The following is a 230,686-nucleotide window of genomic DNA, read 5'->3' as shown; positions in this document are numbered from 1 at the left end:
TACGCTGTGACACAGACGGTAGTGTGGAATCCAATTACCCGGATTGAATTCCCCGCTGTCGCCCAAGGCCCGTGTTGTGTCTTAACCTCTATTCAAAAATGAATGAAAGAACCCAAATTCGTCGCTTTCTCCACCCAAAAGGGAGGAGCAGGCAAAACTACCCTTACGGTCACGGTAGCGAGCTACCTGTATTACTGCAAGGGTCTGAAAGTTCTCGTTGTTGACTGCGACTATCCGCAGTACAGCATCGACGAAATGCGCAAGCGAGAGAAGATGCTTCTTGACCTGAGTCCCTCGTTCAAGAAAACATTCTCCGACACACTCGTCCGAACCAAGCTGAAACCATTCCCTGTTCTGGTATGCCCTCCGGAGGAAGCCATGTCAAAAGTCAAGGAGCTGGTTGAAAGTGGCGACGACATCGACATCGTGTTTTTCGACCTCCCCGGCACAGTGAATAACCGTGGCGTGGTAACAGTGGCCAACTGCATGGACATGATTGTCGTACCAATCTCCGCCGACAAGGTGGTATTGGAGAGTTCGCTCGCTTATGCACTCAAATTACAGGAATGGCTCACGACCGGCAAATCCCAGCTGAAGGGTGTTCACATGCTCTGGAATATGACCGATGCCCGTGAGAAAACCGACTTATACGACCGCTATGAGAAACTCTTCGATGAACTGGGTCTGCCGACCCTCAGCACAAAAGTTCCCGACACGAAGAAGTATCGCCGCGAAGGTTCGGAAACGCTTGAAAGGGCTGTTTTCAGGTCCACGATCATGCCTCCGGACAAGGCGCTGCTCAAAGGGACGAGGTTACAGGAACTTGCAGAGGAATTCCTCAAGGTTGTCAACCTGTGATGTCTGACCTATGGGTAAAGTGTATGAATCGGATATAGACCCTGATGAGTTCATCCGAGATTTTCGGGAGAGCCCCTCCCAGACGCAACCTTCCAAGAAACCTAAAGTTACATCGTCGGATAAAGATTCTCCTGTCAAACAGAAATCCAAGCCGGACAACACCCCGCAATCACATCCTCAGACAGAGGAAGAATATCTTGACTGCTTCGTGCGCAATATGGCGCACATGCGGTCAAGGAAGAAATATCAGGTTGTTGAGGTTGACCCAATTTTTATACAGAAGGTAAAGCGGATCATCTCATACGGCGATACACCTTGTTGCTCAGCCAAAGCATATATCAACAACGTACTTGCGGAGCATTTCCGAGAGTATGAAACCTATATTGAAAAAAGACAATAAATGAAAAATGTAACCCATAAACTCACTATCAAAGTCACCCCCGATTCGGTAGAAGCCGAAATGCAAGCCACAGACCCGGAACAGGCTGCATACATAGAAAAGTATCTCTCCGGCTCAAATGATTTCGCCACGAGGCGCACCTACATCCAGCCACAGTTGCACGATACTCTTACCAAGATGGTGAAAGTCCTTGCTCCTCATGGTGCAACTATCGGCAGCTATCTGTCAGCAATCGTCCTCGACCATTTCGCAAAGAACGCAGACCTGATGAAGCGAATCTTTGAAGACAGCCGTGAGGACTTATTTACATGACAGTATTTGTAGTGCTGGCACTTTTGGCAAGCAATATCTTTCTTGCCAAAATGCTCCTATCAAAGGATAAAGAGAAAGCAGACAGTCCCTCAACAGACGCTGCGTCTGATAATACACCAGACCCGCCTAAAAATAATAATGAAGGTGTATCTGATGCTTCGGTCGAAAATCCCATTGAGGAGAAAATAGCCTCCGTTGTCGGAGAAAGCAAATATGACCCCGACACATATAAGCAGATTGTCAAAGAGATTGTGAAAGAGGTCGTTCCTCTTATCATAGAGGAATATGGCAACTTTGCAGATGCCGGATTCCCGGAATTAGAGGACAAGAAATCTTCAATAGTTGTACCCAATGACAAACTTGATGAAGTATTCTCCAACACAACAGTAGCGGAATTGACCGGTGAGGCTCCCGAACCTACTGAACCATGCGCCGACGGCTTGGACTTCAACGATATGACCACGACAATGAATGTGTTGAAAGAGACGTCTAACAACCCGGAGGATATGGAGGTAGCACAGGAAACTCTCCGTAAACTTGACGGTACAGTCATAAAGGAAAAACTTTCACTTGACCCGGCAATTCAGAAAAAGATTCTCCTTATCGAATTACATCTGCCCAAGCAAACGAAAGAGGAAACGGAGGATACTATTCCAGAACATGACCAGAATGACTCCGCTCAATCCCCTGAATCGCAGCCGGACAAACCTAAAAGAGTCCTTTTCCACGCTGACATCGACACCTCGGAAATTGATGAAATTGATTTCAATGTCTATCATTGACACTTGGCCGCAAGGCAAACCTATCTATAATATAATTCATGTCTAATTTTTTCAAGAAATTCTATGAAAGAACCGTAGCGTTTATGAACGCACCCCATCGCCGCCGTCCCATTGCCGCAATGCTTCTTCTGACGGCTGCAATCCAGATGTTCGCCGCCGGTAACGGTCTGAGTGGCATCAATGAAGCCACTTCAATGGTCACCTCCTATTTTGACCCAGGGACGAAATTGGTGTACGCAATCGGTGCCGTGGTCGGACTCATCGGCGGCATCAAGGTTTACTCCAAATGGTCGAGTGGCGACCCCGACACGAGCAAGACTGCCGCCTCATGGTTCGGTGCCTGTATCTTCCTGATTGTAGCAGCCACAATCCTCCGATCATTTTTCCTCTGATGTCCGAGTATTCAATCAACAAGGGCATTGGTCGGTCGGTTGAGTACAAAGGCTTGAAAGCGCAATACCTGTTCATCTTCGCAGGAGGATTGCTTGCCATTTTCGTGGTATTCGTCATCATGTATATCGCCGGAATCTCCCAATGGGTCTGCATAGGCTTCGGTGCGACAGGTGCGTCCTTTCTTGTCTGGCTCACATTCCATATCAATGCCAAATACGGCCAGTACGGTCTGATGAAACTGACCTCGGTCAAGTATCGACCACGATATATCATCAACCGTCTGCGCATAACACGATTGATAAAACATAAGAATAAATGAGGAATATACTGAAAGCTACAACACTGGAGTCAAAGCTGCCGCTGCTGGCGGTCGAGCATGGCTGCATCATCTCAAAGGACGCGGATGTCACCGTGGCCTTTGAGGTGAGCCTACCGGAACTATTCACTGTCACCTCCGCTGAATATGAAGCGATGCACTCCGCTTGGTGCAAGGCAATCAAGGTGTTGCCCCATTACACTGTCGTACATAAGCAGGACTGGTTTGTCAGTGAAAAGTATAAGCCGGAACTTCAAAAAGAGGATTTGTCATTTCTTGACCGTTCATTTGAACGCCACTTCAATGAGCGTCCATATCTCGCCCACAAATGCTACCTCTTCCTGACGAAGACTACAAAGGAGCGTATGCGCCAGCAGTCAAACTTCTCAACCCTCTGTCGTGGACGTATAATGCCAAAGGATTTGAATCACGAAATGGTTGTGAAATTTATGGAAAGCGTTGAGCAATTCGAGCGAATTATGAATGACACCGGCTATATCAAACTCCATAGACTGAGTGATGAAGACCTTATCGGCACTGAATCAACCTCCGGACTGATTGAGAAATATATGTCGCTGTCAATGGACGACGTCACTTGCTTGGAGGACATTGACCTGTCGGCAAAGGAGATGAGAATCGGCGACAAGATGCTCTGCCTCCATACTCTTTCAGACACTGAGGATTTGCCCGCAAAGGTCAGCACAGACAACCGATATGAGCGGTTATCAACTGACCGAAGCGACTGCCGGCTTTCTTTCGCTTCTCCCGTAGGGTTGCTGTTGCCTTGCAACCATATCTACAACCAGTATCTACTGATTGATAATCCTGACGAGAATCTGACGCGGTTTGAAAAGACGGCACGCAATATGAACTCCCTGTCGAAGTACAGCCGAAGCAACGCCATCAACAAGGAGTGGATTGACCAATATCTCAATGAAGCCCACAGTTACGGACTGATTTCCGTGCGCTGCCATTGCAATATAATGGCTTGGAGCGATGATGCCGAGGAATTGAGGCGGGTCAAGAATGATGTTGGCGGTCAGCTGGCGACAATGGGTTGTATGCCACGGCACAACACCATCGACTGCCCGACACTGTTCTGGGCAGCGATGCCCGGCAATGAGGCCGACTTCCCTGCGGAGGAATCTTTTTACACGTTCATTGAACCTGCGGTTTGCTTCTTCACTGCCGAAACCAACTACCGCTCATCGTTATCCCCATTCGGAATAAAGATGGTTGACAGACTCACGGGCAAACCTATCCACTTGGATATTTCCGATGAACCGATGAAGCGAGGCATAACCACCAACCGCAACAAATTCATCCTCGGCCCGTCAGGTAGTGGGAAGTCGTTCTTTACCAACCACTTTGTCAGGCAATATTATGAACAGGGCGCGCATATACTTCTGATTGATACGGGTAATTCCTACGAAGGTCTGAGCAACCTGATACGAAACAGGACTCACGGTGAAGATGGCGTATATTTCACATATACGGAGGATAACCCCATATCTTTCAACCCGTTCTACACCGACGACGGAGTGTTTGATGTGGAGAAGAAAGACTCAATCAAAACACTGCTGCTGACGCTTTGGAAATCGGAGGATGACAGAGTGACAAAGACTGAATCCGGCGAGCTTGGCTCGGCATTGTCAATGTTCCTCGATAAGATGGCAAAAGACCGCGACATTGTCCCATGTTTCAACTCATTCTATGAGTTCATGCGTGATGACTACCGTGCGGAAATGGCTAATCGCCCGATACCCATCTACAAACAGGACTTTGACATTGACAATTTCCTGACCACTCTGCGCCAATACTACCACGGTGGCCGCTTCGACTTCCTGCTCAACTCAAAAGCCAATATCGACCTGCTCAACAAGCGATTTGTGGTATTCGAGATTGACAGTATTAAAGAAAATCGCGAACTTTTCCCGGTTGTTACAATCATCATCATGGAGGCTTTCATCAACAAGATGCGCCGGTTGAAAGGCATCCGCAAAGTCCTAATCTGCGAGGAGGCTTGGAAGGCTCTATCCTCGGCAAATATGGCTGAGTACATGAAGTACCTCTACAAGACTGTCCGCAAATATTTTGGTGAGGCTGTGGTTGTTACGCAAGAAGTCGATGACATTATATCGTCACCTATTGTGAAAGAAACCATCATCAACAACTCCGACTGCAAGATACTTCTCGACCAACGCAAGTACATGAACCGCTTCGACCAGATACAGGAGCTGTTAGGTCTGACGGATAAGGAGAAAGCCCAAATACTGAGTATCAACATGGCGAACAATCCCAACCGCCTTTATAAAGAGGTGTGGATTGGACTTGGAGGAACGCAGTCAGCCGTCTATGCCACTGAGGTGAGCAAAGAGGAATATCTCTGCTATACCACTGAGGAAACGGAGAAAATAAAGGTTTGGGAAATGGCACAGAAACTCGGCGGCGATACCGAAGCCGCCATAAAACGATTAGCTAACGAATAACGAATGTTTACAGAACTTTTAGAATTATTTGAACCACTTTTTCCCATACTCGCCACTTCAATTCTTTTTATAGGTGGCGTAGCATTGGCAATTTACGGCCTTGTGCTTGTTTGCAAAGGTCTGAAACTCCTCTTTAAGAAAACCATAAGCAATATGTCACTCTGTGCCGATTGCATTAAAAATTGGATTGACTCCGGCTTTGAACGCCTTGAAAATACAATCAAGTCGGCAATAAAGAGTGCGAATCGTAGCCAGACAGAGGATATTTTGAAACTCGTTCAGCCAATGGTTGAAAAGATGGTTGAGGAGAATATTAAGGAACAATTCTCCCCATGCGATGTTCCGATGGCAATCATCGACAAAATATCCGAGTTGCAGGGATTATGGGAGGATGATTCGCACACAATCCTTGCGACCATTTATAGAGACGGTGGCACATACATTATGAGTCTGGACGGTATTGAAGACCATTATCTTGTCGGGAAGTATTTATTGAGCGAGGAATCGGAAAACAACCGCTTTTACGCCAATGGCTGCTTCGGCTTCACATTCCATTTTGATGAGGATAACAATGCTATCTTCATACCTCGACTTGGCGTCTGGCTGAAACGGGAAACACACAACGGAATCTTTGACAATGGGGCTTTTACGAGTGTTGAGAAACTTTCTCTTGATGATGATACCCGTGAAAGAATAAAAGTCATTTTATCAGACAGAAACGAATGAAAAATATCAAGATTATTATTTCACTGTTTGCTATCTGCATCCTTTTCAGTGCAAACAAGGCAAACGCCCAATGGACGGTCATTGACCCTTCCAACATCGCCCAAAGCATCGTAAACAACTCCAAATCACTCGTTCAAGAGTCGCAGACGGCGACCCACATGGTGAAAAATTTTCAAGAAACCGTGAAAATTTATCAGCAGGCAAAGAAATATTACGACGCTCTCCAGTCAGTCAACAATCTCGTCCGCGATGCCAGAAAGGTGCAGCAGACAATCCTCATGCTCGGCAATATATCCGGCTACTACGTCAATAACTTCCAGAAGATGCTCACGGATCCAAACTTCACTTCCTCGGAACTGTCTGCAATAGCCTCCGGTTATACCCGAATCTTGGAAGAAGCCAATGGTGTCCTTGGGGATTTGAAACAGGTGGTCAACATTACCACTCTCTCAATGACCGACAAAGACCGTATGGATGTGGTGGATAACTGTTACAAGGAGATGAAGCGGTTGAAGAATCTGACCGCCTATTACACCAATAAGAACATCAGCGTCTCTTATCTGAGGGCGAAAAAGAAAGCCGACACACAAAGGGTTGTAAACCTCTACGGCGACGGCAGTGAAAAATACTGGTAACCATGCTGTGTGCGATAGATTTCAGCAACCTTCACACAATCCTCCGCTCGCTCTATGATGAGATGATGCCACTATGTTCGGATATGGCGGGCGTGGCACAGGCAATCGCCGGATTAGGTGCATTGTTCTATGTCGCCTACCGTATTTGGCAATCACTGGCGAGAGCAGAACCTATTGATGTGTTCCCGCTTCTTCGGCCCTTTGTTATCGGCTTCTGCATAATGTTTTTTCCGTCGGTTGTACTTGGGACAATCAATGCGGTGATGTCGCCAATCGTTCAAGGAACAGCCTCGATGCTGGAGGGGCAAACCCTCGATATGCAAAAGTACCGTGAAGAAAAAGACCGGTTGGAATATGAGCAGATGATGAATGACCCGTCAACCGCCTACCTCGTTGATGATGCTGAGTTTGACCGTCAGATTGATGAGTTGGGCGTGACTGAAATAGGGACAGCCGCAGGAATGTATATCGAGCGAGGAATGTATAAGGTCAAGAAAGCCATTCAGAACTTTTTCAGGGAATTACTTGAAATGCTGTTTCAGGCAGCCTCCCTTACGATAGACACAATAAGGACATTCTTCCTGATTGTGTTGGCAATCCTCGGCCCGATAGCGTTTGCCCTCTCGGTATGGGACGGCTTCCAGTCAACACTGACCATGTGGATCCAGCGATATATTCAGACTTATCTATGGCTTCCGGTCGCGGATTTGTTCAGTACAATTCTTGCCAAAATCCAAGTTTTGATGCTTCAAAACGACATTTCAGAACTGACTAATAACCCCAATGCAGACCTCGACGGGACAAATACCGCGTATGTTATCTTTATGATTATCGGTATTATAGGCTACTTCACAATACCCACTGTGGCGGGGTGGATTATCCAAGCCGGAGGTGCCGGAAACTACAATCGAGCTGTCAACAATACAGCGATGCAAGCAGGGTCCATGGCCGGAAGTGTCGGCGGTGCAGTTGCAGGCAACGTGGCCGGCAGAGCCGGAAAACTATTAAAATGACATTCAAACACCGATTAAATGGAGTTCAAATCACTTAAAAACATAGAGTCATCTTTCCGTCAGATAAGGCTTTTCGGAATTGTATTTGTGGCTATGTGTGCGGTGGTTGTCTCGGTGGCTCTGGTTATGGTTTTCAAGTTTGCTGAGAAGCAGCGTGAGAAGATTTATGTCCTTGACAATGGCAAGTCTTTGATGCTTGCCTTGTCGCAGGACATGAGCCAGAACCGTCCGGCAGAGGCACGGGAGCATGTAAGACGTTTCCATGAATTGTTTTTCACTCTCTCGCCGGACAAATCGGCCATCGAACACAATATCAACCGCGCATTGATTCTCTCAGATAATAGCGCATACAATTACTACTCTGACTTCTCTGAAAAAGGTTACTATAACCGAATCATCTCAGGCAACATCAACCAGATATGTCAGGTGGACAGCGTTGTATGCAACTTCACCAACTATCCATACACGGCGGTTACTTATGCGAAGCAGAAAATCATTCGTCAGAGCAACGTGACTGAGCGCAGTCTTATAACAACCTGCAAGCTGACCAATTCGTCAAGATCAGATGACAATCCTAACGGCTTTATAATCGAGGGTTTCAATATCCTTGAAAATAAAGATATTTCCACAATCAAACGATAAGTGAGAGTTTTATCAAAAGTACGCGACACCATATATAATAAGGTGTGGCACACTCCCAAAGGGAAATTGAGAAATTTCCTTATATGCAAATGTGATAATATACCGCAGAAACGACGGTTGACAATCGTGGGTATATTCTTCGGATTGTTTGTCCTCATCGCATTTCTATTGTTCGGCAATGCCTGTTACCACATAGGACTGGGGCAAGCCCGTCAGCACATTGATGAGATAAAGCATATAAAGGCAGTGGAGTTACCAGCTTCAACTGAAAAACAGTCACTACCAACATTTGATGACATTTGAAGAACTGAAAACGAAAGTCAATGGCTGGTTTCAGCCGAAAAATGAGGCTGAGAGAGCCAAACTTAAAAAGTATGCCATTGTATTTCCCGCGATGTTCCTGACATTCATAGTTGCCCTTTGGTTAATTTTCGGCAGTGGATTCTCGTCAGACATGACCGACACAAGCAACGCCAATATGGAGCTGCCGGATGGTGACAATGCCGAAATTGAAGGGAACAAACTCAAAGCAATGGAGGCTAAGGCACTTGAAGATGAAAAGCACCGACAGGATAGCGTAGTCCAGACATTCACTGAAATGGCGGATACGATGCCGACAAATATTTCAGAAGAGCCGACTGCAATAGAGTCATCGGCACAGGCATACCAGTCAGTCCAAGCGTCACTTGAAGATTTTTATATTCCCGAAGACCAGTCTGCGGCACAGGTCGCAGAACTTCAAGCGAGGATTGATGAACTGGAAATGCAGAATGCCTACGCCCAGCAGCAGACTCAGCAGCCCAATGAAGTGGAGCTGATGGAGAAGTCTTATCAGTTGGCGGCGCAGTATCTCGGCACTGGAAATGGTAGCCAACAGGCGATCATTGTCGATGAGCCGGTGAAGGAGCGTAAAGTTATGCCCGTGAATCAGGTCAACCGCAATGTGGTTTCCTCTCTCAATGCGGCAACATCTGAACGATCATTCTCTACTGTTGTCGGCGGCAAGCGTCAAAATTTCAAAAATACCATTTCAGCTTGTATAGCCTCTGACCAGTCGGTAATTGACGGTCAGAGCGTGAAACTTCGTACTCTTGAACCGATGTGGATTGGGAACTCTCTGTTGCCAAAGAATACAACCGTTGTCGGCTCGGCACGATTGCAAGGTGAACGCCTTGAAATCACGATTGAGAGCATTGAGGCATTAGGCTGTATAATGGAAGTTGACCTCGCTGTATATGACTCAGACGGTCAAGAGGGTATCAACATTCCCAATTCTATGGAGTCTGACGCACTGAAAGAAATCGGAGCCAATATGGGTAGTACCGTCGGCAGCTCAATCAACATATCCACCAATGCCGGAGCGCAAATTGTCTCCGATGTGGGTCGAGGCTTACTCAACGGCGTAGGTCAATATCTTACCAAGAAAGTCCGTCAGGTGAAAGTGCATCTGAAATCCGGATATAAAGTGATGCTCAAGCAGGTTGAGCAATAATCAACAAAACACACCAACAACGAATGAAAACAATCACAAAACTCTTTGTTGTGGCAGTGGCACTCTTCGGAGCAGCCACCGCTGTCAACGCCAAAACAGTTAAAAATACCGATAACAACGTGTCGTCTGACACTGAAACGGTCGCCGAACACGATATGAACGTGTACGGCGCAAACTACACCGACGGCGACAAATTTGACGGTCTTACCCGAAAAGTCGGCTTTGACCGCATGATACCGCCTCACGCACTGGAAGTTGCGTATGAGAAAACGACGCACATCATCTTCCCGGCAGAAATCACTTATGTGGACTTGGGCAATGAGAACCTCGTTGCCGGACTCGCTGACGGTGCAAAGAATGTGTTGCGTGTAAAATCGGCTTTCAAGTCGTTCAAGCAGGAAACCAATCTTTCGGTTATCACCGAAGATGGCAGCTATTACACGTTTAATGTAAAATTTGCCAAAGAGCCGCTGTTGCTCAGTATCGAGATGACTGATTTTCTCCATGACGGTGAGGCTGTGAACCGCCCCAACAACGCGCAGGAGATCTATCTGGAAAAACTCGGTCAGGAGTCGCCGATGCTTGTCAAACTGATTATGAAATCAATCTACAAACAGAACAAGCGCGAAATCAAACACATAGGCAGCAAGCGTTTCGGTGTCCAGTTCCTACTGAAAAGCATCTACACCAACAATGGACTTCTCTATTTCCACACCGAACTGAAGAATACCTCAAATATCGCTTTCGACATTGATTTTGTGTCGTTCAAGATTGTGGACAAGAAAGTTATCAAGAGAACCGCCATGCAGGAACAGGTGCTTGAACCGCTCCGCGCCCAGAACTATGTGACTGTTGTTCACGGCAAATCTTCTGAAAGAACCGTGTTCGCCTTGGAGAAATTCACTATCCCCGACGATAAACAGCTCGTTATCGAGGTCGCCGAAAAGGAAGGCGGCCGCCATCAGTCTTTCGTAGTGGAGAACGAGGATATTGTGAGAGCCAACGTAATCGACGAACTTTCAATCCAGTAACCAATGAGAAAAGCGATAATTCTTTTCGCTGCCATGCTTGCTCTTTTCACAGGGCAGGCAATGGCCCAGCGATGCCTCCCCGGAATGTCAGCGGTCGAGGTAAAGGCAAATATGGCAGACGGTTTTTATACCGGCAACTCCCGCAACTGCGGCTATTCTTTCGGTGTCTATTACTCCGTTTTCAAGGGTAACGCCAACACATGGACTTTTGGCGGCGAGTATCTCCAGACTTACAAGCCATACGGCGAAAAAGGTCGTATCCCTGTTGCGGAGTTCACGGGCGAGGTAGGCTACAATCTCCACCTGTTGAGCGACTACTCGCAGGCTTTTCACCTCTATTGTGGCGTGTCTGCCCTCGGCGGATATGAAACGGTAAACTGGGGTAAGTCGGTGCTGTCCGACGGATCCACGCTCCACAACGGCGACGCCTTTATCTATGGCGGCGCACTGACTGTTCAGGCAGACTTTTATCTATCTGATAAAATAGCCTTGACTGCCAATGTGAAAGAACGGTTTGTGTTCGGCAACTCAACGGGCCATTTCCATACTCAGTATGGTGTTGGCGTAAAATTTATAATCGAATGAGCCTATGAGATACACAAAAGATGATATACACAAAATCAGCATATACAAGCTATTGGAGGCTATAGGCATGAGACGTGTTGACCTTGTCAGTGATGACGTCGAACTCTATTATACTCCATATAGAAATGATTCGGAACCTAAATTTATTGTTGATGATTTGGCAAGAAAATGGTATGACCAAGTGACTGGCAAATCGGGGGATATAAGGGATTTGGCACGACTTATTGCAAAAGGTGCTGATAGAGATGATATTGATGGCTATATAGTCCGTAAAGCTAATGAATATGAGAAAATACAGGAACTGCGTGCAATGAGTCGCAGACTGATGGAGCCGGAAACTTTTGATGTAGATTATGACAAAATCCATCTGACTACTTTTATGAAAGCGTTGGGTCAACCCAAACCTCTGATGGCGGATGGAAACATTCTCTACTACAAAGCTCCGTATTCAAATGACGAGAATCGGACTATCGCTGTTAATACCATCACTAATTGTTGGCATGACACCAAGTCTAAGAAACAAGGGAACATATTTACTCTTGTATGGCACATGATAGGTTCATCCAATATATCGGAAATCAAACGATATATTGTTGCTGAGATGTCAGCTATGAATAAAAATCTGGCATTAAATAGGACTGAACTTGAGAAGACGGAAATCCCGAAAAAGAAACGAGGTATGCGCCTATGAACATCGACGCTATCCGACAAATCCCGTTGGTGGATTTCCTCAACCACCTCGGCTATCGGCCGACAGGACGCGACAGCAAAGGATTGTGGTTCTACTCTCCATACCGCAATGAGCGTAAGCCCTCGTTCCATGTCAACCCGCGCAAAAATTTATGGTTCGATTTTGGGAGCGGTGCAGGTGGCGACATCTTCAACCTTGCCGGAGAGTTGACAGGCGAAACAGACTTCATCAGACGGGCGGAGTTCATCGCCCAAAAGATGCAGTTGCCAGTAGAGAAACCCTACAAGCCAATGCCGTTCAAGGAAGAACCGACATTTGAGAATGTTGCTATCTCCAGACTGGAGGCTCCGGCTCTGCTTAAATACCTTGATGACCGTGGCATACCACGCGACATAGCCCAACGCTATTGTGTGCAGTGTGATTATGAATTACATGGCAAGAGGTATTACGCCATCGGCTTTGAAAATAACGCGCATGGCTATGAACTGCGTAATTCCTTTTTCAAAGGCTCTTATCCACCCAAGCATATAACTCATATAGCCAATGGCAACGCCCGGTGTAATGTCTTTGAAGGCTTCATTGACTTTCTCTCAGCGGAACGACTCGGATATAATGACGGCACTGACACAATAGTGCTTAACTCTGTCTCCAATCTGAATAAAGCCATTGCGCCACTGAGAGAATACAGTCTGGTCAGTTGCTATCTCGACAACGACAATGCCGGACGAGCCGCACTCGTCAAGCTCCAGCAGGAGTTAGGCGATAAGGTAATGGACAAGTCCGCACTTTACCCCAATCACAAGGATCTGAACGACTATCTCATGTCGCTCTATCCTAAACAGACAGCAAAATCAAAACTCAAACTCTGAAAAATGAAAACAATCCTCAATAGAATCGGCTCAGCCCGTGTCACTCCAACCCGTTTCTTCGGGTTCTTTCTCCGTTCCACTACGAAAGCGCTTTGCGGTTGCTGGGCAATCGTCTTTGCCTTCGTGTTATCCCTCACCTCCTGCGACGATGACCTCGATGTGCAACAATCATATCCCTTCACGGTGGAAGTTATGCCATACGCAGACAAAATAGCCAATGGCGAAACCGTAGAACTGCGTATGACCATCGTCCCCGAAGGTAACTACACCAACACACTCTACACAATCCGCTATTTCCAGTATGAGGGTAAAGGCTTGCTGAAACTCGTTGATGGCCCGACACTCGTCAACAATGACCGCGTCCTCCTCGAATCCAAGCAATTCCGGCTCAACTACACCGCTTACTCCTCAGAAAGTCACGAACTTCTGATAACGATTGAGGACAACTATGGGACTCGTTGGGAACAGACCTTTGAGTTCAACAACAACGACAGCGATGACAAAGGCGGATCGGAAAGTACTGTCGTGACACCAATCAATCCCGGTACACTAACACCTATTAGCCAATGAAGAAACTCCTTATACTCTTTGTGGCATTGTTCTCCCTTGTAGGAACAATGCCCGGCAACGCCGCCTCACAGCGAACTGCCCCCGCAAGGGAGCAGAAAACAAAACGAAGCATAATGGAACTGACGATCTTTGAGCGTGCAGTTCTCATAATAAAGAAGTTTGAAACTTTACATGACTCACGCCGCCACTGGCCATACTTGGGTTACGGTCATAGAAAACTTCCCGGAGAGAAATATTTTCGTGGCTACAAGATGAGTGAGCGCGAAGCCGATGCACTTCTCCGCAAAGACCTACGGAAATTCTGCGCTCTATACCGCGACATGGGAAAGGATAGTATTCTGCTTGGAGCATTAGCCTACAACATCGGCCCCGGTGCTGTAAATAAGTCTAGCGTCTATAAAATGCTCAAATCCGGCAACCGCAACATCTTCAAAGCCTACACCTCCTACTGCCACTACCGAGGCAAATGGCACAAAGGATTATACACTCGCAGACTAACGGAACTCGGAGCCCTGTTCATCCCTTAAATAAATTCCATATATAACAATCCTGACAAACTTTCAGTAATAAAGGTCTGTCAGGATTGTTTGCTGTATTACGTATCCATTAAACCAACCAATGATGCTAATTGTTGGGAAAGAAGAATTACCAATTTACAAATACTCTATGAATAGATTCTACACTATATTATTTTTGATGATGTCTTTTGTCTGTGCATTTGGGCATGACAAAGAAAGTGTTCAGGAACTGTATGAATATGGTTCATATAGTTCCTCCGATGGTCTCACCATAAATTATAGAATAATCTCTCCGGATTCTACCAATATTGTAGAATCAGAAGAAAGTAGTTATCCTCTGATTGTCTTTATGCACGGAATCGGTGAGCGTGGTAATGATAATAAGAAACAACTAGAACATGGTGGAGACCTTTTCTCAAATTCAAGTTCTCGACAGTCATACCCTGCATATGTGATTTTCCCTCAATGTCCAGATGACTATTTTTGGTCGTTGAATAAGAGCCCAAAATCTCAGAAGGACATCATGAAAAATCAAGACGAGACTCCCATTATGAAGGGGGTAATTGAGCTGGTGGAGAATTGTGCCAATACTCTGCATATCGATAAGAATAGAATTTATATAGTTGGCCTTTCTATGGGTGGACTTGCTGTATATGACGCAGCTTGGAGACACCCTGATATATTCGCCGCCGCAGTTGCCATTTGTGGTGCTGTAAATCCGGACAAACTTTCGTCCATAACAGATACATCGTTCCGTATATATCATGGAACAAATGACGATGTCATACCAATTGAAGCATCTGAAGCAGCATATAATGTTTTAAAAAAGCATGACATCGATGCTCAGCTCATTGAACTTCCCGATGTGGGACATGAATGTTGGGATAAGGCATTTGCATCCCCGGATTTTTTAAGCTGGATTTTCAGTAAATCAAAACTTCACCATGGTATAGAAATCCAGAATGCTATTGCTTTGCAACCATAAGCAATTTGGTATGTATATTCTTAAGGATAGGTCAAGGGCTTATCCTTTTTTTGTATATGCAGGTCTATTTCATTGGGTAGGTAGTGCTATATTTTTACTTTACGGCCTAAATACACATATTTTCAGGCAGTTTCTTGTTCCAGAATTTGGAATATGAAGAAGTTTTTCTTAATTTTGCACCGAAAATCATGAATGATGAAATCAGGAAACTACAATCGTATTAAAGAAGTACTTGAAGAACAAGGTCGTACGCAGACATGGCTAGCCAAAAAGTTGAATATAACTTTTCGGCAGGTTAACTCTTATTGTTCTAATGCTTCTCAACCCAGTATCCCTGTTCTTTATGACATATCTATTTTGTTGCAAACGCCAGTTTCGGAATTACTTAGAGAATCGTCCGAGGAATTATTAAAAACAGATGACTTATGAAGTACGCATTAGTAACAGGTGGATCCAGAGGAATCGGCAAAGCTGTTTGCTTGAAGTTTGCACAAATGGGAGTTCCGGTTCTAATAAATTATCATTCAAATGAGACTGCCGCCCTTGATGTATTAAAGTGTGTGCAATCCATTGGAGGAACTGCATATCTTCTTCAGTTTGATGTGGCCTCTGAAAAAGATGTTAGTAGTGCAATAGAACGTTGGGAAGATGAGCATCCAGATGACTACATTGCGTACCTTGTAAATAATGCTGGAATACGAAAGGATAATCTGATGTTCATGATGCCTGAGAAAGATTGGCATGATGTTATTGATGTGACGCTTAATGGTTTCTACTATGTTACCCGTAAGCTGCTTCCCAAAATGATGATGCGCCGACATGGTGGCAGAATTATTAATATGGCGTCGTTATCCGGTTTGAAAGGAATGCCCGGGCAGACAAACTATAGTGCCGCAAAAGGTGCTTTAATCGGTGCAACCAAAGCTCTGGCGCAGGAAACGGCAAGTAGAAATGTGACAGTGAATGCCATCGCACCAGGATTTATTGAATCCGACATGACTAAGGATCTTCCGCAAGAAGAACTGAAAAAATTGGTTCCAATGAATCGTTTCGGCCGTCCGGAGGAAGTAGCAGCATTGGTTGGTTTTCTTTGTTCTGACGAGGCTGGTTACATAACTGGCGAAGTCATCAATATCAATGGAGGATTGTACAGTTAACCTCATTATCTGATTTTGCAATGAGTAGAAGAGTAGTAATCACAGGTATGGGAATTTGGTCCTGTATCGGAAAAAATAAAGAAGAAGTACAGGATTCACTATATAAAGGGAAATCTGGAATTGGCTTGGAACAAGCCAGGTTAGACTATGGCTACCAGTCCGCTCTGACGGGAATTGTGGAACGTCCGAAACTAAAGGGCATTCTCGACCGGCGTCAGAGGACCGGAATGTCCGAAGAGTCGGAATATGCGTTTATGGCTTCCAAAGAAGCATTTGATGAAGCCGGCATTTCAGATGACTATCTAAAGGAGAACGAAGTTGGTATCATCTTCGGTAACGATTCATCGGCCAAGGCTGTCATTGAGGCTCATGAAATAATGAAAGAAAAGAAAGATTCCGCATTAGTAGGATCTGGTTCTATTTTTCAGTCCATGAACTCGACGGTCAATATGAACCTCAGCACCATATTCCACCTTAAAGGAATTAATATGACCATAAGTGCAGCCTGTGCCAGCGGATCTCATTCTATAGGTCTTGGATATATGATGATTAAACAAGGTCTTCAAGATATGATATTGGTTGGAGGTGCTCAGGAAACCAACTACTACTCAATGTCTTCTTTCGATGCTCTTGGCACTTTCTCTTCAAGAATGGATGAGCCTACCAAAGCATCACGTCCATTTGATAAGAACAGGGATGGATTGATTCCCAGTGGCGGTGCCGCAGCATTGGTGCTTGAAGATTATGACCACGCCATTGCCAGAGGTGCAAACATTCTTGCTGAAGTGGTGGGATATGGATTTTCATCAAATGGCGGAGGCATCTCACAGCCCAGCGATGAAGGGTCAGAGCGAGCAATGAAAAGGGCACTCGCAGACGCAGGTATTTCTGCTGAGGAAGTTGATTATGTGAATGCACATGCCACTTCAACTCCTCAGGGTGATGACTATGAGGCAATAGCATTAGACCGGATATTCGGCGGGAAGAAAGCTCTTATAAGCTCTACCAAATCCATGACCGGTCATGAGTGTTGGATGGCTGGAGCTAGCGAAGCTGTTTATTGTGTTTTGATGATGCAAAATAGTTTTGTAGCACCAAACATCAATTTGGATGAGCCTAGTGAACATGCAGCTAATCTTAATATAGCTAAATCTACAATAGACATGCCAATTGATATTGCACTCAGCAACTCATTTGGATTTGGTGGAACAAATAGTGCTCTTGTGATAAAAAAAATAATCTAACGTAATAATCATATGAAAAAGTTACTCTTTTCAATTTTAATTGTCATGATGGCAATCCCTGCTTTAGCAGGGACCAAACTCGTGACAGGTTCACTCTCAGAACTGAAGGGAGCAAAAAGCGTTCCGTTCATTGTCAATTGGGATGGTGCTGTGTACAGCAAAGCTGGTACACTTGTTGATTCCCTTGACAAAGCAGTCAGAAACAATGACTGGGAAGAAGGTTCTCTCAACTACCTCTTCCAAAAGGCTAATTCGCGTACTGGCGAATATGGTGTTCGTCTTGTTGACAAAGATACTCAGACAGACTCTGAATACTACTTTGAAATGGTAGTGGAAACCATTTCAAAAGGCGGAGACATAAAAGGAGAAATTCACCTGAAGAAAAAGGGTCAGGATGAGCCTATCGCAATCATGACATTTGCATCTGATGATGCAGACGACAATGATAAAATTGCCTTTCGAGATCAATTTAAGTCCATCGGAGAAAGTCTCGGGAAGTTAATTGTAAAACAAATTAAGTAAACCAATGAATCATAAAGTTATGGGGCTAAGGAGTCCCATAACTTTTAATGCAAAAATTGAATGAATCTATTTCCAGAACTTAAAAAGAGATATTCAGGAGACAATCTAAATGCAAGAGAAGCTCAACGTCTTGCAGAGTTTATTGCATTTGGCCCTGTGGTATTCCAGACTGCTCGCATTTTGTTAAAATGGGGAATCTTGGATATAATTCGGGATTCAGATAATGGTATGACCATTGATGAAGTCGCGAAACATACTAACATCTCCATATACGCTGCAAAATGTCTGATGGAAGCTGCTCTTTGTATCGGTATACTTTTTATAGATCCGGAAACAGATCGGTTCAAAATATCAAAGACAGGATGGTTTCTCATTAACGACCCAGCAGTACGTGTTAATATTGATTTTAATCATGATGTTAACTACGAAGGCTGGTTCCACCTTGAAGAATCTCTTAAAGAGGGGAAGCCTGCCGGATTAAAACATTTCGGTGACTGGCCAACAGTTTACGAGGGCTTATCCAGCCTTCCGGAGCAAGTGCAAAAGTCATGGTTCGGATTTGACCATTTTTACAGTGATTCGTCATTTCCAGAAGCTCTCGAAATTGTATTTAAGAAGAATAAGACACGGTCGCTATATGATGTCGGTGGTAATACCGGCAAATGGGCTCTCCAGTGTGTTGCATATGATAATGACGTTGAGGTAACCATATTGGATCTTCCTCAGCAAATCAAGCTGATGGAAACGAATACATCCGGGAAAGAAGGAGCCAATCGCATAAAGGGATATGGGATTAATCTTCTTGAAGCTTCCGCAAAGTTCCCCAAAAACGAAACCGCGCCCGATGCCATTTGGATGAGCCAGTTTCTGGATTGCTTCTCAATGGAAGAAATCGTAAGCATTCTTTCAATAGCCAAGGAAGCTATGGGTGACAACACCAGAATCTATATAATGGAAACATTATGGGACCGTCAGCGTTTTGAACCCGCGGCTTTCTGTCTGACTATGACAAGCCTATATTTTACAGCCATTGCAAATGGCAACAGTAAAATGTACAACACTGAAGATCTTGCAGAGTGCATAAAGAAAGCCGGACTTGAAATAGAAAAAATTTATGACGGGTTGGGTCAAGGGCACAGCATAATAAAAGTAAAACTAATAAACCAATAACAGTAATGACAAGAGAAGAAATAGAAGAAAAGGTAAAGGGCTTCATGATCGAGGAACTTGAACTTGAAGAAGATGATCTCGTGGCTGAAGCCCTCCTCAAAGATGACCTCGGGATTGACAGTCTAGACTACGTTGACATCGTGGTCATTGTAGATAAAATCTTCGGATTCAAAATCAAGCCGGAGGAGATGACAGATGTCAAGACCCTCGGTCAGTTCTGCGACTACATCGAATCCAAGGTAGGATAAATGGAAAAAGAGTGGGCAGGAACTACATACGGCAACGGTTGGATGCACAAGTGGCTCATCCGTATGCTCCGTTTCATTGATGTACGGATTCTTTACGGATTCGTATCCATCTTTGTTATTCCTGTCTGTCTGGCAATCAATCCAAGTAGAGGTCTAATCTACCGATATTTGCGTAAACGTCAAAAAAATGGCATTATAAGGGCTGCATGGCTGACTTATGTCAATCATTGTCTGTTCGGGCAAGTGGTCGTTGACAGGTTCGCAATGTATGCCGGGAAAAAGTTCGAAGTTGAGATAGATGGCTATGACAACTATCTGAGATTAGCAGATAATCCCGACGGATTTATCCAGTTAAGTGCGCATATCGGGAACTATGAAATTGCCGGATATACATTAAAAGCAGAGAAGAAGAAATTCAATGCGTTAGTGTTTTTCGGTGAGAAGGAATCAGTCATGCGCAATCGACAAAAATTGTTCTCGACTACGAACATCAATATGATTGCCATTCGCCCAGACATGGGTCATCTCTTTGAAATTAATGCCGCATTGGCCAACGGAGAGGTTGTCAGTATGCCGTCCGACCGTGTATTCGGTTCCGACAAACATCTTGCAATTGACTTCCTTGGGGAGAAAGCCAAATTTCCCTATGGCCCATTCAGCATAGCCACGATGAGAGGTTTGGAAGTAATTGCTGTCAATGTCCTTAAGATATCTGCTAAGAAATATAAAATCATAGTTACCCCCCTCTGTTACGATGGACAGGCTCCAAGAAAGGAACAGATCCGGCAACTCAGTTCGGCTTATGTAAATGAACTGGAGCGTGTTGTAAATATCTATCCGACTCAGTGGTATAACTATTTTGAATTTTGGGAAAATGATAATTGAGATAAATCCGCGAACCCCGCCAGATGAATTTGTAAGGCAAATCGATGTTCACACATTGTTGCCTCAACAGGAGCCATTTGTCATGATAGGACAGATGGAGCATTTCGACATGACCAACGTGAGAACAACCACACAGGTGCTGATGTCAAATATTTTTGTAGAAGGTGGAGTGCTGGATGCTTCCGGCATCATTGAAAATATTGCCCAAACTTGTGCTGCAAGAATCGGCTATATAAATCAATATATACTGAAGAAAGGTATTCAGATAGGATTTATTGGAGCAATAAAGAATTTCCAAACACATAGTCTTCCTAAAGTAGGTGAAACCATAGAAACCTCTGTTACCATCAATGAGGAGGTCTTTGGAATGCTTTTGGCAACAGCGCAGGTCACTACACCGGACAGACTCATTGCAACAACAGAGATAAAAATCGCAATCAAGGAATAATGGAACTAACGTCATCAAAAGACATAGAAATTCGCTTCAGCGAAGTGGATATGATGAAGGTCGTATGGCACGGCGCATACCCGTTATATCTTGAAGATGCACGCGAGGCATTCGGTGACGAATATGGGTTGACTTATGAAGGCTATCTTGACAACCAATATTATGCGCCCATAGTGGACATGCAGATACAATATAAATTCCCCCTCCGCTACGGGGTAAAGGCCCGAATTGATATAACGTATCGTCCAACTGAGGCTGCCAAGATTGTGTTTGACTACGAAATACGTGATAAGGAAACCAATCTGCTATACTGCAAGGCTCGCACTATCCAAGTATTCATGGACATGGATTATAATCTCGTATTATTTAATCCGGAATTTTTTGAGAACTGGAAAGCAAAATGGCAGCAATAATAGGTGATAATATCATATCCCCAATGGGATTCACAACAGAGGAAAATTTCCAAGCCGTAAGACTTGGAAAGACCGCATTGCGTCATTTCGATTCTGCTGATGGCATCCCGTTTCCCTTTACCGCCTCTCTTTTTACAAAGGAACAAATAGATGGGCTTAAGGAAGAAAATCTCACTCGTTTTGAGTCTCTGGCTTATCACTCAATTATGAGTGCCATTACGAGCCATCCGGAAATAATCTCCGAACGAACTGTTTTAGTCCTTAGTAGCACCAAGGGAAACGTAGGCGTTCTCCAAGACACCGAAAATGATAAAAATATCATAAATTTAGGTGAAGCAGCAAGAAAGATTTCTGACAAAATAGGTTTGAGCCAATCTCCAATAGTTGTCAGCAATGCGTGTATTTCAGGTGTCTCGGCAATCATTTTGGCCACACGGCTAATCGATGCTGACAAGACAGACAATGTCATCGTCTGTGGTGTTGACGAGCAGAGTCCTTTCATTATATCTGGTTTTGAGTCCTTGAAAGCTTTGTCAGAATCAGAATGCAGACCCTTTGACATAGAGAGGCTTGGTCTTAATTTGGGTGAGGCTGCTGCAACACTTGTTTTATCAAAGCACCCCCAAAAGGGCTGTTGGCAGATAATTGGAGGCGCGATAAGAAACGATGGTTTTCATATAAGCAGCCCCTCACCTAAAGGAGAGGGAGCTTATCAGTCACTGTGTAAAACAATTGAAGGGACTTCCTTTGATGACATTGCAGTTGTAAATGCACATGGTACGGCTACCATGTATAATGACCAAATGGAGTCAAAAGCCATAAGCCGTGCCGGACTTTCGGAAGTGCCGGCAAATGCCTTAAAAGGGTACTTTGGTCACACCATGGGTGCAGCCGGAGTATTGGAAACCATTCTAACAATGCATTCTGTAGAGGATGGCATCATTTTCGGAACAAGAAACTTTGAAGAACTTGGCGTAAGCGGAAAAGTTAACATTACTTCTTCATTGCAGCAAACAAATAGGTCATCGTTTATTAAGATGATTTCCGGATTTGGTGGAGGGAATGCTTCAATTCTTGTATCTCTGAAAGATAAAGGTGGACTTGAAACTCGTAATACTCAGTTTGAAATATCCCATAGGGTAGTTTTGACACAAGATTCTTTAGTGATTGACGGAGTGTCTGCCAAATTGGAATTTTCGGGTGATAAACTTTTGACTGCGCTATACAAGGAACGAATAGGCGATTATCCCAAATTTTATAAAATGGATTCTCTTTCCAAGTTAGGATTCATCGCATCCGAGATACTGTTGCAAGCTGAGAAGGAGAATGATTTTGAAAATACGCCCTCAAGAGGAATAGCCTTTTTCAATAGCCATGCATCGCTTAATACGGATATTGCCTACTTGGAAACAATAAAAGACAAAGGAAATTATTTTCCTTCTCCATCATTATTTGTCTATACATTGCCCAATATCGTTACGGGAGAGTTAGCCATCCGACATCATCTACTTGGCGAGACAGCATTCTATATCCTACCTAACAAGGATTGGAACAGAATAACTGACATTATTGAATGTATGTTCTGTGATGAACAAATAGATTCAGTGATTGGAGGTTGGGTGGAATACATAAATTCAACCAGTTTTGAAGCAAATATTTTTATCGCAAATAAAACCAACTAAATATGGAAGAAATAATTTTAGAGTTGAAAGAGAAAATTATCGATGCCCTCAACCTAGAGGACATAACACCCGAAGAACTTGATGCTTCGGCACCTCTGTTCGGTGATGATGGAATTGGCCTCGACTCCATTGACGCGCTTGAAATAATAGTGCTTCTCGAGAAGAACTATGGCATCAGACTTGCAAATGCTGCCGAAGGTAAAGCAATATTTACCAGCATTGAAAGCATTGCCAAATACGTTCAGGAAAACCGCAAGAAATAATCCTATCATGCCACAAAGCATAGCCATAACAGGTCAGGGTATAATCTGCGCAATAGGTGTGGATTGTGAATCCGTGCTGTCTTCCTTGAAGAAGGAGGAACATGGAATCTCACAGATTAAGTATCTTGAATCAATTCATAAAGAGCTTCCTGTCGGAGAGGTCAAGCTTTCTGACAATCAAATGAAAGATATTCTTGGGCTACCCACAGACAGAGAAGTAAGTAGAACATCGCTGCTTGGTGCTATCGCTTTGAAACAGGCAATGAAATCTTCTGTACTAAAGAAAGAAGATTTAGCCGGGAAAAGAGTTGCTCTCATATCGGGGACAACTGTCGGTGGTATGGATGTAACCGAGCGGCATTATCCGCAAATGCTTTCAGATAAGGGGAAAGCCCGGTATGTAAGACAACATGATTGTGGAAACAATACTAAAGAGATAGCTGAATTATGTGGTATAGAAGCCGATTTGATTACGATTTCCACGGCTTGCTCATCCGCATTGAATGCCATTATTCTTGGTTCCCGATTATTGTTGGCCGATAAAGTTGATATTGTCCTTGCCGGAGGAAGCGAAGCTCTAAGTCGATTCCATCTCAATGGTTTTAACAGCCTAATGATATTGGATTACGACAGTTGCCATCCTTTTGACAGTAACCGTCATGGACTTAACTTGGGAGAAGGAGCTGCCTACGTCGTTTTGGAGCGGGCAAAAGACCTATCTATGCGAAAAGGATGTAATCCTATCGTATTTATAGCAGGATATGGCAACAGATGCGATGCTTTCCACCAGACAGCGACGTCTGAGAATGGAGAGGGAGCATACCTTGCAATGACCGATGCCATTGCGATGAGTGGCATTAACCCGTCAGAGATTGATTATATCAATGCTCACGGCACTGGTACTCCCGACAATGACAGAAGTGAGTCTCAGGCTATACTTAGAGTCTTTGGCGAGTCCTATCCTCCAGTATCAAGTACCAAAGCTTTTACAGGCCATACAACGTCCGCCTCAGGGAGTATTGAAACAGTTATTTGCATGTTGTCGATGCACAATAACTTCATTCCGGCGAATCTCCGCTGGCAACAAAGTTCAGAGGATTGCATTATCCCCTCCAAAGGGCAACAAAACGTTGAGTTACACAATGTAATGTGTAACTCCTTTGGTTTCGGAGGAAACGAATCTTCACTGATTTTGTCTCGTACTCCCGTCCTTCTGGATGATGTAAAAGACTCAGCTGAATATGGAATTTCCTCCATTCATGAGATTACAAACACCGAGGACTTGTCTGATGTCAAAAAATATGTGACAGCCATGGAGGCTCGCCGAATGAGTAAAATCATGAAAGCAGCAATCTTGACTTCCATGCAGGCGATTGAATCAGCAGGTATCCAAAAACCAGATGCCATTGTCATCGGGACCGCATATGGAATGCTTGATCAGGGAGAGAAAATTCTCAATCACATAGAAGAAGAGGGAGAAGAAGGGCTTAGTCCTACTTTGTTTATGCAGAGTACACATAATACTATTGCTGGAACATTGGCCACTCGTCTGAAATGTCATGGGTATAACATCACCTATTCGCAGGGAGAAGATTCTTGGGATTTAGCAATATCCGATGCCAAACAACTGATTTCGGAAGGGAAGGCAGAGAATATACTCGTGGGACTGCATGACTATTGTCCCGAACATTTTCGTCAAATTTTTGAATTTGCCGGAATAAAGGTTCCTGCTGAAGTAATTTCTAGAAGTGTAATTGTATCAAAGCATAAAATAGGAAAGGAGGAAGGCAATGAATAATTCGTTACTGTTTAACCTCTCCACTTATGGTTTGTTTCTGCTTGCTTTGATTCAGAGTGCAATCCTTGCCTTTGGTCAAGTTTTCTTGAAGATAGGCTTGATGAAGATGGAACCATTCGGATGGAATGCAGCTTTTTGGAGGTCGGCTTTACTTAACTGGCAGTTTGCCCTTTCCGGAATATGCTTCGGAGGAGCCAGCCTTTTGTGGATGTATATCATAAAGAAATTTCCTCTCAGTATGGCCTATCCTTTGGTCAGTTTAAGCTACGTTTTTGGACTATTGGCTGCAGCGTGGATTTTCCACGAAGATGTCAACCTCAATAAATGGATTGGAGTTGCATTGATAGTGGCGGGCTGCTTTATCATTTCTAAACCATAAAATCATGAGAAAGATAATAATATTGTTGACTTTGTGTTTGACGCTCGGGGTTGCGTTTGCCCAGAATTTCAATCAAGCTCAGGCACTGAAAGAAATTAGTGCTGCGGCAGCTTCAATAAAAACTATGCAGTGTGATTTTGCCCAGACAAAATCGTTGAAAATGCTTGGCGACAAAATGGTCTCCAGAGGTCAGATGTGGTGTGAGCAACCAAATATGCTGCGGTGGCAATATAACACTCCATACACTTACACATTCATCCTCAATAACAATAAGGTAACGGTCAAAAAAGGCAATCATAGTGATGTGATTGATGTGAACAAAAACAAGATGTTCAAGGAAATTGCAAGAATCATGATGAATAGTGTCTTGGGGAAAGTGCTGACAGATAAAGCAGACTTCAAATCGTCCGTTATCCACAAGAGCAACTATTACATCGTTACTCTGATTCCTCAGAAAAAGGAGATGAAACAGATGTTTACTTCCATCCTTTTGCATTACGACACAAAACTCAAATTAGTTACGAAGGTTGAAATGCACGAGAAGAATGGAGATAGTACATTGATCGAATTGAAAAATATAAAAAAGAACACTCCGATAAATGCTTCGCAGTTTAAGATTAATTAGTCTACTACTAATACTGTTGAGTTGCCATGGCTTTGTATTTTCGCAGAGTCCGGTTCTTGCATATCCTGACTCGGTAGGTCAGAGATCCCGGTATGAGATTGTCATAGAAATGCCTAAAGCCTATCTTAGCGGACTAATGATTATGCACAAGCCATCAGAAGGACATGTAGATGCGAGTGTAATCAATGAATTTGGCATTTCTCTGATGGATATAAGCTACGATGAGAAAAAGGACAAGGTTAAAATACACAGTATAACTGACAAGATGAACAAGTGGTATATCAAGAGGTCACTGAGCGGAGACTTTAAGAATATCTTTAAAGCTATGCATCAGGGTTCACAAGAATACCTAAATACAAAACGCAAAATCAAATATTCTTTTCAACCGGCAAATGAAACTGAATAGGAATTTATATAAAATCATCAATAAGGAAACTGTCGGCGAGGTGACTACATATATAATCACCCTTATTCCTTCATGCGTAATATACGCCGCCCATTTTCCGGGAATGCCTATTACTCCAGGCGTTTGCCAGATTCAAATGACAAAAGAACTTTTGGAGGATTGTCTTAATAGGACATTGAGAATTTCGGGAGTGAAAAATGCGAAATTTGTTTCCGTTCTAACTCCGACAGACAAACCAATAAGAGTCTCATTAAATAAAATTAAGCAAGAAGACAATCAGTTCAAGGTACAAGCCGTGATTGCTGATGATGATACAACCTATGCCAAACTCTCATTACAAACAGTCATTGCATGACAGAGGCATCTGTGTGATAATACCAGTTTATAATAATGAGGGTACTATTGCAGACGTGGTGGGGCGAACGCTTCTCCACTGTGATGACGTAATTGTAGTGAATGACGGTTCTGCCGATTCGACAAAAGAATGTTTGGAACGTATTGCCGGAATAACAATTATCAATTCTCCTAAGAATGAAGGAAAAGGGTCGGCATTGAGAAGAGGGTTTAGGAAAGCTTTGGATTTGGGTTTCGCTTATGCGATAACTCTTGATGCAGATGGGCAACACTATCCTGAAGATATTCCTCTGTTCTTGGATGCCAACATCGAACATCCGGGATGTCTGATTGTCGGGTCCCGTGATTTAACCGGGGTTGTCAGATCTAAAGGAAGCTCGTTTGCAAATTCCTTTAGTAATTTTTGGTTTTGTGTTCAGACGTTGCATAGACTACCTGATACACAAACTGGTTATAGGCTTTATCCACTCAAAAAGTTAAAAGGGTTATCTTTCTTAACCTCACGTTATGAGGCGGAGCTTGAATTGTTGGTATTTGCCTCGTGGCACGGTGTAAAGCTAATTTCAAAGCCGATAAATGTCTTCTACCCAAAACCGGAAGAACGGGTCTCCCATTTTAGACCCGGCCTTGATTTTACAAGAATTTCAATCTTGAACACGATACTGTGTGTTTTAGCTGTGATTTACGGTATTCCATGTTTCTTGTACAGAAGTCTGAAAACGGGCTTATTTACAATTACCACCTACATTGTGTATCTTGTCGGAGCTCTCACAATAACCCCCATTGCATTCGGAAAGGCTTGTTATACTAAACTGACAGGGAAACCATCTTATAAACTGCATAATGTCGTGACAACATTCAGTAAGACAGTTGTTAAGTTACTCGGTTTGTTCGGTGCGAAAGTAAAAGTAGATAATAAATCAGGTGAAGACTTTAAGAAACCTGCATTGATTATATGCAACCATCAGAGTCAATTAGATTTAATGGTTCAATTGAGTCAGACAAACAGGATAATATTTCTGACAAACGATTGGGTGTGGAAAAATCCTATATTTGGTGCCATTGTTCGGTGTGCGGAATACTATCCCGTCTCAGTGGGATTGGAAAAACTTTTGCCCAAGTTGCAAGAGTTGGTGGATAGAGGATACTCAATTTCAGTTTTTCCAGAGGGTACGAGATCAGAAGCGGAGGAAATTAACCGATTCCACAAAGGTGTATTCCATATTGCTAACACTCTGAATCTGGATATTTTGCCTCTTGTTGTTTATGGGACAGGGAAGGTTATGCCGAAACATGGATGGCTTATAAAGAGGTGGCCAATATGGCTGAAAATAGGGAAAAGGATGAATCAAGAAGATTTGACCTCTTTGGGGACAACTCTACGGGCACAGGCCAAAAACCTGCGTGGAGAATACCAAACTATTTACGATAACTTGAAAAATAGGATTGAAAGGAATGTCTAAACAAAAGGTCATAATAATTGGTGCCGGACTTGGTGGTCTTGTATGTGCAGCCATTCTTGCAAAAGAGGGGCTTGATGTCACTGTTGTAGAAAAGAATCCACGTGTTGGAGGATGCCTACAAAGCTATTGCCGTGACAATGCAATATTTGATACAGGAATGCATATCTTTGGAGGTATGCACGAAGGCGGTAATATAAGAAGAATCTTTGATTATCTCGGTATTTCAGAGATGCTTAACATTCATGATCTTGATGCCACAAACAGCATTGAAGTATTTGTAGATAAAGATAAAACAACCCAAACATTCTCAATGTACAGAGAGAGATTTGTAGAATCCCTCTCAAAGATTTTCCCGGAAGAAAAGAGCAATTTACAGAATTATCAAAATAAGGTGGACGAGGTTATGGAGCAAATGGATTTGTTCCATCTTCGGGCTGACCGTGGATTAAATACCGTTGGGAATGTTGATTTCAACCTTCCTGCGAATAAATTTATTTCTAAATATATCGACGATAATCGGCTGGTAGCCTTATTGGGCGCACTGAATGTTCTATATGCCGGTGAAGCGAATGTCACCCCGGCATTTTTACACTCCTCAATTTCCACTATATTCTTTAATGGTGCTTGCCGAATCGCCGGAGGTTATGAGACTCTTGCAAATGCTTTGACGTCTGTTATAACAAATCATGGAGGGAAAATTCTTGTCAATAGTAAGGTAATCAAGATAAATTCTGACAATAAAGAAGTTACCAGTATTCTTACTGACAATGGCAATATTCTCAAAGGGGATACTTTTGTATTGGCCTCCCCTGTGAATGAGTTGGAATCACTTATAGATAACCCCAGACTTTTGTCAAATGCCTACAAGTCTTTTATTTCCATAAAAGAAGATTCAATCTCATCCTTTATCGTAAATATCCGGCTTAAAAAAGATAAGATAGAATACAGTAATCGTATTGGTTTCTATTTGGAAAATTACGATACGACATGGGAAGATGAATCCTGTGCTGATATAAAGCGGTTTATGTATATGACACCACCTGTTGTCAATCAAGGAAAATTCGCAGAAACACTCAACGTTGTGGCTCCTTTGAGATGGTCTGAAGTAGAACAATGGGAAAAGAACGTCAAAGGAGCAAGGGATAAGGATTACTATACCTTCAAGAATAAACTAATAGAATTCATATTAGACAAATTATCTGAGATATATCCAAGTCTTAGAGAAGCGGTGGAGTACATAGATTCCGCCACGCCTTTAACAATCCACGATTTTACGGGTGTTAGGCATGGAGCTATGTGTGGTTTGCGCAAAGATTGTAATGATGCCATTCCATTTATTCCCTTGCGTACCAAGATTCCCAACTTGTTTCTTACAGGACAAAGTATAAATATGCATGGCTTTTGTGGCGTGACATTGACCGCAGTACAAACTTGTGAAGCGATTCTTGGCAAGGATTATCTTATCAATAAAATTTAAACGAAATGAAGAGAATCACCTCCATAATAGCTGCAATAATAATGACAATCAACTGTTTTGCCAAAATTAATATATGGGAAAATACAGATTGCCATAAAAAGGTAAAGCTAACTCCTTATATAGTCAATGGCGATAATAATATCGGGATTATTGTATGTCCCGGTGGGAGTTACTTTTGGCATGATAGCGAAACCGAGGGGCATGAAGTGGCTAAATGGCTCAACAATAACGGAATTTCTGCGTTTGTTTTGGACTATCGAACTGCCTATGTCCCCGCATTTATATTCCATCATCGGTATCTATTTAGAGGAAATCTTTATCCGGCCCCACAAGATGATTTACGACAGGCTAAAAAAAAAGTAAGAGAGAACGCAAGTGAGTTTGGGGTGGATTCTACTAAAATTGGGGCCATGGGATTTTCAGCAGGTGGACATCTCGTAATGTCTTCTGCAGAACTATTTGATCCGCAATATCGACCGAATTTTATTGTTCCGATATACCCTGTTGTTACCATGACTGAAAAATGCGTTCATAAAAGGTCTCGCAGAGGATTATTGGGTGATAATAAACAGAATGACCCGGAATTAAAGAATTTACTTTCACTAGAAAGACATGTTCCGGAAGATTGTCCGCCTGTCTTTTTGGTGAATTGTAAGGATGACCCTATTGTGGATTACCACAATTCTGTATTGTTGGATTCGGCTCTCACGTCAAAGAACATTCCTCATCAATATCTTTTGTTTGAGACAGGAGGACATGGATTTGGTGCATCTGAAACAAAGGGTTCTGCTGAATGCAGGGAATGGAAAGAAGCATTCCTAAACTGGATAAAGACAATATTCTGATAAAGATACTTCCAAATGACTAAGATTGCACTCAAAATACATGACTTCATGCAGAGCCGCAGAAGGTTTTGCCTTCTGTCGTTTATCATAGTCACGTCAGTCCTCTCCTGCCTGTTGCTACGTCTGGATTTTAAAGAAGATATTTCGGATTTTCTTCCATTGGAAGGCAATCATCAGGAGGCGATGCAGGTCTATCAAGATGTGTCGGGGGCAAGTAAGATTATTGCCATATTTCAAGCGTCAGATTCGCTTAATGCAAATCCTGACGATATGGTGGAAGCAATCGATTATTTTGAAAATATCGTCTCTGAAAAAGATTCTGCTGCATATGTCAGGGAATTGACTACGCAAATCAACTTGGAGAAGATTTCGGAATATACCGACTTCGTCTATTCTAATATCCCTTATTTCCTCTCCGAGGAAGATTATACGAGAATGGACAGTCTGCTGAATACCCCCGGCTATATTTTATCTCGGCTTGAAGAGGATAAGGAACTGTTAATGTTCCCCACATCCGGATTGCTGTCTGAAAATCTTCAAAGAGATCCGCTCAATCTTTTCTCTCCCTGCGTAGGTAGGCTTCAAAGTGGCCAGTCTGCAGATAATATTGAGATGTATGACGGTTATATCTTTACTCCGGATATGAGCCGCGCCTTGGTTCTAATGGAATCTCCATTTGGAAACAGTGAAACTCATAACAATGCCGTTTTAATGGATTTCCTTGCGGAACGGGCAAACGAGGTTGAAAACGAGTTTTCAGGAGTGACTGTTCATTACATCGGGGGGCCGGCCATTGCAGTCGCCAATGCTACACAAATTAAAGAGGACAGTCTGTTATCCATTGCAATTGCCGCAGTTCTGATTGTGGCGTTACTTATTATTGTATTCAGAAAGGCTTGGAACATTATCCTTATTGTCATTTCGGTTGGATGGGGATGGTTGTTCGCAATGGCGATGGTATCGGTGATTCATAGTAGTGTTTCATTGATTGTTGTGGGAATATCAAGCATTATACTCGGTATTGCAGTCAATTATCCGCTCCATCTGATAGCTCATACTGCGCACACAGGTTCGATGAAACAAGTGCTAAGAGAGATAATAGCCCCCTTGATAATAGGTAATATAACCACTGTAGGAGCGTTTGTTGCACTTGTCCCATTGAAAGCGGCTGCTCTCCGCGATTTGGGGATTTTCAGTGCTTTGATTCTTATTGGCACCATTTTATTTACCGTTGTATTTCTGCCTCATGCAGTTCGTAAAAAAGGAAACCGTCAACATGAGATTTCTGTCAAATGGCTAGATTGGTTGAGCAACATTAGACCGGAAAAAAAACGTTGGGTTGTCCTTGGCGTGGTGTTACTCACTGTCATATTTGGCTATTTTAGTCTCAAAACAGACTTTGACTCTAATATGAGCCATATAAATTTCATGACCGACCGTCAGAAAGCGGATATGGTATATTTTAAGGAACTGACAAGCAATAACTCAGACAACACTGAAACTTTATATGTTGTAAGCTCCGGAAACACGCTGGATGAGGCTATTGATAACAATGCCGCGTTAAGACCCAAACTCAAACAAGAACTTGCTTCGATTGATAGCGTTTATCAATCTGACATGCAATTTCTACCATCATCAAAACAGCAAGCTGAAAGATTGGAAAGGTGGACTAATTTTATAGCGACTCATAAAACTCTTTTGACAGATTCCTTGACGCAGGGGGTACTTACAAAGGGCTTCCAGAAAAAAGCATTCTCTCCCTTTGAAGATATTCTATCAGGAGAATATGCCCTCCAAGACAAAGACTTCTTTAGCCCTCTTAATTCCATTAATTCTCAGCACCTCAGCATTGACAGTATAAATGGGAAATACCGGGTTGTCAATCTGATTTCTGTGCAGAAAGACAAAATGGAAGTTCTCCGTCAAAAGATTGATAGCCTCGAAGGGTCCCATTTCTGCTTTGATGTGCAAAGTATGAACAGTGCTATTGCCAATGGCCTCTCAGACAACTTCAGCTATATTGGATGGGCCTGTAGTTTGATTGTGTTCTTTTTCCTATGGGCTTCTTTTGCCTCCATTGAATTGGCTTTGCTCTCGTTCCTGCCTATGGCAGTCAGTTGGATTTGGATTCTGGGAATTATGGGAATGACCGGAATACAATTCAACATTGTCAATATTATTCTCGCTACTTTCATCTTTGGACAGGGAGATGATTACACAATCTTCATGACCGAAGGCTGTTGCTATGAATATGCTTTTAGGAAAAAGATGCTTGCTTCCTACAAAAGTTCGATTCTTGTGTCCGCTCTCATTATGTTCATCGGAATCGGAACTTTGATATTTGCAAAACATCCGGCACTCCATTCATTGGCTGAGGTTACCATTGTTGGTATGCTCTCGGTTGTATTGATAGCTTATCTATTGCCTCCTTTGGTATTCAATTGGATCACAAAATCTCATGGCAAATATAGGAAACGCCCTCTAACGCTCGGACCGTTACTTCGTACTTGGTTCTGTGGAGCATGGTGGCTATCTCAATTACTAATCGGATATATCTTGGGCTTCTTCCTGTTTATTATTGGTCCGAGGACACCAAAAACACTGGCTCTTTTCCATCGTTTTGTCACTTGGTCACATAGAATTGACCTTAAATTGATGCCCGGTGTTAAATTCAGAATGCACAACCCGTATAATGAGACTTTGAATAAGCCCTGTGTTATCGTGTGCAACCATCAGTCCTTGCTCGACCCGATGTATTTTATGGCATGGAGTCCTAAGATTCTCATTGTGGCAAATGAGAGGTCAAGTATGAATCCGGTGGTTCGTATAATGTTCAAGTGGTTGGGATTCTATACAATCCGGCAGTCCAACTTTACTGCATGGAAGGATTCTTCTTTGGAGAGAGACTTGGAGATTTTCAAGAAGTATGTCGAGGAAGGCTATTCAATAGCCTTCTTTCCGGAAGGAATGCGTAATCCCGATTCTTCCATTCTCAGATGCCATAAAGGACCGTTCTATCTTGCAAAGCAACTTAACATTGATGTTTTGCCTGTGTTGCTGCATGGCGTTAACTATCTTATGCCCATCCAAAGCTTTGCCTGCTACAAGGGAGAAATCAATATGCGGATAGGTAAACGGATAACATCGTCAAGTCCTATATGGAATGAATCATACTCTGCATTCGCCCAGAATGTTCATCGCCACATGAAGGTTGAATACAAGGCAATGTGTTGCAAGTATGAGACGGCAACCTATTTTGCATCTCTTGTAAAAGACCGTTATCGATATAAGGGGACGGAACTATTACAGGAAGTAACCCGTAACCTAAAAAAGCACAACAATTATTCCGATTTGGTAGACCATACTCAACCGGGATGTGTTGTTATTAAAAATTGTGGATATGGTGAAATGGCTCTATTGATGGGTCTTGTCCATCCCGACATCAAGGTATTTGCAATTGATTCGGACGAAGAAAAAATAACAGTAGCAAAATATGCTGCTGAGGGAATTGTTACTAACGTAGAGTTTCAGACCTCTATGGATTTATCAACGATAGAAAACTTAAAGCTTTATGAATTTTCAGTGTAAACAGACATACGTTCCTAAAAAAGTATGTGGTGCAATATTGGCCGGTCTGATATTGTTTTCCTCTCTTCATGTCAACGCTCAGGAACCAATTACCATCAATAGCGACAACTCTGTCACAATTACTTATATAGATCCGAAAGCCGAGAAAGTAGAAGTACAGGGTACATTCTTCCAAAAAGGGAATTCTTTAATTCCTATGGCTGGAATGTTCTCCAAAGATGGTAAAGCTGAAATGACGAACACTGGAAATGGAGTTTGGACTTATACGTCGCAGCCGCTCAGTTCTGAACTCTACTGGTACGATTTCGTAGTGAATGAAGATTCTGTGCGTTTCGATAAAAGGAATAGGGACACAACTCGGGATATAGGCTCTACCTATAACTATTTTATCATCAAGGGCGGGATTGGAGATAACTTTACTGATGCGCAAACAAAAAAAGGCACATTAGAATATGATTGGTACCCATCATCGTTGAATGGAATGAGTAAACGCCGTATGGCTGTATATCTTCCTCACGGATACAAATCATCATCTCGACGCTATCCAGTCCTTTATCTCCTTCATGGTTCGGGAGGTGATGAAACTGCGTGGGCTGATTGCGGTCGTTTATCCCAAATAATGGATCATCTTATTGCAAATGGCACATGTGAACCAATGATTGTTGTCATGCCCAACGGCAATGTGGAGTTAGCAGCCGCTCCCGGAGAAGATCCTAACAATCCGAATGTTCAACCTTCTAGCAACAATGTTTCATCGATGTTTGGTAAATTCGAGAAATCATTTGTCCCCGAGATTGTCAATTATGTTGACAAGAATTATCGTACGGTTGCAGATAAGCAACATCGAGCCATAGCTGGGTTGTCTCTTGGTGGCCTTCATACACTGTACACCTCATTAAATAATCCTAATGAATTTGATTACATTGGATTATTCTCGGCTCAAACAACAAACGCTCTTGGAGACAAAAGTGTCGGCGGATTGAAAAGTATAGGAGAAGGTTGGAAGCAACTAAAGCAAGCACTTCCTTTTTTAGGGGGTGGTAGCGTTGACCGAAAGATTAGCAGTATCACTGGAGGAGAATCCGATAAGAATTTGGATATATATGATAATTTTGATTGGAAATTGAAGAATTTCTTTAAGAAAAATCCCAGACTCTTCTATATCGCCGTAGGGAAGGATGATTTTACAAAGAAACTTAACGATGACTTAAGAAAAAAACTTAACAAGGGTTGCTATACTTTTTTGTATAATGAATCAGATGGTGGACACACTTGGAGCAACTGGCGTAAGTATCTGATTGACTATCTTCCCCGATTGTTTAAAAATTGATAACTACAGAAAATGAAAGAACATATTAGAACTTTACTGGAAGACCTTCTTCCTCTCGTAGATTTAGATTCGGACTTCCTTTTTGCCGAATTGGATTCTCTTGGCGTAACGACTATTTTGATGGTGCTGTCTCAGGAATATGGCATTGAACTAGAAGCTAAAGATGCCACTCCCAAGAACCTCCGTTCGCTTGACAGCATAGTCGAAATGGTAAACCGTAGGCTGGCAGAAAAATAAAGGTTATATGAACCGACTGGAAGATTATCTACGTGAACATGCACAATCTTCGCCCCAGAGGATTGCTTTCCAAAATTCCGATGGAATTTTGACTTATAGTGAACTATGGACGGCGGTCTGTGAACGTGCGTCGGAAATTGAATCCGAAACCTCCCGTGTCTATGTATTAAGATCCGCGCATGATTTTGATTTCATCATAGACTATTTCGCAGCTCACAAGGCCGGGAAAGTGGTTGTTCCTCTTGAAAAGGACTTGCCCGATGCTCAATTTCAGGGAATACTGGAATTGACATCGCAGGCTGATATGCCGGGAGATGTAACCGACATACTTTTTACGACCGGAACAACCGGTAAACAGAAAGGGACTATGATTAGCCAAGGTATCATTATATATGATGCTGAAAACTTGATTGATGCACAAGGCTTTTCTTCGAACCTGACGTTTATTATTACCGGTCCGCTTAACCACATAGGAAGTTTGAGTAAGATATGGCCGTCAATAATAGTTGGTGCTTCCATTTATATCATGGACGGGCTCAAAGACTTGCCAGCTTTCTTTAAGGTGGTTAAGGATGCTCCTTGGAAGGTGGCTACTTTCCAAGTTCCGGCCAGTCTCCGTATGATGATACAATTCGGTGAGAAACAACTAAGGGATTGTTCTGAAAAATTTGATTTCATCGAAACTGGAGCCGCTCCAATTTCGCAATCCGACATGGAGAAACTATGCGAATTGCTTCCGCATACTCGTCTTTATAATACTTACGCCTCCACAGAGACCGGAATAATCGCGACCCATAATTTCAACGGAGGATATTGTGTAGCTGGGTGCTTAGGAAAGCCGATGAAACACTCAGCCTTAACAATTGATGATGATGGGTTTATTGTATGTCAAGGTAAGACGCTAATGATTGGCTATTGCGGAGACCTGGATGAAACAAATCGTGTTCTCAGAGAGAATAAAATCTTCACGAAAGACAAGGGAATCCTCGATGAAGAGGGCCGATTGCAATTAGCCGGACGAGATGGAGATATTATAAATGTCGGAGGGTTCAAGGTAAATCCTGTTGAGGTTGAGGATGCCGCCCAGTCGATGCCGGAGATTGATGACTGTATTTGTATTCCATCACAGCATCCGGTATTAGGAATAGCACTCCGTCTTCTCTATGTTGTAAAAGAAGGTCTTTCCGTTGAGAAGAAAGCGTTAGCCAAACACCTTGCATCAAAGCTTGAAGGTCATAAGGTTCCTCAGTTATATACCCAAGTCGATAAAGTTGAGCGCACCTACAACGGTAAGCTCAACCGAAAAGCGTATAGCCCGAAGTAGGAATAACTTTGAAACTCATCTTTCCAATTGTCCATGTGGTGGTTGGGATAACGGCCTTTGAAGACGCGATAGCAGATTGGGGTTCCCTTGGGAATGCGTTTGCTGCCGTAGCCCATGCGGTCGATGTAGATGTCATAGCCTTCGGCTTTTAGACGCCGTGCTATATCGTTGGCGAAGTCTTGTATCGGACAATTTTTGTAAATTTCAGGGAAGTCGACAAAAAATGGAAGTTCATAGTTTTGATTTCTGATGCAAAGTTATTCCTCTCATATCGCAAAAGGTGATACAGCTTTACGAATTTTCAAAAAATAAATCAGAAATCAAAATCCAATCCGGCTTTTTTAGCTTGGGAATGCTGATGTTCCCTCGGAATATGGTATTGACGACCGTCTTTAATCAGATATGAGCCAGTCTGATGAAAGTTGAACGGTACTCCCGACTCCCGGCATTGTCTTTGCATATCAAGAACCCAGTTAAAGTCCAGAGGTCTGGCATATTTGCCGGATTCACCACCGACCGAGACCTCCTCAATCAATTCCGGATTGAGGTATTTGCTTATGTCAATCTTTTCTATCATTGGCGCGACAATTACCATGCGGTGCTTGATTGGCAATGAGAGAAATATCGGCAAACGATAATCTGCGCGGTCCTGATTTTCGACCGTGCACCCGATACCAACATGGTTATATCCTTCGCCCCAATCATCCGGGAAGCACTGCATAAGGCGTTCTATGCGTTTTGTGAAGAAAAAGAATGTGCAATCAGTCCGTTGGCGGATAATATCCCAGATTTCATCACGCCACTCATCGGCTTCTTCAATCAGAAAATCAGAGGTGAAGCACAGCGCAAATTCCGTGCCTGACGGAAATTTCCAATTCTTCTTTCTATCGCGCTTTATAGGTAGATTGAACGATGCCGTTTTACGCACTTCATTTGACGGTGTGACCGTGCCAAACGCCGCATCCTCACGGTAAACGTAACAATGCTTGCATCCCGTACTTATCTTGTGGCAACCATGCCACGGATTCCACATCGGCATAATTCAATCTCCGCAACTGTCAAGTCCTAATTGCACAATATCTTCTGAATCCTCAATCACTTCGGGACTGCACATCGACTCTTCCGCTGCTTTTACTGCGCGACGTGCGTCTTTGGCTTTCTTCTTAGCCTTGCGTTTGATCTCGTCCTCTATGAGTTGCTGTTTCAGAGATTTTACAACCTCAGGTTTTTCACGTTTGAAACGTTTCTCATATAGATTTTCAATGTGCTGTGGCAGTAGTGTCTTCCACGGTTCCTGCTTATGATTGTCAATCTTGCGAAGTGAATCCGGTTTGAATCCAAGTTCACGCGCCATCTGTACCTGCATGTCAGAAAGATGGTGACGCTTCTGCGCCACCATCCAGTCTTGTATGATTGTCCGTCTCGAAGCCATAACTATTGTTTCTTAGTATAACGCCAATCAAAGTTTTATAGTTGTCCTTTGCAGGGGCAATCGTTAAGGTGGTCATCTACGAAGCCTGTGGCTTGTAGATGGGCGTAGCAGATTGTTGAGCCGAAGAATTTGAAACCTCGCTTCTTCATATCTTTAGCGATTGCATCCGACTCAGGCGATGTGACCGGAATATCAGCCATTGTTGCCGGATGATTTACAACGGGGAAATCTCCGTGAAAGACAGACCTCAGATAGTTGAAGAAGCTGCCGAACTCTTTCTGAATCTCGATGAACAGCCGGGCATTGGAAATAGCCGACTGGATTTTACGGCGATTCTTGACTATTCCGTCAAATTTCATCAATCGCTCAACATCTTCTTCGGTCATGGCAGCAACTTTCTCAACATCGAAGTTGTGAAATGCCTCACGATAGCCTTCTCGTTTGCGCAGGATTGCTATCCAAGCCAGTCCAGCCTGTGCGCTTTCCAACGTGAGGAACTCAAAGAGTATATGGTCATCCGTGACAAGGCGACCCCATTCTTCATCGTGATATTTCACATAAAGAGGGTCGTCTCCGCACCACGGACAACGACTCAGTTTCTCAGATACCATTTTAATCCCAGTCATTAAGGTTGGCTATTATGCGGTCGATGTCACTTTCATCAAAAATCTCCGGCTGTTTCTCGTGACAATGACAGTCACCATCGCAATGACAACCGCATTCACAGGTATCCGTCAGTTCTTCGACTGTGTTCTCATTTTCATGTCCCATCTTACTTCGCCACCACCTTCTTGAACTCGGCTGCGGGTTTGAAAGCCGGGATATTGTGAGCCGGGATAATGATAGTTGTATTCTTGGAGATGTTACGGGCAGTCTTTTCCTTGCGCTCCTTTACGATGAATGAGCCGAAGCCACGGAGATATACATTTTCGCCGTGTGCGAGGCTGTCTTTGATTGAAGTCATCAGTCCTTCTACTACTGCGAGTACGCTTGCTTTCTCGATGCCAGTTGTCTTGGCAATCTCGGTTACTATTTCCGCTTTTGTCATATTATTTTTTGAAATTGGGTATGCAAAATTAGCGAAAAATCCTGATATTTGGAATAATAAGTTGCCTCTCGCCGCCTCCAAAGGCGGCCGAAATTTTTAGGATTTTGAGCGTAAATCAGCGGAGCAATTCTTCACAGGATTGCTCCGCTTGGCGTATATTACGACTATTGGCTATTATTGCTCCTTTCTGCAAGCCATTCATCGCGCCATTGGCGACAAAGTTCAATAGTGGGTGCTGTTGCTGAGAATAATTCGCCATCGGTATGACGATATTCGTATATCTATTGGAATTTCTTTGAATATGGGCGATAGGGATTGTAGGCTTTAGAGTATAGTTCTTGTCCCAACTTGGGAATTAAGAAGTCATATTCAGAATTGCACATATAATGTTTTGATTGTGACCTCCACCGGTGCGGTGGAGGTCGGGTTAAACTTATGCTCTCTTTCTCTCTGCTATCATCTTGATGTTGTCGCTGATAATTTTGGTAATGCGGTCTTGATATTGGCAGACCTTGTTGGCGAATGCCCTGCATTGAATGATTGAGTAGTCTTTGAGGGAGATTTCAATCGTGGCGATTGTCTTGTCCTTGATTTTGGCGGAGAATACCAATGTGTTCTCTTTGAGGTAGTAGGACGATGAACCTACACAGATGTGCTGACGGCTTCCCTCATCATAATACTCGGCTACGGAGTTTAGGGTATGGACAACGATTTCTCCGTCTGTCATAACCAATCCGGTGTATTTGCCTTTGAGTTCCTCAAACTTGGCTTCATCTTCCTCCGCTCTCTTGCGGTCTTTCTCTCTCTGCTCCTTGATACGCTGACGTTCAGCCTTTGCCACATATTCATCGTGTACGGCTTTGAGGTCTTTGGGTGCTACCAACGTGGGGGAATGGAGGTCTCTGCCCATTCTATCCAACATCTTGATGTAGTCAAACCACATCTGAGGGTCGTCAATCTTGTAACCTGCCCTGCGTGCCACCTTGATTGTGTCCCAATATTTGTCAACCTCTTTAGGGTGGTGGCAAAGGTAACGGAACAATCCTTCCTCTCCGGCTTTCATCAGAGTCTCAGCCTTGGGGTTGGTGAGCAACTGCTGAAACATCATCACGGGGTGTGCGCCATAGGTAAAGGTTGTGTAGCCATTACGTTTGATGGTGTCAGTGACCTTTGTCCTTGGATAGACCCATTGGTTGGCGATGTGCCAGAATGCGTCATTGTCGTGTCTGATTTCCAATGGAGAGCCGAAAGCGAATGAGTCAATGTAGTGACCCAATGTGCGCTGAAGCCCCACTACGGTGGTGTGTCCGTGCTTGTCAATCCAATAGGAGCCGATTTCAATGAAGCCGGGATTTGCCTTCATTCCTTTGCGGAACTCCACAATCATCAGAAACATTCGGATTACTTGAAAACCCTTGACTGCGGTGACGATGATGAAGTAGGATTTATCCCTTACAACTCGCTGGGTGGTAGCCTTGACCTCAACCTTTGCGCCACAATGGGGACAACGGCACATTCCTTCCTCGGCTTCCCACTCGTGACCGCATATCAGACACACGGCTTTCCCTTTCTTGAATCTAAGGGCATAGTTGTCGATTGTATGGGTCAGTGCCCACTGCATTTGGGCGGTGGTGAGTGGGCGAAGCTGCCCACTCATTGCCAATATCTGCTCTTGCTTCTTATTTCTCGGTTTCATAGTCGTATGCTTTAGAAGTCATCTCCGAAGAGATTGGGTTGAACATTGATTTCTGCACCTGCTTTCGGTGCGGTGGCGGTGTGCTTGGGTGCGGTTGCCTTCGGCTGGTTCTGTCTGCGGATTTCGCGGAGTTGTTCTTCCTTGTACTGCTCCATAGCCTGTTCCTTTGCCTCGGCTCTCTCAGTGTCGGTGAGTTCCTTTGCAACCGCTATCTTGCAGTTGACATTGGGGACATCCTCCAAATTTTCATCGTAATAATGAAGGATTAGAGAGAACACGCTATCCGAGTCCATAATGGTGAGTCCGCTTTTCTGCACCTCGTGAGCCACATAGTTCAGTGCCTTTTCCAATGACTTCGCCGGATTTGCGTACTTGATAGCGAGGATAGGGTCGCTTGCGCAACGCTCCTCCATATAGTTACGGACAACCTCCATAACTGCGTTTGATGATTTCATTTCGTTTGCCATAGTCGTATATATTTTAGAATGTTAAGACAAAGTATATCATTGCAATAAGGGTTAGTATGCTGATGAGCCACCCTATACCTCTTATCATCGGTTTCACTACCACCCAAAGAACAATCCCGATTACTATTCCGAGTATTATCCCGACCACCTTAGTCAGCCGTCTTAATGCGGTATGAGCTGGTGATGGTGTGAAGCTCGAATTTCTAATATGTCGGTTATTTTGTGTCATAAGGCGATATTTTTTTATTTGATTTTCCGCTTAATGCGTCTAATCACTGTTTGAAGTATGTTCGCTCGTTTATTATCCCTGCGTGACGGGAAATAGCGGGCTGTTCGCCGACGGCAGGAAAATACTACCCGTAGGGCTGGAGATTTTTCTGACAGGCGGCAAAAGAATAGCCCGTTACCGGCACGTTATTCCATCACGAGCGAATATGCTTTCCAATAGATGATTGCATTATGCTGAAATTGCCGAATAAACATAGAGCCGAAGTTGCCTCTTTGGAGACACAGAATAACCGACATACGGAAATGTTTTTTCTAAAATCAGTTGAAGTGTTACCTACATGAAATTTGAAATGCCACACTCCCGGAAAGGCGAATGTATGTGACGGAATCAGGAAATGGAGGCATGCCGTAATGCACAGAGGCCGTCACAATCTTTCGCATCGTGGAGTGCTGACAACGGAAGAATGGCGCGACGGCTAAACGAAACGGGTAATGGAGCGGGCGTTAAGAATACGGAGTTGCAGATAAGCAAGAGCAGGATTGGCGAAGCTCCGGCTCCGGCGTTCAGCAACTCGGTGTTTAGCCCGCTCTCATTCTCAGGTAATGCGGTCGGCGGTAGAGCAGCCTCCGGCAAACGCCGCGGACGGCATTGCCATTACCAGACATTGCCTCGCTGTGCGATGACAAGCCCAGCCGTCGTACCTCTCTGGAGTTTATATTTCTGAAAATCGCATCTGAATAAAGCATTGACCGTATTTAGCCTTGATTTTCTTGGAAACACCAAAAATTATGGCTAATTTTGCAGTTGGCCTGCAATATGGGCTTGAATTTTAGGTATAATACAAAATGATACGCGAATTCTGGACTGAAAACTACCTGTCAATTCGGGAACGTCAAACGATGAACTTTGAGACGGACGGCGATGATGGAAACTGGATGAGTGCCGAAATCACAAAAGGTGTTCATCTTGGCCGTGTGGGAATAATATTCGGAGCCAACGCTTCGGGTAAATCGAATATGCTCAAAGCGATGCAGAACGCTTTTGAGCTTATGTTCATTGACCGTAAAGACCGAAATGAAAGGGTGCATTCTGAAATGCCTTTTGCTTTGACCAAGGATCAGCCGACAAAGATGTTCGTGTCTTTTTATGCCGACGGTGTCAGATATGATTACATGATTTTATATCTCGGAAGCCATATCATAAGGGAGGAATTGAATTACTATCCCAATAAGAGCAAGTCTCTGTTTTATGAACGCGAGTTTGTCGGCGAAGACAGACAATGCGAGATTAAATTTGGAACAAGCATTGGCATAAAGGCGAAGACGCTCCGGGTTCTGAAAGAGCATACTCTCAACAATCATTCGGTCCTCTCCACATATGGAAAAGTGTCCTTGCCGGAAGACGCATGTAAGATTGCGGCACTGTACAATTGGATTAAGTCCCATGTACATGGAGTCAACAATGACGGCGGAAGCCTCGTCTCTCTTCTGAAAGAGGTAAGTCAGAATGAGAAAAAGAAAGAATTCTTCATACAGATGTTGAAAAAGGCTGATTTCAATATTTCAAATTTCAGCGTCATATCGGATGGCGTTGAAAACCATGTGGAGTTTGTAAATACATCAGATGAAGGTAACTTCATGTTGCCTCTCTCCACACAGTCTGCCGGAACAATTAAATATCTGGTTGATCTTAACTATCTGTATAATGCCATAACCGGAGACCATATCTATATGCTTGACGAATTAGGCGAGGATTTGCATTATGATCTGCTACTGTATTATATTCAGGTCTTCCTTGCCAATTCGTGCCAATCGCAGTTGTTTTTCACAACACAGGAGATGACATTGCTTTCAGAAGATCAGTTTAATGAAAACCGTCAATCAGTGTGGTTCGTAGAGAAGTCATCTGAAACGGCGGCATCTGAATATACCCGCGCTGACAAACTCGGCCTCCGCAGGGAACACTCACTCTACAATTCCTATCGTATCGGTCGGTTTGGGTCAAAACCTGTGTTGGGTTCGCCGTTCATCTTAAATCAGAAATGAGCCATGCCAAAAGTAAGGAAACAAACCACTGTGATTATCGGCGAAGGCCCTACGGAGTTCTTCTATCTCAATTCATTGAAGGATGAGTTCCGCCAGTTACAGAGCATCAAACCGGACACTCCGAAGAATACGAGCCTGCGTGAATTGGAACGCTCGATTGAATCTGCAATAGCAATCGGATATGACAGGATTTTTTGTCTTATCGACATGGACAATAAGAAGAAAGACCCGACAAGTTGGGCAGCCTATTCTGAATTGAAACGGAAATATCATGGCAAGAAGGTCCACAATGAGAAAAAGGGGCTCAATTATGAAGTCCGTTTCTTTGAGACTGACCGCTGCACTGAACTGTTCTTCCTTTATTATTTCAGATATACGGGACAAAATTATGCCGATTCAAAAAGCATAGAGGACGAGCTTTGCCGGATATGTGGATATGAAAAAACTCAACGGTTTTTCAGGACACATCCATTGCATCAATATTTCCAGAAGAAAGGCGGTGATTGGGTAAGGGCGATTGAGAATGCCCTGAAATCTGAGAAATGCCTGATTGACGGAGAACGGGATTATACCTATTCCGAAATAGGCTCAATGTTCAAAGAGCTGGGAATTGTCTGATTTTGTCAGTATAGTATGAAGTGTGTTCGCTCGTCAACACCACGGCACGATGGGGAAAAAGCATGGCTATCACAATAACTTAATTTCGGCAATAAGCAAGGTTCTATTGCCGAAATTAAGGAGGAGCGTGTTATTCCGAATTAATTCATATACCTTGCAGTGTTCAATGACATTGAACACCACGGTGTATTATAACTGGGATTGATGTAAAATGTGTCCCTGTTAAAAAAATGAATCCTGATATATTTGTAAAATTAGATTATTCTCCGCAATTTTGCATTATTCTCCAACACTCGGAGAATAATGCAAAATATCGTAGAACATGAAGGAGATAACAATCGCCGGACAGCAGATAGAGCTTCGGAATCTATCCAAGCAAGACCAAAAAGGTCTGTGGCTTGAACTCATTGCAAATTTCAAGATGATGCAGTTTGATTTCAATGGGCAGGTTATGCTTTTGCTTGTGGCCAAAGGTGAAATGGATTATACCAATGTGCAGCGTCGTAAGATTTCGGAAAGAATTGAAAGCATCAAGCATATTCCGGCTGTATTTTACTTTGACAATTTATTGACTTATGAGCGTGACCGATTAGTGGAGCAAGGAGTGTATTTTATCGTAGCCGATAAATTTGCATTTGTGCCTACCTTGATTATCAACAGGCTGTCAACAAAAAGTGAGATTAAAGAATTGTTTTATCCGTCAACACAATATATTCTTTTTTATCATCTACAGATCGAGAGCCTTGACGGTTTGTCGCTTAAAGAGTTGGAGGATAAAGTACCTTATAAATATAAGACAATCGCCAAATCCATAAAGCAACTTGAAGCATTGGGATTGGTTAGTCTGGAAGGCAGCAGGAATAAGAAACTTGTGTTTGAACTGTCAGGGAAAGAACTTTGGGATAAGGCGTCAACCAATCTAATTGATCCAATCAAAAGCATAGAATACACATCAGATGTATTTCCCGAAGGAGATATTGGCGGAATCTCGGCTCTGTCGCATTACTCAATGCTCGTCCCGGAGGATGTCCCGACAAGAGTTTTGACTGCGGAGTGGGTGCGTGAACATAAATACTCCATACCCGAATTGCACTCTTTTGAAGATACACAGCGCATCGAGATATGGAAGTATCCGCCGTCAGGCACTTCCGGCTATGTGGATAAATTGTCATTGTTCCTGACATTGAAAGATGATAACGACCCACGGGTTGAGAAAGAAATTGCAATAATGATGAATAAAATAAAATGGTAGGAGGACTTGAAAAATTCAGGGAAGCGTTTGCCGACTTCTCTGACAACTTTGTGATTATCGGAGACACAGCCTGCGATGAAGTCCTTTCCGAACATCCCTCAAACGAGCACTGAGATTCCAAGAGAGACAAGATAATTGAGATTTGACAGCAGTATAACGGCTAATATGCTGATTCCGATTGCAGAAACTTTAACATTTAGGATAGCGTGTACATCGCGGAAAATGATTAAATTTGCACTATCGGATGAAAAATGACGAAGAACATTGAAACACTGTCGTGTGCGTAACGTGTACACCACAGGAAGAGCAATGCCAACAACTTGATTATCAATGCAAAGCATAAGATTCGCCAACCCCAGGCGGATCACAGAAGGGTCACAATTATGTGGCCCTTTTTTCATGCCTGTAAGTGACTGATGTGCAAGTGTTAGCAATTTTATAAAATCTTGATTTAGAAAGATTTAGCACAAACAATAATTCCTGCCGATAGCCAAAGTTAGCATTTGTTAGTTCGGAATTAGCACATTATCTTTGGTACAAATTTCGTGGATGTACCACAAAAAAGTACCACAAATGTACCAGCTTTTCCATCAAATATCAGCCATTGTCTCCTGCCCCGGTCTTGCCATAGCGACCGGAGCCTGTTCAGAGTGCCAACTCTCTGATATTTGCTATTTTGTGCTAAATGTTTCCAAAAGATTCGGGGCGTGCAACAGCCTCGTTGCCGTATGCGTTGGAATGGTATGTGGTACACGTGTGGTACATTTCCCGGAATTTGTGGTACACGCTTTTTCGTGTACCACATCACGAGAAATTTTAATGTATCATTCTTAAAATCTTTTACTTATGGCAGGAATACCACAGATTAAGATTGTTTTCGACCGCCGCAAGAAGGCATCGGCCGTCAACCCCGGCACCGTTGAGATTGAGGTGTCGTACAACCGTGAGCGCGTCCGTCTCTCCACCGGCGTCGCTGTCCTAAAACAGCAGTGGAGCGGCAAGGAGGTAGTCAACCACCCTCAGGCCGACCATCTGAACGAACAGATACGCCGTGTCTATGACGGTATCCATGAGAAGATGTCGTCCATAGCTTCGACAAAGGGCGAATACGACCTGTCGCTTCTCAAAAAGGTCAAGAAAACAAAGTTGCAGGGTTCGTCGGCAAGTTTCCTCGACTGGCTGGAGGAACGTATCGACATGCGCCCTGTCACGGAGTCAACACGCAAGCAGCACAAGGTCATGCTCAACTGCCTGCGCGACTTCGGGCTGATACGCTTTTTCAGCGACCTCACCCCGAAGAATATCAGACTATGGGACGATTTCATACGCAAGCGTGTGACAGCCCAGGCATCGGTTCACGGCTATCACAAACGCCTCAAACCCTATATCGTGGAGGCGATACAGTTTGAGAAGCTGGAGTCCAACCCATACGACGGCATGAGGATTTCGCGTGGAAAATCGGAGGGCATAAAATTCCTTACCGAAGAGGAACGTGATCGCGTGGAAGCCCTTGAACTCTACGGCATGACCGAGAAAGTGCGCGATATGTTTATCTTCTCATGCTACACAGGGCTGGCGTACTCCGACCTTGTGAAGATCAAGAAGTCGGACGTGTTCAGGCAGGGCGAGGACTACTGCATACGAGACAAGCGTATGAAAACCGGTATGCCCTATACGATTGTGCTGTTGCCTAAGGCGATAGCCATATTGAAAAAGTACAACTACAACCTCAATCTGATGAGCAACCAGAAATGCAACGACCAGTTGAAGATAATCGCCAACCTTGCCAGTCTGCACATCAACCTGACAATGCACGTAGGCCGCCACACGTTTGCAACGTGGGCGTTGACAAAAGGCGTGGGTATCGAGACTGTGAGCAAGATGCTCGCCCACTCCAACGTGGCAATGACCGAGAAATACGCCCATGTGCTTCAGACGAGCGTCATACAGGGCTTCGGTAAACTTAAATAATCTCTACCTTAACATGGGTGCAGCCGTCACTTCTTCCGGGAGGTGGCGGCTTTCTCTTTTGCAGACAGTTCAGAGCGTAGCCGTTCTATCTCCTTCGCCTGTTCATCAATCCTCTTTTCCAGACGTTCAAGCCGGTTATTCATCGGCCCCATGAAGGCCGTCATGTTCTTTATGATCTCAGCCATGTCAGCGAGGATATATGAGAAGCGGTCCATCTGCGGCGGCTCCGGATCCGCTTCCGGCTGTCGTGGAACTGTCTCCTGTATCATGTTCCCATTCCCGTTCCATATCCAATCGAAACTCAGGGGCTGGTATATGCTGCACAGGCTTTTGACAAAGCGTTCCGTCACTTTGGATTTGCCGGTTATCACCTGTGACACGACACTGGGATTGTAGCCCATCTTTTCCGCAATGACACGGTTGGAGTTGAACAGCCTGTTGTCTTTCAGCCATTCCATCGCCTGTCTCACCCTATTTCTTATGTTGTCCATAAACTCATGTTTATATTTTATAATAAATTTGATTAGGTATTTCCAATAATAACACTTCAAACAATCATTTAGTACAATTAGTTTGTTAGTGTTAATGCAACTACCTAATTTAGATTAATTATTTCTAATTGCAAAGATAATCATTTTTCTAAACATAGCTAATGGTTGCTAAAAGAAAAAATGTCAAACAGCTTATAAAACGGATACGACTATGAGTGAAGACAGACGCATAACAATGAGGCTCACAAGGATTGAGAACACCCTTGAAGAGATAAAGCGGAACATCACCGCACCGGTGCCTCCCGACAGAAAGATAACCGTGCGTGAGGCGGCGGAGATCATGCACTGTTCAGACCAGCGTGTACGCGACGCGATACATGACGGCTCCCTGAAAGCGGAGCGTAACGGGCGGCGTTTTTTCCTCTCTCTTTACGATGTGAGGGAGCGTGCCGGATACGCAACACTTGAAAAAAAACGGCAGACCTGATTCATTTAATCTTAAAGGACGAAATTATGACTACACAACAGATCAAAGAGATTGACTCCAAGTGTCTTAACGTGCATCTAACATTTGAAAAGGGACCCAGGTAGAGCAATTGAAAAGGGACCCACCCCATGGGTAAGTTCAACCGGATATCGTTGATTAGAAAGAACGACATCAACGATTCCACAAAATGCTACACATGGAGGAAAAAACATCCATTATTCTGTCTCATCGCCGCGAGGGGATGAGCATCCGCGAGATAGCGCGCCGCAACGGCATGAGCCGCAAGACCGTGCGCAAGTATCTGCGCGAGTTCGAGAGAGAGGCCGGCCCGTCACCGACAGAGCGGGAGGTTGACGATTATCTGCTGACCAGGCCGAAGTATGACAGCAGCGGACGCGTCAGGCGTGTTGTGACCGATGATGTCCGCCGTCGCATCGATGGTTTTATCGCCCGCAACCGGGAGAACGTCGCTGCCGGATTGCACAAGCAGCAGATGCGCAAGCTCGATATGTGGCGACGTCTTCAGGACGATGGCGTGCGTATCGCCTATTCCACAGTATGTCAGTATGTCCGTGCGCTGGAGGCAGCGCCGAAGTCGCAAGAAAAGCCTGCAAAGGCATATATCCGTCAGGACTATGAGCCTGGATTCCGTTGCGAGTTCGACTGGGGCGTGCTTACCCTGTGGATCGGTGGAGTCAGGACTCGCCTTCACATGGCGGTATTCACCCTCGACCACAGCAATATGCGCAAGGCATATCTGTTTTCGCGCGAAGATACCCTGGCTCTTATGGAAGCCCACCGCAACTGCTTCCGGGAGTTGGGGGGCACCCCGCGCGTGATGGCCTATGACAACATGCGTACCGCCGTAAAGAAGTTCCTCGGGCGCGACCGCGAGCACACGGATGCGCTGCTGCGCATGGAGGTACACTACTGTTTCACACCCCATTTCTGCAACCCTCGCTCGGGATGGGAAAAAGGCAAGGTGGAACGTTCGGTGGAATATATCCGGCGTCGTGCATTCTCGTTCGAGGTCCGGTTTGACTCCCTGGATGCCGCGCAGACGCATCTGGCGGCAGTCTGCGACAGGCTCAACACAGAGGCGTCCAACATGTCGGCGGAAGAAAAACGCCTGCGCATACAGGCCGATCTGGCGGCGCTACGTCCGTTGGACCACGGTGACATCGGCTGCTTCGAGCAGCGGCTGTACCGCGTCGGAAAGTATTCAACGATAACCGTTGACGGAGTGCACTACTCTGTGCCCGACCGTCTGGTGGGCTCGCAGGTGGCGGTAAAGCTGTATTCCGAGCGCATCGTGGTGCTTTACGGACGCGACAAGGTGGCCAATCATGCCCGAAGCCGACGCTCCGGCGACTGGGTCATCGACCTGATGCATTATCTGGGTACATTCCTGCGCAAACCGGCCGCTCTGGGGCGGTCTGTGGCTCTGCAACAGGTACATCCGTCGGTGGCGGCGCTTTACCGCGAACACTTCCGCGAGTCTCCGCGAAGCTTCATAGAACTGCTTGTGTTCACCCGCGACAACAATCTGGCATACACTGACATCGTCCGTGCCGCCACAAGTCTTTCGTCCCGCGGGCTCCAGCGCCTCTCATCTGAACAGATACAGGCTCAGATGATCTCGGCGGAAGGACATATGCAGTCAACCGCCGATATCGCGGCAACGAACGTTCCCGACCCGCAACAGGCTGAAATAGAAAGTTCGGCAAGCCATACCCTTGACATGCTTTCATCATTTATGGAATATACCCGCGCATCGCAGGCAGACTGAATACCCCCCCAAAAAACAACCAATACACTGAATGACAATGACAGACATACATGAAACAGACCGTGACGGACTTCGGGAGCTCATTCGCTCATGCGCTTTCGACCTTAAACTCCCGCTTGTGCGGCGCGACATCGACCTGCTTATACAGCAGAGCGCCGACGAACAATGGAACCTATGGCGGTTTACAGCCGAACTGCTCCGGCGCGAAAAAGAGAACCGCTCTGAAAACCAGCGCCGTCACCGCATCAAAAACGCAGGGTTCCCGCAACTTCGCTATCTTAACGAAATCGACACCGACGCTCTGCCCGCCGATGCCCGGAAAGCGCTCCCGACACTCGAGACACTCGACTTCATCAAAAACGGACGCAACCTCATTCTATACGGCAATCCCGGAACAGGCAAGACTCATCTGGCGACAGCTCTCGGTATCGCCGCATGTAATGCCGGACACTCGGTGCTGTTCACATCCGTGCCAAGACTGCTCACGCAGATACGCGAGTGCCGCAACGCTTTGACACTCCGGTCGCTGGAAAACAAGTTCGAGAGATACGACATGGTCATCTGTGATGAGTTCGGATACGTCCCTGCGACAAGGCCGGCGCAGAGATGTTCTTTAACCATCTCTCCCTCCGCACCGACAAGAAGACGACCGTCGTCACAACCAATCTCGCCTTCAACCGCTGGAACGAGATTATTGACGACAAAGTACTGGTCACCGCAATGGTAGACCGCCTGACCCACAAGGCTATACTGCTTAACATGACAGGCAAATCATACCGCATGAAAGAAACTCAGGAAATGATGACTCAACAAATATAATTATCTTTGCATCCCCATCCCGGGTGGTCCCCTTTTCAAATGCTATCCGGGTCCCTTTTCAAATGTTAGATACAGCTGTGTTTGCGATGCTTGGCATAGGTGAGTCTGGCGCGGTCAATATCACGATACTTGTTGCGCGGCAGCCGTTCCTTCAGCGCCTTACAGGTCTTTGCAATTAGAGATTGAAGCCACTCGCAGCATTCCCACAACAGTTTTACATCTGTCGGGAACCGCAGATGGCTCTCGTAGCAGGTGGCATCGGTCAGACACAAATCCTTGTTTCTCAGCGAGCCGCCCCATTTGCCATACAGGATTTTCTGCAGTTCTCTGATGTCCAGAACTCCGGCTATGCGCTGACGGATAGCACTGACTATCTTGCCGTTCTTTATGGGCTTGGCGGGATCTATGAGCACCCCGCAGAACATCTGCATGTGTATGTTGCCGTTGAGCATCTCGATCAGGCCGTCATCCGATTGTCCGGTATATGGTTTGAGGAACATCAGCGCCACCTCTCCCTCCGGCGGGAACATCGGCGTGTTGCCTTGAGGATGCGTTTTGGGAAAATGCGAGCGGATTTTCTCTGCCAGCTCCTTCAATGGCAGTTGCGCATGGATGCGCCCGAGCTCGCTTACGGCAAAACTCTCGCGATATTTTTGCATAAAATCGAACTCGGTAAACGGCAACGTGGCCGTAATCTCAGATATTTTCCGTAACTTCACGAACATTTATTTTTAAGAATTACCCCCGAATAAGCCCGTGATGGGTTCATCGGGGGTTCTTTGTAAAGTTACAAAATATCTATAACTCTGCCAAATAATCAGTTAGCCATTAACTGAATATCCCTAATTAGTTCTTCTAACTTTTTTTGTTTAGCAGAAGTGTATGTATATGAGTCGTCTAATAGTGCCGGATTAGAGGTAATTTGAACTAACCTAAGAAGCCTCTTTATAGCCTCCGGGGATTCATCGAGAATTGTTTCATCTCCTTTTACTACTGAAATCTGCATTTCTTCGCAAAGCGATTCATACATATTCCGTTGTCGATCCTCAAATGGTACTAATATAGTATGATAATTCTTTTTGGGGAGTGTAATGATTCCACTGTTCTTTGTCTCACGAACAGTGAAATTCCGAATTTTAGAAAATATGCTTGAAACACTTTTTTCAAATGTGACAGCTTTATTCTTATCAGAATCCAAATCATTAGTCAAGTCACAGTTAGTTCTGAAAGCGTTAAAATCAGAGCCAAGGCTTTTACCCATATCAAGAAAGTATATTTGTGCCCAAATATCATAAGGACGATTTGCAATGGGAGTACCAGTCATTATAATACGATGTGAAAAGTACGGTGACAACTCAAAAAAATCTTTGGTAAGTTTTGCCTCCGGGTTTTTAATCTTGGTAGATTCGTCAATTATAATTGCCACGTTACGAGTCTGGAGAAACAATTTCATTCGCTCCTTTTCACTACTTATAGTCTCGAAATTAGTAACAATCACACGAACAGGGCTATTAAATATATAGTAGTTATCGCTTTTTTTGGAACTTAGAATTTCAGGAGTTAACGTAGTGTGATTTTGGAATTCAGTTATCCAATTCAGGACTAAGGTTTTTTTTGTTACAATAATTACGGTGTCAACCGAATTATTGAGCCAATATAATAGTATATCAATAGCAATTTTAGTTTTACCAAGTCCTTGTTCATGAAAGATTGCACCATATTCAAGATCTTTTATGGCGTCAACGGCCTCCTTTTGATACTTGAAAGCCTCAAAGGTAACAGTAGAATCGAATATGCAATCGTAATTTATAGACATAGTATTTCGTTCCGTTGCATATCATTAATAAGATGAAAGAAAATTCCACATTCAGGTATCTTCTCCATTTTACGATTTACATAGTTGTAAAGCGTATTGCAAGAAAGGAATGGCACACTTAGGATAATATGCTTTTCGCCTGGGAAAAGTAATACTTCCTCAATGTACGAAGATAATTGCCTGTCTGTATGTGGAGTTAATAAATCCGCATCGGTCTTAGCTTCTCCAATAATAATTTTATCACGGTCTCTGTAGAAAACATCAGGATAGTAACCACCTACAATTCGAGTTGTACGAGTATTAAAATCAGTCAAATCGGCTTCAACTAAATCAAGACAGCAACCGGGTATAGTCTCCAAATAGGAAACTATACATTTTACGAGATTTTTATGTTGTCTTGATTCTGCCATTTAGATTGAATGGATGCTTTGAAGAAGTAATTTGAGTTGGCCGTCTAATGATTGAAGTTGGTAAAGCCTGTCAACTGCTTCGATTGAGTCTTGAGCTGCCAAACTTTTTATTTCCTCAAGTGATGGTTCTCCCGAAAAAATTTTTCTATAAAGGTGAGCCGCGAGAACGTAGTAAGGATATTTACTCAGGTCAGCGGTGTCAAGTTCCGCCGCATTTAATACTTTTTCCGCCTCACCTAAATTAGTCCGCAAGAATTTCGCTTTAGCTTCCGGGTGCGATAAAACCTTTGGCAAGATACGCACTCTTTGAGCGGTATCAATATTACCTTCCACAACCCATTCAGCGAATTTAGAAAGGTCATATCCGGCTCTGATCATTGCGTGTTGAACGGTTGATGACTGAAATTCATAGAACTTTGAGAACTCTCTGACCTCAGGACGCCGGTTTCTTTTAGTTTTAACATATGGATGATAATAAGAAACCATATATTTATAGGCAGCAATACTTCGTTCTATTTCAGTTTTGCCACCACCGCAAAGAGAGATTATTAGTTTAAGGGGCATATGCTCCACTTCGCTTAACTCATAGAGATATTTCGCTTTGGAAAATGGATCCCAAGCGCGAGGCCCAACCAAATGCGATTGTAGTCTGATTTCATGTTTCTTCTCGGACGAAAGATTTTCATATACAATCGCAGGAATAGTGTCCCAAGAGCCATTAGTATCATCACGTTTGAAATCTTTATAGATCTGCAAGCGAGTATTTCCTTCGATTGCAACATAGCTACCATCAGATTCTAAAGATACAATTATGGGGTGAATTATACCACCGCATTTCTTAATTGAATCTCGAAGAGATGTAAATGAGGTTGTTGCCTCGGCAGAAGAATTAGAAGAGAGAGCCAATGCAATATGGACAGCCGTAATCGTTTCACGGTTGTATGTCTCAAGATAATTCTTAATCCGAGGATTATTAATATCTAATTGGATTTTATCAATATCTAAATTCTCGTGTCTTGGCATATGTAATTAGTTATTTTCCCAAAGAGAGGGATTGATTAAATCACTTAATTTATAATTAAACATTGCAAGTAATTCTTCTTTGTGCTCCTTGAAACGCTCTAAAAATGATATGAACGTTTTTAGAGGACGACACATTTTTGTTGTGTTATAATAACCGGCCTCAAAATCCTTGACAAATTCATCATATGGTTTGAGTGGTGTTACAGCTCTACCTAATGTATGTTCTTCCCAAAAGGTTTGATTCCTATAACAAAATTCCCAAAAGGACATTTTCTTATAGAAAGCAGGTTGGTTACACCATCGCGCAATTTGTACATAAATATTTGCTAACTCGTGATTGCGATAATCTTCATGCCTCATAATATATCCTATACAACCATACTGCATTAGGATATGTATGCGAGCAAAGATTTCCCAAACGTCTTTATATAATCTTTTGTCATCTTCAGGGGTTAACTTGAACCCACAAAAAAGATAGAACTTTGTCCCTTTTTTAGGACAACACCGTTTCCATATTTTGAGCGCACGTTCGATTGTATTGCGGTCTCTCCAATTGTCGAATGCAAAAATATAATCGCCGTGATAGTGCGCTTTGGAAAGCATCTCTGCCATCTCAATGCCATGTTCATTTTCTGCCAATTGGCGTTCATCAAGACCTTGACGAAATTGAAATGTAATTTTCTTGTCAATCAGTTCCTGAAGTATGGGATGCCAAACTTCATATGGCGCAGCCAAAAAATTATCGTCCCAAAAATAGATATGGGGGCGTTTTTCATCCCTAAACCATTCTAATTTTGAATAAGGCAAAATGTTATTCTCTAATTTATTAACACAAAAAGGACAATGACGATAACATCCTCTGGTTAAGAAACCTATGGAATATTTTAAATAATCTTTGTACTTATCGCGTTTTTCCCCATTGGCTATTCTCTCTTCAATAAATGGCATATACAAATCATAAAATGGCATTTGCCTAGCCATATCAATTCCATGTACTCTAACTCCTCCTCTATGATTTCTTAGTTTTCTTAAAAATGAATCATTCTCTAATTGATACATATCTGCGGCACGAAGTTCTTTGAAACGTGACACATTAGTTTCATTAGCGTATTCACCAGTGCCTCCACAACGAAACTTCTGATTTTTTTCTTTATCATATGCCATCTCGTAGAACTTTGGCTTTTTAGTATATGTAAATACTGTGGACATGTAAATTAGATCATATTGCGAAATATCAGCATCAGGAGTAGTGATAAGCTCAAAAAAAACGCCATTATCATGTAGGTAGCCAGCGATTTTTAAAAGCACCAGATTAGGGTGACGGGTACCGTTATCAAGTAGGTCTGCGTCAACTAGTCCAATGCGATAATTTTTCAATCTTTTTCGCTTTGTAGGCATTTTGATAATGATTTTTTATAATTTGATCTCATAAACGAGGTGATGGATTGGCACCACCCCAGGGCAACCGCACCAAAATTATGTGTGATAAGTAACGGTTGCTTTGAGTCAACGATGATATATGTTGGCGAAATTCTTTGAATCCAGCATATCCGAAGTCATAATTCTTAGTAATTTTATAGCACTAAAAAATGGATAATTGTCTGATTTTTAGTGTTGTAATAATTGTGTATCTCATATATTTTTAGTATCTTTATGGTTGAAAATCAACAATATAGACACCGAGACTATGCTGAACGAAATCTTTATGACAGTACCGGATCATCGAGTTACAGGTCGTTGCACGTATGCACTTTCCGACCTTTTGACAATCGCTTTGCTGACCTATATCTGCGGAGGCGAGGATTATGTTGACATGAGCGAGTTCGCCTATTATCGGGCACGTGATTTTGGTCTTATTGCCGACCGTCCTGACCGCAGCCCGTCACCTGACACTTTCGAGCGGCTGATGAGCGCCGTGGATCCCGATGAGATTGAGAGATGTCTGGTTGAGCATGGCAGGAAGTTCCTTGACACGCTTGCTGAGAAGCAGGTTGTCATAGATGGCAAAAAGCTCAGAGGCACATCGCCTAAACAGCATGGCTCGAAAGGCGATTATATCGTGAACGCCTATGTCAGCGAGAATCACATTGTAGTAGGACAGCAGCGTCTCAAAGACAAGGAAAATGAAATAGTCGCCATACCTCAGCTTCTTGAAAAACTGGATATCGAAGGTGCCACAATCTCGATAGATGCGATTGGTACACAGATTAATATCGCTCAGAATATCCTTGACCGGAAAGCTCATTACTTCCTTGCCGTCAAGGACAATCAGGGCGCTCTGAACGAACAGGTAATCGATGCATTCCGCTACAATAAGCCCACTGACTCGGCTTCGCAGATGGATGCCGACCACGGACGTATAGAGATACGCGATTGCCGGATACTCAAAGCCGATACAATCGAAGACAAGGATGTATTGGCTCGTTGGCCTGGACTGAAAACATTGGTAGAGGTCACTTCCTCGGTTGACTATGGAGACCACACGGCAACTGCCGTCAGAAGATACATTAGTGACGAGGATTATCCTAAGGCTGCGTACTTCAATATGTTGGCTCGAGGGCATTGGTCTATCGAGAATCAACTGCATTGGAATCTTGATGTGACATTCCTCGAAGATGCCTGCCGTGCAAGGAAAGGGTATGCGTCACTAAACCTCTCAACAATAAGGAAGTTGGCTATGCAGGTTATAAAAGAGCATGTTGACAAAAGCAGTCTAAAGAAAAGGCGCTTCAAAGCGAGCCTTTCCAACGACTATTTGACCGATATGCTGCTTAAAGCCAAATTTTGATGCGGTTGCCCTGGGCACCACCCCCAATTTATTGCAAAGTTAAGCATTTTTTGCGAAATTTAAGCTGTACTAACAGAAGTATTTTTAGTGTCTGCCGCTCATAGTGCGTTTTTGCTGAGAGGGTTTCATCATTCGGTGAGCCTGCATCATGCAGCGGTAGGCGAACCGGCGGTCGTCTTCATCCGGATTGCGTCCCCATGGGAGGTCTGAAGAGGCGCCTCCGCCTCCGCATGACTGGGCGAATTGGGTTGCACCGTCGAGATAGCCAAGGAATAGATACATGGCACACTTCAAAATCTCGTTGGGTTGCTCGGCGATTGCCGTCAGGAACTCGCCGTCTAAATCGGCTTTATGTTCCGTTGGCATAGCGTCCAGCAGTGAACGGACATCGACAACTATCCTGGCAAAGACGGCATCGGTCAGCCTCATGCGCACCTGCTCCTGATTTTTTTCCGTGAACTCGTGGAAATTCTTTTGCGCAGTGTCGCGTTTCCTGCTGAGGGCATCAAGTTTATCCTGAAGCTCGGTGAGTTGCCGGTCAGCGAGTTTGAGCTTGTCGCGCTTGTCGGCGAGTTTCTGTCCGGTAGATTCAAGCTGGAATTCAAGGGAAGCGATGCGGCAACGCAATTCGGAAACATCTCCGGCACCATTCTCGATGTCAATTTCCAACTGAGCTATCTCGTCATTCAGTTCGACTTCCAGCCTTTCGAGATTTGCAATCATAGTCGTAAGACCTTTGACGCGCGTTTCGGCCTTCTTGATTTGTTCTTCAAGTTGGCTCAACTGCCCAGACTTGTCGCTTATAAGAGTTTCGAGCCGGGTGTTTTCACGATGAAGGTCGCGATTGTATTCAGCGGTCGAGCGATGGCGTGCGCCTGTCACTTGGATGTCATCGCCTCGGTCAAGACCGTATTTTCGGTTCACTTCGGCAAGTCGGGTATGCAGGTCTCTCATGTGCTGCCGCGCCTCGATTTTGTTCTTGCCTCCGAGAACTTCCTTTGAGCAGAGGCGTCCGTCGGCGGTCAACGGCACGAACACACAATGCGCATGTGGTCCCGTCTCGTCAAGATGGACGATGAACGAGGCTACGTTTTCCTCTCCGAATTCACGGCATACAAAACCATAGATGTCCTTTGCCCATTGCTCGATTTCAGGTTGCCGCACAAGATGACCGTTGGTCTCCTCATACTCGTTCAGCACTTGGGAACCGAAAGCCATCTCACGCATCCGCTCACGGTTGCCGCCGAATACGACCATGACTGCACGGTTGGATATGGCGGTTACTCGGGCATCCGGTCGGAGATGTTTCTTGATTATCTCCTCGACCCTGTCGCCGATACGCCGCGATTTATCAACGGTGGTTATTACTCCTCCCGGCCCGACCTGAAAATTCAAAGCGGTGCGTGAGCGGTCATAGTTGTGGTCGGGATTCTTGGCCTTGCGCTCGAAGAGTTCATCGCTCCAGTTGCGCTGATGTTCGTTGCCGACATTGGCATCGACTGATTTGACAGGCTTGAAGTCCATCATCTGTTTTGGTGAAGACATATAATTATTGGTGCTTTTGGTTATGGTTTGATTGGAATTGATTATACAACAGAGGTGCTTGCACGGTCAGTCTCCGCATCGGAGCCGCCAACCTTCGCATGAAGGTATATTAGGCTATACCCTCATAGGTCTTATTGCAAGCAATCCATCCTCATCTTTCCATATGCTCCCGACATCTATTCAATAGCGGCCTCGAAGTCCGGAATACACTGTTTTGTGAAATTAAAATCGGTAGAAATTTGATGAAATGATGAAAGCGTGTGTAACTCGCAGTATTATAGGTTAATTCAATTCATCATCAGATAATATTGAATGAAAGGGAAAGAATAGGAGGCTTCTCAATATCCATGAATCCATTTGATGAGAGCCTACGACACTGCAACTTGCTGACTTTCTTTCCCTTCAATTATTCTTTCATCAATTCATCAAAATAAAGATAAATTCAAAATAAAATCTTTGGTAACGGTGTAGTATCTGCCGACAGCGGTCTTGGCGGTGTACTTCGCAGGGTACATGCCGACTGAATAGGTGCGATAGGTAAGTGAGTTCGATACCGGCTTGAGGTGCCAGTAGATTTGCAAGAGACGGCGTATCTCGCTTGTGTCGGCACGGACATTACGGTAGGTGAGTAAGTTGGCGATGTCGTTCACAACGAATGACACCGATGATTTGCCAGTGCTGTCCATGATGTCCATCAGCAGTTCGGCAACCTCAAACTCAATCTTGGAGCGGTTGGAAATCACGATGCGATTGAGAGCGGCTGTGCGTAGTCTTTCAGGACTGAACCACATTCGGTTTTCGCATTGCACCGATAGTTCTCTCTGCATAAGGAAGTGGAGAAACGCCGGAATCTGTGCCACAAGTTTCTTCATGAAGAACGGGTCATCAGTTTCCAGAGAATTAACCTTGCGTACCCAGTAGCGAACTTCCTCACGGTCGATTACAATGGGGAAATGCTCATTGTTGGAACACAGGACGAACTTTCCGAAGAAAACCATCTCGTTGCGGTCTTTTCCTTTTGACTCCATCTTGTAGGATGTTGCCGTACTGAGATTCTTCAGTCTCTCGGAGTCTTCACGCCGAGAGAGTAAGACCTCATCAACCATGATAAGCAGCTTCCCGGCCCAGTCGGAATTGAACTTACTGCGGAAGTCCTCGTTGGTGTTGAAAGTCGCGTTGTCCTGAAAGATTGCCTTTAGCAGATTGAGGAAAGTTGTTTTGCCGGTGTTGCGTTGTTCCGATACCAATATCAATATCGGAAGTTTTTGAAGCGGCATCTGATACAGCAACTGGATATAGTCAAGACCATACTCGTAATGCTCCTCGAAGATGTGGTGAAGCAAGCCGTCAATCGCGCTCCAGTCTCCCGGCATCGGCTGATGGGAGATTGGCTCATAGAGATTGTAGGCGTTGCCGATTATCTTGTGGTAGTCGGTATGGCTCGGAACGGTACAGAAGCAGTCATACTTCGGCACATCATTCAGATAGTCCTTTCCGAAGTCAGCCTTGATTGTCGAAGCCTTCCAATAGACAAGACACTTACAAGTGGTACCATTCGCTTGCGGTCGCAACACTTCACGGTAATAATCTGTTCCGACTCGAATATAGGGACACTCGCTGTCGTCTTGATTCAACAGGTCATTATGCTCCACTGGAATGTCAGAATACTCGACATCCACCACCTCGGTTTCTTCATCTGATGCCACATCATTGTGAGTTGGCTCATCGAAGTATGCCGGAAGCAGCTTGATAGAATCGGTTGTCATACCGCACCCTTTATCATGCGTTCAACATCCGACAGGCGGTATCTTACCTTGTTGCCTATCTTGATTTTCTCCAGATACTTGTCATTGTCCCATCTCCATAAGGTCGATAAGGTCACGCCGAGCATTTTGGCGGCTTCCTTGGCGGTGATGTAGATTTCTTCCTGAGGCGCGTTTGCTTCAATCTGTTCCTGGTTCCATGCTTTGAAAGCCTCACGCAGATCATCAATATTCATGATGACCATCGTGGTTTGTTTTGGACTTATATTTTGGTCGTTGTAGAACATTAAAACTTTAAACGGTTTTATTTTATCAGCGCAAAATGATTGCGTAGTTGTTTGATTTTTTCGCAAAGTTACAATGTCAAAAACGGTTTGTCAATAGTCCTGCAATGCTTTTAAGTATCTATAATAAAGGAGATTATATTTATATATAAATCAAAAGACCATATTGGTTTCACAAATATCTACATAGCGTTTCCGCTCAATGGGACTTCATGGAACAAATAGAATATGTTTACAAGAAACCGGCAGCAAATGGGGTTTCATTCCAGACATTAATTTTATTATTTGTTAGGAAACGCTCCTGGATTTATAAATATTGAATTAACACTATTTAACCACAATCTTTATGCAAATTCATTCACGCAACCACCTGTTTTTTTGCGATGACAAAAGAAATCCGACAACGCGAACTATCGAATTGCCGGATTAAAGATTGAGTATTGTTAGAATTTCAATTATGAAATTTTTGATGTTATTGTTCGTCAACCTTCCAATGACCTCCGTTATCTTGTCCAACATGACGGACAAGACCATCTGACATCAAAGATTCCAATCTGCGTTTAACGCTACTTTCATGAATCCCCAATGCTATCCCTTGAACTGGTCGAGGCCAATTGTGCTATCCTGATTAATAACCCATGACGATGACAAGCTCACGCTTTATGTTCTCGTTTATATCGCGGTATCTTACGAAAGCCTTACTACCGACGGAATGTCCACTCAATGCACCTACCGGGGTTTGGTCTTTCACCTTTTTGTAGAGGTTGCCTACAAAAGTCCGACGTGCCATGTGGTTGGGGGATGATGGTGCTATACCGACTTCCTCTTCATTCCCAAAAGATATTCTTATCACTCATCGATTCCTGTTATTCATCTAACTCTATGGGGCCGTTGTAGCACCATCGAATTCGGATTCGTGAAAGGAATTTGTCGCTATTGGTTTGCCAATACTTGGTACAAGCGTCTTTTTCATCTTGTGTAAATCCGAAATCAATATTCTCAACCAAAGTAATGCCGCATTCAGAAATATAATTCAGCAATTGTTCTGCTGGACAGTCAGTATAAAATTCCTTCTTGACTGCGCAGAAAGCGTCGTAGGAAAATACCGTCGAATTGACTATTTTTGTGGCATGACTCTGAATTGAACTATCCGGGAATAGTTTTCGTCCACGGTTAGTATAATTGAATACGAACTCCGATACAGTACGGTCATGCCGGAAGGTTTCTATCGAAGTTGCCACTTTTTCGAAGTCCTCGTTATCCCTCATCGGATATACCATTCCACATTGTTCACCAGGACGTGAAAATGGCTGGAGACCGACGGCTCTCAATCGAGGCTCTTTGTCGGGAAACATTTCCCATGGAGGTATACTGTAACGGTACAACACTCCTCTTTCTTCGCGGTTGTCAACAATAGGTGTATATACATCATCCTTACAATCAGTGGTGGCGAAGAACGCAGCAACGAATTTATCGGTGGTGATATCTAACAACTCAGTCTTAATACCGTAGTGTTGGGCGAGAGCGAGATGGTCTATGGCCAATGGTATATGATGCGATTTTTTGTCAGGTGCCGTTGCTACGATTGTATTACGCAAGAAATTTGTAAGTGGGTATTCTTCTATTATTTTTCGAAATTCGACATATTTCAAACGCTCTACAAATCGTGCAGCTTCTGTCATTCCATTCCTGAACAAAGATGCCTTCGAGGGAGAGAATTGTCGCGACTGACCACGATAATAGACATTGAAGGCTGGAGCCAGAGGAGTGAGACGACATATACCATCTGGCATAACCACTGGCTCAAATAGACCTTCCTGACGCACGCCGGGGAACATCATACGGAAAACTGATTTGTCAAGTTCCCATATCTCATCCATTAGTGCGTAATTATCTAGAATATCGAGCAATGTAGCATCAGTAACAGTTGATTTGGGAATGAAGGCTGGGAGAAACTGCAAGGGTTTGCGCGCCTCAATCGCCTGATGAAGTTTTTGAGCCAAGTCTTCGATTTCCAGACTTCCTCCGTAGAGTGCTTTCTTATCCGCGATAAACGAATCAGCAATTTCATTGACAAGTTCAAATTTACCCTGTTCCATACAAATCCCGATAAACATATCCTTATAACGACACTTGTCTGGAAGGGCATCAAGCGGTTCAATCTCTTCAATAAGACAGCGCAGAGCTTTGATGTCTCTGAAGATGACCGCCTGGTAATATCGTAAATGTCGTTGTTCGAATTTGTTTAGATTACTTAAGTCGATTTTGGCGATAATCTCTTCCGCTTCTTGTTGTAACCTATCAAGATTATTATGATTAGAATGCAAGGTCTTTAGTATTCTACAAGCTGTAGAGCTTAAGAAAGCCCTCTCCATACGCACAATATCCCTTTGATGACTATCCTTGGCTTCTTCATAAATCCGTTCTGCCTTACGATAGAAATACATGGACAAACCGTGATATTTTTTTGCGAACATCGAAGCAATTTGCATGTAAGCCAGGGCTATTAATGAATAATCTCCAAGTTCTTCGGCAAGCCCCAGTGCCTTTATTGATAAATCGGAAGATACACCAATCTGATTGTCCATACATTCCAGCCGGGCTCCATTAAGAAGCAGCTCGAATTTCAATTCTGGGGCCGATTCGAAACTTTTGATATTGGCGTGCAGAATAACAAGCGCTTCTTTATAACCGCCAGTGCGAATACCCCATTCGCAATACGCTTGGAGCCAACATAGCACAGTTATAATCGGCAAATCAGCATTCGTACATTCACGACAAAACTCCTGAATAAGTCGGTATGCATTTTCGTGGTCGCATCTATTGAGAGCCTCCCAACTACGTTCCACTAAACCTATTGCCAATGATTCTACTTTTAACTTGTCCATTTCAAATTTTTAAAAATGAAAGTCGGTATAGTTTTGCACAAAAGTATATGAGTACTACTGAGAAAAAACTCACTTGCCAATATTGTGTAGCTGAAATTCAAGCATAAGAGATTTCTGCTACTATTGGTCTATTACTTCCCATGTTCCGCCGTTAGTAGGCCCAATATGTCGAATACGTTCTTCCTTCACAAGAGCATCAAGACGTCGTTGAACACTACTTTCATGTAAGTTCAACTCTTTCGATAATTCAGCCCTCGTTATCGTAGGATTCGCTGTTATTAATTCGACAATTCGATTTTTCTGTTCGGTTTTGGTTCGGTTTTGGTTCGGTTTTGGTTCGGTTTGGTTCGGTTTCTGGTCACTCTTTGTATCAGTACTCCCTGAACCTTTGAACTGGTTGATGTCTGTAGTCCCTCCCATATTGATTGCCACAAATTTTTCACGCGGGATGTGAACTGTAACACCTCCTTGCTCGACCGAGAAAGTGGGTGGAGTTAGACCATCGGTCTTAAAGCCGTTTACAATCTTCTCAATACCTCGACCCCATGCCTCGATGAATCCGGCACGATAAAATGCCTCTGCCATTTTGGGATTACGAGGCTGAGAGGTATGCTTGCCCATAAGTTTCTCGACGGATAAGTCATCCGGCAGCTTGCCTTCATTCCAAAGTCGGATGTGGTCACTATAAACGCTCATCTGCGTCCATGTGCCCTGATGGTCGCGGTGAACGATTGAGTTGCAGATGATTTCTCGTAATGCTTCCTCAGGAAGTTCAAGCGGCTCTATGCGCTGCAAGCCTTCGTAGTGAATAGGGCGTATCAGATACTTCTCGCCCAGAACGCGCATAACTCTTTCCGGCATCTGTATGAGGTTGCCGTCAACAATCTCCTGACTTAACAGATCAAAATTAGTAGAACCGAAACGACCTATCTTGAAAGCAGATGTAACGAAACGCCTTTGAGGATGCTTGCCGAAAAGCAAGATAGCGCCATTGCACGGAACGCCATCCTCCATCAGTCCAAGATTTGAGATTACCTCCTCCGGCGTAGAATTTTCAGCATCGGGCGACATTCGTTTCTCCTTGATACCTTTCTTCAAGAAGTACCGGATTGCCTCCGGGTCTATATCGTCGATTGTCGCGCCATAACAAGGCATATCCTCCCAGCTTCTGCCGAATTTCTTCATTAGAAACTGCTGCAATGCCAGTCCGCGCAACTCTTGATTAGTAGCACCACTCCGCATATAGAAAGTTCCTTTATAGGAGATAGGAATGTTAGACTGCTCAATGTCAATCTCGATTATGTCTTTCCCATCGCGCTCTATATGGCTGACAGAAGGAACGATACCCAACATCGTCACAATCTTGTTGGGAATATCCTCCAGCAACTGATGCAGATGCGTAACGCCAATGTCAGACATATCATCGTCAATGCCAATATATATCTTTCCACCCTGCGCATTAGCGAAGCCGCACACCCACTTGAGGTACTCGTCCTTCCAAATCCGCTTATATTCAGTGTTATGATTCTCGGTGTTCATAATGCAAATTTAGCAAATATTATGCTATAACTGTATCTATCTCAATATCCCATGACATTGACAAGCTCACGCTTCATGTCTTCGTCTATCTCGCGGTATCTTGCGAAAGCCTTGCTACCTACGGAATGTCCGCTCAATGCACTCACAAGGTTCTGGTCTTTCACCTTCTTGTAGAGGTTGCCTACGAAAGTACGCCGTGCCATGTGACTGGTTGCGATGGTATTGATAGGCACCTGTTCCTCAATGCCGGTGGTCGGGTTGAGGCGAGTAACAAGTCGTGTTATTCCTGCCGCTTCAAAAATTTCTTTGATTGCCTCATTATATTTCTGCTGGGATATAAACGGAAGCAACCGACCATCCTTGACTTCCTCACGGTGTTTGTCAATGATGAACTGCGCCCTGTCCGAGAGCGGAACACGAATTGTTTCCGGGCGTTCATCGGCAGTCTTGGAGGCAATGTATTCTACACCGCCATTGATTACATTTGCAGGTGTCATCTTCATCATATCACCCACACGGCATCCGATGCAGCATTGGAAAATGAATATATTCCTCTGCGTGTCAAGGTGCTTGTTGTATGAGAAATCGAAATCGGCAAGCTGCAACACTTCTTCATCCTTAATATAGATAGGAGTGCCGTATTTCTCATAGACTGAACTAACATACTTTACAAAAGGATTATTCATGGTGATTCCTTGGGCATGGCACCAATGGAACAGAGCCTTGAAGCGTTTCGTAAAAGTCACCATGTAGTTGTCGCCTCTCGGTTTTGGTCTCTTTACCTTGTGCGTCTTGTGGGTAATGGAAGGGAAAGACTTGTAGATGTTAGGATACTGGTCATACAGTTCCGGCTCAGCCCGAAGAAAAGCCTCGAAAGCATAAATATCCTCTGTTGTGCAGGTGTCTAAAGAGAACTTGTAGGATTTCTTCTCTGTCAGACGCTGATACAATTCGAAACGATGCAATGCACGCTGAAGGACACGGTAATGCCTCTCGCGTGGTTCCGACAACTGTTTCTGCTTGAGAAACTCATCTATAATATCATCGAATGACAGCTTCTTCGACTTTACCTCTTTCGGCGCATACTTTTCGGGATTGCGCCATCGATCAATTTCTTTAGCGATGAAATCTTTGGTGAGTTCTTTTATTTGGTGAGTTTCGCTCAACCCGATTAAAAATCTTTCAAGCGATATGAGTCTGTCTTCTGTATCTCGCAGTTCTGCAATCTCCTGCTGATTGGCACGAGGTTTTATAAATGCGCCATCCTTGAATCGTGATGCAAGGACAAAAATACCGGACTTGATACGGATTTTGTCATTCTTCGATAGGCTCAGTCTAAGCATTATTTCAGACTTGCCATTATCGTTAACCTTTGTCGAGAGACTTCTTTGGATTGTTGCCATGGGAGAGAAATATTAATGTTCAGGTGCTACAATACAAAGGTAATACATTTTGTCCTCCGAAGCAAATTTTTGTCCTCCTTTTGTCCTCCTAAATGAAATCTAACAAAATTAGAATGAAACACGGTTTGTAATCCACTAAAATAAATTCGCAGTAAAACAGTCTATTATCAGTGGATTATATATTAAATACGATTCTAATTAAATTCTACGATATTTCAAATAGCTGCTCCCAGGCGGATCACAAGGAAGTACGGACTTCCACCGCAAAACGCTGAAAATCACTTGATTTCCAGCGTTTTTCTTTTTGCCCTATCCGGCATAATATAGCGGAGTTCGGCACATGAGCGTGAGTTTTGCGTGAGTCACACGCATCGTGAGGCAAATGACTCACGATTGCAGTAACCGGTGAGTGAGTCTGTATCTAACATTTGAAAAGGGACCCGGATAGCATTTGAAAAGGGGACCACCCGGGATGGGGATGCAAAGATAATTATATTTGTTGAGTCATCATTTCCTGAGTTTCTTTCATGCGGTATGATTTGCCTGTCATGTTAAGCAGTATAGCCTTGTGGGTCAGGCGGTCTACCATTGCGGTGACCAGTACTTTGTCGTCAATAATCTCGTTCCAGCGGTTGAAGGCGAGATTGGTTGTGACGACGGTCGTCTTCTTGTCGGTGCGGAGGGAGAGATGGTTAAAGAGCATCTCTGCGCCGGCCTTGTCGCAGGAGACGTATCCGAACTCATCACAGATGACCATGTCGTATCTCTCGAACTTGTTTTCCAGCGACCGGAGTGTCAAAGCGTTGCGGCACTCGCGTATCTGCGTGAGCAGTCTTGGCACGGATGTGAACAGCACCGAGTGTCCGGCATTACATGCGGCGATACCGAGAGCTGTCGCCAGATGAGTCTTGCCTGTTCCGGGATTGCCGTATAGAATGAGGTTGCGTCCGTTTTTGATGAAGTCGAGTGTCTCGAGTGTCGGGAGCGCTTTCCGGGCATCGGCGGGCAGAGCGTCGGTGTCGATTTCGTTAAGATAGCGAAGTTGCGGGAACCCTGCGTTTTTGATGCGGTGACGGCGCTGGTTTTCAGAGCGGTTCTCTTTTTCGCGCCGGAGCAGTTCGGCTGTAAACCGCCATAGGTTCCATTGTTCGTCGGCGCTCTGCTGTATAAGCAGGTCGATGTCGCGCCGCACAAGCGGGAGTTTAAGGTCGAAAGCGCATGAGCGAATGAGCTCCCGAAGTCCGTCACGGTCTGTTTCATGTATGTCTGTCATTGTCATTCAGTGTATTGGTTGTTTTTTGGGGGGGTATTCAGTCTGCCTGCGATGCGCGGGTATATTCCATAAATGATGAAAGCATGTCAAGGGTATGGCTTGCCGAACTTTCTATTTCAGCCTGTTGCGGGTCGGGAACGTTCGTTGCCGCGATATCGGCGGTTGACTGCATATGTCCTTCCGCCGAGATCATCTGAGCCTGTATCTGTTCAGATGAGAGGCGCTGGAGCCCGCGGGACGAAAGACTTGTGGCGGCACGGACGATGTCAGTGTATGCCAGATTGTTGTCGCGGGTGAACACAAGCAGTTCTATGAAGCTTCGCGGAGACTCGCGGAAGTGTTCGCGGTAAAGCGCCGCCACCGACGGATGTACCTGTTGCAGAGCCACAGACCGCCCCAGAGCGGCCGGTTTGCGCAGGAATGTACCCAGATAATGCATCAGGTCGATGACCCAGTCGCCGGAGCGTCGGCTTCGGGCATGATTGGCCACCTTGTCGCGTCCGTAAAGCACCACGATGCGCTCGGAATACAGCTTTACCGCCACCTGCGAGCCCACCAGACGGTCGGGCACAGAGTAGTGCACTCCGTCAACGGTTATCGTTGAATACTTTCCGACGCGGTACAGCCGCTGCTCGAAGCAGCCGATGTCACCGTGGTCCAACGGACGTAGCGCCGCCAGATCGGCCTGTATGCGCAGGCGTTTTTCTTCCGCCGACATGTTGGACGCCTCTGTGTTGAGCCTGTCGCAGACTGCCGCCAGATGCGTCTGCGCGGCATCCAGGGAGTCAAACCGGACCTCGAACGAGAATGCACGACGCCGGATATATTCCACCGAACGTTCCACCTTGCCTTTTTCCCATCCCGAGCGAGGGTTGCAGAAATGGGGTGTGAAACAGTAGTGTACCTCCATGCGCAGCAGCGCATCCGTGTGCTCGCGGTCGCGCCCGAGGAACTTCTTTACGGCGGTACGCATGTTGTCATAGGCCATCACGCGCGGGGTGCCCCCCAACTCCCGGAAGCAGTTGCGGTGGGCTTCCATAAGAGCCAGGGTATCTTCGCGCGAAAACAGATATGCCTTGCGCATATTGCTGTGGTCGAGGGTGAATACCGCCATGTGAAGGCGAGTCCTGACTCCACCGATCCACAGGGTAAGCACGCCCCAGTCGAACTCGCAACGGAATCCAGGCTCATAGTCCTGACGGATATATGCCTTTGCAGGCTTTTCTTGCGACTTCGGCGCTGCCTCCAGCGCACGGACATACTGACATACTGTGGAATAGGCGATACGCACGCCATCGTCCTGAAGACGTCGCCACATATCGAGCTTGCGCATCTGCTGCTTGTGCAATCCGGCAGCGACGTTCTCCCGGTTGCGGGCGATAAAACCATCGATGCGACGGCGGACATCATCGGTCACAACACGCCTGACGCGTCCGCTGCTGTCATACTTCGGCCTGGTCAGCAGATAATCGTCAACCTCCCGCTCTGTCGGTGACGGGCCGGCCTCTCTCTCGAACTCGCGCAGATACTTGCGCACGGTCTTGCGGCTCATGCCGTTGCGGCGCGCTATCTCGCGGATGCTCATCCCCTCGCGGCGATGAGACAGAATAATGGATGTTTTTTCCTCCATGTGTAGCATTTTGTGGAATCGTTGATGTCGTTCTTTCTAATCAACGATATCCGGTTGAACTTACCCATGGGGTGGGTCCCTTTTCAATTGCTCTACCTGGGTCCCTTTTCAAATGTTAGATGCAGCCCAGGCATACGCCTATGGTCGCTGGCCAGAGGAGTTTTGCTCTACATTTGGAGTGGGATATGCTCCGAAGGATGGCCGTGCATTCATGGAATACTGCAAAAGAAAGGCGGTAGATACGGATTTACTGATTGAACTCGGTCTGCTGAAACGGGACAAGGAGGACAAGGAAAAGATTTATACCGCATTCCGTGAACGTGTTATCATTCCTATACGCAACCGCTGGGGGCGAGTCATCGCTTTCACCGGTCGATATATCGGCACCAATGACAAGGCCGCAAAATATATCAATTCCGACAATTCGGAGATCTACACCAAAGGGGATACAATCTTTGGAATCGACAGGGCTTCCAGAGTGAGGGATGCCGCCAATGTCATTATCGTCGAGGGCGCGCCGGATGTCATGCGCTTTAATATACTCGGATATGATAACACCGTGGCGACACTGGGAACATCATGGACCGACCACCAGTTCGAGCAACTGAAGAAATACTATCAGGCAATCACCTTTGTACCTGATTCCGATGTAAAGGAGGGAGAGTTGTTCGGCCCAGGCTTTATCGCCGTGATAAAGAACGGAGCCGAGGCCATACGCAAAGGGTTTGATGTCACAGTAAGAGAGATTCCTTTCGCGGAAGTTGAACTTACGGATGAGGAATTGAAGGAGTTATATCCCGACGGTGTGCCGGATGATGCCGTGAAAATAAAGCCCGGCAAGAATGATGCCGACAGTTATCTGAAAACCGCTGTTGATTTCACCTCATTGTCGGAAAAGTATTTCATCGTATGGCTGGCCGAGAAGCGTTTCTTCGAGGCTGACTCAATTCAGAAGGAACGGAACGCAGTGTCGGAGATAGCCGACCTGCTGCGTTATGTGAAGGATTCCCTTACTCAGTCCCAGATAATCGAGCAGCTCTCTAAGATACACGGTAAAGTGAAGATGTGGCGCGATGCCGTCACAATGGCCCGTGGCATTGCCCAACGGAATAAGGAATCAGATGCTCCCACTGATGAGAGGCAACAGAAAATCGAAGACCTCCGTAAAGCCGGGCTCTTCATCCGTAACAACTGCTACTATACAATAGGGAGCGAAGAGGAAGATCCGGTGATAATCTCCAATTTCATCATGGAGCCGTTGTTCCACATCAGCGATGACAACAACGGCACTCGCCTCTTCAAGCTCATAAATGAGTATGGCGACACAAGAGAGATGGAGATCAGAGAGTCTGAAATGTGTTCGCTTGCCGCCTTCCAGCAGAAGACCGGTACTCTCGGCAATTTCATATGGTGCATCTAACATTTGAAAAGGGACCCAGGTAGAGCAATTGAAAAGGGACCCACCCCATGGGTAAGTTCAACCGGATATCGTTGATTAGAAAGAACGACATCAACGATTCCACAAAATGCTACACATGGAGGAAAAAACATCCATTATTCTGTCTCATCGCCGCGAGGGGATGAGCATCCGCGAGATAGCGCGCCGCAACGGCATGAGCCGCAAGACCGTGCGCAAGTATCTGCGCGAGTTCGAGAGAGAGGCCGGCCCGTCACCGACAGAGCGGGAGGTTGACGATTATCTGCTGACCAGGCCGAAGTATGACAGCAGCGGACGCGTCAGGCGTGTTGTGACCGATGATGTCCGCCGTCGCATCGATGGTTTTATCGCCCGCAACCGGGAGAACGTCGCTGCCGGATTGCACAAGCAGCAGATGCGCAAGCTCGATATGTGGCGACGTCTTCAGGACGATGGCGTGCGTATCGCCTATTCCACAGTATGTCAGTATGTCCGTGCGCTGGAGGCAGCGCCGAAGTCGCAAGAAAAGCCTGCAAAGGCATATATCCGTCAGGACTATGAGCCTGGATTCCGTTGCGAGTTCGACTGGGGCGTGCTTACCCTGTGGATCGGTGGAGTCAGGACTCGCCTTCACATGGCGGTATTCACCCTCGACCACAGCAATATGCGCAAGGCATATCTGTTTTCGCGCGAAGATACCCTGGCTATTATGGAAGCCCACCGCAACTGCTTCCGGGAGTTGGGGGGCACCCCGCGCGTGATGGCCTATGACAACATGCGTACCGCCGTAAAGAAGTTCCTCGGGCGCGACCGCGAGCACACGGATGCGCTGCTGCGCATGGAGGTACACTACTGTTTCACACCCCATTTCTGCAACCCTCGCTCGGGATGGGAAAAAGGCAAGGTGGAACGTTCGGTGGAATATATCCGGCGTCGTGCATTCTCGTTCGAGGTCCGGTTTGACTCCCTGGATGCCGCGCAGACGCATCTGGCGGCAGTCTGCGACAGGCTCAACACAGAGGCGTCCAACATGTCGGCGGAAGAAAAACGCCTGCGCATACAGGCCGATCTGGCGGCGCTACGTCCGTTGGACCACGGTGACATCGGCTGCTTCGAGCAGCGGCTGTACCGCGTCGGAAAGTATTCAACGATAACCGTTGACGGAGTGCACTACTCTGTGCCCGACCGTCTGGTGGGCTCGCAGGTGGCGGTAAAGCTGTATTCCGAGCGCATCGTGGTGCTTTACGGACGCGACAAGGTGGCCAATCATGCCCGAAGCCGACGCTCCGGCGACTGGGTCATCGACCTGATGCATTATCTGGGTACATTCCTGCGCAAACCGGCCGCTCTGGGGCGGTCTGTGGCTCTGCAACAGGTACATCCGTCGGTGGCGGCGCTTTACCGCGAACACTTCCGCGAGTCTCCGCGAAGCTTCATAGAACTGCTTGTGTTCACCCGCGACAACAATCTGGCATACACTGACATCGTCCGTGCCGCCACAAGTCTTTCGTCCCGCGGGCTCCAGCGCCTCTCATCTGAACAGATACAGGCTCAGATGATCTCGGCGGAAGGACATATGCAGTCAACCGCCGATATCGCGGCAACGAACGTTCCCGACCCGCAACAGGCTGAAATAGAAAGTTCGGCAAGCCATACCCTTGACATGCTTTCATCATTTATGGAATATACCCGCGCATCGCAGGCAGACTGAATACCCCCCCAAAAAACAACCAATACACTGAATGACAATGACAGACATACATGAAACAGACCGTGACGGACTTCGGGAGCTCATTCGCTCATGCGCTTTCGACCTTAAACTCCCGCTTGTGCGGCGCGACATCGACCTGCTTATACAGCAGAGCGCCGACGAACAATGGAACCTATGGCGGTTTACAGCCGAACTGCTCCGGCGCGAAAAAGAGAACCGCTCTGAAAACCAGCGCCGTCACCGCATCAAAAACGCAGGGTTCCCGCAACTTCGCTATCTTAACGAAATCGACACCGACGCTCTGCCCGCCGATGCCCGGAAAGCGCTCCCGACACTCGAGACACTCGACTTCATCAAAAACGGACGCAACCTCATTCTATACGGCAATCCCGGAACAGGCAAGACTCATCTGGCGACAGCTCTCGGTATCGCCGCATGTAATGCCGGACACTCGGTGCTGTTCACATCCGTGCCAAGACTGCTCACGCAGATACGCGAGTGCCGCAACGCTTTGACACTCCGGTCGCTGGAAAACAAGTTCGAGAGATACGACATGGTCATCTGTGATGAGTTCGGATACGTCTCCTGCGACAAGGCCGGCGCAGAGATGCTCTTTAACCATCTCTCCCTCCGCACCGACAAGAAGACGACCGTCGTCACAACCAATCTCGCCTTCAACCGCTGGAACGAGATTATTGACGACAAAGTACTGGTCACCGCAATGGTAGACCGCCTGACCCACAAGGCTATACTGCTTAACATGACAGGCAAATCATACCGCATGAAAGAAACTCAGGAAATGATGACTCAACAAATATAATTATCTTTGCATCCCCATCCCGGGTGGTCCCCTTTTCAAATGCTATCCGGGTCCCTTTTCAAATGTTAGATACAAGCTGTCGGAGTCGCAGTATCGCTGATGAAAGATGAAGAGATATTCGTCATCTTCTTCGGCGAGATACTTGTCGAATATAGGCTGGATGAACGGTTCGACGCGCATTTCCATATACGCCTCGTCGGAACGACTGTGGCGGGTCTTTGCTCGCTTGTAATGAAGGATGCCGTTGTAGTAGTCGACCTTCTTCATGTTGTAGAGATCAACTGTGTTGATGCCGCCGAGGCAAAGTACAAGTTTCGCCACGTCACGTCCGAACTCCGGCAGAGGGGAGAGCATTTTTGATTTTGGCAGAGGACGGTTGAAGGACTCTCGACATTCCTCGGCACTGATAGCCTTTTGTTCAGCCTTGTCAGCCTTTGGAATGGAGACTTTCAGCCATGGATTGAACTTGATACGGATTATCCCTTTCTCCTCATCGTTCAGTTCAAGAATCGCTGCCTTGAATATCTGACGTATGCAGACAGGATACATCTCCTTACAACGCGCCTTGGTCATGAGCGTCTTTATCCACCTTTGAAGAACGGAGGATGAAAGGAAGGAGAACATTATTTGGTTAGTGCCAAGGTATCGCTCCAGACTCTGCACAGCCATCTTGTAGTTCTTGGCGTTGCGCTCGTGACCTGAATTGATCATTCGGTTGATGTGGAGCTTCGCGTAGTCTGTGAAACTCGCATCGCTCTCTTTCGTCTGTAGGAATGACACAACTTCCTGAACAGTCCAGATAGACGTATCCTGAAGATTGAGACGACGTGTATAGTCGGAGATGAGCTGAGTACAGTAGCGTAGTACTTCGTTGTCGCGAATTTCCTTGGTCTTGGTCACCGAGGAGGGTGCGACTAGTTTGTCGGTTTTGATATACCCGGGTTTTCTGTTTTGTATGACCCGGATGTAGACGGGATAGTAGCCGTCCGAGCGTTGCTTCTGAACGCATGGTCTTAGGGTTGCCATAACTCTCTTGTTTGATATATGATTAATATTTGATGCCTGTGGGCTTTTTTTTATTAATCAGAGATTTACGGCTGATTAAACGCTCTAAACATCGCTCTAAACACGCTCTAAGCAGAGGGGATAAAAAGTCTAAGCAATTTCTAAACATTTCCGTTCATACTGCTCGGAAAGCGTGTCGGAATGAGCGGGAGGTCTAAGAGTAAATTAGGCCGTAACCCCTGCAAAGCAAGGTGTTACGACCTAATTGTTTGGTTTCAGTTACTAAGGATTAATCCTCGATGGCGGCCTGCGCCGCAGCTACGCGGGCGATAGGCACGCGGTAGGGAGAACAGCTGACGTAGTTCATGCCGAGCTTGGCACAGAACTTAACGGAGCTGGGCTCGCCACCATGCTCGCCACAGATACCTACCTTAAGTTCAGGCTTGGTAGCACGGCCTTTCTCTACACCCATGCGTACGAGCTGACCAACACCCTCCTGGTCAAGGACTTCGAAAGGATCGGTCTTGATAATGCCATGTTCTTTGTAGAACTTAAGGAACTTGGGAGCATCATCACGAGAGTAACCGAATGTCATCTGAGTAAGGTCGTTAGTGCCGAACGAGAAGAAGTCGGCTACGGTAGCAATCTGATCAGCGGTAAGGGCCGCACGGGGTACTTCAATCATAGTACCGACCTTGTAAGCAACGCTTTCTCCACGTTCCTCGAATACCTTGGATGCGGTAATGTTGATGACATCAGCCTGATTCTGGATTTCCTTAAGAGTACCAACCAGCGGTATCATGATTTCGGGGAATACCTTTATACCACGGGCTTTCATATTGAGAGCAGCCTCAATGATAGCACGGGTCTGCATTTCGGTAATTTCGGGATATGTGATACCGAGGCGACATCCACGGTGTCCGAGCATGGGGTTGAACTCCTCAAGACTGTCAACCTTAGCTTTAACCTCCTCAAGGGTAAGTCCCATCTCGTTGGCGAGCTCTTTCTGAGTAGCAGTCTGATGAGGTACAAACTCATGCAGCGGGGGATCAAGCAGACGGATGGTAACGCCGAAACCGTCCATGGCTTCGAAGATTCCTTCGAAGTCAGAGCGCTGCATCGGGAGGAGTTTGTCAAGTGCATGACGACGACCCTCAACATCGCTGGCGAGAATCATTTCGCGTACAGCCTTGATGCGGTCGCCTTCGAAGAACATATGCTCGGTACGACAGAGACCGATACCCTGAGCGCCAAAATGACGTGCCTGCTTAGCGTCGCGGGGTGTATCTGCATTAGTGCGCACAAGGGTCTTGGTGTACTTTGCAGCGAGATTCATAATTGCGCCGAAGTCGCCGCCAAGTTCAGGCTCGGCAGTGGGCACCTGTCCATCATAAACTTCACCGGTAGAACCATTGAGAGAAATCCAATCGCCCTCATTGTATACTTTTCCACCCATTTCGACAGTCTTGGCCTTATAGTCGACCTTGATTTCGCCGGCACCACTGACACAGCATTTACCCATGCCACGGGCAACAACGGCTGCATGAGAGGTCATACCGCCACGCATGGTAAGGATACCCTGAGCCACAGCCATACCGCGGAGGTCTTCAGGTGAGGTCTCGATACGAACCAGAACCACTTTCTTCTTCTTTTCCGACCATGCCTCAGCCTCTTCGGCAGAGAATACAATCTGGCCGGCAGCTGCACCGGGAGATGCGGGGAGGCCCTTGGCAACGACATTGGCACGCTTCAGGGCAGCCTTGTCAAACACAGGGTGGAGAAGTTCATCAAGTTTCTGAGGCTCCATGCGAAGAAGTGTTGTCTTTTCGTCAATCTCACCGGCACGGAGAAGATCCATGGCAATCTTGACCATAGCAGCGCCAGTACGCTTGCCATTTCGTGTCTGGAGCATCCAGAGCTTACCGTCCTGGATTGTGAACTCCATATCCTGCATGTCCTTGTAATAGTTTTCCAGGCGGTTGGCGATTGCGATAAGTTCAGCGGCACATACGGGCATCGATTCTTCGAGCGAGGGGTATTTCTCCACACGTTCTTCTTCAGTGATGCCCTGAAGGGCTGCCCAACGGCGGCTTCCCTCAACTGTAATCTGCTGAGGAGTACGGATACCGGCAACGACATCCTCGCCCTGTGCGTTGATAAGATACTCGCCGTTAAATATGTTTTCGCCTGTAGCTGCATCACGGCTGAAAGCCACACCTGTTGCAGAATTGTCGCCCATGTTGCCATATACCATGGCCTGAACATTAACGGCAGTACCCCACTCTTCCGGTATCTGGTTCATGCGGCGATAGAGAATAGCACGTTCGTTCATCCAGCTGTCAAACACAGCGCAGATGCCACCCCAAAGCTGTTCCCATGCACTGTCGGGGAAGTCTTTTCCGGTAAAATCTTTTACAGCGGCTTTGAAGAGTTTCACGAGATTCTGCAGGTCTTCAACATCCAGCTCAGTGTCAAGTTTGACGCCTTTTTCGGCCTTGACCTTGTCCATAATCTCCTCAAACGGATCAATGTCGGCCTTGCTTTTGGGTTTCATGCCAAGAACCACGTCACCGTACATCTGCACAAAACGACGATAGCTGTCCCATGCGAAACGGGGATTTCCGCTCTTTTCTGCAAGAGAAGCTACAGTAGCGTCGTTCATTCCCAGATTGAGCACGGTATCCATCATGCCGGGCATTGATGCGCGCGCACCTGAACGTACAGATACCAAGAGAGGATTGGCAGGATCATTGAATTTCTTTCCTGTGAGAGTCTCAACATGAGCTATAGCGGCCTCTACTTCTTCCTGTATCAGCTTTACTACAGACTCACTACCGTTGAGAGTGTATTCGTTGCATACTTCGGTAGTAATGGTGAAGCCCGGAGGCACAGGCATACCCAGAAGATTCATCTCAGCAAGGTTGGCACCCTTGCCACCGAGAAGGTTTCTCATCTCGGCATTACCTTCGGCCTTGCCATCGCCGAACGTATAGACTCTTTTCATTTGCTTTGTTGGTTAAAAGTTAAACTTATTTAATTTTTGGTCATATCATATTTTTCAAAATTCCGAAGAGAAGTATCGCAAATTTAGCGTTATTCTTTGTAACAGCGAAATTGTTTCAGAAGAAAAATGCCCGCATTGTGCTTTTTTATGCAATATCCACAATTTTTCATCGTACAACCGTACAGCAAAACAGCAGGATAACGCCAAGACATGTTAACGAATCATAATTCAGCTATAGTACCACTTTTCAATAAGAAAAAAACTTTGCAAGCCATGACCAGAATCATTTTGTAATCTCAATAAAAATAAGTAATTTTGCACCGCAATTCCGGTTTACAGAGCTAATCGGAAACGCAAACAATACAAAACCACTAATTAACAACAATTTAATGGCAACCAAAATCAGATTACAGCGTCATGGTCACAAGAACTATGCGTTTTATCCTATTGTAATCGCCGATAGCAGGGCACCACGAGATGGTAGATTTATTGAAAGGATAGGTTCTTATAATCCGAACACTAATCCTGCTACAGTAACATTGAACTTCGAGCGGGCTTTGTATTGGCTCAACGTAGGCGCACAGCCCACCGACACCGTACGCAGCATCCTCAGCAATGAAGGCGTGCTCCTGATGAAGCACCTTCAGGGTGGTGTAAAGAAGGGCGCATTTGATGAAGCTGAAGCCCAGCGCCGTTTCGACGCATGGAAGCAGCAGCGTCAGGCAAATGTAGATGCGTTGAAAGCCGACATGGCTTCCAAGAAAGAGATAGCCCTCAAGGCTCGTCTGGAAGCAGAGGAAGCAGTCAACAAATCAAAGGCAGAGGCCGTAGCAAAAAAGAAAGCTGAAATCGCAGCCGCTGAAGCCGCCAAGGCAGCAGAGGCAGCAGAGGCAGCCGCAGCAGAGGCAGCCGCAGCAGAGGCAGCTACAGAGGAAACTCCCGCAGAAGAAGCTGCAGCAGAGTAAGCCAACGGCTGATTTGCCCACATAAATATTGAAAAAACCACTCAGGGGGTGACATCAAAAGATGTCACCCCCTGTAGTTTTATTGAAATCCATTATCATTCACGCCGGGTTACTCAGCAACCTCCGTCTTTTTACCAACAGCCGGCACATGTTCACGAGTGAATTCCTTCACACGCCCGAGCTGTTGTTCCGCACTGCCATAAAGATCAAGGATAGCACGATTTACCTCACGTCTAATCTGACGTCCGCGTGATGTTGTACGTGTATATCGTTCTGCTACGACTCCTGTAAGAGCGCCCAGAATAAGTCCTGCGATAAAAGTTGTTCCGCTACTTTTCATAGACATTCATTTTTAATAATAGGGGTTAATAATGTTGCTTCTCAATACACTGCCAAAGTAATCCTATCATAACGCCACCTTAGCAGATATTTTAACATATAACCCTGTTTTAACGGAAAAAGTTTATTGCACGGAAATGCATCACCCAATTTTCATGATGTCCTCATCGAAAGTATCCCGATTAATAGCCCGATTGCGCAATCGGTTACGATAGGAATATATTGTATTTACCGAATAGTTCAGCGCCTGAGCTATCTTAGGACTGTCCTCGACACCAAGTCTGATGAATGCAAGAATACGCAAATCGGTATTCAGACGCTCACCGGCGTCCAGTTCAATCTTACTGTCGTCGCGCAACAACTCGTTTACCCGTTCGACGAAATCGGGATATATATGCAGAAACGCATTGTCAAATGTAGCATAAAAATCACGACTTTGCTCTTCGGCAAAACGTCCTGACTTAGTCATACGGTACAGTTCATCTGTTGCACCCGTAGCAATTTTTCGAGCCGCAATCTCACAGAACCGATTAAGTTTGTTCATATACACCGTACAAAGGGAGACAAACTCACTCATATATACTTCCTTAGCATGATTGGTAATCTCGAGATTACTCCGGAGTTCCTGCTGATGCCGCATTTCACTCCGCAATTTAACAATCAACAATATCAGTCCTACGGCAAGCAAAGCCATCAGTACAAGCGCACAATAAAGCCGGATACGATTGCGACTGTCGGCATCCCTTCCGGCAGCGGAAATAACAGGAATAGCTTCAGATGTCTGTAGCATACGCATCGCCGCGTGACACTCTACAGCACTGGCCAAAGCCTCCTGCAAATAATAGTCGGCTCGCTCAATCTCCCCTTTGTCGTACATGGCGATTCCAAGCTGCTGCAAAGATGTGACCTCACGGGTCGCTGACCTCACATCGGCGATTGCAGAAAGAGCAAGATAATGAATACTCTCATCAACACGACCCTGCCGAGAGGAAATCTGTCCGACAAGCGATGCTACGCGAGCCGCCATATTTGAGTTAATATCAATGCGTTCAAGCAATTCCGTAAGAATGGCATATGCCCTTGCATCATTTCCTTTCATAAACTCGCATTCGCCGGCATTAAGCAGCATATCCGGTGAATCCGGCTCAAGCATGCCAACCAAACGTTCCTGCAGTTCCGTAGCCTTATTATTCCAACGATTCTGTTCATCAGGGAAATTAGGAAACTGAGCTGCAATATAACTGTACATCTGCCGCCCAGCCCACAGAGCCATTGCCTGATGTATATTCGACAGGCTATCCAGAGTAAATGACTCAAACTCCGCTATAGCGCCATGGCTGAATCCTACCAAAGGCATCTGCTGAATGCGCTCGAGCCGCATTTTGAATTCAATGTCGCTATCTTCAAGTTTATGAGCCAGCCTCTCGGCACGCCGACACTCCACAAGCGCACTGTCGGTCAGGAATCCTCTATACAAATTTGCGATTTCAACAGTAAGCATCAGACTGTCGCCCGATGATGCAGTCTCTCTAACCATTCTTAAAGAATCAATTCGAGCATTACGCGCGCTTACATACGCATCACGATTTACGAGTTCCTTGTCTAGTCGCACCAACAGTCTCTCATAATCAGAACTTGAATCATAAGCAAAGCCACGACTATGCTCCGGCTTACAGGAGACAGCGGACAGAGCCATTAAAAAAAATACATATATCGTAATATAAGCATGCATGTCGAATATCTTTTTCCACCCCTAAGTTACATCTTTTTTTCAACCGACACAACCGCTGCATAAATATAGGATACGCCGAAGTACATCATGAAAAAACGCTCCAATAACATTCATTAAGGATTGATTTTGCAATATATCGCAAAGATTGCATATTTTTGCAATGAGCAAAAGTATTGTATTTTTATACGTACCTCGGATTTCACCTGCATCAACATCTCTTCATCACAACTTCGGCCTATGGAGATTAAGACAATCGACCACATTCCCGCAGGTTCTCCAATTGCCGGGAATATCGACAATATCGCAATTTTCAGCGATGTATCAAAAATCAAGGGACTTCGATTTCCTTTGAGAATTGATTTTTTCCTGTCCATACTTTGCGAGCATGGAAGCCTTACAATCAACTATGACAACCGGAGCCACACCCTTACAGCCAATTCGCTGATTGTAATGCGCCCCGGACACGTATTTCACAGCTACACACCATCGCCTGACTTCAGCGGACATGCCATAATGGTATCCACCCGGTTTTTCGGAGAAACAATACCGGGTCTCACGCAGATACTTCCCTCTCTCACCCATTTCCATGACCACCCCGTAATCAGCCTGACATCCTCCGATGTAGCTCAGCAGATTGAAATCCGAAATCTTATTCAACGACGGGCATACGGCATCACAAACAACGGATTTCGCACCGATATAGTACGTTCGCTGCTTGAAGCTCTGTTCTTTGAGACACTGAGCCTCTACTCATCACACATGGGAGACCGCACGCCAAGCTCAATGAGACGCAAAGACGCCCTGTTATTCGGCTTCATTCAGCTTGTAGAGGAGAATTTCCACGCCGAACGTTCCGTAGCATATTACGCCGAACGACTTTTTGTAAGTCCCAAACATCTGTCGGCCATGATAAAAGAGGCAAGCGGACGCACTGCCGGAGACTGGATTGATTCATATGTGGTAATGGAAGCAAAGAAATTGCTTCGCAACACAGGAATGACGATACAAGAAATCAGCACCCGCCTTAATTTTGCCAACCAGTCATTCTTTGGAAAATATTTCAAACACCTCACCGGAGTATCTCCACGACAATACCGCTCATATCCAAATGACAAATAAATTAACCCATAAATCCGGAAAACATGAATCAGAATCCACCTCCGGGCGGCACTCCTCCACCTATCCCCCGGCCGCCACACCACCCTTCCTCCACTTCGATTCCGCCTCAATTTGTTCCCGCGCATACCGGAACGGCACCTCGCCAATCTATAAGCCTCAAGATTCTATTTATCGTATTGCTGTCTCTCCTGCTCCTCATCCCCGATATGATTATCTATTCGCTCAATGACGAGAGAGCTGACCGGCAAAAAGAGACGACACAGGAAATCTCAAAATCATGGAGTGGCCCTCAGCTACTGTCAGGCCCGATAATTTCCATACCATACATTACTAAAAACAACAGGAATAAAGACTCCATCGGCGGAACAATCCGACTGTTGCCCGCGACACTTAACGCATGCGCCGACATAAAATCCCAGACACTCAGCCGCAGTATATACGAAACTACCGTATATAACGCCGACGTAACTCTGAATGGCGAGTTTGACATGCATGCCCTGAAAACCACAGGAATCCCCGTCGACAGAATGCTTTTCAGCAAAGCGTATGTGACCGTCGGCATCGGTGACCTTAAAGGTGTGGAAACAATCAACCCCATTAAGATAGGGCAGACAGAGTATACCCTCGACGGCACATCAGACGAGGATGTATATGTAAATGTGACCTTCAACAATAATACGGATTATACCAAATTTTCTCAAACAGAATACGAAGTAGAAGTAGTCGACATCGATGATTACACCTCATCGACATCAGGATGCATGCAAGCATCGATTTCCATCGATTCCACCGCATCGGCCACCATTCCCTATTCTATTATCATGCATATCAGAGGATCGCAATCGTTAGGAGTGACTCCTATCGGAGCCGAAAGCACGATTTCAATGGCAGGAATATGCAAGTCGCCATCCTTCTCAGGAATGGTAATCCCTACCGAACGCAACATTGAGGCCGACAGTTTCTCTGCCAAATGGATTGTCAACTCTATCAACCGAGACTATCCCCAGTCATTTATAGGCGATAAACCATATAAGATATCACGTTCGGCCGTAGTCACCAACATGCTCGTTCCCGTAGATCGATATCAGAAGACATCACGTGCCATGAAATATGCTATAATCGTAGTGCTGCTCACCTTCATTTCCGTACTTTTTGCAGAAATAATAGTGAAGCACCCAATCAATATGTTCCAGTACCTTCTCATCGGACTCGCTCTCATACTATTCTATTCCCTGTTGCTATCGCTGTCAGAGCATATGCAGTTCGGACTCAGTTATCTGATTGCTGCAATAATGACAATCGGACTAATAAGCATCTACATGCTCGGCGTCGTACAGTCAAGGCGCGTATCTATCACAATCGGGATAGTACTTAGTATAATCTACACATTCATATATGTGCTTTTATGCCTTGAGACCTACGCATTGCTTACTGGCAGTATCGGCCTTTTCATCGCTCTGGCCACAATCATGTATGCTTCGCTTAAAATCAACAATAAAGGCTATAGGCTACAATAACCCTGCGACATAATTGCCACACTACGACATCATTGGGGATGACCGGATTTATTATTTAAGAATCCAATCATCCCCATTTCTCATTATATGAAACATCAACACATCGCCAGAGTCCATCATTGCTCCTTAATAATATTGCTTTTCCCTTTCGATTTGCTCAGTTAATCGGAATTGCTTAAATTTGTCACTTGATTTAACCGATTTAAACATCCACCAACATCTGATATGCTACGTATAAAGCGACTATATCTATTCATGCTACAGAGCTTTCTGCCGCTGTTTGTCATGACCTTTCTGATATGCCTCTTTATCGTATTGATGCAGTTCCTATGGAGATATATTGACGACCTTGTAGGCAAAGGCCTGGAAATGAGCGTAATCGGCGAATTATTCTTCTACGCGGCCCTTACGATGGTGCCGATGGCTCTGCCTCTTGCGATTCTTCTGGCCTCACTCATGACATTCGGCAATCTCGGAGAGCAGTTTGAGCTTACGGCCATGAAAGCCTCCGGAGTGTCGCTTATCAAATCCATGCGCCCGCTGATTGCCCTTATGGTTATCGTGGCAATAGGAGCGTTCTTTTTTCAGAACAATGTATTGCCGGTAGCCCAGGCAAAAATGTATACCCTGCTCTACTCAATGAAACAGAAATCTCCGGAGCTGGAGATACCGGAAGGGGTGTTTTACGACCAGATTACCGGCTTTAACCTTTATGTGAAGCATAAGGACCGCGAAACCGGGATTTTGAACGATCTTCTCATCTACAACGTGTCAAAAGGCACCGACAATGCCACAATAATCTATGCCGATTCAGGCAAGATAAGCATGACTGATGACAAATCGCACCTTATATTAAACCTTTGGAACGGTGAGCAGTTTGAGAATCTTAGGGAACAGGGATCTACATTCTCCTCTCAGAATGTTCCATATCGCCGTGAGACATTCAATGACAAAGAGGTGCTTATCGCTTTTGATGCCAACTTCAACAGAATGGACGAAAGCGGAATGCGCAACCAGTATGTCGGGAAAAACATAGCGGAACTACAGGCCACCATCGACTCAGTGACAGCAAGAGTCGACAGCGTAGGCGATGTATACGGTCATGATATCAAGACACAACGCTATTTCGGATTAAGTTACTATAAGTATGAGTCGACCGACACCGGCATGCGAGCTATCCCCCAGCCTCCTGTGGCCATGGTCGCCCCGCTCAATCTCGATTCGATATTCTCAGGCTCCAATCCGGCATTCACCAAAAGCTACCTCAATCAGGCTCTTGACAAAGCCAAGCGTTCCCGCCAGGACTTTGAATTCCGGTCATATACAATGAATGACGACCGACGTGTAATACGCCGTCACGCCATTGAGCTCATGAAAAAGTTTACTCTTTCCATGGCATGCATTGTATTCTTTTTCATTGGAGCGCCCCTTGGCGCCATCATACGCAAAGGCGGCCTCGGAATGCCTCTGGTAATATCGGTATTCCTGTTTATCTTTTACTATATTATTGATAATACCGGCTACAAGATGGCCCGCGAAGGCCGGCTTGAAGTATGGGAAGGCATGTGGCTGTCTACATTTGTCCTATTGCCATTAGGCGTATTCTTTACATATAAAGCGGTAAATGACTCGGCTGTATTTAATCGTGACGCCTATGCCAATTTCTTCCGCAAACTCATAGGCCGAAGCCAGATGCGCAAACTTGAGCTTAAGGAAGTGGTCATAAATGAGGTCGACCTGTCCGTTGCCATATCCAAAATAAACAATCTCAACACACTTATTTCCGACTTTTTGCAGAGCAATCCACCAAGACAGAGCTACTTACAATACTGGCAGAACGGATATGACAGCATCCGGCTCCACACAATCAGAGCAGAACTGGAGCAGATGGTCGACTACCTCTCCAACTCACGCGAACGTCTGATAATACTTAAGCTCATGGAACTGCCCGAACTGCTCAGCCTGTGGTTTTATCACCCGTCGTCCAACAAGTTGCTCAGTTGGATGTTTATCATATTGTTGCCGGTCGGCATTCCGCTTTATATAATCGGACTTCAACAGCAACGCCATTTGCGTGAACAGCTCGAACATATAAAAGTGACCGACAACGAACTGATTTCACTGCTCAACACTCCCCCTCATACCAATACTGTTTTACCAACTGAAAGTTAAAGCTGAAATACTATACGAAATGGATAATATACGACTTGACTCAATCGATGAAGCCATCGCCGATTTCCGCGAGGGACGTTTTGTAATCGTAGTTGATGACGAAGACCGAGAAAACGAAGGCGATCTCATTGTTGCGGCAGAAAAGATTACACCCGAGCAGGTCAATTTCATGCTGAAAAATGCCCGAGGCGTACTTTGTGCTCCGCTTACTATATCACGCTGCAAAGAGCTCGAACTTGAGCACCAGGTTACTGACAACACCTCAGTGCTCGGGACTCCGTTTACAGTCACTGTCGACAAACTTGAAGGGTGCTCCACCGGTGTAAGCATCCATGACCGTGCAGCCACAATACGCGCCCTTGCCGACCCCGATTCGACACCGGCCACATTCGGTCGCCCTGGCCACATCAACCCGCTTTATGCCCAGGACAAAGGAGTGCTGCGGCGCTCGGGGCATACCGAGGCTGCCGTAGACCTTGCACGGCTGGCCGGCCTACAGCCTGCCGCCGCGCTTATGGAGATTATGAGCGACGATGGCTCAATGGCACGCCTGCCAGAACTGCGGCAGAAAGCCGATGAATGGGGCATGAAACTGATATCCATCGCCGATTTGATTACATATCGCCTGAAGCAGGAATCGCTCGTTGAGAAAGGCGTCGAGGTAGACATGCCTACCGAATACGGACATTTCCGATTGATTCCGTTCAAGCAGAAGAGCAATGGCCTTGAGCATATAGCAATAATAAAAGGCGACCTGGCCGGCAGCGACGAACCCGCACTCGTAAGAGTACACTCATCCTGTGCCACCGGAGATATATTCGGGAGCATGCGCTGCGACTGCGGAGACCAGCTCCACAAAGCGCTCCAGATGATTGAAAAAGAGGGCCGCGGTGCCGTGGTCTATCTCAATCAGGAAGGCAGAGGAATCGGTCTGATGGAAAAAATGAAAGCCTACAAACTCCAGGAAAATGGCATGGACACCGTCGAAGCAAACGTCTGCCTTGGTCATCTCGCTGATGAACGCGACTATGGAGTGGGCGCTCAGATACTCCGAGAAATCGGCGTGCGCAAGATGCGCCTTATGACAAATAATCCGGTAAAACGCGTCGGCCTGCAGAGCTATGGGCTCGAAGTCGTAGAGAATGTTCCAATCGAAATTGAGCCAAATCCATACAACCTCCGCTACATGCGCACTAAAAAAGACCGGATGGGCCATAATCTCCACAATCTCTAAGCATTACATAGAATCATGCCAAAAGTATCACAGCGCGGCACCGAGATGCCGGCTTCTCCTATACGTCGCCTTGTTCCACTGGCCAATAAGGCTAAAGAACGCGGTATAAAGGTATACCATCTCAACATAGGTCAGCCTGATGTACCCACCCCTGAAGAAGGATTAGAGGCATTGCGCCATATCGACCGAAAAGTGCTTGAGTACAGTCCTTCGGAGGGATTGCTGTCGCTGCGCGAAAAACTCCGTCAATATTATCACCGCTTTAACATTGAAGTCGATACGGACGACATAATCGTCACTACCGGAGGAAGCGAGGCTGTACTTTTTGCCTTCATGGCAACTCTTGATCCGGGCGACGAGATTATCGTACCGGAGCCAGCATATGCTAATTATATGGCATTTGCCATTTCGGCCGGCGCAAAAATCATAACGGTGCCCTCATCCATCGACGAGGGTTTCTCCCTGCCTCCGATTGAGAAGTTCGAGGAACTCATCACGCCTAAGACCAAAGGCATTCTGATATGCAACCCGAACAACCCTACTGGATACCTGTATACGATGAAGGAGATGCTCCAGATTCGTGACCTGGTCAAGAAATACGACCTGTTTCTATACTCCGATGAAGTATACCGCGAATTCTGCTATACAGGTGCGCCCTATATCTCGGCATTTCATCTCCCGGGCATAGAAGACAAAGTTGTACTCATCGACTCTGTATCAAAGAGATACAACGAATGTGGAATACGTATCGGAGCCCTTATCACCAAGCATCAGGAACTGAAGAAAAATATAATGAAGTTCTGCCAGGCCCGTCTGAGCCCTCCTCTTCTCGGACAGATTGTAGCCGAAGCGTCAATTGACACCCCTCAGGATTACATGCTTGCCACATACAACGAATACGTTGACCGACGTAAATTCCTTATTGACCAGCTCAACAAGATTCCCGGATGCTATAGCCCGATTCCGATGGGCGCATTCTATACGGTAGTCAAACTCCCGGTCGACAATGCCGACCGGTTCTGTGAATGGTGTCTTGAAGAATTTGAATACGAAGGACAGACAATATTCATGGCTCCGGCATCAGGATTTTACACAACCGAAGGCATGGGTCGCGATGAAGTCAGAATGGCATACGTGCTCTGCAAAGATGATCTTGCAAAAGCGATGAAAGTGCTACAGGAAGCCCTGAAAGCATATCCGGGCCATATTGGCAATTCTTGACAACCATATGCCGCGCCATGACATATGAACGCCTGATAGCCTCACGCATGCGTCTCTCCGGATATGGAGGCGGCACAGCGACAAGCATCATTATGGCCATTTCCGGCATAGCGCTGGCAATGGCCATAATGATGGCTGCTTTATGTATCGTGACCGGATTCAAGCACGAAATCCGCAGAAAAATCATGGGCTTTGACGCACATGTATCAATACTTGCAGCATCTGATGCCACTTATATTCCCGAGGACTCAAAGACCACCTCGGTACTGACATTTTCCCCACAGCTACATGACATTATCGACGGCACCGGGATATTCCACGATGCGGAACTCGTGATGGAACACCCTGCGGTGATAAAGACCGATTCCGACTTCGAAGGCATTGTACTGCGCGGACTTACTCCGGGCCCAGGAACAGATTTCATAAAGGAATCAATAATCGACGGCAGTTGGCCGGCCGACTCATTTGAGAACTCAATCGTAATATCACGGATTACTTCTGAAAAGCTACGTCTTAACCGTGGAGACCGGGTCTTTACGTATTTCTTTACCGACGAAGGAATACGTACAAGACGTCCACAGATAGCCGCCATATACGATACACACTTCTCGGATTACGACAAAATATATGCATACTCCCCTATTAAATTCATCCAGGGAGTAAACGGTCTTGATACTCTTCAGGGTAATCGCATAGACCTTTACATGAATGATACTGACAACATTGACGAAGGCGCACTACAGCTACAGGAAGCTATGATGCGTGAAGCCTGGGCAGGACGCCTCGACGGAATGTATCGCATATCGGCTGTAACATCGACAGGCATGATGTATTTCAACTGGCTTGCATTGCTTGACACAAATGTAATCGTGATACTGCTGCTGATGGGACTGGTATCCGGATTCACACTTGTATCATCATTATTCATAATAATACTGGAACGAGTGCGCATGATTGGCATTCTAAAAGCGCTTGGAGCATCCAATAAGTCAGTGACACACATATTCTCTCTTCTTGGCCGGCGTCTTGTGACATACGGCATGATTATCGGAAATGCAATCGGACTTGGTCTCATGCTTTTGCAACAGCATTTCCATATTGTTCCGCTTGATCCCGATGCCTATTATCTTGATTTCGTACCGGTAGAAATCAACCTTTGGCAAATAATCGCACTTAATGTCGGCGTATTTGCAATCGCATGGTGTGTGCTTCTAATTCCTGGACGCCTTATTGCTTCTGTCAGCCCGGCCAAATCAATGCGCTATGAGTAGGATTTAACCGACTCGAATTAAAAATTTCACATTACGCCCAACATCTTTCCGACATTTTTGGTTTAACTGTTGTTATATATGTAAGTTTGCTGCAAAGTCAGAAATTTGTTTTATCTTTGTGTTAAAATTAACGATTCTTCCAATAGACATAAGATGACTCACAAATCAGAAATTATAAAATTAATAATCGAGGGAATCCAGGAGCGCAAAGGCAAAAAAATAGCCGTTGTTGATCTCAGCCACATAGAGGGTTCTGCCGCCAATACATTCATTATCTGCCAAGGCTCCTCACCTACTCAAGTCGATGCAATTGCCGACAGTGTGCGGGAATACGTGCAGGAACATTGCGGAGCTAAGCCTTACAACTACGACGGATATCAGAACTCGCAGTGGATTGTCATTGACTACGGAGACGTGTTTGTCCATATCTTCCTACCCGACGTCCGGGAACATTATAATCTCGAGGAATTATGGAGCGACGCCCCAATCACAGAAATTCCGGATTTAGACTGACTCCGGACTTGAATTTACACAAAATCTCTCTTGTACTTCAATATATAAATAAATGGACAAGAAACCTAAGAACCGGACAATTAAGTTCAGTATGTACTGGATGTATGCCGTAATCATACTGTTCTTGGCAGCCCTGTACTATTTTGACGACAATTCGATAACGAAAGAGGTAAGCTACTCCAACTTCGAAAAATACGTTACAGAAGGTGGTGTAGAACGTATTGTCGTATTTACTAACAAAAATCAAGCCGAGGCATATCTGACCGACTCGCTGGCATCGAAAATTTTCCATCCGAGCCAGTTCACCCAAGGCACAGGTCAGGAAGCCAAAATCCTCACCGACATACCAAGCGCCGACAAGTTGCAGGACAAAATCGACGAGTGGAAAAATAACGGAACATTTACCGGAGACGTGAAGTTTGAGAAAGCCACCGACTTCTCCGGAATGATCTGGACGATTGGTCCGATGGTACTGCTAATAGTTTTCTGGCTGTTCATGCTCAAGCGCATGTCAGGAAAAGATGGCGGCGCCGGTGGCGGTGTATTCTCCGTAGGCAAATCCAAAGCCAAAATATTTGACAAGGATGGCCCTATACAGGTGACATTCAAGGATGTCGCAGGCCTGTCTGAGGCAAAGACCGAAATTGAGGAGATTGTCGAGTTTCTGAAGAATCCACAGCGCTACACCGACCTTGGAGGTAAAATTCCAAAGGGAGCGCTTCTTGTAGGCCCTCCCGGAACCGGAAAGACTCTTCTCGCCAAAGCTGTAGCCGGCGAGGCCAATGTACCGTTTTTCTCAATGTCGGGAAGCGATTTCGTAGAAATGTTTGTCGGAGTAGGAGCATCGCGCGTACGCGATCTTTTCCGACAGGCCAAAGAAAAGGCTCCTTGCATAGTATTTATCGATGAGATTGATGCCGTAGGACGGGCTCGCGGACGTAATCCGAACATGGGCGCCAACGATGAGCGTGAGAACACACTCAACCAGTTGCTTACTGAGATGGATGGATTCGGCTCCAACTCCGGAGTCATAATCCTCGCCGCCACCAACCGCGCCGATATTCTTGACAAGGCTCTGATGCGCGCCGGCCGCTTTGACCGACAGATATATGTTGACCTTCCCGACTTGAATGACCGCGTGGCAATATTCAACGTCCACCTTCGCAACATTCGCACCGACGACTCCCTTGATGTCGAGACTCTCGCCCGCCAGACTCCCGGATTCTCCGGCGCCGACATTGCAAATGTATGCAACGAAGCTGCCCTTATTGCAGCCCGACATAATAAGAAATCCGTCACAAAACAAGATTTCAACGATGCTGTCGACCGCATAATCGGAGGCTTGGAGAAACGCTCCAAGATTACGACCGACGAGGAGAAGCAGTCTATAGCAATACATGAAGCCGGACATGCAACCATTTCATGGCATCTGCGATATGCGTCACCGCTTATCAAAGTGACAATCGTGCCGAGAGGCAAAGCACTCGGAGCAGCATGGTACATGCCCGAAGAGCGCCAGATTACCCCGGCCGAGGCTCTTCTCGACGAGATGTGCTCTACGCTGGGCGGACGTGCCGCAGAAGAGCTCTTCATAGGGCACATATCCACCGGTGCCGCAAACGACCTTGAACGCGTCACCAAACTTGCTTACGCAATGGTGGCCTACTATGGCATGAGCGACAGATTGCCCAACCTGTGTTACTACGACTCCACAGGACAAGAGTATGGGTTCTCCAAACCATACAGCGAGGAACGCGCCAAAGATATCGACGCCGAAGTATCGCGTATCATCAACGAGCAGTATGAGCGTGCAAAAGAGATTCTTCGCAAGCACTCGGATGGACATCACAGACTCGCCCGGACTCTTATCCAGCGTGAGGTAATCTTCACTGAAGATGTCGAACAAATTTTCGGGAAACGCCCATGGGTGTCGCGCACGGACGAGATTTTTGCCGCACGGCAGATTGAGCAGAAACAAGACGACAAAGATGCCGATAGCAAATCTGACAACGACACACCTGCGGAGCATAAGCAGGAAGACACATCCGACACACAGCAGTCCTGCCGCCATTCTCCGGAATCAGACACCGCCCCCACTCCTCCACCGATTCCTAAGAAATAAGCAGAATATCTTAAATGACGAAAGCCGCGACATGATGTCGCGGCTTTCGTCATTTAAGAGCTCTCATATCCGAATCGGCTCAAATGATTACACGCCGAATCGACACAACCTTTGCCCATTGGACTGCCGACAGCCTGACCCGGCCAGCCGACTCAATCATCATATCGTTGCCTGCATATAAAGCCACATGATTGATTCGACCGGTTTTCTCAGATGCAAAGAAAAGAAGATCACCGTCGGCCACATCTTCAGGCTGTATCTCTATGCCGGCAAGAGCCTGTTGGGAAGCATCGCGGGGAAGCATGATACCCTCCGACAGATACGCCAGACGTGTAAGCCCTGAACAATCCATCCCCTTGGCCGTGACCCCTCCCCATAAATACGGGATACCAATAAGCGACCGAGCGGTATCAAGCACACGTTCGGCAAACGCCACATTACGTTCCCATCTGTCAACGGCAACGCAAATTGACGATGGAATAATTGCACGCCGCCCGTCAGGGAGCATAACGTCGGTATTAATACTGTCACATGATACTCCTATAAGTATATCACCCTGCACTATATCGGAGACAGCTACTCCAGTAGAATCATATGCCATATACGGCAACACATTAGTAGCTATGACGCGTGGAGCCTCATTCCAGTACGCAATACTGTCCGACGGCACAAAAGTAAGAGAATTGTCAATAACATATCCCCGATAGCCGTCAGGAAGTTCAACATAGCTCCAGCCATCAGGCAACCGTTCCAGCACGGCAATAGGCCACCCCATCAGAGCCTGTGTCGACATTTCCGCGCCATGGCGCGGTTCGGTGCGCACATGCGCTGCTGATATGTGCGGGATAGCCCATTCCGTCGGCCAATTCTCTCTCTGTCGCCCGATATCCAGGGCCATTGCGACTGTACGACCGGACATGCCCAAAGTCACAGCTATTGTAGCGATTAGAGCAAAAGGAAACCTCATGACTCAAACAAACGCTGAAAAGCATACGCATCTACATAACTGCGGTCGCGACGAAGCCATGAACGCAAGCGACCGCAGATGTCGAATCCAGCATCCTTGAACAACGACTGGCTGCGCAAATTATCAATCGGGATAATCGCCCAAAGCTGATGCATCCCGATAAATCGTCCGGCATAGTCTATCCCAAGTTCAAGCATCCTTCTGCCATACCCTTTCCCTTGCCACTCACGATCTATCAGCACACCTACCCCGGCCCTACGGTTATGTGGATCAAAATCATAGAAATCAAGAGTGCCGACAGGAGTGCCACTTGCAAGATCCATCGCTACAAGCCGAAGTTGACGGGCTATGTATATGTCCGGCTGATAATTCTCAATATAGTCCCACAGACGCTTGCGTGAATATGGCGCCAGCGTACACCCAAGTTCCCACAGGGATGTGTCATTTTCCCATGAGGTAAGTACATCCAAATCGGTAGGCTCGATAGCGCGAAGCGCAACTACACCGTCATTCAGCAATTGTGCCATAGTTCTTTAAGTTTAGTGACTGTTAGAATTTATTTCTTATCTTTTCGCAAACGAATCAGCAAACAAGGTTCTGTTCACAAGCGAACGACCAAGAGTGACCTCATCGGTATATTCAATCTCATTGCCTACAGATACGCCTCGCGCCAGTTGCGTGATTTTTACCGGAATAGAACCGAGTTGCCGGAATATGTAAAAGTTGGTGGTCTCCCCTTCCATCGTAGCACTCAAGGCCAGGATTACCTCGGAAATACACCCACCTTTCACACGTTCGACGAGCGAACGTATCTGCAAAGCGTCAGGCCCGACACCATCCATCGGCGAAATCAAGCCACCAAGCACATGGTACAACCCGCGATACTGTCCGGTACGTTCGAAGCTCATCACATCCTTAACGCTCTCAACCACACAAATGACTGAAGTATCGCGTGTAACATCCGAACAGATCGGACATAATGGCTGCTCCGATATATTATGGCAGCATGTGCAATAAGATATCCCACGTCTCAGGTCAATTATAGATTGGCCCAGTTCGACTCCGGTCTGTTCATCCTGCCGAAGAAGGTGCAACGCAAGACGCAAAGCTGTCTTACGTCCGACACCTGGCAACCGTGACAATTGGGATACTGCATTCTCAAGCAAAACTGACGAGAATTCCTGTTCCATCATTACTCATCCCGCTTTATCGGGTCAGCCTTAAAAAGAACCTTATCAAGATAATTATTGAGCACGGCGGAGAATTCTTCATTCATACCACGCGGATATCTGACTTCGGCATACACCTGCGCGAGTGTGTTCTTGCCATTCTCACGTACAAAGCCTATATTTTCAGGCAATGCTTCTTTCTCCGCATATAACTCGCGGATATCGTCACCGGAATAATCATGATAAAGTCCATCATGTATAATACCCTTTACCGGCAGACGATCGGAAATCACCGTAGATGCAGCAGGATATCCCACCGTAAGAGTAATAAGAGGTATCACCCGATCGGGAAGGCAAAGGACTTCAGAAATCAAAGGTGCATTAAACAGTGTTGTGCCAAGATAACAACATCCCAGGCCATGCATTTCTGCGAGAGTGTTAAACTGCTGGGCAAACATCGAACAGTCAAGCACACCATACATAAGAGCCTGCATATTATCAAATCCGGCTTCAGCATCATTAATACTGCACCATTTGCAGAAACGATTTATGTCCACACAGAATGTCAGCACCACTCCGGCTCCCGATGTCACTTGCGGCTGATTGAAGTGTGCAGGAGAAATAGCCTCACGCTCCTGCCGAGTACTCGATACAATTACAGAATAAAGCTGCATGTTTCCGGTAGTAGGAGCATGGGATGCAAGTTCGATTAGATTTATCAAAAGATTCCGGTCAATCTCTTTATCTGTATATGCACGCACTGTTGCACGCGTTGCGAAATATGTGTCAATTGCGGTCAAGTCCATTATTGTAAAAGTTTATGCGAATATAGCGATATCTTCTGAGAATCGGAAATAACAGCCACAACTTTTTTTAAGACGCATATTCCTTTCACACGATAATGAGTACATGTGTATTGGCCAATGCATCATCGCTTGTCAACATTCGTTGATTAGAGATGTCGACAAGCGATTTTATCAACACGAATTACCAAAATCAGCAACATCGCCGCACTGAGTAAATAGATAATCATTTATAATACAGCATATTATATTTTTATTTTGGAAAACTTATCAACACCACGCATTTTTTCCATGAAACTTTTTGGACAAGACGCAAATAATGCTGAATTTTGCACGGTAATTCTTAGATGACCTTTTTCATTAATCGGTACTACCTCAAAAACACAAAAAGAAGTCGCTTGTCACAAACCAACGGCTTCCTTTTTTCGTATGGATACACACACCATGTATCCGCAAGCTGTACAAACCCGACAAATCAAAAAACATCCAACTAATATACCTTAATTGTGGACGAAAAAAAGACATATTCATTTGACGAAGCTCAAGACGCTACGTTGAAATACTTCAACGGTGACGAGCTTGCAGCACGCGTTTGGGTAACAAAGTATGCTCTAAAAGATTCATTCGGCAACATCTACGAGAAAACTCCGGCCGACATGCATCATCGCATCGCTAAAGAACTCGCACGCATCGAAAGCCACTACCCTAATCCGATGAGCCACGAAGAGCTGTTCGGACTTCTTGACCAGTTCCGTTATCTCGTGCCCCAAGGAAGCCCGATGACCGGTATTGGCAATGAATATCAGGTAGCATCGCTCAGCAACTGCTTTGTAATCGGACTCGATGGCGAATCGGACAGCTACGGCGGAATCCTTAGAATCGATGAAGAACAGGTACAGCTCATGAAACGCCGCGGAGGGGTCGGCCACGATTTAAGCCACCTCCGCCCTAAAGGAACCCCTGTCAAGAACTCCGCATTGACATCGACCGGCCTTGTACCATTCATGGAACGATACTCCAACTCAACCAGAGAAGTCGCACAGGACGGTCGTCGCGGAGCGCTGATGATGTCGGTAAGCATAAAGCATCCCGACAGTGAGGCTTTCATCGACGCAAAGATGACCGAAGGTAAAGTCACCGGCGCCAACGTCAGTGTACGCATCGACGACGACTTCATGCGTGCGGCCACTGAAGGCACCGCTTATACCCAGCAATTCCCTGTCACCTCAGAGCACCCGGATGTGACAAAAGATATCGACGCATCGGCTCTATGGCACAAAATTGTCCACAATGCCTGGCAGTCAGCAGAGCCCGGAGTATTATTCTGGGATACGATTACCCGCGAGTCCGTACCCGACTGTTATGCCGACCTCGGATTTCGAACCATATCCACGAATCCATGTGGCGAAATTCCGTTATGCCCCTATGACAGTTGCCGTCTTCTTGCCATAAATCTCTACAGCTATGTCAAAAATCCGTTTACTCCAAAGGCTGAATTTGACTTCGATTTATTCCGCAGTCACGTAGCCAAGGCCCAAAGGGTAATGGATGACATTATCGACCTTGAGACAGAGAAAATCGACAAGATTCTTGCAAAAATAAACTCCGACCCCGAAAATGAAGAGGTAAAGGGCACTGAACGCCATCTTTGGGAGAAAATACGCTCCAAGACACTCAAAGGCCGCCGTACAGGCGTAGGCACTACCGCTGAAGGTGACATGCTCGCGGCCCTCGGACTGCGTTACGGCACCACAGAAGCCACTGATTTTTCAGAAAAGGTACACCGCACACTGGCACTTGCCGCATATCGTTCGTCAGTCGAACTTGCCAAAGAGCGAGGAGCATTCGAGGTATACGATACAAGCCGTGAAGCATGCAATCCATACATACAGCGTCTGGCAGAGGCTGATCCCGAACTTTATAACGAGATGAAGAAGTACGGCCGGCGCAATATCGCCTGCCTGACCATCGCCCCCACCGGCACAACATCACTGATGACACGCACCACATCAGGAATAGAGCCGGTATTCCTGCCTGTATACAAGCGCCGACGCAAAGTGAATCCCAACGATCCGGAGGTACATGTTGACTACATCGACGATGTAGGTGATGCATTTGAAGAATACATTGTGTACCATCCTAAATTTATAGAGTGGATGGAGACCAATGGCATTGAGCGCCGCGACAACTATACACAGGAGGAACTCGACGCGCTGGTTGAAAAGTCGCCATATTTCCGCGCCACAGCCAATGATGTAGACTGGCTTGAGAAGGTGCGCATGCAAGGCCGTGTGCAGAAATGGGTAGACCATTCCATTTCTGTAACCATCAATCTGCCCGCCGACGTCACCGAGGAGCTGGTAGGCAAGCTATACGTCGAGGCATGGCGTGCAGGGTGCAAAGGATGCACAGTATACCGCGACGGGTCACGTTCAGGCGTGCTCGTGTCTATCTCAAAAAAGACCGCTGCTCCGGAAGTATCGCCGATGGTCACCAACGCTCCTCATGTAGCCAAACGCCCGGTAGAACTTGATGCCGATGTAATCCGGTTCCAGAATAACAAAGAGAAATGGATTGCATTCGTTGGTCTTGTCGACGGACGTCCTTACGAGATATTTACCGGTCTTGCCGATGACGAAGACGGAATATTCTGCCCTAAAAGCGTGACGAAAGGCAAAATAATAAAGGCTGTAGACGACCACGGCAACAAACGCTATGACTTCCGGTTTATTAATAAACGCGGATATAAGACAACAATCGAAGGATTGAGCGACAAGTTCAACCCGGAGTATTGGAACTACGCCAAGCTCATCTCCGGAGTACTGCGCTACGGCATGCCTATCGACCAGGTGCTTAAACTTGTCGGCGGACTCGAACTTGACAGCCAGTCGATCAACACCTGGAAAATGGGTGTGGAGCGTGCGCTCAAAAAATATCTTCCCAACGGCACAAAAGCCAGCGGACAGAAATGCCCCAACTGCGGAAACGAGACACTCATATATCAGGAGGGATGCCTCATATGCACATCATGCGGCACATCAAAATGCGGATGACACCCGCTCATCAACACCATTAAGAGCATGTTTTAAAACTGATGCATGTTAAAAGAGTTCTTCAAACTTCTTTTAACATGCGCTAAAATTCAACAATATGAAAAAAGTCATCTCTACAACATCAGCACCGGGAGCCATCGGCCCCTACAGCCAGGCTATCGAGAAAGGCAACATGATATTCGCGTCCGGACAGATTCCCATCAATCCGGCCACAGGAGAAATTCCCGAAGGGATTACCGCACAGACACGACAGTCGCTCGCCAACGTCTCTGCCATCCTTGAGGCTGCCGGCCTGACTCTATCCGATGTCGTCAAGACTACCGTGTTTCTTGCCGACATGGGCGACTTCGCCGCTATGAATGAAGTATATGCCGAAGCCTTTACAGCTCCCTATCCGGCCCGCTCAGCAGTCGCGGTAAAAACACTGCCTAAAAATGTACTTGTTGAAATCGAAGTGCTTGCTATCCGTTGATTCAACCGCACAATAGATTGAATCAACATCATAATTAATGTACCGGTCGCCCTTCCCGAATAATTCGGGAAGGGCGACGTCTGTAATCATCCCCATAATTTAACCAAATTTTTTTCAACCATCCATATAATATACCCTTATACATTTGGCATACAGTTCCATTACAGTCAGACCGCAATATATCTTATTTGACATCTGTTAAACCCGCCTTTAATTAATCTTAATCATTCCATAAGACATGAACATGCCGGGCAAAACGCACGTTTATCAAGCGAATCAAATTAATAATTACATTAACAACCTGACATTTTATGGAATCAATTATCAACACTCATATCCCTGAATTCAAAGTTCAGGCATATCACAACGGAGAGTTCAAAACTATCACAGACAAGGATGTGCTCGGCAAATGGGCAGTATTCTTCTTCTATCCGGCCGACTTTACATTTGTATGCCCTACCGAGCTGGAGGATATGGCCGAGAAATACGACAAGTTTAAAGAATTGGGCGTAGAAGTCTACTCTGTAAGTACCGACTCTCATTTCGTACATAAAGCATGGCATGACGCCTCCGACAGTATTAAAAAAATCCAATATCCTATGCTTGCCGACCCCACCGGCATTCTTAGCCGCGCGTTCGGAGTGATGATTGAGGAGGACGGGATGGCATATCGAGGCACATTTGTAAGCAACCCCGAAGGCATGATTAAACTCGTAGAAATACAGGACAACAGCATCGGGCGTAACGCAGAAGAACTGCTCAGACGTGTGGAGGCCGCACAGTTTGTTGCCACACACGATGGCGAGGTATGCCCGGCCAAATGGAAACAGGGACAGGCGACACTTAAACCGAATATCGACCTGGTAGGCAAAATCTAAAAATAACCCTAAGCAATCCCGGTTAATAAAATTTAGCCGGGATTTTTAGAGCTTGTTTAATAATAAATGTTACCGTCAGGGCGGTCAGTCGGCGAGCAGGTTTTCGCTTGTGATGAGGGAGTTATGGGGTTCCATAACGACCGAAGAACGGGCGGAAAGATGCCGGCGAATGACCGAAGGGAGGTAATTTGTTTCATATCGTTGATATATTTTTGCATTTATCTTACAAGCAGGCAAGAGATTGTATAGGTTATTAAGTTATCTTTTGTCTCGTATATCTTGGCCGCTTTTCGCCCTGTTTCTCAGTCATGTACATAAAGTACAATCCTTCGACACATGTCGAAAATCGACTCAAGCTATACGACCCTGGCGGCAACATTTATTATTAAACAAGCTCTTAATAATTGATATTATGCTTGACAAAGATATTATCGAACAACTGAAATCGATATTTGGAAATCTGAAATCAGATATCGTTTTCCTACTACAGCAATCAGACAATGCGGCTCAGTCATCAGAGATGAAATCATTTCTTGACGATGTAGCCTCTACATCCCCGCATCTCTCCGTTGTTGAGTCAAACGACAAAGCCGAAGCGCCAACATTTGAGATTGTAAAAAACGGACAACCGACAGGCGTGAAGTTCTGTGGAATTCCGAATGGCCACGAATTCACCACACTGTTGCTTGCGATACTGAATTCCGACGGTCAGGGCAAAAACCTCCCGGATGAGACACTTGCCTCCCGTATTAAAGTTCTGAAAGGCCCGATTGACTTACAGACATTTGTCTCCCTCACGTGCACCAACTGTCCGGATGTAGCCCAAGCATTGAATATCATTGCCATACTGAATCCAAGCGTTCAGAATACAGTAATAGACGGAGCTGTAGTACCGGAACTCGTACAGCCACTTAACATCCAGTCAGTACCAAGTGTATACGCCGACGGCAAGCCATTCAGCGTAGGACGCTCTTCGCTTGGAGACCTGCTTGAAAAGCTCGAATCTGTATACGGTTTCTCCGACAACACCGCATTGCAACCTGTTACACGTGAATATGATGTAATCATACTTGGAGGAGGTCCGGCCGGCGCTGCGGCGGCAGTCTATTGTGCAAGGAAAGGATTCAATACCGCAGTAATCGCCAAAAGCGTTGGCGGACAGGTACGCGAGACCATGGATATCGAGAACCTCATCTCAGTTCCGAAGACAACCGGCCCACAGCTTGCCGCCGACCTCAAGACTCATCTCTCGCAATACGCCATTGATATATTTGAAGACCGCAATGTCGACTCGGCTGACGTGACCGGGAGCGAGAAGACTCTTGTTTGCGGAAATGAGACTTTCAAAGGGAAAGCCTTGATTATCGCCACAGGAGCAGGATGGAGAAAATTGTCAATCCCCGGCGAATCGGAACATATCGGACACGGGGTGGCATTCTGTACCCACTGCGACGGTCCATTCTATGCAGGCAAGCGTGTGGCTGTTATCGGAGGTGGCAACTCCGGCATAGAAGCCGCCATAGATCTTGCCGCGATGTGTCCGCATGTAGATGTATTCGAGTTTCTTGACACATTGAAAGCCGACGGAGTACTCCAGAGCAAGTCTGCCGATATGAACAATATTGATATCCATGTATCATCACAAGTGACCGAAATAATCGGTGATGGAAAGAACGTATCCGGAATAAAAGTCAAAGACAGAGTATCCGGTGCAGAGACAGTATATCCGGTGTCGGGAGTATTCGTTCAGATCGGGCTCGTGCCAAACAGCTCTCTGTTTAAAGACAGTATTGCAATTACCAGATCCGGCGAAATCATCGTGGATGAGCGGTGCAGGACTTCTGTCAATGGCGTCTATGCCGCAGGAGATGTTACAACCGTGCCATACAAACAGATTGTTGTCGCCATGGGCGAAGGCGCCAAAGCCGCGCTATCTGTATTCGAAGACTCCATGCGCGGTATGCTTGGATAATGTTATACATCGAAAAAAGATACTGATGCAGATGTTTTTTCCATTTGCATCAGTATCTTTTATATATCCTTTAGCCAATCAGAATGGGGAGTCAAAATCGCATAGCAACGGATGATGCATATCTTTTTCAGACAAAATGGCCTGCGAAGGGTCTATCCGCCAGTTTATGCCCAGCGAATCGTCTGCAATTGAAATCCCGCCATCGGCCTGAGGGGCATAATAATTGTCACACTTGTATTGAAATATCGCTACATCCGACAACACGGCAAAGCCATGTGCAAAGCCGCGCGGGACAAAGAGCTGACGGTGATTGTCTGCGGTAAGTTCCACTGCCACATGCTTTCCGTAGGTCGCAGACCCTTTCCGTAGATCTACAGCGACATCAAGCACAGAGCCTACCACACATCTCACAAGTTTTGCCTGAGTAAACGGTGGCCGCTGGAAATGAAGCCCTCGCATCACTCCGCGCATAGACATGGACTCATTGTCCTGAACGAAATCAACCGGACCTACAGCATTTTCAAATTCGCGGCGGGAGAAACTTTCGAAGAAATATCCACGGGCATCTTTAAATATCCGCGGTTCTATTATGACCACTCCATCGATGGGCGTCTTGATAAATTCCATGATTCAGAGCTCGTTTAATGATAAATGTATGCTTTTTGATTTTCACCCACAAAGATAAGCATCACTGCATACATTTCAAAAGACACCGACCTATTTGCAATCAAAAAGCCGACGCCGAAAGCATCTGATGAGCGGCAAGCACAGATACGAGAGTCGCAAACTGCTGCATGGCCTCATGGGCTGAAGTATCGACCAGTTGCTCCGGGCCAAGTGTATTCAGCTTGGCATAGCATTCAGCCGCCAAATCGAACTTCTCCTGATTGCTCTCGACAAAATCGACAAGAGATGACCAGGCCTGGGCTTTTATATGTTCCTGAGCAGGCACATTTATTTCCTCAATACAAGCGATTAGCTTGCTTACATCTTCTGTGCCAACTTCCTGCGCCGGCTTTTCAAGAATCTGCTTTACATCCGAACCGCATGAAGTCACAATCAACCCCATAGCCATTACCAGCAGCAAAAATAATTTTTTCATCTTTAAAGAATTTCTTAATTTTACAGATGAAACACCGTCAGTATAATCTTAGTTTAAGATAAGACTGATTTTATAGCAAAAAACTTTTTGATGCTGACGGTATAAGAGTTTTTTTCATAACAAATATGCGAACCTGAAATTAACTTTTGTTATAAAACTCAATATAAACTTTAGCACAGCCCATTTGTCATATTAAATAAAGTAAACAAAACGATATATTCACAACTAAAACATTCTAAACAAATGAAAATTCTGACACGAATTCTGCCCGCACTATTGATTGCAGCCGGCATCCTTTTCCTCGGAGTGTTTATCAAAAGTGGCATCGACAATTTCGCCTATCGCGACCGAGTGGTAGCCGTACGTGGCCTTGCCGAAAAAGAAGTTATGGCCAACAAGGTCACATGGCCTATAGTGTGCAAAGAGGTGGGCAACGATCTTACTTCAATATACGATAAGATTACTTCAAACACAGCCAAAATCAGCAAATTTCTGACTGACAACGGCATCTCAGCCGACGAAATACTTGTACAACCGCCCCAGATTCTGGACCTCCAGGCCGAACGATACGGTTCCAACGACCGGCCGTTCCGCTACAATGTAACATCTGTAGTTGTTGTTACATCTCCCAACGTTGAAAAAGTCAACAAACTCATTTCACGTCAGACCGAACTGCTTAAGCAGGGCATTGCCATAACAGCCGGTGACTATGAATACCGTACAATCTATGAATATACAGCTCTTAACGACATCAAACCCGGTATGATAGCAGAGGCTACAGCCAATGCCAGAGAAGCTGCCGATAAATTCGCGGCAGACTCAAAGAGCCGGCTCGGCAAAATCAAGACAGCCTCACAAGGGCAGTTTGACATATCTGACCGCGACCCCTATACTCCCTACCTCAAAAAAGTACGTGTAGTATCCACCATTGTATTCTATCTTGAGGATTAAGAAGCTGTTTAAATCTCATATTACTTTGCTTTTGAGAGACTTGTCGGAATCTTTTCGCTTATTCTCCGGTCATGTAGCTACGGCTACACACCCTCATCACAAGCAAAAATCCATCTGACAATCCTTCTCAAAATCGGTATCATATAAATTCAAACAGTTTCTAAGAGATTGTCGCCCCTTACAGATTAGAGTTAAAGAACTCCAACAGACGACTCTGCACCGCCTTACCGCACGAATGAGGGATATCCCATAGTTCAGTGGTAAGGCGGTGTCCTGCATTCTGGCTGTCCCACACTTTGTGCATCTCGGAATAAGCATCCTCGACACCGTCAATCGGGAATAGATGGTCCTGACGTCCATTGATAAAAAGCATGGCCCGCGGACACGCTATCGAAGCAATATGAGGATAATCAAGATACTGCCTTAACCCGGGGATACAGTTGGCAAATCCGCCATACTCTCGCTTTCGATCCTTGACCGACATCTGCACATCAGTAGTCACCATCCAGCTCACCGACGCACCGGCTTTTATGCGGTCGCTCAATGCTGAAAGCATCCAGCTGCGATAGCCTCCCATCGAACATCCTGCACAACCTATACGCTCCGAATCGACCTCAGGAAACGTCGCAAGCAAATCCGTACATGCTATGTCGTCGTAGGTCATAAACGCACTCAGGCTGCGTCCGAGCATCATCATATTCCCTGCAATAATATCATACTTCGACCGATCAACGCCCTCTTCGCGCCCACGGTCACCCCACATAGGAGCGTCGGCCGAGAATACCACATAACCATTGCGGGCGAGAAAATCACCGAAGTACTGCCCACCATAAAGCCGGTCGGCCCACTCGTCGGCATCGGCCACAACTACCGAATCTTCACCAAAAGGCCTGATCATTTTCTCCTTGCCGATAAACAGATGTCCGCCATGGTCATGAAGCAAATTCACAGCCGGATGAGGCCCATCTCCGTCAGGGACAAGGAGATATGCTGTAATGCGTGAATATGCATTGACATTAAAACGTATTTTGCGGGCCTCATATCCCTCCCTACGCTCCGTAGCGACAATTTCCACTTCTGCCGAAGCTCTTTTAGGTGGCGTCATCATGCATTCCAAGACCTTCTCCCGAGCCATCATGCGCCAACTTTCAAAATCTTTTTCATCAGAGTTTCCCCATGCCATAGGATAAGTAAGTTCCTTCTTTAAATCCTCGACATATTTAGGCATATCAAATGTAAACTCATATTCACCACGTTTCTGCAACGGCTTCTTTGCCAGTAGCTCATTATCACCACCAAAAACAATAGACCACCCTATCATAGCTATTACAGCCATACGCAGTATATATTTTCTTTCTATCATATTATATGGAAATTATTTGGAGTACTAAATTCTAATCCTTTAACGACTACATTGCAACTCATATTATCCCGATGGAAAGCCACAAAACAACTACATAAAATCATTGTGCAACATAATTAACAAGAACAATGGAAATTATTTCAAAATAATGCAAATTTAATTATCTTTGCAATCGTTACAATAATTTTATATCACAATTTTTTCATTTCATTCATTGCATGAAAAAATATTTTCACTGACATGAAATTCAACAATCGTTCGGTCATTGACACCCCACATCAGGTAATGATTACATCTCGCCTACAAGATAATAGCCCCGAAGTATGCGCTTTGTGGCTATTATCTTGTTATCTGCTCTGCATACAGTTCCGATCATGGATAATTCACATTATTTATAAGGGGCGGCAATGATATGAGATAAAAAATGCTTAACTTTGCCATAATAATATTGGCTCTCCTACCATTCACATACCCAACCATTTGCAGAATGAACTACCACAACTTCCGCAACAGGATTGTTCTTACCGCCGCCGTACTTGGCGCTACATTTAATGCAACCGCACTCGACCTGCCCACACGCATGGTCAATGGAAATGTATGCTATTACTATGAGGTACAGCCCAAAGAGACTGTATATAGCCTCGCTCGACGTTTCGGATTCACCAAGGCTCAGATTATACATTACAACCCATCGGTAGCCGACGGACTCCGTGCAGGTCAGACACTTTATTTCCCAAAAGATGAGGTAGATGCTCTCCCGTCAACTCCTAAACATCAGTCGAAGCAATCGACTCCGGAAAACAATGTCACATCACCTGCAAACACAACCGTCTCATGCCATCTTGTAAAAAAAGGAGAGACCATATATGGCATCAGCCGACAGTATGACATCTCGGAAGCCGATCTGATTGCCGCCAATCCTCGGCTGGAGACTGTCGGTCTAAAATATGGTACCGTTCTTACCATCCCGACTAAAGAGCCACAGCCTACATATGAATATACTCCGAAAAGCCTGTCAACCCCGGCCTCTACCTCTGTATATTCAACGCCGAAATCGGAATATTCCGTTACAGCCGATGCCACCGAGCCCAAAAACACAACAACGACAGCCTCGACTTACGAGTCACCTGTCTTCACTACAGCAAGTACCACCACTGTTTATGTTGAAAACATAGCATCAGGCGACACCATTGAATCAAAAAATTCCTATGGAAACAACATGTCGGCACCCCAGGTAGAGGATCCGACATTACTAACCCCCTCGGAAGCCACTATGCCCGATATCGAATCACAGCCTGACACACTGCGCATGACAGTCATGCTACCGTTCATGCTGTCGGCACAACAGCCCGACAAGCAGGCCCAGCTTTACACGGAATTCTACCGTGGGCTCCTGCTTGCGGCCGATTCACTGCGCAATCACGGCAATCCGCTCATAATATCGGCGTATGATACTGCCGCAAGTATTGATACGGTAAATTCGATACTCTCTCACCCGGAAGTTGCCAAGTCAACCGTGATTATCGCGCCCGATGACGACCTGCAATTAGGACGCATCGCATCATTCGCCTCAGAAAACGGTACAAAAGTGTTCAATGCCTTTGCAGTGAAGAGCACACTTTACCATAACAACGCAGCCATGATGCAGGCCAATATCCCCCACTCCGATATGTATGATACCGCTGTGGCCGGAATCCTGAAAGAATATCCCGACTATACACTGGCAATGCTTGTACCCCAGGAAGGCGGAAAAACCGATAAAGCCGAATTTCAAAGTCGCCTACGTTCGAAAGCAATGGCCGATGGCCGAAAAATAGTTGAGGTAACCTACTCCGGCATGCTGCGCCAGGCTGATCTGGAGAAACTCACTGCCAATGAAAAATACATTTTCATACCACCATCCGGCACCCAGACTGAATTCTCGCGCATCATCAGCACTTTGAAAGCATACAAAGAGAGTCTTAATGACTACAATGCCGCACGTTTGTTCGGCTACCCCGAGTGGATAACATTCCGTGGCGATGCCCTTGAGAACATGCGCTTCATGAACACGACCATATATTCACGGTTCTACAACGACGAAAGTTCTCTGCGCACAAAAGATTTGACCGCAGAATATTCACGCTGGTACGGAACCCCCATGATGAATGCGATTCCGGTACAAGGCATTCTCGGATTTGATGCCGGCATGTATCTTATCCGTTCGTTAAACAACTCAGAGCCTTTCCCCGGCACTATGCCATACAGCGGTATTCAAAGTGATTTCCGGTTTGCCTCCGACGGCAGTAATGCAGGGGCCGTAAACAAAGCGCTATATCTTGTCAACTTCAGGCCTTCCGGCATAACAGAGAAAATCAGTCTATAATGGCAGGACTTATCAGCAGAATACACCGATTGCGCTATATGACAATGCTTGCAACTTCAATGATAGCATTGTCATCTGGTTCAGCATCGGCACAGGCTCATTACAACTCGAAATTCTCTATTGGAGGGCATGCCGGGGTGACCATGTCTAAAATGTCCTTTACTCCAAGCGTAAAGGAATCTATGGTCATGGGCCAGATGGTAGGATTGCAACTGCGTTATTGGGAAGAGCGGAATTTCGGTCTTATTGTAGAAATAAATTACGAACAACGCGGTTGGAAAGAAGATTTCGAGGAATATCCCTTCTCTTTCGAGCGCAAACTCAATTATATTCAGATTCCACTTCTTACCAATATCTTTTTCGGAGGGCGCCATGTAAATGGATTCTTTAATCTTGGCCCGGAATTCGGATATATGATTGGCACAAGCTATTCATCGAATTTCGATGTCCATAACATATCAAATATACCCGACTTCCCGCCAAATAGAGAAACCGACCAACTATGGATGGAGCCTACAAAAAAATTCGATTACGGCATCTCGGCCGGTGCCGGTATTGAATTCATCATAAAACGTCGCCACCGCATACATCTCGAAGGTCGTTACTACTTCGGCATAGGCAACATATTCCCCGACGAGCGCAAGGACACTTTCTCTGCATCACGAGGCACATCTATAATGGTCACATTAGGCTACTCCTACCGGATTAAATAGCAATCCTCTCTTGCCATAACAGACAGGACCACCTCATCACATCGGATTTACATTATCACACTTAATCTTGCATGCTGGCTAAATATCTCAAGACTATAAGAATACTTCTGGCTGTAGTTGTTTTTACAGCCATGGCATTACTATTCCTTGATGTCACCGGAATAGCGGCAACATATTGGGGATTTCTTGCAAAATGGCAGTTTGTTCCGGCTATACTATCGCTTAACATAATAGTAATCATAGGTCTAGTGGCTGCAACTCTGCTTTTCGGACGCATATATTGCTCGGTGTTATGTCCGTTGGGAATAATGCAGGACGGAATAGCCTGCATACGCCAGATTATAAGACCTCGAAGACGATACTCATATTCTACTCCGCTTACATGGTTACGAATTGCGATGCTCGTGATATTCCTGAGTCTTATCATACTCGGGATGGCTTCAATTGCGGCATTCATAGAGCCATACAGCGAGTTTGGACGAATTATGTCGTCGATTTTCAAACCTTTATATGTAGCGGCAAACAATATCATCGCCGCCAATGAACCGGCTGACAGCTACATGTTCTACCACGTCGACTATACAGTGGCTATTCCTGTAGTGATTGTTGCATCAATCACCCTGCTGACCGTAGGAACTCTTGCATGGTATGGAGGACGCACATATTGCAATACCATATGCCCGGTGGGAACCATCCTTGGGTATCTGTCACGTTTTTCATGGATGCGCCCGATGATTGACCATTCAAAATGCATAGGCTGTGGTGCATGTAGCCGCAAATGCAAGGCATCGTGCATTGATGCGAAAAAAGGAGAGATTGACTATACCCGCTGCGTGGCATGCATGAACTGCCTTGATTCATGTAGTAAAAAAGCTATTGTTTATGCCCCGCGCACATTGCATCCAACGCATGAATATGCAGCGACATCAGAACCTGACAGCAAGCGCCGCGACTTTCTTACCGCCGGACTGATTCTCGCAGGAACTGTTGCCATTAAAGCTCAGGAAAAAAGTGTTGACGGCGGACTTGCGCCAATTGCCGCCGACAAACTGAAGCCCAGCCGTCGTGTAAGGATAACTCCTCCCGGCTCAATAAGCCACAAGAACTTCACTACTCGATGCACGGCATGCCAGCTCTGTATTACCAACTGTCCCAATGGAGTTCTTCGCCCATCGACCGACATGACTCATTTCATGCAGCCGGAAATAAGTTATGAGCACGGCTACTGTCGCCCCGAATGCAATGTATGCAGCAATGTATGTCCGGCAGGAGCAATTATTCCAATACAAAAGGAAGAACGCACAGCCATACAGACAGGTCATGCGGTATGGCTGTCTGAGCGGTGTATCGCAGCGACTGAAGGAGTGCATTGCGGCAATTGTGCAAGACATTGCCCTACAGGAGCGATAGCCATGATACCTGTTGATGCGGACGCACCCAATGGAGTAAAGATTCCTGCCATAGATACCGAGCGCTGTGTCGGATGCGGCGCTTGCGAGAATCTCTGCCCGGTACGCCCGTTCAGTGCCATTTATGTAGAAGGCCATGAGGTACATCGTAATATCTAACCGTTACCTGTTATTTTCAAAACACATCGATGAATAAAGGGACCGACAACAATATATCACGCCGCACATTTCTGAGGACACTTGGCATGGGAGCCGCATCTACCGCATTGTTATCCTGTCACAGAAATGTCTCAGACCGCATTGGGCTAAACGATAACGCAGAGTCATCCACATCATTCAGAGCCGCCAACGGCCCGATGACTATGCGCATTAATCCATCGACCGGTGACTCTGTAAGCATACTCGGATATGGCTTCATGCGTCTGCCTGAGATTACCGATGCATCAGGAGAAAAAATTATTGACCAGGAACAAGTAGACAGGCTTGTCGACCATGCCATGAAGCATGGCATAAACTATTATGACACATCGCCTGTATACTGCAAAGGGAATAGCGAACACTCCCTTGGAATTGCTCTCAGCCGCTACCCGCGCGACAGTTATTTCATAGCCACAAAGATGTCGAATTTCGCGCCAAAAACATGGCCGCGCGAAGAATCGATTAAGATGTATAGAAATTCCCTGAAAGAACTCCGTACCGACTACATCGACTACATGCTGCTCCATGCCATTGGCCAAGGTGGTATGGAAGCCTGGGAAAACAGATACATAAATAACGGAATACTTGACTTCCTTATCGGAGAACGTTCGGCCGGAAAAATAAAAAATCTCGGCTTCTCATATCACGGTGAAATCGAGGTGTTCGACCACCTGCTTAAAATGCACGACGACGAGATTGTCAAATGGGATTTTGCACAGATACAGCTCAACTACCTCGATTGGAAACATGCCAAACAGTTGAATACGCGAAACACGGATGCCGAATATCTTTATAACGAACTTCATCGCAGAGGCATACCTGCCGTAATAATGGAACCGTTGCTCGGAGGGCGCCTTGCGTCTGTCAACGACCATGTAATGGCTGAATTCAAACGCCGCCGTCCCGATGACAGTGTCGCCTCCTGGGCATTCCGTTTTGCCGGAACGCCGGAAGGAGTGTTGACAGTATTGAGCGGCATGACATACATGGAACATTTACAAGACAATCTGCTCACATACTCACCGCTTGAGTCATGCACAACCGACGAGCTGGACATGCTTAATCAAGCGGCCGACTATCTCGTAAAGTTTCCGACAGTACCCTGCACATCATGCCAATACTGTATGCCATGCCCCTATGGCATCGACATTCCTTCAATTTTCTCTCATTACAACAAATGTGTCAATGAAGGCAGAGTACCGACATCTTCGTCCGACCCTGAATATAATCGCTTACGGCGGGCTTTTCTGATTGGATACGACCGAGCTGTCCCACGTCTGCGTCAGGCAAACCATTGTATAGGTTGCCGCGAATGCGTAAAGCATTGTCCACAGGCTATCAATATCCCCGGTAAAATGCAGGAAATCGACCAATACGTCGAGCAACTCAAACAAGATACATTATAGCAAATATCTCAATATACATTTCCATGAATAGACTATTTATCACTACCATCTCACTCGGCTTGCTTACGGCGGCATGTGGTACCTCCGGAACACATGGTGATTCCGATTATACCGCATATGTCGATCCCTTTATCGGGACTGGAGGCCATGGCCATACATTTCCGGGGCCGGTTGTTCCCCATGCCATGATACAGCCGGGACCTGATACAAGAATCAACGGATGGGATGCCTGTTCCGGCTACCACTATAGCGACTCACTGATTAACGGATTTACCCAAAGCCACCTGAGCGGTACAGGATGTGCCGACTATGGCGATTTCCTCATCATGCCTACTGTAGGAAAGCAGATAATCAATCCTCAGATTGACACCCTGCAGAATCGACCGTTTGCCTCTGAATTTTCACATGCCGACGAGATTGCCAGGCCGGGATATTACTCCACATACCTACAGCGATATGGTGTAAAAGCAGAGATTACATCAACCGAACGAGCCGCGCTATATCGCTTTACATTCCCCCAGAGCGACGATGCCGGTTTTATCGTCGATCTCGACTACTCGATTCAGAACCAGACAAACCTCGACATGAAAATCGAGTTTGAGGGTGACACAGCAATCCGCGCATATAAGATGTCGGAATACTGGGCATTCAACCAGCAACTCTCCATGTATGCGGTATTTTCAAAACCCTTCACCCATGAAACCGTCAACGACACTGTACTGAACAGCAAGGGCGAAAAACAGATACGCTGCAAGGCCCTTCTAAAGTTCCCGGATACCTCAAAGGACGAAATCGTATACGTCAAAGTAGGAGTATCTGCTGTTGACTGGGATGGCGCCAAAAAGAATCTTATGGCGGAAATACCCGGCTGGGAGTTTGACGCAGTGCGCGATGCGGCAAAAGACAAGTGGAATTCCTACCTTGCCACCATCGACATCACCGCCGACAACACCGATAAGGAAATCTTCTACACGGCAATGTACCACGCCGCAATAGCACCCGGACTCTTCATGGATGTCGACGGTCGTTATCTTGGCATGGACAGAAAGATACACCAAGGCGATACGGCAAAGCCTGTATATACCATCTTCTCACTATGGGACACCCACCGGGCGCTCCATCCTCTTCTCACAATCATAGACCCTCAGCTCAACAATGAGTTTATAAATTCTCTTCTTCTTAAATACGATGAAGGCGGTCTCCTCCCGATGTGGGAACTTGCCGGAAATTACACAGCCACAATGACCGGATATCACGCTGTATCCCTTATGGCAGATGCCGTATCGAAAGGCATTGCGGATTTTGATATCGAAAAAGCATGTCGCGCAGGCGTACGTTCATCAGTTTACGACACTACCGGTATCATAACACCGGAGAAAGTAAAACTCGCGCTTATGCCCAAATCGAAAGAATATAAAAACACACTGGGCTTCATCCCCTGGAACAAAGAATTTGAATCAGTAGCCAAGGGGCTTGAATATGCTTACAATGACTGGTGTATATCAAAATTGGCCGAAGCGGCCGGTGACTCGGCCGTCGCTGCCTCATACGCAGTCAAAGGCGACGCCTACCGTCAGTACTTTGATCCCGTAACACGCTTCATGCGCGGAAAAGACGAGAAGGGCAAATGGCACGAGCCATTCAATCCACGCGCATCCAACCACCGCGAGGACGACTACTGCGAAGGTACAGCATGGCAATGGACATGGTTTGTACCTCATGATGTAGACGGCCTGATGACTCTTATGGGCGGCCCCGACAAATTCGCAGAGAAACTCGACTCTCTGTTTAATGCAGACTCTACACTTGAGGGGGAACTGGTATCCGCTGATATTTCCGGTCTGATTGGCCAGTACGCACATGGTAACGAGCCATCCCACCATATAATACATCTGTACAACTATGCCGGGCGTCCGGAACGCACTCAGGAACTTATCGATCAAGTTCTTAAGGAGCAATACCGGGCCGACACCGACGGTCTGTCAGGCAATGAGGATTGCGGACAGATGTCAGCATGGTATATACTTAACTCCCTCGGCTTCTATCAGGTGTGCCCAGGAGTACCGGTTTACTCAATAGGACGTCCATGGTTCCCACACGCTGTAGTCAATCTGCCGGGAGGAAAGAAAATCGAGATAAAGGTCAACAATTACTCCAAGGACAACAAGTATATCAAATCAGTCAAACTAAACGGCAAGACTCTCGACAGGCCATTCTTCAATCATTCCGATATTGCCAACGGCGCAATATTCGAATACGATATGTCGGCCACACCAGCATAATTGTAACAGACATCCACGCCAACAAGGCCATAAATAAGGACAAACCCCACTCCGGAAGTGATAGACACATCTTCCAAAGCGGGGTTTGTTTTTATTTATACCTTATGAAACTTTTATCATCATGCGGGCTTTACACTTGGGTGGGCCACCACCACAACAGCTGCTTCACCATCAGGATTGGTCTCATCACCTCCTGGTGTAGTGTCATCAGGTTCCGGCTCTGTGATGTCAAGATAATATGATACTATTGCGTTGGCCGGACTATAGTCAACAGCCCATACACCGATAAACATACGGAGCAGATGGCGTCCGACCCGCAGGCCATCGGTATTGAATGTCACGGTATAAGGCTGTGCCATTGTCGGGAATCCCATACCGTAATCAATCTGATATGTCACCGTGCCGAATGTAATTTCCTTGGCGTTACTGTTAACCGGTCGGACCGACTCGATAGTGAACGACTCTCCTTGCGGCACTGTAATAACATTGTCCACAACATTTACATCAGGAGCAAATGTTACCTCAACATCAAACTCCGGCACCTTGTCATCATCACTACAAGCTGCCAGAAGCAACATCGGGAGAGCACATAAAAGGTAGAAGAACTTTTTCATAATAGAATGCATTAGAGATTTTAATTTATACAACTAAAACAAACTATTATTAAAAGAGTTTAACGAACACCATATAAATAATCGGGCCTGCCGGTGAATATTTCATATCGGCAGGCTCGATTATATATTAACTGACTTCCGGCAGACTGACTACCGGACGGAATCTATCTTACTAACCGGTTCATCAGACGCTCAAAAGTATGTTCAAGATTATCAGAGAAACCGGGATGAGGACGTGATGTCTGTATGCAACAGCTTTTTACAGCAGTAAGCCATCTGAAACGCTCCTCTACCGGAAGAACTGCAATCGGTCCCGCATGTTTCTCACCGGCAGATATGGAGGTAAACGTGCTAAGCTGTCGGGCAATCTCATCATAACTGTGTATCGACGAAATACAACCGATACGCTTGCAGTCCACATCAATGTCGACCCGCATCCACCGCCGCCGCTTACACATCATTACCAGACCTACATTGACAAATTCCTCCCGTTCAATGTCCGGCACGTAGCGGATTACTGCATACTCATATAAGTCTCTGTCGTGCATTGATAGCTTCTTTAACGAATATATTACTGTTGGCAAGCCGTGTTGTAAGGAACATGGCATAAGCCTCACGCAACTCTGCCGGCGACAGAGTCGTATCATCCCAATCCAGCCATTCGTCAGGAATCAGCCCGACAATCTTTTGTAGCGTACGCGGGGTAATCCTTTGTCGTAGAGCCTTGTCTGCCTCCGCAATCATGGACGCACGAGGCAACAATGCATGGTCACGGATATAGGCAAACGGAGTCAGTGCAGCCTGAGCGACATCTCCCCATGCATGATGAAAATACAATGCCGCTCCATGGTCAATAAGCCATAGCTCGCGATTCCATCTGAGCATATTGGTATTACGCACTGTACGATCGACATTGGTAATAAATGCATCAAGCCATACTATACGTGATGCGGTATCATCGTCAATCTCATTGACATAGGGATCTACAGTAAACGCGCCCGACAGATAATGCAATCCGAGGTTTAGTCCGGTGCTTGCTTTCAACAGGTCCTGCACTTCCTCATCACCCTCGGTACGTCCAAAGTTTTCGTCAAGATCAAGAAAAACCAGTTCAGGGACACGAAAGCCGAGAGCACGTGCAATCTCGCCACCGATAAGCTCGGATATCAGAGCCTTCTTGCCATGGCCGGCCCCTCGGAATTTCACTACGTACTCAAAACCATCATCAGCCTCTGCGAGGGCGGGAAGAGAGCCGCCCTCGCGAAGAGGAGTGATGTAACGGGTAAGTGACTGTTGTCGCAGTTCCATGTTTCAGACACAAAAAATCACCTGACTATATATCAGTCTACGATAATTTCGTCGACAAACATAAATGCGGGATCGCCGATTCTCGCACGCCCCTCCCATGATGGCATCTGCTTGACCGACTTGGCCACAATCTTGACATAGCGGACCTTTACAGGCGAAAAGTCAAAATTATGAATGCGTATCTCCGAAGGTGTATTCTGAGGGTCCGGAGAATATTTCTCAGAAGCCACGGTTGTATATTTTTTTCCGTCTTCAGAGACACCGACTTCGATGCTCTCAGCGTCGAGAATCCAGTTGGGGTGATCGACTAAGGTACGCACTGCCACATTTTTCACATCAACCTGACTGCCAAGGTCTACCACAGCATCAAGATCACTGCCATTAAACCCAAGCCATCCGCCGGCGGTAAAAGCAGTTGTACCGTACTTGCCGTTGACAAGAGTAGTGGCACCTTCCGCACGATATCGCGAATGAGGCTCTTGTGACATTGTGATAGCGCGGCCTGTGGCCTTGTTAAAAGTCACACTGTCGGCAAAAATCTTGCTTGCCCCACCCTTGCGAATCGCCACGGCCTTAATGGTACCGCTCTGAGTCAACTGCACAGGTTTCTCATACAGAGTCGAAGATACGTTCGGTTCACTTCCATCGAGTGTATAATATACAGGAGCATCGTCAACAGTAGAGAATACAGCATCAATAGTTCCGGTCTCGGGATTAGGGGTAAGAATGCCATTTACATTAAATATATGAGTGGCATAGCGATAACCGTTAGCCTTATAATGCTCGGCCAACTGCGGTACACGATGGGTAAAGTTCTTATAATCCTTCTTTGAAGGGTCAGTCCATTGTACCTCGGCAAGAGCCGCCATACGGGGCAGTTCCATATACTCTACCTGACTGTACTCCGGTATGTATTCTGTCCACAGGTTGGCCTGTACGCCCAATATATGCTTCTTCTCCTCATCGGTCATATCATCTGGTGTCGGGTTAAAGCTATATACCTTTTCAACAGGCACATACCCGCCGATTGCATCAGGCTCACCCTCTCTGTCGAGAGTCTGATAATAATCAAAATACATATATCCGGTCGGAGTCATTATCGCATCGTGACCCTGACGGGCGGCTTCCTTAGCGCCTTCTTCACCGCGCCACGACATCACAATCGCTCCCGGGGCAAGGCCACCCTCAAGAGTCTCATCCCAACCAATCATCTTGCGTCCGCGAGATGTAAGGAAATCGCTCGCATGATGCATGAAATAACTCTGGAGCTTCTGTTCGGCCGAACCTTTTGCATCGTCTTTCAGGCGGAGCTCACGAATCTTGGCCTGGCATTTCGGACAATTCTCCCAACGCACTTTCGGACATTCGTCACCTCCGACATGAATGTATTCCGACGGGAATATATCCACGATTTCAGAAAGTACATCATCAATGAATTCATAGGCCTTGTCATTACCGGCACAAAGCAGGTCCTCGCTTACGCCCCAGCGCTGCCATACTTCATACGGTCCGCCGGTACATCCCAATTCCGGATAAGCGGAAAGAGCGGCAACCATATGGCCGGGCATGTCAATTTCAGGGATGACAGTGATATGCCGGTCTGAAGCATACTTAACAATCTCACGCGCCTCATCCTGTGTGTAAAATCCACCGTAAGGTATCGAGTCGGATGTCGAAAAATCATGGCCCACACAAGTGCCCTTTCGCTTTGACGCAATTTCTGCAAGACGCGGACGGCTCTTGATTTCTATACGCCAGCCCTGGTCCTCGCTGAGATGCCAGTGGAAACGGTTGATATTATGCAGAGCAAGCATATCGATAAACTTCTTTACCGAATCGACCGGGAAAAAGTGGCGCGATACATCAAGCATAGCTCCACGATAGGCAAACCGCGGAGAGTCGGAGATGTTTACAGCAGGAAACTCTACATCATGGTCGCCCTTTTCCGGGATAGACTTGCGCAGAGTCTGTATGCCATAAAAGTTTCCGGCCGCAGTAGTGCCGTTGATTGTTATCAAAGTCGGGGTGACATCCAGTGTATAGGCCTCAGGTGAGGAAGCGTCAAGATTGTCAAGCAACACTATTGCATTCTCATCACTTGGAGTATCAGTCACTTTCAGTTTGTGTCCCGTAAGTTGACTGATATATCCGGCAAGCAGTTCAGCATTGCTTTTGAGAGCCTCATTACCGGAAGGATAGATTATCACTGTGCGGTCCGTCAACGCGAAAGCACCGTTACCGTCTTTTGCAGTTATCTCCTGCGGCAGCGGAATTACCTGATAGCTGGCTGTTACTTTATCATGACTGCACGACATAAATATAGCAGTAGAAGCCAGCATACCCAGAATGACATTTCTTTTCATGGGTCGGAAAGGTTGGGTTAAGTGTATAAATAATTAAAATAATAATGATTGGAAAAAGGGTGATGCCACAGTTAGGAGCAAACCCTAATCAACTACAAAGTTAACATTTTCAATCAGATTATTTGTCGATATTCAAAAATTCTCATCGTAATTCTCTCAAAATTTCGTCAATGGCTCACCCTGACTCCAAACTTACGCATAAAAACATAATTTCCCCGATTCAATTCATGAACCGAGGAAATTGTATAAGTTGAATACATAGGCCTGAAATCCGGCTGGCAGACAAAAACTTACATCTGTTCTCTAAGTTTTGACTCAAGATCTTCTGCTGTATGCACACCCGCAGCGCGCCATTTGACCTCACCGTCGCGGAATACAATCAGAGTAGGGACAGACATTACCCTATACGCTTGTGCCAGCTCCTGATGTTTATCCACATCAATTTTAACGATTGTGACACTATCACCCATCTTATCCTTCAACTGTTCCAAAATGGGGTGCATCATCTTACAAGGGCCACACCAGGTAGCATAGAAGTCGACAAGCGTCGGCTTACTGTCTTTGATAATATCGTTGAATTCAGCCATAACGGTAGATATTTAAAAGTTTTATTTCTATAACGCCAACTTTGATAAATTGTTCAATCCTACCAGAAAGCCTCATTACATCTTAGCCCAAAGAGTCAAGTACCTGACGAATGCGCTCATAAGTGGTGATGCGCGTAGGCACAAGGGGAAGTCTGAGTTCGTTTTCTATGAATCCCATGGCATGAAGCAGGCATTTTACTCCTGCTGGATTGCCATCTACAAAAAGCAGGCTGAACAACTCGGTAAACCGATGATGGATAGTCAGAGCGCGCTGATAGTCTCCCTCAAGCGCAAGCCGCACCATCCTTGAGAATTCGCGCGGGAAAGCATTCCCTATGACGGAAATCACACCTACCGCTCCAAGAGTAAGCAGAGGGAACGTAATGCCATCGTCACCTGAAATCACCATGAAGTCGGAAGGCTTGTTTTTGATGATATCATCCATCTGATTGATATTTCCCGACGCCTCTTTGACACCGATGATATTGCCAAACTCACGGGCAAGGCGCAAGGTAGTCTCCGCAGTCATGTTTACTCCGGTACGTCCGGGCACATTGTACAATATCACAGGAATAGGCGAAGCCTCTGCGATAGCTTTATAATGCTGATAAACACCCTCTTGCGACGGTTTGTTATAGTAAGGTACGACAGATAGAACAGCACTAAACGGCGTCAGGTCGATTGTATTCAGTTCCTCTACAAGAGCCATAGTGTTGTTTCCACCCACCCCTATTACAAGGGGTACGCGGCCAGCCACACGCTCTGCTATAAACTCACGCAGTTCTGCTTTCTCACCGCTTGTCAAAGTAGCTGTCTCGGCGGTCGTGCCGAGCACTACCAGATAATCAACACCATTTTTTATCTGATATTCAAGCAAGCGGGCCAAAGCATTATAATCAATAGACTTGTCATGCTTAAACGGTGTGACCAAAGCCACACCCATGCCTGTTAAATTAATACGAGCCATAAGGGATCGGATGGAGTTTGAGTTACAAAGTTATGAAAATTTACCGAACTCATTACCTTTATTGGCAAAAAATATATGGCATATATTATATTATCAAGCGGAGCACCACAGAGCGCATCACACATAATACACTCCGGAATGCTCCGCCGATAATTTACTACCGATTAGCCCGACTTCTTATCAGACAATCTATGAATTCAAAATCATTACTCAGCAGGAGCTTCTTCGGCATCCTGCCCCTCGGCATCCACAAATTCGGTAATTCCGGCACCAACAAGGAGGTTGTACCAGTTGAACACCTTGCGGATATCGTTGGTGTACACTCTTTCATCATCGAAGTCGGGAAGAATCTCCTTGAAGTATGCGCGCAGTGAGTGGTCATCGGCAAAAGATGACATATCTACCGTCTTACAGTCATTCTTAACCTTTATTGCATCAAACACCTGCGACAGAGGCACATCCTCATCAGTAGTATATATGGCGATATCACCAAGCGATACAATTTTGTCATGAGAATATGCCGGAGTGCGCTTACCGGTAGCAAGCGACTCTACGATAAGCATATTACGTCCGTTGCTTACGAGCTTGTACAGCCCGGGCTTGCCAGAAATGGCCAGAATGGTCTTTAACATATAGACTTGTATTGATTGTTGTTAACTTGTTAATATTCACTGGAGAAATGAAAGCGTATGGCTGGGTAATCGCTCTGGGCCATCTGCAGCACATAGTTACTGTCGGCCATAAACACATCACGCCCGTCGCGGTCAACGGCCATGAACTGGTACTTGCGTTTTTTAAATGCCTCAAGTGCCTGCGGATCATCACTCTCAATCCAGCAAGCCTTGAACATCGACAACGGTTCCCAACGGACCGTAGCTCCATACTCATGAAGCAGTCGGTATTGAATCACCTCAAACTGAAGCTGACCGACTGTACCAATGATTTTTCGGCCGTTGAACTGGTTGACAAATAACTGTGCGACACCCTCGTCCATCAACTGCTGAATACCCTTTTCAAGCTGCTTGGCTTTCATCGGGTCGGTGTTCTCAATATATTTGAACATTTCGGGAGAGAAACTCGGCAAACCGCGGTAATGCAATTCCTCGCCTTGAGTCACCGTGTCGCCAATCTTAAAATTACCGGTGTCGGGTATGCCAACTATATCTCCGGGGTAAGCCTCGTCGACAACGCTTTTCTTCTGAGCCATAAATGCCGTAGGAGCGGCAAAACGCATTATTTTACCGGAACGCACATGACGATAAGGCGCATTGCGCTCAAACCGTCCGGAACATACCTTTACAAATGCTATACAAGAGCGGTGGTTGGGATCCATGTTGGCATGAATCTTGAAGACAAAGCCACTGAAAGCATCCTCCGACGGTTCAACTGTACGCTCAAGAGCCGACACTGGCCTTGGCGAGGGGGCAATTTTGACGAAACAATCGAGCAGCTCCTTTACACCGAACGTATTAAGGGCCGACCCGAAGAATACGGGAGCTACCTTTCCGGCTAGATAATCCTCAGTAGAGAACTCGGGATAAACCCCTTCGATTAGTTCGAGGTCGTCACGCAACTTTGCCGCATCCTTCTCTCCTACCGCCTTATCAATACGAGGGTCGGCGATATTGTCTATCTCCACACGCTCAGTCACCTGAGTCTTGCTTGGAGTAAACAAGTCAAGAGAGTTCTCATATATATTGTATACGCCTTTGAATTTTGCGCCAATGTTGATAGGCCACGAAAGTGGACGCACCGAAATCTTCAGCTCGGCTTCAAGTTCGTCAAGGATATCAAACGGATCGCGTCCCTCACGGTCAAGTTTATTAACAAAAATAATGACCGGCGTATTCCGCATACGACACACTTCCATCAGCTTCCTTGTCTGCTGCTCCACACCCTTCGCCACATCGACAACAATGATAACCGAATCCACAGCAGTGAGTGTGCGATAAGTATCTTCGGCAAAATCCTGATGACCAGGCGTATCAAGGATGTTGATTTTGTAATCGCCATAATTGAATCCCATCACCGATGTCGCCACAGATATACCACGCTGTTTCTCTATCTCCATCCAGTCGGATGTAGCTGTCTTCTTTATTTTATTGCTCTTCACCGCTCCGGCCACATGTATGGCGCCACCGAAAAGCAACAGTTTCTCGGTAAGAGTGGTCTTTCCGGCATCAGGGTGCGAGATTATGGCAAACGTACGCCGCCGGTTTATTTCATCATTTAACCCTGCCATTACTGCTGACTTTTTAAACGGGTTATACATTTGTCAAGAGAATCCATCCAATATGGAGTCTCGACATTATATGTAGCACGTATTTTTGATGTGTTCAATACGCTGTAGAACGGGCGAGTGGCAGCAGTCGGATAATCCTCGGTCGGTATGGGGATAATTGAGCAACCGGATACTCCGCCAAGACGAAAAATCGCTTGAGTGAAATCATACCACGATGCGACTCCCGAATTGGTGAAATGATATATGCCAGGCACCCACTGATGCGATTTAAGCACCTTTCCAATCGCTTCGGCAAGGTCGCCCGCATATGTCGGCGCCCCAATCTGGTCATTGACGACTCGTATTTCATTGCGTTCAGAGCCAAGACGCAGCATTGTCTTCACAAAATTGTGGCCGTGAGGAGAATACAGCCATGCAGTGCGTATAATTACGCTATCAGGAGCAAGAGCAATCAAGGCTGTCTCGCCCTGTCGTTTGGTGGTACCGTATTGCGACACCGGGTTTACCTTGTCGGCCTCGTTGTAAGGTCGATAAGCGCGTCCGTCGAATACATAGTCGGTAGATATATGAATAACTTTCGCTCCTGTCTCGGAAGCCGCATTGGCTATGTTGCGAACAGCCTCTACATTAACCCTATAACAAAGAGCCTTGTCTTCCTCGGCCTTGTCCACAGCCGTATAGCCGGCACAGTTGACTATGTGGCTTATATCATTGGCCTCGACAAAACGCTTGACCGCAAGTTCATCGGTCAGATCAAGTTCATCTATATCAGTATAGACAGCCTGACCCGGAAAGTCACGTTCAAGCACTTCCCGCAATTCGCGTCCCAGCTGGCCATTGGCCCCGGTAACTAATATTTTCATGTCACGTTATTTTACTTTTCGGGTACAAAGGTAGCAAAATACTGCGACTTTATTCACATTCCGACCTCCATTCATTTATAGAATGGAATCCGACCACAATATCTCACCAAATCCGGTTTATGTTATTTAACACAAATTCCACCGAAAAAGAGGGCCAATTGCACCATTAATTCCACACAAATTACTACCTTTGCACTCGAATAGAGACTCATGTTGTCGTTTTTCTCAGCAGTCTATACAAACTTCGGACTTAGAAAAAGGCAACTCAGACCGTGATGACTACGCTGTGAAGCCCAATCTATCGGTCGATGCACTCAGCCATAACTGATTTGGCTGTGACTCATCGCTATAAGACAAACTATCTTTAGAATCACAAAATCATGCCTTTTGGCTTAAGTCCGATTTCACCCTGTCGAAGGGCGGAACGGACATTTTTTTTGTCATCTCGTGAATATAACCTATATTTGCCATTATAAATAACAGTCATCTCTCCCGACATAAAAACCACATACAATGAATATAGGCGATATGATACCTTCCGACCTTGGGATTGATGCCGAAGGCCACATGGTAAAGGAAAGCGATTTCAAAGGCAAGCCTCTGATAATTTACTTTTATCCCAAAGACAACACTCCGGGATGCACCGCAGAAGCATGCTCTCTGCGCGACGGATATGCCGACCTGCGCAATGCCGGATATGAAATAATCGGCATCAGCAAGGACTCCCCGGCAAGCCATGAAAAATTTGCCGACAAACACTCTCTGCCGTTCACACTGCTGAGCGACACATCGACCGAGATAAACCAGGCATTCGGTGTGTGGCAAAAGAAGAAAATGGCCGGACGGGAATATATGGGCACCGTACGCACTACGTTTATCACCGACACCGACCATCGCATAACACATATAATAAATAAAGTCGACACCAAGAACTCAGCCGGCCAGATACTCGACATAATAAAGCAGGCATGACGCACAGAGAGCGAAATATCTCTGTTTTTCGACACCGGTATTTCACCAATTATCCTTACATTTGCATTGCCGTTTGGAAAACGGTGGATATCATGCCGCCAATGGTCAACCAATTGTGAAATAAACTTCATATATCCATAACCAAATACCATCCATATATTATGGGACTTTTTGAAAAGCTTACAAAAAAAGCAAAAGAGGAGCGCCAGAGAATAGTGCTCCCCGAAGGCACCGAGCCGCGCACACTTACCGCAGCCGACCGTATAATCACCGAAGGCATTGCCGATGTAATATTAATCGGTGATCCCAAGGAGATTGCTGCAGCAGCAGCTGAGCTGTCGCTCACAAATATCTGCAAGGCCAGGATTGTGAATCCTGCCGACGAGAAAGTCATTGACAAGTATGCTCCAATATACTTCGACCTCCGCAAAAAGAAAGGCATTACCATTGAAGAGGCTCGGGTTATGACCGCCAACCCTCTGTATCTTGGATGTCTGATGATTAAGAACGGAGATGCCGACGGACAGGTAGCAGGCGCGCTCAACACTACAGGCAATGTGCTCCGCGCCGCATTCCAGGTAGTAAAGACAAAGCCAGGAATCAACTCCGTAAGCGGAGCATTCGTGATGTTGCTGCCGGAGAATTCTCCCTTCGGAGAGGACGGAATACTTGTGTTTGCCGACTGCGCGGTTATCCCCGACCCCGACGCAGCACAGCTCGCGGAAATCGCGCTTTCAGCCGCCGACACAGCCCGCGATATTGCCGGCATCACCCCTCGTATCGCCCTGCTCAGTTTCTCCACAAAAGGCTCGGCAAAGCATGAACGCGTTGAGAAAGTAATCGAGGCGACAAAGATGCTTCAGGAATCGCACCCCGAACTCCTTGTCGATGGAGAACTTCAGGCCGATGCCGCCCTCGTCCCCGGAGTAGCAAAGCAGAAAGCACCCGGAAGCGCGCTCGAAGGACGTGCAGACGTCCTGATATTCCCCTCTCTTGAGACAGGCAATATCGCCTACAAACTCGTACAGCGCCTTGCCGGAGTGCAGGCTGTAGGCCCAATCCTGCAGGGTCTCGCGGCTCCTGTCAACGACCTTTCAAGAGGTTGTTTCCCTGAAGATATCTATAAGACAATCATCATAACATGCAACCAGGCCATCGGAGCCAAGCATGCATAATCACATATCATTAAAAAATGAATATTTTAGTGCTCAATTGCGGCAGTAGCTCCGTAAAATACAAGCTGATTGACACAGCCGACAAACATGTGCTCGCCGAAGGCGGAGTGGAAAAAATCGGATTGCCCGACTCATTCTTGAAATTCAAGCTCGCCGACGGAAGCAAAAAAGTAATTGAAGAGTCGATTCCCGACCATCGCAAGGCGGTAAACGATATACTCAATCTCCTTACCAGCAAGGAATACGGATGTATCACCAGCCTAAAAGACATTGATGCGGTAGGCCATCGTGTGGTACATGGCGGCGAGAAGTTCAACAAGAGCGTGCTCATTGATGATGAGGTAATCGAGAAAATCAAAGAGTGCTACGATGTGGCGCCTCTACACAATCCGGTGAACATGGCCGGCATCGACGCAGTCACCGAACTAATGCCCGGTATTCCCCAGGTAGCGGTATTCGACACTGCATTCCATCAGACAATGCCCAAAGAGGCCTACATGTACGCACTCCCCTACCGTCTTTATGAAGAGTATGGAGTACGTCGTTATGGCTTTCACGGAACAAGCCATCGATATGTATCACGTCGCGCTTGTGATTTCCTCGGCCTGCCATACGAAAAGCAGCGCATCATTACATGCCATATCGGCAACGGAGGTTCAATCACAGCCATTCTTGACGGAAAGAGCATAGACACATCCATGGGTCTCACTCCTACTGAAGGACTGATGATGGGGACACGTGCCGGTGATATCGACCCCGGCGCCATAGCTTTCATAATGGAGAAAGACCGCATCAACACCAAAGGTATTTCCAATCTCATAAACAAGCGTAGCGGTGTACTCGGCATTTCCGGCATATCATCCGACATGCGAGATATAGATGCTGCAATAGCCGAAGGCAACGAACGCGCCAAACTCGCGCTCGATATGTACATATACCGCATTATCAAATATATCGGTGCATATACCGCAGTGCTCGACGGCGTTGATCTCATCGTATTCACCGGAGGTGTAGGCGAAAACCAGCAGCCACTGCGCCAACGTGTATGCGACCATCTGAACTACCTCGGAGTAAAGATTGACAAAGAAGTAAACGCAGCATCACGCGGCGAGGAAAAACTCATCTCCACTCCCGATTCAAAGGTAAAGGTTGTCGTAATTCCTACCGATGAAGAAATGATGATTGCAAAAGACACCGAAGAAATCGTAAACAAAAAATAACATCCGACTTAAGTACAGCGCGCCATATTCAAATCATATGGCACGCTGTGCCTTTTTATCTTCTAAAGAATAGTATACGTATGAAAAAAATCAGAGCAGCCATCATCGGTTATGGTAACATCGGTCGCTATGTACTTGAGGCTCTTCAGGAAGCGCCCGACTTTGAAATAGCAGGCATCGTACGCCGCAATCCAGAAGCCCAACAGCCGGCCGAACTCAAAGATTATCCTGTAGTAGCAGACGCCATGCAGCTCGACAATGTCGAGGTAGCCATCCTCTGCACGCCCACACGAGAGGTAGAAAAGCACGCACGCATACTCCTTGCCGAAGGGATAAACACCGTAGACAGCTATGACATCCATACCGGCATCGCCGATCTGCGTGCCACACTCGACCCTATCGCCAAAGCTCACGGATCGGTAGCCATAATCTCGGCAGGATGGGATCCGGGCAGCGACTCCATTGTCAGAGCTCTCATGCAGGCGGCAGCACCAAAGGGCATCACCTACACCAACTTCGGTCCAGGCATGAGCATGGGCCATACCGTAGCGGTAAAATCGAAAGATGGCGTAAAAAATGCCTTGTCGATGACAATTCCGTTAGGCACAGGCATACATCGCCGTATGGTGTATGTAGAACTCGACGGATCCAAATCAATTGAAGAAGTTGCCGCTGCAGTCAAAGTCGACCCATATTTCTCATCCGACGAGACACACGTGATGGCAGTACCCTCTGTCGATGATGTCCGCGATATGGGCCATGGAGTAAACATGGTGAGAAAAGGTGTTTCCGGCACAACCCAGAACCAACGGTTTGAGTTTAATATGTCGATTAACAATCCGGCTCTTACAGCACAGATACTCGTAGGAGTGGCTCGTGCGACTATGATTGAACGACCGGGAGCATATACCATGATTGAGATTCCTGTAATCGACATGCTCTTTGGCGACCGCGACGAACTGATACGCCATTTGGTATAACCCAATAGCACGGAATTTCATCTACAAATATCAATTTAACCCCAACCAACTATCAATCAACAACCGGCATGCTCGACTACATTACATGGGCCGCCAACCCCGACATAATATCCAGTCCGATAACCGTAAGATGGTACGGACTTATGTTTGCAATCGGCTTTATAATAGGCTATGAGATTGTAGCCCGAATTTTCAAACATGAAGGGGCTCCTGAACGATGGCTCGGCATATTGCTAATTTATGTGGTTATTGCCACAATCGTCGGAGCGCGTCTTGGCCATGTGTTTTTCTACGAATGGGATGTATACAGCCAAAATCCCATACGCATACTATACATATGGGAGGGTGGACTCGCAAGTCATGGCGGCACAATCGCCATAATCATTGCCATAATCCTATACTCTATTTTTGTAACCAAGCGTAGTCCTCTATGGACATTCGACCGGTTGGTCATCGCGATAGCCCTTGTAGGTGGTCTTATACGACTCGGCAACCTTTTCAATTCCGAAATCTTCGGCACCGCCACAACCCTACCGTGGGGATTCATGTTTGTGCGCTCCCGCGAATGGCATATGCTCTACGAGGGCCAGGCAGTACATCCCACCCAGATTTATGAAGCGTTGTGCTACTTCGCCCTTTTCGGACTGCTTATGTGGATGTATTGGAAAAAGAATGCCGAAGAACGTCCCGGACTGATATTCGGAGTGTTCATGATAGGAATATTCCTGCCTCGTTTCCTCATTGAATTTATCAAAAACGATCAGGTGGCGCGTGAGGCTACCATGTCACTCAACATCGGACAACAACTGAGCATACCGTTTATATTGCTTGGAGTCGGATTGATTATATATGCAATGATGCGCCCTAAAGTGCATCTTACATTCCCCAATCGATTCGCCGACGAAAAAGTGACAACAAAACGCAGATAAAGGCTGCTATACGTCTGTCACCACAAACACATAATTCTGACCACCGGGCGCGAGGATTTCAATCCACGCGCCCGTGCTGTTTATCCGGTGAGCCTTCGCCGAATTGATTCTAATCTCTTTACCGTTGACACACAGACATGCATCGGAAAGCGGACCGGCCACAGAAGTCGCCGCATAGGAAAACTCTACCGAATATCCGGTAGATAATTCTATCATGCTGTAGACATCATGCCCGTCATCCCTACGGTCGTACCTTACGAGCACACCTCCATCCTTATAATGAAGCTGTAATTCCGGCGATACATATCGTGTAGAACCGTCGGCCAACTCAAGAGCAAAATAATCCGGGTCAACCGGAGGATTGACCTTATTATCAAAAATCGACTCATGGGGTACTGTGTAGCTTCTATGGCATGAAACTAACGACAGACAGAGTATTAAAGAAAACACGCAGTAGGCTTTCATGGGCGTATGTCAATAAAAAGTTTTCCAGATGCAATTGCATTGCGATATCTTATTTCATGGGTTCCGACACCGATTTCCGACAGAGCTATACGCGCATTTTCCACATCGGCACCATCCACACTCCACATCACATTATCAGGAACATATGGTGAATATAAATCAAGATACACATCTTCGGCCACAGAGTAGACTCCTCGAAGAGGTAACTTGACAACAGGCTGTTCACCCGTGGCCGGTGGCGGATCAGTCTTTCCTGCCTGTCCATTATACACCTCTCCCCTATTCTCGCCCCATATATATTCGGCGAGCTCGGGATAATCGACAAAAGGATTGCGATTGCCTTGCCTCGCCTCGACAGCATCATTGCCGGAGCGTTCGATATCTGTCACAGGATATTGTCTGTGCCAGTCCATATATGTATCAATTGAAAAATCGGTCAGTCCCGGATACTCCGCAGAGGTGAAAAACTTTACTCCGTCTCCACTCCATATCGAGCATGGATATATGGTGGCAATATATAGAATACGTCGGGCAACGGGACCCTTCATGGCATCGGCCGGCTCAATTACAGGTATATTCCATCCATCAAGCAGAAGCACTCCTCTGCTCCATCCATCACCATATACAATATCAGAAGCTGCGTCTACCGACGCAAAACCGTTCCCTGCCGCACATGCCTTCATAACTTCCGGACAAGTCAGAATACAATTGTATAGATCGGCTAACGACTGTGACCGGTAAGCAGCGGGAAGTCCAAACCAGCTTTTGTCGAGAGGATGTGCAAGAGCAAGCGACATGCGTGCGTCAGACAATGAATAGCGATGTCCCGTGACAGCGTCGGTTACAGAGCCCGAGCCATTTGACACGCCTTGCTGTTCGGCTATGATTTCAAGATACTCGGACCATTGGATATCCGTATCAACCATATTCACAGGGCCGCAATGCCGGTGCAGTGTGTTCTTGAGAGCGTCATCCTTTCGGCCTACGGCATAATCTCCGACAACATCGGGATAAAGCACGCCACCCGATGCCATACATGCCATCGTTATAGCAAAAGGACGGAGGAGAGATAAATGTTTCATAAATCACTGTATTTCTTTTTCCTGTGCAAATAATAGTCTGCGATTATATTATTATGTCCCGACAAGAGATTGTCATGCGGACGGGTAGTATACTTACTTCGCATTTTACGGAAATCGCGATGTGCACGCAACACAGCTCCTGCGCTTTTCCAATCCATCCTGACAACAAACATAGCAAAAGCGAGAGTATCGTACAGTCGTCTGACAAACAGCCGTCTACGGCGTATGCAGTCAGGAAGGTTCTTATGCAAGAGCAAAAGATTGTTGCGGAAGTTAAGATATACTTTACGCGGATTACCTTGTGGCAGGGTTCCTCCGCCAAGATGGAATACCACGCTTTCAGGCACTACTCCGACAGTCATACCAGCCAGCCGAATGCGCCAGCACAAGTCAATCTCCTCCATGTGGGCAAAGAAATCAGCATCAAGCCCACCGGATTTTATATACAGGTCGCGCCGCACCATAAGTGCCGCTCCTGAAGCCCAGTCGACATTCATATTACTGTCATATTGGCCTTGGTCAGATTCAATCGTATCAAAAATACGTCCTCGGCAATAGGGATAGCCATTACAGTCAAGGAAGCCACCGCATGCGCCGGCATACTCGAACTTTTCCGGCTCAATGTCACTGAGAATCTTAGGCTGACATGCTCCGGCCGATGGATTTGACTTCATATAGTCGACCAGCGGACCAAGCCACCCTGAAGCCGGACGCACATCGCTGTTGAGCAATACCACAAACTCAGTGTCAACCATAGAAATGGCACGATTGTACCCCTCGGCGAATCCATAATTCCTGTCAAGACAAAGCACACGTACCTGAGGAAACTCAGCGGCAAGAAAGTCAACAGAACCATCGGTTGAACCATTGTCCGCCACAATAACCTCACCAACCGACGAATCTGTTGTCGACAAGACTGCCGGAAGATAACGGCGTAGCATATCCTCGCCGTTCCAGTTTAGAATTATTACAGAGGTGGATGGATGATGATGTTCCTTCATGATTCCAATGATTGAGAATGAAGAGTATCTATGAATCCCTCAGGGTAATCCACAGCATACTTCCAGCGTTTATGTGTCCACAGCCATATGTCGGGAGTGCGGAGTATGGTCTGCTCAAGCATACGCGCATACATGTCCGTAAGGGCAAATTCCGGCAACTCAGACACATTCTCTGTGAGAGAACGCACAGTCATGCGATAATGTCCGCGGGAGGGCTTCTCCACATCCCAATATAGGGCAGCCATATCAAGACGACGCACTATTGTCTCCGTTCCTGTAATCATCGCCGTGGGATGATTGAGAAACTTTACCACATGAGTGACATCTCCGGCACTCGGTTTCTGGTCGCTCATAAAGCCGACTATCGCCTGACATCCTGCCCGACGCAGCATCAGAAGGTCACGGAAAACGAGTTTCTTTTCATAACTCACCGATCCGAAACGACTGCGCAACATCAGAAAATAGTGGTTGAACCATTCGTTAGTAAGCGGCCGGTATACCTGTGCATAGACAATCTTATCAGAAGGCTTGAAACGTGACCACAATGTTATCGATGTGCCCCACTCCCAGTTACCGCAATGTCCGAAATACATGGCGATGCTGCGTCCTTCGGTAAAAAGCCGGTCGACATGTTCGATACCGACAATCTCAAACCTCGATTTAATCTGCTCGTCGCTGACATGGGCAAGTTTTATGGTCTCAACAAAATAATCGGCGAAATTACGAAAAAAACGGCGGCATATGTCATGACATTCCTTATCGGACTTTTCAGGAAATGACGCACGGATATTCTCATAAGCTACACGCCTACGATAGTGCACTATATAATAAAGTATGATGAATATCAGATCGCTTATGGCATAAAGAACCCGGAATGGCAGTCTGGCAATGCCACCAAGAATAATTCCAAGCAGACCATAATACCATTTTTCTCTCATAGTCACGGCTTTATAATTTCGCCCTCAATTTCTTCCCCGATATTATCCGGAGAACCAAGCAGCACATTTACCACCTGTCCAGCAAGCTCGGGTAAAGGCTGCATTCTCACTCTCAGATAATTGTCGGTAAATCCCATCATAGGCTTTCCCTTACGAGGATGCTCTGCAAGCACGGGCCTCACCGTTCCGGCAAAACGCGATGAGAATTCCGCAAGTTTACGCTCGGATATCGCAAGCATCTCGTTGGTACGGCGATGCTTTTCCTGCTGAGACACTACACCGTCAAGTTCAAGCGCTCGTGTGCCCGGACGTTCGGAATATGGGAACACATGCAGACGGCTTATGTCAAGACTGTCGACAAAATCGCGGCTTTGTGCAAACAGTTCATCCGTCTCGCCTCTGGCACCGACAATCAAATCAACCCCAATAAACGCATGAGGCATAGCATTGCGTATACGCTCCATCCGGTGGCGGAACAGCGACGTATCGTAATGTCGGCGCATGAGACGCAGTACCTCATCGCTACCAGCCTGCAGAGGCACATGAAAATGAGGCATAAACGCTCTCGATTCGGCTACCCAGTCGATAATCTCATCGGTAAGCAGATTCGGCTCTATCGAAGATATACGATAGCGTTCTATACCCTCAACCCGGTCCAAAGCCTTGATAAGGTCAAAGAAATTATCATCACGCCCTTTGCCGAAATCGCCGATATTTACTCCGGTAAGCACTATCTCGCGGCCACCGTCCTCAGCAACCTTTTCAGCCTGTGCGACAAGCTCGGCAATAGTACCCGAGCGACTGCGCCCGCGTGCCATAGGTATTGTGCAGTAAGTACACCAATAGTCGCAGCCATCCTGTACTTTCAGAAAATGGCGAGTACGGTCCTCGGCAGAACATGAGGGGGAAAAAGTACGTATATCTTTTGTCGGAGTTACCTCGTGTACAGTTGCGTGGTCGGACATCCAACGGTCAATATAATCCGACAAAAGCAACTTGCGGTCACTCCCGGCCACAACCGCCACACCCGGCAGCGCGGCTATTTCCTCACTCTTAAGCTGAGCATAGCATCCGGTCACAACAATTGCAGCATCGGGATAACGCCGGGCAAACCCACGTATCGCCTGTCGGCACTTTTTATCTGCAACCTCTGTGACACTACATGTATTTATAACCACTATATCAGGCGTTTCCCCGGCCTGTATCCGACGTATTCCCTTTTCGGCAAACAGTCGGGCCACAGTCGAGGTCTCTGCAAAATTAAGTTTGCAGCCAAATGTATGAAACAATGCCTTCCGGCCAGTAAATACTGATTGATCAATCATAACTGCAAATATACATTTTTTACACCACTCCACATCTTCGCATTAAGCCATTTTTTATCCATATCTGAAATTTTAGACAAGCATTGGGATGACGTCACACTGATATTTTCTCTATTTATGTCGTTCAATATGTATATTTATACCTGCTTTCGCAGCCTGTGAATGCTGATGCTCACGCGGGATATGATAGTGTCGGCCATCTTTCAAAAGATATGATCCGGTCTGGTGAAAACAGAATGCGACTCCCGAATCCTCACACTGCTCACGCATATCAGTCACCCAACTGTAATCAAGTTCGCGCGCATACTTCCCCGACTCGCCGCCGACCGATACTTCCTCAATAACTCCGGGCGCAAGGTACGGACGAAGGTCAACCCGCTCAAGCATGGGCGCGACTATGACAAGCCTATGTCGTATCGGCAATGAAAGGAATATCGGCATACGGTAATCGGCACGTTCCTGATTTTCCACCGTGCATCCTATGGCTACATTATCGTAGCCGTCACCCCAGTCGTCCGGAAGCATGGCGTCAAGACGTTCAATGCGTTTTGTAAAGAAAAAGAACGAACAGTCGCTTCGTATGCGCATGATTTCCCATATATCATCTCTCCAGCCATCTGCTTCCTCAATAAGAAAATCGGATGTCAGACAGAGAGCAAACTCTGTACCGGCAGGGTATTTCCAGTTTCCGCTTCGGTCTCTCCTAAGAGGAAGACTGAATGATAATGTTCGCCGGACTTCAGTAGACGGTATCGATGTTCCGAAAGCTGCATCTTCACGGAACACATAACAATGCCGGCATCCGGCACTTATCTTATGGCAACCATGCCATGGATTCCACATCGGCATACGTTCATTTCAAATCAATGAAGCCGGGAACAATCCGTGTTCCCGGCTTCATCAAGTTTATAATGGATAGTATCTGCTTTTATACGTTATTCCGCACCATTAAGAATCTCAAGCATCTTGATGGCAGAATCGGGAATACGAGTGCCGGGGCCGAAGATTGCGGCGACACCCGCCTTGTAAAGGAAGTCATAATCCTGTGCAGGGATTACACCTCCGGCAGTCACCATGATATCATCACGACCGAGTTTCTTCAACTCTTCGATTACCTGGGGAACGAGAGTCTTGTGACCGGCGGCAAGAGACGACACACCAAGGATATGCACGTCGTTCTCAACTGCCTGACGGGCAGCCTCCTCCGGAGTCTGGAAAAGCGGTCCCATATCAACATCGAATCCACAGTCGGCATAACCGGTAGCTACAACCTTTGCGCCACGGTCGTGTCCGTCCTGACCCATCTTGGCAATCATAATACGGGGCTGACGTCCCTCTCTCTTGGCGAAATCCTCGGCCATCTGCTGAGCGCGGATAAAGTCGGGATCCTTCTTTGTTTCGCTGCTATACACGCCTGAAATAGTTCTGATTACTGCTTTATAACGTCCTACAACCTCCTCACACGCATCGGAAATCTCGCCAAGTGTGGCGCGAAGTCCGGCGGCTTTTACCGCGAGGTCGAGAAGATTGCCCTCCTTCGTGCGCACACACTCTGTGATATCGGCAAGAGCTTTCTTGACTGCCACCTCATCACGGTGTGCCTTCACCTCGTTGAGACGCTCAATCTGCTCATTGCGTACCTGTGTGTTGTCGATTTCAAGGATATCGATTGGATCCTCGTGGTCAAGGCGATACTTGTTGATGCCTACGATGGTCTGACGGCCGGAGTCAATACGTGCCTGTGTGCGGGCTGCCGCCTCCTCGATACGAAGTTTGGGCAGACCGGTCTCGATGGCCTTGGCCATACCGCCAAGTTTCTCGATTTCCTGGATATGCTCCCATGCACGATGAGCAATCTCGTTGGTAAGGGCCTCGACATAGTAGCTGCCGCCCCACGGGTCGACCTGTTTTGTAACGAGAGTCTCCTCCTGAATATAAATCTGGGTGTTACGCGCGATACGAGCCGAGAAGTCTGTAGGCAGAGCGATAGCCTCATCAAGCGCATTGGTGTGAAGCGACTGGGTATGACCAAGAGCTGCGCCCATAGCCTCAATGCATGTACGACCTACGTTGTTGAAAGGATCCTGCTCGGTAAGCGACCAGCCGGAGGTCTGCGAGTGAGTGCGCAGAGCGAGCGATTTCGGATTCTTGGGATTGAACTGGCTTACAATCTTGGCCCAGAGCATGCGTGCAGCACGCATCTTGGCAATCTCCATGAAGAAGTTCATGCCGATGGCCCAGAAGAACGACAGACGCGGAGCAAACGAGTCGATATCCATGCCGGCATTCACGCCTGCACGAAGGTATTCAAGACCGTCGGCAAGAGTATAGGCGAGCTCGATGTCGCATGTTGCACCGGCTTCCTGCATATGATAACCGGAAATTGATATCGAGTTGAACTTAGGCATGTTCTGCGAGGTGTACTCGAAGATATCGGCGATAATACGCATCGAGAATTCAGGCGGATAGATATATGTATTGCGCACCATGAATTCCTTAAGGATATCATTCTGGATAGTTCCGGCCATCTCTTCAAGTTTGGCACCCTGCTCCAGGCCTGCATTGATATAGAAGGCGAGCACAGGAAGCACCGCACCGTTCATAGTCATCGACACAGACATCTTGTTAAGAGGAATACCATCGAAGAGCACTTTCATGTCGTCGAGCGAGCAGATTGACACACCGGCCTTACCCACATCACCTACAACACGGGGATGGTCGGCATCGTAGCCACGGTGTGTGGCGAGGTCGAATGCAACAGAAAGACCTTTCTGTCCCGACGCAAGGTTGCGGCGATAGAAAGCGTTTGACTCGGCGGCTGTAGAGAAGCCGGCATACTGGCGGATGGTCCATGGGCGCAGAGGATACATAGCGCTGTACGGGCCACGCAGGAACGGGGGGATACCCGACATATAGTTGAGGTGTTCCAGTCCCTCAAGGTCCTGCTTTGTATAGACGTTCTTTACGGAAATAAGTTCCGGTGTAATCCAGTCCTCTCCGTGTGCCACGGCAACATGATTGGTGCCGAATGCGTCTTTGGCAATATCTATGGTTTTGAAATCTGGTTTCATTTTTGTTGACGTGTTGGATTATTTGAGCAGACGGGAGTTGAAATCACGAAGAGTATCAAGTACGTTGCAACGCACATGGATGAAGTCGTTGATACCTGCAGCCTTGAGGTCGTCCATGCATGCGGGCGCACCGGCAACTACAAGAATAGCACGACCGGCAAGAGCCTCATTGGCTTTGGGGGCGAAATCGGCATATTCATCATCGCTTGAGCAAAGCACAACCACGTCGGCACCTTTCTCCATAGCCGCCTCTACGCCCTGCTCTACGGTATCGAAGCCAAGATTGTCGATAATCTCGTATCCGGCACATCCGAAGAAGTTGGTAGAGAACTGGGCACGAGCGAGTCGCATGGCAAGATTGCCGATGGTAAGCATGAACACTTTAGGACGCTTTGCAGCAGCCTCGGTAGCCAGACGCAGAGTCTCAAAGTCGCTTGCCGCACGATTCATGTTAAGGCCACCCTTGTCATCGCAATGGTCGTGGTCGCCATGATGGCATCCGCAAGCGGCACCTGTAGTCTCAATTTTTCCGGCGGCAGTCTCATTAATATTAGGATACTGATTGGTGCCAAGCAGTATCTCCTTGCGGCGGGCGACATCGGTATGGCGTTTTGCGTTGCTCTCATTCACTGCGGCCTGTACAGTCCCATCGTTAATGCATGCGAGGAATCCGCCTTTTTCCTCTACATCGAGGAACAGCTTCCATGCCTGCTCTGCGATAGACAGAGTCAAAGTCTCCACATAATAGCTACCTCCTGCAGGGTCGATTACCTTATCAAGATGGCTTTCTTCCTTAAGCAAGTGCTGCTGATTGCGGGCAATGCGCTCTGAGAATGCATCAGGTTTCTTATAAGGAGCATCGAACGGGGTGGTAGTAATCGAGTCGACACCGGCAAGAGCCGCCGACATTGATTCGGTCTGCGAACGGAGAAGATTCACATGAGCGTCATATATCGTTTGGTTAAAACGCGATGTGATGGCATGCACAAGCATTTTGGCGCTCTGCTTTGAATCGGGCTTATACTGCTCTACAATCTGAGCCCACAACATACGTGCAGCGCGGAATTTGGCGATTTCCATGAAATAGTTGGAACTTACACCCATATTGAATTTGATGCGCTTTGCCACAATGTCGGCCTTTACACCGGCATCAGTTAGCATAGTCATCCATTCGGCACCCCATGACAGAGCATATCCGAGCTCCTGATAGATGTATGCGCCGGCATTGCACAACATGAAACTGTCAACGGCAAAAATCTGAAGGTTGTCGACCGGTTTTACAGTCTCCAGCAATTCAAGGGCAATAGCCTTGATGTCACCGGGGAACTCTGTTCCGTGCTTCAACGCACGACGCATCGGATTGAAGTCAATCGAGCCGTTGAACGCAGTCAGCTCACCACTACCGCGAAGATATTCCACGAGTGCCTTGGCCAACTCTACCGCATGGCGGGGACATGTCTGGAAATTGATTTCAACATTGTTGAGATCAATGCCTGCAAGGAGACAGCCTACTTCATCAGGTGTAGTGAGTGGAATATTGAAGCCCAAAGAATTAACACCTTTTCCGAGCACATCAAGAGCCGCGGCATTAGCGGCCTCGATTGTATCTTCAAGTATCTCCTGACGCACCTTCCAGTCATTATCTGTACGAGTGCCGCGAAGATAAGGGTATTCGCCAGGGAGTGAGTCCGTGGTCTTAAAATCGGCAATGTTCTCGGCACGGTAAACGGGCTCTACATTGAAGCCTTCGTTGGTGCGCCAAACAAGTTTCTTATTGAAGTCGGCACCCTTAAGGTCGGCTTCTACTTTGGCTCTCCACTGGTCGTAGGAGCACTCAGGAAACATGTCGAACAACTTTTCTTTATTGTCTGCCATGGTTGAGGTTAATATTTAAAATTTATATTAAAATGTCGTGTCTGCAACATCAGGCATACGCAGTTGTCCATGAGACATGCAACCTACGCACGCACATAATGTCATATAAGGCAAAGTTACTAACTCCCGTCAATTCTCCCAACAAATCTCAGAAAAATTTCCTCAATTATGCCATCAAACAAGATAACAAAGCTCACATGATGCTGAATACAATGATTCGGCAAATACCTGTATATAAAAAGCACCGCAGATTTGTGCTGCGGCGCTTTTTATATACAATGATATTATTTACCGAATTTATCCTTGATAAATTCCTCGGCCTTCTCCTTAACGGTCTCTATGACCTCCTTGCCTTTCTCACTACTGATAAACTCAGTCGCCTTTTCAACGACCTCCTTTACATTTTCGTTTTCCATAAGGCCGGAAGCCTTGTCTTTTAATTCTTCAAACATAACTCATCGGGATTTACTTGTTATTAATCATTCATATTAATAACAATCGCAAGCCCCGGAGCGTTCACATACAGGATTATGACAATATTCCGACCGAGCGGAAAAGAGTCTCGTAATATGCGGCCTTAGCCTCAAGACGCATAGGATATGCTCGGCTCGTGGACGGCATCCTCCAGATATCAATACCATCTGACGAATGAACCATATTACCCATCTTAGGCACCTGTGTGCCGGTTATATCCGCAACGACACCGGCAGCCTTCTCTCCGGTAGTAGCGACCGTATGACATTCCGGCATACCACCAAGCAACTCATATAAAGGCACCGGAGTGACAATATCAAGAAACTTATCGGACGCATTGCCTTTAAGACGCCGTACCTCACGTGCGGTATCATTGAGCGCTATGTGCCTATCGGTGAGCAACCCCTTAATAGTTTTAAGGTCAAAACACTTGCTTTCAGGACAATACAGTGCATTACGGTCATCAAAGAAAATCAAACCCATCATATACCAGAAGTCATTGGTACGGTTAGGATAATAGAAATCCATGCTCCACCGATGGCTACCCGGAGGGAAAGTACCCATAATCAGCACACGCGCGCCATCCGGAACAAAAGGCTCCCACGGATGGCGCTCAATCTGCATATCGGCAATGTCCATCATATATTACATTATATTATTTATCAGCCAATCGGCGTGCCATTTCGTCGGCCAAGGTTTTACATCCTTCCATTACCGATGCATCCGGAGCCTGACGGGCTTCTACCGAAGTAATATCCGCACTGACATTTTTCCCTTCTTCAAGCAGCGTATTGATACGCTTTACCGCCTGCGGAGCCCAGGTGTAGGAGCCAAACGTGGATATTATACGGTTTTTCACCTCCCGAGTTTTAATAGCCTGTACAAGAGCTTCTACCGGAGGATAAAGAGTATTGGAATATGTGGGAGCACCTATGACAAGCCCACGGAAACGGAATATATCGGCAAGAATATATGACAGATGTGAGCGCGATGCATCATGCATACGAATCTTCTTTACTCCGTTCTCAGCAAGGCGCGAAGCGATAACCTCAGCCATAGCCTCGGTATTTCCATACATGGAACCATACACTATTACCACCCCATCCTCTGCTTCATAACGGCTCATACGGTCGTACAGCCCCGACACCATGGGTATCTGTTCGTGCCATACAGGTCCATGAGTAGAGCAGATATACTCAAGTTTAAGAGTTGACAGTTTGGAGAGGGCTTTCTGCACAAAAACTCCGTATTTCCCAACAATGTTGGAATAATAGCGGTAAATTTCAGGGATAAACGGCTCTATATCAGTCTCGGAATCAACGATTCCACCAGTTAAAGCGCCGAAACAGCCGAAGGCATCGCCAGAAAACAGCGTATTGCGTTCAGACACATATGTCATCATTGTCTCCGGCCAGTGTACCATAGGAGTAAGGCGGAATGTAAGAGTCATGCCACCCAATTCGAGAGAATCGCCATCAGCAACCTTCATAACATTTTCAGTAATGCCATAAAACCCTCTGACCATTTCCAGGGTCTTCGCATTGCCGACAATAGTAATATCCGGAAAGAAACTACGTATTACATTCAAGGCTCCGGAGTGGTCGGGCTCCATATGGTTTATGATAAGATAGTCCGGAGCCTTGGCTCCAATCTGCGAGGCTATATTCTCACGCAACTTCTCGCACTCGGCAATAGCAACGCCGTCAATCAGAGCGAGTTTCTCACTTCCTTTTACAAGATATGAATTATATGTGACCCCAGTCGGCAACGGCCACAATGATTCAAAGAGAGCTGTCGTGCGGTCGTTTACTCCGACATAATATATGCCGTCTGTAATTTCTTTAAAGTTCATAATAGAGCTATGTGGATAAATGAGAGTCGGAATCAGCCACATGACATGAACCGTTCCGACTCTAATAACATCTTACCGGGCTATCATGTTTATAGCGCCGATATAAACTATTTCATAGATTAAGCCTTTGCACGCTCTACACGTTCAAGATATGAACCGTTGCGTGTGTCGACACGTACTTTGTCGCCAACCTCGCAGAAGAGGGGCACACGCACCTCAGCGCCGGTCTCGACTGTAGCGGGCTTAAGGGTATTGGTAGCGGTATCACCCTTGATGCCGGGCTCTGTATAAGTGATTTCAAGCACTACGTTTGCGGGCATCTCACAGGTAAGCACAGTTTCAGATGCCGCATGCACCATAGCTTCGCAAATATCGCCATCCTTGAGGAACTCAACACCTTCGATGCTCTCGCCGGCTACAATAATCTCTTCCCATGTCTCGGTGTGAAGGAAGTGATAGCCCATATCATCCTTGTAAGAGAACTGATATGGACGGCGCTCGATACGCACTTCCTCGACCTTTACGCCTGAGTTCCAGGTCTTGTCGATAATACGACCGGTCTTTACATTGCGGAGTTTTGTACGAACGAAAGCCGGGCCCTTGCCGGGTTTAACATGAAGAAATTCAACGATGAAGAAGTAGTTGCCATCGATATCGAGGCACATTCCATTCTTAAAATCTGCAGTTGTTGCCATATTTATAATGTAATCTGTTTGTTGTTAAGCTAATGATGATTTCCACGTAACGCGGAGTAAATTTCGGCACAAATTTACAAAAATCCGCATCAATTCACAAATGAACCCTGTCAAATCGTATGCAAGAATAGCCGCAGGTTCAACTGGCAAGTGCAAAATTAGCGATTTGTTTGAAGAACTCGGTTTTCGGGTTTGAAAAACCGAGTTTTTTCCGTGGTCTGAGGTTTAGTTTCTTTGCGACATTCTTGATGTATAGGTCAGTGAAATCATTGAAATTTGACTTTTTGGGGATGTATTGACGGATGAGTTTGTTGATGTTTTCGACCGCTCCTTTCTGCCATGAGCAGTAGCTGTCGGCAAAGTAAACAGTCACATCATCGAGACCTTTGATGCGTAATCCGGCGGTTATGTCGAGGTGTGCCGCGAACTCGCTGCCGTTGTCAGTAGTGATGGTTTTAAGATATTTACGGTATGCGTACAGCATTCTCACGACAGTCTTTGACAATGGCTTGGCTCTTTTTCCGTAAGGTAGTTTCTCCATCATCACAAAGCCAGTCATGCGTTCAAGCAGCACTAGAATCGCGTGCCCGTAGGCATCAACAATAAGATCCATCTCAAAATCGCCAAAGCGTTTGCCGTCGGCCTCGGCCGGTCTGTCGTGTATGCTTGTGCGGTTTGGTATGTTGGTGGCTTTAGTGGGTTTGCGTTCGCCTTTTGGTCGTCGTCGGAAGTCGGGATGTCTGCGGTGACGGCGCAGTTCTCCGCTTTCATCAGCGTTTATAATGTTGTAAATGGTCTGTATGGATACGGAAACACCTTCCTTGGCCAACACGCCACGAATTTGTTCTGGTGACCATTGGTGGTCAATAATCATCTGTTTTATACGCCACACCAACACGCTGTCGAGCTTCTTGTTGGATGTGGTGCGCTTTCTGCGTTCAAGGGCTTTGGCATGAGCCTTTTCCCACAGATAGTGGCCTTTGGTTGTGGAATTGCGCTTCAGTTCACGACAAAGCGTTGACTGACTGCACCCTACTATGAGGGCAATTTCTTCTCTCGAAGTTTTTCTTTGCAGTAAGGCGAAAATTTGCGACCTTTGCTGCGAGGTTAATTGTCTGTACATAAGCAATACAAAATTAGTTAATCTCAGGGAGACTTCGGTCTCCCTTTTTATTTTGTATTGCCAGTATGTTCTGCTGCTGTTCGCTCTTGGGGGCGGTTTAGGCCGCCCCCGCCGCTTGGGCATCCCCTCGCCAGAAGGAGAGAGGAGAATGACTAATGCCCATCTCAAAGTTTTGCACTTCGATTTGGAATCTTCAAGCTCGCCAGACGCCCGGCGAGCACTTCTCTCTACTCATCGGTGACAAGTCTGGAAAGACGATTTTCAAGGTCGGTCGACGAAAGACGCGATATAATCTTCCCTCTATGGGCAAACGATATGCTCCCGGTCTCCTCGCTTACCACAACAGCTGCCGCATCAGTGGCCTGGCTTATGCCGAGCGCCGAACGGTGGCGCAAACCCATTGAACGGGGAATATTCGTGTCATGACTCACAGGAAGTATACATCCGGCAGCCTTTATGCGGTCGTGAGCGATAATCATAGCACCATCATGCAAGGGGGAATTTTTAAAAAAAATGTTCTCAATAAGGCGCGAGTTGATTTCCGCATCAATCATATCTCCGGTCTTTTCATAGAGTTCCAGCGGGATTGACTGCTCTATGACAATCAAAGCACCGGTCTTTGACTTGGACATGGACATGCATGCATAAACAATAGGAATAACCCAACGGCGCGAATCCTCAGCAGACACTGCCGACCCACGGTGATGGCGAAATATGTCGCGCAAAAAACGCCATCGGTTATGATTGCCAAGCTCGACAAGGAAACGCTTTATCTGATCCTGAAACAGAATCACAAGAATTATAAGCCCTATCGACATCACCTTGTCGAGGATGGTGCCGATAAGCCTCATTTCGAATATCTCACTGGCAACCACCCATACAATGATAAATGCCAGCACTCCGAAGAATATATTGATTGTACCAGACTCCTTCATTATCTTATACAGATAATACAGGAGCATTGCTACAATGATTATATCGAGCGCATCCTTTATGCCGAATGGTGCCATAGCAATAGATTATAATTGTGAAAATGAATTATTCAAAGCAGCCTCTACGACAGCTCGTGTATCATAAGCGGCAGCCACATCATGAACACGCAGGAATGCGGCTCCACGTTCAAGCGCAAGAGCATTAAGCGCCACAGTACCGAAAAGCGATTCGTCAGGAGTTTTCCCGGCGAGGCGGTATATCATTGACTTTCGTGACACTCCGACAAGCACCGGACAATCGAGCAGACCAAACATGCCAAGATCTCGCATAAGGGTGTAGTTCTGCTCCAGAGTCTTAGCAAATCCAAAGCCCGGGTCGACCACTACGTCGGCCACACCCATAGCGCCCAAGCGGGATAACTTGACTTGCAAGTCGGCCAACACATCGGCAGTAACATCGGTATAGTCAGTCATTGTCTGCATTGATGACGGAGTGCCGCGCATATGCATGAGCACATAAGGTACTCCCGTCTCCGCAACAACGGCAAACATATCCGAGTCAAGAGTGCCCCCGGATATATCATTTATCATGTCCGCGCCAAGTTCTTTCACCGCTATGTCCGCAACCTCCGCACGAAAGGTATCAACGCTGACAAAAATATCAGAATCGACTTTACGCAAGGCTTCCATGCCAAGGCGCAGACGGCGGATCTCCTCTTCGGCAGTAACCTCCAAAGCACCGGGACGGGAAGAATATGCACCAATGTCAATCCAGTCGGCGCCATCCTCTATCATCTTTTCCACCCGCCGGGCCACGGATACAGAGTCGCCGGTACGCGACCCGGCATAAAACGAATCAGGAGTGACGTTGACTATCCCCATTATCTGAGGATGGTCAAACTCAACTACACGGCCGCGCAACTTAAGAGAAAAAGGATGCATCGTCATATATCACCCAACTATGACAAACGTGCCACAAGGTCATCAAGAGCAACCGCCTCCTGATTACCCGCTTCCATATCCTTTAGTGTTACAGTACCCGATTCAAGCTCTGTCTCGCCGATGATGGCAACAAAAGGTATGCGCATAGCATCGGCATATGCCATCTGCTTTTTCATCTTAACCGTATCTGGATATACCTCCGCGGCAATACCGGAGGCTCGAAGCATCTTTGCCGCTTTAAGTGATACAGTAGACTCGTCGGCACCAAGATTAAGGAAAATAACTTTAGATGCTGCTGATGTATTCTCAGGATACAGATCAAGAGTATTGAGCACATCATATATACGGTCAGCGCCAAACGAAATACCGACTCCCGACAGGCCCGGCATACCGAACACACCAGTAAGGTTGTCGTAACGTCCACCACCGGTAATAGATCCAATCTGCACATCGAGGGCCTTCACTTCTATGATAGTGCCGGTGTAATAATTGAGTCCGCGCGCGAGCGATACATCAAGGTCGAGCTGCGCTTTCATACCAAGCGACTCCACGCCCGACACAACTGCTCGCAACTCTTCGACACCGGCGACGCCAACAGGAGTATCAGCGAGCAAGGATGATAACGCCGACAGACGCTCATCGAGCGAGCCGGAAATCGCGAGTATCGGACGAAGTCGCTCCACGGCATCATCCGACAGTCCGCGTTCACGCAGTTCGACCACCACATTGTCAATGCCGATTTTATCAATCTTGTCTATGGCCACCGTAATATCAATCAGCTTGTCGGGGGCACCGATAAGTTCGGCAATACCTGCAAGCACTTTGCGATTGTTCAGCTTGATGGCTATACGTATTCCAAGGCGGGAAAAGACTTCGTCGATAATCTGCAGCAGCTCAATCTCATTGACCAGCGAATCAGAACCCACTATGTCGGCATCACACTGATAGAACTCGCGATATCGCCCTTTCTGCGGGCGGTCGGCACGCCACACCGGCTGAATCTGAAACCGCTTGAACGGCAACTGCAACTCATTGCGATGCATCACGACATAGCGTGCGAACGGCACTGTGAGGTCGTAACGCAGTCCTTTCTCGCAAAGCTGCGATGTAAGACGCCCGGAAGGCTCCTCGGCATTGAGTAGCTCATGGTCGGTACTCTTCAGATAATTACCTGAATTAAGTATCTTAAACAAGAGTTTATCACCCTCTTCGCCATATTTCCCCATCAGCGTCGACAGGTTCTCCATGGCCGGGGTCTCTATCTGCCTGAATCCATAAAGACGGAATACTTCACGTATAGTGTCAAATATATAGTTGCGACGCGCCATCTCCACCGGAGAAAAATCGCGCGTACCTTTTGGTATAGATGGTTTCTGTGCCATATACAAGAAGAATAAAAAAGGGCAACCGAATGAATTATCGGGCTGCCCTGCAAAGTTACTTATTAATATTCAATTCCGCATTCTTATAAAGCGGAAAAGTATTGGAGGTTGTCTAACAAATAATTTTTAAAATTCCGCCAGACATATTCCTAGAACGAATATGACACACCTATTGCAGGTATAAGGGCGCGAGTCATGTAATCGGCTTTGAACTCACCCGTTTCAGGCATCTTAAGTCCCGCTACTACCGGAGCAAGTTCAGGACGGGCCTGTGCAAGCTGGTCAAGTGCAGGATTTGCTTTTTTAGCAAGAAGATTATCGTAGCTGCCTACCACTCCGTCAGCACCTGTTCCAAACACATACATAAAAGCAAAGTCAATCGACAGCTGTGGCATCGGGCGGAATGACAGACCTACAGAAGGCTCAATCTTTGTCATTCCCGGAGTCTCAGGATTGTAGTATTCACGATTCACAGGCGAAAGGTCAAGCATAACACCGGCGCGCAAATCAAGGCGTTCGGTCAGTGAATATTGTCCGCCAAGATGGAAAGTCCATGCATCCTTATATTTTTTTGTTAGATGCTGGTCATATTCCGCAAGATTATCGAACTCGATATCAAGCTGTTTATATGCGCTCCATCCGTTGAGCTGGGCGTCAAATGCAAGAATCAGTTTATCTATCGGCTTATACGACACTCCGAAGGTGAGTACATACGGACATGGCATCTCAGCGGCAAAGTTGGTGGAATTCAACAGATCAAGTGATCCGCCCAATAACTCTTGGGAAATCTTATCATTGGCGGCATACGACACTCGTGCAATACCCTTCTTTACTTTCATATTCATCTTTGAGCGGTAAGACACACCGACAGTCCAGCGTGTATTGATATCGTACATGACACCGACATTGAATCCCAAAGCCAGCTGCGTGTCACCTGTCAGGTTTACTGACGCCGGTACAACATTGCCGATAGTCGATGGCATTTGAGTTCCGGAGAGCATTCCGGCAATCGGAAGAAATCTATCAAACGACTCCGGAGTAACAAGTCCCTTATTTAGATCCACACTTCCCCAACCTATCATAAGACCGGCTCCTACACTGAGATTTGGCAATACCCTCCACGAAACAGTAGGCTGCACAGTGAATACTTTCAAGTCAACCGACTGGTTAAGGATAGCTCCGGGCCAGTTCTCACCCCAGTTGATTGAGCTTCCATAGGGAGTATACAGCGACAGGCCGGCATAAAGATTGTCATATATGCGGAATGCAGCCGAGACATTAAAAGGTGTGCTGACGCCATTGTCAGTCTCATATTTTTTTCCTTCATAGGTACATGACCCAAGTGCGGAAATGGCGCTCACACCGGCCGACAGCTCAAGTGTCTTGTTTGAAAAAGCGACTGCGGCAGGATTGAATATATTACTTTCAGCGCCAAGTTTCATAGCGACACCGACATGTCCCATGCCTTCCTGCTTGGGACTAAATGTATTTACCTGATATCCCTCGGCCTGAGCAGAAAGCGATGCCAGTGCAAGCAATGAAATCAGAGAATATTTTTTCATACTTGATTGATTTATTAAAAGTGACGGCAAAGGTAAGAATTATAACCTAAAAACGCACCAAATCAATCAGAAAATCGAACACTTAATCAGAAAAACAGACCAATACATCATCTCTTAATCTGATATTAAGGCATATTTTCTGCAAGAGATATATCATAGAGGTGATACATCCGTTATATAAATCGGTATACATAATTCCAGCCACTGATATGTCAAAGACCTCACTGAAAAAGACATTGAACAGTCTCACCCGCGACCAGATAATGGAAGTCGTTCTTGACCTTTACGAAGCCCGCAAGGAAGCACGTGAATATCTCGAATATTTCATCAGCCCAGATGAAAGAGGCATGGCCGAAAAAACAATAGCGACAATAAGCAAAGAGTTTTCGCCCACCAGAGGGAAAGCCAAAGCGCGCACATCGGTATGCCGACGTGCAATCAAGGACTTCACCCGGCTCCACCCCTCTCCCCGCCTGATAGCCAGCGTAAGATTACATTACATCGAGGAAATCATAAGGTATTCTATACGATTGAGATGGTGGATAAAAGAGTCTTTGGAAAAAGCATTGCCCAATATGCTTTGGGACACGCTGGAATATTGCTTTTCCAACGACATTATCGACGAGATGCATCCACAGATAACCGACATAATAAAAACTCTGGAGGGATGCAGAGCCCATACAGCTAAAGAAGCTATAGAGACATATCGCCACTTCTGTATCGAAAAAGGGATTACACCTGTTCCCGGATAAATCCGACTTGCTCTTATGCATCAAAAAAAACATATCCAACAGAAACTTCCGGTCCATACGGCGGCCAAGAGCTTGTTTAATAATAAATGTTACCGACAGGGTCGTATAGCTTGAGGCGATTTTCGACATGTGACGAAGGAGTGTACTTTATGTACATGACTGAGGAATAGGTCGAAAAGCGGCCAAGATATACGAGACAAAAGGTAACTTTATAACCTACACAATCTCTTGGCTGCTTGTAAGGTAAATGCAAAAATATATCAACTATATGAAACAAATTACCTCTCGTCGGCCATTCGCCGGCATATTTCCGCCCGCTCTTCGGTCGTTATGGAGCCCCATAACTCCCTCATCACAAGCGAAAATCTGTCCGACGACTGACCGCCCTGACGGTAACATTTATTATTAAACAAGCTCTAAAATAGTCTTTCAAGCTCATGAATTAAGTTAATTTGATAATATTCACTAATTATCCCCCGGTATTACGTTTTTTTAAATTCTTTTATGCCCAAAATTGAAAAAATCGGCTTCCATAGTCAGTTTTCAGTTGTTATAGACAATGAAAACAGCGACATAACCAGCTTTTTCACATCCCTCGTCCTCATAGATCGGGTAGTGATACCGGACATATGAGGTTCTCATAAATAAATAGTTGAAACGGAGAAGGACAGTCTGAGCAAAATCAGCCTGTCCCTCTTTTTTTCAACATTATTTGACCAAAACGCCTCTTGTTATAACTTTTCTTATCAAAACCACATCCAGGTCGCGGGTGTTATTTGTATAGAAAATTCAACGCAACCCAGAAATTACAATAAGATTATGAAAAGTATCACAACATTCGACCTACAGTATGCCCATAGATTCTATGGATTTAAAGGAGAGGCACAATATCTCCACGGCCATACAGGAACCCTCACAATTGAAGTAGAGGACTCTATCAACGACGGTGTCAACATGGTATTCCCATGCAATGAAATTAAAAAGACCGCATGGAATCTGTTGAAAAATTTTGACCACGCACTGATTCTCAGAGAAGATGACCCCCTGCTACCTGCAGTACTGGAGGTGTATGAGAAGCAGGGCATTGTAACCGGACATCCACAAAACACCAATAAAGGCCCTGCATTCAAGACCGAACTCGCGACAGCCTACCCGGAGGCCCGCCTGGTTGTCACCAAAGAGACCATGACCGTCGAAGGAATGATAAAGATTGTCTACAATCTGCTGAAGGACAAACTCAATATATCAAAAATAACCTTCACAAGCGGTGAAAATGCAGCAACAGAAGACTATGTCACACGCAACAACATCGAGCGTTGCCCATTATGTGGAATTGCCTTAAACGAACATGGCGTCTGCATAAAATGCGGCTATAAGAAATAATCACCACACTATCGGCACCGTGTCCTCCGACATGGCGCCGATGGTATATTTATAGCATTCATAAAGAATTTATATATTCCGACAGGTTGAAACATGTTTTTTTCGTAATTTTGCATCACGAAGTTACGAAAAGAGTGTAATTTATTGGAAATGAGCGTAGGTTAATTGCTCATGATAGTAATAGGTTACGAATTAGTTAGTTATCTACTGCATTATCCTTCTGCGCGTTGCGTAACCTTCAAAGAACTCTTCGTATGCAAAAATAGAAATTAAACGGGAGATTTAGAAATAAATCTCCTGATTTTTTATCCTCACATATAAGTTTTTCCGTAAAAGCGGTTTTGTCCGTCGGCACACCATCGCCCAAAGAGATTTTGGACGAACGTATGCCGACTACCGCATAAGCGGAGAAAAGGGCTTTGCCTCACGCCTAAACAGAAGTTTAGACTGATGATGCAAGGCCCATTTCTTTTGCGCTTATGCCAGAGAGGTGCTTTTACGGATTTCTGACTGTTTTTCTTTTTCGCTGTCCATTTGAGCCGGAAGCGGAAAGCCGTGCAAGACCGCCCGCTCCATGAATGGAACAAGCCGTCACCCACGGCAGGCAAACCTGAAAGAATGATTTTATATGTCCGACCGGACACGTCCTGCCGGACATATAAAACCATACTTTCCACACGGTGGTTTGCCCGGTTCCACGCTTCCGGCTGTTTCCCTTTTTCTTTTGTGGACTTCTTTTTTACGGATTTCTCTTTTGAAGTTTTCCTGTCCAATCTGCCTCCACTTCCGTTTACCTCCATTTCCGCGCCTTTCAGTGAGCCGCATCAGGCAGTCATTTCCGTTCTGGGCGCAAAGGTAATTCCGGGATTGGACGGGAAAGCAAGGTCAAGCCTCCTGTTTTCTGCGGAAATCTCCAGCCCTGCGGGTAGTATTTCCGCGAAAAACCTTGCATTCCCTAATCCCTACCTTTTTAAGCACCCGAAACGAAAACGACCGATGCGACAGAAAGACGCATTAAAAAAAATGTCGGATAAACGAGAGGCAGATAAGATAGTTTGAAACTCAACTTCCTCAGCTCTTGAATCCGCATTAAAAACAAAAAATCAAAAACAAAACGGATATGGAAACAACAATGGCAACAAAATTCGTGGCTTGGGAAGTGCCGACATTGGAAACACTGAAAGGCAGTAAGGCTTACATCCTTCGTGAGAAACTGAACAACGGAGGACAGATGAACCGAGAGGAAAAGGATTGGCTCACCGAAAACGTGAACAGTAACACCTATTTCAAGAGCGCAGTCCCCTTGCAAGGCTGGAGGTTTGACTTCTCCGATGTTCTCCGCACGTTCCTCGTATGCCAATACGGACGTTGGACGGAATACAAGGCAACGGACAAGACCGGACTTCGCAGATACCTATACGGCAGGATAGACAACATTGTGGAACTTGAAAAATGATACGGCTATGACGGCAACGGCAAATTTCAGACAAGTAGCGCAATACATAGGACTTGCGATATGCGGTTTAATCGTGCGCACCGCCTTCGGGATATTGGACATCCTTTGGGGCATCATCACGGAGATAATAAACGGAGTGTTCCGAGTGGCGATAGGCGTAATCGTGGCTATCCTTTCCACAATCGCCTTCTTCGGCTTCATCCTTTGGTTATTCACCCTTTAACCCCTACCGAAATGGCAAAGAGAAGCAGCAAGACGGCAGCACAGCAGTGCAGATACTACGAGGTGGACAACATCTTCGTGTACATGGTGGAAACGTATATCAACGGAAACATATCCGTGTTCCGTGACCTCTACCACGAACTGAACAAGGACGCACGGAGGGATTTTACAGACTTCCTTTTGAGCGAGGTTGAGCCGACCTATTGGAGAGAGATACTGAAACAGACAATCTAAAATGACAGCGATATGAAAACGACAGACCATTTCAAGAGAACGATACAGATGTATTTGGAACAGCGGGCAGCGGAAGATGCGCTCTTTGCCAAGAACTACCGCAACCCAGCCAAGAACATAGACGATTGCGTGACCTACATTCTGAACTATGTGCAGAAAAGTGGTTGCAACGGCTTCACGGACGGAGAGATATACGGACAAGCCGTCCACTACTATGACGAGAACGAGATAGAGGTGGGCGAACCTATCCAATGCAAGGTAGCCGTGAACCATGTGGTGGAACTCACAGCGGAGGAAAAGGCGGAAGCACGGCAGAACGCTATCCGACAATACCAAGACGAGGAACTCCGCAAGTTGCAGAACCGCAACAAGCCGACAGCGAAGAAAGAAACCAAAGTTGAACCATCACTATTTGACTTCTGATTATGAAACCGAAAACACGCATACAGCAGGAAGTCGCACGTTTGAGCAAGCGACTACCGAGATTGACCGAAGAACAAAGGGCATACGCTTTCCGCCACTGCTTCAAGCATTACGCAGTCAAAAGGGCAGACGGCACGAACATCTGCACCGAATGCGGACATTCGTGGAAAAGCGACCACGACCTTGCGGATACCGTTTGCGGATGCACCTGCTCCCATTGCGGTATGGAGTTGGAAGCATTGCGCACCCGAAAGAGTGTTTTCAGCGATATGGAGTATTTCTCCATCGTCACCACCTGCAAGCGATACCAAGTGATACGCTTCTTTTCCGTCAAGTCACGATACAAGGCAGGGCAGCCAGCCGAGTATTCCATCTTTGAAGTGGTGCAGAGGTGGATTGCCCCCGACGGCAAGACAACGACCGTTGCCCGATTGCGTGGCATGTCCTTGTTCTACTACGACCTATGGAATGAATACAGCGACATGGAAGTACGCAAGAACGGAGAATTTCGGGCATACGACATAAATCCGGTATGCACCTACCCCCGACAGCGTTTCATACCCGAAGTGAAACGCAACGGCTTCAAGGGTGATTATCACAACATCCTGCCTTACGACCTTTTCAAAGCCATACTTTCCGACTGCCGAGCCGAAACGCTGTTGAAGGCAGGGCAATATCCCATGTTGCGTTACTATATATACCACTCTTTCAATATCGTAGAGTATTGGGCATCCGTGAAGATATGTATCCGAAATGGCTACACCATTGCTAACGGCTCTATGTGGCGTGACACCATAGACCTCCTGCGTCATTTCGGCAAGGACACGAACAGCCCGAAGTACGTTTGCCCTGCCGACCTCAAAGCCGAACACGACAAGTTGGTGGCGAAGCGTAACCGACAAAGGGAACGTGAGCGGACGGAACAGCAACGGCAAAAGGCGATTGAGGACGAGAAGAACTATCTAAAAGCCAAAGGTATCTTCTTCGGACTTGTGTTCTCCGACAACCTTATCCGTATCAAGGTCATAGAGAGCGTGGAGGAAATGATAGAGGAAGGACGTATGATGCACCATTGCGTGGGTGGCTACCACAATCGGGAAAATTCTCTTATCCTTTCAGCGACCATTGACGGCAGACGCATAGAAACGATAGAGGTATCACTGAAAACTTTGGAGGTGGTGCAGTGTCGTGGCTTATGCAACGAGAACACCGAATACCACGACCGCATTGTAAACCTTGTGAACAGCAACGTGAACCTTATCCGCCAACGGATGGAAGCGGCATAGTATAAACCTATAATACCCAATAGTATGGAAGTAAGAATTGAAAGCATGATTTGTCTGTGGGACGATAAAATCCCCGTGATGTTCCTTGAATTTGTGAACCTCCTCACTCTGGCAACGAGTGAGGAGCAGTTAAGACGAAGCGTCAAGGACTTTGCCGAGAAGCACGAACTTGACAGGTTCTTCCTTTACGGCTTCGGCTCACACCATTTCTACCTGCACCAACGCTACACGAGCGACCCCGAAATGGTGATGCGCAACCGAGTTTTGTCAGTACATTTTTAACAACTCTAAAATCAACGATTATGGCAACACGAATGACTATCAACGGAGTAAGCACCTGCACGGAAGCAGGTACGGAGAAATACGAAAAATTCCAAATGGGTGTCGGCAGACGCAAGCGGACACTTGTGCAGTACGACTACCGCCACCCCGCAGACGGAGAATTGTTCTCTTGTGTCAAACCTACGTTGGACGAGTGCCGAACCGCACGTGACAAGTGGCTGACCACGAAAAAGGGAAAGGAGGGAAACTTATGAACGCAGCAGGTTATCAAACGCTGATAGTGAAATTCAGCAAGCCTATCAAGGTGTTGGACGAAATGTTTGACGATGCTGAAGCATGGGGAGTAACAACCCTTTGCGAGTGGATAAATGCTTATGTTATGTATAGGGAATAATTATGTAAAGTTTACATTAATCTTACATATTGCTAACAACCAACTATAAGAATATCAAATATTTCAGAAGAAACTATTCACATAACATCTTCGCATAATACTTTTGTCTTTATCCATTTTTAAATCATGATTTATTATGCGAATAGGAAAATTAGATTTACTAAGAGGGTGTTTCATAACAACTGTTAAGATAGTCCATCAAAAAAATGCCTCTGCTAAAGGAGAGGACATTTCTAAATTGTTTATTTGTTGACAATTATAAGAAAGAATTTAGAAATGTACACCTCTGATTTAACAGAAGCACAGAAAGCTTTCATAAAAGAAACAATTCCAATGGATAATTGGACGAGCAAATATGATTTTTTCCTTGTCTTTGATGCCATTCTATATGTGGACAAGACCGGCTGTCAATGGCGTAATCTACCTCATGACTTTCCGGCATGGCAGACCGTATATTACTATTTCCGTGCATGGAGTGCTATCGGCGAGTTCAAGAATCTGCTTGACAGCCTTGTCGCAGAAGTGCGATTTCAGGAAGGTCAGACACCGGAACCAAGTGTTGCGGTTGTAGACGCTCAAAGTGTGCGGGCTGCCTCATATCCCTCACCGAAAGGTTTTGACGGCAACAAGAAAGTCAAGGGAATAAAACGGCAGATTGCAGTTGACGAGAATGGGCATCTGCTTGATGTAAAGACAACTACCGCTAACATACATGACTCCAAAGGCGGTTTGATGCTTCTGGCTTTACTTGCCGCCTCGCACCCGGTCATCAAGAAGATTCTTGCAGACAGAGGCTATCGCGGAGATTTGATTGAACTTGTGAGAAATACCTTTGGCATGAACGTGGAAATCACTTTGTCTGGTTCTTCTGACGGGAAGTTTATCCCGGCAAAGGGCAGATGGGTTGCGGAGCGCTCTATCTCATGGCTTGACAACTTCCGACGTTTATGCAGAAATTATGAGGATACATTGGAGGTCGCACGACAGATGGTCATCATAGCAGGTGTGGCAATGCTCTTGAACAGGCTTACAGCAAATTAACAATCGTTATGAAACACCCTCTAAGAGAGCGTGTTATGTCTTTCTTGCAATCAAGAGGTTACAAACAAGGAAGTTTCAAAATGTACAATCGTACTTATAATGAATTGGCGCACTTCATGGAACAGAAGAAAATAGCGGAATATGATAATTCCGTAGGGTATCAGTTTCTTCAATATAGGTTCTTGAATAGGGATTACCAGACCCTAACAGTACGGGAAAAACTGCGTTACCGGCATATTGACGCTTTAAACCAGTTGTTGGAATCGAATGAGGTAAGAGCACGGACACTCAAAAAGCCGTATGAGTTCGGTGGGGAAAAAGGTTATCCCTTTCGTCTTTTCCTGAAAGATTTACAATCTACCGGAAGGCAGTCCGCTTCTATCCGTAGAAGTGAAATCAGATTATATGATTTGTATAAGTATTGGGTATCTGCCGATTTGGATGCCGCAACATTCGGGTTGCAAGAAGGAATCTTATATATACAAAAACTTGATAAGGAACTGACTACAGGTGGACGGGAAGAAGCTATTACGAAAGTACGTGCATTTTTGTTTTATATGTGCGAGCGTGGGTTATTACCGGACAACAATCCGGAACGTTGGAAGGAACTTTTTAAACACAGATTTCTCAAAAGCCCCAAAATACCGTCCGTTTATACGCCCCAAGAAGTAGAGGCGATTATCAATGCCATTGACCGTACGACATCAAGAGGGAAAAGGGATTATGCCATTATATTATTGGGAGCCCGATACGGTTTGCGCAATTCTGACATTAGAGGGCTGCGTTTCTGCAATTTGGATTGGGAGAATAACAGGTTATGTTTTGCACAGCAAAAAACGGGCAAGAGGGTTACATTGCCACTTTCGGAAGAAGTTGGCATGGCAATAATAGATTACATACAACATAGCCGTCCTAAGGTGGATTTACCTTATGTGTTCTTGTCATTTAAGACTCCCTATAACCCACTGGCTAAAAATGCTGTAGCAAATACCATAACAGAATGGATGCACAATGCCGGAGTTGATTTTGCAACAAGACGACATGGGAGCCATATCCTGCGCCATAGCCTTGCCACAAGCTTATTGAGTAACGAAGTGACATTACCTGTCATATCTGAAACATTGGGACACAGCAATTCCCAAGTTACAACGGCATATCTTCGTGTATCTGTTGACCTTTTGCGACAATGCGCATTGGATGTACCTTTTATTCCGACAACAATTTATGATAATCTATATGGAGAAAGCAAATAACTATGGCATATATTCCGAATTAATCCAGCAATATGCTGATTATAAGCGTTCAAAAGGATATAAGATGGTTGATATTGAAAGGAGACTACACCGTTTTGACATGCTCACTATTGAACGCAACGAAACAGAAATAGGCATTTCAAGAGATTTATTCAACGCTTGGAAAAACCTGAATCCGTTGGAATCAGAAAGAAATCGTGAAACACGCATGTTATACCTTCGTGGTTTTTCAAGTTATCTTAGACTTTTGGGATATGATTCCTATGTCCCGAAATTGCGTAAAACCAAGCGTTCGTTCATCCCTCATATATACACCAAAAGAGAGATGGCTGCAATTTTTAAGGAGTGTGACAAAATGGGAAGCACACAATGCGTTTACAATTCGATAAGAGGTGTAATTCCTTTAATTATCAGGATGCTATACGGAACGGGAATACGTATCGGAGAAGCGTTAAAACTTTGCCATAAGGACGTTAATCTCGCTTTGGGTACACTAACCCTGCATGAGTGTAAGAACGGACAAGACCGAATCGTGCCAATGTCTTTGTCTTTGACTGCAATTTGTAAGGACTATGTTGTTTATAAAGAACACTGTAATATGTCTGTTGAACCGGATGCGCCCTTCTTTTCTTCTGCTGACGGAAAGCGATGCAGAGGAACATCTATAAACAGATTGTTCAAGGCGGTGTTGCAACGGGCAGGAATATTTGCAGGGGCAAAGGGCAAAACGCCCAGACTTCATGACTTGCGCCATACTTTTTGCGTGGAATCTCTTGTTAAAATGTCAGAATCAGGAAAAGACCTATACAACTCATTGCCACTCCTTATGACTTATGTCGGACATAAATCTTTATACTCAACAAACCAGTATGTACGGATGACGCAGCAAATGTATCCTCAATTAATTGCAAAAGTTGATGATACCTATCGTTGTGTATTCCCTGATATTAATATTGAAACAGAAGAATAATTATGAAACCTACTGATTTTTCTAAATATCTGACCGATTTTTTTGGCACATATCTGCCAATAGAATGTGGCGTTTCCCAAAATACGATATTGACTTACAGTTACACATTCTCCCTGTTGATTGAGTTCCTGAAAGAGCAAGAATTTATAAATCCACAGCGTGTTACCCTTGCGGATATAACCAAAGAACGGATTATAAATTTCTTGCAATGGCTTGAAGAAGACAGGCATTGCTCTGTTTCCACGCGAAATGCACGTCTTGCAGCCATTCGGTCTTTTTATAGTTACCTGCAATATCGAGATGTAAAAGGAATGTTCCGTTATCATGAAATAATGTCAATAAGGAAAAAGAAAACTGCTGCTCCTGAAATGGCTTATCTTACGATAGATGGTATAAAGTTGATTTTAAGTCAACCTGATTTGAAAACACGATATGGTCGTCGGGATTTCGTTCTTCTTTCACTACTCTATGACAGTGGGGCAAGAGTTCAGGAACTAATTGACCTTACGCCACCTAATATAGAATTTAATGATACGGCGACTGTCAAATTATGCGGAAAGGGTAATAAGGCACGGATTGTACCTTTATCAAAACAACAAGCATCCAATCTCAAAAAATATATGTATGATGAGGGATTGATGAAAGAGGACAGGCATTGTGTTCCTATTTTTTGTAATTTCCACGGAGAGAAACTTTCCCGTGTTGCCGTCCTGAATATTGTAAAGAAATATGCAGAGATAGCTCGAAAAAAGTCCCCTGATTTAATCCCTGAAAATTTGGGATGCCATTCTTTCCGGCATTCCAAAGCCATGCACTTATTGGAGGCGGATATAAATTTGGTTTATATAAGGGATTTTTTAGGGCATGTTTCAACAACTACAACAGAAATATATGCTCGTGCAAGTGAAAAGAAGAAGCTGGAGGCATTGTCACGTGTAAATCCGGGAATAATAAAAGAGGGTAAAACGACATGGCAAAAAGACAAATCCTTGTTGGGTTATCTAAAGGATTTACGGACTAAGTATTAAAACTTATGTGAAGTTTGTTTGGGATATTATGTTATTTAACAGATGAAAATCAGTAACTTAATAAAAATAAACCAAACAAACTTTACATAATTATTCCCTATACATAACGTAGCTTATGCAAAGATTTACATAAGCTATGAGAGTTCACGTTTCACCGCCATTGACAGCCATACGGCTGTAATCACAAGCGAGTACAACATGGAGTGTCTGAAGGCGTGGCTGGAAAGACACACCCCCATAACCGAGAAAGCAGAATTTTAAGCGCGTTGGCGGTGTACGCACCGCCAACATATAAACCCTAAAAGACAGCGTATATGATAGCAAAGATAATTTTGGAGCAGATAGGCGGCAGACGCTTTGCCGCCATGACTGGAAGCAAGGACTTCATAGACATGGGCAACGGCTTGCGCATGAGCCTTGCGAGGAACAAGACAAGTGCCAACCGCCTTGACATCATCTATGACGGAGGGGCAGACCTCTACAATATGCGTTTCTACCGCAAGACGTTCAGCAAAAAGACATTCGAGTGCAAGACGAAGGACATCGAAACGCACGAAGGGATATATTGCGATATGCTGGAAGAAATGTTCACGATGGTAACGGGGCTTTACACCCGATTTTGAGGGGTGGGCGGCAAAAGCCGCCCTACTTTCTTTCGGTGAGCATGATGGCGGACAAAGAAAGTAGCAAAGAAACCTTGTCCAATCTGCGATAAAATTCTTATTTGAATATGTAAAATTAGCCAGAAAAGGCTAATTTTGCATAGTTATTTTTTTTGTATATCAATATGAATATAGAAGATTTACAACTAATTGTAGATACAATATATCAGCACAATCCATCTGCATATAAACGAGGAGGAGATGTTGAGTTGCTGAATTTTCATATAAAAGCGATGCAACATCTTGCATCTAACATTTGAAAAGGGACCCAGGTAGAGCAATTGAAAAGGAACCCACCCCATGGGTAAGTTCAACCGGATATCGTTGATTAGAAAGAACGACATCAACGATTCCACAAAATGCTACACATGGAGGAAAAAACATCCATTATTCTGTCTCATCGCCGCGAGGGGATGAGCATCCGCGAGATAGCGCGCCGCAACGGCATGAGCCGCAAGACCGTGCGCAAGTATCTGCGCGAGTTCGAGAGAGAGGCCGGCCCGTCACCGACAGAGCGGGAGGTTGACGATTATCTGCTGACCAGGCCGAAGTATGACAGCAGCGGACGCGTCAGGCGTGTTGTGACCGATGATGTCCGCCGTCGCATCGATGGTTTTATCGCCCGCAACCGGGAGAACGTCGCTGCCGGATTGCACAAGCAGCAGATGCGCAAGCTCGATATGTGGCGACGTCTTCAGGACGATGGCGTGCGTATCGCCTATTCCACAGTATGTCAGTATGTCCGTGCGCTGGAGGCAGCGCCGAAGTCGCAAGAAAAGCCTGCAAAGGCATATATCCGTCAGGACTATGAGCCTGGATTCCGTTGCGAGTTCGACTGGGGCGTGCTTACCCTGTGGATCGGTGGAGTCAGGACTCGCCTTCACATGGCGGTATTCACCCTCGACCACAGCAATATGCGCAAGGCATATCTGTTTTCGCGCGAAGATACCCTGGCTCTTATGGAAGCCCACCGCAACTGCTTCCGGGAGTTGGGGGGCACCCCGCGCGTGATGGCCTATGACAACATGCGTACCGCCGTAAAGAAGTTCCTCGGGCGCGACCGCGAGCACACGGATGCGCTGCTGCGCATGGAGGTACACTACTGTTTCACACCCCATTTCTGCAACCCTCGCTCGGGATGGGAAAAAGGCAAGGTGGAACGTTCGGTGGAATATATCCGGCGTCGTGCATTCTCGTTCGAGGTCCGGTTTGACTCCCTGGATGCCGCGCAGACGCATCTGGCGGCAGTCTGCGACAGGCTCAACACAGAGGCGTCCAACATGTCGGCGGAAGAAAAACGCCTGCGCATACAGGCCGATCTGGCGGCGCTACGTCCGTTGGACCACGGTGACATCGGCTGCTTCGAGCAGCGGCTGTACCGCGTCGGAAAGTATTCAACGATAACCGTTGACGGAGTGCACTACTCTGTGCCCGACCGTCTGGTGGGCTCGCAGGTGGCGGTAAAGCTGTATTCCGAGCGCATCGTGGTGCTTTACGGACGCGACAAGGTGGCCAATCATGCCCGAAGCCGACGCTCCGGCGACTGGGTCATCGACCTGATGCATTATCTGGGTACATTCCTGCGCAAACCGGCCGCTCTGGGGCGGTCTGTGGCTCTGCAACAGGTACATCCGTCGGTGGCGGCGCTTTACCGCGAACACTTCCGCGAGTCTCCGCGAAGCTTCATAGAACTGCTTGTGTTCACCCGCGACAACAATCTGGCATACACTGACATCGTCCGTGCCGCCACAAGTCTTTCGTCCCGCGGGCTCCAGCGCCTCTCATCTGAACAGATACAGGCTCAGATGATCTCGGCGGAAGGACATATGCAGTCAACCGCCGATATCGCGGCAACGAACGTTCCCGACCCGCAACAGGCTGAAATAGAAAGTTCGGCAAGCCATACCCTTGACATGCTTTCATCATTTATGGAATATACCCGCGCATCGCAGGCAGACTGAATACCCCCCCAAAAAACAACCAATACACTGAATGACAATGACAGACATACATGAAACAGACCGTGACGGACTTCGGGAGCTCATTCGCTCATGCGCTTTCGACCTTAAACTCCCGCTTGTGCGGCGCGACATCGACCTGCTTATACAGCAGAGCGCCGACGAACAATGGAACCTATGGCGGTTTACAGCCGAACTGCTCCGGCGCGAAAAAGAGAACCGCTCTGAAAACCAGCGCCGTCACCGCATCAAAAACGCAGGGTTCCCGCAACTTCGCTATCTTAACGAAATCGACACCGACGCTCTGCCCGCCGATGCCCGGAAAGCGCTCCCGACACTCGAGACACTCGACTTCATCAAAAACGGACGCAACCTCATTCTATACGGCAATCCCGGAACAGGCAAGACTCATCTGGCGACAGCTCTCGGTATCGCCGCATGTAATGCCGGACACTCGGTGCTGTTCACATCCGTGCCAAGACTGCTCACGCAGATACGCGAGTGCCGCAACGCTTTGACACTCCGGTCGCTGGAAAACAAGTTCGAGAGATACGACATGGTCATCTGTGATGAGTTCGGATACGTCTCCTGCGACAAGGCCGGCGCAGAGATGCTCTTTAACCATCTCTCCCTCCGCACCGACAAGAAGACGACCGTCGTCACAACCAATCTCGCCTTCAACCGCTGGAACGAGATTATTGACGACAAAGTACTGGTCACCGCAATGGTAGACCGCCTGACCCACAAGGCTATACTGCTTAACATGACAGGCAAATCATACCGCATGAAAGAAACTCAGGAAATGATGACTCAACAAATATAATTATCTTTGCATCCCCATCCCGGGTGGTCCCCTTTTCAAATGCTATCCGGGTCCCTTTTCAAATGTTAGATACAGTCAATGCGGTGAAGGCGGAACTTTCCATCGTTATTACTTTCATATTCAGTTCTTTCTTTTGGTTTCTGTGGCAAAATTCGGCAATAAACCAAAGGGGCTTTAACAGCTCACTACGTGTCTCACGTAAGATTTTTATGGGAAATGGCTCCGTAACCCGGACAGGCGGCGCAACAAGCTGCCTTTTAGCGGGAAACGATATGTGTTCACGGGGCTGGCGTTACCTTTGCGGCAAACTCTGAAATGTTTTGCTTATGGAAATAGTATCTATCGAGAAAAAGACCTTCGAGATGATGGTGGCGTCCTTCAACGCCCTCTCGGAGAAGGTTGCCGCCTTGAGACGCAGGAGCGACGGAGGGCGGCTGGAAAGGTGGCTCACGGGCGAGGAGGTCTGCGGGCAGTTGAGGATCAGCCCGCGCACGTTGCAGACGTTGCGCGACAGGCGGCTTATCGGCTACTCGCAGATTAACCGCAGGTTCTATTACAAGCCGGAGGAGGTTAAAAGGCTCATTCCGCTTATCGGCACGCTCTATCCCGGCGCAAGATGATTTGATTTTTATTATTCACAACCCACTGAATCCGAAGTTATGATGAACGAGAACAATGAAGTGTTTACGATGGAGGACGAGCCGCTTGCCACCGTGGTGCAGAATATGCGCAAAGGCTCCAAATGGCTCTCCGCCTTTCTGGAAAGTTACCGCCCGCCGCTGGACGGGGAGCGTTACCTGACGGACAGGGAGGTGGCGGAACTGCTCCGTGTCAGCCGCCGCACCTTGCAGGAGTACCGAAACAACAGGGTGCTGCCCTTTATCCTTTTAGGCGGGAAGGTGCTTTACCCCGAATCGGGGCTGCGGGAACTGTTGGAAGCGAATTACCGCAAGCCGCTGGAATAAAAGAAGCCTGAAAACGAAAAAAAGGAAACGGACAACTCAAATTGGGCTGTCCGTTTCCTTTTTGTTGGCACGTATGCGTGTTCAGCAGTATCCGGCTTTTCCGTTCTGTATGAACATCACGTATGCCTGCCGCTTCTCCTTCGAGAGTGCCTTGCCCACCAGCCACGTGCGGAACACGTGTGTGCAGTAAGTGTTCAGCCGGAAGGCGACGGGAATGATGATTTCAAGCGAGTAAACATCCGCGTACAGCCCGTTTTCAAGTTGTATGTAGCGGCACACCTCGTAGTCGTTCAGCACGTCCGTCTTTAGAACGGCCCTGATGGCGGCGTTCACTGCCGGGACGCCCGTGTGGAACAGCCCGGCGATTTCTCCGGCGGTCATCCATACCTCGTTACCGGTTACGCAGACCGCCTTGTCCTCTATGATGATTATGTCACGTTTCATGGCTTTTCTTTTTTAGATGGTGCAACCTGCAAATTCCTCAATCGTGTTCAATCTCGCGGCAAGGTTCTCCATGTCTTGGTTGAGCTTCTCTTTGGTTATTTTCGCGTATATCTGCGTTGTTTATTTGTTTTAAGCATAATTAATTGAGATATAGGATATTACGCAAAACAACTTGTACTAATAATGTACGAAATGGGGAATTTAAGTACATTCAAAAGCAATCAATTAAGTTTAATTTGCAGGCGTTAGTTATTTTTAGTTCTATTCTTTTGCCTCGGTTTTCTTCTTTCTGCGGTCGGTATAGAGATAGATATATGGGCTGGTGAAAAGAAAAATTGAAGGGGACATTTCTCTTTTGTCACGCATATCTATGTAGGTTTGGTTCGGTTTATATATTTATATATAGAACTAAACCAAACTTATTTTTTGCCCAGCCTATTGACTTGCAACGCAAAAAGTCGTAACTTTGCGTTTGATTGGGAGAAGTCCCATCACGACATTTTGAAAAAAAGAAGCGTTATGCTCATCTCGAAGTCGGGAACGTAGGAAATTCAAGACTTTTAAGAGAGTGTGCATAGTGGTTCTCACGCTAACGGCGTGGGCTGCTATTACCATTTCTCTTAAAAAGGTTCTTCCTACGACCTCCGACTTAGAACGTGGCATTGCAGTTCCACGCTTCGTGTTTCATTTAATCGCTCTTGTGGAACTTGGAGAGCTTAATAATGCTTATGAAGCAACTGTCTTTGATGTTGTTAATCCTGCTTTCGGTCGGGTTTACCAACTGTGAAAATGCCACATCTACTGAAAAGGAGCAGCCAAAGGATGAACAAACGATGTTCTTCCCATTCAAACTTTATCCAACTGATAATATGTGGACTTTTATCAAGTTGGATACTCGCAATGGCAAAATGTGGCAAGTTCAATTTAGCGTAAAAGGAGATGATTATCGCTTTGAAATACCACTGAATACTACCGCATTAGCAACTGATTCAACAAATGGCAGGTATGAACTCTATCCAACACAAAATATGTTCAATTTCGTACTCCTTGACAAAGTAGAAGGTGCGACATGGCAAGTTCAGTGGTCAACTGAACCTGAAAATCAGGCTATCATACCGATTAAGCAATCTACTTTCTAATCATAATTTTTCAATCCGATGAACAGAATCATATTTCTTATTGCCTTGATGCTTTGTTGCATTGCATCTATTGCACAATCTACTAACCAACATCTCACATTCAAAGGTGTTCCCATTGACGGCTCTCTAAGTGAGTATGTTTCCAAAATGAAATCCGCAGGATTCTCATATATTGGGACACAAGATGGTACGGCTATCCTGCAAGGTGATTTCGCAGGATTCAAAGGGTGTATTATTGGTGTTTCGACACTTAAAAATTCGGACATTGTTAATACCATTGGGGTTATTTTCCCTGAAAAAGATGATTGGTCATCTTTGGAGGAAAACTATCAGCACTTAAAAAAGATGCTGACGGAGAAATACGGCAAGCCCTCTGAATGTGTTGAAGAATTTCAGGGTTATGGATCACCAAATGATAATAGCGATAAACTACATCGCTTAAAAATGGATAGATGTACTTATGCGACAGTATTTGAAACGCCCAAAGGCGATATTCAACTTTCATTGGAACACCAAAGTGTAAGTTCATGCTTTGTCAAACTTCAATATTGGGACAAGATAAATACGGATGCTGTCAAAGCAAAAGCTATGGATGACCTATAATCCATTATGCCTATGACTGTAATGTTCGGTTTCATATCGGTATTAGCACTAATAATTGCCATATTCTTTGCCATCTATAAATGGCGTAAGAGTATGGCTTTATTGCGTACCGTGACTGAAACACATCGGGGTACATGGTCAGAGCGCAAATTAGTTCTCAAACTGCTTAAACACGATATCCCCGCGATAACAGTATATCACGATTTGTATGTGGAACGACATCGTGGACAATATTCGCAAATTGATGCGGTTGTAGTGACAAAGGTCGGAATAATTGTGTTCGAGGTTAAAGATTATAGCGGTTGGATTTTTGGCAAAGGGTATCAGAATTATTGGACACAAGTATTGGCGTATGGAAAAGAGAAACATAGATTTTACAATCCGATTCTTCAAAACAAAGGGCATATTGAGGCTCTTAAAAAGAAATTGGAAGGTATTGCTGAGGTGCCGTTTTATTCAGTAGTCATATTTTATGGGAGATGTACTTTGAGAAATATCAGCGATATCCCTTATGGAACTTATGTAGGGTATGCAGGAAGTGTCACATCAATCATAGATGAAATTATGGAAAATAATCCGCCAGCCAATTACAAAGACAAATGGGGTGTCATTAATACGTTAAGAGAGGCCGCCTCCAATGGAGAAAATTGGGAGATAGTGAATCGGCACATTCAAAATGTGCGTAATTATTTTAGATAGGCTTCGGTTTCCAAAGGTTGACCTTTGGCATATTGGGGATATTTTCAGCGTTGCTCCGCAATGCGGCTCGGAAAATTCCCTAATATGCTAAGGAATTTCCAGTCGGTGTAATTTCCATGACGGTGTTGTGGTTGTATTTCGCATTGGCTTTGATATTGATTTACGGAATGACTGAATGATTAAATGACTGAATGATTAGTTGGTTAGTCATTCAGTCATTTTGTCATCTAAATGATTAATCATTCAGTCATCAATTCATCGAATCATTTAATCATCTGGATGATTGGTCACTTTGTCATTCAGTCATTTCGTCATTGGTGTCAGGGGGCGTTATTGGGAGATGATGTTGTGGAGCGTTTGGGGATTACTGGTAATACCTAAACATAAACTCGCTCCACCCTAAAACGACCTCTTATGGCAATGAGAAAAACAAAGAGCGGTCACGGCAGTGACTGCGGTTTCGGCAGTGGCTTTTCGGAGAAAAAGGAATCCCGAAACATATCCTTACACTCCTTTTTTTCTCGTTGCCTTTCCTCATTGTAATGATCGCAGTCACTATAATGGCATCAATCGACCGTCGGGAGTTGATACTGCCTTTCGGGATACCCGGAAGGTATCTTGCCGACTCCGAATATTCAATTTTTTTCGTTGCCGTATCTTATTTTTCTCTCGTTGTCATCCACTTGCATTCTTTGCACTTTTGTACAATGGCACGGTCAACTTCATCAAGGAATAAGGCGTTGCGGTATATATGTCAGTTCAAGATTAAACCTTGGCATTTTTGGCACTTTGGCATTTTCAAAGTGTGCAAAAGTGCAAGGTGTGCAAGGTGGTAATTACTGAGATTTGTTGTCGGACTTCGCCACACTTTCTGCATTTCCTGCATTTTCAATTTAAGAAATGCGGATAATGCTGAAAATGCAGGCTGATTGCATTGTTTTTTCTTTTCGTTGCCCCATACGGTCTTGGTTCAGTTCTATATATACACCCCCGTACTGAACCAAACCAAAACTCATAGATGATGACCGCCGAAAAAAGGAAGAACCCTCCAAGGTCGGAGAGTTCCCAAAATGCCAAAGTGCCAAAAATGCCACGGTGTAAAAACTACGACATCCCATAGCTGATTGAGCCGAGGGAGTGGATTGCATCCTGCTTAAAGCTGTCAACAACGTGGAGATATTTCTCCGTCATCGTTATGCTTGAATGCCCCATGAGGTCGGCGACAGTCTTGATGTTAGCACCGTTGGAAAGGAGATTTACCGCAAACGAGTGTCGGCTACAATGCCATGAGATTTTTTTCCGTATCCCTGCCTCGGCAACCCATTTCTTCAATTGCTGGTTACAGCTCACATAAGGGCCGATTTTGAATATCGGTTCAGTCGAGTGGTCATTGGTCGTAGGCTCACCCACCAGAGCGAGCATATCATCGGTGAGCGGTGTTGTCACCCAGCTGCGGCTGCTTATGTTGCGGACTTTCTTTTGCTGGAATCGGAGTGTCTTTGTCATCGGGTCAACATTGGCATAGGTCAGCAACTTCACGTCACACCAGCGTATGCCGGTGAAAAGGCAGAAGATGAACGCACGTTGCATTTCGGTGTTCTCCCCCTTGTACCGGGTAGCCATGAGCCTTTTTATCTCATCGGGGCTTAAAATCTCCTTTGAGAAAGAGTTCCTATCCCATTTGATGGTTATCCCCTTGCAGGGATGTTTCTTTATCAATCCCTCGTCAAATGCGGCTGTGACAACCTTTTTGAAACGACCGTACATCCCTTTGGGACCCTCGCCCGTGCCGTGCTTTTTGAGATAGTCGGTAAAAGCCGTAACCATATCGGGAGTAAGCTGCTCCATTCGGAGAACGGTGTCGTAAAGGCTGTACCTCGGCGATTCATGTAGAAAGTTGATGAACTTGGTGTATGACTGTCGGATTGAGCATTTCATCATCCGTGAGAGGTTGGGGTTCTCGTTGAAGAAGTCACGGTAATATTGCAGGAAATCACGCTGACGCTCCTTTTTGAGCCGATAGCCCTCCCTGTCCTCCAAAAACTCCTGCTCACGCTCAAATCGTATCTTCTCGGCGAGGGCGAGTGTGTTCTTGTTCTGCAACCGCTCCTGCGTGTTGCGAGGGTGCAGCCAAATGTAGAGATTGAGGTTCTCACGCTTGCGGATATGCTTCACTTGGTATTTCGGCTTACCTGTCATAGCCCCCGAAGTGTAGAACACTTGGTTTCCCTCATCGTCAAGCACGGGAGTTTCGGAGCGACCGAGGTAGAATTCCAGATAGAGGCTCGCACGACCGTCTTTGAGTTCGGACTGTTGTAGTTTGGGATTTTGTTCAGGGCTGGCGCATGAGATTTAACTATCCTTAAAGACTTTGTACAGATATTCAGTGCTCCACATACATTTTTTGCGTCTTCGTTTAAGGCTGAGTTTATCGTTCTGCTTTTTAAGCATTTCCAATGCATACTTGCGCATCGCTGAAAAATTGACAGCGCCATTCTTGGCGCGTACGCGGCACATATCTTCCCGAAACGTCACGTCGAGATGCCAGTGCAGTTTGTTCTCGATACCCCAGTGCGCACGAATACGCATCGCATAGTAAGAAGCCTCATCTTTCTCCACGCTGCTGAGATAGTAGATTGTTTCACGCGAGCGGGCACCGTTCTCAGTACGCTCACGCTCCATCTTTATGATACGTTTAAGACCGGGCCACTTCTCGTACATTCCCTCCTGTTCCAAAAGTGTCGTATCCATAATTGAACAGGTTCTCTTCTCAACTCTTCCGTGCCCCTTTTCCTCGGTTGTGTATACCGATAATGGAGTAGTCCTACTAAAGATACTTTCCGTCAAGCTCTTGAGTATCGGCTGATTGTCTTTAAGCGCCATCAGATAGTCGCCGCCCTGGAGCATGATCTGTTCTGCGATATTACGGTGGGTCCCCATTGCGTCGACTGAAACCAATGCCCCTGTAAGCCATAAAGAGGACAATACGGACGGCAGAACCGTAAGTTCGTTGGTCTTGCCATCCACCGGCTTTTCGGCAACGCAGATTTCTGTTTCAGATACCCACGCATTGAGGATATACAGTCCGTGGCATCCGGGACTCCTGGGATTTTCACCCCGCAGTTTCTTACCGTCAATGATGACCTGATTGCCGCACAGGGATTCGATTATGTGGCCTCGGCAGCAATCAAGACTTGCCCGGAGCTGAGCGGGATTGACAGACTCTACAACACGAAGTATCGTGTCACCACACGGGACGCCGTTGCTAAGCTTCAGCAATCCGGCGGCCTTGAATTCTTCCTCTCGGTCTGTAACCATATCCGATATGTCGTCACAGTCCTCACAATCACACAACACGCCGATGAGTGCCATTCGGAGCACATCCTCGAGCTCATGTTTAACCTTGCCCAAGTCACGCGGGTCTTTTACTTTGCTGAAAATTTCTATTTGCATACCTCTAATATATCCATTTTCAGCAATATATGCAATATCTGAAAGTTTATTTCACATAATCAGGTGAATTTTTGACTGAATTTGAGTTAAATCTCATGCGCCAGCCCTGGATTTTGTTTGTTCTTGCTTTCTATTTTAGCCATAAATGATTATCTTTGTGGAGCGCAAAGGTAATTAGAAGGTTTGAAACGTAAAAACGACCCTCAACATCTATTAACAAACGAAATGTACAAAAGATGTACTGAATGAGAAAATAGAGGCAGAATCAGCAAAAAAGAGGAAACTCAATCAAAGGTTAATTTACTGATTATCATTTATATTAATTCATTTTTATTCAATTGCATTTAACGTATAAAAGACCTGCGTTGTCTTTATGCTCTTGTGCCCCAACATGGAACTTACCGTTTCAATGGGCACGCCGTTGGATAGGAACACCGTCGTGGCTGCCGTGTGGCGGCTCTGATGCCACGTGATATGCTTGGTGATGCCGCAACGCTTGGCGACGGCACGGATTCCGTACAGGCAGGTCATGTAGTGTGGCACGGGGAATATCCTCCCGTCCCCGCACAGACCCCGGTATTTGTCGATGATGCGCTTGGCTATGTCAAGCAGCCGGATATTGGAAACGACACCTGTTTTCTGGCGGTTGATGTTTATCCACTCGTGTTCGTCGAAATAGGTGCGGATATTCTCTTCCGTCAGGTTGCGCATGTCGGCGAACGACAGGCCCGTGAAGGCGCAGAACAGGTATAAATCACGGTATAGCTCCTGCTTGGCGTTCTTCAGTTTGCCCTCCATCAGCAGCCGGATTTCCTCTTTCGTCAGGAAGCTGCGGGTCGTTTCTTCCTTCTTGATTTCATACTCCCTGAACGGGTCGCGCGTGAGCCACTCGTTGTTGATGGCGATGAACACCATCGTCCGGAGCGGGCAGACATACAGCCACACGGTGTTGGTGCAGCAGTGTTTGTCAGTGCGCAGGAACATTTCAAAATCGGAAATGAAAGCGGGCGTAAGCTCTTTCAGGGCGATGTCCTTCACGCGGTAGCGGATGGTGAGGAACTCTTGCAGGTGCTTGTAAACGGTCTTGTACTTCAAGAGCGTGCCTTTGGCTTTCATACCGGCCTCCACCTGTTTCCCGTAGTCCTCGTTGTGCTGCCGGAACACCTGCATCAGCGTGTGGTAGCGGTGTTCCAGTCCGAGAAAGGCGTTCTTGACCTTTTCCGCTGTGACGAAGTTGTCACGCTCCATGATTTCCTGATAATGTTTGTTGATGCGCACACGCATCTTATCGAGCATGCGGTTCGTTTCGAGTGCCGCCGTGCTTCTGCCCGTGACACGTCCCCCTTTGGTGTCCCACAGCTTGGGATCGACGGTCAGTTTGCAACTGAACTGCGTCTGGCTGCCGTCCACCGTTATGCGTCCCATGACGGGCACTGTCCCGTCCTTTTTCACTACCTGACGCTTGAGGTAGTAGATTACTGAAAATGTACTCTTCATCGTCCTTAATTTTTTGGATTCAAAATTAGTTTGTGAAGAGCCTGTTGTCGGTACGCAAAACACGGAGGAACGGCGCAATCTTTTTCCGTAACCGGATTTGTTGCGTGGGTTGTCAATAACTCACTAATCCTTAACGTCTTGTTTCGCTGTCCGTGTCCGTTTGCCGCCCTTTCAGGCATGGTTACGGACAAGTAACGTAGCGGCGTCCTGATTTGGCTTCAGCGGTGATTGCGATGGCTTCACGAATAATCGGATGCACGACTGAAACCCCTGTAACTCAATTCTATCACTATATCTTTCCGCATTTCACTTTTTTGTAGTAACTTTGCATTTAAATTAAGAATCAACATAACGCAGCACAACGAAAATGATACTTGACCTCGTGCCACTCGCGATATTTGACGCGAGCCAGTTTTTCAGCTGGTTTGTAGAGAATGCAAACTATTGGTTTGTATTCATCTTCATGATTATTGAAAGTTCATTCATACCGTTTCCGTCCGAACTGGTAGTTCCTCCGGCCGCTTACCTTGCCATGCAAGAAGGCTCGTCAATGAATATATATATAGTGACCCTGGTCGCCACAGCAGGAGCAATAGTAGGAGCGATAATAAACTATTATCTTGCATTATGGGTAGGCCGCCCCATAGTATATGCATTCGCAAACAGCCGTGCCGGGCATGCATTGCTCATAGACTCTGCAAAGGTTGAAAAAGCTGAAGCCTATTTCGACAAGCACGGAGCGATATCTACCTTCATAGGGCGTCTTATCCCGGCTGTGCGCCAGCTTATCTCAATTCCGGCAGGACTTGCCAGAATGAATCTCGGAAAATTCATCATATTTACAGGACTTGGAGCCTTGGTATGGAATGCCGTTCTTGCCGGCCTCGGATACTTCCTGTCACGTTTTGTGTCATTGAATCAACTGTACACAACAATAGAGGAGTATAATGTATATCTTTCCTATATAGGATATGCGATAGGTATACTCTGCATCTGCTTCATCGCATACAATCTTTTGCGCCCTCATCCAGAGAAAAAAGCCTGACCGGGATTCATATTCCCGTTTTTTTACTAACTTTGACATCTGTTTCCGGGACCCTCCCCTTACGAATTGCCATAAGCCATATTCACAAACCTCAAAAGAAATAAAAAATGAGAGTCGCACCCTCTCTGCTGGCAGCGGACTTCTGCAATCTACGTTCACAGCTCGATATGCTCAACTCAAGCGAGGCATTTTGCTTGCATGTCGATGTGATGGACGGTAATTTTGTACCTAATATCTCCATCGGATTTCCGGTAATAAAGGCTATCGGAAAGATGTCGGAAAAGCCTCTTGATGTCCACATGATGGTTAATGAGCCGGGACGATATATCTCTGAAGTAAGAGACTGCGGAACACGACTGATGAATGTGCATTATGAAGCGTGCACTCATCTCAACCGCACCCTTACACAGATTCGCGATTCCGGCATGCTTGCCGGCGTGACAATCAATCCGGCCACCCCTGTGGCAATGCTCGAAGAGGTAATTGACATTGTCGACCTTGTACTCATCATGTCGGTCAATCCGGGTTTCGGCGGACAACCATTTATAAAGAATTCCATCAGCAAGGTAACACGTCTGCGCGAAATGCTCGCCCGCCACAATTCATCAGCCCTGATAGAAGTCGACGGAGGAATAAACCTACACACCGGCACAGAACTTGCTAAAGCGGGAGCGGACATACTTGTTGCCGGCAGTTATATATTCAATTCGTCCGACCCCCACAATGCCATCCACTCACTAAGCATGCTCTAAAATCGGCCTTAACCGGCACCCATCTATATAGTGATTTTGATACCGATCCTACTGTCATGAGGCCATATCCCACATCTCACGGCATCAATAGTCCATTCAGACACTATGGCCCCAACACTACGTGATTAAAAACGGTGACAGCTCCAATTTAACTTAACGACTCTTAATATCGTGGCATATATTGCAATATATACCACGATTTTCGTATCTTTGTACATATATATGCTGCAAATATCTCGCAGCCTGTTTACGAATACACCGATGCAACACAACAATATAGTTTCAGACCATTTCGGTTTCGACCCCGGAATGCTTGACAACGACACAGCCACAATACCGTCAGGTACACGGGAATCCGAAACAACGTCAGAGCCTGTAGCCGAAAAAAAAGCAACGGCGACTGCCAAGACCCGGAAAAAAACTGCGGCTCCGGGGCGTATAGTCCGCTTTATCCGCGATCGCCGCACACGCATATTTACCGGCATATTACTAATATGCTGGGCTACTTTCACACTATTTTCATCCATATCCTACTTTACTTCCGGAGCTGAGGATCAAAGTCTCGTTACGGGCAATACCATAGCACAAATCGCCGAACGAGGCACCGTAAACAATTCGGGAGGTGCATTCGGAGCCGTACTCGCCCACAACGCCATATCAAACGGATTCGGAGTGGGAGCTCTTATACTCATAGCCTATTTCTATATCCTGGGCTGGTATCTGCTCCATAACTCCAGATTCTCATTCTGGGGACTTACATCAAAAAGCCTAATCGATGCAATCACTACATCAATCGTCGTAGGACTCGCCACATACCAGCTGAATTCATGGGTATATTGGGGTGGTATTCACGGTTATACGGTAAACTCATGGCTGCTTGCAAATGCTGGAGTAGCCGGGGCTATCCTTGTCAGTGCAGTGCTTCTGGCACTTGTCGCATGCATATATCTCAATGAACTGCGACTTGTATATGTAGCTTACCGCCGAAGGGTCAACGCCCATAAAGCACGCCTGAAAGAACAGCGAGAAAAACTTGAAGCCGAAAAGCGTCAGGTGGAAGAGACACTCTCAAAAAGCAATAAAGAGATTGACGGCGACATTAACGAAGATATTATCGAGCGTCCGTCGGCCCAACAGCAATCAGCCATAGTAGACTTTACCGAGAGTTTCATCGGCAACGACATCCCGGCTCCACAAGAATCAGAGCCGGCGATGGTGGCCGTGCCTTATGTCGAACCGAATGACAGCGACTTTGACAACAGTTCGGCAACGAAGACATATACTCCCGAGAATGACAGCATCGATGCGCCCAACGCATCCGACGTTATATCCAACGACATATACAATGACGACGCATACAATCTGAATGACGATACCATCGAAAATGAATCAACTGAGGAAACTCTTGATTCCGATGACTCGGAACTCACAATAGACGTTCCTCAGTTTGATTCAGAAGTACACGTATCGACTGAAGCATATGACCCGACCGCCGAATTGTCACGTTTCCATTTCCCGTCAATCGACCTTCTGAATGAAATACCCGAGCAACAGGTAAGTGTAGACCAGCAGGAGATGGAAGAGAATAAAGAGCGCATTAAAGCCACTCTCGCCAACTACCAGATTCCAATATCACACATCAAGGCAACAGTCGGCCCCACGGTCACCCTTTATGAGATAGTGCCGGCCGAAGGAGTGCGCATCGCAAAAATCAAACGACTGGAAGATGACATTGCACTAAGCCTCGCCGCTCTCGGCATCCGCATCATAGCTCCTATACCCGGCAAAGGCACCATCGGCATCGAGGTGCCGAACAAAGAGGCACAGATGGTACCGGTGCGCTCGATTATCGGATCGCGAAAATTTCAGGAGTGTAAATACGACCTCCCGATGGCTATGGGCGCCACTATATCAAAGGATATTTTCATAGCCGACCTCACCAAGATGCCTCATGTGCTCGTAGCAGGTGCAACCGGACAAGGTAAATCGGTAGGCCTCAACGTAATCATCGCATCATTGCTCTACAAGAAGCATCCGTCGGAATTGAAGTTTGTACTCGTCGACCCCAAAATGGTAGAGTTCAGCCTCTACTCCAAACTGGAGAAACACTATCTGGCCAAACTGCCAGGCGAGGAGGAGCCGATAATCACCGACCCGATGAAAGTTGTGGCTACCCTCAACTCATGTTGCCTTGAGATGGACAACAGATATGCCCTGCTAAAGGAAGCAAACGTTCGTACTATAAAAGAGTATAACGCCAAATTTATCCAACGGCGTCTGAATCCCGAAAAAGGGCACCGATATCTTCCCTACATAGTAATGGTAGTCGACGAGTTCGGCGACCTTATCATGATGGCCGGTAAAGAAGTCGAACAGCCCATTGCCCGAATAGCCCAGAAAGCGCGCGCCGTAGGAATGCACATGATTCTCGCCACACAGCGCCCGTCGACCAACGTTATTACCGGTATCATAAAGGCCAACTTCCCCGGGCGCATAGCGTTCAGAGTAAGCCAGATGGTCGACTCACGCACCATTCTCGACCGTCCGGGAGCCAATCAGCTGATTGGTAAGGGCGACATGCTGTTCTCATTCAATGGAGAGATTGACCGTGTGCAATGTGCGTTTATCAGTACTGAAGAAGTAGAGAACATCGTGGAGTCAATTCATGAACAAATCGGCTACAGCGAGGCATATCCCCTGCCCGAGTATATTCCCGATGGCGATGCCGTGTCAGGAGCTCTCACCCAGGGCAACGAGCACGATCCACTGTTCGAAGAAGCCGCACGTTTCATCGTATCGTCAAACACAGCCTCAACATCATCGCTACAACGCCGGTACAATATCGGATACAACCGTGCCGGCCGCCTGATGGACCAGATGGAAGCAGCTGGAATCGTAGGACCCGCATCCGGAGCAAAGCCGCGCCAGGTTCTTATCGACTCACTACAACTCGAACGCATGCTTGAAATACTGTCATGATGAAACTGAAACATTACAAATCACGCATATTGTCTATAGCAATTGCAGCTATGGCGCTATTCTCTGCATCTGCAGTGGCCGCTTCGCCGTCCGGGGCTCCGAACGCACACCAAATTCTGGAACGCACTACCTCAAAAATCGGAAAGGCCCGTTGTATAACTGCATCATTTTCGATGACAGCAAACGGTCATACAGCAAAAGGGACATTGAAAATGTCGGGTGACAAGTTTTTTCTCACACTACCTAACGCGAGCATATGGTACGACGGGCGCACTCTATGGTCGCTCGACAGCTCAACCAAAGAAGTAAACATATCGGAACCAATGCCGGAAGAACTCGCGCAAATCAATCCGATGATAATAATATCATCCCTGCTTAATGCCGCCACTCCAAGACAAATGAAAGGCACCGACAAGGACTACGCATTACATATCACCCCCAAAGTATCACAGCGCTTAGCGTTTACAAGCGCTATGATTGATGTTGACAAAAAAACATTTCTTCCTTCGCGTATAGTACTGACCCTTGACTCAGGACAGACGGTAACGCTTAACACCGACAACATCAACCTTACCACAAACCATCCGGCATCGACCTTTGTTTTCAATAAGAGCAATTATCCGGGATACACCCTGATTGATTTACGCTAAGATATAACAATTCATAACCACGATTCAAAAAAACAACAATGAGCGATACAACAAAATGTCTTATCATCGGCTCGGGGCCGGCAGGTTATACCGCAGCCATATATGCAGCCCGCGCCAACATGGCACCAATAATATATGAAGGTCTGCAACCGGGAGGACAGCTTACTACAACTTCCGAAGTAGAAAACTTCCCCGGCTACCCTGATGGAGTAATGGGTGCACAGCTCATGGAGGATTTAAGAAAGCAGGCCGCACGTTTTGAGGCTGACATACGCACAGGAGTAATATCCAAAGTAGACTTTTCGTCACGGCCGTTCCACGCTACTGCCGATGACGGTACTGAAATCCAGGCCTACACAGTCATCATTGCTACCGGCGCTTCAGCCAGGTATCTTGGTCTGGAGGACGAAGTGCGATACTCCGGCCTTGGCGTATCGGCATGTGCTACATGCGACGGATTTTTCTATCGCGGCCGTACTGTCGCAGTCGTAGGTGGCGGCGACACCGCATGCGAAGAGGCATATTATCTGAGTGGCCTTGCAAAAAAGGTATATCTTATTGTACGAAAAGATTACCTTCGCGCCTCGAAAGTAATGCAGAAGCGCGTCCTTGACAAGGAGAACATCACGATTCTATTCAACACCCAGACACTCGGTCTGTTTGGAAAAGAATTCGTCGAAGGAGCACATCTGATTGAATACGCCGGTACCGACCGAGAGCAAAAATTCGACATCGACATCGACGGATTCTTCCTGGCAATCGGACACAAACCGAATACCGATATATTCAAGACCCAGATAGCGCTTGACGAACAGGGATACATAAAGATTGAAGGAAACACACAGGCAACCAGCGTGCCGGGTGTATTTGCAGCCGGCGATGTCGCAGACCCAAATTACCAGCAGGCAATTGTAGCGTCCGCCTCCGGATGCAAGGCCGCGCTTGATGCAGAACATTTCCTTATGGAGCAGCCTCAATAGTACGAAGTCAAAAAAGAAACATCAGGCTTGGCCTGACACTATAAAACGCCCTCTAGCCCTCTATAACAGCGAAATCGCCGTGGCGTTAGTCATGGCGATTTTTTTTGCTCATGCAAATGAGAATTCACACACAGGATTCAGAACTTTACCCGGCGATACTGCGTTATGATTTAAAACAATATTATGACAGACATAAAGCTACAGCGTGTATATACCAACCCGTCGGGTTCGTATGACGACGGATGGCGGATATATGTCGACCGGCTATGGCCAAGGGGTGAAAGCAAAGCAAAGTTCCACTACGATTACTGGGCTAAGGACATAGCCCCGTCAGCAGAACTTCGCGAATGGTTTCATGCTGACCCGCAGAACCGATGGCCGGATTTTGCACGGAAATATATGTCTGAATTGCAGACAAACCCAGCGATAGAAGATTTAACAACTCAGATACGTCGGCATCAGCATGTCACGCTACTTTACAGCAGCCACGACACCGAGCACAACAACGCTACTGTACTTGCCGAATATCTGCACAAGAAAATCGAATAACACACCTAAATTTCAAAATTATGAAATTAAAACGTATTATAATGGGAATGGCCATAATGATGGCCGGAGTATTCTCGGCATCGGCTTCCGACAGTTTCTCTCGCGATGTATCCATACTCCCCACTGTCGCACAAGAACTTATCGGCAAAAACTTCAAGGCCAATGTAAGCCTCATAAAAGTTGACAAGACTCTCGGTCATATCGACGAGTATGACGTAGTTCTCACCGACGGCACTGAGATATCCTTTGACCGTCAAGGCAATCTAAAGGAAATTGAGACATCTCAGTCCAAATCCGTTCCCAAGGGGCTTGTACCAGCCTCCATCGCCCGCTACATAACCTCGTCCCACAAAGGGCAACACATTGTAAGCCTTGAACGCAAACGGAATGGATGGGACATCGAATTATCAAACGGCATTGATATCAGGTTTGATAAAGAGGGCAACTTCCTGCGTTACGACGATTAACACATGAAGCAACCGGGACTAAACCCGTAATGCGTCGGCATCAAAGCCATAAATACGGCTTTATAGTCGACGCATTACGGGTATATTCATTCATTAACAACAGTACACATAAGAGTCAGACTGAGATATACTACCCGGTTCAGATAATGTATCCAATAATTTTATTGCATCCGTATAACGCCTATTATAATTTTAAGTAATTTTGCTCTGCCAATTTCTCTCCCGCCCAACCGATATAAATCATACGGCACAATCGAAATTAATCATGCAATATTCCGCACTCCGGATAGCCGACATATTGAATGTGGCGACTCCTATATATCCCGATGCTCTAATCGACGTACTACTTACTGATTCTCGCTCCCTGACATATCCGGAGCGTACGCTATTCTTTGCACTTACTACCCCGTCGGGCGACGGCCACCGGTATGTGGCTGAACTATACCGCCGTGGTGTACGTAATTTCGTTGTACGCCGCCGCCCGGACACAGCCGATGCATGCTATACAGATGCCAACTTCTTTGTGGTACCGGATGTACGCGCAGCATTACAGCAGCTCGCACGCATCCATCGCGGAAAGTTCCCTTCACTGCCGGTCATAGGCATAACAGGCAGCAGAGGCAAGACAACATTGAAAGAATGGCTCCACCACCTGCTTTCTTCCTCGATTCATACCGTGCGCTCTCCGCGTTCCTATAACAGTCAGATTGGAGTCCCACTTTCTCTATGGGAAATCACTCCCGATGCGGAGCTCGGCATTTTCGAAGCCGGCATTTCCGAAAAAGGTGAAATGGACGCTCTGCGCGACATGATTGCACCCACAATCGGCGTAATCACGAATGTCGGCATCGAGCATGCCGATGGCTTCGCATCGCGCAGCGACAAGTGCGATGAAAAAATCAAACTATTCTCAGCATGCCAGAAAGTCGTATATTCTGTCGATGATCCACTGCTCGCCCAAAGAGCAGCATGCGCGATTCAGCCCGAGCGCAGCATCACCGTGAGCCGGCTTGGCGACAACAATGCCGACATAAAAATTCATTGCACAATCAACAGGGCGGAATCCTGTGCCGACATTCATTTCGACGCGCATCATTTTCATCTGAACGGAAACATCAAAATTCCGTTTACCTCCGAAGCTGCTCTCGACAATGCCTCTCTGGCAATAGGCACTCTCATAGCAATGGGCATGAATCCGTCGGAACTAAGCGAACGATTCACATCAATACCTAATATTGACACACGCCTGAATGTCATCGAAGGGGTAAACAACTGCATCCTCATAACCGACCATTATGCAGCCGACTACCCGTCACTAATGTCTGCGCTCGACTTCATGAACAGACGGCGCACATCTGGACAACACACCACGGTGATACTGCCTGACATGGAGACGGTCGGCACGGATGACGTAGAGCACATGTATAAGAATATCTCACTACTGCTTGTAAAATACGGTATTGACCGGATTATCGGAATCGGAGAGGAGATAACACGCCACGCCTGCATATTTCCTTCAGGAAACTCACGATTCTATACAAGCGTGGCCGATTTTATGGCCGCCGAAACGCCTACCGATTTCGGCCATTCACTCATACTTGTCAAGGGTGCTGAAAATCACAACACCGAGCAAATAACCGAAATGCTCGAAGCCCGGCAGCACGAGACTGTTCTTGAAGTCGACCTGGATGCCATGGTACATAACTTCAATATTTTCAGAGCACAACTGAAGCCCTCGACAGGAATTGTTGCCATGGTAAAAGCATCGGGATACGGTGCCGGAAGCTATGAACTCGCCAAGACTCTCCAAAACCAGGGCGCGGCATATCTTGCCGTGGCTGTCGCCGATGAAGCCATGGATTTGCGTAATTCCGGCATAACGATGCCGATAATGGTACTGAACCCTAAAGTTACTAATTACCACACATTGTTCAGCCACATGCTTGAACCGGAAGTCTACTCATTCGACCTCCTGCATGAAATCATCGAAGAGGGACGCCGGTACGGTGTCAAAGATTTCCCGATACATATAAAACTCGACACAGGCATGCATCGCCTCGGATTCATTGAATCTGACATAGATCAGCTCATATCGGAATTAAAGTCACAGGACATTGTCACACCGCGCTCAGTATTCTCCCATCTGGCTGCAGCCGACTGCCCCGACATGGACGACTACACAATGGAGCAGTTTACTATGTTTGAGCGTTGCAGCTCGCGCATGAAAGATGCGTTTCCCGGCATGTTGCGCCATATCCTTAACTCCACAGGCATAACACGCTTTCCACAGTATCAATACGACATGGTACGCCTTGGGATATGCCTCTACGGAATTCCCACCCTCAGCGACGGGAGCCAGAACGACCTGCAACCGGTAAGTTCGCTATACACAGTAGTGATATCAATCAAGAACTGGAGCGCCGGAACTACTGTGGGCTATGGCCGAAAAGGAGTGCTTACACGCGATTCCCGTATAGCCACCATACCAATCGGATATGCCGACGGACTTCGCCGGGCTCTTGGATGCGGACATTCATCCGTATGGGTCAACGGCTCGCTATGTCCGATTATAGGCAACATCTGTATGGACATATGCATGGTCGACGTCACCGATGCGCGGTGTGAAGTAGGCGACCGAGTCGAGATATTCGGCCATAATATAAACGTAGCGGATATCGCCGACAAACTGGGCACTATCCCTTATGAGGTGCTGAGTTCCGTATCATCACGCGTAAAGAGAATTTACTTCCGCGAATAATCTGGTAAAACATATCACACCACTATTTTCCCGAGCATGGCCCGGTATTTCTACGAATGCCGGGCCACATCTGTAACATCATCGTCAATATGGCTCTCAGGCAATACTTTCGGCCCCAATATCCCTGTTACAAGCGCTCCGAGCAACATCACGACAACCGACACCGCTATTACAGCACCGCACCCCCAGTGCTTTAGCATCACCGGAATAAAGAACGCGCCAAGCACAGCGCCGAATTTTCCGATTGCTGCCGATAAGCCCACACCGCTCCCTCGGTCGATTACCGGATAAACCTGCGAAGGGAGTATGAAGGTAATAAGATGTGGACCGGCATTCAGAAACAACTCAAACAACACAAATCCGGTTATTGATATCCACGCAGGCCAATGCAACTGATAGGCTGCAAGCATGACTCCAAGGCCGGCAGCACTGCCGATGAAGCCATAAGTCTGCATCGACACATGATAATACCTCCTTACCACAGCAAGCCCCATACCAAACCCTACAGTCATAAATACACTGAGCAATATCGTAATCTCGACTGAATTTACAATATGTGCCATACGCGGAGCTGTAGGCGACACGTAGTCGATGCCAAGCGACATGATGAGAATCGGGATAAAGATTCCAATCCCGTATACCCCCAGCCCCTCACATGCCCATGGCACTCCTGTAAATAGAATTTTGCGTACATTCTTCCGCATAAATGTCCACATCGAGTCTGACGGCTGACCCTCTGTTGCGGCCTGTTGCGGAGGCACAGGCATATATACGTCTTTGCCAAGCAGATAATGTACAGCTTTTTCCGCATCCCGGGTGCGGCCATGCGACATAAGCCATCCGGGCGACTCCGCAAAATGAATTCTCATAAGCAATATCACACCGGCAATCCCCGTCATTATAAACAACAGATTGGGCCACGATGCGGCGATAGTCCATCCCCGGATTATGAAGTAGCATAATGCAGCCACAACAACGCTTCCCACCGATGCCGAGGCCTTGGCTGCTCCTACCATGAAAAATTCCCATTTTTTAGGCATGATTTCAGATATGTAGTCTGAATCTATGCTATATTCACCTCCGACACTCAATCCCATAACGAACAGACATATACACAACAGCCATACCGGATGCCAGAAATATGCGATAAGCGACGCCACAATCATAAGCAACGGACACACACGGGCTACCGTAAGGTATCCCCATCGGTCGCTCATGCGCCCGAACAATACAGTTCCGAGCGTACGCCCGCATAAAGCCACACATCCAAGGACACCTTGTACAATCGCAGGAAGCTCGGGATGTGCCATCAACTCAATCATCGGTATTATAATGCCTACGAGTGTAGCCAGTCCCTGCCCGATAAACTGCCCCATCGACGCCACTATAAGTACCCATATCTGACCGCCGCACAACGGCATATTCTCAAGATTTACAGTTCCGTCATTCACTTGAGAATTATTTTGTGACGGGAAGGAAGTCCCGACAGTCTTTTTTGTAGAAGAATCAGCCATAACAGTGAGTTCATCAAAATATATGCCGCACGATTAGGAATGCCCGCATACATTCATTATTAATTGTCACGAGCAATCCCGGCAGACATACTTCTAATATTAGAATGTCCTACGGAATAAAGAGTTATGGCCGATATTCTATTTTAACATTATTTATCTCTCGGAATCAAACGCCCTCCGAGTTCCCACAACATGAACAAAGGGACAAACACCACACTCAATGTAAACGGGTCTCCCGTAGGAGTTATAATCGCTGCTACAACAAGAAGCACCACTATAGCATGACGACGATATTTGCTGAAAGTTCTACGAGAAAGCACGCCTATCCGTCCGAGCAGGGCGCACACAACCGGAATCTCTCCGACAAGCCCCATGGCGAATAGCATACCGAGAAAATTGTCTATATACGAGTCAAGACTTATCTGGTTGGACACATCCGGACTTAGCTGATAATCGGCAAGAAAACGCAGCGTCAAAGGAAATACTACAAAATACCCTACAGCCATCCCGATATAAAACAGCACCCCGCCAAGCCACAAAGCCTTTGAGCCATGACGCCGTTCACTCGTGTATAACCCCGGGCTTATAAAATTCCACAACAGACAAAGCCACACCGGCACAGACACCACAACCGCACCAAGAAGAGACAACTGCATGTGTATGAAAAACTGGGAGGCAAGATTTATATTGACAACACTCACATGCCATCCTTCAGAAGAAAATGGCGAAAGTATCGGAAACTCGGCTGTAAGATATGTAAAAATACGATAAAGATAGAAATCGCCCTCGCACGGTGCCATTACAACCTCGGCAAACAGCTTGGGCATAACTGCAAAAAGGCCGACAGCAATCACGGCTGTGATTGCAACTCCGCGCACAGCCACACCTCTGAGTTCTTCAAGATGATCCCAGAAAGTTGCCTCCTTACCTATGGCATTATCGGCCTCAGGCATTATTGTCTTTTTCTGAATCGGGAGCAGGGGTGGTTTTTATCTCATTTTCTATCTCCTTGATTCCCTTTCTGAAGCCGGCCACCCCTTTGCCTATACCATGCATGAGTTCCGGTATTTTCTTGCCGCCGAAAAGCAAAAGCACGACAAGCAGGATGACTAAGGCTTCCGTAGCACCGATATTTCCAAATAGCAAAGGTATCATATGATGATTATATTCTTATTTGCAATATTTATGTCTGCACCGACAATGACCGGCAGTTAAAAGCATATTAAAAAATAAATATGCCATAAGCCGCTTTGACTTCACTGCGAATTTAGCAAATATACCTCAAAGATAAGCGTATACCTATTTATATTTTGCATTTTTTATGAGATTGACTAAATTTGTGGAATAATTGTCCTGATAGAAAATGAAAAAGCATATCATCGATTTCGAGATTGTGGAAAACCGCCATATCCACGCTCTATATTCTCTATTGGTACTGCGCCCTGTCAATGCCACTCTTCCTGAAGAGATACTTCCGGGCCAGTTTGTAGAAGTCGCTGTCGACAACTCTGCGGGCACATTCCTGCGACGCCCTATCTCAGTCAACAATGTTGACCGTGAAAACGGTACTCTCTGGCTGCTTGTACGCCGCGCCGGCGATGGCACTGCCACCATGATTTCCAAACGCCCCGGAGAACTATTGAATCTTGTACTCCCGCTTGGAAATGGATTTACCATTCCGGCTCCCGGCCAACGAATCCTGCTCTCAGGAGGAGGCGTAGGCGTCGCACCTATGTTGTATTTCGGACGTGAGCTGAAGCGCCTCGGAATGAATCCGGAATTTCTGCTCGGCGCAAGATCGAAAAACGACCTGCTGCAAATTGAAGAGTTCGAAAAAATCGGCAAACTGCACATCTCGACCGATGACGGATCCGCCGGCGAACACGGCATAGTGACAACCAACAGCGCGCTGTCTGAAAAATGGGATCGCATATATTGCTGCGGCCCGCTTCCTATGATGAAAGCCATCGCACGTGAAGCACGACGCATCGGAGCCGACTGCGAGGTGTCACTCGAGAATATGATGGCATGTGGCCTCGGTGCATGTCTGTGCTGCGTTGAACCCACGGTAAAGGGCAACGTATGCGTATGCACTGAAGGACCCGTATTCAATATCAACCAACTCACATGGGAGGACTGAACGACATGGCAAAATTAGACATAAACATCGGAGCTCTTTCTCTGAAAAATCCGGTACTCACAGCATCAGGCACCTTCGGTTATGGAGAAGAATTCGCCGACTTCATCGACCTCAATCGCCTTGGAGGATTTATCGTAAAAGGCACCACTCTGAATCCTCGTGAAGGCAATCCATATCCACGCATGGCCGAAACGCCGTCCGGTATGCTCAATGCCGTAGGCCTCCAGAACAAGGGTGTAGACTACTTTATCGAAAACATTTACCCCCGTATTAAGGATCTGGATACAAATATAATGGTCAATGTATCCGGTGCCTGTCCCGACGACTATGTTGCCGTATGCGAAAAGCTGGCCCCGCTCTCAGGGATAGCAGCTGTGGAAATCAACATATCCTGCCCCAACGTAAAGCAAGGAGGCATGGCTTTCGGCACAACATGCTCAGGCGCCGCAGAAGTGACCCGCGCTGTACGCCGGGCATATCCTGGCACTCTGATTGTAAAACTATCGCCCAACGTAACCGATATAACCGAGATAGCTCGCGCCGTAGAGGCCGAAGGTGCCGATGCTGTATCGCTGATAAATACACTCCTCGGAATGGCTATCGACGTAGAGCGCATGCGCCCCTGCCTGTCTACAGTTACCGGAGGGCTATCGGGGCCGGCCGTAAAGCCCGTCGCAGTCAGGATGGTATGGCAGGTGGCAAAAGCCGTCAACATTCCGGTAATCGGTCTTGGCGGCATTATGAGCGGCAAGGATGCTCTCGAATTCATTATGGCTGGAGCAACAGCCGTAGAAATCGGCACCGCTAATTTTATCAATCCTGCTATAACCATAAAAATCATCGACGAGATTAATGATTTCTGCAATCGTCACAATATCGACGACATAAATTCAATCAGAGGCATAATCTGACAAACAAGTCTCAAAAAACTATTTTAGAACAATTTTTCGTACGCAACACACCTTATTTAATTTACCGGCAGAGGAACCAACGTTGATTCGTGTCCCCGCCGGTAATTTTTTATTGTCCGGCCGTCGTTAAAGCCGGCTATTAAGCAATACATTAGTCATCGACGCAAAACTTTACGGATATTTAATTTGTTAATTCGATGGAAATTGTTAACTTTGCGTCGATTTTTCAACTATTATAGCACTTTTAAAGAGTGTGCGACAGGGTTTCAAAGCACCCGAGCAAAGTTGTCGGTCGACAATCAAAACCAAAGTCAACCCTAGATACGCTTCTAAGCACGTGGGATTACCCTGTACCTGATTTATCTGACGCAATTCCATACGGATTTCCAGCACGACAAATCTCTGACAAGAAATTAATGTGTGAAATCAACGGAAACACAAAATCCGCGCCTGTACTATGGTTCAATTATTAATTGCTATACTACCGGGCCATAATAAAGCGCATATTTTAAGTGTAACGCAAATCCAATTTAAGCTACCTAACCTCTCACCAGCCATTCCAAACAAGGCAATATGTACAAATACGACGAACTCGACGCAATGTCGTCCCAGCAACTGGCAGATATCGCCGGCAATTTAGGCGTAACGAAATTTGACGCCGAGAATAAGGAGGACCTTGTCTATAAAATTCTCGACCAGCAGGCCGAGGTCGCCGCCAACAACTCTGCGGCAAGCAACACTAATAATAAAAAAACACGCCAGCCAAAGCAAAAAAAAGGCAGACAGCCCAAAAGCGACAACAGCAACAACGAATTGGCTACAGAACCATCTGAAGCCACAAACAACGTCGAAAACCAAGGTAAAGATAAAAAGCCACGCGACAACCAGCGACAAGGCAAGAAAAACAGACAGGCCGACAATCAGACGATTGAGGAACAGCAGGAAAAACCCACCTCCTCTGACAGCGAAAATCTGCCCATAGAAATCCCTCAGCCCCCGCGACGCAAACCGGGGCGCCCCTCTAAAGCACAGCTTGCAGCTGAAGCGGCTGCTGAAAAAGCCCGCGCAGAGCTCCTTGCCATCCAACAGATTCCGACATCCGAAGCCAAGAATCCCTCCGATGAAAAGCCTCAGACGGTTGCAGAATTGACAGCATCGGATAATCCGGAAATGAATGAAGTAAATCCGCCGATTTCAAATCCTCTGGCACTACTCCCCTCTGCTGAACTTCAGCCCGCACAGGACGGCATCACGACTGAAAATACCCCCTCGGACAATACCACTGATGCACCTCAACAAATAAATGAGGGCCAGCAGCAACAGAAAAGAAGAGACTTCCGCCCGTCAAAGGACAGTTCATTTGGCTCTTTCTTCCGCACCGAACGTAAATTCGTGCCACGCTCTCAGCGCGAAAAAGAAGAAGCCGCCGCCGCTGCCGCCGTCGCACCTATAGTAATTCAGGAGCCGGCCCAGAATATGGCTATGCAAAAGCAGCAACAGCAGCAGAATAAAAAGAACAAGCGCAACCGCAACAATAACAACAATAACCGCGACTTTATCCCGGAGCCCCAACAGCCCCGATATAATTTCGACGGTCTGCTGCTCGCGTCAGGCGTTCTCGAGATTACGCCGGAAGGATATGGATTCCTGCGTTCAAGCGATTACAATTATCTTGCATCGCCCGACGACATATACGTCACACAGCAGCAGATCAAGCAGTATGGGCTGAAGACAGGCGACGTTGTCGAAGGCTGGATTCGTCCGCCGAAAGAAAACGAAAAATATTTCCCTCTCGGCGAAGTTCGCGATGTAAACGGACGCACACCCGAATATATCCGCGACCGCGTACCCTTTGAACACCTGACCCCCCTCTTCCCCGACGAAAAATTCGACCTCACCGGCGGTAGGTCAAGCAATATCTCCACACGCGTGGTCGACATGTTCTCGCCAATCGGCAAGGGCCAGCGCGGTCTTATTGTAGCTCCGCCTAAAACCGGCAAGACCATACTGCTCAAAGATATCGCCAATGCCATTGCGGAAAACCATCCCGAGACCTATATCATGATTCTTCTCATTGATGAACGCCCCGAGGAGGTAACCGATATGAGCCGTAGCGTAAACGCCGAGGTCATAGCCTCTACATTTGACGAACCGGCCGAGCGCCACGTCAAGATTGCAGGCATCGTGCTTGAGAAAGCTAAACGTCTTGTTGAGTGCGGACATGATGTAGTAATCCTGCTCGACTCCATCACCCGACTCGCACGCGCATACAACACCGTATCGCCAGCCTCCGGCAAAATCCTGTCAGGAGGTGTCGATGCCAACGCACTCCAGAAACCAAAGCGCTTCTTCGGTGCAGCGCGTAATATCGAAGGCGGAGGCTCGCTGACCATAATCGCCACAGCCCTTACAGAAACAAGTTCAAAGATGGACGAAGTAATCTTCGAAGAATTCAAAGGCACAGGCAATATGGAGCTTCAGCTTGACCGCAAACTCTCCAACAAACGAATCTTCCCCGCTGTCGATATCATGGCGTCAAGCACTCGTCGCGACGACCTGTTGCAGCGTCAGGAGACATTACAGCGCATATGGATTCTGCGCCGTTACCTCAGCGACCGTACATCAATCGAGGCCATGGAGTTCATGCGCGACCAGATGGAGAAGACCCGCGACAACGACGAACTTCTCCGCAGCATGAACGCATAAAGTCATCAACGATACTACACTATAAGATAAAATCAAGACATAAATATAACCAATCCGATTATGAAAGCATTTGTATTCCCCGGCCAAGGCGCACAGTTCGTAGGTATGGGCAAAGACCTCTACGAGAACAATGCCGAGGCCCGCGCAATGTTTGAGAAAGCCAACGAAATCCTCGGTTTCCGCATCACAGACCTCATGTTTGAGGGCACCGATGAGGATTTACGTCAGACCAAAGTTACCCAGCCCGCGATATTCCTCCATTCAGTAATCATCGCAAAGGTAATCGAAGAAACTACAGGCATCAAGCCCGACATGGCTGCCGGACACTCGCTCGGTGAGTTCTGCGCACTCGTTGTTGCCGGAGCACTGAGCTTCGAGGACGGTCTGCGTCTGGTAAGCGCCCGCGCGCAGGCTATGCAGAAAGCCTGTGAGATGAAGCCCTCAACAATGGCTGCTATCATCGCACTTCCCGACGAGAAAGTCGAGGAAATCTGCGAAAGTGTAGACGGCGTGGTCGTATGTGCCAACTACAACTGCCCCGGCCAACTCGTAATCTCAGGGGAAATAGAGGCTATCGACGCAGCTTGCGCAAAAGCCACAGAAGCCGGCGCAAAACGCGCACTCAAACTTAAAGTCGGAGGCGCTTTCCACAGCCCCTGCATGGAACCGGCACGTGCCGAGCTCGCAGCAGCAATCGAGAATACTCCGGTTCACACTCCCAAGTGTCCCGTCTACCAGAATGTCGACGCTCTGCCTCATACCGACCCAGTCGAAATCAAGGCTAACCTGATTGCTCAGCTCACCGCACCCGTACGCTGGACTAAAACCGTGCAGAACATGATTGCAGACGGTGCTACCGAGTTTATAGAATTCGGCCCCGGTAAAGTTCTTCAGGGACTTGTTGCCAAGATTGGCAAAGGCGCCGACCTTACCATATCAGGCTACGAAAAGCTCTGATTGCATCAGAATAACTCAATAAAACATATCGGGACAAAAGAACCAATGGCGACACACAACCATGTCCCGAAGGCTCTTTTGTCCCTTTAATATTCCCGTTTATGAAAACTACCGACCAACTCATCGACGACCTGCTCAACCTTGCTTTTGCCGAAGATGTGGGCGACGGCGACCATACCACTCTCAGCACCATCCCGGCCGAGGCTACAGGCCGACAGCACCTCCTCGTAAAGGAAGAGGGCATAATAGCCGGTATCGAGATTGCAAAAAAGGTATTTGAGAAATTCGATTCCTCGCTGAAGATTACACAATACATCAACGACGGCGCCCATGTAAAGCCCGGCGATATCGCATTCGTGGTCGAAGGGCCTGTGCGCTCTCTGCTACAGACCGAGCGCGTCATGCTCAATATAATGCAACGCATGAGCGGCATCGCCACAATGACCGCACGCTATCAGGAACGCCTCGCAGGACTTAAAACAAAAGTACTCGATACGCGCAAGACAACTCCCGGCATGCGCATGCTCGAAAAAATGGCCGTCAAAATCGGAGGAGGCGAAAACCACCGTATCGGATTGTTTGACATGATTCTCATAAAGGACAATCATGTCGATTTCGCAGGTGGTATACCCCAGGCAGTAAACTCCGCGAAGAAATACCTTGCCGAAAAAGGCAAAGACCTTAAAATAGAAGTCGAGGTGCGCAACACCGAAGAAATACTTCAGGCTCTCGAAGCCGGAGTGGACCGCATCATGCTCGACAACTTCACCCCGGAGCGCACGAAAGAAGCTGTAGAACTTATAAACGGACGCGCCGAAGTTGAATCTTCGGGCGGCATAACACTCGAAACTCTCCGCGACTATGGCGAATGTGGCGTCGACTTCATTTCCGTAGGTGCCCTTACCCACTCGGTCAAGGGACTTGACATGAGTTTCAAACATTGCTGATGCCAACATTCAGAGCCACCTTAGAGCAACTGCGCCAATCAGGCAACCTGCGCCATATACCCCTGCCCGGTTCGGGCAGGGAGTGTATCGATCTGTCAAGCAACGACTATCTCGGGCTTGCTTCGCGTCACGGACTACAGCAGGAATTCATGGATTTGTCTGAAAACCGCTTGGCACCGCTCACCGCATCCGCCTCGCGTCTGCTCGCTGCCGGACAGGATGATTTCCATGCACTTGAAGAGTTGCTGTCGTCACTGTATGGAAGGTCAGTATTGCTGTTCAACAGCGGCTATCATGCCAATGTCGGAACTGTATCGGCCATAGCGTCAGAAGAAACGATGATACTTGCCGACAAACTTGTCCATGCCTCGATAATCGACGGCATCGTGCTTTCACGTGCCAGATTTGCCCGATTCCACCACAATGACATCTCACATCTCGAGCGCCTGCTTGAGAAACATCACAAGGAATATGAACGTATCCTTGTTATTGTCGAATCGGTATACAGCATGGATGGCGACCAATGCAATCTCGACTCACTAATCGCATTAAAAGAGCATTACCCCAACGTAATGCTCTACGTCGACGAGGCCCACGCATTCGGCGTCATAGGCGACCGAGGACTCGGCCTCGTGAAAAGCAATCCGCGAGGTCATATGGTCGATATCATTGTAGGCACGCTTGGCAAAGCGGCCGCGTCATCCGGCGCATTTGTCGCCACAAGCCCCGACATACGCGAGTTTCTCGTAAACCGTGCACGCAGTTTTATCTTCTCCACCGCCATTCCACCCATGGTATGCCGATGGAGCAGATATATTATTGAAAAAATTATCGGTATGGACACCGAGCGCGCACGCCTCCAAGAGATTACACGCAGGATGTCCTCAATATTGGCGCCATATTTGGCTCTTCCCCCACAGCCAAGCCACATAATGCCTTTGGTGACAGGAGACGCAGTGCGCACTGTAGAGCTATCGCAAAAACTGCTTCAGCATGGGGTAAAAGTGCTCCCTATACGTACTCCGACGGTCCCTCCAGGCACTGAACGTCTTCGCTTCAGCTTGAGCGCGGCCCTCACGGATTCTGACCTCCAAAATGTAAGCGTTGCTATTGCCGCCACGCTTCATCGACTATGATTCAACGAATTATACATAAATCCAACGACAACCACGACCTAATTCTGATATTTCTCGGCTGGGGCACCGATGCGCAAGCAATAAGCACTCTGCGATACCCCGGCTGCGATATAATGGCCGTATGGGATTACCGCGACCCATCCTTTGACACGTCGCATATACAACGCTATCGCAACATCTACCTGTTTGCCTGGTCAATGGGAGTGATGATGGCAGAACGCGTATTATGCGGCCATCCCGACATACGCCCTACTCTGTCAATTGCCGTTAACGGAAGTCCTTACCCGATAGATGATTTGAGAGGAATTCCATATGCAATTTTCACCGGTACCCTTGACGGGCTCGACGAATCCTCGCTGCAGAAATTCCGGCGACGCATGTGCCGGAATAAAGAAGAATATGCCGGATATCGAGATGTACAACCCGACCGGCCCATAGATGAGCTACGCGACGAACTTCGTATCCTTGGCATGCTTGCCAAAGAGAATCACACCATACATTCCACCACATTAAAATGGGACCGGGCAATAATCGCGGGAAATGACCGTATATTTCCCGCCGACAACCTTAGGCGGGCGTGGGATACCCTATCCACTCGAATCCGCATCACCGAAGATGGCCACCTGCCGGACTGGCAGACAATCATAAATCAGGAAATCATCGACAAAGATTATGTAGCCCGGAAATTTATGCGCTCACTTCCAACATATGATAACGAAGCTGTGGCACAGAAAGCAATAGCCGGTCATCTATGGGATATGTGGCGAAATGAGCTTGCCTGCCGCTCTCCTCAGTCAATAATCGAGGCCGGATTCGGCACCGGAACAATGACGCGCCTTTACATGTCGGAATTGAAACCGTCGCATCTGATTCTCTGGGATTTGTGTCCATCCGATATTGAGTTTACCTGTACTTCGGTCGAGACATTGACCGGGGATGCCGAAGAATTCATGTCTCGTCAGCCTGACACTTCTGTCGATGCCATTGTAAGCGCCTCCACTATACAATGGTTTAATTCACCGTCCGGATTCATATCCAACGCCGCACGTGCGCTGTCCTCGGGCGGCCATCTCGTAATCTCCACATTCGGAGAGCGCAATATGCAGGAACTCACACAAGTGACCAACCTCCCGCTGCGTTATCTCACCTTAAATGAACTCGTCGGGCTACTCCCCGCAAATATGCGCCTGCTGGCAGCAGATCAGGAAGATATAACATTGCGTTTCGACTCTCCAAAAGAAGTGATGCGACATCTGCGTGCTACCGGAGTCAACGGTATGCGCGGCACTGATACACCTCTCAGCCGTATTCTTTCCGGATATCCGAGAAATCACGACGGAAGTGTAAATCTTACCTACCATCCCCTTTACCTAATTGCAGAAAAAACATGAATGGAGTATACTTTATATCCGGCATCGACACCGATGCCGGAAAGACATATATAACCGGCATGCTTGCCAAGCGACTGATGGAAAAAGGTCATAAAGTCGCTACTCAGAAGTTCATACAGACCGGCAACGACACATGGTCGGAAGATATCGAGGCTCACCGCAAAATAATGGGTATAGAAATGCTCCCGGAAGATCTCGACCACACTACAGCTCCTGTCATCTTCAGCTATCCGGCCTCAGCCCAGCTTGCAGCACGCATCGATGGACGCGACATAGACCTTGACATTATCAAAAAATCGACCGATATTCTCGCCTCACGCTACGATGTGGTGCTTGTCGAAGGTGCCGGCGGCCTTATGGTACCCATTACCGACGACTTCTTCACCATAGACTATGTAGCCCGGTATGAGTTGCCGATAATACTCGTCACAAACGGCGTGCTCGGCTCAATAAACCATACCATTCTCTCCCTCGAAGCCATCAGGAGCCGTGGCATAAAACTGTTTTCGGTCATTTACAACACATTTTTTGACAATGACCGAATCATTGCGAAAGACACAAGAGAATTTATAGGCAGATATGTCTCCCGACACTTTCCGGATGCATCATTCATAGAGATGTAAAACACCTTTAGAATAAGCATATAACCACCGCACAAGAGTTAAAAAATGTTATACCGCAAAGTGTATTCGCATGCTCTACAACATAAATTTGTAACTTTACGGTGATAAAAGTCATAATCCTGCATAGATGATATCGGGCATGGCTTCCACTGTTCATGGGATTATAAGAGTAAGACGGATGAATGTCAACACCTTAATATTATCCATATCCAAAGAGCGACTCGCGGAGTTGCCCGTTGTGGCCTATCCGGGCCACATAGTGGTTGTCAATACACCGGAGCAGGCTGCAAGCGCCCTGTGCGCAATAAAGCGCTGCCCCGTAGTAGGATTCGACACCGAGACTAAACCTTCGTTCCGTAAAGGGCATCCCAATAAAGTAGCCCTTATCCAAGTATCCACCGGTGACTGCTGCTATCTGTTCCGAATCAACAAATTCGGCATCACCAAAGAATTGTGCGATTTCTTTGAAGACCCGGGGATACTTAAAATTGGACTGTCGCTGAAGGATGACTTCCATGTAATGCACCGTGGCATTCAATTCTCCCCTGCCGGGTTTATCGACCTTCAGGATATCGTGTCAGGATATGCGATTCACGACTCAAGCCTTCAGAAAATATATGGAATCGTATTCGGTGAACGCATATCCAAAAGCCAGAGGTTGAGCAACTGGGAAGCAACAGTGCTCACAGCCCCTCAGCAGATTTATGCAGCAATTGACGCATGGGCATGCCTGAGAATTTATCACGCACTCACGAGTGGCTCGTTCAATCCGCAGGATTCGCCCTACATAATGATTCCTGACTCTTCCGACGACGAGAGCAAACATTAGCAGACACGCATGTGTCATCATCACATGCGATATACCGCAATCATCCTGTATAAACATCAAACTACAATAACATACACATATTTACATCTTGCCATGAAAAAATCGACCTGGTTACCACTTCTGTTGCTGATATACCTTGCAATCATGTGCTATATCGGCAGAGCCGAATTCTACGCCGGCAACTACATGTTCTACTTCGGAATCATAGGAGCCACTCTCCTGTGTATAATACTGCTTCACATATTTCTAAAACGCGGAGGCACAATAGGACGCCGACGCAGACAATCCTGACTCCGTTAAGCATAACAAAAGCAATGACTATATAACCTATGCAGAAAAACAATCGCCGTGCAAATCGGACATATCCGTTGCACGGCGATTGTCATTATATGTTACTTATCATTTTTCGGGAGCTGCAGAGTCATCATCAGCCGGCTCTGCGTCTTTGTCCGAAACCGAATCAGGAGCATTGATTTCTGTGACAATTTTATCGGCACACTCATCATAACCCACACAGATTCTTGCACCAGGAGTCACAGATGCGTTGATAATCAACTCGGCAAGCTCATCTTCAAGATACTTCTGGATAGCACGTTTGAGCGGACGGGCGCCAAACTGAGGATCGTATCCTTTCTTGGCGATGAAGTCCTTGGCGGCGGCAGTAATGTCAAGCGTATATCCGAGCGATGCCACCCTCTTGTAGAATCCGGCAAGCTCGATATCGATAATACGGAATATCGCATCGCGGTCAAGCTCGTCGAACATCACGATATCATCCACACGGTTGAGGAACTCAGGCGAGAACGCCTTGTTGAGAGCCTTCTGTATAACACCATGGCTATACTCCTTGTCGGCGGCACGGGTATTGAAGCCTACACCCGTACCGAAATCCTTAAGCTGGCGGCTTCCGATATTGGAGGTCATGATGATTATTGTGTTCTTGAAGTCGACGCGGCGTCCGAGGCTGTCGGTCAGGCGTCCCTCGTCAAGCACCTGAAGCAACAGGTTGAACACATCGGGATGAGCCTTTTCAATCTCGTCGAGCAACACAATCGAATAAGGATGCTGACGCACTTTCTCCGTAAGTTGTCCACCTTCCTCATAGCCCACATACCCCGGAGGCGCTCCTACGAGGCGGCTCACAGTAAACTTCTCCATATACTCGCTCATATCGACGCGTATAAGAGTGTCGGCGCTGTCAAACAGGTATTCGGCGAGCTTCTTCGCAAGATGCGTCTTTCCGACACCGGTCGGACCGAGGAACATGAATGTTCCTATCGGTTTGTTGGGATCCTTAAGTCCGACACGATTACGCTGTATGGCCTTCACAATCTTGTCAATCGCCTGGTCCTGCCCGATAATGTTGTTCTTGAGTTTAGGGCCCAACTCTCGCAGACGCATACCCTCGGCCTGGGCTATGCGCTGCACGGGCACACCGGTCATCATCGCCACGACCTCGGCTACTTTCTCTTCATCAACCACCTCGCGTATATCGTTGAGCGAGGCTTCCCATTTACTCTTAGCCTCGTCGAGTTCCTTCTTCAGACGATGCTCCTTGTCGCGGAACGAAGCCGCCGATTCAAAATTCTGATTCTGTGCAGCCTGTAGCTTAGACGCGTTAGCCTCTGAAATCTGCACCTCAAGCTGTTCGATTTCACGCGGCACCACAATATTCGTAACATGCACACGAGAGCCGGCCTCATCCATGGCATCAATAGCCTTGTCAGGGAAATTGCGGTCGCTCACATACCGTTCGGTAAGTTTGACACAGGCTTCCAGTGCATCAGGAGTATAGGTCACATTATGATGCTCCTCATATTTATCCTTGATATTATTAAGAATTATCAGTGTCTCTTCTGATGATGTCGGTTCGACCATCACCTTCTGGAATCGACGTTCAAGCGCCCCATCCTTCTCTATATTCTTACGGTACTCATCGAGAGTAGTGGCGCCTATGCACTGTATCTCTCCGCGGGCAAGAGCCGGCTTGAGCAGATTGGCGGCATCCATCGAGCCGGCGGCATTACCAGCCCCGACAATAGTATGCAGCTCGTCGATAAACAGAATCACGTCCTTGTTTTTCGAGAGCTCATTGAGAATGCCTTTTATACGCTCTTCAAACTGACCGCGGTACTTTGTACCGGCCACGATTGAAGCCATGTCGAGCGATATCACCCTCTTGTCAAACAGTATACGCGACACCTTGCGCTGTACGATACGCAGAGCAAGCCCTTCGACAATAGCCGACTTGCCCACACCCGGCTCTCCGATAAGCACCGGATTGTTTTTCTTGCGACGGCTCAATATCTGCGCCAGACGCTCTATCTCCGTATCGCGGCCTATCACAGGGTCAAGACGCCCCTCCTCGGCCGCACGTGTCATATCATTGCCGAATTTATCAAGCACCGGAGTGTCGTTGCCACGGCGTCCGGCAGCCCGCTGGGAAGAAGATGGCACACTCTGCTGGGAAGAACCCGACGAAGCTCTGTCTGACGATGAGCCCGGCATATCGTCATCTTCATCATCTTCATCGTCGCCAAACGATGTGCCCATACTTGGAGCATCAGCCACGTTGGCGAGCAATTTATAGATAGCCTCATAGGTGACTCCGGCATCAATAAATGCACGGAACGCCTCAGTTCCCTGTACCTCCTTATTATGGAAGAGAGCCAGCAACAGATGCTCAGAGTCGACAATCTCGCTCTTCAGCATCTTGGCCTCAAGCACGCTGAGTTTTATAATGCGGTTGGCCAGATCGCTGACAGAAATATTACTCACCCCCGCAGTACCTTGAAACAGACTGCGGTCAAGAGTATCACGTAATTGATACATTGTATCGGCGTCAATCAACTGCTGAATGGCCTGGAACGCATGACTCCCGGACTGCGACATAATCGCCATAAGCATATGCTCCGGCGTCACGACATTGTTGTTGTGGCGAATAGCCTCCGTACGGCTCTGGTCAAGCACATGCTTCAGTTCATTGGAAAAAATGGTGTCCATAAATGTCCTTTCTCGTTAGTTATGCAAATATAGCGACAATAACTGTGCCAAAAATCAGCCAGGCACAAATTATTAAGCATGTTCAACAATATTTAAACAATCGCAAGGGATGTTTTTATCTGTTTATTCCCATTTTTTTCGTATCTTTGTATGAAATTTTACTGCATGAAGCCCACATCCAAATATAGCCAGAAGGCGTCCGGGCATACACGCATCAACAAAACTGAACTATACTTTACTTATGCTGGAAGAAGATAGAATTCTTAAAATCGATATCGAGAATGAAATGAAGTCGGCCTACATCGACTATTCGATGTCGGTAATCGTATCACGCGCGCTTCCCGATGTCCGCGACGGACTCAAACCTGTACAACGGCGCGTGTTGTTCGGCATGAACGAGATGGGCAACACATCCGACCATCCCCATAAGAAATCAGCCAACTGTGTAGGAGAGGTCATGGGTAAATACCACCCGCATGGCGACTCATCCATTTACGGCACCGTAGTGCGCATGGCGCAGCCGTGGGCATTACGCTATACCCTTGTCGACGGCCACGGTAACTTCGGCTCTGTCGACGGCGACGGCCCCGCCGCAATGCGTTACACCGAGGTACGCCTTGAGCATATAGGAGAAGAGATGCTGTCTGATATCGACTCCGACACTGTTGATTTCCAGCCAAACTACGACAACTCGCGCCAGGAGCCGGTAGTGCTCCCCACCCGCATACCGAACCTCCTTGTCAACGGCACATCGGGTATTGCCGTAGGTATGGCTACAAACATGCCTCCCCACAACCTTACCGAATCAATCAACGCCACCGTAGCTCTCATTGACAATCCCGAACTCACAATATCGGAATTGATGAAATACATCAAAGCCCCCGACTTCCCCACCGGCGGCACCATATACGGATACAATGGCGTAAAGGAAGCGTTTGAGACAGGCCGCGGACGTATAGTAATACGCGCAAAAGCCGAAATCGAAGCTCACTCCAACCACGAGGACATAATCGTAACCGAGATACCATACAACGTAAATAAGGCCGAACTCATCAAATATATCGCTGACCTTGTCAACGAGAAAAAAATTGACGGCATAGCCGACCTCAACGACGAGAGCGACTACAAGGGCATGCGTATCGTGATACGCCTTAAAAGTGACGCCAACGCCAACGTTGTACTCAACAAACTGTACAAGCTCACCCAGATGCAGTCGTCGTTCTCGGTCAACAATGTCGCAATTGTAAACGGACGTCCGCGCACTCTCAACCTGAAAGAACTGCTCCAGGCATTCATCGACCATCGCCACGAAGTAGTCACCCGCCGCACACGCTTCGAGCTCCGCAAAGCCGAAGAGCGCGCCCACATACTGCAAGGCCTTATTATAGCCGAGCAAAATATCGACGAGGTAATACAAATTATCAAGAACGCCGACTCTGTAGAGGATGCACGCGCACAACTTTCAGCACATTTCGACCTTACAGAGCCTCAGACCCTCGCCATTGTCGAGATGAAACTCCGCAGTCTCGCCAAACTGGAACAGGACAAACTGCGCCAGCAATATGCCGACCTCGAACGTCTTATCGAGCATCTCAACCTCATACTAAGCGACGAGCACGAATGCCGCGAGCTAATCAAGAGCGAGCTGCTTGAAATCCGCGACAAATATGGCGACGCACGCAAGACCGACATCGACTACACCGCAGGCGACTTCAACGCCGAAGACTTCTATGCCGACGACGATATGATAATCACCATATCTCATCTCGGATATATCAAGCGCACACCGCTTAGCGAATTCCGCGCCCAGGCCCGTGGCGGCGTAGGCTCTCGTGGTTCCAACACCCGCGACGAGGATTTCATCGAGCACATCTACCCTGCGTCCATGCACAACACCATGCTCTTCTTCACCGACCGCGGCCTCGTATACAAAATGAAAGTCTACGAGCTGCCCGAAGGCGCAAAGAACAGCAAGGGACGTGCTCTTCAGAACCTGCTCGACATCGAACCCGGCGACAAAGTGCGCGCATACATCGCATGCAAGCAACTTGACGACCCCGAATTCACCGGTTCACACTTCCTTGTATTCGCAACCCGCAAGGGCGTAGTGAAGAAAACTTCGCTTACAGAATATGCACGCGTAATGTCGAAAGGCAAGAAAGCCATCATTATCCGTGAGGACGACAGCCTTATCGGCGTAGAACTCACCGACAATGATTCGACAATATTACTCGCCGCCAAGGAAGGCAAGGCCATACGCTTCGCCACATCATCGCTCCGTGCAATGGGTCGAGTTTCCACCGGCGTGCGCGGCATGAAAGTCGAAGGCACCAACGAGGTAATCGGCATGATTACCATGGAGCCCGACAGCACCAACACGGTAATGGTAATCTCCGAAAACGGATATGGCAAGCGTACCGCCCTTGATGCCTACACACCCCACAACCGTGGAGGAAAAGGCATGAAGACCATCAACGTAACCGACAAGACCGGTCCTCTCGTAGGGTTCCTGAGCGTAAACGATGACAACGACCTCATAATCATCAACCAGAGCGGCATAACTATACGCATACACATGAGCGACCTCCGTGTCATGGGACGCGCCACCCAGGGCGTGCGCCTTATCAACCTCGAAAAGCGCAATGACACCATAGCCTCTGTATGTTGCGTGGATTCCGACCCTGAAGAGACTGTCGACAACGATATCCTCGTAGCCGAAGCCGAACAGGAAGAGATTGAATTCTCGCCCGAAACAGAAGAGCCGGACGATGATATCAACCTCGACGATACAGAAGATACAGATTCCGACGAATAAATCACAACACAGAATCCAAGACACCATAAAATCCAACAGGCGCTACACGTTTTACGATGTAGCGCCTGTTGGATTTTTCATCCACTCATATCATGATGTCAGAGTCTATTGCTGTGTCTCTCCAGTTCCAAAAGATACCTTTTGGCCTCCAACCCGCCGGCATAGCCTGTAAGCCTACCGTCGCTCCCTATGATTCTATGGCATGGTATTATCACTGACATCGCATTGGCACCGACAGCATTAGCCACAGCACGCACACCTGCCGGCAGTCCGGCATCCGATGCAAGATCCGAATAACTCTTATCCGACCCATATACCACATTACGGAGCGCATCCCATACACGGGTCTGAAATTCTGTGCCTGCATACAACAGCGGAATATCAAAATTTCGGCGTATGCGGGCAAAATATTCATCAAGCTGCCGGCGTGCCATATCAATGACCAGGCTGTCGCCATTGGCAAAATCACGGGCACGCGTGTGCCGGAGCAGGCGCTGCAATGTGCGGGCATGGAAACGGCCATGCAGCCAGTCGCACATACACAACGACCCATTCCAGTCACCAAGTACGAGAGTGCCACAAGGCGACTGATAAGGAGCAATAATAATCAAATCGTCCGTCATGCTCAGTTACAAAAACAACGTCCGCACATAAAGCCTGAGCGGACGTTGTTCGATAAAACCTTATACAGTTCTATTAGTTGAGATTGCCGTTTTCAGCAGCCTTCACCATCTCGGGCGATGCTGTGATATAGATTTCGACACGACGGTTCTGGGCACGTCCGGCCGGAGTATCGTTTGAGGCGATATAGTCGGCCATAGGAATACCCTTGGCGGTAAGACGTGTTGGAGACACGCCGGAGTTTACCAGATAGGTCATCACGGCATCGGCACGCTGGTTGGAGAGTTTCTCATTTACTGCATATGAACCGGTATTGTCGGTAAATCCGAGAATTTGTACATTGGTGAGAGGATTCTGCTTGAGCGATACAGCGAAATTGCTGAGATCCTGCTGTGCCGACGAATTGAGAGTATACTTGCCTGTCGGGAACAGAATACCGCCATCAAATGTAACCTTGATAGCCTGAAGACCGTTCTGGTCGGTGGTCTGCTCTACCTGAGCGTCAGGAATTGTCTTGGCGATTTCTTCCTGCTGCTTCTGCATCTTCTGGCCAATAAGTGCGCCTGCGCCTGCGCCTACGGCAGCACCGATGGCTGTACCGATGGCTGCGCCTTTGCCACCACCGATGAGTGCACCTATTCCTGCGCCAAGGGCACCACCGCCACCACCGCCAATAAGAGCACCCTTACCTGTGGTAGACATAGAGTTACATCCCGAGGATGCAAACAACAGACCTGACAGAAGAACAGCGCCTGTAATCTTAACGAGCTTCATATCTGTAAATTTTAAGTTAATTTCATTAATACGACTGCAAAGTTGGCATTTTTATTGCAGAAAACCTCATTCTACAGTCTGTAAAATAGACCAACCCCAGCTTTAGATATAAAATTTATTTATCGATTCAATTTATTATGAAAACGTCCGATACGCCGATTTGTTTATTTGCTTTTCTGGTAGAGATAGCGCTTGATGGAACGTTTAGGAGTCTTTTCAAACTCCTGATAGCGCATTCTTACCTTGGCAATCTGGGAATAAGCGGGCAGTTCCTTATTGAGATGACTGATATTGTCATTCATCAGCTTCTCAAGATCAGAGACAGCAATACCCTCCTTGGTGGCAATGTCAAGATCGGGATAAATCAGGGCCTCAAGTTTGCCGTTGTCCTCTATTACAATCGACTCGCTTACCATTGGCAGATTATTTATCTTCTGCTCTATTTCCTCCGGATAGATATTCTGACCCGACGGACCGAGAATCATATTCTTGTTACGCCCGCGGATATAGAGAAATCCGTCGGAATCCATCGTGCACAAGTCGCCCGTATTCATCCAGCCATCCTTCATCACCGCCTCGGTCGCATCCTTATTTTTGTAATATCCCTTCATTACATTCTGTCCGCGCACCCACAGTTCACCGGGCACATTGACCGGATCCGGCGAATCGATACGCCCCTCCATCCTGTCGACGATACGACCACAGGAAGCCGGACGTTGTTCCTCCCATGGCGCATATGCCACCAAAGGCGCACACTCAGTCATGCCGTAGCCCACTGTAAACGGAAAACTTATTTTGCGCAGGAATGTCTCGACATCCTTGTTCAATCCGGCGCCGCCGATAATAATCTGACGCAGATTGCCGCCGAATGCATCGAGCAACCCCTTACGGATACGCGACTCCAGCCGCTCATCGACAAACGGCACTTTCATAAGCACCTTCATAAGCGGCTTGTCAAGCATCGGGAACACCTTGGTTTTGACGATTTTCTCAATAATGAGAGGTACCGTGATAATCAGTTTTGGCTTAACCGTGGCAAATGCCTCAAGAATCACTCGCGGCGAGGGCACACGTGTAAGGAAATATACATGGGCGCCTTTGGCAAGCGGCAAAAGCAACTCGACCATAAGCCCATACATATGGGCAAGCGGCAACATGCATACCATACCGTCGCCCGGATTGATAAACGGGATGCCGTCGACACAGAATTGCAGATTGCTCCACAGGTTTCCATAAGTAATCATCACACCCTTGGAAAAACCCATCGAGCCTGATGTATAGTTAATCAGAGCCAGCTCTTCGGCTTTGTGGGCAGGATATATCACATCCTCCGGAGTAAAACGTTCTGGATATTTCTTGCCAAACAGTTCGTTGAGGCGTTTTCTGGCATTGGTCAGTTTTTCGCTGCGTGACAGTATGAGTGAAAAATCATTCAGGCGCACTACCCCGACGAGATTTTTTACCATCGCAGGATCCAGATTCTCCCATATCGAATCGTCGGTATAGAGGAGTTTAGCTTCACAATGGTTTACAAGATGATGTATATTATCGGCCTTGAACTCATGCAGAATAGGCACGGCTATGGCACCATATGTGACTGTTGCTATAAAGGCTACGGCCCATTGGGATGAATTGCGCCCGCACAAGGCTATCTTGTCACCGCTTTTTATGCCGGCATGCTCATATAGCAGATGCAGCTTTTCGACCTTTCGGGCAATATCGCGATACTGGTACGAGACGCCGTTGAAATCGGTCAGAGCAAGATCTTCCCAATATGTGCGCACGGAGTGCTGGAGATATTCGCTAAATGTTTCCATATTCTAAATTCAGATGCTGTTATATCCTACTGTTTCAGACAACCCCACACACTCTGTGCAGAATGCATAATATCTAAAACTCTCATATATAACGAATATGGCAATCCTATTGTTGACTGCCATATTATTCAGCATGTAAATTTAGTTAATTTTTTTCAGCCCAACAATTCCGTGACATTCCGCGAAAGTATTTTGTTGAAAAAGCTAACGGTGCAATGGCTCTGAGAGCATGTTTAAGAGCTTGTTTAATAATAAATGTTACCGTCAGGGCGGTCAGTCGTCGGGCAGATTTTCGCATGTAATGAGGGAGTTATGGGGTCCCATAACGACCGAAGAACGGGCGGAAAGATGCCGGCGAATGACCGAAGGGAGGTAATTTGTTTCATATCGTTGATATATTTTTGCATTTATTTTAGAAGCAGCCAAGAGATTGTATAGGTTATAAAGTTACCTTTTGTCTCGTATATCTTGGCCGCTTTTCGCCCTGTCCCTCAGTCATGTACATAAAGCACATGTCGAAAATCGGCTCAAGCTATACGACCCTGGCGGCAACATTTATTATCAAACAAGCTCTAAAAATCTTCAAACAGTTTTTTATAATTGATATGGAATGTATAGCCTACAGTAACATTAATACTTGCAGAATTCATGCGCGCCTTTGTACCCCTATGACTGTAAGGAGGGATAATATCCGAACCTCCGCTTATGCCGATATAAACAGACTTGATATTTAATCCGGCGCCTATCTGCCAAGCGACCTGCCAACGATGCCATACATTATTTTCGCCCATCTCGGACACCGACAGCAGATCACTTGTATAGCTGACATCCAAACCCGGTAGAGCAGAATTACCGGCGGAGACTTTTGACTTATAGTACAGATTACATTTGCCTGCAATTCCGGCAAACAGCGACAGTGAAAGTTTATCATCCAGCGGCAGTCGATACACCAGATTTACAGGTAATTTAAGATAACAATTGGTAATTTTCTGATTCAGGGCATTGCCATCTGTATCCATCATAGGCTCGGCATTGCCAGTCAAGGCGCTGATTCCAATTCCAGTCTCGAGAAACGTTCGCTCCCTAAGCTGAAATCCATGAGCATAATTGAGATATCCGCCATGCAACTGTATGACATCGTCTGTAGACTTAAATTCTTTGGTAGGCTTAAGGAAAGAGCACTCATACGAGGCCGAGACATGTTCGTAATCCTCAGAATGCGACATACATGTTCCCATTGCCGCGACTATAAAAGTCAATATTGTCTTTCTCATAAGTACATCTTTTTATACAAGTGGAATAATTGGTATATGGCACATTCAAAAATAAACGTGCATGTAAATATATTAAAACATTAGATTACAGCAAGGAAGTATTCTTATACTTGGCTCAGCCTGACACCTGAATTAAAAATTATAACCGACACTGAGCTTGACATTCTCAGAATTGATTTTAGGCTTATAATCGCCTTCGCTATAGCCGAAAGCAGGAATGAAGTCGACAATACCGTTTAGCCCTACATAAATCCTGTTGATATTGAAGCCGAAACCACATGTAAGGCCCACCTGAAACCAATTCCAGGTCAAAGAACTCGAACCCATATTCTCTTCACTTGAGCTAAGAAGATTAATCCATCCGGTATTATCACGTAACGCCGGTAAACTGCTGTTTAACGACATTTTCATTCTATAAATCATGTTAAGCCGTAAATTCAGACCAAGAAATAGGACAAACGAAACATTATCGGATATTCTGATGTGGTATGCGAAATCAACAGGTATTTGAAGATTAAAATTACGATATTGTTCTTTTATCTTAAGCCATTCCCTATCTGCGTTATAGACTCGCTCTCCGTCACTACCGCCAGTCTGGAAATTAAGGCTTCCACCTGTTTCCAGAAACAGATTCTTCACAATAGGGAAACCATGAATATAGTCTATTCCGAATCCGCCTAATACTACATCTGTGTCATATTTATTATAATATTCCCCCCCCAAAATCTTCATTTGCATTGAGTCCTAAAACACTCAGAGAAACACTGACACGATCATATTGCGCATAACATACTATAGCGCTCCTAATCAATAATAACCATGTACAAACGACCTTTTTCATAAATAATTAATGTTAATGATTGTGTTATATCGCAAAATTAGCATAACAACTAATAGCATCCAAATTTTTTCAACAAATATCAATTTTTTCAATAAAAAACGAGGAATATAGCAATAAACCATATTCCTCGTAATCTATTTAATATTATCGGATACACATCCGATACATTAAGAAGCAAGCCCCATATAGCCAGAGAACTCCATATCAGAATGTGTAGCCGAGAGATAGCTTGACATCAAGGGTATTTACTTTGGGCTTATAGCCACCATCAAAGCTGTGGCTGTAGGCAGGGATAAAGTCAGTACCTACCTGCACTCCGAGATAATATTTCTCATAATTGCAGCCTATGCCGACATGCCATCCCATCTGGAAGCGATTCCAGGTATAGTCCTTGCCATCCATGGCCTTTTCGCCATCATCAAACACACTAACCCAATCGCCCTCATATTTAACGTGAGTTCGACGAAAATTAATTAGATGAGAAATTGGTGATTAGCGATAAAAGTATTAAATTTAAAGGACTCAATTTCAAACAAATACTCTTATCGCTATGCTCACCGAAGACAAAATTACTGAAATATTCGTGATTGCAGATGAATTCTGCAAAGTTTTTAATGCGATGCTCCGTCGCAGAGGTCTTTCGAAGATTCGTACGGACAGGAAGCGGGAATATCATCGAGATTGCCGTCTGTCGCAGGCGGAGGTCATTGTTATCATGATCATGTTCCACAGTTCCAACCATAAATGTCTCAAACACTTTTATCTGAACGAGATATGTCAGCGATACAGGCATCTGTTCCCCGAAACAGTCTCATACAACAGATTCACGGAGCTGGAGAAATCAGTGGTCGTTCAGTTCGTGATATTCGTAAAGAAATGTCTGCTGGGAAAATGTACCGGTATTAGTTTTGTCGACAGCACACTGCTACGTGTGTGCCGCAACCAACGGATACACATGCACAAGGTGTTCAAAGGAATAGCGCAACGTGGGAAGTGTTCGTTAGGTTGGTTCTACGGATTCAAGCTACATCTGATATGCAACGACAAGGGCGAGATTCTCAACTTCATGATCACTCCGGGAGATGTTGATGACCGGGAACCTCTGAAAGTGAAGTCGTTTGTCGAGTTCATATACGGCAAGATGGTCGGTGACAAAGGTTATATCGGCAAAGACCTGTTCTGCAAGCTGTTCATTGACGGAATCCAATTGATCACAAAACTGAAAAACAACATGAAAGGCGGTCTGAGATCAATGTATGACAGAATACTTCTGAGAAAACGGGCTATTATCGAAACTGTAAACGACCAACTCAAAAACATCGCTCAGATAGAACACTCGCGACACCGTTCATTTCCGAATTTCATCGTTAATCTCATTGGTGGGATAGCGGCTTATTGCCTGTTTCCAAAGAAACCGAGGATAAACTTAGAACGCGTGTATGATAATCAGCTGACTCTCTTTTGATTATTTTCATCGAACTCACGTTATTTATCACCGTCAGAATCAGAAAATTCATTCTTATACTTCTCGGTAAGATGAAGTTTAAAATTAAGACCGATATAAGGATCGAGAGAAACACCCTCTGTAAGGTTGAAACGATATACGAAGTTTACAGGAACCTGAATATTGATGTTCTGGAATTTATATTTATCTTCCCACCAGTCGCCATCCTCTGATTCCTTAAACGACTTATTGCCAAAAAGGAAATCGACGTTGGCTCCGGTTTCAACAAACATATTTTCGGCAACACCGAAACCGTGGATATAGTTGAGTCCAAAACCATTTAGACCGGCTGTCTCGCTGCCATCAGCATCAAGAAAAGAAGCAGCGTCCTTGTTAAAGCTCAGATTAGTGTGGTCATACGATACAGCTACACGGTTATAACCCTCTGCATTGGCAACAGATACGCCGGCAACAAGAAGAGCGGCGGCTAAAATTACCTTTTTCATAAATGTTGATAATTTGATTAGAATTATTTATATGTGTTATCATCAGCTAAAATTTTATAATTTTAACCTCGCTCAAAGATAGTAATAAATCTCGATTTCCCCCCCCATTAGTTAAATTGTATTAACACACGCTAAGGGCATGTTTTTCAGAGATTTTTCCGCAATCTGCTAAGATGGGTCGGTGTGATGTTCAGAAATGATGCAATATCTTTCAATGAGAATAGAGTGAAAAGATCGGGATGACGGTTTATGAGGTCGCGGTAACGCTCATTAGCCGATCGGGTATACAGCGCCATGTATCGGTCGTAGACAGTCGAAAACACCGCTTCTGTCGAATGCATGATGATGTCAGACAAAAACCTATCATTCCTCATCCGCTCGGCTATTACCTTCACCGAAACACAATAGATATCGCATGGCGACTGGGCTGTTATCGACACTCTCGACGGAGTTCCGTAAAACAAGAAAGGGAAGTCGGCTACAAACTCTCCGGCAAACTCCATTCCTACCACGTGCTCGCAACCATCCGATGAAAAAGCCAGGTATTTAAGTGTACCGCTCTTTATAAACCCCACATAACGACACACCTCTCCTACGGTAACAAAATCCTCACCCTTCTCGAAATGACGCAACACTCCCTGCTCCATACAGAAAGTGCGCCAGAAATCCACTTCAGGAATATCAATATATGTGTTGAATCGTCGAGACATATCCATATGCAAATATACAGCTTTTCCTCAACGACACCAACACAACGACGCAGATACGGTTATCCCATATGATGAATCATGTCACGAAACTGCTTCTGTGTCCCCATCACAGTGATTCCATCCCCTTTCTGCACTCGGAAATCCTCAGAAGTACTATCAACCACCATCGGCTCGCTGTCAGTAAGTCCCAGCACATTGCGGTGGATGGATATACGGGTCACAGCAACAAGTTTGAGACCGAAATTACGTTCAAGTCCAATCTCCTCAAGAGTCATGCCATCGTAAAAATCAGGCACAATAAACTTCATCACATAATGATTTCTGTCTATACCTATGGCCTCGACACCGGCCCCAAGAGCAAGCTCACGAGTGAGTTCGCGCGCGGCTCTCTGCTCCGGGACGAGTATGCGATCTACCTGAAATCCGCGCAATATAGTCTCATGGATGTCATCAACAGCACGTGCATAAAGATGCCTTACTCCCATCTTGCGCAATAGAGCCACAGTCTTCACACTCGCACCGAAATTTTCGCCGATAGCGACGATGACAAGTTCAGACGAAGCGACAGGCAGTGAACCCAATGCCATCTCGTCGGTGGAATCAAGAATGTAGGCTGTGGAAATCTTGTCTTTGATTGCCTCGACCAAAGCCGGCTTGTTGTCGGCTCCGATTACTTCATGCCCCATTGCAGTGAGGTCAACGGCCAGATTCGAGCCATAGATACCAAGCCCTATTATCAGTATGCGCATGACTAAGAGCTTGTTTAATAATAAATGTTACCGTCAGGGCGGTCAGTCGGCGAGCAGATTTTCGCTTGTGATGAGGGAGTTATGGGGCTCCATAACGACCGAAGAACGGGCGGAAAGATGCCGGCGAATGACCGAAGGGATGTAATTTGTTCCATATTGTTAATATATTTTTACATTTGCTTGAAAGCAGGCAAGAGATTGAATGGTTATAAAGCTACCTTTTGTCTCGTATATCCTGGTCGCTTTTCGCCCTGTTCCTGCGGTCATGTACATAAAGTACACTCCTTCGTCACATGTCGAAAATCGAATCAAGCTATACGACCCTGCCGGCAACATTTATTATTAAACAAGCTCTAATAGATTGTTTTGAATTACAACATGTCGCCACACGCGATAGTTCTCGTTTATCTCGGCAATATTATGCGCTCTCCAAGATAAGTGGCCATATCCCTGCGCAGGGCATGAAGTTCGCTCAGTCGTGCCATAAGCTCCATACAGTGAGTCTCGTTGTCATGCCCCGAGAAGGCTTCCTTTATACTACGGTTCAGTTGCTGTATCTGCCATTCAAGCATAGCATCCTTGTATTCAATCACCGCGCGCGGCACAATGTCGGGCAATCTCTCATCGTCAGCTATGATATGGGTATACTTGGTGAATACCTTGCTGAGCACATGGCGCTCGGCAACAAGCTCCATCCCGACCTTGCGTATATTGTCATCGGGGCTGGAACAAATGACCCGTTCGGGATAAGTCATCGCATACTCACGCAAGTCGCGAATATACTTCTCATCGGCTGCGGCTTTCAGTTCACCCTCACGCCGCTCGATATCCGAAAGGTCGGCAGCCGATGCGCGTATCTCCGCTTCTCCTGCAGAAATCATCTCGGCACGAGCCTGCTCAAGACGCTCCCGGCAGTCGGACTCAACCCGCGGCCAGTCTTCAGCCTGGAGCTTAAGCACTGCATTATAGATTGATGCAAGCACAGGATTGCAGATCTCCATGCTGTCACGTTCAAGCTCCGACTTTATGTAATCGGCCACTGTCACCGTAACCGAATTTCCATCCTCATCGACCATATCGGCAAGAGTAAGCAAGCCGTAGCGCAACATGTATTTTACAAGTGCATTCTCATACTTGAGCATGAATCTACGGAATTTTTTCTCATCGCGCGTTGCATCATCGGAGACCGTCGGCATGCTGCCTATTGTGGCAGGTTCCACAAAAGGTGCGGCTTCGGCAACCGGAGCAGGCGAATCGGAATTTTCAGCGGGTATCGCTCCACCCTCAGGCTGAGCAGCATCACCGAGCGACTTCCTGGCACGCTCCTGACGTGCCGCGTTGGCGTCCTTTTCGGCCTGCTGTTTACGGCGTTTCTCCACTTCAAGAGCCACAACACGCTCGTCGATATCAAGGCGTCGGCTACACTCCTTAATATATACATTGGCTGTGACCGCATCGGGAATAAGCGATATCGACTGCACGATATCACCAATGGCACGCGAACGGGCTATGGGGTCATTCTCAAGTCCCTGCAACAGGATTCCCGTCTTAAACTGAATGAAATCGACCTCATTGGAGGCTATGTATTCTTCTACCTCGGTAGAAGTATGGCTCTGTGCGAAACTGTCGGGATCGTCTCCGTCGGGAAGAAGCAGAACCTTTATGTTGAGCCCCTCGCGCAACAGCATGTCGATACCGCGCAACGAGGCCTTGATACCGGCGGCGTCGCCGTCGTATATGACTGTGACGTTGTCGGTAAATCGATGTATCAGCCGAATCTGGCCGTCGGTAAGCGACGTGCCCGACGAGGCCACAACATTCTCAATACCACTCTGATGCATCGAGATGACATCAAGATATCCCTCGACAAGTATGCATTTATTATGCTTTACTATCGCCTGCTTTGCCTGATACAGTCCGTAAAGTTCCTTGCTTTTTGTATAGATGGTAGATTCCGGCGAGTTGACATATTTCGCCAGATCTTTTTTTAAGGTACGGCCACCAAAGGCAATTACCTTTCCCGCTACAGAAAACACCGGAAATATTACCCTACCCTTGAAACGGTCATATACGCGGCCTGTGTCAGTACGGATACACAACCCAGTATCCACAAGATATTTTTCATTGTAGCCCTTGCGTTTTGCCTCATCATAAAGAGCGGTAGAGCGTTCAAGCGCATAGCCGAGATGAAAGCGTTTTATCATGGCCTCATTCACGCCACGCTGTTGCAGATATGTAAGGCCGATGTTGCGTCCGTCGTCGGTTTCATTAAGATTGTATTCGAAATGCCGGAGTGCAAATTCATTGACCGCAAGAAGCGACGCACGCTCAGTCTCGCGTTCGCGCTCCTCGTCGGTCATCTCATGTTCTTTGATTTCAATATTATATTTCCCGGCGAGATAGCGCAAAGCCTCCTGATACGTCATCTGCTCATGCTCCATTATAAAGTTCACAGGACTTCCGCCCTTGCCGCAACTGAAACATTTGCAGATATTCTTTGACTTGGACACAGAGAACGACGGAGTACGCTCGTTATGGAACGGACATAAGCCAAGATAGCTCGAACCTCTACGCTTCAAACTTACGAAATCGCTTACCACATCCACAATGTCAGCCACATCGAGAATGCGTTGCACTGTCTCCCGGTCAATTTTTTTCATAATGCAAATGTACGAAATTATCCACGAATTTGCTATCTTTGCTTTTCATCTTCGACAAGACACATGAAAGTTACCGACATAATAGCCGCGCGTCAGACTCCCGGATTCAGTTTTGAGGTACTGCCCCCGCTCAAGGGGCGCGGCATCAACCAGTTGTTTAAGAATATCGACATTCTGTGTGAGTTTGACCCGCTGTATATCAACATAACCACCCACCGCAGCGAGATAGTGTTCAAGGACACGTCCGACGGACTGTACCGACGTGTGAGCGAGCGTAGCCGTCCGGGCACTGTGGCCGTAGCCGCCGCAATCCAACAGAAATACGGCATCCCGGCCGTTCCTCACATGATATGCAGCGGATTTTCGAAAATCGAGACCGAGTACGCCTTAATTGACCTGAACTTCCTCGGCATAACCAATCTGCTGCTACTGCGCGGCGACAAGGCTAAGCATGAGTCGCGTTTCACGCCCAATGCCGACGGCCACGCCCATGCATCGGAGCTACAGCAACAGGTCAACGACTTCAACCGAGGATATTTCATTGACGGCACAAAAATGGATATCATCACCGGAGAGACTTTCTCATATGGCGTGGCCGGATATCCGGAGAAACATGAGGAATCGCCTAATCCGGATATTGACCTGCAGTATCTCAAACTTAAAGTAGACAACGGCGCCGATTACATCGTGACCCAGATGTTTTTCGACAATGAGAAATATTTTAGATTTGTCGAGCGTTGCCGCAACGCCGGCATCAATGTCCCAATAATTCCCGGACTGAAACCGATCACCACCATGTCGCAGCTCAACCTGCTGCCCAAGGTGTTCCATGTCGACATGCCAAGCGACCTTGCCAACGAACTGATGAAATGCACATCCGACGCACAGGCGAAAGAAATAGGTGTAGAATGGTGCACCATGCAGGCCCGGGAACTCATAGCCCACAATGTGCCGAGCATTCATTTTTATTCTCTCAACGCCACACGCAGTGTAGAGCGAGTGGCCCACACCGTATATTAAGAGCATGAAGTTCAGCGACATACCCGGACACCAGTCAGTGAAAGAGCGTTTGCGCTCCATGGCCGATAACGACAGAATACCGCATGCCCTGCTCATCGAAGGGCCATCCGGCACGGGAAAGATGATGCTCGCCCGTGCCATGGCACAGTACATACATTGTGAAAACCGCAACGGCGGCGACAGTTGCGGAGAATGCCCGGCATGTATCCAGCACCGCAGTATCAACCATATCGACACCATCTACTCCTTTCCGATAGTAAAAGGAGGACATGAGAATCCCGTGTCCGACGACTACATGGACCAATGGCGCCGCATGTCGGAAGACTCTCCATACATGGACTTTCTACACTGGCTGTCGCTCATACAAGCAGGAAACTCCCAGCCACAGATATTTGTCAGCGAAGCAGACAGCCTGATACATAAACTTAGCTTCACAGCCCACAAGGCAAAATACAAAATAGTGATAATGTGGTTGCCTGAACGACTGAAGACAGAGGCCGCCAACAAAATGCTGAAACTTATCGAGGAACCGTTTCACGACACGCTGTTCATACTCGTAAGCAACGATGCAAAAAAAATACTTCCGACCATATATTCACGTACCCAGCGCATAATTGTACATCGTCTGCCAGATGAAATAGTGGCAAACCGCCTTGTCGAGACAAAGGGTTTATCCATGGCCGACGCAATGGCGATAGCACACAATGCCGACGGGAGCATGCTTGCGGCAGAAACCGCGCTGTCGTTTTCAAAAGAAGAGAAACAGTTTCTCGAACTGTTTATGGCTCTTATGCGCAAAGCATATCAGAACCAGATGGCCGACCTCAAAGAATGGACAGTCACCATATCGGCGTTTGGCCGCGAGACGATAATACGCTTTCTTAATTACTGCCTTCGACTGGTGAGAGAAAACTTCATAATGAACCTCAATGTGCCTCAGCTCAACTATCTCAACAGTGCGGAGGCTGCTTTCTCAAGCAAATTCTCACGCTTCATAAATGAGCGCAACGTCGAACGCATATCCCAGGAATTCGACTCGGCAATAACCGACATAGCCGGTAACGCCAATCCGAAACTTGTACTTTTTGATCTTGCCGTAAGGATGTGCATATATCTGAAGGCCTGACTGCATTATCGCCGATATCCAACAACCAATGATTCCGTTTCTTCAACGTATCGCCGACATATATTTCGACCGCCATGCCGACTCGATGGCCGACTACTGCTTCGTATTTCCCAATAAGCGAAGCGCCACATTCTTCCGTCATTTTCTCGGGCTACATGCCACTTCCTGCTCTCCGCTCATAGAGCCGGAAGTGACTACCATCAGCGACTTTATCGCCGACTTTTCCGATTATGCAGTAGCATCACGCTACGACCTGCTGTTTACGCTTTACAACCTGTACAACGGGCTGTCGCCGCAGATTGAGGAGTTTGACCGATTTGTATTCTGGGGCGACATGCTGTTGAGCGATTTCAACGATGTAGACCGCTATATGAGCGACGCATCACAGCTCTTCCGCAATCTGAAAAATTACAAGGAAATAAACTCCGACTATCTCACCCCCCGGCAAAAGGAGATAATCAACAAATACTGGGGAGCGCAGATACCGCTCGACAATATTGACCGCTTCTGGACACACCTCGACAATCCGCGAGAGCCACACACCAACCGCGAATCGTTTATGCGGCTGTGGGAGATTCTCGAGCCCCTGTACCGGCAATTCCGCGAATCGCTCTCAAAACGCGGCCTCTGCTACTCCGGAATGCAATACCGCGAAGTCGCCGAAAAATTCGCGGCAATGACGCATGACGACATACCTTACCGACGTATAATCATGGTCGGATTCAATGTACTGTCGATATCGGAGCTCAGTATATTCTCTCGGCTGCATGAGATGGGCATTGCCGATTTCTATTGGGATTATTCCTTCCCTGAGGAACTTCGCACCGACAATATGGCCACACACTTCATACGCAGGTATGTGAAACTGTTTCCATCGCTATACGACATTGCGGAAGAAGAGAACATAGGACTGCCGGAGATAGAGGTGATTGGCATACCCTCTAATGTGGGACAGGTAAAATATACAGGCCGTCTGCTTGAACGCATGGTAGCCGACGGACGTATCGCCAATCCGGAGAATGCAATCGACACTGCGGTAGTACTCCCCTCGGAAGATCTTTTCATCGAGTTGCTCCATTCACTCCCCTCCTCTATTCCGTCGGTCAACATCACTATGGGGTATCCTATGAAACTGACTCCCGCGGCAGCTCTGATGCGCAGTGTCATGACCATGCATCTCAAGGCAAGAAAGATAAGAGGCTCATGGTGTTTCTTCTACGAGGATGTGTGCGATGTACTTGCAAATCCACTACTGGCACGCATAGCCCCTGAAGTCTGCGAAGATATACGCAAGACTATAAGCCGGAGCCGCATGTTCAGCATACCGGCCGACGAACTGCGCAACACTTGGCCGACCGTAGAAAATATATTTTATCCTGTCGACGATTTACATTCAGGCACAGAGGTATTCGACTACACGCTTCAACTTGTATCGTTTCTCGAACAGGAACTGAAAACATTGCAGTCGGCGGACAAGAATGCCACTATTGACCAAAGCGCGGACGATATCCCGGCAGACAGCGATTTCATGTTGCCGCCTGAAGAAGCGGAGACACCGGCCCCGATAGCTCTGGAGGTCGGATTCCTGTCGCGTTATCGCCAAAGTGTAGAGCAGCTCCGCGACACGGCATCAAGATATCGGGTGAATATGCGCGAGTCCACATTCTTCCATATGATACGAAGCGTGGTAGACGCCGAGACAGTGAGTTTCACAGGTGAGCCGCTGAAAGGACTGCAAATAATGGGTATCCTTGAGACAAGAGCCCTCAACTTCGACAACCTGATAATATTGTCGATGAACGAACGCATATTCCCAAAACGTCAGTTTACACGTTCGTTCATACCCAACATACTGCGACGCTGCTTTGGCATGGCTACCATGGAGTTTCAGGAATGCATTTTCGCGTATTATTTCTATCGCATGATATCGGCGGCACAAAATGTGACTCTCATATACAATACCCGCACCGAAGCCCTGAATTCAGGCGATATGTCGCGGTATATATATCAGTTGATGCATCATTATCCGCAGAGCCATATGAAGATGATGAGCGCTGCATTCAGTCTGCCCGCGCCTACTCCAGTCAATGATATCGCCATAGCCAAGGATGAAAAGCTGATGGAGGTTATCGAATCGTATCGGGCGGTCGACGGCACACGCCGATATCTGTCGCCATCGGCTATCAATACATACATCAGCTGTCCACTCAGGTTCTGCCTCCACTATCTCCGCGGCCTTAAAGATGAAGGGGAAGTCACTGATTATATGGACGAGAGTACATTCGGAAGTGTGCTGCACCAAGTGGCAGAATACTCATACAATCATCTGCGCGGAAGTCGTGAAGAAGTTACAGTCAGCGAAGAGATGCTCGACCAGATGGCTAATGACACAGTCGGTCTTGAAAAGCTGATTACATCGGCGATCAACCGCTATTTCAACCGTCTGCCAAATCTGAATGACACCGGCAATCCCGATGACGAGTATATAAATCCGACACCGCTCAACGGTGAAGCGCGCGTACTTGCAGATATCATGCTAATACAGATGAAGCAGCTTTTTCAGCTTGAAAAAAAGCGCGTTCCATTTACATTTATCCACGCCGAGCGCAAATTCACGACCGCTATTCCGCTATCGCCGGATTTATCGGTAAATCTCCGCGGAGTAATCGACCGAATAGACCGCCGCAAAGGCATAATCGAGATTATAGACTATAAAACCGGCAGCGACAATTTGAAAGTCGCAAATCTCAGACATCTGTTCACCCCGGTCAACAGCAGCACGGAGCATCATAAGGCCATACTACAGCTGTTTCTATACTGTAACGCATTGCATATGGATATGAGATACGACGGCCCGATAAAGCCCACATTGTTCAGATTCAGGAAACTTAAAACCGAAAAAGACATACCGGAAGTGGTAATAAATAACTCAACCTTGTCGGACTATCGCGAATTAAACGATGAAGTGCTTGGCGAACTCGCCGAAAGACTTGCTCCGCTGTTTGACCCGACAATTCCCTTCTCACCAACCCCGCATCCGGCCAACTGCCGATTCTGCAATTATAAATCAATCTGCGGTCAGAATATCTGACCCGACTACCCGACAGACATATGGCCGGAATATATATACACATACCATTCTGCCACTCCAAATGTGCCTACTGCGACTTCTTCTCTACCTCCGGGAGCAATGGCAGAGCTACATTTGTAGAGTCTCTGTCAAGAGAATGGGCGATGCGGCGCCATGAACTCGGCGACGCACCGGTACGCACTATATACCTCGGAGGCGGCACACCGTCAATACTATCGACCGATGAGTTAAATATAATCGCATCCCTTCTGCCTGTGTCAAAGTTGGATGAGTTTACTTTAGAGGCAAATCCCGAGGATATCAGCATACAGCGTGTCAAAGATATGATATCAATCGGGATAAACCGAATAAGTATAGGCGTGCAGTCGCTAAATGACCGTGAACTACTGGCTGTAGGGCGACGCCATACGTCACAGGACGCCATTGAGGCAATCGCCACAATACGCAAGGCCGGAATATCCAATATCAGCGCCGACCTAATCTATGGCTTGCCGGAGCAGACTGCAGATTCGTGGCGTGAGTCGGTGCAACGGCTGTCGGAATGCGGCATAACACATCTGTCGGCATATGCTCTTTCGTACGAGCCGGGCACTCGCCTCTATGCAATGCTCCGAGCGGGGAAAATCAAAGAAGCATCACAAGAACTGTCGGAGGAGATGTACAATATCCTTTGTGAAACAATGGCGCGACAAGGGTTCTTGCATTACGAGATTTCCAACTTCGCTATTCCGGGAATGCATTCGCGCCATAACAGCTCATATTGGGATTATACTCCCTATCTGGGCCTCGGACCGGGAGCACACAGCTTTGACGGGCAAGTGCGTCGCGTAAATCCATCGCGGCTGCAATCATACAACGAGGCAATGATGGCAGGACGCATATTTTATGAAACCGAGGAAGAGACTCCTGTAGACCGTCTTAACGATATCATAATAACCGCAATGCGAACCAAGGAAGGTCTGTGTATGGAAAAATTCAGACAAGCAGGAGGCGACTTCGCCTTAACAAGGCTAAAACGCAACGCAAACGTCTTTATAAAATCGGGTAGAATAGTCTGTACGGATACCTCCATGTATATTCCCGAGAGATATTGGCTCGTGTCCGACGCCATACTCCGCGAGCTGCTTATTGACTGAACCCGACATAACAGTCGGCTCTAATCATGATGATATGGCTCGCCGCGCAATATCGTCATTGCCCGATACACCTGTTCGGTAAAGAACAGACGTATCATCTCATGGGAAAAGGTCATTTGGGATAACGACAGCTTGCCGTCGGCCCGATCATACACTTTTTTTGAGAAGCCATATGGCCCTCCAACGACAAACAGCAATCTCTTGCCGACTGTAGACATTGCCTTTTCCAGATAACCGGCAAATTCGCGAGAGGTCATCTCACGGCCATGTTCGTCAAGCAACACAACGCGGTCGCCCGGCTGAATCTGCTGTAGAATAAACTCGCCTTCCATCTCTTTCTGCCGCTCGGCAGTAAGGGCCTTGGAGGTCTTTATGTCGCTGATGGTACGTATTTCATAAGGGACATAATGAGTCAGGCGCTTCACATAGTGCTCAATCCCCTCCTTGAGGTAAGGCGTTGCAGTCTTTCCTACTACTATAAGCTCAATCTTCATGACCGGAATGCTTAAGAGCTTGTTTAATAATCATGTGTCATCACACCAATTCTTAAAGGGTGTATGTACCCGAAAATCTCTAAAACAGTTTCTTAGGCTTTATCGCCTGAAAATCCTTAAGATAATTTGGCACGGAATAAGCCAGATCAATAAATTCGCTTTTATGATAAGCTCTTTCGGAAAGAGCCATCATATTGGCCGCTACAGGATGTATTTCGGTTATGAAATTTGCATTTGGATGCTTTTCAAGCAACGGACGTGCTTTATCACTGCCATCGCCAAAGAATATTACCGGCCCGCAATCGAGCTGCTCACGATAACTGTCCTCATCCAATATCAACGGACGCGGCGACAGCACATTCTCCAATGCGAAATCATGAACAGCGGTGTACACTTCCATACGCCGGGCATCAATCATCGGCGCGAACAGCACATTCTCATCAAAGAAATCACTGAACATAACGGCCACAGTCATTGTCTGCAATGTATCGACACCTATGAGCGGCAGATTCATCGCATATGCAAGTCCCTTGGCCTCAGACAATCCTATGCGCAGACCGGTATAACTGCCAGGACCCATACTGACCGCAATCGCATCAAGCGCCACTTCATGCTTCTTTGCCGCCGCAAGCATATCCTCGATATACCCGCTCAGTAATGATGCATGGTTACGTCCGTTGTAATCCTCACGGCGATCAATCACATTGCCATCCATAGTCAGCGCAACAGAACATACGCTTGTAGATGTGTCGATATTCAATATAGTTGCCATACTGCAAATTTACATAAAAACAGCGAGATTTCTACACCGGCAGAATAAAAACAAGGCTGACGCGCCGATTTCTGTCCCCTCCTGCGTGCTCTTAGTCACAATTTTAGTAATTTGGAGGAATAATTTAAATTCAATGGTATGGACAGAAACCGAACAGTCGCCGGCCTTGATGTCCACAAAGATAGCATTTATCTTTGTATTATGGGGCATGACGAGGCCATCATTTTCGAAAAAACCTATGGAGTTCTTACTCCCGACCTGCGCCAGATGTGTAATGATATGACAGCCCGGGGCGTAACCGAGGCCGCCATGGAGAGTACAGCTGTATATTGGGTGCCCGTATGGAACGAGCTTTGCGGGTCGATGGAACTCAAGCTTGTCAATCCTTATTTCATCAAACAGCTTCCGGGACGCAAGAGCGATATCAAGGATGCCCAGTGGATAGCCGAATGTTTGCTGAAGAATCTTATCAGAGGAAGTTTCGTTCCCGAGACAATAGTTCAGGACATGCGCAAGCTTAACCGCCGCATCATGGATCTCAACGAAGATCTGACCTACAACACCAACAAGCTTGATGCGGCCCTTCAGCGCTGCGGGTTCAGGCTGAGCAACTACGTGAGCCGGATAAAGGGGAAAAGCTATCAGTCGGTACTTTCCTGCATAATCGACGGTGAGCGTGATCCGGGAAAGCTGATCGCCAAGGTTCATGGCCGCACCATCAACAAGCATGGCCGCCAGACGATAATGGCGGCCGTCACAGGCTGCTTCTCGGATACAGATATTATCATCTTCAGGCAGACTAAGGCGGTCATAGACCTGATAGAGGCACAGATGGCGGAATGCCAGAAGGAACTCACCGCCCTGTGCGGGAAACACTTTCCCCAGCAGTACAGACGTCTTCAGACCATCCCCGGAGTCAAGGAACGCGCGGCCACGGCAATAATTGCGGAGACAGGGGTTGACATGAAGATGTTTGCAACAGCGGCATCTCTTGTCGGATGGTGCGGACTCAAACCGCGAAACGATGTCAGCAATGGTCGCTACAAAAGCAGAAAAGTGACGCACGGAAACAGATATCTCAGAGAAATACTGATTGAAATCGCATGGGTCGCATCAAGAACCCGGAACTGTTTCTTCTCAAATTTCAGCTACGTCCAGACCACGGTCAAGAAAAAGAGCAGGATGAAAATTCAGGTGGCCATCGCACGCAAGATACTCGTCGCCATATGGCACATGCTCTCCAAAGAGCAGGACTTCATCGACATCTACCTCAAAAGACTTGAGCAGCAGAGGCTCCTGGAGGAGCAACTCAAATCTTTCGAATCGAAAATGGCCTGAGGGCCATTCGACATACCTTCCGGTGCAATGTAATTAACTTTGTGGTGCATCGCAGCCCGGTTCGCAAATTTGCAATAGCATCGGAAGGAGTTGGATACCGGCATAAGCTAACCAAGCTTGTAGAGGAAAGTAGCAATCTTATATCTATATTCCGCTGTCTAATGACTGCCGGAACCCGTGTTTATGTACATTTGTCTCAGTTCTTGTCCGTTTATGGGGATATCACATTCTTATAAGGTAAATACGTTTTAGAGGAAAGTTACAAATTTCCATCCAATTACTGTCATGCGTCTGTTGTTGAATCCCGTATTTTTCATTCTCCTCTGTCTTTTATGTTGAGTTTCTGCCTCACGATCCACAATATTTCGACCGTCGGCCGGATTAGTTGAAGTATTTCGTCGGCAGATTTGTAAGCCATAGGAGATCCGTCGATTTTACCGAATTTCCGATGCATATATCCGAACCGGTAGGGACAGCCTCGCGGATACGATGGTCAAGCAGAGCAAAATCAGCCGGGCTGATAATACAAGAAAGACGGCGCATGGATATCATGCAACCGATTTCAGCGCCAACATGGTCGGGATTGACATATATCGTCACCGGATAGGCAGTGCCTACATCACACAGGCTGCCGGCATGGACATCAGGCATCTTGACAACGGGTACGCTCTCCATAGCAGAATGGTCGCAAAGTTCTGAAATCCATTTCATAGCCGACTTCTCTATATTATCCGTGAATATCTCGGCTGATCTTGTTTTACCTTTTACAATCATATAGTTGAATTTATTCCGCAAAATAACGAAGCGAGTGCGCAATTGGCTTGCGCACTACCAAAAATGTTGTTATTTTTGCAAAAATTTCATTGCCATGCCCCTCAATCGCGCCACCCTGATAAGAATTTCGACCATCGACCGCTGCCTTCAGAACCGCTACAGGCGCTGGACTATCAACGACCTGATTGACGCATGCACGGATGCGCTTGCAGAGTTTGAGGGACGCAGCAACCCCATAAGTCGCCGTACATTTCAAAATGACCTTGCCCTGATGCGTAGCGACCGTCTGGGCTACAATGCCCCGATTGTAGTCCGCGACAATAAATACTATGAATATGAAGACCCGGATTTCAGCATCACACACCTCCCGCTCAACGACGAGGGGCTTTATGCTCTCAATTCTGCACTTGATATTCTTCGGCAGCTCCAGGGTTTCCCTCAGCTGGCATCATCTATCGATACTATCAGTAAACTCAACGAACAGATTTCAAGGCATACGGGAACGGCAACGCCTGCGATGGATATGGAACATGTAGCCGATTACAGAGGCGCACAATTCATAGGAGCGATATATGATGCTGTGAGGAAGCAGCAGACTATCGTCATTGAATATCAGTCGTTCAAGGCACGACAGCCGGAGGCATTGGTGGTGTATCCATATTTATTGAAGGAGTATCGCAACCGATGGTTTCTGATTGGAGAAAAAGCCACAAACAAGGCACCTCAAGTCAATATCTTTGCTCTCGACCGCATACACTCGGTGGAAATTGACAATGTGCATACATTCAAGAAATGTGTTGATTTTGACCCGGAACACTTCTTCGACGATACAATCGGGGTGACAAAGGGGATTAAAGACAAAGCCCGGCGCGTGGTTGTCCGAATCGACCGCCAGCAGGCTCCGTATGTCGAATCAAAGCCGTTTCACAAATCACAGAAAGTAGAGCAGCGATTCCGTGACGGCAGCATACAGCTGTCGCTCAAGGTAGTACTAAACAACGAACTTGAACGCCTAATCCTCGGATATGGAGGCCATATCGAAGTCATCGCACCTCCCGAATTCCGTGCGAAAGTTGCTGAAAGTGTCGCCAAAGCCGCTGCCCGCTATATCGGCCACAATCATTGTCCTGATTCGCCCGAGAAGTAATGACATAAGGGCCGGCTATTTTACCAGTCATCGTCACGGTCAATGTCATCATAGTCATTATAAAGGGGAATATCATCATACATATCATCCAATTCCTGCATTGCATCAAGACGATCCTGAAGTATATCCATCTCATCCTGGATATAATCGTAACAATCCGACATCACATCACAGTCATCAAGACGACTTTCAAGCTCATCTATGCGGTCCTGCAATTCATCAATATCGCAATCATCGATGTCAAAGGATGGACTATTGTCAATAATCCCTTGATATTCAGTAATCCGTTTCTTAGATTCCCTAATTTCATGTTCCAGCTCACCAACACGTGCTTCGTACTCCGCATCGTATATGTAGCCATGTCGAGACTGACATGAGCTTGTCTCACCTGGTTTAGATTTGCCCGAAAACAGATTGCAAATCATATTGAACATGGCGACCTCGCCAAGAAAGTTCCAGAATGACATAGCAGACTATTTAGAGATTGTTTAAATTCAGCGTTTTTTCACTATATTACCTATCCACGCGACCAGGCCAAACACACCCAGCACACACGCCGAAATAGTGATTAACGCGGTCCAAAAGCCGGGACAAGCACATGTAACAATAATGAGTATCAGTATCGCCCAAAGTATTATTCCAACCATATGAGTATTTGATTTATGGTTATTATTTATGGTTATTAATTGATATCAGCGCCGTCTTTGAGGGCCTGGCCGAGCCAAGCGAATGCACATAGAATAATAATGATGAATGACATATTGGTCAAAAATTTAGAGCTTGTTTAATAATAAATGTTGCCGCCAGGGTCGTATAGCTTGAGTCGATTTTCGACATGTGCCGAAGGAGTGTACTTTATGTACATGACTGAGGGTCATGGCGAAAAGCGGCCAAGATATACGAGACAAAAGGTAGCTTTATAACCATTCAATCTCTTGCCTGCTTTAAAGCAAACGTAAAAATATATTAACAATATGGAACAAATTACCTCCAGTCGGTCATTCGCCGGCATCTTTCCACCCGCTCTTCGGTCGTTATGGAGCCCCATAACTCCCTCATCACAAGCGAAAATCTGCTCGCCGACTGACCGCCCTGACGGTAACATTTATTATTAAACAAGCTCTTAGATGTTACGAGGATAACCACTGCGGCTTTCATCTGCAAAATTAGTCGCGACATGGGCGAGAATCCGGCACACAAAAGTTAAATAATCCTATTAAGCTATCTATCACACAACAAAAATCCATCTGACAATCTTTCTCAAAATCCGTATCATATCGATGAAAAGAGATGTGCTTGAGAAAAAAAGCGAGTTAACCCCTATTATTCAAATATTTTTCGCCAAATTTGCATTTAGACAGGCATAGTCTGTCCACGACATTTTGCAATAAGAAGCATTATGCACTCTTTTAAGTCGAGAACACAGAAAATTCAAGACACTGCACAAGGATAACAGATTGATTCACCACACATAGAGTGGGCTACTATATTCCATGCATTTAAGTTTCTTGCCGGGCAAGCGCTTCGCAATAGCTTACGACCTTCGACTTATTATGTTGCATTGATAGTCCGTGCTTCTGCATTTAGAAATCTGCTCTATTGGACTACTGAGCAAAAAGAAATACTACAATGGAAATGAAATTCTGTCAGAGCTGCGGAATGCCGCTTACAAATGAAGTACTCGGCACGAATGCCAATGGCACACCAAACGAGGATTATTGCATCTACTGCTACAAGGACGGCAAGTTCACTCAGGATATAACAATGGAGCAGATGATTGATCACTGCGCTCAGTTTACCGATGAGATAAACAGAAACTCAGGTCAAAATCTCACGGTTGAACAGATGAAGGAGCAGATGCGTCAGTTTTTCCCACATCTCAAACGCTGGAAAAAGCAATAGACAATTATGAGTAACGAAATTTTATATATACTCCTGCCGGACTATGCGGCGCATGAGACGGTGTTTCTTTCGCAGGCTATCGCCTCCGATGAATATGCGATGAAGGAAAATCCGAAATATATCAATAAGGTGGTCGCCCCGACATTGGAGCCGGTGAAATCAATCGGTGGGTTTCGCACAATGCCGGATTATTCGTTTGATACGATGCCCGATGATTATGCTGCGCTGGTGCTGATTGGTGGTTTCGGGTGGAGTACACCTGTTGCTGAACGGGTTGTGCCAATTGTCAAAAAAGCTGTGGAAAGAGGGAAGGTTGTCGGCGCAATATGCAATGCAGCTTCGTTTATGGCAAAGCACGGTTTCCTCAATGCGGTGAAACATACCGGCAATGGGCTTGACCAGTTGAAGCTGTGGGGTGGAGAGAATTACACTAACCCTGAGGGGTATATCCACGCACAAGCCGTAAGCGATGGAAACATCGTTACCGCCAACGGTTCTGCAACCCTTGAATTTGCAAAAGAGTTACTTACGTTACTCGAAAACGATACACCGGAACGAATAGAAATGTACTATCAGTTCAACAAGCAGGGCTTCTGCAACCTTTTCTCAATCGAATGAAGAGGGCCATTGTCATAGGTTGTCCGGAGCCGGAAAAGAGTGCCTTTTCAAGAAAACTATCCTCTCAATTAATCATATCATTATGTTTATCGCAATACTTACATATAGAAAGCCGTTGAGCAAGGTTGATAAGTTTCTCACCGCGCATCGTGAATATCTTGCCAAACACTATGCAGCCGGCGATTTCATCACATCCGGCCCTCGAAGTCCTCGTATTGGAGGAGTGATAATGATGAAGGCTAATAACCGTGCTGAAGTTGATACTATCATCTCGCAATATCCGTTCAATATCAACGGAATCGCTGACTATCAGATTGTGGAGTTTACTCCGACAATGTTCTGTGAACCGAGTCTCTCCAGTCTGTTAATTCAAAAACCTGTCCAACAATAAACTCACCGACAACATGAAAGTTCTGAAATATACTTTCTATGCTCTTGTTCTTGCAGTACTTGCGTCATGCAGAGTTTCCCCAGACAAAAATATTAAAGAGACAATCATTGAGCAGAGTTCCATCGCTAATGAAGAAGTTAGTGATGAAAGCACTGAAAACATAAGCCTTATAAACACAGTATATGAAAAATTCGTATTTGCAATAGATTCCCAAAGTGATGAAAAACCTGAAAAATACTTTTCAGATAACGCACTTAAAAAGTTGCAGGAGGACTATGAGTTTGACTGCGAGGATGGCTCTTGCTATGCCTTTTATGCATTGAGAACCGAGATGCAGGATTCTAACCCCGATACAGATGGCTCTTCAAAAATATGCGACATTGAGCTTGGCAGAGATGGTTGGTACATAGTCTCTTATTCCGATATGGGATGGACGGGCAAAACCCGAATCAAAATCACTAACGGTAAAATTGATGACTATCAGCGCATATAGCAATGACAACTAAATTTAATTTCAATACCGCCGGACTGTTTACAACCGACAATACCCGTATGGTGGCATTTTATCGTGACATAATGGGGTTTGAAACCGATTGGAACGGTGAAGGCCCTGATGTAAGGATGCAACTTGGCAATATGTGGCTAATATTGTTTCCTCGCAAAGCATTTGTAATGGAACCCCATAACTCCCTCATCACACGCGAAAATCTGCTCGCCGACTGACCGCCCTGACGGTGACATTTATTATTAAACAAGCTCTAAATCAAGTGGCGTGTACCTCTGAATTTATTGAATACATCTGCGATATGCTTGCACCATTAGGCGAGATACACAGTCGCAAGATGATGGGTGATTACATCGTCTACGTCAATGAAAAATGCGTAATCACAGCCTGCGACAACATCGCTTATGTAAAGAAATTACCCTGCATTGCCGGCTTGATGGCAGATGCCAAGTGCGGCTGCCCATATACTGGAGCAAAGGAAGCCTATATTCTTGACTTGGAAGATGCGCCCAAGTCGCTTAAAGTAATTGAAACCATTTGGGAATATCTCCCGTTCCCTAAATCAAAGAAACAGTAAAATGCCCTACATATCAATCGAGAGCGGCAAACTGACCGCTGAACATAAAAACCGTTAATTGAAAATGAGCAACGATACACGAGACATCTTTTCTGGACTTAAAGCCCGCAAGCCACAATATGTGTTGGGCACAAAGAACGGGGATATACGCACATCAAACGTGACCGAGGAAAAGATCCTTGATGCCATAGACGACATTGAGGATAATGAATGCGTATACCTTGAAAAATGCGTGCCGGTGGTGTTGGTCAGCTATGCAAAGGCATACTCGATTGATTACTTTAAGGATAGCAGTATAGCGGTATGTTTTATGGTCAACGGGTATATGCTGCGAATGTGGCGGTCGGACGTTGATTGCGACATGGCCGCCGATATCATGTGTGACTTCTTCCGCACCGCATCGCTCCCTGATATGACCGGCTGGCACTGCCAGAAAATCCATCCCGAACAAGAAAAGGCAGAGACGAAACTATGTGTTGACGGCGAGGATTTCCGATACTTTGATATGGCGGATGTGTTCTGTGCTTTGGAAGATATCATCGAGGGCAAATCGCTATGGATGCTTTATGATTTCACTAAAGGCGATGGCGGGTATATCAACATCAGCAGGCGTGACAATGATACCGATCCGATCACCGGATATAAAGTTGAATATGTAAGGTGGTCGGAGCCGGTGCCTATTGGTTACAGAGGTGTTATTTTTGATGTCGGTCTCTTGCGGAACTGGCTGTGGAGTCTGATTGATGGCGAGAGATTGCCCGATCCTCTGAGCTGTTTGGAGGAGTTTGACGTAAACGATTATTTTGGAAGACTGGTATTCAGATTTTTAGACGAAGAGAAAGATGAAAGGTAAATATAGCAGGCAGGTGAAAACGGCAGTCAAGCTGATTTGGTCAAGTTTTGACCGCGATGAAATACGCCGGGGATACTCAATACTTATACTGGAGGCGCAAAAGGGCGATGCAGATGCGCTGGCATTCATAGCCCGCTGCTTCATGGGTGAGTCGTATGTGTGGCCGCAGGCAGGCTTCAAAGCTGACGATGAAAACGCATCGAAGCTGATGCAGAAGAGCGCGATGATGGGCAGTGCCACGGGCGTTCTTTGTGCTGCGCGAAGCGCAAACCTCACCCCTTCGGTGGAACGTGCAATGCCGTTCGCCTCGTTTAAGGAAGCGTTTGAGGAGATTCTCGGTCAGGCAGAGCGTGGCGACGCCTTCTGTTGCTACATGGTCGGCAACGTGTATTATTGGGGCGACTATCTGCGTGTCGAGCCAGACTATGCCAAGCAATTCAAAGACGAAAGCGACTATAACGCATGGGCCTGGCCGATAGCAAAGGTGTGGTACGAGCGCAGTTTCGACTGCGGGCTTTGTGCCGGATGGGGCAATTACTGCGACATACGCAAATCCGGCCTCTGCGAGATTGCGCGGGATGTTTATGAGAAATATTACTTGATGCTGGCGGATATTTCACCCGTAATCTGCAACAACTACGGCTATTATCTCCGCACCGAGAAGGGCGACTCATACGGTGGGCTGTTGCGATATGTGGAGGCTGCCCGCAGGGGCGACCCTCAGGGAGCATACAATGCCGGGCATATCTACGAAGCCGGTGAAGAAGTGGATGAGAATATCGACCTTGCATATCAACTCTATGAAATGGCTGCCAAATGCGGACATCCCGCAGGACAATTTGAGGTAGGATATTATCTGTTTGAAGGCTTCGGTGATGTGGAGCAGGACTACGCCAAGGCTGTGGAATGGTTTGAAAAGGCATACCAAAACCCGAAATGCAGCGAGACCACCCGGACGCAGACCGCCGCCTACCTCGGTTTATGCTATCAGGAGGGGCTGGGAACAGTTCAAGACGACGATGTAGCATTCGAGTATCTTCATGAAGCCGGGGAAGACATCGACAATCTATGGGAGTCAATAACCGTCAAGGTGCTCACCGCACTCGGCGTGGCGTATGCCTTCGGACGTGGCACCGAGGCGGATATTGAGTTGGGATACCAGTATTTTGAGGATGCCGTAAAACTCGGTTCGGAAGAAGCCAAAGAGTATATCGACTATATCAACTCGCCCGACTTTGAAGCCCGCGAGCGGAAAAAAGAAGAACCGGCCACTCCCGTAGCCCCGTTCTGGCAGGAAGTGACTGAAAAAATCAGAGATGCGGTTACAACTGACCTGCGCGAAATTCTTGGCCGCATAGATGATGAGCACATATACACTGCCGCCTTGGTCACCGACAGGTATTGCTGCTCTCTTTTTCTCGCTGTGAACACGTTGGAGTACCTTCAAAGCGAAGACGAAGAACCCGATGACGAGAGCAAATGGCATCCGGATGAATGGGGATATTCCGACGGACATGGCAGCGAACTGGTGAAGCTCAGCAAATCGCTGTGGGAAAACCACGCCACTTTGCCGGGCGAAGCCTTTTTCTTCAGCGCAATGATATCAGCGATGGCGCAGGTCAAAGGCTCGGGAATATTCGGAGAAGGCACCGAAGAAATCACATTCTTCATTTCAATATCGGATGATGAAGATGCTGAAAATCTCGAAGACTCGTCAGCCATGACACTGAACAGCCTCGAACTGGCAGCAGCTTTTTTGAATAGAAACAAGTAACATCATATTATGGCATATTATACTGTTTACTGGCCTCAGGACTGGTTGGACGAACTAAGAAAATCAAATGACACAGGGCCTATAAAAGTAGTGTTTGGCAGCATCCACTCAAGGATGCCATCAATAGCATCAATAAAAGAGGGAGATGTCGTATTTCCGGTCTCATTGCTTGATAGGCATCTCTACATAATGGCAAGATTGGAAGTGACTCATAAGGAAAGAGCCTTCGACTATTGCATAAGAGAACTCGGAAATCCTTACAGGTCTCTTATTCCCGAAGGTGTTGTCGTTAAGGTCTCTGACGCATTCTTTTGTGCAAAAGACGTTTCTTATAAAAGTCTCCAGAGTGTGCCTGAGAATCTCACGATGATTATTCCCGGCGACAAACCCCATTGCAAGCATCAGGAACCGTTTAATTGCTGTGCCGAATGGGCAGTATGGGGAGAAAATGGCAGTGTTATCCAACCGCGCCTTATTCCTGATGAGGTTGTGCCACTTCTTAGATTCGGTTATCCGAAGAGTAAAGAGAAGCCATTACGAATCAATTCAAAAGGAGTTGTGTTGGCTCAAAGTATAGCCGCGACCCGGCGTTTGTCGGAGGAATCCGCAATGGTTTTTGAAGAACTCTTTGAAAACAGCTAAATTCGTTTAATCTCAAGTGAATCATGAATATAAAATCACAACTGCAACAACTTTGTGGTGATACAGAATTTCTGCGACTTAATGACATAAATATTGAGCCGGAAACAATACGGGCTATCATGATAAACGAAGTTGTCCCGTTTGATTCAGACGATGATTTCTATGGAAAGCCTGACTCCGCATATATGTCAACTACCATCCCATTGTTCCTAAAAGCGGGGATAAAAGTAAATAGCATTCAGGATATATTGAATCTCGGCATCTACATTACCCATGCTGTCAAGACGCCTAAATCGGAATACGCTGTATCAAAGGACAGTATTGAAGAAAGTCTGCCGTATCTTGAACATGAGCTTAAGCTATTTCCCAATCTTCAGGTTGTCATGCTGATGGGTGATGTGGCGAAAAAAGCCTTTAATATGATAAGCAAAAAGGCAAGCGGGAAAAATGCCGTTCCAAGTATATCTACATACAAATTGCGTAACACCGAGATTTTTTATAAAGGATGGCGCATCCTGCCTTCTTATATAATGACAGGACAAAACCTACTGATTGAAAAATCAAAGTTCCAAATGGCATCAGAAGATATTACCTTGATGTATAGACTGATAAGCGATAATGAAAAGTAGTCTTCTATGGGAATAATGACGAAAGAAGCCGTTTTAGACCTGATAGACAGAATGCGTACCTCCGACCCGAAGGCAAATGGATTTTATGAGGGAACTGCCCAATGGGCTGCGTGGCAAGAAGCCCGGAATCTGACGGATATGTCGCTGCTGCAAGTACTGGAAGATATTATCTGTGAACATCCCGGCGCAGAAGGGACAGATGTCCGTAAAACTGCTTATTTCATTTATCATAAACTCCTTGTGCATCGGTTTAACGAGGCAGGATTCGATTTCCTGCTTGGGCAGCTCGACAAGGAAATCACAAAAGGCAATGCAATATGGTGGGTTGACTATCTCGAAGATATAGACATACAACCGGAAACACCTGTGCATACTTTGCTTTCGATAGCTATGCGCGGAGACAAGGATGACTTGAAATGGATAAGCCGCATCATTGAGGAATATGCCGAAAAAGGTAATATAGAATCCCGCAATGCGCTTCCCGCATTGAAAGAGCGGCTAAAGGCAGCATCTAAAACCGTGCGTCAGGCGATAGCCTACATTCTGAAAGAACACGGAGTCGTGTCAAAAACCGATATGCAGCGGTTGCCGGACGAGGACGGCGCACTGCTTTACGAAGCCCTGAAAGCAGGCGTCATGGAGGAATACGGCATCAGCCACAAATGGCTGGACAAACTCATCGGAGAGATTTTAAAGTAAGTATTGGCTTAATTTTGAATAAAAACTGATTACAATATGGCTATTACACCTGACGATATTCTGAAATATTGCCTTGACAACCTTGAAGGGCTTGTAGAGGTAAACAGCTGGGGAGAGCGTGGGGTCTTCTACAATCCCGGCGGCGTGCTTAAACGTGGTGTGTATGTCCTGACAATCAAAGAAAAGGATGGCGACAATGACCGGGCTTCCCGCCTTGACCGCGAGGATGTGTGGCGCGTGAATATAGGAGTCAGAAAGCAGACATTCCGCACTTTATTCGCAGAATTGCCACAACGCCCGAATAAAGGTTGTATTGTGGATATGCCATATGACTTTACTGCAAAGGATGTCATTATGCCACATCCGGTCTATGCGTGGATGGGGTGGATTTGCGCTTTGACACCATCTGACGCTACATTTGAATTATTGAAGCCTTACATCCTCGAATCTTACGAATACGCGAAAGAGAAATTCAGTAAAAAGATGGGCGGGACAGTAAACCGGTTATCTGAGAACAGTGATAGAACCTCTGTCATTAGAGAATCGATAAAACGATATAATGATATTGTTGAAAGCAACGAGTCTTTCTGCATGAAGGATGAGGCTTGGTATATGATGGGGCTGGCATATCAAGAGCTGTCTGACTTCAAAAAAGCCTTCACCTGTTTCAAGAAAGCCGCAGAGATGAATTATGACGAAGCCTTTGTTAAGATGGGAGATGCCTATATGGATGGGCTGGGAGTGAAGCAGAATCCGGCCATGGCTTTCCGCTGGTATCGCAAAGGTGCTGACATGGGGGAGATGAACGCCAAGCTGCGACTGGCAGACTGTTATAAGCACGGTACAGGCTGCAAGGCTGATTATTCAAAGGCGATGGAGCAATACCTGCATCTGGCGGAACGCACCGGTCGCTATTGGCAGAGATATGCCGACGGCATCGGTACGGCATTGTATGAAATCGGCAACATGTATCTCCTTGGCTCGGGCGTGCCAATAGATTTGAAAAAAGCCGCCAAATATTTCCGACTTGCCGCCAAGAAAGGCAACCGGAATGCTGAAAGTGCTCTTAAAAAAGAGATATTCAAGACCTTAGAATAATATACCACACAAACAGCTTAATATATGACTCCCAAAAATATTCTTCATATAAGTAATCGCATTGACTTACGAGATTGGCTGATACGCAATAGCGCGATAGAGAAAGAATGTTGGATTGCTGTAAAGCGCGGCAAGACTCCACCGGTTGACGCATTATGGTATCTCGATGCAGTCGAGGAGGCTCTCTGTTTCGGATGGATAGATTCCACGGTGAAGAATGTGGATGGCGTTACATTGCAGCGTTTCGGCCCACGAACCAAAAAAGGACGTTGGACAGAACTCAACAAAGAACGTTGCCGGCGCCTTGATAAACTTGGATTGATGACTGACAAAGGACGATCTGCCTGTCCCGATCTCGATGCTGAATTTGTCATAGATATTGACATTATCACAGAATTTAAAGCCAATCCGGTGGCTTGGTCAAACTTCCGTTCATTCCCGGCCTTGTATCAGCGGGTCAGAATAGACAATATACAGGCCAATAAATCCAACAACGCACTCTTCACATCA

At 46.5% G+C, this 230,686-nt stretch carries 217 protein-coding genes and 7 pseudogenes (1 of these 224 only partly in view); 142 read left to right on the top strand and 82 right to left on the bottom strand.

All coding sequences use genetic code 11. The features are described from left to right. Nucleotides 1-102 precede the first annotated feature (102 nt). The 43 genes from ADH68_RS11585 (at nucleotide 103) to ADH68_RS11375 (ending at nucleotide 37,165) form a co-directional block, all read left to right on the top strand. A complete protein-coding gene (locus ADH68_RS11585; protein WP_068960684.1) occupies nucleotides 103-858 on the top strand; it encodes a ParA family protein in 756 nt (251 codons plus the stop codon). Between the two features lie 10 nt (nucleotides 859-868). Continuing rightward, nucleotides 869-1,258 (top strand): DUF3408 domain-containing protein, encoded by a 390-nt coding sequence (locus ADH68_RS11580; protein WP_068960685.1) that lies wholly within the window; start codon nucleotides 869-871, stop codon nucleotides 1,256-1,258. After that, nucleotides 1,259-1,570: a DUF3408 domain-containing protein gene (locus ADH68_RS11575; protein WP_068960686.1), complete on the top strand. Its 312-nt coding sequence runs from the start codon at nucleotides 1,259-1,261 to the stop codon at nucleotides 1,568-1,570. Further along, a complete protein-coding gene (locus ADH68_RS11570; RefSeq protein WP_068960687.1) occupies nucleotides 1,567-2,352 on the top strand; it encodes a hypothetical protein in 786 nt (261 codons plus the stop codon). The genes ADH68_RS11575 and ADH68_RS11570 overlap by 4 nt, the downstream gene beginning before the upstream one ends. Before the next feature lie 83 nt (nucleotides 2,353-2,435). Continuing rightward, nucleotides 2,436-2,744 (top strand): DUF4134 domain-containing protein, encoded by a 309-nt coding sequence (locus ADH68_RS11565; protein ID WP_068960688.1) that lies wholly within the window; start codon nucleotides 2,436-2,438, stop codon nucleotides 2,742-2,744. After that, the gene (locus ADH68_RS11560) at nucleotides 2,744-3,064 is read left to right on the top strand and encodes a DUF4133 domain-containing protein (protein ID WP_068960689.1); all 321 of its coding nucleotides are present in this window, start codon (nucleotides 2,744-2,746) and stop codon (nucleotides 3,062-3,064) included. The genes ADH68_RS11565 and ADH68_RS11560 overlap by 1 nt, the downstream gene beginning before the upstream one ends. After that, nucleotides 3,061-5,550 carry a TraG family conjugative transposon ATPase gene (locus ADH68_RS11555; protein WP_068960690.1) on the top strand — a complete coding sequence of 830 codons (2,490 nt, stop codon included), beginning with the start codon at nucleotides 3,061-3,063 and terminating at the stop codon, nucleotides 5,548-5,550. Before ADH68_RS11560 ends, ADH68_RS11555 begins: the two co-directional genes overlap by 4 nt. A gap of 3 nt (nucleotides 5,551-5,553) precedes the next feature. Then, on the top strand, nucleotides 5,554-6,276 hold the full coding sequence (locus tag ADH68_RS11550; RefSeq protein ID WP_068960691.1) for a hypothetical protein: 723 nt from the start codon (nucleotides 5,554-5,556) through the stop codon (nucleotides 6,274-6,276). Next, nucleotides 6,273-6,911 carry a DUF4141 domain-containing protein gene (locus ADH68_RS11545; protein WP_088294824.1) on the top strand — a complete coding sequence of 213 codons (639 nt, stop codon included), beginning with the start codon at nucleotides 6,273-6,275 and terminating at the stop codon, nucleotides 6,909-6,911. The genes ADH68_RS11550 and ADH68_RS11545 overlap by 4 nt, the downstream gene beginning before the upstream one ends. 14 nt (nucleotides 6,912-6,925) lie before the next feature. Continuing rightward, the gene (gene traJ / locus ADH68_RS11540; protein WP_068962035.1) at nucleotides 6,926-7,924 is read left to right on the top strand and encodes a conjugative transposon protein TraJ; all 999 of its coding nucleotides are present in this window, start codon (nucleotides 6,926-6,928) and stop codon (nucleotides 7,922-7,924) included. 18 nt (nucleotides 7,925-7,942) lie between these two features. Continuing rightward, on the top strand, nucleotides 7,943-8,566 hold the full coding sequence (traK, locus tag ADH68_RS11535; protein WP_068960692.1) for a conjugative transposon protein TraK: 624 nt from the start codon (nucleotides 7,943-7,945) through the stop codon (nucleotides 8,564-8,566). After that, nucleotides 8,567-8,869 carry a TraL conjugative transposon family protein gene (locus ADH68_RS14295; RefSeq protein WP_068960693.1) on the top strand — a complete coding sequence of 101 codons (303 nt, stop codon included), beginning with the start codon at nucleotides 8,567-8,569 and terminating at the stop codon, nucleotides 8,867-8,869. Further along, nucleotides 8,859-10,058, top strand: a complete 1,200-nt coding sequence (gene traM, locus ADH68_RS11525; protein WP_068960694.1) for a conjugative transposon protein TraM — start codon at nucleotides 8,859-8,861, stop codon at nucleotides 10,056-10,058. Before ADH68_RS14295 ends, traM begins: the two co-directional genes overlap by 11 nt. 155 nt (nucleotides 10,059-10,213) lie before the next feature. Further along, nucleotides 10,214-11,089, top strand: coding sequence for a conjugative transposon protein TraN (gene traN, locus ADH68_RS11520; protein WP_449405092.1), 876 nt, complete (start codon nucleotides 10,214-10,216; stop codon nucleotides 11,087-11,089). Nucleotides 11,090-11,092: 3 nt separating this feature from the next. Continuing rightward, on the top strand, nucleotides 11,093-11,674 hold the full coding sequence (locus ADH68_RS11515; protein WP_068960695.1) for a conjugal transfer protein TraO: 582 nt from the start codon (nucleotides 11,093-11,095) through the stop codon (nucleotides 11,672-11,674). Nucleotides 11,675-11,741: 67 nt separating this feature from the next. Beyond that, nucleotides 11,742-12,365, top strand: coding sequence for a hypothetical protein (locus tag ADH68_RS11510; RefSeq protein WP_133165738.1), 624 nt, complete (start codon nucleotides 11,742-11,744; stop codon nucleotides 12,363-12,365). Beyond that, nucleotides 12,362-13,234, top strand: coding sequence for a toprim domain-containing protein (locus tag ADH68_RS11505; protein ID WP_068960697.1), 873 nt, complete (start codon nucleotides 12,362-12,364; stop codon nucleotides 13,232-13,234). The genes ADH68_RS11510 and ADH68_RS11505 overlap by 4 nt, the downstream gene beginning before the upstream one ends. 3 nt (nucleotides 13,235-13,237) lie before the next feature. Then, nucleotides 13,238-13,804, top strand: a complete 567-nt coding sequence (locus tag ADH68_RS11500) for a DUF3872 domain-containing protein (RefSeq protein WP_084274014.1) — start codon at nucleotides 13,238-13,240, stop codon at nucleotides 13,802-13,804. Next, a complete protein-coding gene (locus ADH68_RS11495) occupies nucleotides 13,801-14,331 on the top strand; it encodes a glycoside hydrolase family protein (protein WP_068960698.1) in 531 nt (176 codons plus the stop codon). Before ADH68_RS11500 ends, ADH68_RS11495 begins: the two co-directional genes overlap by 4 nt. Before the next feature lie 91 nt (nucleotides 14,332-14,422). Then, nucleotides 14,423-15,307, top strand: a complete 885-nt coding sequence (locus tag ADH68_RS11490) for a carboxylesterase family protein (protein WP_084274015.1) — start codon at nucleotides 14,423-14,425, stop codon at nucleotides 15,305-15,307. Between the two features lie 192 nt (nucleotides 15,308-15,499). Next, nucleotides 15,500-15,736 carry a helix-turn-helix transcriptional regulator gene (locus ADH68_RS11485; RefSeq protein WP_068960699.1) on the top strand — a complete coding sequence of 79 codons (237 nt, stop codon included), beginning with the start codon at nucleotides 15,500-15,502 and terminating at the stop codon, nucleotides 15,734-15,736. Further along, on the top strand, nucleotides 15,733-16,464 hold the full coding sequence (gene fabG, locus ADH68_RS11480; protein WP_068960700.1) for a 3-oxoacyl-ACP reductase FabG: 732 nt from the start codon (nucleotides 15,733-15,735) through the stop codon (nucleotides 16,462-16,464). The genes ADH68_RS11485 and fabG overlap by 4 nt, the downstream gene beginning before the upstream one ends. Nucleotides 16,465-16,484: 20 nt before the next feature. After that, a complete protein-coding gene (locus tag ADH68_RS11475; protein ID WP_068960701.1) occupies nucleotides 16,485-17,708 on the top strand; it encodes a beta-ketoacyl-[acyl-carrier-protein] synthase family protein in 1,224 nt (407 codons plus the stop codon). A gap of 12 nt (nucleotides 17,709-17,720) precedes the next feature. Further along, nucleotides 17,721-18,230: a hypothetical protein gene (locus ADH68_RS11470; RefSeq protein WP_133165737.1), complete on the top strand. Its 510-nt coding sequence runs from the start codon at nucleotides 17,721-17,723 to the stop codon at nucleotides 18,228-18,230. Nucleotides 18,231-18,290: 60 nt separating this feature from the next. Next, nucleotides 18,291-19,400: a methyltransferase gene (locus tag ADH68_RS11465; RefSeq protein ID WP_068960703.1), complete on the top strand. Its 1,110-nt coding sequence runs from the start codon at nucleotides 18,291-18,293 to the stop codon at nucleotides 19,398-19,400. A 5-nt stretch (nucleotides 19,401-19,405) separates the two neighbouring features. Further along, nucleotides 19,406-19,648: an acyl carrier protein gene (locus tag ADH68_RS11460; RefSeq protein ID WP_068960704.1), complete on the top strand. Its 243-nt coding sequence runs from the start codon at nucleotides 19,406-19,408 to the stop codon at nucleotides 19,646-19,648. Beyond that, entirely contained in the window at nucleotides 19,649-20,533 is an 885-nt protein-coding gene (locus ADH68_RS11455; protein ID WP_232321496.1) for an LpxL/LpxP family acyltransferase, read from the top strand. It abuts the gene before it with no gap. Continuing rightward, a complete protein-coding gene (locus ADH68_RS11450) occupies nucleotides 20,523-20,981 on the top strand; it encodes a pseudouridylate synthase (RefSeq protein ID WP_068960705.1) in 459 nt (152 codons plus the stop codon). The genes ADH68_RS11455 and ADH68_RS11450 overlap by 11 nt, the downstream gene beginning before the upstream one ends. Beyond that, entirely contained in the window at nucleotides 20,978-21,394 is a 417-nt protein-coding gene (locus ADH68_RS11445; RefSeq protein WP_068960706.1) for an acyl-CoA thioesterase, read from the top strand. The genes ADH68_RS11450 and ADH68_RS11445 overlap by 4 nt, the downstream gene beginning before the upstream one ends. Beyond that, a complete protein-coding gene (locus tag ADH68_RS11440; RefSeq protein ID WP_068960707.1) occupies nucleotides 21,382-23,076 on the top strand; it encodes a beta-ketoacyl synthase N-terminal-like domain-containing protein in 1,695 nt (564 codons plus the stop codon). Before ADH68_RS11445 ends, ADH68_RS11440 begins: the two co-directional genes overlap by 13 nt. Nucleotides 23,077-23,078: 2 nt before the next feature. Beyond that, nucleotides 23,079-23,339, top strand: coding sequence for a phosphopantetheine-binding protein (locus ADH68_RS11435; RefSeq protein WP_068960708.1), 261 nt, complete (start codon nucleotides 23,079-23,081; stop codon nucleotides 23,337-23,339). Then, a complete protein-coding gene (locus ADH68_RS11430) occupies nucleotides 23,245-25,137 on the top strand; it encodes a beta-ketoacyl-[acyl-carrier-protein] synthase family protein (RefSeq protein WP_235606679.1) in 1,893 nt (630 codons plus the stop codon). The genes ADH68_RS11435 and ADH68_RS11430 overlap by 95 nt, the downstream gene beginning before the upstream one ends. Beyond that, nucleotides 25,130-25,516: an EamA family transporter gene (locus ADH68_RS11425; protein WP_068960710.1), complete on the top strand. Its 387-nt coding sequence runs from the start codon at nucleotides 25,130-25,132 to the stop codon at nucleotides 25,514-25,516. The genes ADH68_RS11430 and ADH68_RS11425 overlap by 8 nt, the downstream gene beginning before the upstream one ends. 4 nt (nucleotides 25,517-25,520) lie before the next feature. Beyond that, nucleotides 25,521-26,141, top strand: a complete 621-nt coding sequence (locus ADH68_RS11420) for a LolA family protein (protein ID WP_068960711.1) — start codon at nucleotides 25,521-25,523, stop codon at nucleotides 26,139-26,141. 109 nt (nucleotides 26,142-26,250) lie between these two features. Continuing rightward, on the top strand, nucleotides 26,251-26,547 hold the full coding sequence (locus ADH68_RS11415) for a hypothetical protein (RefSeq protein WP_084274016.1): 297 nt from the start codon (nucleotides 26,251-26,253) through the stop codon (nucleotides 26,545-26,547). Next, on the top strand, nucleotides 26,534-26,902 hold the full coding sequence (locus ADH68_RS11410) for a hotdog family protein (protein WP_068960712.1): 369 nt from the start codon (nucleotides 26,534-26,536) through the stop codon (nucleotides 26,900-26,902). Before ADH68_RS11415 ends, ADH68_RS11410 begins: the two co-directional genes overlap by 14 nt. Continuing rightward, a complete protein-coding gene (locus ADH68_RS11405; protein ID WP_068960713.1) occupies nucleotides 26,868-28,364 on the top strand; it encodes a glycosyltransferase in 1,497 nt (498 codons plus the stop codon). The genes ADH68_RS11410 and ADH68_RS11405 overlap by 35 nt, the downstream gene beginning before the upstream one ends. Next, nucleotides 28,357-29,841 carry a phytoene desaturase family protein gene (locus ADH68_RS11400; RefSeq protein ID WP_068960714.1) on the top strand — a complete coding sequence of 495 codons (1,485 nt, stop codon included), beginning with the start codon at nucleotides 28,357-28,359 and terminating at the stop codon, nucleotides 29,839-29,841. The genes ADH68_RS11405 and ADH68_RS11400 overlap by 8 nt, the downstream gene beginning before the upstream one ends. Before the next feature lie 5 nt (nucleotides 29,842-29,846). After that, complete coding sequence (locus ADH68_RS11395; protein ID WP_088294821.1) at nucleotides 29,847-30,686, top strand: alpha/beta hydrolase; 840 nt, start codon at nucleotides 29,847-29,849, stop codon at nucleotides 30,684-30,686. A 15-nt stretch (nucleotides 30,687-30,701) separates the two neighbouring features. Further along, complete coding sequence (locus ADH68_RS11390; RefSeq protein WP_068960716.1) at nucleotides 30,702-34,274, top strand: 1-acyl-sn-glycerol-3-phosphate acyltransferase; 3,573 nt, start codon at nucleotides 30,702-30,704, stop codon at nucleotides 34,272-34,274. Further along, complete coding sequence (locus tag ADH68_RS11385) at nucleotides 34,258-35,604, top strand: alpha/beta hydrolase-fold protein (RefSeq protein WP_068960656.1); 1,347 nt, start codon at nucleotides 34,258-34,260, stop codon at nucleotides 35,602-35,604. The genes ADH68_RS11390 and ADH68_RS11385 overlap by 17 nt, the downstream gene beginning before the upstream one ends. Before the next feature lie 12 nt (nucleotides 35,605-35,616). Further along, nucleotides 35,617-35,841, top strand: a complete 225-nt coding sequence (locus ADH68_RS11380; protein WP_068960657.1) for an acyl carrier protein — start codon at nucleotides 35,617-35,619, stop codon at nucleotides 35,839-35,841. 7 nt (nucleotides 35,842-35,848) lie between these two features. Further along, nucleotides 35,849-37,165 (top strand): class I adenylate-forming enzyme family protein, encoded by a 1,317-nt coding sequence (locus tag ADH68_RS11375; protein ID WP_068960658.1) that lies wholly within the window; start codon nucleotides 35,849-35,851, stop codon nucleotides 37,163-37,165. A 313-nt stretch (nucleotides 37,166-37,478) separates the two neighbouring features. Here ADH68_RS11375 and ADH68_RS11370 read toward each other — a convergent pair whose 3' ends face one another. From ADH68_RS11370 to ADH68_RS11340, 7 genes and pseudogenes are all read right to left on the bottom strand, one after another. Next, nucleotides 37,479-38,204, bottom strand: a complete 726-nt coding sequence (locus tag ADH68_RS11370; protein WP_068960659.1) for a DUF5131 family protein — start codon at nucleotides 38,202-38,204, stop codon at nucleotides 37,479-37,481. A gap of 3 nt (nucleotides 38,205-38,207) precedes the next feature. Continuing rightward, nucleotides 38,208-38,597: a hypothetical protein gene (locus ADH68_RS11365; protein ID WP_068960660.1), complete on the bottom strand. Its 390-nt coding sequence runs from the start codon at nucleotides 38,595-38,597 to the stop codon at nucleotides 38,208-38,210. A gap of 35 nt (nucleotides 38,598-38,632) precedes the next feature. Further along, nucleotides 38,633-39,223, bottom strand: coding sequence for a DNA-3-methyladenine glycosylase I (locus tag ADH68_RS11360; RefSeq protein ID WP_235606678.1), 591 nt, complete (start codon nucleotides 39,221-39,223; stop codon nucleotides 38,633-38,635). A 146-nt stretch (nucleotides 39,224-39,369) separates the two neighbouring features. Beyond that, entirely contained in the window at nucleotides 39,370-39,660 is a 291-nt protein-coding gene (locus tag ADH68_RS11355) for an HU family DNA-binding protein (protein WP_256359325.1), read from the bottom strand. Nucleotides 39,661-39,809: 149 nt separating this feature from the next. Then, a pseudogene (locus ADH68_RS11350) lies at nucleotides 39,810-39,923 on the bottom strand (DUF3873 family protein); the annotation flags it as partial. A 155-nt stretch (nucleotides 39,924-40,078) separates the two neighbouring features. Beyond that, nucleotides 40,079-41,341, bottom strand: coding sequence for a PcfJ domain-containing protein (locus tag ADH68_RS11345; RefSeq protein ID WP_068960718.1), 1,263 nt, complete (start codon nucleotides 41,339-41,341; stop codon nucleotides 40,079-40,081). A gap of 11 nt (nucleotides 41,342-41,352) precedes the next feature. Further along, nucleotides 41,353-41,796 carry a PcfK-like family protein gene (locus tag ADH68_RS11340; RefSeq protein ID WP_157755893.1) on the bottom strand — a complete coding sequence of 148 codons (444 nt, stop codon included), beginning with the start codon at nucleotides 41,794-41,796 and terminating at the stop codon, nucleotides 41,353-41,355. A 1,086-nt stretch (nucleotides 41,797-42,882) separates the two neighbouring features. On the opposite strand from ADH68_RS11340, the gene ADH68_RS11335 reads away from it, so the two are divergent. From ADH68_RS11335 to ADH68_RS11320, 4 genes are all read left to right on the top strand, one after another. Beyond that, on the top strand, nucleotides 42,883-44,082 hold the full coding sequence (locus ADH68_RS11335; protein WP_068960720.1) for an AAA family ATPase: 1,200 nt from the start codon (nucleotides 42,883-42,885) through the stop codon (nucleotides 44,080-44,082). Between the two features lie 3 nt (nucleotides 44,083-44,085). Next, nucleotides 44,086-44,700: an RloB family protein gene (locus ADH68_RS11330; RefSeq protein WP_068960721.1), complete on the top strand. Its 615-nt coding sequence runs from the start codon at nucleotides 44,086-44,088 to the stop codon at nucleotides 44,698-44,700. Nucleotides 44,701-45,022: 322 nt separating this feature from the next. Next, nucleotides 45,023-45,952, top strand: coding sequence for a hypothetical protein (locus tag ADH68_RS11325; protein ID WP_068960722.1), 930 nt, complete (start codon nucleotides 45,023-45,025; stop codon nucleotides 45,950-45,952). 846 nt (nucleotides 45,953-46,798) lie between these two features. Next, nucleotides 46,799-47,923, top strand: a complete 1,125-nt coding sequence (locus ADH68_RS11320; RefSeq protein WP_068960723.1) for a site-specific integrase — start codon at nucleotides 46,799-46,801, stop codon at nucleotides 47,921-47,923. A 26-nt stretch (nucleotides 47,924-47,949) separates the two neighbouring features. Here ADH68_RS11320 and ADH68_RS11315 read toward each other — a convergent pair whose 3' ends face one another. Continuing rightward, nucleotides 47,950-48,414 carry a TMF family protein gene (locus tag ADH68_RS11315; RefSeq protein WP_016278655.1) on the bottom strand — a complete coding sequence of 155 codons (465 nt, stop codon included), beginning with the start codon at nucleotides 48,412-48,414 and terminating at the stop codon, nucleotides 47,950-47,952. Nucleotides 48,415-48,625: 211 nt separating this feature from the next. Between ADH68_RS11315 and ADH68_RS11310 the strand changes: the two genes are divergently transcribed. The 3 genes and pseudogenes from ADH68_RS11310 (at nucleotide 48,626) to istB (ADH68_RS11300) (ending at nucleotide 51,509) form a co-directional block, all read left to right on the top strand. Further along, nucleotides 48,626-48,901: an excisionase family DNA-binding protein gene (locus ADH68_RS11310; protein ID WP_016278656.1), complete on the top strand. Its 276-nt coding sequence runs from the start codon at nucleotides 48,626-48,628 to the stop codon at nucleotides 48,899-48,901. A gap of 187 nt (nucleotides 48,902-49,088) precedes the next feature. Next, the gene (istA, locus tag ADH68_RS11305; RefSeq protein WP_068959738.1) at nucleotides 49,089-50,690 is read left to right on the top strand and encodes an IS21 family transposase; all 1,602 of its coding nucleotides are present in this window, start codon (nucleotides 49,089-49,091) and stop codon (nucleotides 50,688-50,690) included. A 37-nt stretch (nucleotides 50,691-50,727) separates the two neighbouring features. Further along, nucleotides 50,728-51,509, top strand: a pseudogene (gene istB / locus ADH68_RS11300) (IS21-like element helper ATPase IstB). A gap of 65 nt (nucleotides 51,510-51,574) precedes the next feature. On the opposite strand, the gene ADH68_RS11295 reads toward istB (ADH68_RS11300), so the two are convergent. From ADH68_RS11295 to ADH68_RS11275, 5 genes are all read right to left on the bottom strand, one after another. Then, on the bottom strand, nucleotides 51,575-52,228 hold the full coding sequence (locus ADH68_RS11295; protein ID WP_232321502.1) for a transposase: 654 nt from the start codon (nucleotides 52,226-52,228) through the stop codon (nucleotides 51,575-51,577). Nucleotides 52,229-52,326: 98 nt separating this feature from the next. After that, nucleotides 52,327-53,325: an SNF2-related protein gene (locus ADH68_RS11290; protein ID WP_068960726.1), complete on the bottom strand. Its 999-nt coding sequence runs from the start codon at nucleotides 53,323-53,325 to the stop codon at nucleotides 52,327-52,329. Beyond that, nucleotides 53,316-53,735: a hypothetical protein gene (locus ADH68_RS11285; RefSeq protein WP_068960727.1), complete on the bottom strand. Its 420-nt coding sequence runs from the start codon at nucleotides 53,733-53,735 to the stop codon at nucleotides 53,316-53,318. Before ADH68_RS11285 ends, ADH68_RS11290 begins: the two co-directional genes overlap by 10 nt. Continuing rightward, on the bottom strand, nucleotides 53,736-54,758 hold the full coding sequence (locus tag ADH68_RS11280; protein WP_068960728.1) for a ParB N-terminal domain-containing protein: 1,023 nt from the start codon (nucleotides 54,756-54,758) through the stop codon (nucleotides 53,736-53,738). A 6-nt stretch (nucleotides 54,759-54,764) separates the two neighbouring features. Then, nucleotides 54,765-56,156, bottom strand: a complete 1,392-nt coding sequence (locus tag ADH68_RS11275; protein WP_068960729.1) for a radical SAM protein — start codon at nucleotides 56,154-56,156, stop codon at nucleotides 54,765-54,767. A 307-nt stretch (nucleotides 56,157-56,463) separates the two neighbouring features. Between ADH68_RS11275 and ADH68_RS11270 the strand changes: the two genes are divergently transcribed. After that, nucleotides 56,464-57,546, top strand: a complete 1,083-nt coding sequence (locus ADH68_RS11270) for an ISAs1 family transposase (RefSeq protein ID WP_235606677.1) — start codon at nucleotides 56,464-56,466, stop codon at nucleotides 57,544-57,546. 84 nt (nucleotides 57,547-57,630) lie between these two features. Here the strand turns inward: ADH68_RS11270 and mobV are convergent, their stop codons facing one another. The 9 genes from mobV to istA (ADH68_RS11230) all read right to left on the bottom strand — a co-directional run bounded on the left by mobV (nucleotide 57,631) and on the right by istA (ADH68_RS11230) (nucleotide 69,880). Further along, nucleotides 57,631-59,091: a MobV family relaxase gene (mobV, locus tag ADH68_RS11265; RefSeq protein ID WP_068960730.1), complete on the bottom strand. Its 1,461-nt coding sequence runs from the start codon at nucleotides 59,089-59,091 to the stop codon at nucleotides 57,631-57,633. 425 nt (nucleotides 59,092-59,516) lie between these two features. Continuing rightward, entirely contained in the window at nucleotides 59,517-60,857 is a 1,341-nt protein-coding gene (locus ADH68_RS11260) for a primase-helicase family protein (protein ID WP_232321504.1), read from the bottom strand. Beyond that, nucleotides 60,854-61,090: a helix-turn-helix domain-containing protein gene (locus ADH68_RS11255; protein WP_232321506.1), complete on the bottom strand. Its 237-nt coding sequence runs from the start codon at nucleotides 61,088-61,090 to the stop codon at nucleotides 60,854-60,856. The genes ADH68_RS11260 and ADH68_RS11255 overlap by 4 nt, the downstream gene beginning before the upstream one ends. Before the next feature lie 676 nt (nucleotides 61,091-61,766). After that, nucleotides 61,767-61,928 carry a hypothetical protein gene (locus ADH68_RS13965; protein WP_157517401.1) on the bottom strand — a complete coding sequence of 54 codons (162 nt, stop codon included), beginning with the start codon at nucleotides 61,926-61,928 and terminating at the stop codon, nucleotides 61,767-61,769. 76 nt (nucleotides 61,929-62,004) lie between these two features. After that, nucleotides 62,005-64,026 (bottom strand): FRG domain-containing protein, encoded by a 2,022-nt coding sequence (locus ADH68_RS11250; protein ID WP_068960731.1) that lies wholly within the window; start codon nucleotides 64,024-64,026, stop codon nucleotides 62,005-62,007. A 120-nt stretch (nucleotides 64,027-64,146) separates the two neighbouring features. Next, on the bottom strand, nucleotides 64,147-65,565 hold the full coding sequence (locus ADH68_RS11245; protein WP_068960732.1) for an ATP-binding protein: 1,419 nt from the start codon (nucleotides 65,563-65,565) through the stop codon (nucleotides 64,147-64,149). 41 nt (nucleotides 65,566-65,606) lie between these two features. Then, the gene (locus ADH68_RS11240) at nucleotides 65,607-66,968 is read right to left on the bottom strand and encodes a site-specific integrase (protein WP_068960733.1); all 1,362 of its coding nucleotides are present in this window, start codon (nucleotides 66,966-66,968) and stop codon (nucleotides 65,607-65,609) included. A gap of 490 nt (nucleotides 66,969-67,458) precedes the next feature. Beyond that, a complete protein-coding gene (gene istB, locus ADH68_RS11235) occupies nucleotides 67,459-68,241 on the bottom strand; it encodes an IS21-like element helper ATPase IstB (RefSeq protein WP_068961956.1) in 783 nt (260 codons plus the stop codon). Between the two features lie 37 nt (nucleotides 68,242-68,278). After that, a complete protein-coding gene (gene istA / locus ADH68_RS11230; protein WP_068959738.1) occupies nucleotides 68,279-69,880 on the bottom strand; it encodes an IS21 family transposase in 1,602 nt (533 codons plus the stop codon). A 115-nt stretch (nucleotides 69,881-69,995) separates the two neighbouring features. On the opposite strand from istA (ADH68_RS11230), the pseudogene ADH68_RS11225 reads away from it, so the two are divergent. The 3 genes and pseudogenes from ADH68_RS11225 to istB (ADH68_RS11215) form a co-directional block, all read left to right on the top strand. After that, nucleotides 69,996-71,282, top strand: a pseudogene (locus ADH68_RS11225) (toprim domain-containing protein); the annotation flags it as partial. 115 nt (nucleotides 71,283-71,397) lie between these two features. Continuing rightward, on the top strand, nucleotides 71,398-72,999 hold the full coding sequence (gene istA / locus ADH68_RS11220) for an IS21 family transposase (RefSeq protein WP_235606676.1): 1,602 nt from the start codon (nucleotides 71,398-71,400) through the stop codon (nucleotides 72,997-72,999). 37 nt (nucleotides 73,000-73,036) lie between these two features. Beyond that, nucleotides 73,037-73,819, top strand: coding sequence for an IS21-like element helper ATPase IstB (gene istB / locus ADH68_RS11215; RefSeq protein ID WP_068961956.1), 783 nt, complete (start codon nucleotides 73,037-73,039; stop codon nucleotides 73,817-73,819). A 75-nt stretch (nucleotides 73,820-73,894) separates the two neighbouring features. On the opposite strand, the pseudogene ADH68_RS11210 reads toward istB (ADH68_RS11215), so the two are convergent. Both ADH68_RS11210 and ppdK read right to left on the bottom strand, forming a co-directional pair. Next, nucleotides 73,895-74,845, bottom strand: a pseudogene (locus ADH68_RS11210) (phage integrase SAM-like domain-containing protein); the annotation flags it as partial. Between the two features lie 268 nt (nucleotides 74,846-75,113). Next, a complete protein-coding gene (ppdK, locus tag ADH68_RS11205) occupies nucleotides 75,114-77,828 on the bottom strand; it encodes a pyruvate, phosphate dikinase (protein ID WP_068960736.1) in 2,715 nt (904 codons plus the stop codon). A gap of 389 nt (nucleotides 77,829-78,217) precedes the next feature. On the opposite strand from ppdK, the gene ADH68_RS11200 reads away from it, so the two are divergent. After that, nucleotides 78,218-78,793, top strand: coding sequence for a 30S ribosomal protein S16 (locus tag ADH68_RS11200; protein ID WP_068960737.1), 576 nt, complete (start codon nucleotides 78,218-78,220; stop codon nucleotides 78,791-78,793). A gap of 109 nt (nucleotides 78,794-78,902) precedes the next feature. Here the strand turns inward: ADH68_RS11200 and ADH68_RS11195 are convergent, their stop codons facing one another. Then, nucleotides 78,903-79,133, bottom strand: coding sequence for a YtxH domain-containing protein (locus ADH68_RS11195; RefSeq protein ID WP_107042909.1), 231 nt, complete (start codon nucleotides 79,131-79,133; stop codon nucleotides 78,903-78,905). 141 nt (nucleotides 79,134-79,274) lie between these two features. After that, complete coding sequence (locus tag ADH68_RS11190) at nucleotides 79,275-80,864, bottom strand: DUF6377 domain-containing protein (protein ID WP_157517402.1); 1,590 nt, start codon at nucleotides 80,862-80,864, stop codon at nucleotides 79,275-79,277. A gap of 237 nt (nucleotides 80,865-81,101) precedes the next feature. Here ADH68_RS11190 and ADH68_RS11185 point away from each other — a divergent pair, with 237 nt between their 5' ends. From ADH68_RS11185 to ftsH, 8 genes are all read left to right on the top strand, one after another. After that, a complete protein-coding gene (locus tag ADH68_RS11185) occupies nucleotides 81,102-81,983 on the top strand; it encodes a helix-turn-helix domain-containing protein (RefSeq protein WP_068960740.1) in 882 nt (293 codons plus the stop codon). A 23-nt stretch (nucleotides 81,984-82,006) separates the two neighbouring features. Beyond that, nucleotides 82,007-83,500 carry a cell envelope integrity protein CreD gene (gene creD, locus ADH68_RS11180; protein WP_084274018.1) on the top strand — a complete coding sequence of 498 codons (1,494 nt, stop codon included), beginning with the start codon at nucleotides 82,007-82,009 and terminating at the stop codon, nucleotides 83,498-83,500. A gap of 225 nt (nucleotides 83,501-83,725) precedes the next feature. Continuing rightward, nucleotides 83,726-85,672, top strand: coding sequence for an LptF/LptG family permease (locus tag ADH68_RS11175; RefSeq protein WP_198161560.1), 1,947 nt, complete (start codon nucleotides 83,726-83,728; stop codon nucleotides 85,670-85,672). A 19-nt stretch (nucleotides 85,673-85,691) separates the two neighbouring features. Next, nucleotides 85,692-86,906: a bifunctional 3,4-dihydroxy-2-butanone-4-phosphate synthase/GTP cyclohydrolase II gene (locus tag ADH68_RS11170; RefSeq protein ID WP_068960743.1), complete on the top strand. Its 1,215-nt coding sequence runs from the start codon at nucleotides 85,692-85,694 to the stop codon at nucleotides 86,904-86,906. A gap of 15 nt (nucleotides 86,907-86,921) precedes the next feature. Further along, nucleotides 86,922-88,127 carry a pyridoxal phosphate-dependent aminotransferase gene (locus ADH68_RS11165; RefSeq protein WP_068960744.1) on the top strand — a complete coding sequence of 402 codons (1,206 nt, stop codon included), beginning with the start codon at nucleotides 86,922-86,924 and terminating at the stop codon, nucleotides 88,125-88,127. 17 nt (nucleotides 88,128-88,144) lie between these two features. Next, the gene (locus ADH68_RS11160) at nucleotides 88,145-89,398 is read left to right on the top strand and encodes an ABC transporter permease (protein ID WP_068960745.1); all 1,254 of its coding nucleotides are present in this window, start codon (nucleotides 88,145-88,147) and stop codon (nucleotides 89,396-89,398) included. A gap of 153 nt (nucleotides 89,399-89,551) precedes the next feature. Next, nucleotides 89,552-89,911 (top strand): ribosome silencing factor, encoded by a 360-nt coding sequence (gene rsfS, locus ADH68_RS11155; RefSeq protein WP_068960746.1) that lies wholly within the window; start codon nucleotides 89,552-89,554, stop codon nucleotides 89,909-89,911. A 52-nt stretch (nucleotides 89,912-89,963) separates the two neighbouring features. Beyond that, nucleotides 89,964-92,033, top strand: coding sequence for an ATP-dependent zinc metalloprotease FtsH (gene ftsH / locus ADH68_RS11150; RefSeq protein ID WP_068960747.1), 2,070 nt, complete (start codon nucleotides 89,964-89,966; stop codon nucleotides 92,031-92,033). 79 nt (nucleotides 92,034-92,112) lie between these two features. Here the strand turns inward: ftsH and ADH68_RS11145 are convergent, their stop codons facing one another. The 4 genes from ADH68_RS11145 to ADH68_RS11130 are packed head-to-tail and all read right to left on the bottom strand — an operon-like array spanning nucleotide 92,113 to nucleotide 94,975. Then, the gene (locus tag ADH68_RS11145) at nucleotides 92,113-93,000 is read right to left on the bottom strand and encodes a C40 family peptidase (RefSeq protein WP_084274019.1); all 888 of its coding nucleotides are present in this window, start codon (nucleotides 92,998-93,000) and stop codon (nucleotides 92,113-92,115) included. After that, nucleotides 92,997-93,527 carry a GNAT family N-acetyltransferase gene (locus tag ADH68_RS11140; RefSeq protein WP_068960749.1) on the bottom strand — a complete coding sequence of 177 codons (531 nt, stop codon included), beginning with the start codon at nucleotides 93,525-93,527 and terminating at the stop codon, nucleotides 92,997-92,999. Before ADH68_RS11140 ends, ADH68_RS11145 begins: the two co-directional genes overlap by 4 nt. A 36-nt stretch (nucleotides 93,528-93,563) precedes the next feature. Next, nucleotides 93,564-94,190: a recombination mediator RecR gene (gene recR / locus ADH68_RS11135; protein ID WP_068962045.1), complete on the bottom strand. Its 627-nt coding sequence runs from the start codon at nucleotides 94,188-94,190 to the stop codon at nucleotides 93,564-93,566. A gap of 2 nt (nucleotides 94,191-94,192) precedes the next feature. Further along, a complete protein-coding gene (locus ADH68_RS11130) occupies nucleotides 94,193-94,975 on the bottom strand; it encodes a nitroreductase family protein (protein WP_068960750.1) in 783 nt (260 codons plus the stop codon). Nucleotides 94,976-95,478: 503 nt separating this feature from the next. Here ADH68_RS11130 and ADH68_RS11125 point away from each other — a divergent pair. From ADH68_RS11125 to ahpF, 4 genes are all read left to right on the top strand, one after another. Then, on the top strand, nucleotides 95,479-98,025 hold the full coding sequence (locus tag ADH68_RS11125) for an adenosylcobalamin-dependent ribonucleoside-diphosphate reductase (protein WP_068960751.1): 2,547 nt from the start codon (nucleotides 95,479-95,481) through the stop codon (nucleotides 98,023-98,025). Nucleotides 98,026-98,122: 97 nt separating this feature from the next. Beyond that, on the top strand, nucleotides 98,123-98,497 hold the full coding sequence (locus ADH68_RS11120) for a RidA family protein (protein ID WP_068960752.1): 375 nt from the start codon (nucleotides 98,123-98,125) through the stop codon (nucleotides 98,495-98,497). A 311-nt stretch (nucleotides 98,498-98,808) separates the two neighbouring features. Continuing rightward, nucleotides 98,809-99,375, top strand: a complete 567-nt coding sequence (gene ahpC, locus ADH68_RS11115) for an alkyl hydroperoxide reductase subunit C (protein ID WP_068960753.1) — start codon at nucleotides 98,809-98,811, stop codon at nucleotides 99,373-99,375. Between the two features lie 412 nt (nucleotides 99,376-99,787). Then, nucleotides 99,788-101,347 (top strand): alkyl hydroperoxide reductase subunit F, encoded by a 1,560-nt coding sequence (gene ahpF / locus ADH68_RS11110; RefSeq protein ID WP_068960754.1) that lies wholly within the window; start codon nucleotides 99,788-99,790, stop codon nucleotides 101,345-101,347. 78 nt (nucleotides 101,348-101,425) lie between these two features. On the opposite strand, the gene rfbC is transcribed toward ahpF, so the two are convergent. Together rfbC and ADH68_RS11100 are read right to left on the bottom strand one after the other, a co-directional pair. Continuing rightward, nucleotides 101,426-101,974, bottom strand: a complete 549-nt coding sequence (gene rfbC, locus ADH68_RS11105; protein ID WP_068960755.1) for a dTDP-4-dehydrorhamnose 3,5-epimerase — start codon at nucleotides 101,972-101,974, stop codon at nucleotides 101,426-101,428. A gap of 100 nt (nucleotides 101,975-102,074) precedes the next feature. Continuing rightward, nucleotides 102,075-102,449, bottom strand: a complete 375-nt coding sequence (locus ADH68_RS11100) for a hypothetical protein (protein WP_107033563.1) — start codon at nucleotides 102,447-102,449, stop codon at nucleotides 102,075-102,077. 243 nt (nucleotides 102,450-102,692) lie between these two features. On the opposite strand from ADH68_RS11100, the gene ADH68_RS11095 reads away from it, so the two are divergent. Beyond that, on the top strand, nucleotides 102,693-103,400 hold the full coding sequence (locus ADH68_RS11095; protein ID WP_394364975.1) for an SIMPL domain-containing protein: 708 nt from the start codon (nucleotides 102,693-102,695) through the stop codon (nucleotides 103,398-103,400). 178 nt (nucleotides 103,401-103,578) lie between these two features. Here the strand turns inward: ADH68_RS11095 and ADH68_RS11090 are convergent, their stop codons facing one another. Then, on the bottom strand, nucleotides 103,579-104,763 hold the full coding sequence (locus tag ADH68_RS11090) for a dienelactone hydrolase family protein (RefSeq protein ID WP_232321508.1): 1,185 nt from the start codon (nucleotides 104,761-104,763) through the stop codon (nucleotides 103,579-103,581). A gap of 487 nt (nucleotides 104,764-105,250) precedes the next feature. Here ADH68_RS11090 and ADH68_RS11085 point away from each other — a divergent pair, with 487 nt between their 5' ends. From ADH68_RS11085 to ADH68_RS11065, 5 genes are all read left to right on the top strand, one after another. After that, nucleotides 105,251-107,128 (top strand): LysM peptidoglycan-binding domain-containing protein, encoded by a 1,878-nt coding sequence (locus tag ADH68_RS11085; protein ID WP_068960757.1) that lies wholly within the window; start codon nucleotides 105,251-105,253, stop codon nucleotides 107,126-107,128. A 38-nt stretch (nucleotides 107,129-107,166) separates the two neighbouring features. Further along, nucleotides 107,167-107,841, top strand: a complete 675-nt coding sequence (locus ADH68_RS11080; protein ID WP_068962048.1) for a porin family protein — start codon at nucleotides 107,167-107,169, stop codon at nucleotides 107,839-107,841. Nucleotides 107,842-107,972: 131 nt separating this feature from the next. Beyond that, nucleotides 107,973-109,409, top strand: coding sequence for a 4Fe-4S binding protein (locus ADH68_RS11075; RefSeq protein ID WP_235606675.1), 1,437 nt, complete (start codon nucleotides 107,973-107,975; stop codon nucleotides 109,407-109,409). Nucleotides 109,410-109,438: 29 nt separating this feature from the next. Continuing rightward, complete coding sequence (locus ADH68_RS11070; RefSeq protein WP_068960759.1) at nucleotides 109,439-110,854, top strand: aldo/keto reductase; 1,416 nt, start codon at nucleotides 109,439-109,441, stop codon at nucleotides 110,852-110,854. 23 nt (nucleotides 110,855-110,877) lie between these two features. Continuing rightward, the gene (locus ADH68_RS11065; protein WP_068960760.1) at nucleotides 110,878-113,136 is read left to right on the top strand and encodes a GH92 family glycosyl hydrolase; all 2,259 of its coding nucleotides are present in this window, start codon (nucleotides 110,878-110,880) and stop codon (nucleotides 113,134-113,136) included. 119 nt (nucleotides 113,137-113,255) lie between these two features. On the opposite strand, the gene ADH68_RS11060 is transcribed toward ADH68_RS11065, so the two are convergent. The 9 genes from ADH68_RS11060 to rfbD form a co-directional block, all read right to left on the bottom strand. Continuing rightward, on the bottom strand, nucleotides 113,256-113,750 hold the full coding sequence (locus tag ADH68_RS11060) for a hypothetical protein (protein WP_133165718.1): 495 nt from the start codon (nucleotides 113,748-113,750) through the stop codon (nucleotides 113,256-113,258). A 164-nt stretch (nucleotides 113,751-113,914) separates the two neighbouring features. After that, nucleotides 113,915-114,298 (bottom strand): DUF3037 domain-containing protein, encoded by a 384-nt coding sequence (locus tag ADH68_RS11055; protein ID WP_084274022.1) that lies wholly within the window; start codon nucleotides 114,296-114,298, stop codon nucleotides 113,915-113,917. Further along, nucleotides 114,276-115,058, bottom strand: coding sequence for a HipA family kinase (locus tag ADH68_RS11050; RefSeq protein WP_068960763.1), 783 nt, complete (start codon nucleotides 115,056-115,058; stop codon nucleotides 114,276-114,278). The genes ADH68_RS11055 and ADH68_RS11050 overlap by 23 nt, the downstream gene beginning before the upstream one ends. Before the next feature lie 32 nt (nucleotides 115,059-115,090). After that, nucleotides 115,091-117,421 carry a glycoside hydrolase family 20 protein gene (locus ADH68_RS11045; RefSeq protein WP_068960764.1) on the bottom strand — a complete coding sequence of 777 codons (2,331 nt, stop codon included), beginning with the start codon at nucleotides 117,419-117,421 and terminating at the stop codon, nucleotides 115,091-115,093. A gap of 290 nt (nucleotides 117,422-117,711) precedes the next feature. Beyond that, nucleotides 117,712-118,008, bottom strand: a complete 297-nt coding sequence (gene trxA / locus ADH68_RS11040; protein ID WP_068960765.1) for a thioredoxin — start codon at nucleotides 118,006-118,008, stop codon at nucleotides 117,712-117,714. Between the two features lie 82 nt (nucleotides 118,009-118,090). Beyond that, nucleotides 118,091-118,975: a 4-hydroxy-tetrahydrodipicolinate synthase gene (gene dapA, locus ADH68_RS11035; RefSeq protein WP_068960766.1), complete on the bottom strand. Its 885-nt coding sequence runs from the start codon at nucleotides 118,973-118,975 to the stop codon at nucleotides 118,091-118,093. A 206-nt stretch (nucleotides 118,976-119,181) separates the two neighbouring features. Further along, nucleotides 119,182-119,607 (bottom strand): DUF5606 family protein, encoded by a 426-nt coding sequence (locus ADH68_RS11030; protein ID WP_068960767.1) that lies wholly within the window; start codon nucleotides 119,605-119,607, stop codon nucleotides 119,182-119,184. Nucleotides 119,608-119,636: 29 nt separating this feature from the next. Continuing rightward, nucleotides 119,637-121,217, bottom strand: coding sequence for a peptide chain release factor 3 (locus ADH68_RS11025; protein WP_068960768.1), 1,581 nt, complete (start codon nucleotides 121,215-121,217; stop codon nucleotides 119,637-119,639). Beyond that, complete coding sequence (gene rfbD, locus ADH68_RS11020; protein ID WP_068960769.1) at nucleotides 121,217-122,080, bottom strand: dTDP-4-dehydrorhamnose reductase; 864 nt, start codon at nucleotides 122,078-122,080, stop codon at nucleotides 121,217-121,219. The genes ADH68_RS11025 and rfbD overlap by 1 nt, the downstream gene beginning before the upstream one ends. 513 nt (nucleotides 122,081-122,593) lie before the next feature. Here rfbD and bcp point away from each other — a divergent pair. The 5 genes from bcp to lgt all read left to right on the top strand — a co-directional run bounded on the left by bcp (nucleotide 122,594) and on the right by lgt (nucleotide 127,356). Further along, nucleotides 122,594-123,052, top strand: a complete 459-nt coding sequence (bcp, locus tag ADH68_RS11015) for a thioredoxin-dependent thiol peroxidase (protein WP_068960770.1) — start codon at nucleotides 122,594-122,596, stop codon at nucleotides 123,050-123,052. Between the two features lie 161 nt (nucleotides 123,053-123,213). Then, a complete protein-coding gene (gene pta / locus ADH68_RS11010; protein WP_068960771.1) occupies nucleotides 123,214-124,227 on the top strand; it encodes a phosphate acetyltransferase in 1,014 nt (337 codons plus the stop codon). A 17-nt stretch (nucleotides 124,228-124,244) separates the two neighbouring features. After that, a complete protein-coding gene (locus tag ADH68_RS11005) occupies nucleotides 124,245-125,447 on the top strand; it encodes an acetate/propionate family kinase (RefSeq protein WP_068960772.1) in 1,203 nt (400 codons plus the stop codon). A gap of 80 nt (nucleotides 125,448-125,527) precedes the next feature. After that, entirely contained in the window at nucleotides 125,528-126,427 is a 900-nt protein-coding gene (locus ADH68_RS11000; protein WP_068960773.1) for a diaminopimelate dehydrogenase, read from the top strand. 68 nt (nucleotides 126,428-126,495) lie between these two features. After that, the gene (gene lgt, locus ADH68_RS10995) at nucleotides 126,496-127,356 is read left to right on the top strand and encodes a prolipoprotein diacylglyceryl transferase (protein WP_068960774.1); all 861 of its coding nucleotides are present in this window, start codon (nucleotides 126,496-126,498) and stop codon (nucleotides 127,354-127,356) included. A 6-nt stretch (nucleotides 127,357-127,362) separates the two neighbouring features. On the opposite strand, the gene ADH68_RS10990 is transcribed toward lgt, so the two are convergent. From ADH68_RS10990 to ADH68_RS10915, 17 genes are all read right to left on the bottom strand, one after another. Beyond that, nucleotides 127,363-127,821 carry a hypothetical protein gene (locus ADH68_RS10990; RefSeq protein ID WP_068960775.1) on the bottom strand — a complete coding sequence of 153 codons (459 nt, stop codon included), beginning with the start codon at nucleotides 127,819-127,821 and terminating at the stop codon, nucleotides 127,363-127,365. Further along, entirely contained in the window at nucleotides 127,818-128,903 is a 1,086-nt protein-coding gene (locus ADH68_RS10985; RefSeq protein ID WP_068960776.1) for an endonuclease, read from the bottom strand. Before ADH68_RS10985 ends, ADH68_RS10990 begins: the two co-directional genes overlap by 4 nt. Beyond that, nucleotides 128,900-129,904, bottom strand: a complete 1,005-nt coding sequence (locus ADH68_RS10980; protein WP_068960777.1) for a glycosyltransferase family 2 protein — start codon at nucleotides 129,902-129,904, stop codon at nucleotides 128,900-128,902. Before ADH68_RS10980 ends, ADH68_RS10985 begins: the two co-directional genes overlap by 4 nt. Further along, nucleotides 129,901-130,842, bottom strand: a complete 942-nt coding sequence (locus tag ADH68_RS10975; protein WP_068960778.1) for a lysophospholipid acyltransferase family protein — start codon at nucleotides 130,840-130,842, stop codon at nucleotides 129,901-129,903. The genes ADH68_RS10980 and ADH68_RS10975 overlap by 4 nt, the downstream gene beginning before the upstream one ends. A 2-nt stretch (nucleotides 130,843-130,844) precedes the next feature. Then, nucleotides 130,845-132,167 carry a tRNA (N(6)-L-threonylcarbamoyladenosine(37)-C(2))-methylthiotransferase MtaB gene (mtaB, locus tag ADH68_RS10970; protein WP_068960779.1) on the bottom strand — a complete coding sequence of 441 codons (1,323 nt, stop codon included), beginning with the start codon at nucleotides 132,165-132,167 and terminating at the stop codon, nucleotides 130,845-130,847. A gap of 111 nt (nucleotides 132,168-132,278) precedes the next feature. Next, complete coding sequence (locus tag ADH68_RS10965; RefSeq protein ID WP_068960780.1) at nucleotides 132,279-133,016, bottom strand: DUF5131 family protein; 738 nt, start codon at nucleotides 133,014-133,016, stop codon at nucleotides 132,279-132,281. 86 nt (nucleotides 133,017-133,102) lie between these two features. Beyond that, nucleotides 133,103-135,238 (bottom strand): methylmalonyl-CoA mutase, encoded by a 2,136-nt coding sequence (gene scpA, locus ADH68_RS10960; RefSeq protein WP_068960781.1) that lies wholly within the window; start codon nucleotides 135,236-135,238, stop codon nucleotides 133,103-133,105. Nucleotides 135,239-135,256: 18 nt separating this feature from the next. Continuing rightward, nucleotides 135,257-137,113, bottom strand: coding sequence for a methylmalonyl-CoA mutase small subunit (gene mutA / locus ADH68_RS10955; RefSeq protein ID WP_068960782.1), 1,857 nt, complete (start codon nucleotides 137,111-137,113; stop codon nucleotides 135,257-135,259). Between the two features lie 284 nt (nucleotides 137,114-137,397). Continuing rightward, the gene (locus tag ADH68_RS13960; protein WP_157517403.1) at nucleotides 137,398-137,565 is read right to left on the bottom strand and encodes a hypothetical protein; all 168 of its coding nucleotides are present in this window, start codon (nucleotides 137,563-137,565) and stop codon (nucleotides 137,398-137,400) included. Nucleotides 137,566-137,641: 76 nt separating this feature from the next. Beyond that, a complete protein-coding gene (locus ADH68_RS10950) occupies nucleotides 137,642-138,229 on the bottom strand; it encodes a hypothetical protein (protein WP_084274023.1) in 588 nt (195 codons plus the stop codon). A gap of 13 nt (nucleotides 138,230-138,242) precedes the next feature. Further along, nucleotides 138,243-139,439 carry an FprA family A-type flavoprotein gene (locus ADH68_RS10945; protein WP_068960783.1) on the bottom strand — a complete coding sequence of 399 codons (1,197 nt, stop codon included), beginning with the start codon at nucleotides 139,437-139,439 and terminating at the stop codon, nucleotides 138,243-138,245. Nucleotides 139,440-139,558: 119 nt separating this feature from the next. After that, nucleotides 139,559-140,134: an elongation factor P gene (efp, locus tag ADH68_RS10940; RefSeq protein WP_068960784.1), complete on the bottom strand. Its 576-nt coding sequence runs from the start codon at nucleotides 140,132-140,134 to the stop codon at nucleotides 139,559-139,561. A 139-nt stretch (nucleotides 140,135-140,273) separates the two neighbouring features. Beyond that, the gene (locus tag ADH68_RS10935) at nucleotides 140,274-141,257 is read right to left on the bottom strand and encodes an IS30 family transposase (RefSeq protein WP_068960594.1); all 984 of its coding nucleotides are present in this window, start codon (nucleotides 141,255-141,257) and stop codon (nucleotides 140,274-140,276) included. 227 nt (nucleotides 141,258-141,484) lie between these two features. Further along, the gene (gene cdaA / locus ADH68_RS10930) at nucleotides 141,485-142,267 is read right to left on the bottom strand and encodes a diadenylate cyclase CdaA (protein ID WP_068960785.1); all 783 of its coding nucleotides are present in this window, start codon (nucleotides 142,265-142,267) and stop codon (nucleotides 141,485-141,487) included. Between the two features lie 9 nt (nucleotides 142,268-142,276). Continuing rightward, complete coding sequence (gene folP, locus ADH68_RS10925; RefSeq protein WP_068960786.1) at nucleotides 142,277-143,131, bottom strand: dihydropteroate synthase; 855 nt, start codon at nucleotides 143,129-143,131, stop codon at nucleotides 142,277-142,279. Nucleotides 143,132-143,148: 17 nt separating this feature from the next. Then, nucleotides 143,149-144,513 carry a histidine--tRNA ligase gene (hisS, locus tag ADH68_RS10920; RefSeq protein WP_068960787.1) on the bottom strand — a complete coding sequence of 455 codons (1,365 nt, stop codon included), beginning with the start codon at nucleotides 144,511-144,513 and terminating at the stop codon, nucleotides 143,149-143,151. Nucleotides 144,514-144,662: 149 nt separating this feature from the next. Next, nucleotides 144,663-146,075, bottom strand: a complete 1,413-nt coding sequence (locus tag ADH68_RS10915) for an OmpP1/FadL family transporter (protein ID WP_068960788.1) — start codon at nucleotides 146,073-146,075, stop codon at nucleotides 144,663-144,665. A 209-nt stretch (nucleotides 146,076-146,284) separates the two neighbouring features. On the opposite strand from ADH68_RS10915, the gene ADH68_RS10910 reads away from it, so the two are divergent. From ADH68_RS10910 to istB (ADH68_RS10820), 20 genes and pseudogenes are all read left to right on the top strand, one after another. Further along, entirely contained in the window at nucleotides 146,285-146,827 is a 543-nt protein-coding gene (locus ADH68_RS10910) for a DUF6155 family protein (protein WP_068960789.1), read from the top strand. A gap of 819 nt (nucleotides 146,828-147,646) precedes the next feature. Then, entirely contained in the window at nucleotides 147,647-148,210 is a 564-nt protein-coding gene (locus ADH68_RS10905; RefSeq protein WP_068960790.1) for a 6-pyruvoyl trahydropterin synthase family protein, read from the top strand. A gap of 555 nt (nucleotides 148,211-148,765) precedes the next feature. Next, a complete protein-coding gene (locus ADH68_RS14165) occupies nucleotides 148,766-149,269 on the top strand; it encodes a hypothetical protein (RefSeq protein WP_228449166.1) in 504 nt (167 codons plus the stop codon). A gap of 61 nt (nucleotides 149,270-149,330) precedes the next feature. Continuing rightward, a complete protein-coding gene (locus tag ADH68_RS10890) occupies nucleotides 149,331-149,666 on the top strand; it encodes a hypothetical protein (protein WP_025069034.1) in 336 nt (111 codons plus the stop codon). Nucleotides 149,667-149,673: 7 nt separating this feature from the next. Then, nucleotides 149,674-149,889, top strand: a complete 216-nt coding sequence (locus ADH68_RS10885) for a hypothetical protein (RefSeq protein WP_025069035.1) — start codon at nucleotides 149,674-149,676, stop codon at nucleotides 149,887-149,889. 11 nt (nucleotides 149,890-149,900) lie between these two features. Next, nucleotides 149,901-150,122 carry a hypothetical protein gene (locus ADH68_RS10880; protein WP_018667431.1) on the top strand — a complete coding sequence of 74 codons (222 nt, stop codon included), beginning with the start codon at nucleotides 149,901-149,903 and terminating at the stop codon, nucleotides 150,120-150,122. 12 nt (nucleotides 150,123-150,134) lie between these two features. Beyond that, nucleotides 150,135-150,545 (top strand): PcfK-like family protein, encoded by a 411-nt coding sequence (locus ADH68_RS10875; RefSeq protein WP_008782568.1) that lies wholly within the window; start codon nucleotides 150,135-150,137, stop codon nucleotides 150,543-150,545. A gap of 2 nt (nucleotides 150,546-150,547) precedes the next feature. Then, a complete protein-coding gene (locus tag ADH68_RS10870) occupies nucleotides 150,548-151,831 on the top strand; it encodes a PcfJ domain-containing protein (protein WP_068960791.1) in 1,284 nt (427 codons plus the stop codon). 24 nt (nucleotides 151,832-151,855) lie between these two features. Continuing rightward, nucleotides 151,856-152,113 carry a hypothetical protein gene (locus ADH68_RS10865; protein WP_068960792.1) on the top strand — a complete coding sequence of 86 codons (258 nt, stop codon included), beginning with the start codon at nucleotides 151,856-151,858 and terminating at the stop codon, nucleotides 152,111-152,113. 20 nt (nucleotides 152,114-152,133) lie between these two features. Then, on the top strand, nucleotides 152,134-152,367 hold the full coding sequence (locus ADH68_RS10860; RefSeq protein WP_068960793.1) for a DUF3873 domain-containing protein: 234 nt from the start codon (nucleotides 152,134-152,136) through the stop codon (nucleotides 152,365-152,367). Beyond that, nucleotides 152,364-152,489 (top strand): annotated as a pseudogene (locus ADH68_RS13955) (DUF6956 domain-containing protein); the annotation flags it as partial. The gene ADH68_RS10860 and the pseudogene ADH68_RS13955, both read left to right, overlap by 4 nt. 294 nt (nucleotides 152,490-152,783) lie before the next feature. Continuing rightward, a complete protein-coding gene (locus tag ADH68_RS10855) occupies nucleotides 152,784-153,548 on the top strand; it encodes an IS5 family transposase (RefSeq protein WP_068960265.1) in 765 nt (254 codons plus the stop codon). A gap of 8 nt (nucleotides 153,549-153,556) precedes the next feature. Next, on the top strand, nucleotides 153,557-154,801 hold the full coding sequence (locus ADH68_RS10850; protein ID WP_068960794.1) for a site-specific integrase: 1,245 nt from the start codon (nucleotides 153,557-153,559) through the stop codon (nucleotides 154,799-154,801). Beyond that, nucleotides 154,785-155,771, top strand: coding sequence for a tyrosine-type recombinase/integrase (locus ADH68_RS10845; protein WP_005924223.1), 987 nt, complete (start codon nucleotides 154,785-154,787; stop codon nucleotides 155,769-155,771). Before ADH68_RS10850 ends, ADH68_RS10845 begins: the two co-directional genes overlap by 17 nt. Nucleotides 155,772-155,773: 2 nt before the next feature. Next, a complete protein-coding gene (locus tag ADH68_RS10840; protein ID WP_005841877.1) occupies nucleotides 155,774-156,799 on the top strand; it encodes a tyrosine-type recombinase/integrase in 1,026 nt (341 codons plus the stop codon). A gap of 135 nt (nucleotides 156,800-156,934) precedes the next feature. After that, nucleotides 156,935-157,060: pseudogene (locus ADH68_RS14290) on the top strand (DUF6956 domain-containing protein); the annotation flags it as partial. A gap of 53 nt (nucleotides 157,061-157,113) precedes the next feature. After that, the gene (locus ADH68_RS10830) at nucleotides 157,114-157,422 is read left to right on the top strand and encodes a hypothetical protein (protein ID WP_068960795.1); all 309 of its coding nucleotides are present in this window, start codon (nucleotides 157,114-157,116) and stop codon (nucleotides 157,420-157,422) included. Nucleotides 157,423-157,586: 164 nt separating this feature from the next. Then, nucleotides 157,587-157,721: a hypothetical protein gene (locus ADH68_RS14210; protein ID WP_255202491.1), complete on the top strand. Its 135-nt coding sequence runs from the start codon at nucleotides 157,587-157,589 to the stop codon at nucleotides 157,719-157,721. 99 nt (nucleotides 157,722-157,820) lie between these two features. Then, complete coding sequence (gene istA, locus ADH68_RS10825) at nucleotides 157,821-159,422, top strand: IS21 family transposase (RefSeq protein WP_068959738.1); 1,602 nt, start codon at nucleotides 157,821-157,823, stop codon at nucleotides 159,420-159,422. Between the two features lie 37 nt (nucleotides 159,423-159,459). Beyond that, nucleotides 159,460-160,242 carry an IS21-like element helper ATPase IstB gene (gene istB, locus ADH68_RS10820; RefSeq protein WP_068961956.1) on the top strand — a complete coding sequence of 261 codons (783 nt, stop codon included), beginning with the start codon at nucleotides 159,460-159,462 and terminating at the stop codon, nucleotides 160,240-160,242. Between the two features lie 85 nt (nucleotides 160,243-160,327). Here the strand turns inward: istB (ADH68_RS10820) and ADH68_RS14225 are convergent. Further along, nucleotides 160,328-160,453: pseudogene (locus tag ADH68_RS14225) on the bottom strand (helix-turn-helix domain-containing protein); the annotation flags it as partial. A gap of 115 nt (nucleotides 160,454-160,568) precedes the next feature. On the opposite strand from ADH68_RS14225, the gene ADH68_RS10810 reads away from it, so the two are divergent. Then, nucleotides 160,569-160,862: a helix-turn-helix domain-containing protein gene (locus tag ADH68_RS10810; protein WP_068960796.1), complete on the top strand. Its 294-nt coding sequence runs from the start codon at nucleotides 160,569-160,571 to the stop codon at nucleotides 160,860-160,862. Nucleotides 160,863-160,901: 39 nt separating this feature from the next. Further along, nucleotides 160,902-161,207 (top strand): helix-turn-helix domain-containing protein, encoded by a 306-nt coding sequence (locus ADH68_RS10805; RefSeq protein WP_068960797.1) that lies wholly within the window; start codon nucleotides 160,902-160,904, stop codon nucleotides 161,205-161,207. Nucleotides 161,208-161,288: 81 nt separating this feature from the next. Here ADH68_RS10805 and ADH68_RS10800 read toward each other — a convergent pair whose 3' ends face one another. Continuing rightward, complete coding sequence (locus ADH68_RS10800; RefSeq protein ID WP_068960798.1) at nucleotides 161,289-161,651, bottom strand: RhuM protein; 363 nt, start codon at nucleotides 161,649-161,651, stop codon at nucleotides 161,289-161,291. 728 nt (nucleotides 161,652-162,379) lie between these two features. Here ADH68_RS10800 and ADH68_RS10795 point away from each other — a divergent pair. Genes ADH68_RS10795 through ADH68_RS10785 form a run of 3 tightly spaced genes read left to right on the top strand, consistent with a single transcriptional unit; the run spans nucleotide 162,380 to nucleotide 164,092 of the window. Then, nucleotides 162,380-162,790: a hypothetical protein gene (locus ADH68_RS10795; protein ID WP_068962051.1), complete on the top strand. Its 411-nt coding sequence runs from the start codon at nucleotides 162,380-162,382 to the stop codon at nucleotides 162,788-162,790. An 18-nt stretch (nucleotides 162,791-162,808) separates the two neighbouring features. After that, entirely contained in the window at nucleotides 162,809-163,393 is a 585-nt protein-coding gene (locus tag ADH68_RS10790) for a hypothetical protein (protein ID WP_068960799.1), read from the top strand. 12 nt (nucleotides 163,394-163,405) lie between these two features. Next, complete coding sequence (locus ADH68_RS10785; protein ID WP_157755892.1) at nucleotides 163,406-164,092, top strand: nuclease-related domain-containing protein; 687 nt, start codon at nucleotides 163,406-163,408, stop codon at nucleotides 164,090-164,092. A 1,104-nt stretch (nucleotides 164,093-165,196) separates the two neighbouring features. Here the strand turns inward: ADH68_RS10785 and ADH68_RS10780 are convergent. From ADH68_RS10780 to ADH68_RS10770, 3 genes are all read right to left on the bottom strand, one after another. After that, on the bottom strand, nucleotides 165,197-166,444 hold the full coding sequence (locus ADH68_RS10780) for a site-specific integrase (RefSeq protein ID WP_068960801.1): 1,248 nt from the start codon (nucleotides 166,442-166,444) through the stop codon (nucleotides 165,197-165,199). Next, the gene (locus ADH68_RS10775; RefSeq protein WP_068960103.1) at nucleotides 166,445-167,545 is read right to left on the bottom strand and encodes an ISAs1 family transposase; all 1,101 of its coding nucleotides are present in this window, start codon (nucleotides 167,543-167,545) and stop codon (nucleotides 166,445-166,447) included. 330 nt (nucleotides 167,546-167,875) lie between these two features. Further along, on the bottom strand, nucleotides 167,876-169,042 hold the full coding sequence (locus ADH68_RS10770; RefSeq protein ID WP_068960802.1) for a site-specific integrase: 1,167 nt from the start codon (nucleotides 169,040-169,042) through the stop codon (nucleotides 167,876-167,878). Nucleotides 169,043-169,409: 367 nt separating this feature from the next. Here ADH68_RS10770 and ADH68_RS10765 point away from each other — a divergent pair, with 367 nt between their 5' ends. From ADH68_RS10765 to ADH68_RS10730, 8 genes are all read left to right on the top strand, one after another. After that, entirely contained in the window at nucleotides 169,410-170,087 is a 678-nt protein-coding gene (locus ADH68_RS10765) for a DedA family protein (protein WP_068960803.1), read from the top strand. A gap of 107 nt (nucleotides 170,088-170,194) precedes the next feature. Further along, nucleotides 170,195-170,839: a ribulose-phosphate 3-epimerase gene (gene rpe, locus ADH68_RS10760; protein ID WP_068960804.1), complete on the top strand. Its 645-nt coding sequence runs from the start codon at nucleotides 170,195-170,197 to the stop codon at nucleotides 170,837-170,839. Between the two features lie 261 nt (nucleotides 170,840-171,100). Further along, the gene (locus ADH68_RS10755; protein ID WP_232321511.1) at nucleotides 171,101-173,818 is read left to right on the top strand and encodes an FtsK/SpoIIIE family DNA translocase; all 2,718 of its coding nucleotides are present in this window, start codon (nucleotides 171,101-171,103) and stop codon (nucleotides 173,816-173,818) included. Further along, nucleotides 173,815-174,468 (top strand): LolA-like putative outer membrane lipoprotein chaperone, encoded by a 654-nt coding sequence (locus ADH68_RS10750; RefSeq protein ID WP_068960805.1) that lies wholly within the window; start codon nucleotides 173,815-173,817, stop codon nucleotides 174,466-174,468. Before ADH68_RS10755 ends, ADH68_RS10750 begins: the two co-directional genes overlap by 4 nt. A 38-nt stretch (nucleotides 174,469-174,506) precedes the next feature. After that, nucleotides 174,507-175,448, top strand: a complete 942-nt coding sequence (gene trxB / locus ADH68_RS10745; RefSeq protein WP_068960806.1) for a thioredoxin-disulfide reductase — start codon at nucleotides 174,507-174,509, stop codon at nucleotides 175,446-175,448. 183 nt (nucleotides 175,449-175,631) lie between these two features. After that, nucleotides 175,632-175,997, top strand: coding sequence for a DUF488 domain-containing protein (locus tag ADH68_RS10740; protein WP_068960807.1), 366 nt, complete (start codon nucleotides 175,632-175,634; stop codon nucleotides 175,995-175,997). Nucleotides 175,998-176,017: 20 nt separating this feature from the next. Then, complete coding sequence (locus tag ADH68_RS10735; protein ID WP_084274025.1) at nucleotides 176,018-176,464, top strand: PepSY-like domain-containing protein; 447 nt, start codon at nucleotides 176,018-176,020, stop codon at nucleotides 176,462-176,464. A gap of 265 nt (nucleotides 176,465-176,729) precedes the next feature. Next, nucleotides 176,730-179,222 carry a bifunctional UDP-N-acetylmuramoyl-tripeptide:D-alanyl-D-alanine ligase/alanine racemase gene (locus tag ADH68_RS10730; protein ID WP_068960809.1) on the top strand — a complete coding sequence of 831 codons (2,493 nt, stop codon included), beginning with the start codon at nucleotides 176,730-176,732 and terminating at the stop codon, nucleotides 179,220-179,222. A gap of 50 nt (nucleotides 179,223-179,272) precedes the next feature. On the opposite strand, the gene ADH68_RS10725 is transcribed toward ADH68_RS10730, so the two are convergent. The 3 genes from ADH68_RS10725 to ADH68_RS10715 all read right to left on the bottom strand — a co-directional run bounded on the left by ADH68_RS10725 (nucleotide 179,273) and on the right by ADH68_RS10715 (nucleotide 181,891). Further along, complete coding sequence (locus ADH68_RS10725; protein WP_084274026.1) at nucleotides 179,273-180,736, bottom strand: MFS transporter; 1,464 nt, start codon at nucleotides 180,734-180,736, stop codon at nucleotides 179,273-179,275. Between the two features lie 149 nt (nucleotides 180,737-180,885). After that, complete coding sequence (gene tatC, locus ADH68_RS10720) at nucleotides 180,886-181,689, bottom strand: twin-arginine translocase subunit TatC (protein ID WP_068960810.1); 804 nt, start codon at nucleotides 181,687-181,689, stop codon at nucleotides 180,886-180,888. Then, on the bottom strand, nucleotides 181,682-181,891 hold the full coding sequence (locus ADH68_RS10715; RefSeq protein WP_068960811.1) for a Sec-independent protein translocase subunit TatA/TatB: 210 nt from the start codon (nucleotides 181,889-181,891) through the stop codon (nucleotides 181,682-181,684). The genes tatC and ADH68_RS10715 overlap by 8 nt, the downstream gene beginning before the upstream one ends. Before the next feature lie 208 nt (nucleotides 181,892-182,099). Between ADH68_RS10715 and ADH68_RS10710 the strand changes: the two genes are divergently transcribed. The 10 genes from ADH68_RS10710 to ADH68_RS10665 all read left to right on the top strand — a co-directional run bounded on the left by ADH68_RS10710 (nucleotide 182,100) and on the right by ADH68_RS10665 (nucleotide 192,667). Then, nucleotides 182,100-182,876 (top strand): dihydroorotate dehydrogenase electron transfer subunit, encoded by a 777-nt coding sequence (locus ADH68_RS10710; RefSeq protein ID WP_068960812.1) that lies wholly within the window; start codon nucleotides 182,100-182,102, stop codon nucleotides 182,874-182,876. Between the two features lie 5 nt (nucleotides 182,877-182,881). Next, the gene (locus tag ADH68_RS10705) at nucleotides 182,882-183,787 is read left to right on the top strand and encodes a dihydroorotate dehydrogenase (RefSeq protein WP_068962054.1); all 906 of its coding nucleotides are present in this window, start codon (nucleotides 182,882-182,884) and stop codon (nucleotides 183,785-183,787) included. Nucleotides 183,788-184,360: 573 nt separating this feature from the next. Next, the gene (rho, locus tag ADH68_RS10700; RefSeq protein WP_068960813.1) at nucleotides 184,361-186,493 is read left to right on the top strand and encodes a transcription termination factor Rho; all 2,133 of its coding nucleotides are present in this window, start codon (nucleotides 184,361-184,363) and stop codon (nucleotides 186,491-186,493) included. 60 nt (nucleotides 186,494-186,553) lie between these two features. Continuing rightward, the gene (fabD, locus tag ADH68_RS10695; protein ID WP_068960814.1) at nucleotides 186,554-187,450 is read left to right on the top strand and encodes an ACP S-malonyltransferase; all 897 of its coding nucleotides are present in this window, start codon (nucleotides 186,554-186,556) and stop codon (nucleotides 187,448-187,450) included. 101 nt (nucleotides 187,451-187,551) lie between these two features. After that, on the top strand, nucleotides 187,552-188,397 hold the full coding sequence (gene nadC, locus ADH68_RS10690; protein WP_068960815.1) for a carboxylating nicotinate-nucleotide diphosphorylase: 846 nt from the start codon (nucleotides 187,552-187,554) through the stop codon (nucleotides 188,395-188,397). Continuing rightward, complete coding sequence (locus tag ADH68_RS10685; protein WP_068960816.1) at nucleotides 188,397-189,533, top strand: aminotransferase class I/II-fold pyridoxal phosphate-dependent enzyme; 1,137 nt, start codon at nucleotides 188,397-188,399, stop codon at nucleotides 189,531-189,533. The genes nadC and ADH68_RS10685 overlap by 1 nt, the downstream gene beginning before the upstream one ends. Beyond that, a complete protein-coding gene (locus ADH68_RS10680; protein WP_068960817.1) occupies nucleotides 189,530-190,924 on the top strand; it encodes a pimeloyl-ACP methyl esterase BioG family protein in 1,395 nt (464 codons plus the stop codon). Before ADH68_RS10685 ends, ADH68_RS10680 begins: the two co-directional genes overlap by 4 nt. Further along, complete coding sequence (bioD, locus tag ADH68_RS10675; protein WP_068960818.1) at nucleotides 190,921-191,547, top strand: dethiobiotin synthase; 627 nt, start codon at nucleotides 190,921-190,923, stop codon at nucleotides 191,545-191,547. The genes ADH68_RS10680 and bioD overlap by 4 nt, the downstream gene beginning before the upstream one ends. 178 nt (nucleotides 191,548-191,725) lie before the next feature. After that, a complete protein-coding gene (locus tag ADH68_RS10670) occupies nucleotides 191,726-192,376 on the top strand; it encodes a 3'-5' exonuclease (protein WP_068960819.1) in 651 nt (216 codons plus the stop codon). A gap of 93 nt (nucleotides 192,377-192,469) precedes the next feature. Continuing rightward, on the top strand, nucleotides 192,470-192,667 hold the full coding sequence (locus ADH68_RS10665) for a hypothetical protein (RefSeq protein ID WP_088294814.1): 198 nt from the start codon (nucleotides 192,470-192,472) through the stop codon (nucleotides 192,665-192,667). 108 nt (nucleotides 192,668-192,775) lie between these two features. Here ADH68_RS10665 and ADH68_RS10660 read toward each other — a convergent pair whose 3' ends face one another. Beyond that, on the bottom strand, nucleotides 192,776-195,379 hold the full coding sequence (locus ADH68_RS10660) for an ATP-dependent Clp protease ATP-binding subunit (protein ID WP_068960821.1): 2,604 nt from the start codon (nucleotides 195,377-195,379) through the stop codon (nucleotides 192,776-192,778). Between the two features lie 241 nt (nucleotides 195,380-195,620). Here ADH68_RS10660 and gyrA point away from each other — a divergent pair, with 241 nt between their 5' ends. Next, the gene (gene gyrA, locus ADH68_RS10655) at nucleotides 195,621-198,194 is read left to right on the top strand and encodes a DNA gyrase subunit A (protein ID WP_068960822.1); all 2,574 of its coding nucleotides are present in this window, start codon (nucleotides 195,621-195,623) and stop codon (nucleotides 198,192-198,194) included. Nucleotides 198,195-198,292: 98 nt separating this feature from the next. On the opposite strand, the gene ADH68_RS10650 is transcribed toward gyrA, so the two are convergent. From ADH68_RS10650 to ADH68_RS10625, 6 genes are all read right to left on the bottom strand, one after another. After that, nucleotides 198,293-198,817, bottom strand: a complete 525-nt coding sequence (locus ADH68_RS10650; protein ID WP_068960823.1) for a methylated-DNA--[protein]-cysteine S-methyltransferase — start codon at nucleotides 198,815-198,817, stop codon at nucleotides 198,293-198,295. 73 nt (nucleotides 198,818-198,890) lie between these two features. Then, nucleotides 198,891-199,589: an OmpA family protein gene (locus ADH68_RS10645; RefSeq protein WP_084274027.1), complete on the bottom strand. Its 699-nt coding sequence runs from the start codon at nucleotides 199,587-199,589 to the stop codon at nucleotides 198,891-198,893. Nucleotides 199,590-199,753: 164 nt separating this feature from the next. Further along, on the bottom strand, nucleotides 199,754-201,406 hold the full coding sequence (locus tag ADH68_RS10640) for an AMP-binding protein (RefSeq protein ID WP_068960825.1): 1,653 nt from the start codon (nucleotides 201,404-201,406) through the stop codon (nucleotides 199,754-199,756). 572 nt (nucleotides 201,407-201,978) lie between these two features. Further along, the gene (locus ADH68_RS10635; RefSeq protein ID WP_084274028.1) at nucleotides 201,979-202,680 is read right to left on the bottom strand and encodes an outer membrane beta-barrel protein; all 702 of its coding nucleotides are present in this window, start codon (nucleotides 202,678-202,680) and stop codon (nucleotides 201,979-201,981) included. Between the two features lie 132 nt (nucleotides 202,681-202,812). Beyond that, nucleotides 202,813-203,418 carry a hypothetical protein gene (locus ADH68_RS10630; RefSeq protein WP_068960827.1) on the bottom strand — a complete coding sequence of 202 codons (606 nt, stop codon included), beginning with the start codon at nucleotides 203,416-203,418 and terminating at the stop codon, nucleotides 202,813-202,815. A gap of 307 nt (nucleotides 203,419-203,725) precedes the next feature. Beyond that, a complete protein-coding gene (locus ADH68_RS10625) occupies nucleotides 203,726-203,923 on the bottom strand; it encodes a hypothetical protein (protein ID WP_068960828.1) in 198 nt (65 codons plus the stop codon). 148 nt (nucleotides 203,924-204,071) lie between these two features. Here ADH68_RS10625 and ADH68_RS10620 point away from each other — a divergent pair, with 148 nt between their 5' ends. Then, nucleotides 204,072-204,986: an IS982 family transposase gene (locus ADH68_RS10620; RefSeq protein ID WP_084273910.1), complete on the top strand. Its 915-nt coding sequence runs from the start codon at nucleotides 204,072-204,074 to the stop codon at nucleotides 204,984-204,986. 20 nt (nucleotides 204,987-205,006) lie between these two features. Here ADH68_RS10620 and ADH68_RS10615 read toward each other — a convergent pair whose 3' ends face one another. The 4 genes from ADH68_RS10615 to dnaG form a co-directional block, all read right to left on the bottom strand. Beyond that, the gene (locus ADH68_RS10615) at nucleotides 205,007-205,471 is read right to left on the bottom strand and encodes an outer membrane beta-barrel protein (RefSeq protein ID WP_068960829.1); all 465 of its coding nucleotides are present in this window, start codon (nucleotides 205,469-205,471) and stop codon (nucleotides 205,007-205,009) included. A gap of 146 nt (nucleotides 205,472-205,617) precedes the next feature. Further along, nucleotides 205,618-206,181 carry a Crp/Fnr family transcriptional regulator gene (locus ADH68_RS10610; RefSeq protein ID WP_157755891.1) on the bottom strand — a complete coding sequence of 188 codons (564 nt, stop codon included), beginning with the start codon at nucleotides 206,179-206,181 and terminating at the stop codon, nucleotides 205,618-205,620. Nucleotides 206,182-206,240: 59 nt separating this feature from the next. Then, nucleotides 206,241-206,930 carry a potassium channel family protein gene (locus tag ADH68_RS10605; protein ID WP_068960831.1) on the bottom strand — a complete coding sequence of 230 codons (690 nt, stop codon included), beginning with the start codon at nucleotides 206,928-206,930 and terminating at the stop codon, nucleotides 206,241-206,243. Nucleotides 206,931-207,334: 404 nt separating this feature from the next. Next, complete coding sequence (dnaG, locus tag ADH68_RS10600; protein WP_068960832.1) at nucleotides 207,335-209,590, bottom strand: DNA primase; 2,256 nt, start codon at nucleotides 209,588-209,590, stop codon at nucleotides 207,335-207,337. A 63-nt stretch (nucleotides 209,591-209,653) separates the two neighbouring features. Here dnaG and metF point away from each other — a divergent pair, with 63 nt between their 5' ends. Genes metF through hemW form a run of 4 tightly spaced genes read left to right on the top strand, consistent with a single transcriptional unit; the run spans nucleotide 209,654 to nucleotide 215,963 of the window. Next, nucleotides 209,654-210,610, top strand: a complete 957-nt coding sequence (metF, locus tag ADH68_RS10595; RefSeq protein WP_068960833.1) for a methylenetetrahydrofolate reductase [NAD(P)H] — start codon at nucleotides 209,654-209,656, stop codon at nucleotides 210,608-210,610. 4 nt (nucleotides 210,611-210,614) lie between these two features. Beyond that, nucleotides 210,615-211,736: a DNA polymerase III subunit gene (locus tag ADH68_RS10590; RefSeq protein WP_068960834.1), complete on the top strand. Its 1,122-nt coding sequence runs from the start codon at nucleotides 210,615-210,617 to the stop codon at nucleotides 211,734-211,736. A gap of 28 nt (nucleotides 211,737-211,764) precedes the next feature. Next, a complete protein-coding gene (locus tag ADH68_RS10585; RefSeq protein WP_068960835.1) occupies nucleotides 211,765-214,827 on the top strand; it encodes a PD-(D/E)XK nuclease family protein in 3,063 nt (1,020 codons plus the stop codon). A 20-nt stretch (nucleotides 214,828-214,847) separates the two neighbouring features. Further along, nucleotides 214,848-215,963: a radical SAM family heme chaperone HemW gene (hemW, locus tag ADH68_RS10580; RefSeq protein ID WP_068960836.1), complete on the top strand. Its 1,116-nt coding sequence runs from the start codon at nucleotides 214,848-214,850 to the stop codon at nucleotides 215,961-215,963. Nucleotides 215,964-215,983: 20 nt separating this feature from the next. On the opposite strand, the gene rlmH is transcribed toward hemW, so the two are convergent. Beyond that, nucleotides 215,984-216,457, bottom strand: coding sequence for a 23S rRNA (pseudouridine(1915)-N(3))-methyltransferase RlmH (gene rlmH / locus ADH68_RS10575; RefSeq protein ID WP_068960837.1), 474 nt, complete (start codon nucleotides 216,455-216,457; stop codon nucleotides 215,984-215,986). 79 nt (nucleotides 216,458-216,536) lie between these two features. Further along, on the bottom strand, nucleotides 216,537-217,229 hold the full coding sequence (gene tsaB, locus ADH68_RS10570) for a tRNA (adenosine(37)-N6)-threonylcarbamoyltransferase complex dimerization subunit type 1 TsaB (RefSeq protein WP_068960838.1): 693 nt from the start codon (nucleotides 217,227-217,229) through the stop codon (nucleotides 216,537-216,539). Nucleotides 217,230-217,367: 138 nt separating this feature from the next. Here tsaB and ADH68_RS10565 point away from each other — a divergent pair, with 138 nt between their 5' ends. Beyond that, nucleotides 217,368-218,567, top strand: a complete 1,200-nt coding sequence (locus ADH68_RS10565; RefSeq protein WP_068959705.1) for an IS110 family RNA-guided transposase — start codon at nucleotides 217,368-217,370, stop codon at nucleotides 218,565-218,567. Nucleotides 218,568-218,948: 381 nt separating this feature from the next. Here ADH68_RS10565 and ADH68_RS10560 read toward each other — a convergent pair whose 3' ends face one another. Further along, a complete protein-coding gene (locus ADH68_RS10560; RefSeq protein WP_068960839.1) occupies nucleotides 218,949-219,341 on the bottom strand; it encodes an RtcB family protein in 393 nt (130 codons plus the stop codon). Nucleotides 219,342-219,435: 94 nt separating this feature from the next. On the opposite strand from ADH68_RS10560, the gene ADH68_RS10555 reads away from it, so the two are divergent. Then, nucleotides 219,436-220,488 carry a helix-turn-helix transcriptional regulator gene (locus ADH68_RS10555; protein WP_068960840.1) on the top strand — a complete coding sequence of 351 codons (1,053 nt, stop codon included), beginning with the start codon at nucleotides 219,436-219,438 and terminating at the stop codon, nucleotides 220,486-220,488. A gap of 20 nt (nucleotides 220,489-220,508) precedes the next feature. On the opposite strand, the gene ADH68_RS10550 is transcribed toward ADH68_RS10555, so the two are convergent. Next, nucleotides 220,509-220,955, bottom strand: a complete 447-nt coding sequence (locus ADH68_RS10550) for a hypothetical protein (protein WP_068960841.1) — start codon at nucleotides 220,953-220,955, stop codon at nucleotides 220,509-220,511. 1,162 nt (nucleotides 220,956-222,117) lie between these two features. Between ADH68_RS10550 and ADH68_RS14075 the strand changes: the two genes are divergently transcribed. From ADH68_RS14075 to ADH68_RS10490, 13 genes are all read left to right on the top strand, one after another. Then, complete coding sequence (locus tag ADH68_RS14075) at nucleotides 222,118-222,390, top strand: zinc ribbon domain-containing protein (RefSeq protein ID WP_068960842.1); 273 nt, start codon at nucleotides 222,118-222,120, stop codon at nucleotides 222,388-222,390. Nucleotides 222,391-222,396: 6 nt separating this feature from the next. After that, nucleotides 222,397-223,008, top strand: a complete 612-nt coding sequence (locus ADH68_RS10545; protein WP_068960843.1) for a DJ-1/PfpI family protein — start codon at nucleotides 222,397-222,399, stop codon at nucleotides 223,006-223,008. A gap of 82 nt (nucleotides 223,009-223,090) precedes the next feature. Then, the gene (locus ADH68_RS10540) at nucleotides 223,091-223,399 is read left to right on the top strand and encodes a YciI family protein (RefSeq protein WP_068960844.1); all 309 of its coding nucleotides are present in this window, start codon (nucleotides 223,091-223,093) and stop codon (nucleotides 223,397-223,399) included. 13 nt (nucleotides 223,400-223,412) lie between these two features. Continuing rightward, nucleotides 223,413-223,892 (top strand): hypothetical protein, encoded by a 480-nt coding sequence (locus ADH68_RS10535; RefSeq protein WP_068960845.1) that lies wholly within the window; start codon nucleotides 223,413-223,415, stop codon nucleotides 223,890-223,892. Between the two features lie 2 nt (nucleotides 223,893-223,894). Beyond that, nucleotides 223,895-224,122, top strand: coding sequence for a VOC family protein (locus tag ADH68_RS10530; protein ID WP_068960846.1), 228 nt, complete (start codon nucleotides 223,895-223,897; stop codon nucleotides 224,120-224,122). Nucleotides 224,123-224,205: 83 nt separating this feature from the next. Next, complete coding sequence (locus tag ADH68_RS10525; protein ID WP_232321331.1) at nucleotides 224,206-224,481, top strand: transcriptional regulator; 276 nt, start codon at nucleotides 224,206-224,208, stop codon at nucleotides 224,479-224,481. 64 nt (nucleotides 224,482-224,545) lie between these two features. Continuing rightward, nucleotides 224,546-225,334, top strand: coding sequence for a hypothetical protein (locus ADH68_RS10520; protein WP_068960847.1), 789 nt, complete (start codon nucleotides 224,546-224,548; stop codon nucleotides 225,332-225,334). Next, nucleotides 225,324-227,108 (top strand): DUF4303 domain-containing protein, encoded by a 1,785-nt coding sequence (locus tag ADH68_RS10515; RefSeq protein WP_068960848.1) that lies wholly within the window; start codon nucleotides 225,324-225,326, stop codon nucleotides 227,106-227,108. Before ADH68_RS10520 ends, ADH68_RS10515 begins: the two co-directional genes overlap by 11 nt. Before the next feature lie 9 nt (nucleotides 227,109-227,117). Beyond that, a complete protein-coding gene (locus tag ADH68_RS10510; protein WP_068960849.1) occupies nucleotides 227,118-227,750 on the top strand; it encodes a hypothetical protein in 633 nt (210 codons plus the stop codon). Nucleotides 227,751-227,773: 23 nt separating this feature from the next. Then, nucleotides 227,774-228,379, top strand: coding sequence for a uracil-DNA glycosylase family protein (locus ADH68_RS10505; RefSeq protein ID WP_068960850.1), 606 nt, complete (start codon nucleotides 227,774-227,776; stop codon nucleotides 228,377-228,379). 6 nt (nucleotides 228,380-228,385) lie between these two features. Next, nucleotides 228,386-229,078 carry a hypothetical protein gene (locus tag ADH68_RS10500; RefSeq protein ID WP_068960851.1) on the top strand — a complete coding sequence of 231 codons (693 nt, stop codon included), beginning with the start codon at nucleotides 228,386-228,388 and terminating at the stop codon, nucleotides 229,076-229,078. A 36-nt stretch (nucleotides 229,079-229,114) separates the two neighbouring features. Then, nucleotides 229,115-230,176, top strand: coding sequence for a DUF6194 family protein (locus tag ADH68_RS10495; RefSeq protein WP_084274029.1), 1,062 nt, complete (start codon nucleotides 229,115-229,117; stop codon nucleotides 230,174-230,176). A 24-nt stretch (nucleotides 230,177-230,200) separates the two neighbouring features. Continuing rightward, nucleotides 230,201-230,686, top strand: the 5' portion of a protein-coding gene (locus ADH68_RS10490) for a YdeI/OmpD-associated family protein (protein ID WP_068960852.1). Its footprint extends 84 nt past the window's final position; only the first 486 of its 570 coding nucleotides appear in the window; the start codon lies at nucleotides 230,201-230,203; the stop codon falls past the right edge of the window.

The organism is Muribaculum intestinale, from assembly GCF_002201515.1.
GTDB classification, from domain to species: Bacteria; Bacteroidota; Bacteroidia; order Bacteroidales; family Muribaculaceae; genus Muribaculum; species Muribaculum intestinale.
This window is presented reverse-complemented; position numbering and strand designations above follow the sequence as displayed.

What these genes read in the sequence shown, in the direction of transcription:
- ADH68_RS11335 (WP_068960720.1), top strand. Translation starts at nt 42,883, where the DNA reads ATGATACGCGAATTCTGGACTGAAAACTACCTGTCAATTCGGGAACGT.
- trxB (WP_068960806.1), top strand. Translation starts at nt 174,507, where the DNA reads ATGAGCGATACAACAAAATGTCTTATCATCGGCTCGGGGCCGGCAGGT.
- ADH68_RS10500 (WP_068960851.1), top strand. Translation starts at nt 228,386, where the DNA reads ATGGGAATAATGACGAAAGAAGCCGTTTTAGACCTGATAGACAGAATG.
- ADH68_RS11130 (WP_068960750.1), bottom strand. Translation starts at nt 94,975, where the DNA reads ATGGACTTGACCGCAATTGACACATATTTCGCAACGCGTGCAACAGTG.
- ADH68_RS10910 (WP_068960789.1), top strand. Translation starts at nt 146,285, where the DNA reads ATGTCAAAGACCTCACTGAAAAAGACATTGAACAGTCTCACCCGCGAC.
- ADH68_RS11060 (WP_133165718.1), bottom strand. Translation starts at nt 113,750, where the DNA reads ATGAAAAAGTTCTTCTACCTTTTATGTGCTCTCCCGATGTTGCTTCTG.
- ADH68_RS10945 (WP_068960783.1), bottom strand. Translation starts at nt 139,439, where the DNA reads ATGAACTTTAAAGAAATTACAGACGGCATATATTATGTCGGAGTAAAC.
- hisS (WP_068960787.1), bottom strand. Translation starts at nt 144,513, where the DNA reads ATGGCACAGAAACCATCTATACCAAAAGGTACGCGCGATTTTTCTCCG.
- ADH68_RS14210 (WP_255202491.1), top strand. Translation starts at nt 157,587, where the DNA reads ATGAATATAGAAGATTTACAACTAATTGTAGATACAATATATCAGCAC.
- ADH68_RS11575 (WP_068960686.1), top strand. Translation starts at nt 1,259, where the DNA reads ATGAAAAATGTAACCCATAAACTCACTATCAAAGTCACCCCCGATTCG.
- ADH68_RS11360 (WP_235606678.1), bottom strand. Translation starts at nt 39,223, where the DNA reads ATGACTGGGATTAAAATGGTATCTGAGAAACTGAGTCGTTGTCCGTGG.
- ADH68_RS11555 (WP_068960690.1), top strand. Translation starts at nt 3,061, where the DNA reads ATGAGGAATATACTGAAAGCTACAACACTGGAGTCAAAGCTGCCGCTG.
- creD (WP_084274018.1), top strand. Translation starts at nt 82,007, where the DNA reads ATGAATCAGAATCCACCTCCGGGCGGCACTCCTCCACCTATCCCCCGG.
- rpe (WP_068960804.1), top strand. Translation starts at nt 170,195, where the DNA reads ATGAGAGTCGCACCCTCTCTGCTGGCAGCGGACTTCTGCAATCTACGT.
- cdaA (WP_068960785.1), bottom strand. Translation starts at nt 142,267, where the DNA reads ATGGCACCATTCGGCATAAAGGATGCGCTCGATATAATCATTGTAGCA.
- rlmH (WP_068960837.1), bottom strand. Translation starts at nt 216,457, where the DNA reads ATGAAGATTGAGCTTATAGTAGTAGGAAAGACTGCAACGCCTTACCTC.
- istA (WP_068959738.1), top strand. Translation starts at nt 49,089, where the DNA reads ATGCTACACATGGAGGAAAAAACATCCATTATTCTGTCTCATCGCCGC.
- ADH68_RS11245 (WP_068960732.1), bottom strand. Translation starts at nt 65,565, where the DNA reads ATGAACACCGAGAATCATAACACTGAATATAAGCGGATTTGGAAGGAC.
- ADH68_RS10510 (WP_068960849.1), top strand. Translation starts at nt 227,118, where the DNA reads ATGGCATATTATACTGTTTACTGGCCTCAGGACTGGTTGGACGAACTA.
- ADH68_RS10975 (WP_068960778.1), bottom strand. Translation starts at nt 130,842, where the DNA reads ATGAGAGAAAAATGGTATTATGGTCTGCTTGGAATTATTCTTGGTGGC.
- ADH68_RS14075 (WP_068960842.1), top strand. Translation starts at nt 222,118, where the DNA reads ATGGAAATGAAATTCTGTCAGAGCTGCGGAATGCCGCTTACAAATGAA.
- ADH68_RS11255 (WP_232321506.1), bottom strand. Translation starts at nt 61,090, where the DNA reads ATGAATATTGATGATCTGCGTGAGGCTTTCAAAGCATGGAACCAGGAA.
- ADH68_RS11315 (WP_016278655.1), bottom strand. Translation starts at nt 48,414, where the DNA reads ATGGACAACATAAGAAATAGGGTGAGACAGGCGATGGAATGGCTGAAA.
- ADH68_RS11365 (WP_068960660.1), bottom strand. Translation starts at nt 38,597, where the DNA reads ATGGCTTCGAGACGGACAATCATACAAGACTGGATGGTGGCGCAGAAG.
- ADH68_RS10935 (WP_068960594.1), bottom strand. Translation starts at nt 141,257, where the DNA reads ATGTACAGACAATTAACCTCGCAGCAAAGGTCGCAAATTTTCGCCTTA.
- ADH68_RS10555 (WP_068960840.1), top strand. Translation starts at nt 219,436, where the DNA reads ATGCCCCTCAATCGCGCCACCCTGATAAGAATTTCGACCATCGACCGC.
- istA (WP_235606676.1), top strand. Translation starts at nt 71,398, where the DNA reads ATGCTACACATGGAGGAAAAAACATCCATTATTCTGTCTCATCGCCGC.
- ADH68_RS11370 (WP_068960659.1), bottom strand. Translation starts at nt 38,204, where the DNA reads ATGCCGATGTGGAATCCGTGGCATGGTTGCCACAAGATAAGTACGGGA.
- dnaG (WP_068960832.1), bottom strand. Translation starts at nt 209,590, where the DNA reads ATGAAAAAAATTGACCGGGAGACAGTGCAACGCATTCTCGATGTGGCT.
- ADH68_RS10990 (WP_068960775.1), bottom strand. Translation starts at nt 127,821, where the DNA reads ATGAAAGCCTACTGCGTGTTTTCTTTAATACTCTGTCTGTCGTTAGTT.
- ADH68_RS10495 (WP_084274029.1), top strand. Translation starts at nt 229,115, where the DNA reads ATGGCTATTACACCTGACGATATTCTGAAATATTGCCTTGACAACCTT.
- ADH68_RS11485 (WP_068960699.1), top strand. Translation starts at nt 15,500, where the DNA reads ATGATGAAATCAGGAAACTACAATCGTATTAAAGAAGTACTTGAAGAA.
- ADH68_RS11165 (WP_068960744.1), top strand. Translation starts at nt 86,922, where the DNA reads ATGCCAAAAGTATCACAGCGCGGCACCGAGATGCCGGCTTCTCCTATA.
- ADH68_RS10725 (WP_084274026.1), bottom strand. Translation starts at nt 180,736, where the DNA reads ATGGCTGATTCTTCTACAAAAAAGACTGTCGGGACTTCCTTCCCGTCA.
- ADH68_RS10630 (WP_068960827.1), bottom strand. Translation starts at nt 203,418, where the DNA reads ATGCAAATGAAGATTTTGGGGGGGGAATATTATAATAAATATGACACA.
- ADH68_RS10870 (WP_068960791.1), top strand. Translation starts at nt 150,548, where the DNA reads ATGAAACCGAAAACACGCATACAGCAGGAAGTCGCACGTTTGAGCAAG.
- bioD (WP_068960818.1), top strand. Translation starts at nt 190,921, where the DNA reads ATGAATGGAGTATACTTTATATCCGGCATCGACACCGATGCCGGAAAG.
- ADH68_RS11435 (WP_068960708.1), top strand. Translation starts at nt 23,079, where the DNA reads ATGGAAGAAATAATTTTAGAGTTGAAAGAGAAAATTATCGATGCCCTC.
- ADH68_RS10865 (WP_068960792.1), top strand. Translation starts at nt 151,856, where the DNA reads ATGGAAGTAAGAATTGAAAGCATGATTTGTCTGTGGGACGATAAAATC.
- lgt (WP_068960774.1), top strand. Translation starts at nt 126,496, where the DNA reads ATGCTCGACTACATTACATGGGCCGCCAACCCCGACATAATATCCAGT.
- traK (WP_068960692.1), top strand. Translation starts at nt 7,943, where the DNA reads ATGGAGTTCAAATCACTTAAAAACATAGAGTCATCTTTCCGTCAGATA.
- ADH68_RS10740 (WP_068960807.1), top strand. Translation starts at nt 175,632, where the DNA reads ATGACAGACATAAAGCTACAGCGTGTATATACCAACCCGTCGGGTTCG.
- ADH68_RS10660 (WP_068960821.1), bottom strand. Translation starts at nt 195,379, where the DNA reads ATGGACACCATTTTTTCCAATGAACTGAAGCATGTGCTTGACCAGAGC.
- fabD (WP_068960814.1), top strand. Translation starts at nt 186,554, where the DNA reads ATGAAAGCATTTGTATTCCCCGGCCAAGGCGCACAGTTCGTAGGTATG.
- ADH68_RS10615 (WP_068960829.1), bottom strand. Translation starts at nt 205,471, where the DNA reads ATGAAAAAGGTAATTTTAGCCGCCGCTCTTCTTGTTGCCGGCGTATCT.
- ADH68_RS11400 (WP_068960714.1), top strand. Translation starts at nt 28,357, where the DNA reads ATGTCTAAACAAAAGGTCATAATAATTGGTGCCGGACTTGGTGGTCTT.
- ADH68_RS11395 (WP_088294821.1), top strand. Translation starts at nt 29,847, where the DNA reads ATGAAGAGAATCACCTCCATAATAGCTGCAATAATAATGACAATCAAC.
- ADH68_RS11545 (WP_088294824.1), top strand. Translation starts at nt 6,273, where the DNA reads ATGAAAAATATCAAGATTATTATTTCACTGTTTGCTATCTGCATCCTT.
- ADH68_RS10550 (WP_068960841.1), bottom strand. Translation starts at nt 220,955, where the DNA reads ATGTCATTCTGGAACTTTCTTGGCGAGGTCGCCATGTTCAATATGATT.
- ADH68_RS10735 (WP_084274025.1), top strand. Translation starts at nt 176,018, where the DNA reads ATGAAATTAAAACGTATTATAATGGGAATGGCCATAATGATGGCCGGA.
- rfbD (WP_068960769.1), bottom strand. Translation starts at nt 122,080, where the DNA reads ATGAAAATATTAGTTACCGGGGCCAATGGCCAGCTGGGACGCGAATTG.
- ADH68_RS10585 (WP_068960835.1), top strand. Translation starts at nt 211,765, where the DNA reads ATGATTCCGTTTCTTCAACGTATCGCCGACATATATTTCGACCGCCAT.
- ADH68_RS10710 (WP_068960812.1), top strand. Translation starts at nt 182,100, where the DNA reads ATGAAAAAGCATATCATCGATTTCGAGATTGTGGAAAACCGCCATATC.
- ADH68_RS10670 (WP_068960819.1), top strand. Translation starts at nt 191,726, where the DNA reads ATGAATGTCAACACCTTAATATTATCCATATCCAAAGAGCGACTCGCG.
- ADH68_RS11160 (WP_068960745.1), top strand. Translation starts at nt 88,145, where the DNA reads ATGACATATGAACGCCTGATAGCCTCACGCATGCGTCTCTCCGGATAT.
- ADH68_RS11475 (WP_068960701.1), top strand. Translation starts at nt 16,485, where the DNA reads ATGAGTAGAAGAGTAGTAATCACAGGTATGGGAATTTGGTCCTGTATC.
- ADH68_RS10755 (WP_232321511.1), top strand. Translation starts at nt 171,101, where the DNA reads ATGCAACACAACAATATAGTTTCAGACCATTTCGGTTTCGACCCCGGA.
- ADH68_RS11570 (WP_068960687.1), top strand. Translation starts at nt 1,567, where the DNA reads ATGACAGTATTTGTAGTGCTGGCACTTTTGGCAAGCAATATCTTTCTT.
- ADH68_RS11460 (WP_068960704.1), top strand. Translation starts at nt 19,406, where the DNA reads ATGACAAGAGAAGAAATAGAAGAAAAGGTAAAGGGCTTCATGATCGAG.
- ADH68_RS11000 (WP_068960773.1), top strand. Translation starts at nt 125,528, where the DNA reads ATGAAAAAAATCAGAGCAGCCATCATCGGTTATGGTAACATCGGTCGC.
- ADH68_RS11410 (WP_068960712.1), top strand. Translation starts at nt 26,534, where the DNA reads ATGAAACTGAATAGGAATTTATATAAAATCATCAATAAGGAAACTGTC.
- rfbC (WP_068960755.1), bottom strand. Translation starts at nt 101,974, where the DNA reads ATGGAATTTATCAAGACGCCCATCGATGGAGTGGTCATAATAGAACCG.
- nadC (WP_068960815.1), top strand. Translation starts at nt 187,552, where the DNA reads ATGAAAACTACCGACCAACTCATCGACGACCTGCTCAACCTTGCTTTT.
- ADH68_RS10860 (WP_068960793.1), top strand. Translation starts at nt 152,134, where the DNA reads ATGGCAACACGAATGACTATCAACGGAGTAAGCACCTGCACGGAAGCA.
- ADH68_RS10535 (WP_068960845.1), top strand. Translation starts at nt 223,413, where the DNA reads ATGAAAGTTCTGAAATATACTTTCTATGCTCTTGTTCTTGCAGTACTT.
- ADH68_RS11025 (WP_068960768.1), bottom strand. Translation starts at nt 121,217, where the DNA reads ATGGCAGGGTTAAATGATGAAATAAACCGGCGGCGTACGTTTGCCATA.
- gyrA (WP_068960822.1), top strand. Translation starts at nt 195,621, where the DNA reads ATGCTGGAAGAAGATAGAATTCTTAAAATCGATATCGAGAATGAAATG.
- ADH68_RS11090 (WP_232321508.1), bottom strand. Translation starts at nt 104,763, where the DNA reads ATGATAGAAAGAAAATATATACTGCGTATGGCTGTAATAGCTATGATA.
- ADH68_RS11470 (WP_133165737.1), top strand. Translation starts at nt 17,721, where the DNA reads ATGAAAAAGTTACTCTTTTCAATTTTAATTGTCATGATGGCAATCCCT.
- ADH68_RS11580 (WP_068960685.1), top strand. Translation starts at nt 869, where the DNA reads ATGGGTAAAGTGTATGAATCGGATATAGACCCTGATGAGTTCATCCGA.
- istA (WP_068959738.1), top strand. Translation starts at nt 157,821, where the DNA reads ATGCTACACATGGAGGAAAAAACATCCATTATTCTGTCTCATCGCCGC.
- ADH68_RS10625 (WP_068960828.1), bottom strand. Translation starts at nt 203,923, where the DNA reads ATGGATGGCAAGGACTATACCTGGAATCGCTTCCAGATGGGATGGCAT.
- ADH68_RS11450 (WP_068960705.1), top strand. Translation starts at nt 20,523, where the DNA reads ATGATAATTGAGATAAATCCGCGAACCCCGCCAGATGAATTTGTAAGG.
- ADH68_RS10590 (WP_068960834.1), top strand. Translation starts at nt 210,615, where the DNA reads ATGAAGTTCAGCGACATACCCGGACACCAGTCAGTGAAAGAGCGTTTG.
- ADH68_RS11455 (WP_232321496.1), top strand. Translation starts at nt 19,649, where the DNA reads ATGGAAAAAGAGTGGGCAGGAACTACATACGGCAACGGTTGGATGCAC.
- ADH68_RS10685 (WP_068960816.1), top strand. Translation starts at nt 188,397, where the DNA reads ATGCCAACATTCAGAGCCACCTTAGAGCAACTGCGCCAATCAGGCAAC.
- ADH68_RS10830 (WP_068960795.1), top strand. Translation starts at nt 157,114, where the DNA reads ATGATAGCAAAGATAATTTTGGAGCAGATAGGCGGCAGACGCTTTGCC.
- ADH68_RS11430 (WP_235606679.1), top strand. Translation starts at nt 23,245, where the DNA reads ATGGCATCAGACTTGCAAATGCTGCCGAAGGTAAAGCAATATTTACCA.
- ADH68_RS11050 (WP_068960763.1), bottom strand. Translation starts at nt 115,058, where the DNA reads ATGGAACTGCGACAACAGTCACTTACCCGTTACATCACTCCTCTTCGC.
- ADH68_RS11500 (WP_084274014.1), top strand. Translation starts at nt 13,238, where the DNA reads ATGAAAACAATCCTCAATAGAATCGGCTCAGCCCGTGTCACTCCAACC.
- ADH68_RS10905 (WP_068960790.1), top strand. Translation starts at nt 147,647, where the DNA reads ATGAAAAGTATCACAACATTCGACCTACAGTATGCCCATAGATTCTAT.
- ADH68_RS11415 (WP_084274016.1), top strand. Translation starts at nt 26,251, where the DNA reads ATGCCTAAAGCCTATCTTAGCGGACTAATGATTATGCACAAGCCATCA.
- hemW (WP_068960836.1), top strand. Translation starts at nt 214,848, where the DNA reads ATGGCCGGAATATATATACACATACCATTCTGCCACTCCAAATGTGCC.
- ADH68_RS11420 (WP_068960711.1), top strand. Translation starts at nt 25,521, where the DNA reads ATGAGAAAGATAATAATATTGTTGACTTTGTGTTTGACGCTCGGGGTT.
- rsfS (WP_068960746.1), top strand. Translation starts at nt 89,552, where the DNA reads ATGACTCACAAATCAGAAATTATAAAATTAATAATCGAGGGAATCCAG.
- ADH68_RS11140 (WP_068960749.1), bottom strand. Translation starts at nt 93,527, where the DNA reads ATGGCACAATTGCTGAATGACGGTGTAGTTGCGCTTCGCGCTATCGAG.
- ADH68_RS11030 (WP_068960767.1), bottom strand. Translation starts at nt 119,607, where the DNA reads ATGTTAAAGACCATTCTGGCCATTTCTGGCAAGCCCGGGCTGTACAAG.
- ADH68_RS10525 (WP_232321331.1), top strand. Translation starts at nt 224,206, where the DNA reads ATGCTTGCACCATTAGGCGAGATACACAGTCGCAAGATGATGGGTGAT.
- ADH68_RS11250 (WP_068960731.1), bottom strand. Translation starts at nt 64,026, where the DNA reads ATGGACAAGTTAAAAGTAGAATCATTGGCAATAGGTTTAGTGGAACGT.
- ADH68_RS10770 (WP_068960802.1), bottom strand. Translation starts at nt 169,042, where the DNA reads ATGAAGAGTACATTTTCAGTAATCTACTACCTCAAGCGTCAGGTAGTG.
- tatC (WP_068960810.1), bottom strand. Translation starts at nt 181,689, where the DNA reads ATGCCTGAGGCCGATAATGCCATAGGTAAGGAGGCAACTTTCTGGGAT.
- ADH68_RS10765 (WP_068960803.1), top strand. Translation starts at nt 169,410, where the DNA reads ATGATACTTGACCTCGTGCCACTCGCGATATTTGACGCGAGCCAGTTT.
- rho (WP_068960813.1), top strand. Translation starts at nt 184,361, where the DNA reads ATGTACAAATACGACGAACTCGACGCAATGTCGTCCCAGCAACTGGCA.
- ADH68_RS11175 (WP_198161560.1), top strand. Translation starts at nt 83,726, where the DNA reads ATGCTACGTATAAAGCGACTATATCTATTCATGCTACAGAGCTTTCTG.
- ADH68_RS11005 (WP_068960772.1), top strand. Translation starts at nt 124,245, where the DNA reads ATGAATATTTTAGTGCTCAATTGCGGCAGTAGCTCCGTAAAATACAAG.
- ADH68_RS11095 (WP_394364975.1), top strand. Translation starts at nt 102,693, where the DNA reads ATGAAAATTCTGACACGAATTCTGCCCGCACTATTGATTGCAGCCGGC.
- ADH68_RS11290 (WP_068960726.1), bottom strand. Translation starts at nt 53,325, where the DNA reads ATGTCTATAAATTACGATTGCATATTCGATTCTACTGTTACCTTTGAG.
- ADH68_RS10665 (WP_088294814.1), top strand. Translation starts at nt 192,470, where the DNA reads ATGAAAAAATCGACCTGGTTACCACTTCTGTTGCTGATATACCTTGCA.
- ADH68_RS11405 (WP_068960713.1), top strand. Translation starts at nt 26,868, where the DNA reads ATGCCAAACTCTCATTACAAACAGTCATTGCATGACAGAGGCATCTGT.
- ADH68_RS11145 (WP_084274019.1), bottom strand. Translation starts at nt 93,000, where the DNA reads ATGAGGTTTCCTTTTGCTCTAATCGCTACAATAGCTGTGACTTTGGGC.
- ADH68_RS10800 (WP_068960798.1), bottom strand. Translation starts at nt 161,651, where the DNA reads ATGAAACGTGACATAATCATCATAGAGGACAAGGCGGTCTGCGTAACC.
- efp (WP_068960784.1), bottom strand. Translation starts at nt 140,134, where the DNA reads ATGGCAACAACTGCAGATTTTAAGAATGGAATGTGCCTCGATATCGAT.
- ADH68_RS10810 (WP_068960796.1), top strand. Translation starts at nt 160,569, where the DNA reads ATGGAAATAGTATCTATCGAGAAAAAGACCTTCGAGATGATGGTGGCG.
- ADH68_RS10560 (WP_068960839.1), bottom strand. Translation starts at nt 219,341, where the DNA reads ATGATTGTAAAAGGTAAAACAAGATCAGCCGAGATATTCACGGATAAT.
- ADH68_RS10530 (WP_068960846.1), top strand. Translation starts at nt 223,895, where the DNA reads ATGACAACTAAATTTAATTTCAATACCGCCGGACTGTTTACAACCGAC.
- mutA (WP_068960782.1), bottom strand. Translation starts at nt 137,113, where the DNA reads ATGGCAGACAATAAAGAAAAGTTGTTCGACATGTTTCCTGAGTGCTCC.
- ppdK (WP_068960736.1), bottom strand. Translation starts at nt 77,828, where the DNA reads ATGAAAAGAGTCTATACGTTCGGCGATGGCAAGGCCGAAGGTAATGCC.
- ftsH (WP_068960747.1), top strand. Translation starts at nt 89,964, where the DNA reads ATGGACAAGAAACCTAAGAACCGGACAATTAAGTTCAGTATGTACTGG.
- ADH68_RS11195 (WP_107042909.1), bottom strand. Translation starts at nt 79,133, where the DNA reads ATGAAAAGTAGCGGAACAACTTTTATCGCAGGACTTATTCTGGGCGCT.
- ADH68_RS11120 (WP_068960752.1), top strand. Translation starts at nt 98,123, where the DNA reads ATGAAAAAAGTCATCTCTACAACATCAGCACCGGGAGCCATCGGCCCC.
- trxA (WP_068960765.1), bottom strand. Translation starts at nt 118,008, where the DNA reads ATGGCTGAATTCAACGATATTATCAAAGACAGTAAGCCGACGCTTGTC.
- ADH68_RS11340 (WP_157755893.1), bottom strand. Translation starts at nt 41,796, where the DNA reads ATGAAATCATCAAACGCAGTTATGGAGGTTGTCCGTAACTATATGGAG.
- metF (WP_068960833.1), top strand. Translation starts at nt 209,654, where the DNA reads ATGAAAGTTACCGACATAATAGCCGCGCGTCAGACTCCCGGATTCAGT.
- ADH68_RS11510 (WP_133165738.1), top strand. Translation starts at nt 11,742, where the DNA reads ATGAGACGTGTTGACCTTGTCAGTGATGACGTCGAACTCTATTATACT.
- ADH68_RS10855 (WP_068960265.1), top strand. Translation starts at nt 152,784, where the DNA reads ATGTACACCTCTGATTTAACAGAAGCACAGAAAGCTTTCATAAAAGAA.
- ADH68_RS11260 (WP_232321504.1), bottom strand. Translation starts at nt 60,857, where the DNA reads ATGACAACCGATTCTATCAAGCTGCTTCCGGCATACTTCGATGAGCCA.
- ADH68_RS10790 (WP_068960799.1), top strand. Translation starts at nt 162,809, where the DNA reads ATGAACAGAATCATATTTCTTATTGCCTTGATGCTTTGTTGCATTGCA.
- ADH68_RS11310 (WP_016278656.1), top strand. Translation starts at nt 48,626, where the DNA reads ATGAGTGAAGACAGACGCATAACAATGAGGCTCACAAGGATTGAGAAC.
- ADH68_RS10980 (WP_068960777.1), bottom strand. Translation starts at nt 129,904, where the DNA reads ATGAAGGAACATCATCATCCATCCACCTCTGTAATAATTCTAAACTGG.
- istB (WP_068961956.1), top strand. Translation starts at nt 73,037, where the DNA reads ATGACAGACATACATGAAACAGACCGTGACGGACTTCGGGAGCTCATT.
- ADH68_RS10850 (WP_068960794.1), top strand. Translation starts at nt 153,557, where the DNA reads ATGAAACACCCTCTAAGAGAGCGTGTTATGTCTTTCTTGCAATCAAGA.
- ADH68_RS11320 (WP_068960723.1), top strand. Translation starts at nt 46,799, where the DNA reads ATGGCAGGAATACCACAGATTAAGATTGTTTTCGACCGCCGCAAGAAG.
- ADH68_RS11070 (WP_068960759.1), top strand. Translation starts at nt 109,439, where the DNA reads ATGAATAAAGGGACCGACAACAATATATCACGCCGCACATTTCTGAGG.
- ADH68_RS10650 (WP_068960823.1), bottom strand. Translation starts at nt 198,817, where the DNA reads ATGACGGACGATTTGATTATTATTGCTCCTTATCAGTCGCCTTGTGGC.
- ADH68_RS11585 (WP_068960684.1), top strand. Translation starts at nt 103, where the DNA reads ATGAAAGAACCCAAATTCGTCGCTTTCTCCACCCAAAAGGGAGGAGCA.
- ADH68_RS10775 (WP_068960103.1), bottom strand. Translation starts at nt 167,545, where the DNA reads ATGCAAATAGAAATTTTCAGCAAAGTAAAAGACCCGCGTGACTTGGGC.
- ADH68_RS11560 (WP_068960689.1), top strand. Translation starts at nt 2,744, where the DNA reads ATGTCCGAGTATTCAATCAACAAGGGCATTGGTCGGTCGGTTGAGTAC.
- ADH68_RS10505 (WP_068960850.1), top strand. Translation starts at nt 227,774, where the DNA reads ATGAATATAAAATCACAACTGCAACAACTTTGTGGTGATACAGAATTT.
- pta (WP_068960771.1), top strand. Translation starts at nt 123,214, where the DNA reads ATGGGACTTTTTGAAAAGCTTACAAAAAAAGCAAAAGAGGAGCGCCAG.
- ADH68_RS11380 (WP_068960657.1), top strand. Translation starts at nt 35,617, where the DNA reads ATGAAAGAACATATTAGAACTTTACTGGAAGACCTTCTTCCTCTCGTA.
- ADH68_RS10715 (WP_068960811.1), bottom strand. Translation starts at nt 181,891, where the DNA reads ATGATACCTTTGCTATTTGGAAATATCGGTGCTACGGAAGCCTTAGTC.
- istB (WP_068961956.1), bottom strand. Translation starts at nt 68,241, where the DNA reads ATGACAGACATACATGAAACAGACCGTGACGGACTTCGGGAGCTCATT.
- ADH68_RS11055 (WP_084274022.1), bottom strand. Translation starts at nt 114,298, where the DNA reads ATGCACGACAGAGACTTATATGAGTATGCAGTAATCCGCTACGTGCCG.
- ADH68_RS11505 (WP_068960697.1), top strand. Translation starts at nt 12,362, where the DNA reads ATGAACATCGACGCTATCCGACAAATCCCGTTGGTGGATTTCCTCAAC.
- ADH68_RS11080 (WP_068962048.1), top strand. Translation starts at nt 107,167, where the DNA reads ATGACAATGCTTGCAACTTCAATGATAGCATTGTCATCTGGTTCAGCA.
- ADH68_RS10785 (WP_157755892.1), top strand. Translation starts at nt 163,406, where the DNA reads ATGACTGTAATGTTCGGTTTCATATCGGTATTAGCACTAATAATTGCC.
- ahpF (WP_068960754.1), top strand. Translation starts at nt 99,788, where the DNA reads ATGCTTGACAAAGATATTATCGAACAACTGAAATCGATATTTGGAAAT.
- ADH68_RS10640 (WP_068960825.1), bottom strand. Translation starts at nt 201,406, where the DNA reads ATGGAAACATTTAGCGAATATCTCCAGCACTCCGTGCGCACATATTGG.
- dapA (WP_068960766.1), bottom strand. Translation starts at nt 118,975, where the DNA reads ATGGCTCGTATTAATTTAACAGGCATGGGTGTGGCTTTGGTCACACCG.
- ADH68_RS10880 (WP_018667431.1), top strand. Translation starts at nt 149,901, where the DNA reads ATGGCAAAGAGAAGCAGCAAGACGGCAGCACAGCAGTGCAGATACTAC.
- ADH68_RS10540 (WP_068960844.1), top strand. Translation starts at nt 223,091, where the DNA reads ATGTTTATCGCAATACTTACATATAGAAAGCCGTTGAGCAAGGTTGAT.
- ADH68_RS11440 (WP_068960707.1), top strand. Translation starts at nt 21,382, where the DNA reads ATGGCAGCAATAATAGGTGATAATATCATATCCCCAATGGGATTCACA.
- traN (WP_449405092.1), top strand. Translation starts at nt 10,214, where the DNA reads ATGAACGTGTACGGCGCAAACTACACCGACGGCGACAAATTTGACGGT.
- ADH68_RS11200 (WP_068960737.1), top strand. Translation starts at nt 78,218, where the DNA reads ATGGCAACCAAAATCAGATTACAGCGTCATGGTCACAAGAACTATGCG.
- ADH68_RS10635 (WP_084274028.1), bottom strand. Translation starts at nt 202,680, where the DNA reads ATGAGAAAGACAATATTGACTTTTATAGTCGCGGCAATGGGAACATGT.
- ADH68_RS10805 (WP_068960797.1), top strand. Translation starts at nt 160,902, where the DNA reads ATGATGAACGAGAACAATGAAGTGTTTACGATGGAGGACGAGCCGCTT.
- ADH68_RS10515 (WP_068960848.1), top strand. Translation starts at nt 225,324, where the DNA reads ATGAAAGGTAAATATAGCAGGCAGGTGAAAACGGCAGTCAAGCTGATT.
- ADH68_RS11270 (WP_235606677.1), top strand. Translation starts at nt 56,464, where the DNA reads ATGACAGTACCGGATCATCGAGTTACAGGTCGTTGCACGTATGCACTT.
- ADH68_RS11465 (WP_068960703.1), top strand. Translation starts at nt 18,291, where the DNA reads ATGAATCTATTTCCAGAACTTAAAAAGAGATATTCAGGAGACAATCTA.
- ADH68_RS10520 (WP_068960847.1), top strand. Translation starts at nt 224,546, where the DNA reads ATGAGCAACGATACACGAGACATCTTTTCTGGACTTAAAGCCCGCAAG.
- ADH68_RS11390 (WP_068960716.1), top strand. Translation starts at nt 30,702, where the DNA reads ATGACTAAGATTGCACTCAAAATACATGACTTCATGCAGAGCCGCAGA.
- ADH68_RS10985 (WP_068960776.1), bottom strand. Translation starts at nt 128,903, where the DNA reads ATGAAACATTTATCTCTCCTCCGTCCTTTTGCTATAACGATGGCATGT.
- ADH68_RS11330 (WP_068960721.1), top strand. Translation starts at nt 44,086, where the DNA reads ATGCCAAAAGTAAGGAAACAAACCACTGTGATTATCGGCGAAGGCCCT.
- ADH68_RS10845 (WP_005924223.1), top strand. Translation starts at nt 154,785, where the DNA reads ATGGAGAAAGCAAATAACTATGGCATATATTCCGAATTAATCCAGCAA.
- bcp (WP_068960770.1), top strand. Translation starts at nt 122,594, where the DNA reads ATGAATATAGGCGATATGATACCTTCCGACCTTGGGATTGATGCCGAA.
- ADH68_RS11345 (WP_068960718.1), bottom strand. Translation starts at nt 41,341, where the DNA reads ATGAAACCGAGAAATAAGAAGCAAGAGCAGATATTGGCAATGAGTGGG.
- ADH68_RS11495 (WP_068960698.1), top strand. Translation starts at nt 13,801, where the DNA reads ATGAAGAAACTCCTTATACTCTTTGTGGCATTGTTCTCCCTTGTAGGA.
- recR (WP_068962045.1), bottom strand. Translation starts at nt 94,190, where the DNA reads ATGGAACAGGAATTCTCGTCAGTTTTGCTTGAGAATGCAGTATCCCAA.
- ADH68_RS11425 (WP_068960710.1), top strand. Translation starts at nt 25,130, where the DNA reads ATGAATAATTCGTTACTGTTTAACCTCTCCACTTATGGTTTGTTTCTG.
- ADH68_RS10680 (WP_068960817.1), top strand. Translation starts at nt 189,530, where the DNA reads ATGATTCAACGAATTATACATAAATCCAACGACAACCACGACCTAATT.
- ADH68_RS11100 (WP_107033563.1), bottom strand. Translation starts at nt 102,449, where the DNA reads ATGAAAAAATTATTTTTGCTGCTGGTAATGGCTATGGGGTTGATTGTG.
- ADH68_RS11490 (WP_084274015.1), top strand. Translation starts at nt 14,423, where the DNA reads ATGATGCTAATTGTTGGGAAAGAAGAATTACCAATTTACAAATACTCT.
- tsaB (WP_068960838.1), bottom strand. Translation starts at nt 217,229, where the DNA reads ATGGCAACTATATTGAATATCGACACATCTACAAGCGTATGTTCTGTT.
- traM (WP_068960694.1), top strand. Translation starts at nt 8,859, where the DNA reads ATGACATTTGAAGAACTGAAAACGAAAGTCAATGGCTGGTTTCAGCCG.
- ADH68_RS11385 (WP_068960656.1), top strand. Translation starts at nt 34,258, where the DNA reads ATGAATTTTCAGTGTAAACAGACATACGTTCCTAAAAAAGTATGTGGT.
- ADH68_RS10705 (WP_068962054.1), top strand. Translation starts at nt 182,882, where the DNA reads ATGGCAAAATTAGACATAAACATCGGAGCTCTTTCTCTGAAAAATCCG.
- ADH68_RS11185 (WP_068960740.1), top strand. Translation starts at nt 81,102, where the DNA reads ATGGAGATTAAGACAATCGACCACATTCCCGCAGGTTCTCCAATTGCC.
- ADH68_RS10890 (WP_025069034.1), top strand. Translation starts at nt 149,331, where the DNA reads ATGGAAACAACAATGGCAACAAAATTCGTGGCTTGGGAAGTGCCGACA.
- ADH68_RS11075 (WP_235606675.1), top strand. Translation starts at nt 107,973, where the DNA reads ATGGCATTACTATTCCTTGATGTCACCGGAATAGCGGCAACATATTGG.
- ADH68_RS10965 (WP_068960780.1), bottom strand. Translation starts at nt 133,016, where the DNA reads ATGCCGATGTGGAATCCATGGCATGGTTGCCATAAGATAAGTGCCGGA.
- ADH68_RS10875 (WP_008782568.1), top strand. Translation starts at nt 150,135, where the DNA reads ATGAAAACGACAGACCATTTCAAGAGAACGATACAGATGTATTTGGAA.
- ADH68_RS11085 (WP_068960757.1), top strand. Translation starts at nt 105,251, where the DNA reads ATGAACTACCACAACTTCCGCAACAGGATTGTTCTTACCGCCGCCGTA.
- ADH68_RS13960 (WP_157517403.1), bottom strand. Translation starts at nt 137,565, where the DNA reads ATGTTTGAAGAATTAAAAGACAAGGCTTCCGGCCTTATGGAAAACGAA.
- ADH68_RS10950 (WP_084274023.1), bottom strand. Translation starts at nt 138,229, where the DNA reads ATGATGGACATTGCCGATATGCAGATTGAGCGCCATCCGTGGGAGCCT.
- istB (WP_068961956.1), top strand. Translation starts at nt 159,460, where the DNA reads ATGACAGACATACATGAAACAGACCGTGACGGACTTCGGGAGCTCATT.
- folP (WP_068960786.1), bottom strand. Translation starts at nt 143,131, where the DNA reads ATGCATCCTTTTTCTCTTAAGTTGCGCGGCCGTGTAGTTGAGTTTGAC.
- ADH68_RS10565 (WP_068959705.1), top strand. Translation starts at nt 217,368, where the DNA reads ATGGACAGAAACCGAACAGTCGCCGGCCTTGATGTCCACAAAGATAGC.
- ADH68_RS11375 (WP_068960658.1), top strand. Translation starts at nt 35,849, where the DNA reads ATGAACCGACTGGAAGATTATCTACGTGAACATGCACAATCTTCGCCC.
- mobV (WP_068960730.1), bottom strand. Translation starts at nt 59,091, where the DNA reads ATGTCTTCACCAAAACAGATGATGGACTTCAAGCCTGTCAAATCAGTC.
- ADH68_RS11045 (WP_068960764.1), bottom strand. Translation starts at nt 117,421, where the DNA reads ATGAAAAGAAATGTCATTCTGGGTATGCTGGCTTCTACTGCTATATTT.
- ADH68_RS10610 (WP_157755891.1), bottom strand. Translation starts at nt 206,181, where the DNA reads ATGTCTCGACGATTCAACACATATATTGATATTCCTGAAGTGGATTTC.
- ADH68_RS10840 (WP_005841877.1), top strand. Translation starts at nt 155,774, where the DNA reads ATGAAACCTACTGATTTTTCTAAATATCTGACCGATTTTTTTGGCACA.
- ADH68_RS10750 (WP_068960805.1), top strand. Translation starts at nt 173,815, where the DNA reads ATGATGAAACTGAAACATTACAAATCACGCATATTGTCTATAGCAATT.
- ADH68_RS11065 (WP_068960760.1), top strand. Translation starts at nt 110,878, where the DNA reads ATGAATAGACTATTTATCACTACCATCTCACTCGGCTTGCTTACGGCG.
- fabG (WP_068960700.1), top strand. Translation starts at nt 15,733, where the DNA reads ATGAAGTACGCATTAGTAACAGGTGGATCCAGAGGAATCGGCAAAGCT.
- ADH68_RS10605 (WP_068960831.1), bottom strand. Translation starts at nt 206,930, where the DNA reads ATGCGCATACTGATAATAGGGCTTGGTATCTATGGCTCGAATCTGGCC.
- ahpC (WP_068960753.1), top strand. Translation starts at nt 98,809, where the DNA reads ATGGAATCAATTATCAACACTCATATCCCTGAATTCAAAGTTCAGGCA.
- ADH68_RS11275 (WP_068960729.1), bottom strand. Translation starts at nt 56,156, where the DNA reads ATGCCTACAAAGCGAAAAAGATTGAAAAATTATCGCATTGGACTAGTT.
- ADH68_RS10645 (WP_084274027.1), bottom strand. Translation starts at nt 199,589, where the DNA reads ATGAAGCTCGTTAAGATTACAGGCGCTGTTCTTCTGTCAGGTCTGTTG.
- ADH68_RS10795 (WP_068962051.1), top strand. Translation starts at nt 162,380, where the DNA reads ATGAAGCAACTGTCTTTGATGTTGTTAATCCTGCTTTCGGTCGGGTTT.
- ADH68_RS11285 (WP_068960727.1), bottom strand. Translation starts at nt 53,735, where the DNA reads ATGGCAGAATCAAGACAACATAAAAATCTCGTAAAATGTATAGTTTCC.
- ADH68_RS10545 (WP_068960843.1), top strand. Translation starts at nt 222,397, where the DNA reads ATGAGTAACGAAATTTTATATATACTCCTGCCGGACTATGCGGCGCAT.
- ADH68_RS11190 (WP_157517402.1), bottom strand. Translation starts at nt 80,864, where the DNA reads ATGCATGCTTATATTACGATATATGTATTTTTTTTAATGGCTCTGTCC.
- ADH68_RS11550 (WP_068960691.1), top strand. Translation starts at nt 5,554, where the DNA reads ATGTTTACAGAACTTTTAGAATTATTTGAACCACTTTTTCCCATACTC.
- mtaB (WP_068960779.1), bottom strand. Translation starts at nt 132,167, where the DNA reads ATGATTGATCAATCAGTATTTACTGGCCGGAAGGCATTGTTTCATACA.
- ADH68_RS11170 (WP_068960743.1), top strand. Translation starts at nt 85,692, where the DNA reads ATGGATAATATACGACTTGACTCAATCGATGAAGCCATCGCCGATTTC.
- ADH68_RS10730 (WP_068960809.1), top strand. Translation starts at nt 176,730, where the DNA reads ATGCAATATTCCGCACTCCGGATAGCCGACATATTGAATGTGGCGACT.
- ADH68_RS11280 (WP_068960728.1), bottom strand. Translation starts at nt 54,758, where the DNA reads ATGCCAAGACACGAGAATTTAGATATTGATAAAATCCAATTAGATATT.
- ADH68_RS11565 (WP_068960688.1), top strand. Translation starts at nt 2,436, where the DNA reads ATGAACGCACCCCATCGCCGCCGTCCCATTGCCGCAATGCTTCTTCTG.
- scpA (WP_068960781.1), bottom strand. Translation starts at nt 135,238, where the DNA reads ATGAAACCAGATTTCAAAACCATAGATATTGCCAAAGACGCATTCGGC.
- ADH68_RS13965 (WP_157517401.1), bottom strand. Translation starts at nt 61,928, where the DNA reads ATGGCACGTCGGACTTTTGTAGGCAACCTCTACAAAAAGGTGAAAGAC.
- ADH68_RS11515 (WP_068960695.1), top strand. Translation starts at nt 11,093, where the DNA reads ATGAGAAAAGCGATAATTCTTTTCGCTGCCATGCTTGCTCTTTTCACA.
- ADH68_RS11240 (WP_068960733.1), bottom strand. Translation starts at nt 66,968, where the DNA reads ATGGCAACAATCCAAAGAAGTCTCTCGACAAAGGTTAACGATAATGGC.
- ADH68_RS10620 (WP_084273910.1), top strand. Translation starts at nt 204,072, where the DNA reads ATGCTCACCGAAGACAAAATTACTGAAATATTCGTGATTGCAGATGAA.
- ADH68_RS11325 (WP_068960722.1), top strand. Translation starts at nt 45,023, where the DNA reads ATGAAGGAGATAACAATCGCCGGACAGCAGATAGAGCTTCGGAATCTA.
- istA (WP_068959738.1), bottom strand. Translation starts at nt 69,880, where the DNA reads ATGCTACACATGGAGGAAAAAACATCCATTATTCTGTCTCATCGCCGC.
- ADH68_RS10915 (WP_068960788.1), bottom strand. Translation starts at nt 146,075, where the DNA reads ATGAAAAAATATTCTCTGATTTCATTGCTTGCACTGGCATCGCTTTCT.
- ADH68_RS10885 (WP_025069035.1), top strand. Translation starts at nt 149,674, where the DNA reads ATGACGGCAACGGCAAATTTCAGACAAGTAGCGCAATACATAGGACTT.